The 224,477-nt window shown below is 72.2% G+C and carries 203 protein-coding genes, 8 tRNA genes and 4 pseudogenes (2 of these 215 running past the window's edge); 75 read left to right on the plus strand and 140 right to left on the minus strand.

Annotation, left to right across the window (positions count from 1 at the left end; genetic code table 11):
• Positions 1 to 1,253, minus strand: partial view of a histidine--tRNA ligase gene (hisS, locus tag ACIP4X_RS15000; RefSeq protein WP_391456519.1) — the 5' portion only. It extends 10 nt beyond the left edge of the window; only the first 1,253 of its 1,263 coding nucleotides appear in the window; its start codon is at positions 1,251 to 1,253; its stop codon lies off the left edge, out of view.
• Positions 1,254 to 1,266: 13 nt separating this feature from the next.
• A complete protein-coding gene (locus ACIP4X_RS15005) occupies positions 1,267 to 1,980 on the minus strand; it encodes an MBL fold metallo-hydrolase (protein ID WP_358737512.1) in 714 nt (237 codons plus the stop codon).
• Between the two features lie 166 nt (positions 1,981 to 2,146).
• Here ACIP4X_RS15005 and ACIP4X_RS15010 point away from each other — a divergent pair, with 166 nt between their 5' ends.
• Both ACIP4X_RS15010 and ACIP4X_RS15015 read left to right on the plus strand, forming a co-directional pair.
• Positions 2,147 to 2,980, plus strand: a complete 834-nt coding sequence (locus ACIP4X_RS15010; RefSeq protein ID WP_358737510.1) for a peptidylprolyl isomerase — start codon at positions 2,147 to 2,149, stop codon at positions 2,978 to 2,980.
• Positions 2,981 to 3,126: 146 nt separating this feature from the next.
• A complete protein-coding gene (locus ACIP4X_RS15015) occupies positions 3,127 to 4,356 on the plus strand; it encodes a DUF349 domain-containing protein (protein ID WP_358737508.1) in 1,230 nt (409 codons plus the stop codon).
• Between the two features lie 95 nt (positions 4,357 to 4,451).
• On the opposite strand, the gene ACIP4X_RS15020 is transcribed toward ACIP4X_RS15015, so the two are convergent.
• From ACIP4X_RS15020 to pgsA, 15 genes are all read right to left on the minus strand, one after another.
• Positions 4,452 to 6,959 (minus strand): RelA/SpoT family protein, encoded by a 2,508-nt coding sequence (locus ACIP4X_RS15020; RefSeq protein WP_391456516.1) that lies wholly within the window; start codon positions 6,957 to 6,959, stop codon positions 4,452 to 4,454.
• A gap of 213 nt (positions 6,960 to 7,172) precedes the next feature.
• Positions 7,173 to 7,712, minus strand: a complete 540-nt coding sequence (locus tag ACIP4X_RS15025) for an adenine phosphoribosyltransferase (protein WP_358737505.1) — start codon at positions 7,710 to 7,712, stop codon at positions 7,173 to 7,175.
• Positions 7,709 to 8,827 (minus strand): protein translocase subunit SecF, encoded by a 1,119-nt coding sequence (gene secF, locus ACIP4X_RS15030; protein ID WP_358737503.1) that lies wholly within the window; start codon positions 8,825 to 8,827, stop codon positions 7,709 to 7,711. The genes ACIP4X_RS15025 and secF overlap by 4 nt, the downstream gene beginning before the upstream one ends.
• Before the next feature lies 1 nt (position 8,828).
• Positions 8,829 to 10,586: a protein translocase subunit SecD gene (gene secD, locus ACIP4X_RS15035; RefSeq protein ID WP_358737501.1), complete on the minus strand. Its 1,758-nt coding sequence runs from the start codon at positions 10,584 to 10,586 to the stop codon at positions 8,829 to 8,831.
• Between the two features lie 136 nt (positions 10,587 to 10,722).
• Positions 10,723 to 11,205: a preprotein translocase subunit YajC gene (gene yajC, locus ACIP4X_RS15040; RefSeq protein WP_358737500.1), complete on the minus strand. Its 483-nt coding sequence runs from the start codon at positions 11,203 to 11,205 to the stop codon at positions 10,723 to 10,725.
• A 165-nt stretch (positions 11,206 to 11,370) separates the two neighbouring features.
• The gene (ruvB, locus tag ACIP4X_RS15045; protein WP_391456512.1) at positions 11,371 to 12,453 is read right to left on the minus strand and encodes a Holliday junction branch migration DNA helicase RuvB; all 1,083 of its coding nucleotides are present in this window, start codon (positions 12,451 to 12,453) and stop codon (positions 11,371 to 11,373) included.
• Between the two features lie 15 nt (positions 12,454 to 12,468).
• On the minus strand, positions 12,469 to 13,074 hold the full coding sequence (gene ruvA / locus ACIP4X_RS15050; RefSeq protein WP_358737498.1) for a Holliday junction branch migration protein RuvA: 606 nt from the start codon (positions 13,072 to 13,074) through the stop codon (positions 12,469 to 12,471).
• The gene (ruvC, locus tag ACIP4X_RS15055; protein ID WP_358737496.1) at positions 13,071 to 13,619 is read right to left on the minus strand and encodes a crossover junction endodeoxyribonuclease RuvC; all 549 of its coding nucleotides are present in this window, start codon (positions 13,617 to 13,619) and stop codon (positions 13,071 to 13,073) included. Before ruvC ends, ruvA begins: the two co-directional genes overlap by 4 nt.
• A gap of 170 nt (positions 13,620 to 13,789) precedes the next feature.
• The gene (locus ACIP4X_RS15060) at positions 13,790 to 14,542 is read right to left on the minus strand and encodes a YebC/PmpR family DNA-binding transcriptional regulator (protein ID WP_358737494.1); all 753 of its coding nucleotides are present in this window, start codon (positions 14,540 to 14,542) and stop codon (positions 13,790 to 13,792) included.
• Between the two features lie 48 nt (positions 14,543 to 14,590).
• A complete protein-coding gene (gene pdxT / locus ACIP4X_RS15065; protein WP_358737493.1) occupies positions 14,591 to 15,196 on the minus strand; it encodes a pyridoxal 5'-phosphate synthase glutaminase subunit PdxT in 606 nt (201 codons plus the stop codon).
• 27 nt (positions 15,197 to 15,223) lie between these two features.
• Positions 15,224 to 16,138: a pyridoxal 5'-phosphate synthase lyase subunit PdxS gene (gene pdxS / locus ACIP4X_RS15070; protein WP_358737491.1), complete on the minus strand. Its 915-nt coding sequence runs from the start codon at positions 16,136 to 16,138 to the stop codon at positions 15,224 to 15,226.
• Between the two features lie 140 nt (positions 16,139 to 16,278).
• Positions 16,279 to 16,821, minus strand: a complete 543-nt coding sequence (locus ACIP4X_RS15075) for a hypothetical protein (RefSeq protein ID WP_358737489.1) — start codon at positions 16,819 to 16,821, stop codon at positions 16,279 to 16,281.
• 74 nt (positions 16,822 to 16,895) lie between these two features.
• Positions 16,896 to 18,059 (minus strand): glycosyltransferase, encoded by a 1,164-nt coding sequence (locus tag ACIP4X_RS15080; RefSeq protein WP_391456506.1) that lies wholly within the window; start codon positions 18,057 to 18,059, stop codon positions 16,896 to 16,898.
• On the minus strand, positions 18,056 to 18,985 hold the full coding sequence (locus ACIP4X_RS15085) for a phosphatidylinositol mannoside acyltransferase (protein ID WP_358737485.1): 930 nt from the start codon (positions 18,983 to 18,985) through the stop codon (positions 18,056 to 18,058). Before ACIP4X_RS15085 ends, ACIP4X_RS15080 begins: the two co-directional genes overlap by 4 nt.
• Positions 18,982 to 19,710, minus strand: coding sequence for a phosphatidylinositol phosphate synthase (pgsA, locus tag ACIP4X_RS15090; RefSeq protein WP_358737542.1), 729 nt, complete (start codon positions 19,708 to 19,710; stop codon positions 18,982 to 18,984). Before pgsA ends, ACIP4X_RS15085 begins: the two co-directional genes overlap by 4 nt.
• A gap of 228 nt (positions 19,711 to 19,938) precedes the next feature.
• On the opposite strand from pgsA, the gene ACIP4X_RS15095 reads away from it, so the two are divergent.
• Both ACIP4X_RS15095 and ACIP4X_RS15100 read left to right on the plus strand, forming a co-directional pair.
• The gene (locus ACIP4X_RS15095) at positions 19,939 to 22,146 is read left to right on the plus strand and encodes an elongation factor G-like protein EF-G2 (protein ID WP_358737483.1); all 2,208 of its coding nucleotides are present in this window, start codon (positions 19,939 to 19,941) and stop codon (positions 22,144 to 22,146) included.
• A gap of 169 nt (positions 22,147 to 22,315) precedes the next feature.
• Positions 22,316 to 23,983: a hypothetical protein gene (locus ACIP4X_RS15100; RefSeq protein WP_358737482.1), complete on the plus strand. Its 1,668-nt coding sequence runs from the start codon at positions 22,316 to 22,318 to the stop codon at positions 23,981 to 23,983.
• Between the two features lie 20 nt (positions 23,984 to 24,003).
• On the opposite strand, the gene ACIP4X_RS15105 is transcribed toward ACIP4X_RS15100, so the two are convergent.
• From ACIP4X_RS15105 to ACIP4X_RS15120, 4 genes are all read right to left on the minus strand, one after another.
• On the minus strand, positions 24,004 to 24,549 hold the full coding sequence (locus ACIP4X_RS15105; RefSeq protein WP_358737480.1) for an HIT domain-containing protein: 546 nt from the start codon (positions 24,547 to 24,549) through the stop codon (positions 24,004 to 24,006).
• Positions 24,550 to 24,697: 148 nt separating this feature from the next.
• Complete coding sequence (gene thrS / locus ACIP4X_RS15110) at positions 24,698 to 26,674, minus strand: threonine--tRNA ligase (protein ID WP_401348655.1); 1,977 nt, start codon at positions 26,672 to 26,674, stop codon at positions 24,698 to 24,700.
• A 131-nt stretch (positions 26,675 to 26,805) separates the two neighbouring features.
• Entirely contained in the window at positions 26,806 to 28,041 is a 1,236-nt protein-coding gene (locus ACIP4X_RS15115) for a hypothetical protein (protein ID WP_401348658.1), read from the minus strand.
• Entirely contained in the window at positions 28,038 to 28,604 is a 567-nt protein-coding gene (locus ACIP4X_RS15120; protein ID WP_358737540.1) for a DUF4365 domain-containing protein, read from the minus strand. The genes ACIP4X_RS15115 and ACIP4X_RS15120 overlap by 4 nt, the downstream gene beginning before the upstream one ends.
• A 175-nt stretch (positions 28,605 to 28,779) precedes the next feature.
• Here ACIP4X_RS15120 and ACIP4X_RS15125 point away from each other — a divergent pair, with 175 nt between their 5' ends.
• Positions 28,780 to 29,508 carry a 3'-5' exonuclease gene (locus ACIP4X_RS15125; protein WP_358737474.1) on the plus strand — a complete coding sequence of 243 codons (729 nt, stop codon included), beginning with the start codon at positions 28,780 to 28,782 and terminating at the stop codon, positions 29,506 to 29,508.
• A gap of 45 nt (positions 29,509 to 29,553) precedes the next feature.
• Here the strand turns inward: ACIP4X_RS15125 and ACIP4X_RS15130 are convergent.
• The 4 genes and pseudogenes from ACIP4X_RS15130 to ACIP4X_RS15145 all read right to left on the minus strand — a co-directional run bounded on the left by ACIP4X_RS15130 (position 29,554) and on the right by ACIP4X_RS15145 (position 31,061).
• Positions 29,554 to 29,625, minus strand: a tRNA-Val gene (locus tag ACIP4X_RS15130).
• A 39-nt stretch (positions 29,626 to 29,664) separates the two neighbouring features.
• The gene (locus ACIP4X_RS15135; RefSeq protein ID WP_358737472.1) at positions 29,665 to 30,111 is read right to left on the minus strand and encodes an SRPBCC family protein; all 447 of its coding nucleotides are present in this window, start codon (positions 30,109 to 30,111) and stop codon (positions 29,665 to 29,667) included.
• Positions 30,112 to 30,440: 329 nt separating this feature from the next.
• Positions 30,441 to 30,512: transfer RNA gene (locus ACIP4X_RS15140), tRNA-Val, on the minus strand.
• An 81-nt stretch (positions 30,513 to 30,593) separates the two neighbouring features.
• Positions 30,594 to 31,061 (minus strand): annotated as a pseudogene (locus tag ACIP4X_RS15145) (TIGR02611 family protein).
• Positions 31,062 to 31,253: 192 nt separating this feature from the next.
• On the opposite strand from ACIP4X_RS15145, the gene ACIP4X_RS15150 reads away from it, so the two are divergent.
• Positions 31,254 to 31,667 (plus strand): SsgA family sporulation/cell division regulator, encoded by a 414-nt coding sequence (locus tag ACIP4X_RS15150; protein WP_004002642.1) that lies wholly within the window; start codon positions 31,254 to 31,256, stop codon positions 31,665 to 31,667.
• 226 nt (positions 31,668 to 31,893) lie between these two features.
• Positions 31,894 to 32,454, plus strand: a complete 561-nt coding sequence (locus tag ACIP4X_RS15155) for a CGNR zinc finger domain-containing protein (RefSeq protein WP_358736041.1) — start codon at positions 31,894 to 31,896, stop codon at positions 32,452 to 32,454.
• 49 nt (positions 32,455 to 32,503) lie between these two features.
• Here the strand turns inward: ACIP4X_RS15155 and ACIP4X_RS15160 are convergent, their stop codons facing one another.
• Complete coding sequence (locus ACIP4X_RS15160; RefSeq protein ID WP_358736175.1) at positions 32,504 to 32,731, minus strand: hypothetical protein; 228 nt, start codon at positions 32,729 to 32,731, stop codon at positions 32,504 to 32,506.
• A 64-nt stretch (positions 32,732 to 32,795) separates the two neighbouring features.
• Positions 32,796 to 33,242 carry a hypothetical protein gene (locus ACIP4X_RS15165; protein WP_358736043.1) on the minus strand — a complete coding sequence of 149 codons (447 nt, stop codon included), beginning with the start codon at positions 33,240 to 33,242 and terminating at the stop codon, positions 32,796 to 32,798.
• 190 nt (positions 33,243 to 33,432) lie between these two features.
• Between ACIP4X_RS15165 and ACIP4X_RS15170 the strand changes: the two genes are divergently transcribed.
• Positions 33,433 to 33,963, plus strand: a complete 531-nt coding sequence (locus ACIP4X_RS15170; RefSeq protein ID WP_358736044.1) for a DsbA family protein — start codon at positions 33,433 to 33,435, stop codon at positions 33,961 to 33,963.
• A 48-nt stretch (positions 33,964 to 34,011) separates the two neighbouring features.
• Here ACIP4X_RS15170 and ACIP4X_RS15175 read toward each other — a convergent pair whose 3' ends face one another.
• The 3 genes from ACIP4X_RS15175 to ACIP4X_RS15185 all read right to left on the minus strand — a co-directional run bounded on the left by ACIP4X_RS15175 (position 34,012) and on the right by ACIP4X_RS15185 (position 36,894).
• Complete coding sequence (locus tag ACIP4X_RS15175; protein WP_358736046.1) at positions 34,012 to 34,836, minus strand: GNAT family N-acetyltransferase; 825 nt, start codon at positions 34,834 to 34,836, stop codon at positions 34,012 to 34,014.
• Positions 34,837 to 34,930: 94 nt separating this feature from the next.
• Positions 34,931 to 35,752, minus strand: a complete 822-nt coding sequence (locus ACIP4X_RS15180; RefSeq protein WP_358736047.1) for an aminodeoxychorismate lyase — start codon at positions 35,750 to 35,752, stop codon at positions 34,931 to 34,933.
• A gap of 89 nt (positions 35,753 to 35,841) precedes the next feature.
• Positions 35,842 to 36,894 (minus strand): chorismate-binding protein, encoded by a 1,053-nt coding sequence (locus ACIP4X_RS15185; RefSeq protein WP_358736049.1) that lies wholly within the window; start codon positions 36,892 to 36,894, stop codon positions 35,842 to 35,844.
• 178 nt (positions 36,895 to 37,072) lie between these two features.
• Here ACIP4X_RS15185 and ACIP4X_RS15190 point away from each other — a divergent pair.
• The 5 genes from ACIP4X_RS15190 (at position 37,073) to ACIP4X_RS15210 (ending at position 37,536) form a co-directional block, all read left to right on the plus strand.
• A tRNA-Gly gene (locus tag ACIP4X_RS15190) sits at positions 37,073 to 37,145 on the plus strand.
• A 38-nt stretch (positions 37,146 to 37,183) separates the two neighbouring features.
• Positions 37,184 to 37,257: transfer RNA gene (locus tag ACIP4X_RS15195), tRNA-Cys, on the plus strand.
• 1 nt (position 37,258) lies between these two features.
• Positions 37,259 to 37,330: transfer RNA gene (locus ACIP4X_RS15200), tRNA-Val, on the plus strand.
• 25 nt (positions 37,331 to 37,355) lie between these two features.
• Positions 37,356 to 37,427, plus strand: a tRNA-Val gene (locus ACIP4X_RS15205).
• A gap of 37 nt (positions 37,428 to 37,464) precedes the next feature.
• Positions 37,465 to 37,536 (plus strand) — tRNA-Val (locus ACIP4X_RS15210).
• Between the two features lie 205 nt (positions 37,537 to 37,741).
• Here ACIP4X_RS15210 and ACIP4X_RS15215 read toward each other — a convergent pair.
• Positions 37,742 to 37,936, minus strand: coding sequence for a hypothetical protein (locus ACIP4X_RS15215; protein ID WP_100567830.1), 195 nt, complete (start codon positions 37,934 to 37,936; stop codon positions 37,742 to 37,744).
• 569 nt (positions 37,937 to 38,505) lie between these two features.
• On the opposite strand from ACIP4X_RS15215, the gene ACIP4X_RS15220 reads away from it, so the two are divergent.
• Entirely contained in the window at positions 38,506 to 39,852 is a 1,347-nt protein-coding gene (locus tag ACIP4X_RS15220; RefSeq protein ID WP_358736051.1) for a serine/threonine-protein kinase, read from the plus strand.
• 59 nt (positions 39,853 to 39,911) lie between these two features.
• Here the strand turns inward: ACIP4X_RS15220 and ACIP4X_RS15225 are convergent, their stop codons facing one another.
• The 8 genes from ACIP4X_RS15225 to ACIP4X_RS15260 all read right to left on the minus strand — a co-directional run bounded on the left by ACIP4X_RS15225 (position 39,912) and on the right by ACIP4X_RS15260 (position 51,684).
• A complete protein-coding gene (locus ACIP4X_RS15225; protein WP_358736052.1) occupies positions 39,912 to 40,730 on the minus strand; it encodes an RNA methyltransferase in 819 nt (272 codons plus the stop codon).
• Between the two features lie 44 nt (positions 40,731 to 40,774).
• Entirely contained in the window at positions 40,775 to 42,007 is a 1,233-nt protein-coding gene (gene cobA, locus ACIP4X_RS15230) for a uroporphyrinogen-III C-methyltransferase (RefSeq protein WP_401348667.1), read from the minus strand.
• A 618-nt stretch (positions 42,008 to 42,625) separates the two neighbouring features.
• Positions 42,626 to 46,501 carry a nicotinate-nucleotide--dimethylbenzimidazole phosphoribosyltransferase gene (gene cobT, locus ACIP4X_RS15235; protein WP_401348670.1) on the minus strand — a complete coding sequence of 1,292 codons (3,876 nt, stop codon included), beginning with the start codon at positions 46,499 to 46,501 and terminating at the stop codon, positions 42,626 to 42,628.
• Between the two features lie 346 nt (positions 46,502 to 46,847).
• Positions 46,848 to 48,056, minus strand: coding sequence for a precorrin-6y C5,15-methyltransferase (decarboxylating) subunit CbiE (gene cbiE / locus ACIP4X_RS15240; RefSeq protein ID WP_358736058.1), 1,209 nt, complete (start codon positions 48,054 to 48,056; stop codon positions 46,848 to 46,850).
• A 130-nt stretch (positions 48,057 to 48,186) separates the two neighbouring features.
• Entirely contained in the window at positions 48,187 to 48,825 is a 639-nt protein-coding gene (locus ACIP4X_RS15245; RefSeq protein WP_401348673.1) for a GNAT family N-acetyltransferase, read from the minus strand.
• A 175-nt stretch (positions 48,826 to 49,000) separates the two neighbouring features.
• Complete coding sequence (locus ACIP4X_RS15250) at positions 49,001 to 49,843, minus strand: MetQ/NlpA family ABC transporter substrate-binding protein (protein ID WP_358736062.1); 843 nt, start codon at positions 49,841 to 49,843, stop codon at positions 49,001 to 49,003.
• A 60-nt stretch (positions 49,844 to 49,903) separates the two neighbouring features.
• Positions 49,904 to 50,641 carry a methionine ABC transporter permease gene (locus tag ACIP4X_RS15255; RefSeq protein WP_401348677.1) on the minus strand — a complete coding sequence of 246 codons (738 nt, stop codon included), beginning with the start codon at positions 50,639 to 50,641 and terminating at the stop codon, positions 49,904 to 49,906.
• Positions 50,638 to 51,684, minus strand: coding sequence for an ATP-binding cassette domain-containing protein (locus ACIP4X_RS15260; RefSeq protein ID WP_358736066.1), 1,047 nt, complete (start codon positions 51,682 to 51,684; stop codon positions 50,638 to 50,640). Before ACIP4X_RS15260 ends, ACIP4X_RS15255 begins: the two co-directional genes overlap by 4 nt.
• Before the next feature lie 607 nt (positions 51,685 to 52,291).
• Between ACIP4X_RS15260 and ACIP4X_RS15265 the strand changes: the two genes are divergently transcribed.
• Together ACIP4X_RS15265 and ACIP4X_RS15270 are read left to right on the plus strand one after the other, a co-directional pair.
• Entirely contained in the window at positions 52,292 to 52,651 is a 360-nt protein-coding gene (locus ACIP4X_RS15265) for a hypothetical protein (RefSeq protein WP_358736068.1), read from the plus strand.
• A 1-nt stretch (position 52,652) separates the two neighbouring features.
• Positions 52,653 to 53,084 carry a hypothetical protein gene (locus ACIP4X_RS15270; RefSeq protein ID WP_100567820.1) on the plus strand — a complete coding sequence of 144 codons (432 nt, stop codon included), beginning with the start codon at positions 52,653 to 52,655 and terminating at the stop codon, positions 53,082 to 53,084.
• Positions 53,085 to 53,105: 21 nt separating this feature from the next.
• Here ACIP4X_RS15270 and ACIP4X_RS15275 read toward each other — a convergent pair whose 3' ends face one another.
• Together ACIP4X_RS15275 and ACIP4X_RS15280 are read right to left on the minus strand one after the other, a co-directional pair.
• Complete coding sequence (locus ACIP4X_RS15275) at positions 53,106 to 53,603, minus strand: GNAT family N-acetyltransferase (protein WP_358736164.1); 498 nt, start codon at positions 53,601 to 53,603, stop codon at positions 53,106 to 53,108.
• A 226-nt stretch (positions 53,604 to 53,829) separates the two neighbouring features.
• Complete coding sequence (locus tag ACIP4X_RS15280) at positions 53,830 to 55,017, minus strand: glycerophosphodiester phosphodiesterase family protein (protein WP_391456485.1); 1,188 nt, start codon at positions 55,015 to 55,017, stop codon at positions 53,830 to 53,832.
• A 485-nt stretch (positions 55,018 to 55,502) separates the two neighbouring features.
• On the opposite strand from ACIP4X_RS15280, the gene ACIP4X_RS15285 reads away from it, so the two are divergent.
• Entirely contained in the window at positions 55,503 to 56,174 is a 672-nt protein-coding gene (locus ACIP4X_RS15285; RefSeq protein ID WP_358736071.1) for a lysophospholipid acyltransferase family protein, read from the plus strand.
• A 40-nt stretch (positions 56,175 to 56,214) separates the two neighbouring features.
• Here the strand turns inward: ACIP4X_RS15285 and ACIP4X_RS15290 are convergent, their stop codons facing one another.
• The 5 genes from ACIP4X_RS15290 to ACIP4X_RS15310 form a co-directional block, all read right to left on the minus strand.
• Positions 56,215 to 57,726, minus strand: coding sequence for an MFS transporter (locus tag ACIP4X_RS15290; protein WP_358736073.1), 1,512 nt, complete (start codon positions 57,724 to 57,726; stop codon positions 56,215 to 56,217).
• The gene (locus ACIP4X_RS15295; RefSeq protein WP_358736075.1) at positions 57,723 to 58,289 is read right to left on the minus strand and encodes a helix-turn-helix domain-containing protein; all 567 of its coding nucleotides are present in this window, start codon (positions 58,287 to 58,289) and stop codon (positions 57,723 to 57,725) included. Before ACIP4X_RS15295 ends, ACIP4X_RS15290 begins: the two co-directional genes overlap by 4 nt.
• Before the next feature lie 92 nt (positions 58,290 to 58,381).
• Positions 58,382 to 59,353 carry an aldo/keto reductase gene (locus ACIP4X_RS15300; protein ID WP_391456482.1) on the minus strand — a complete coding sequence of 324 codons (972 nt, stop codon included), beginning with the start codon at positions 59,351 to 59,353 and terminating at the stop codon, positions 58,382 to 58,384.
• Positions 59,354 to 59,426: 73 nt separating this feature from the next.
• On the minus strand, positions 59,427 to 60,854 hold the full coding sequence (gene argH / locus ACIP4X_RS15305) for an argininosuccinate lyase (RefSeq protein WP_391456480.1): 1,428 nt from the start codon (positions 60,852 to 60,854) through the stop codon (positions 59,427 to 59,429).
• A 111-nt stretch (positions 60,855 to 60,965) separates the two neighbouring features.
• Positions 60,966 to 62,159, minus strand: a complete 1,194-nt coding sequence (locus ACIP4X_RS15310; protein WP_358736081.1) for an argininosuccinate synthase — start codon at positions 62,157 to 62,159, stop codon at positions 60,966 to 60,968.
• A gap of 372 nt (positions 62,160 to 62,531) precedes the next feature.
• Here ACIP4X_RS15310 and ACIP4X_RS15315 point away from each other — a divergent pair, with 372 nt between their 5' ends.
• Together ACIP4X_RS15315 and ACIP4X_RS15320 are read left to right on the plus strand one after the other, a co-directional pair.
• Entirely contained in the window at positions 62,532 to 63,119 is a 588-nt protein-coding gene (locus ACIP4X_RS15315) for a pyridoxamine 5'-phosphate oxidase family protein (protein ID WP_358736083.1), read from the plus strand.
• Between the two features lie 3 nt (positions 63,120 to 63,122).
• A complete protein-coding gene (locus ACIP4X_RS15320; protein WP_358736085.1) occupies positions 63,123 to 63,821 on the plus strand; it encodes a L,D-transpeptidase family protein in 699 nt (232 codons plus the stop codon).
• Here ACIP4X_RS15320 and ACIP4X_RS15325 read toward each other — a convergent pair.
• Together ACIP4X_RS15325 and ACIP4X_RS15330 are read right to left on the minus strand one after the other, a co-directional pair.
• Positions 63,808 to 65,346: an ATP-binding protein gene (locus ACIP4X_RS15325; protein ID WP_391456634.1), complete on the minus strand. Its 1,539-nt coding sequence runs from the start codon at positions 65,344 to 65,346 to the stop codon at positions 63,808 to 63,810. The two genes, ACIP4X_RS15320 and ACIP4X_RS15325, sit on opposite strands and share 14 nt — an antisense overlap.
• 2 nt (positions 65,347 to 65,348) lie before the next feature.
• A complete protein-coding gene (locus ACIP4X_RS15330; RefSeq protein ID WP_358736089.1) occupies positions 65,349 to 66,098 on the minus strand; it encodes a response regulator transcription factor in 750 nt (249 codons plus the stop codon).
• A gap of 154 nt (positions 66,099 to 66,252) precedes the next feature.
• Between ACIP4X_RS15330 and ACIP4X_RS15335 the strand changes: the two genes are divergently transcribed.
• The 5 genes from ACIP4X_RS15335 (at position 66,253) to ACIP4X_RS15355 (ending at position 71,239) form a co-directional block, all read left to right on the plus strand.
• Positions 66,253 to 67,605 carry a ferredoxin reductase family protein gene (locus ACIP4X_RS15335; RefSeq protein WP_358736091.1) on the plus strand — a complete coding sequence of 451 codons (1,353 nt, stop codon included), beginning with the start codon at positions 66,253 to 66,255 and terminating at the stop codon, positions 67,603 to 67,605.
• A gap of 7 nt (positions 67,606 to 67,612) precedes the next feature.
• Positions 67,613 to 68,080, plus strand: coding sequence for an FMN-binding protein (locus tag ACIP4X_RS15340; RefSeq protein WP_391456476.1), 468 nt, complete (start codon positions 67,613 to 67,615; stop codon positions 68,078 to 68,080).
• 73 nt (positions 68,081 to 68,153) lie between these two features.
• Complete coding sequence (locus ACIP4X_RS15345; RefSeq protein ID WP_358736094.1) at positions 68,154 to 69,536, plus strand: ferredoxin reductase family protein; 1,383 nt, start codon at positions 68,154 to 68,156, stop codon at positions 69,534 to 69,536.
• A gap of 73 nt (positions 69,537 to 69,609) precedes the next feature.
• On the plus strand, positions 69,610 to 70,446 hold the full coding sequence (locus ACIP4X_RS15350; RefSeq protein WP_391456473.1) for an FMN-binding protein: 837 nt from the start codon (positions 69,610 to 69,612) through the stop codon (positions 70,444 to 70,446).
• 55 nt (positions 70,447 to 70,501) lie between these two features.
• Entirely contained in the window at positions 70,502 to 71,239 is a 738-nt protein-coding gene (locus ACIP4X_RS15355; RefSeq protein WP_391456632.1) for an FAD:protein FMN transferase, read from the plus strand.
• 24 nt (positions 71,240 to 71,263) lie between these two features.
• On the opposite strand, the gene ACIP4X_RS15360 is transcribed toward ACIP4X_RS15355, so the two are convergent.
• The 5 genes from ACIP4X_RS15360 to argC are packed head-to-tail and all read right to left on the minus strand — an operon-like array spanning position 71,264 to position 76,124.
• A complete protein-coding gene (locus ACIP4X_RS15360; protein WP_358736099.1) occupies positions 71,264 to 71,803 on the minus strand; it encodes an arginine repressor in 540 nt (179 codons plus the stop codon).
• A gap of 7 nt (positions 71,804 to 71,810) precedes the next feature.
• Complete coding sequence (locus ACIP4X_RS15365; RefSeq protein ID WP_358736166.1) at positions 71,811 to 73,007, minus strand: acetylornithine transaminase; 1,197 nt, start codon at positions 73,005 to 73,007, stop codon at positions 71,811 to 71,813.
• Positions 73,008 to 73,042: 35 nt separating this feature from the next.
• Positions 73,043 to 73,951 carry an acetylglutamate kinase gene (gene argB / locus ACIP4X_RS15370; protein ID WP_358736101.1) on the minus strand — a complete coding sequence of 303 codons (909 nt, stop codon included), beginning with the start codon at positions 73,949 to 73,951 and terminating at the stop codon, positions 73,043 to 73,045.
• A complete protein-coding gene (gene argJ, locus ACIP4X_RS15375) occupies positions 73,948 to 75,099 on the minus strand; it encodes a bifunctional glutamate N-acetyltransferase/amino-acid acetyltransferase ArgJ (protein WP_358736102.1) in 1,152 nt (383 codons plus the stop codon). The genes argB and argJ overlap by 4 nt, the downstream gene beginning before the upstream one ends.
• On the minus strand, positions 75,096 to 76,124 hold the full coding sequence (gene argC / locus ACIP4X_RS15380) for an N-acetyl-gamma-glutamyl-phosphate reductase (RefSeq protein ID WP_358736103.1): 1,029 nt from the start codon (positions 76,122 to 76,124) through the stop codon (positions 75,096 to 75,098). The genes argJ and argC overlap by 4 nt, the downstream gene beginning before the upstream one ends.
• Before the next feature lie 91 nt (positions 76,125 to 76,215).
• On the opposite strand from argC, the gene ACIP4X_RS15385 reads away from it, so the two are divergent.
• The gene (locus ACIP4X_RS15385) at positions 76,216 to 76,677 is read left to right on the plus strand and encodes a DUF6314 family protein (protein ID WP_358736168.1); all 462 of its coding nucleotides are present in this window, start codon (positions 76,216 to 76,218) and stop codon (positions 76,675 to 76,677) included.
• A gap of 46 nt (positions 76,678 to 76,723) precedes the next feature.
• Here ACIP4X_RS15385 and ACIP4X_RS15390 read toward each other — a convergent pair whose 3' ends face one another.
• Entirely contained in the window at positions 76,724 to 78,169 is a 1,446-nt protein-coding gene (locus tag ACIP4X_RS15390; RefSeq protein ID WP_358736104.1) for a PLP-dependent aminotransferase family protein, read from the minus strand.
• Between ACIP4X_RS15390 and ACIP4X_RS15395 the strand changes: the two genes are divergently transcribed.
• Entirely contained in the window at positions 78,168 to 79,082 is a 915-nt protein-coding gene (locus ACIP4X_RS15395; protein WP_358736106.1) for a DMT family transporter, read from the plus strand. The two genes, ACIP4X_RS15390 and ACIP4X_RS15395, sit on opposite strands and share 2 nt — an antisense overlap.
• Before the next feature lie 145 nt (positions 79,083 to 79,227).
• The gene (locus ACIP4X_RS15400; RefSeq protein WP_100567798.1) at positions 79,228 to 79,428 is read left to right on the plus strand and encodes a DUF1918 domain-containing protein; all 201 of its coding nucleotides are present in this window, start codon (positions 79,228 to 79,230) and stop codon (positions 79,426 to 79,428) included.
• Position 79,429: 1 nt separating this feature from the next.
• Here the strand turns inward: ACIP4X_RS15400 and ACIP4X_RS15405 are convergent, their stop codons facing one another.
• Positions 79,430 to 80,674 carry a family 10 glycosylhydrolase gene (locus tag ACIP4X_RS15405; protein ID WP_358736107.1) on the minus strand — a complete coding sequence of 415 codons (1,245 nt, stop codon included), beginning with the start codon at positions 80,672 to 80,674 and terminating at the stop codon, positions 79,430 to 79,432.
• Positions 80,675 to 80,845: 171 nt separating this feature from the next.
• Here ACIP4X_RS15405 and ACIP4X_RS15410 point away from each other — a divergent pair, with 171 nt between their 5' ends.
• Together ACIP4X_RS15410 and ACIP4X_RS15415 are read left to right on the plus strand one after the other, a co-directional pair.
• Positions 80,846 to 81,718, plus strand: a complete 873-nt coding sequence (locus tag ACIP4X_RS15410) for a 3-hydroxybutyryl-CoA dehydrogenase (RefSeq protein WP_358736109.1) — start codon at positions 80,846 to 80,848, stop codon at positions 81,716 to 81,718.
• A gap of 183 nt (positions 81,719 to 81,901) precedes the next feature.
• Complete coding sequence (locus ACIP4X_RS15415; RefSeq protein ID WP_358736111.1) at positions 81,902 to 82,159, plus strand: hypothetical protein; 258 nt, start codon at positions 81,902 to 81,904, stop codon at positions 82,157 to 82,159.
• A 38-nt stretch (positions 82,160 to 82,197) separates the two neighbouring features.
• Here ACIP4X_RS15415 and ACIP4X_RS15420 read toward each other — a convergent pair whose 3' ends face one another.
• The 9 genes and pseudogenes from ACIP4X_RS15420 to infC all read right to left on the minus strand — a co-directional run bounded on the left by ACIP4X_RS15420 (position 82,198) and on the right by infC (position 91,962).
• A complete protein-coding gene (locus ACIP4X_RS15420; RefSeq protein ID WP_358736112.1) occupies positions 82,198 to 82,743 on the minus strand; it encodes an NUDIX domain-containing protein in 546 nt (181 codons plus the stop codon).
• Between the two features lie 95 nt (positions 82,744 to 82,838).
• Positions 82,839 to 84,179 carry a transcriptional regulator gene (locus tag ACIP4X_RS15425; protein ID WP_358736113.1) on the minus strand — a complete coding sequence of 447 codons (1,341 nt, stop codon included), beginning with the start codon at positions 84,177 to 84,179 and terminating at the stop codon, positions 82,839 to 82,841.
• A gap of 299 nt (positions 84,180 to 84,478) precedes the next feature.
• On the minus strand, positions 84,479 to 86,992 hold the full coding sequence (pheT, locus tag ACIP4X_RS15430; RefSeq protein WP_391456466.1) for a phenylalanine--tRNA ligase subunit beta: 2,514 nt from the start codon (positions 86,990 to 86,992) through the stop codon (positions 84,479 to 84,481).
• Positions 86,992 to 88,113 carry a phenylalanine--tRNA ligase subunit alpha gene (pheS, locus tag ACIP4X_RS15435; RefSeq protein WP_391456464.1) on the minus strand — a complete coding sequence of 374 codons (1,122 nt, stop codon included), beginning with the start codon at positions 88,111 to 88,113 and terminating at the stop codon, positions 86,992 to 86,994. Before pheS ends, pheT begins: the two co-directional genes overlap by 1 nt.
• Before the next feature lie 158 nt (positions 88,114 to 88,271).
• Positions 88,272 to 89,417, minus strand: a complete 1,146-nt coding sequence (locus ACIP4X_RS15440; RefSeq protein ID WP_358736119.1) for an ATP-binding protein — start codon at positions 89,415 to 89,417, stop codon at positions 88,272 to 88,274.
• Positions 89,418 to 89,467: 50 nt separating this feature from the next.
• Positions 89,468 to 90,331: an RNA methyltransferase gene (locus tag ACIP4X_RS15445; RefSeq protein WP_358736121.1), complete on the minus strand. Its 864-nt coding sequence runs from the start codon at positions 90,329 to 90,331 to the stop codon at positions 89,468 to 89,470.
• A 163-nt stretch (positions 90,332 to 90,494) separates the two neighbouring features.
• Positions 90,495 to 90,878, minus strand: coding sequence for a 50S ribosomal protein L20 (rplT, locus tag ACIP4X_RS15450; RefSeq protein WP_004002577.1), 384 nt, complete (start codon positions 90,876 to 90,878; stop codon positions 90,495 to 90,497).
• Between the two features lie 114 nt (positions 90,879 to 90,992).
• Positions 90,993 to 91,187, minus strand: coding sequence for a 50S ribosomal protein L35 (gene rpmI / locus ACIP4X_RS15455; RefSeq protein WP_007829094.1), 195 nt, complete (start codon positions 91,185 to 91,187; stop codon positions 90,993 to 90,995).
• Positions 91,188 to 91,298: 111 nt separating this feature from the next.
• Positions 91,299 to 91,962, minus strand: a pseudogene (gene infC / locus ACIP4X_RS15460) (translation initiation factor IF-3).
• 379 nt (positions 91,963 to 92,341) lie between these two features.
• Between infC and ACIP4X_RS15465 the strand changes: the two are divergent.
• Positions 92,342 to 92,710 carry a DUF1844 domain-containing protein gene (locus ACIP4X_RS15465; RefSeq protein WP_358736123.1) on the plus strand — a complete coding sequence of 123 codons (369 nt, stop codon included), beginning with the start codon at positions 92,342 to 92,344 and terminating at the stop codon, positions 92,708 to 92,710.
• Positions 92,711 to 92,755: 45 nt separating this feature from the next.
• Here the strand turns inward: ACIP4X_RS15465 and ACIP4X_RS15470 are convergent, their stop codons facing one another.
• Positions 92,756 to 93,556 carry an SseB family protein gene (locus tag ACIP4X_RS15470; protein WP_358736125.1) on the minus strand — a complete coding sequence of 267 codons (801 nt, stop codon included), beginning with the start codon at positions 93,554 to 93,556 and terminating at the stop codon, positions 92,756 to 92,758.
• On the opposite strand from ACIP4X_RS15470, the gene ACIP4X_RS15475 reads away from it, so the two are divergent.
• Positions 93,540 to 94,400 carry a hypothetical protein gene (locus ACIP4X_RS15475; protein WP_391456460.1) on the plus strand — a complete coding sequence of 287 codons (861 nt, stop codon included), beginning with the start codon at positions 93,540 to 93,542 and terminating at the stop codon, positions 94,398 to 94,400. The genes ACIP4X_RS15470 and ACIP4X_RS15475 overlap by 17 nt on opposite strands.
• 29 nt (positions 94,401 to 94,429) lie before the next feature.
• Here the strand turns inward: ACIP4X_RS15475 and mycP are convergent, their stop codons facing one another.
• Positions 94,430 to 95,641: a type VII secretion-associated serine protease mycosin gene (mycP, locus tag ACIP4X_RS15480; protein WP_391456458.1), complete on the minus strand. Its 1,212-nt coding sequence runs from the start codon at positions 95,639 to 95,641 to the stop codon at positions 94,430 to 94,432.
• Positions 95,638 to 96,579 carry a hypothetical protein gene (locus tag ACIP4X_RS15485; protein WP_391456456.1) on the minus strand — a complete coding sequence of 314 codons (942 nt, stop codon included), beginning with the start codon at positions 96,577 to 96,579 and terminating at the stop codon, positions 95,638 to 95,640. Before ACIP4X_RS15485 ends, mycP begins: the two co-directional genes overlap by 4 nt.
• Before the next feature lie 1,412 nt (positions 96,580 to 97,991).
• Between ACIP4X_RS15485 and ACIP4X_RS15490 the strand changes: the two genes are divergently transcribed.
• Positions 97,992 to 99,194, plus strand: a complete 1,203-nt coding sequence (locus tag ACIP4X_RS15490; RefSeq protein ID WP_358736130.1) for an amino acid deaminase/aldolase — start codon at positions 97,992 to 97,994, stop codon at positions 99,192 to 99,194.
• Between the two features lie 26 nt (positions 99,195 to 99,220).
• Here the strand turns inward: ACIP4X_RS15490 and ACIP4X_RS15495 are convergent, their stop codons facing one another.
• Positions 99,221 to 100,180 carry a LysR family transcriptional regulator gene (locus tag ACIP4X_RS15495; protein ID WP_358736132.1) on the minus strand — a complete coding sequence of 320 codons (960 nt, stop codon included), beginning with the start codon at positions 100,178 to 100,180 and terminating at the stop codon, positions 99,221 to 99,223.
• Between the two features lie 70 nt (positions 100,181 to 100,250).
• On the opposite strand from ACIP4X_RS15495, the gene ACIP4X_RS15500 reads away from it, so the two are divergent.
• Positions 100,251 to 101,423 carry a TDT family transporter gene (locus ACIP4X_RS15500; RefSeq protein WP_358736134.1) on the plus strand — a complete coding sequence of 391 codons (1,173 nt, stop codon included), beginning with the start codon at positions 100,251 to 100,253 and terminating at the stop codon, positions 101,421 to 101,423.
• Here the strand turns inward: ACIP4X_RS15500 and ACIP4X_RS15505 are convergent.
• The 4 genes from ACIP4X_RS15505 to ACIP4X_RS15520 form a co-directional block, all read right to left on the minus strand.
• Positions 101,335 to 102,054 (minus strand): helical backbone metal receptor, encoded by a 720-nt coding sequence (locus ACIP4X_RS15505; RefSeq protein WP_358736136.1) that lies wholly within the window; start codon positions 102,052 to 102,054, stop codon positions 101,335 to 101,337. The two genes, ACIP4X_RS15500 and ACIP4X_RS15505, sit on opposite strands and share 89 nt — an antisense overlap.
• The gene (locus tag ACIP4X_RS15510) at positions 102,054 to 102,620 is read right to left on the minus strand and encodes an XRE family transcriptional regulator (protein ID WP_358736138.1); all 567 of its coding nucleotides are present in this window, start codon (positions 102,618 to 102,620) and stop codon (positions 102,054 to 102,056) included. The genes ACIP4X_RS15505 and ACIP4X_RS15510 overlap by 1 nt, the downstream gene beginning before the upstream one ends.
• Positions 102,621 to 102,912: 292 nt before the next feature.
• The gene (locus tag ACIP4X_RS15515) at positions 102,913 to 105,528 is read right to left on the minus strand and encodes an ABC transporter permease/substrate binding protein (protein WP_358736139.1); all 2,616 of its coding nucleotides are present in this window, start codon (positions 105,526 to 105,528) and stop codon (positions 102,913 to 102,915) included.
• Complete coding sequence (locus ACIP4X_RS15520; RefSeq protein ID WP_391456452.1) at positions 105,521 to 106,609, minus strand: betaine/proline/choline family ABC transporter ATP-binding protein; 1,089 nt, start codon at positions 106,607 to 106,609, stop codon at positions 105,521 to 105,523. Before ACIP4X_RS15520 ends, ACIP4X_RS15515 begins: the two co-directional genes overlap by 8 nt.
• Positions 106,610 to 106,835: 226 nt before the next feature.
• Here ACIP4X_RS15520 and ACIP4X_RS15525 point away from each other — a divergent pair, with 226 nt between their 5' ends.
• Together ACIP4X_RS15525 and ACIP4X_RS15530 are read left to right on the plus strand one after the other, a co-directional pair.
• On the plus strand, positions 106,836 to 107,741 hold the full coding sequence (locus tag ACIP4X_RS15525; RefSeq protein ID WP_391456630.1) for a 5'-3' exonuclease H3TH domain-containing protein: 906 nt from the start codon (positions 106,836 to 106,838) through the stop codon (positions 107,739 to 107,741).
• Between the two features lie 104 nt (positions 107,742 to 107,845).
• Positions 107,846 to 108,691 carry a siderophore-interacting protein gene (locus ACIP4X_RS15530; protein ID WP_358736143.1) on the plus strand — a complete coding sequence of 282 codons (846 nt, stop codon included), beginning with the start codon at positions 107,846 to 107,848 and terminating at the stop codon, positions 108,689 to 108,691.
• Between the two features lie 56 nt (positions 108,692 to 108,747).
• On the opposite strand, the gene ACIP4X_RS15535 is transcribed toward ACIP4X_RS15530, so the two are convergent.
• The 4 genes from ACIP4X_RS15535 to ACIP4X_RS15550 all read right to left on the minus strand — a co-directional run bounded on the left by ACIP4X_RS15535 (position 108,748) and on the right by ACIP4X_RS15550 (position 112,068).
• Positions 108,748 to 109,524 (minus strand): ABC transporter permease, encoded by a 777-nt coding sequence (locus ACIP4X_RS15535; RefSeq protein WP_358736145.1) that lies wholly within the window; start codon positions 109,522 to 109,524, stop codon positions 108,748 to 108,750.
• Entirely contained in the window at positions 109,521 to 110,549 is a 1,029-nt protein-coding gene (locus ACIP4X_RS15540; RefSeq protein ID WP_391456449.1) for an ATP-binding cassette domain-containing protein, read from the minus strand. Before ACIP4X_RS15540 ends, ACIP4X_RS15535 begins: the two co-directional genes overlap by 4 nt.
• Positions 110,550 to 110,745: 196 nt before the next feature.
• A complete protein-coding gene (locus tag ACIP4X_RS15545) occupies positions 110,746 to 111,393 on the minus strand; it encodes a helix-turn-helix transcriptional regulator (protein WP_391456446.1) in 648 nt (215 codons plus the stop codon).
• Between the two features lie 93 nt (positions 111,394 to 111,486).
• Positions 111,487 to 112,068, minus strand: a complete 582-nt coding sequence (locus ACIP4X_RS15550; protein ID WP_358736151.1) for a GNAT family N-acetyltransferase — start codon at positions 112,066 to 112,068, stop codon at positions 111,487 to 111,489.
• A 79-nt stretch (positions 112,069 to 112,147) separates the two neighbouring features.
• Here ACIP4X_RS15550 and ACIP4X_RS15555 point away from each other — a divergent pair, with 79 nt between their 5' ends.
• A complete protein-coding gene (locus ACIP4X_RS15555; protein ID WP_391456444.1) occupies positions 112,148 to 113,101 on the plus strand; it encodes a pseudouridine synthase in 954 nt (317 codons plus the stop codon).
• Here ACIP4X_RS15555 and ACIP4X_RS15560 read toward each other — a convergent pair.
• The 16 genes from ACIP4X_RS15560 to ACIP4X_RS15635 all read right to left on the minus strand — a co-directional run bounded on the left by ACIP4X_RS15560 (position 113,095) and on the right by ACIP4X_RS15635 (position 129,626).
• Positions 113,095 to 114,678, minus strand: coding sequence for a cytochrome P450 (locus ACIP4X_RS15560; RefSeq protein WP_358736154.1), 1,584 nt, complete (start codon positions 114,676 to 114,678; stop codon positions 113,095 to 113,097). The two genes, ACIP4X_RS15555 and ACIP4X_RS15560, sit on opposite strands and share 7 nt — an antisense overlap.
• 56 nt (positions 114,679 to 114,734) lie before the next feature.
• Positions 114,735 to 115,355 carry an ATP/GTP-binding protein gene (locus ACIP4X_RS15565; protein WP_391456441.1) on the minus strand — a complete coding sequence of 207 codons (621 nt, stop codon included), beginning with the start codon at positions 115,353 to 115,355 and terminating at the stop codon, positions 114,735 to 114,737.
• Entirely contained in the window at positions 115,336 to 115,746 is a 411-nt protein-coding gene (locus tag ACIP4X_RS15570) for a DUF742 domain-containing protein (RefSeq protein ID WP_358736158.1), read from the minus strand. The genes ACIP4X_RS15565 and ACIP4X_RS15570 overlap by 20 nt, the downstream gene beginning before the upstream one ends.
• Positions 115,743 to 116,150 (minus strand): roadblock/LC7 domain-containing protein, encoded by a 408-nt coding sequence (locus ACIP4X_RS15575; RefSeq protein ID WP_358736159.1) that lies wholly within the window; start codon positions 116,148 to 116,150, stop codon positions 115,743 to 115,745. Before ACIP4X_RS15575 ends, ACIP4X_RS15570 begins: the two co-directional genes overlap by 4 nt.
• A complete protein-coding gene (locus tag ACIP4X_RS15580; protein WP_391456439.1) occupies positions 116,147 to 117,775 on the minus strand; it encodes an ATP-binding protein in 1,629 nt (542 codons plus the stop codon). Before ACIP4X_RS15580 ends, ACIP4X_RS15575 begins: the two co-directional genes overlap by 4 nt.
• Before the next feature lie 339 nt (positions 117,776 to 118,114).
• Entirely contained in the window at positions 118,115 to 120,967 is a 2,853-nt protein-coding gene (locus ACIP4X_RS15585; RefSeq protein WP_358736163.1) for a DEAD/DEAH box helicase, read from the minus strand.
• Positions 120,968 to 121,044: 77 nt separating this feature from the next.
• The gene (gene tatC / locus ACIP4X_RS15590; protein ID WP_358737151.1) at positions 121,045 to 121,992 is read right to left on the minus strand and encodes a twin-arginine translocase subunit TatC; all 948 of its coding nucleotides are present in this window, start codon (positions 121,990 to 121,992) and stop codon (positions 121,045 to 121,047) included.
• A 49-nt stretch (positions 121,993 to 122,041) separates the two neighbouring features.
• Positions 122,042 to 122,335, minus strand: coding sequence for a Sec-independent protein translocase subunit TatA (tatA, locus tag ACIP4X_RS15595; protein WP_358737153.1), 294 nt, complete (start codon positions 122,333 to 122,335; stop codon positions 122,042 to 122,044).
• A 260-nt stretch (positions 122,336 to 122,595) separates the two neighbouring features.
• The gene (locus ACIP4X_RS15600; RefSeq protein ID WP_358737155.1) at positions 122,596 to 122,790 is read right to left on the minus strand and encodes a hypothetical protein; all 195 of its coding nucleotides are present in this window, start codon (positions 122,788 to 122,790) and stop codon (positions 122,596 to 122,598) included.
• A gap of 10 nt (positions 122,791 to 122,800) precedes the next feature.
• Positions 122,801 to 123,094 (minus strand): hypothetical protein, encoded by a 294-nt coding sequence (locus ACIP4X_RS15605; RefSeq protein ID WP_358737156.1) that lies wholly within the window; start codon positions 123,092 to 123,094, stop codon positions 122,801 to 122,803.
• On the minus strand, positions 123,091 to 124,176 hold the full coding sequence (locus ACIP4X_RS15610) for a WYL domain-containing protein (protein ID WP_358737158.1): 1,086 nt from the start codon (positions 124,174 to 124,176) through the stop codon (positions 123,091 to 123,093). The genes ACIP4X_RS15605 and ACIP4X_RS15610 overlap by 4 nt, the downstream gene beginning before the upstream one ends.
• Positions 124,177 to 124,195: 19 nt before the next feature.
• The gene (locus ACIP4X_RS15615; RefSeq protein WP_391456435.1) at positions 124,196 to 125,245 is read right to left on the minus strand and encodes a WYL domain-containing protein; all 1,050 of its coding nucleotides are present in this window, start codon (positions 125,243 to 125,245) and stop codon (positions 124,196 to 124,198) included.
• 139 nt (positions 125,246 to 125,384) lie between these two features.
• Positions 125,385 to 125,756: an FKBP-type peptidyl-prolyl cis-trans isomerase gene (locus ACIP4X_RS15620; RefSeq protein WP_100567760.1), complete on the minus strand. Its 372-nt coding sequence runs from the start codon at positions 125,754 to 125,756 to the stop codon at positions 125,385 to 125,387.
• 90 nt (positions 125,757 to 125,846) lie between these two features.
• Entirely contained in the window at positions 125,847 to 126,848 is a 1,002-nt protein-coding gene (locus ACIP4X_RS15625) for an FKBP-type peptidyl-prolyl cis-trans isomerase (protein WP_358737162.1), read from the minus strand.
• Between the two features lie 138 nt (positions 126,849 to 126,986).
• On the minus strand, positions 126,987 to 128,348 hold the full coding sequence (pafA, locus tag ACIP4X_RS15630) for a Pup--protein ligase (RefSeq protein ID WP_055622880.1): 1,362 nt from the start codon (positions 128,346 to 128,348) through the stop codon (positions 126,987 to 126,989).
• A 9-nt stretch (positions 128,349 to 128,357) separates the two neighbouring features.
• Entirely contained in the window at positions 128,358 to 129,626 is a 1,269-nt protein-coding gene (locus ACIP4X_RS15635; RefSeq protein ID WP_391456432.1) for an MFS transporter, read from the minus strand.
• A gap of 121 nt (positions 129,627 to 129,747) precedes the next feature.
• Here ACIP4X_RS15635 and ACIP4X_RS15640 point away from each other — a divergent pair, with 121 nt between their 5' ends.
• Positions 129,748 to 130,764 carry a LacI family DNA-binding transcriptional regulator gene (locus ACIP4X_RS15640; RefSeq protein ID WP_358737166.1) on the plus strand — a complete coding sequence of 339 codons (1,017 nt, stop codon included), beginning with the start codon at positions 129,748 to 129,750 and terminating at the stop codon, positions 130,762 to 130,764.
• Positions 130,765 to 130,849: 85 nt separating this feature from the next.
• Here the strand turns inward: ACIP4X_RS15640 and prcA are convergent, their stop codons facing one another.
• From prcA to arc, 6 genes are all read right to left on the minus strand, one after another.
• Positions 130,850 to 131,602, minus strand: a complete 753-nt coding sequence (prcA, locus tag ACIP4X_RS15645; protein WP_358737168.1) for a proteasome subunit alpha — start codon at positions 131,600 to 131,602, stop codon at positions 130,850 to 130,852.
• A 60-nt stretch (positions 131,603 to 131,662) separates the two neighbouring features.
• Positions 131,663 to 132,508: a proteasome subunit beta gene (prcB, locus tag ACIP4X_RS15650; protein ID WP_358737170.1), complete on the minus strand. Its 846-nt coding sequence runs from the start codon at positions 132,506 to 132,508 to the stop codon at positions 131,663 to 131,665.
• Positions 132,460 to 132,786, minus strand: a complete 327-nt coding sequence (locus ACIP4X_RS15655) for an endonuclease domain-containing protein (RefSeq protein WP_358737172.1) — start codon at positions 132,784 to 132,786, stop codon at positions 132,460 to 132,462. Before ACIP4X_RS15655 ends, prcB begins: the two co-directional genes overlap by 49 nt.
• A 14-nt stretch (positions 132,787 to 132,800) precedes the next feature.
• A complete protein-coding gene (locus ACIP4X_RS15660; protein ID WP_358737174.1) occupies positions 132,801 to 133,019 on the minus strand; it encodes a ubiquitin-like protein Pup in 219 nt (72 codons plus the stop codon).
• 180 nt (positions 133,020 to 133,199) lie between these two features.
• Positions 133,200 to 134,711, minus strand: a complete 1,512-nt coding sequence (gene dop, locus ACIP4X_RS15665; RefSeq protein ID WP_358737176.1) for a depupylase/deamidase Dop — start codon at positions 134,709 to 134,711, stop codon at positions 133,200 to 133,202.
• 234 nt (positions 134,712 to 134,945) lie between these two features.
• On the minus strand, positions 134,946 to 136,712 hold the full coding sequence (arc, locus tag ACIP4X_RS15670) for a proteasome ATPase (RefSeq protein ID WP_358737178.1): 1,767 nt from the start codon (positions 136,710 to 136,712) through the stop codon (positions 134,946 to 134,948).
• 243 nt (positions 136,713 to 136,955) lie between these two features.
• Here arc and ACIP4X_RS15675 point away from each other — a divergent pair, with 243 nt between their 5' ends.
• Positions 136,956 to 137,261 (plus strand): ferredoxin, encoded by a 306-nt coding sequence (locus tag ACIP4X_RS15675; RefSeq protein ID WP_358737180.1) that lies wholly within the window; start codon positions 136,956 to 136,958, stop codon positions 137,259 to 137,261.
• A 69-nt stretch (positions 137,262 to 137,330) separates the two neighbouring features.
• On the opposite strand, the gene ACIP4X_RS15680 is transcribed toward ACIP4X_RS15675, so the two are convergent.
• The 3 genes from ACIP4X_RS15680 to ACIP4X_RS15690 all read right to left on the minus strand — a co-directional run bounded on the left by ACIP4X_RS15680 (position 137,331) and on the right by ACIP4X_RS15690 (position 140,703).
• The gene (locus ACIP4X_RS15680) at positions 137,331 to 137,900 is read right to left on the minus strand and encodes a hypothetical protein (protein WP_358737243.1); all 570 of its coding nucleotides are present in this window, start codon (positions 137,898 to 137,900) and stop codon (positions 137,331 to 137,333) included.
• Positions 137,901 to 138,074: 174 nt separating this feature from the next.
• A complete protein-coding gene (locus ACIP4X_RS15685) occupies positions 138,075 to 138,977 on the minus strand; it encodes a tRNA (adenine-N1)-methyltransferase (RefSeq protein ID WP_391456427.1) in 903 nt (300 codons plus the stop codon).
• A 61-nt stretch (positions 138,978 to 139,038) separates the two neighbouring features.
• Positions 139,039 to 140,703: a site-2 protease family protein gene (locus tag ACIP4X_RS15690; RefSeq protein WP_358737184.1), complete on the minus strand. Its 1,665-nt coding sequence runs from the start codon at positions 140,701 to 140,703 to the stop codon at positions 139,039 to 139,041.
• 172 nt (positions 140,704 to 140,875) lie between these two features.
• On the opposite strand from ACIP4X_RS15690, the gene ACIP4X_RS15695 reads away from it, so the two are divergent.
• Both ACIP4X_RS15695 and ACIP4X_RS15700 read left to right on the plus strand, forming a co-directional pair.
• Positions 140,876 to 141,907: a RecB family exonuclease gene (locus ACIP4X_RS15695; RefSeq protein ID WP_358737186.1), complete on the plus strand. Its 1,032-nt coding sequence runs from the start codon at positions 140,876 to 140,878 to the stop codon at positions 141,905 to 141,907.
• 14 nt (positions 141,908 to 141,921) lie between these two features.
• A complete protein-coding gene (locus tag ACIP4X_RS15700; protein WP_225076125.1) occupies positions 141,922 to 142,593 on the plus strand; it encodes a response regulator transcription factor in 672 nt (223 codons plus the stop codon).
• Between the two features lie 91 nt (positions 142,594 to 142,684).
• On the opposite strand, the gene ACIP4X_RS15705 is transcribed toward ACIP4X_RS15700, so the two are convergent.
• From ACIP4X_RS15705 to metH, 3 genes are all read right to left on the minus strand, one after another.
• Complete coding sequence (locus ACIP4X_RS15705; protein ID WP_358737188.1) at positions 142,685 to 144,292, minus strand: ABC transporter substrate-binding protein; 1,608 nt, start codon at positions 144,290 to 144,292, stop codon at positions 142,685 to 142,687.
• 420 nt (positions 144,293 to 144,712) lie between these two features.
• On the minus strand, positions 144,713 to 145,414 hold the full coding sequence (locus ACIP4X_RS15710) for an HAD family phosphatase (RefSeq protein ID WP_358737190.1): 702 nt from the start codon (positions 145,412 to 145,414) through the stop codon (positions 144,713 to 144,715).
• A gap of 165 nt (positions 145,415 to 145,579) precedes the next feature.
• Positions 145,580 to 149,098 (minus strand): methionine synthase, encoded by a 3,519-nt coding sequence (metH, locus tag ACIP4X_RS15715; RefSeq protein WP_358737192.1) that lies wholly within the window; start codon positions 149,096 to 149,098, stop codon positions 145,580 to 145,582.
• Between the two features lie 302 nt (positions 149,099 to 149,400).
• On the opposite strand from metH, the gene ACIP4X_RS15720 reads away from it, so the two are divergent.
• From ACIP4X_RS15720 to ACIP4X_RS15740, 5 genes are all read left to right on the plus strand, one after another.
• Positions 149,401 to 150,165: an IclR family transcriptional regulator gene (locus ACIP4X_RS15720; RefSeq protein ID WP_358737194.1), complete on the plus strand. Its 765-nt coding sequence runs from the start codon at positions 149,401 to 149,403 to the stop codon at positions 150,163 to 150,165.
• A gap of 772 nt (positions 150,166 to 150,937) precedes the next feature.
• Positions 150,938 to 151,732 (plus strand): MIP/aquaporin family protein, encoded by a 795-nt coding sequence (locus tag ACIP4X_RS15725; RefSeq protein WP_358737196.1) that lies wholly within the window; start codon positions 150,938 to 150,940, stop codon positions 151,730 to 151,732.
• Positions 151,733 to 151,799: 67 nt separating this feature from the next.
• Positions 151,800 to 153,359 carry a glycerol kinase GlpK gene (gene glpK / locus ACIP4X_RS15730; protein ID WP_358737198.1) on the plus strand — a complete coding sequence of 520 codons (1,560 nt, stop codon included), beginning with the start codon at positions 151,800 to 151,802 and terminating at the stop codon, positions 153,357 to 153,359.
• 29 nt (positions 153,360 to 153,388) lie between these two features.
• The gene (locus tag ACIP4X_RS15735; protein ID WP_391456421.1) at positions 153,389 to 155,005 is read left to right on the plus strand and encodes an FAD-dependent oxidoreductase; all 1,617 of its coding nucleotides are present in this window, start codon (positions 153,389 to 153,391) and stop codon (positions 155,003 to 155,005) included.
• A 144-nt stretch (positions 155,006 to 155,149) separates the two neighbouring features.
• A complete protein-coding gene (locus tag ACIP4X_RS15740) occupies positions 155,150 to 156,142 on the plus strand; it encodes a PAC2 family protein (RefSeq protein ID WP_358737202.1) in 993 nt (330 codons plus the stop codon).
• A gap of 61 nt (positions 156,143 to 156,203) precedes the next feature.
• On the opposite strand, the gene mshC is transcribed toward ACIP4X_RS15740, so the two are convergent.
• The 4 genes from mshC to ACIP4X_RS15760 form a co-directional block, all read right to left on the minus strand.
• Positions 156,204 to 157,433 carry a cysteine--1-D-myo-inosityl 2-amino-2-deoxy-alpha-D-glucopyranoside ligase gene (gene mshC, locus ACIP4X_RS15745; RefSeq protein ID WP_358737204.1) on the minus strand — a complete coding sequence of 410 codons (1,230 nt, stop codon included), beginning with the start codon at positions 157,431 to 157,433 and terminating at the stop codon, positions 156,204 to 156,206.
• Between the two features lie 109 nt (positions 157,434 to 157,542).
• Entirely contained in the window at positions 157,543 to 158,373 is an 831-nt protein-coding gene (locus tag ACIP4X_RS15750) for an SCO1664 family protein (protein ID WP_358737206.1), read from the minus strand.
• A complete protein-coding gene (locus ACIP4X_RS15755; RefSeq protein WP_358737208.1) occupies positions 158,337 to 158,927 on the minus strand; it encodes a DUF3090 domain-containing protein in 591 nt (196 codons plus the stop codon). Before ACIP4X_RS15755 ends, ACIP4X_RS15750 begins: the two co-directional genes overlap by 37 nt.
• A 79-nt stretch (positions 158,928 to 159,006) precedes the next feature.
• The gene (locus tag ACIP4X_RS15760) at positions 159,007 to 159,693 is read right to left on the minus strand and encodes a histidine phosphatase family protein (protein ID WP_358737210.1); all 687 of its coding nucleotides are present in this window, start codon (positions 159,691 to 159,693) and stop codon (positions 159,007 to 159,009) included.
• 61 nt (positions 159,694 to 159,754) lie between these two features.
• Here ACIP4X_RS15760 and ACIP4X_RS15765 point away from each other — a divergent pair, with 61 nt between their 5' ends.
• A complete protein-coding gene (locus ACIP4X_RS15765; protein WP_358737212.1) occupies positions 159,755 to 160,756 on the plus strand; it encodes a magnesium and cobalt transport protein CorA in 1,002 nt (333 codons plus the stop codon).
• 178 nt (positions 160,757 to 160,934) lie between these two features.
• On the opposite strand, the gene ACIP4X_RS15770 is transcribed toward ACIP4X_RS15765, so the two are convergent.
• Positions 160,935 to 161,990 (minus strand): LLM class F420-dependent oxidoreductase, encoded by a 1,056-nt coding sequence (locus tag ACIP4X_RS15770; RefSeq protein ID WP_391456416.1) that lies wholly within the window; start codon positions 161,988 to 161,990, stop codon positions 160,935 to 160,937.
• Between the two features lie 175 nt (positions 161,991 to 162,165).
• Between ACIP4X_RS15770 and ACIP4X_RS15775 the strand changes: the two genes are divergently transcribed.
• Both ACIP4X_RS15775 and ACIP4X_RS15780 read left to right on the plus strand, forming a co-directional pair.
• On the plus strand, positions 162,166 to 163,149 hold the full coding sequence (locus tag ACIP4X_RS15775) for an aldo/keto reductase (RefSeq protein WP_391456414.1): 984 nt from the start codon (positions 162,166 to 162,168) through the stop codon (positions 163,147 to 163,149).
• Positions 163,146 to 165,746: a helix-hairpin-helix domain-containing protein gene (locus ACIP4X_RS15780; RefSeq protein ID WP_391456413.1), complete on the plus strand. Its 2,601-nt coding sequence runs from the start codon at positions 163,146 to 163,148 to the stop codon at positions 165,744 to 165,746. Before ACIP4X_RS15775 ends, ACIP4X_RS15780 begins: the two co-directional genes overlap by 4 nt.
• 105 nt (positions 165,747 to 165,851) lie before the next feature.
• Here the strand turns inward: ACIP4X_RS15780 and ACIP4X_RS15785 are convergent, their stop codons facing one another.
• Positions 165,852 to 166,580: a hypothetical protein gene (locus ACIP4X_RS15785; RefSeq protein ID WP_358737220.1), complete on the minus strand. Its 729-nt coding sequence runs from the start codon at positions 166,578 to 166,580 to the stop codon at positions 165,852 to 165,854.
• Between the two features lie 47 nt (positions 166,581 to 166,627).
• Here ACIP4X_RS15785 and ACIP4X_RS15790 point away from each other — a divergent pair, with 47 nt between their 5' ends.
• A complete protein-coding gene (locus ACIP4X_RS15790; protein WP_358737222.1) occupies positions 166,628 to 166,816 on the plus strand; it encodes a DUF5703 family protein in 189 nt (62 codons plus the stop codon).
• Positions 166,817 to 166,930: 114 nt separating this feature from the next.
• On the opposite strand, the gene ACIP4X_RS15795 is transcribed toward ACIP4X_RS15790, so the two are convergent.
• The 3 genes from ACIP4X_RS15795 to ACIP4X_RS15805 form a co-directional block, all read right to left on the minus strand.
• Positions 166,931 to 167,791: a chaplin gene (locus tag ACIP4X_RS15795; protein ID WP_401348734.1), complete on the minus strand. Its 861-nt coding sequence runs from the start codon at positions 167,789 to 167,791 to the stop codon at positions 166,931 to 166,933.
• A gap of 191 nt (positions 167,792 to 167,982) precedes the next feature.
• Positions 167,983 to 168,216 carry a chaplin ChpH gene (chpH, locus tag ACIP4X_RS15800; protein ID WP_100567728.1) on the minus strand — a complete coding sequence of 78 codons (234 nt, stop codon included), beginning with the start codon at positions 168,214 to 168,216 and terminating at the stop codon, positions 167,983 to 167,985.
• A 204-nt stretch (positions 168,217 to 168,420) separates the two neighbouring features.
• The gene (locus ACIP4X_RS15805; RefSeq protein WP_391456407.1) at positions 168,421 to 169,746 is read right to left on the minus strand and encodes a M20/M25/M40 family metallo-hydrolase; all 1,326 of its coding nucleotides are present in this window, start codon (positions 169,744 to 169,746) and stop codon (positions 168,421 to 168,423) included.
• 206 nt (positions 169,747 to 169,952) lie between these two features.
• On the opposite strand from ACIP4X_RS15805, the gene ACIP4X_RS15810 reads away from it, so the two are divergent.
• Positions 169,953 to 170,037 (plus strand) — tRNA-Leu (locus ACIP4X_RS15810).
• A gap of 91 nt (positions 170,038 to 170,128) precedes the next feature.
• Here ACIP4X_RS15810 and ACIP4X_RS15815 read toward each other — a convergent pair.
• Positions 170,129 to 171,421, minus strand: a complete 1,293-nt coding sequence (locus ACIP4X_RS15815) for a phosphoribosyltransferase family protein (protein ID WP_358737228.1) — start codon at positions 171,419 to 171,421, stop codon at positions 170,129 to 170,131.
• Positions 171,422 to 171,433: 12 nt separating this feature from the next.
• A complete protein-coding gene (locus ACIP4X_RS15820) occupies positions 171,434 to 171,745 on the minus strand; it encodes a dsRBD fold-containing protein (protein ID WP_391456405.1) in 312 nt (103 codons plus the stop codon).
• Between the two features lie 207 nt (positions 171,746 to 171,952).
• On the opposite strand from ACIP4X_RS15820, the gene ACIP4X_RS15825 reads away from it, so the two are divergent.
• Positions 171,953 to 172,330 (plus strand): YchJ family metal-binding protein, encoded by a 378-nt coding sequence (locus tag ACIP4X_RS15825; protein WP_358737232.1) that lies wholly within the window; start codon positions 171,953 to 171,955, stop codon positions 172,328 to 172,330.
• A 13-nt stretch (positions 172,331 to 172,343) separates the two neighbouring features.
• Here the strand turns inward: ACIP4X_RS15825 and ACIP4X_RS15830 are convergent, their stop codons facing one another.
• On the minus strand, positions 172,344 to 173,048 hold the full coding sequence (locus ACIP4X_RS15830) for a FadR/GntR family transcriptional regulator (RefSeq protein WP_358737234.1): 705 nt from the start codon (positions 173,046 to 173,048) through the stop codon (positions 172,344 to 172,346).
• A 142-nt stretch (positions 173,049 to 173,190) separates the two neighbouring features.
• Between ACIP4X_RS15830 and ACIP4X_RS15835 the strand changes: the two genes are divergently transcribed.
• Both ACIP4X_RS15835 and ACIP4X_RS15840 read left to right on the plus strand, forming a co-directional pair.
• Positions 173,191 to 173,730 (plus strand): gluconokinase, encoded by a 540-nt coding sequence (locus ACIP4X_RS15835; RefSeq protein ID WP_358737236.1) that lies wholly within the window; start codon positions 173,191 to 173,193, stop codon positions 173,728 to 173,730.
• 79 nt (positions 173,731 to 173,809) lie between these two features.
• Positions 173,810 to 175,207, plus strand: a complete 1,398-nt coding sequence (locus ACIP4X_RS15840) for a gluconate:H+ symporter (protein ID WP_391456401.1) — start codon at positions 173,810 to 173,812, stop codon at positions 175,205 to 175,207.
• A 104-nt stretch (positions 175,208 to 175,311) separates the two neighbouring features.
• On the opposite strand, the gene ACIP4X_RS15845 is transcribed toward ACIP4X_RS15840, so the two are convergent.
• The 4 genes from ACIP4X_RS15845 to ACIP4X_RS15860 all read right to left on the minus strand — a co-directional run bounded on the left by ACIP4X_RS15845 (position 175,312) and on the right by ACIP4X_RS15860 (position 179,365).
• On the minus strand, positions 175,312 to 175,947 hold the full coding sequence (locus tag ACIP4X_RS15845; protein WP_391456400.1) for a cytochrome b/b6 domain-containing protein: 636 nt from the start codon (positions 175,945 to 175,947) through the stop codon (positions 175,312 to 175,314).
• Positions 175,931 to 176,674: a molybdopterin-dependent oxidoreductase gene (locus ACIP4X_RS15850; RefSeq protein WP_358737241.1), complete on the minus strand. Its 744-nt coding sequence runs from the start codon at positions 176,672 to 176,674 to the stop codon at positions 175,931 to 175,933. The genes ACIP4X_RS15845 and ACIP4X_RS15850 overlap by 17 nt, the downstream gene beginning before the upstream one ends.
• A gap of 101 nt (positions 176,675 to 176,775) precedes the next feature.
• Complete coding sequence (locus ACIP4X_RS15855) at positions 176,776 to 178,359, minus strand: APC family permease (RefSeq protein WP_391456397.1); 1,584 nt, start codon at positions 178,357 to 178,359, stop codon at positions 176,776 to 176,778.
• Between the two features lie 55 nt (positions 178,360 to 178,414).
• Positions 178,415 to 179,365: a hypothetical protein gene (locus tag ACIP4X_RS15860; RefSeq protein ID WP_391456395.1), complete on the minus strand. Its 951-nt coding sequence runs from the start codon at positions 179,363 to 179,365 to the stop codon at positions 178,415 to 178,417.
• A 442-nt stretch (positions 179,366 to 179,807) separates the two neighbouring features.
• Here ACIP4X_RS15860 and ACIP4X_RS15865 point away from each other — a divergent pair, with 442 nt between their 5' ends.
• Both ACIP4X_RS15865 and ACIP4X_RS15870 read left to right on the plus strand, forming a co-directional pair.
• The gene (locus tag ACIP4X_RS15865; protein ID WP_358735283.1) at positions 179,808 to 180,716 is read left to right on the plus strand and encodes a DMT family transporter; all 909 of its coding nucleotides are present in this window, start codon (positions 179,808 to 179,810) and stop codon (positions 180,714 to 180,716) included.
• A gap of 46 nt (positions 180,717 to 180,762) precedes the next feature.
• Entirely contained in the window at positions 180,763 to 181,278 is a 516-nt protein-coding gene (locus ACIP4X_RS15870) for an NUDIX domain-containing protein (RefSeq protein WP_358735285.1), read from the plus strand.
• Between the two features lie 19 nt (positions 181,279 to 181,297).
• Here the strand turns inward: ACIP4X_RS15870 and ACIP4X_RS15875 are convergent, their stop codons facing one another.
• Both ACIP4X_RS15875 and ACIP4X_RS15880 read right to left on the minus strand, forming a co-directional pair.
• On the minus strand, positions 181,298 to 181,891 hold the full coding sequence (locus tag ACIP4X_RS15875; protein WP_100567715.1) for a TetR/AcrR family transcriptional regulator: 594 nt from the start codon (positions 181,889 to 181,891) through the stop codon (positions 181,298 to 181,300).
• A gap of 129 nt (positions 181,892 to 182,020) precedes the next feature.
• Complete coding sequence (locus ACIP4X_RS15880) at positions 182,021 to 182,785, minus strand: SDR family oxidoreductase (RefSeq protein ID WP_358735289.1); 765 nt, start codon at positions 182,783 to 182,785, stop codon at positions 182,021 to 182,023.
• Between the two features lie 182 nt (positions 182,786 to 182,967).
• Here ACIP4X_RS15880 and ACIP4X_RS15885 point away from each other — a divergent pair, with 182 nt between their 5' ends.
• Positions 182,968 to 184,209, plus strand: a complete 1,242-nt coding sequence (locus tag ACIP4X_RS15885; protein ID WP_401348745.1) for an exo-beta-N-acetylmuramidase NamZ domain-containing protein — start codon at positions 182,968 to 182,970, stop codon at positions 184,207 to 184,209.
• A gap of 85 nt (positions 184,210 to 184,294) precedes the next feature.
• Entirely contained in the window at positions 184,295 to 185,611 is a 1,317-nt protein-coding gene (locus ACIP4X_RS15890; RefSeq protein ID WP_401348748.1) for a serine-threonine protein kinase, read from the plus strand.
• 42 nt (positions 185,612 to 185,653) lie between these two features.
• Here ACIP4X_RS15890 and ACIP4X_RS15895 read toward each other — a convergent pair whose 3' ends face one another.
• On the minus strand, positions 185,654 to 188,464 hold the full coding sequence (locus ACIP4X_RS15895; RefSeq protein WP_401348750.1) for a penicillin acylase family protein: 2,811 nt from the start codon (positions 188,462 to 188,464) through the stop codon (positions 185,654 to 185,656).
• Positions 188,465 to 188,710: 246 nt separating this feature from the next.
• On the opposite strand from ACIP4X_RS15895, the gene ACIP4X_RS15900 reads away from it, so the two are divergent.
• Positions 188,711 to 189,313, plus strand: coding sequence for a hypothetical protein (locus ACIP4X_RS15900; RefSeq protein ID WP_362346821.1), 603 nt, complete (start codon positions 188,711 to 188,713; stop codon positions 189,311 to 189,313).
• Between the two features lie 606 nt (positions 189,314 to 189,919).
• On the opposite strand, the gene soxR is transcribed toward ACIP4X_RS15900, so the two are convergent.
• Positions 189,920 to 190,396: a redox-sensitive transcriptional activator SoxR gene (gene soxR, locus ACIP4X_RS15905; RefSeq protein WP_358735298.1), complete on the minus strand. Its 477-nt coding sequence runs from the start codon at positions 190,394 to 190,396 to the stop codon at positions 189,920 to 189,922.
• A 111-nt stretch (positions 190,397 to 190,507) separates the two neighbouring features.
• On the opposite strand from soxR, the gene ACIP4X_RS15910 reads away from it, so the two are divergent.
• Positions 190,508 to 190,969 (plus strand): MaoC family dehydratase, encoded by a 462-nt coding sequence (locus ACIP4X_RS15910; RefSeq protein WP_358735300.1) that lies wholly within the window; start codon positions 190,508 to 190,510, stop codon positions 190,967 to 190,969.
• 33 nt (positions 190,970 to 191,002) lie between these two features.
• On the opposite strand, the gene ACIP4X_RS15915 is transcribed toward ACIP4X_RS15910, so the two are convergent.
• Positions 191,003 to 191,623, minus strand: coding sequence for a TetR/AcrR family transcriptional regulator (locus tag ACIP4X_RS15915; protein WP_401348754.1), 621 nt, complete (start codon positions 191,621 to 191,623; stop codon positions 191,003 to 191,005).
• Between the two features lie 98 nt (positions 191,624 to 191,721).
• The gene (locus ACIP4X_RS15920; RefSeq protein WP_358735304.1) at positions 191,722 to 192,009 is read right to left on the minus strand and encodes a YiaA/YiaB family inner membrane protein; all 288 of its coding nucleotides are present in this window, start codon (positions 192,007 to 192,009) and stop codon (positions 191,722 to 191,724) included.
• A 148-nt stretch (positions 192,010 to 192,157) separates the two neighbouring features.
• Here ACIP4X_RS15920 and ACIP4X_RS15925 point away from each other — a divergent pair, with 148 nt between their 5' ends.
• From ACIP4X_RS15925 to ACIP4X_RS15935, 3 genes are all read left to right on the plus strand, one after another.
• Positions 192,158 to 192,799 carry a TetR/AcrR family transcriptional regulator gene (locus ACIP4X_RS15925; protein WP_358735306.1) on the plus strand — a complete coding sequence of 214 codons (642 nt, stop codon included), beginning with the start codon at positions 192,158 to 192,160 and terminating at the stop codon, positions 192,797 to 192,799.
• A 46-nt stretch (positions 192,800 to 192,845) separates the two neighbouring features.
• Positions 192,846 to 193,580 (plus strand): winged helix-turn-helix domain-containing protein, encoded by a 735-nt coding sequence (locus tag ACIP4X_RS15930; protein WP_358735308.1) that lies wholly within the window; start codon positions 192,846 to 192,848, stop codon positions 193,578 to 193,580.
• A 218-nt stretch (positions 193,581 to 193,798) separates the two neighbouring features.
• On the plus strand, positions 193,799 to 194,722 hold the full coding sequence (locus ACIP4X_RS15935; protein WP_391456625.1) for an EamA family transporter: 924 nt from the start codon (positions 193,799 to 193,801) through the stop codon (positions 194,720 to 194,722).
• Positions 194,723 to 194,743: 21 nt separating this feature from the next.
• Here ACIP4X_RS15935 and ACIP4X_RS15940 read toward each other — a convergent pair whose 3' ends face one another.
• From ACIP4X_RS15940 to ACIP4X_RS15985, 10 genes and pseudogenes are all read right to left on the minus strand, one after another.
• A complete protein-coding gene (locus tag ACIP4X_RS15940) occupies positions 194,744 to 195,826 on the minus strand; it encodes a zinc-binding dehydrogenase (RefSeq protein ID WP_401348760.1) in 1,083 nt (360 codons plus the stop codon).
• A gap of 189 nt (positions 195,827 to 196,015) precedes the next feature.
• A complete protein-coding gene (locus ACIP4X_RS15945; protein WP_401348763.1) occupies positions 196,016 to 196,705 on the minus strand; it encodes a hypothetical protein in 690 nt (229 codons plus the stop codon).
• A gap of 32 nt (positions 196,706 to 196,737) precedes the next feature.
• Complete coding sequence (locus tag ACIP4X_RS15950; RefSeq protein ID WP_358735315.1) at positions 196,738 to 197,064, minus strand: hypothetical protein; 327 nt, start codon at positions 197,062 to 197,064, stop codon at positions 196,738 to 196,740.
• Between the two features lie 21 nt (positions 197,065 to 197,085).
• Complete coding sequence (locus tag ACIP4X_RS15955) at positions 197,086 to 199,449, minus strand: glycoside hydrolase domain-containing protein (protein WP_401348766.1); 2,364 nt, start codon at positions 199,447 to 199,449, stop codon at positions 197,086 to 197,088.
• A gap of 280 nt (positions 199,450 to 199,729) precedes the next feature.
• Positions 199,730 to 200,164 (minus strand): annotated as a pseudogene (locus ACIP4X_RS15960) (aldehyde dehydrogenase family protein); the annotation flags it as partial.
• 51 nt (positions 200,165 to 200,215) lie between these two features.
• Positions 200,216 to 201,592 carry an ABC transporter ATP-binding protein gene (locus ACIP4X_RS15965; protein WP_358735317.1) on the minus strand — a complete coding sequence of 459 codons (1,377 nt, stop codon included), beginning with the start codon at positions 201,590 to 201,592 and terminating at the stop codon, positions 200,216 to 200,218.
• Between the two features lie 223 nt (positions 201,593 to 201,815).
• The gene (locus ACIP4X_RS15970; RefSeq protein WP_401348769.1) at positions 201,816 to 202,640 is read right to left on the minus strand and encodes a class F sortase; all 825 of its coding nucleotides are present in this window, start codon (positions 202,638 to 202,640) and stop codon (positions 201,816 to 201,818) included.
• A complete protein-coding gene (locus ACIP4X_RS15975) occupies positions 202,627 to 203,292 on the minus strand; it encodes a hypothetical protein (RefSeq protein WP_358735321.1) in 666 nt (221 codons plus the stop codon). Before ACIP4X_RS15975 ends, ACIP4X_RS15970 begins: the two co-directional genes overlap by 14 nt.
• 176 nt (positions 203,293 to 203,468) lie before the next feature.
• Entirely contained in the window at positions 203,469 to 204,086 is a 618-nt protein-coding gene (locus tag ACIP4X_RS15980) for a TetR family transcriptional regulator (protein ID WP_391456369.1), read from the minus strand.
• A gap of 56 nt (positions 204,087 to 204,142) precedes the next feature.
• Positions 204,143 to 204,685 (minus strand): hypothetical protein, encoded by a 543-nt coding sequence (locus ACIP4X_RS15985; RefSeq protein WP_358735325.1) that lies wholly within the window; start codon positions 204,683 to 204,685, stop codon positions 204,143 to 204,145.
• A gap of 141 nt (positions 204,686 to 204,826) precedes the next feature.
• Between ACIP4X_RS15985 and hmgA the strand changes: the two genes are divergently transcribed.
• The 4 genes and pseudogenes from hmgA to ACIP4X_RS16005 form a co-directional block, all read left to right on the plus strand.
• On the plus strand, positions 204,827 to 206,137 hold the full coding sequence (hmgA, locus tag ACIP4X_RS15990; RefSeq protein WP_358735327.1) for a homogentisate 1,2-dioxygenase: 1,311 nt from the start codon (positions 204,827 to 204,829) through the stop codon (positions 206,135 to 206,137).
• 46 nt (positions 206,138 to 206,183) lie between these two features.
• The gene (locus ACIP4X_RS15995) at positions 206,184 to 206,933 is read left to right on the plus strand and encodes a GntR family transcriptional regulator (RefSeq protein WP_358735329.1); all 750 of its coding nucleotides are present in this window, start codon (positions 206,184 to 206,186) and stop codon (positions 206,931 to 206,933) included.
• A 26-nt stretch (positions 206,934 to 206,959) separates the two neighbouring features.
• Positions 206,960 to 208,132 carry a type ISP restriction/modification enzyme gene (locus tag ACIP4X_RS16000; RefSeq protein WP_401348776.1) on the plus strand — a complete coding sequence of 391 codons (1,173 nt, stop codon included), beginning with the start codon at positions 206,960 to 206,962 and terminating at the stop codon, positions 208,130 to 208,132.
• A 96-nt stretch (positions 208,133 to 208,228) separates the two neighbouring features.
• Positions 208,229 to 208,434 (plus strand): annotated as a pseudogene (locus ACIP4X_RS16005) (CoA transferase); the annotation flags it as partial.
• A 43-nt stretch (positions 208,435 to 208,477) separates the two neighbouring features.
• Here ACIP4X_RS16005 and ACIP4X_RS16010 read toward each other — a convergent pair.
• From ACIP4X_RS16010 to ACIP4X_RS16020, 3 genes are all read right to left on the minus strand, one after another.
• Positions 208,478 to 208,744 (minus strand): hypothetical protein, encoded by a 267-nt coding sequence (locus ACIP4X_RS16010; protein WP_141362413.1) that lies wholly within the window; start codon positions 208,742 to 208,744, stop codon positions 208,478 to 208,480.
• A 115-nt stretch (positions 208,745 to 208,859) separates the two neighbouring features.
• Positions 208,860 to 209,672, minus strand: a complete 813-nt coding sequence (locus tag ACIP4X_RS16015; protein ID WP_391456361.1) for an anti-sigma factor domain-containing protein — start codon at positions 209,670 to 209,672, stop codon at positions 208,860 to 208,862.
• Complete coding sequence (locus ACIP4X_RS16020) at positions 209,669 to 210,211, minus strand: sigma-70 family RNA polymerase sigma factor (RefSeq protein ID WP_358735335.1); 543 nt, start codon at positions 210,209 to 210,211, stop codon at positions 209,669 to 209,671. Before ACIP4X_RS16020 ends, ACIP4X_RS16015 begins: the two co-directional genes overlap by 4 nt.
• A 208-nt stretch (positions 210,212 to 210,419) precedes the next feature.
• Between ACIP4X_RS16020 and ACIP4X_RS16025 the strand changes: the two genes are divergently transcribed.
• The 3 genes from ACIP4X_RS16025 (at position 210,420) to ACIP4X_RS16035 (ending at position 215,351) form a co-directional block, all read left to right on the plus strand.
• Positions 210,420 to 211,979: a DUF4331 family protein gene (locus ACIP4X_RS16025; RefSeq protein WP_391456358.1), complete on the plus strand. Its 1,560-nt coding sequence runs from the start codon at positions 210,420 to 210,422 to the stop codon at positions 211,977 to 211,979.
• Positions 211,980 to 212,103: 124 nt separating this feature from the next.
• Positions 212,104 to 213,834, plus strand: a complete 1,731-nt coding sequence (locus tag ACIP4X_RS16030; protein ID WP_391456356.1) for a tetratricopeptide repeat protein — start codon at positions 212,104 to 212,106, stop codon at positions 213,832 to 213,834.
• Positions 213,831 to 215,351 carry a nickel transporter gene (locus tag ACIP4X_RS16035; protein ID WP_401348782.1) on the plus strand — a complete coding sequence of 507 codons (1,521 nt, stop codon included), beginning with the start codon at positions 213,831 to 213,833 and terminating at the stop codon, positions 215,349 to 215,351. The genes ACIP4X_RS16030 and ACIP4X_RS16035 overlap by 4 nt, the downstream gene beginning before the upstream one ends.
• A 105-nt stretch (positions 215,352 to 215,456) precedes the next feature.
• Here the strand turns inward: ACIP4X_RS16035 and ACIP4X_RS16040 are convergent, their stop codons facing one another.
• Positions 215,457 to 216,266: a GDSL-type esterase/lipase family protein gene (locus ACIP4X_RS16040; RefSeq protein WP_391456352.1), complete on the minus strand. Its 810-nt coding sequence runs from the start codon at positions 216,264 to 216,266 to the stop codon at positions 215,457 to 215,459.
• A 259-nt stretch (positions 216,267 to 216,525) separates the two neighbouring features.
• Between ACIP4X_RS16040 and ACIP4X_RS16045 the strand changes: the two genes are divergently transcribed.
• The 6 genes from ACIP4X_RS16045 to ACIP4X_RS16070 all read left to right on the plus strand — a co-directional run.
• On the plus strand, positions 216,526 to 216,951 hold the full coding sequence (locus ACIP4X_RS16045; protein ID WP_391456350.1) for a hypothetical protein: 426 nt from the start codon (positions 216,526 to 216,528) through the stop codon (positions 216,949 to 216,951).
• Position 216,952: 1 nt separating this feature from the next.
• Complete coding sequence (locus tag ACIP4X_RS16050; protein WP_358735347.1) at positions 216,953 to 218,047, plus strand: GNAT family N-acetyltransferase; 1,095 nt, start codon at positions 216,953 to 216,955, stop codon at positions 218,045 to 218,047.
• Between the two features lie 394 nt (positions 218,048 to 218,441).
• Positions 218,442 to 219,272 (plus strand): glycosyltransferase family 2 protein, encoded by an 831-nt coding sequence (locus ACIP4X_RS16055; RefSeq protein ID WP_358735348.1) that lies wholly within the window; start codon positions 218,442 to 218,444, stop codon positions 219,270 to 219,272.
• Positions 219,269 to 220,303 carry a glycosyltransferase gene (locus ACIP4X_RS16060; RefSeq protein ID WP_391456347.1) on the plus strand — a complete coding sequence of 345 codons (1,035 nt, stop codon included), beginning with the start codon at positions 219,269 to 219,271 and terminating at the stop codon, positions 220,301 to 220,303. Before ACIP4X_RS16055 ends, ACIP4X_RS16060 begins: the two co-directional genes overlap by 4 nt.
• Entirely contained in the window at positions 220,300 to 221,115 is an 816-nt protein-coding gene (locus ACIP4X_RS16065) for a polysaccharide deacetylase family protein (protein WP_401348787.1), read from the plus strand. The genes ACIP4X_RS16060 and ACIP4X_RS16065 overlap by 4 nt, the downstream gene beginning before the upstream one ends.
• A protein-coding gene (locus ACIP4X_RS16070) for a lipopolysaccharide biosynthesis protein (protein WP_401348790.1) crosses the window boundary here: on the plus strand, positions 221,108 to 224,477 show its 5' portion. It continues 488 nt past the right edge of the window; only the first 3,370 of its 3,858 coding nucleotides appear in the window; the start codon lies at positions 221,108 to 221,110; its stop codon lies off the right edge, out of view. The genes ACIP4X_RS16065 and ACIP4X_RS16070 overlap by 8 nt, the downstream gene beginning before the upstream one ends.

The raw sequence follows: 224,477 nt of genomic DNA on the forward strand, positions 1-224,477 counted from the left end.
CGGGATTCCAGTTCCGCGACGATCTCGTTGACCGCGATCGCCGTCTGCTCGCCGGACTCCATGTCCTTGAGCTGGACGACGCTGTCGGCGAGGTCGCGTTCGCCCGCGACGAGCGCGAAACGGGCACCGGACCGGTTGGCCGCCTTCATGGCCGCCTTGAGCCCCTTGTGCCCGTAGGTGAAGTCGGCGGCGATGCCCACCCTGCGCAGTTCGGAGACCTTCGCGAAGAGCACCCGGCGGGCCTCCTCGCCGAGCGGGACCGCGAACACGCTGGTGGTCGCCGGGAGTTGGAGTTCGATGCCCTCCGCCTCCAGGGCCAGGACCGTACGGTCCACGCCCAGCGCCCAGCCCACCGACGGCAGGGCGGGGCCGCCGATCATCTCGGACAGGCCGTCGTACCGGCCGCCGCCGCCCACCGCGGACTGGGAACCGAGTCCGTCGTGCACGAACTCGAAGGTGGTGCGCGTGTAGTAGTCCAGTCCGCGGACCAGCTTGGCGTCGTCCTCGAAGGCGACGCCCTGCGCCTCCAGGAGCGACCGCACCTCCTCGTGGTACGCCTTGCAGGCGTCGCACAGGTAGTCGCGCAGCAGCGGGACGCCCGTGAGCTGCTTCTGGACCGACTCCCGCTTGTCGTCCAGGACGCGCAGCGGGTTGATGTCGATCCGGGCCCGGGTGTCCTCGTCCAGGTCGAGGCCGCGCAGGAAGTCCTGGAGCGCGGCCCGGTAGACCGGACGGCACTCCTTGTCGCCGAGGCTGTTGAGCAGGATGCGGAACTTGCGCAGGCCCAGCGAGCGGTACGCCTGGTCAGCCAGGATGATCAGCTCGGCGTCCAGGAACGGGTCCTCCGCGCCGATCGCCTCCGCGCCGACCTGCGAGAAGTGGCGGTAACGGCCCTTCTGGGGACGCTCGTAGCGGTAGTAGGAGCCGGAGTACCACAGCTTGACCGGCAGGTTGCCGGCCTTGTGCAGGTTGGCCTCCAGCGCGGCCCGCAGGACGGACGCGGTGCCCTCGGGCCGCAGCGCGAGCCGGTCGCCGCCCTTGGTCTCGAAGGCGTACATCTCCTTGGTCACGATGTCCGTGGACTCGCCGACCCCGCGCGCGAACAGCTCCACGTTCTCGAAGCCGGGGGTCTCGATGTAGCCGTAGCCGGAGTCGCGCAGCGGGGCGGCGATCGCCTCGCGGACCGCCAGGTACTTCGCGGAGTCCGGCGGGATCAGGTCGTACGTGCCCTTGGGGGCCTTGAAGGTGCTCACGGGAGGTCTCTCGTCACATTCCTCGTCGGGGAGCGTCGTCCAGTTCCGCTCCCGAGCCGGCGGCCACCTGCCGCAGATAGGGGTTGGTGGCACGCTCGCGGCCGATGGTCGTCTGGGGGCCGTGGCCGGACAGCACCACGGTCGAGTCGTCGAGCGGCAGGCACACGCGGGCCAGCGAGTCGAGCATCTCGGCCATGTCACCGCCGGGCAGGTCGGTGCGTCCGATGGAGCCGGCGAACAGCAGATCCCCGGAGAAGAAGACCGGCGGGATGTCCGCGGCCCCGGGCATCCGGAAGGTCACCGACCCCTTGGTATGGCCGGGTGCGTGCGCGACGGAGAAGTCCAGGCCGGCCAGCTCCAGTGCGGCGCCGTCGGCCAGCTCCCGGACGTCGTCCGGCTCCCCCACGGTCAGCTCGCCCATCAGCGGCATGCCGATGGAACGGCCGAGCGCCTTCTCGGGGTCGCTCATCATGAACCGGTCGGCGGGGTGGATCCAGGCCGGGACGTCGTGCGCGCCGCACACCGGGACGACCGAGGCCACATGGTCGATGTGGCCGTGGGTGAGGACGACGGCGACGGGCTTGAGCCGATGCTTCCTGATCGCTTCCTCGACGCCTTGGGCGGCCTGGTGGCCGGGGTCGATGATCACGCACTCCTCACCGGCGGCGGGGGCGACGAGGTAGCAGTTCGTCCCCCAGGCCCCGGCGGGGAACCCGGCAATGAGCACGATCGTCCTTCGTTGTGTCGATACGGGCGGCTGAAGCTGTTGTCAGAGCCTACCGGCGCTGCCGGATCCTCAGCGAACCCATATACGGTACGGGTCACACGCGGGTGCCCGCCTCGGGCGACGCACCCGTACCCGTGGACACACGAGACGCTGAGGAGAGAACGCGGTGGTCAGCCAGGAGCAGCGGCGACGTCAGCTCGCCCGGGAGAAGTTCTTGCGGCAGCAGCAGCGGCGCACCGCCACGCGGCGCAAGGCACGCGTACGGAACTCCGTGATCGCGTCGGTACTCGGCGTGGTCCTCATCGGCAGCGTCGCGCTGTACACGACCGGGGTGCTGAAGGACGGCAAGGACGACAAGGCCAACGCGAGCGCGGAGGTCACTCCCAGCGCGTCGGCCACCAGCAAGGCCCCGGACCCGTGCGCGAAGCCGGCCGCCGGCTCGGTGAAGAAGCTGAGCTGGGACAAGGAACCGGCGATGACGATCGACAAGTCGGCGAAGTACACGATGGCGCTCGACACCACGTGCGGCACGATAGACCTGGATCTGAAGGCCTCCGCGGCGCCGCACACCGTGAACTCCTTCGACTTCCTGGTCGGCAAGGGCTTCCTCGACCACACGAAGTGCCACCGGCTCACCGCGGAGGGCATCTACGTCCTGCAGTGCGGCGACCCGGAGGGGACGGGCCGTGGTGGCCCCGGGTACACGATTCCCGACGAGAACCTCAAGGACAAAAGCCTGAAGGGCGACGTCTATCCGGCGGGCACCGTGGCGATGGCGAACACGTCGCAGCCCAACAGCGGCGGCAGCCAGTTCTTCCTGGTGTACCAGGACAGTCCGCTTCCGCCCAGCTACACCCCCTTCGGCACCGTCTCCGAATCCGGTATGAAGGTGCTGAAGAAGATCGCCGACGCCGGTGCCCAGCCGGCCGATCCGCAGACGGGCAACACCGCCCCGAACGCGACCGTGGTGATCAACAAGGCGACGGTGACGAAGTCCTGACGTCAGCGGCGGCCAGCTGGGAAATTTCGGTCGCGCTGGATGCGGACAGGCCACCCGCCGGTCGCCTATGTTGGCGGTGACGAAACTGTGGACGATGCCCGGGGGAGCTTCGAGGCCCTCCGCAGGCATCATGTGGAGGAGGCGCTGTGAGCAGCGACCCGTGGGGCCGCGTCGACGAGACGGGGACCGTGTACGTGCGTACGGCCGACGGCGAGCAGGTTGTCGGTTCCTGGCAGGCCGGCTCCCCCGAGGAGGCATTGGCCTACTTCGAGCGCAAGTACGAGGGCCTGGTTGTCGAGATCGGCCTCCTCGAGAAGCGAGTGCAGACCACCGACCTGTCGGCGAAGGACGCCCAGGTCGCCGTCGACCATCTGCGGGAGCAGGTCGACGCGCACCACGCGGTCGGTGATCTGGAGGCGCTGCGTGCGCGGCTGAACAAGCTGGTCGAGACGGTCGAGGCACGCCGTGAGGAGCGCAAGGCGCAGCGCTCCCGGCAGGCGGACGAGGCCCGGCACGCCAAGGAGGCGCTGGTCACGGAGGCCGAGGAACTGGCCCGTTCCGACCAGTGGCGGGCGGCCGGGGAGCGGCTGCGCGCGCTGGTGGACACCTGGAAGGGGCTGCCGCGTCTGGACCGCAAGTCCGACGACGACCTGTGGCACCGCTTCTCGCACGCCCGGTCGGCGTTCTCCAAGCGGCGCAAGGCGCACTTCGCGCAGCTCGACGCCCAGCGCGAGGACGCGCGCAGGGCCAAGGAGCGGCTGGTCGCCGAGGCCGAGGCGCTGTCGGGCTCGACGGACTGGGGTCCCACCTCGGCCCGCTACCGCGAGCTGATGACGGAGTGGAAGGCCGCCGGCCGTGCCCAGCGGGAGCACGAGGACGACCTGTGGAACCGCTTCCGCGGCGCCCAGGACGTCTTCTTCGCCGCCCGCAGCTCGGTGTTCGCCGAGCGGGACGCGGAGCAGTCGGAGAATCTGAAGCTGAAGGAGGAGCTGGCCGAGGAGGCCGAGAGGCTCCTGCCGATCACGGATCTGAAGGCCGCCCGGGCCGCCTTCCGCTCGATCAACGAGCGCTGGGAGGCGATCGGCCATGTGCCGCGCGACGCCCGTCCGCGGGTCGAGGGCCGGATGCACACGGTCGACCGGGCGCTCCAGGAGGCCGAGGAGACCGAGTGGCGCCGGACGAACCCGGAGGCGCGGGCGCGTGCCGAGGGTCTGACCGGTCAGCTCCAGGCCGCCGTGGACAAGCTTCGGGGGCAGATCGAGCAGGCCCGTGCCCAGGGCAACAGCGCTCGGGCCGACAAGCTGGAGAAGGAGCTGGAGGGCCGCCAGGCGCTCCTGGACCAGGCTCTGAAGGGTCTGCAGGAGTTCGGCGGCTGAGACCGGTCCCACTGGATCCGGCGACACTTCCACGCACGGCTGAGGGCCCCCGTAGCGCCTACGGGGGCCCTCAGCCGTTTCCTGTGCCTGCTCGGCTATGCCCGGCTGCGTGCCGAGGTGACGCGGTAGACGTCGTAGACGCCCTCCACGCCCCGTACGGCCTTCAGGACGTGCCCCAGGTGCTTGGGGTCGCCCATCTCGAAGGTGAAGCGGGAGGTGGCGACGCGGTCGCGGGAGGTCTGGACGGCCGCGGAGAGGATGTTGACGTGCTGGTCGGAGAGCACGCGTGTGACGTCCGAGAGCAGGCGGGAGCGGTCGAGGGCCTCGACCTGGATGGCGACCAGGAAGACCGAGGACTGGGTGGGCGCCCACTCGACGTCGAGGATGCGCTCCGGCTCACGCGACAGTGACTCCACGTTGACGCAGTCGCTGCGGTGAACCGATACACCACTACCCCGCGTGACGAACCCGATGATCGGGTCGCCGGGCACCGGAGTGCAGCAGCGGGCCAGCTTGACCCACACGTCGTCGACGCCCTTGACGACGACGCCCGGGTCGGCGCTGGAGCGGCGCTTGCGGGAGCGTCCGCGCGAGGGCGGCACGCTCTCGTCGATCTCCTCGGTGGCCGCCTCCTCGCCGCCGAGCGCCTGCACCAGCTTCTGCACGATGTTCTGCGCGGAGACGTGCCCCTCGCCGATCGCCGCGTAGAGCGCGGAGATGTCGGAGTAGCGCATCTCGTGCGCGAGCGTGACCAGTGAGTCGCCGGTCAGGATGCGCTGGATCGGCAGGTTCTGCTTGCGCATCGCGCGCACGATGGCGTCCTTGCCCTGCTCGATCGCCTCGTCCCTGCGCTCCTTGGAGAACCAGGCCCGGATCTTGTTGCGGGCGCGCGGGGACTTGACGAAGCCGAGCCAGTCGCGGGAGGGGCCGGCGCCGGCCGCCTTGGAGGTGAAGACCTCCACCAGGTCGCCGTTGTCCAGGGTCGACTCCAGCGGTACGAGCCGGCCGTTGACGCGTGCCCCTATGGTGCGGTGGCCGACCTCGGTGTGGACGGCGTACGCGAAGTCGACCGGGGTGGCGCCGGCCGGGAGCGCTATGACGTCGCCCTTGGGGGTGAAGACGAAGACCTCGTTGCGGGACAGGTCGAAGCGCAGCGACTCCAGGAACTCGCCGGGGTCCTCGGTCTCCTTCTGCCAGTCCAGCAGTTGCCGCAGCCACGCCATGTCGTTGATGGCGTCCTTGTCCTTGGCGGAGCTCTTGGGCGCGTCGGTGCGCACCTTCGAGGCGCCGGCCACGGCCTCCTGCTTGTACTTCCAGTGCGCGGCGATGCCGTACTCGGCGCGGCGGTGCATGTCGAACGTGCGGATCTGCAGCTCGACCGGCTTGCCGTTGGGGCCGATGACCGTCGTGTGCAGCGACTGGTACATGTTGAACTTGGGCATCGCGATGTAGTCCTTGAACCGGCCGGGGACCGGGTTCCATCGCGCGTGCACGGTGCCGAGGGCGGCGTAGCAGTCGCGGACCGTGTCGACGAGGACGCGGATGCCCACCAGGTCGTAGATCTCCGCGAAGTCGCGGCCGCGGACGATCATCTTCTGGTAGACGCTGTAGTAGTGCTTGGGCCGGCCGGTGACGGTCGCCTTGATGCGCGCGGCGCGCAGGTCGGCCTGGACCTCGTCGGTCACGATCGCGAGGTACTCGTCGCGCTTGGGGGCGCGCTCGGCGACGAGGCGGACGATCTCGTCGTACATCTTCGGGTAGAGGATCGCGAAGGCGAGGTCCTCCAGCTCCCACTTGATGGTGTTCATGCCCAGCCGGTGGGCGAGCGGGGCGTAGATCTCGAGCGTCTCGCGGGCCTTCTTCTCCTGCTTCTCGCGCTTGAGATAGCGCATGGTTCGCATGTTGTGCAGGCGGTCGGCGAGCTTGATGACCAGGACGCGGGGATCCTTGGCCATGGCGACGACCATCTTGCGCACGGTCTCGGCCTGCGCGGCCTCGCCGAACTTGACCTTGTCCAGTTTGGTGACGCCGTCGACGAGCAGGGCGACGGTGTCGCCGAAGTCGCGGCGCAGCTGGTCGAGGCCGTACTCGGTGTCCTCGACGGTGTCGTGCAGCAGCCCCGCCATCAGGGTGGCCGGGTCCATGCCGAGCTCGGCGAGGATGGTGGTGACGGCGAGCGGGTGCGTGATGTACGGGTCGCCGCTCTTGCGCTTCTGGCCGCGGTGCCAGCGCTCGGCGACCTGGTAGGCGCGCTCGATCTGGCGCAGGGTCGAGTTCTCGATCTTCGGATCGTTGCTGCGCACTATCCGCAGCAGCGGCTCGAGCACCGGGTTGTACGGGTTGGCGCGCTGCACGCCGAGGCGGGCGAGGCGGGCGCGGACGCGGTTCGAGGAGCCGGAGCGGCCGGGCTGGCCCGCGGAGGGGCGCGCGACGGGCTGCGCCGGCTTGGGACGCGCGGCCTCACCCGTCTTGCCGACGGGGGCCGACTGGGCGTGCTCGGCCGTCCCACGGTGGTCGCTCTTCGCGTGCTGCGCGGGCTTCGCCGCGGGCGCCGAGGCGGACTCGGGCTTGGCGGCGGTCAGTGGCTGGGCCTCGTCTGGCAAGAGGACTCCTCGTGCGCGATCCGGGTCCCCCGGTCAGGCTCCGGAGCCCCCATGGTAGCGATCCACAGCCCCAGGATCCCCTCCAGCCCGATCGAAGGACCGTTTACGGTACAAACACACAACCCGGACACATGATTCCGGTACCCGCACTCCAGGCCGCCACCCCGGAAAGCAGAGAAGCCCGGGGCGACAGCCCCGGGCTTCTCCGTGGAATCAGAGGCGGAGGAGGGACTCCAGTGGGGCTCCCGACAGTGCCGGTTCCAGGCGGGTGCGGCCGCCGAGGAAACCTAGTTCCATCAGGACCGCCACTCCGGCGACCTCCGCTCCCGCCCGGCGGATGAGCTGGATGGACGCCTCCGCCGTACCCCCCGTGGCGAGCACGTCGTCGATGACGAGGACACGGTCCCCGGCACTCAGATCCTCCGCGTGGACCTCGATCTCCGCCGACCCGTACTCCAGGTCGTACGCCTGGCTCAGGGTCGCCCCGGGAAGCTTGCCCGCCTTGCGCACGGGGATGAAGCCGAGCCCCGCGCGGAGCGCGACCGGGGCGCCGAGGATGAAGCCGCGGGCCTCCAGGCCGACGACCTTGGTCGCCCCCTCCCGCGTGCCCACCTCCGCCAGCGCGTCCGTCAGGACGGCGAACGCCGCCGGATCGGCCAGGAGCGGGGTGATGTCCTTGAACATCACGCCCGGCTCCGGGTAGTCGGCCACGTCACGGATGCGGCTGAGCAGCAGCTCCTGGACGTCGGTCATCGGCGCTTCCCCGAGGGTCGGCCGCGGCCACGGCCGCGGGAGGCGGACTGGTCGCGCGAACCGACTCCGGCAGGCGCGGCGTCCTCCTCGTCGTCACCGGCGGGGACACCGGCGGGCTCCGCGTCCAGGGGCTCGCCCTGCGCCGCCGCATGCGCCCGCTTGGCGAGGACACGCTTCTTGAGGGCCTTCATCTGCGGCTCGAGCTCCTTGAGGTCGGCGACGAGCGGCGTGGCGATGAAGATCGAGGAGTACGCGCCGGCCGCGAGGCCGACGAACAGCGACAGCGAGATGTCGTTCAGCATGCCCGCGCCGAGCACACCGCCGCCGATGAACAGCAGGCCCGCCACCGGCAGCAGCGCCACCACGGTGGTGTTGATGGACCGGATCAGCGTGCCGTTGATCGAACGGTTCGCGATCTCGCTGTACGTCCAGCGGGTCTGCCGGGTGATGTCCTTCGTCTGCTCCTTGAGGCTGTCGAAGACGACGACCGTGTCGTAGAGCGAGTAACCGAGGATCGTCAGCAGACCGATCACCGTACCGGGCGTGACCTCGAAGCCGACGAGGGCGTAGACACCGGTGGTGATCGTCAGGTCGTGGATCAGCGCGACGAGCGCCGCCAGGGCCATGCGCCACTCGAACGCGATCGCCAGGTAGATCACGACCAGGATCATGAAGATCGCCAGGCCCTGCCAGGCCTTGTTGGCGATCTGCTCGCCCCAGCTCGGACCGACCAGGTCGGCGTTGATGTGCTCCGGGTTGACCTTCAGGTCCTTGGCCAGAGCTTCCTTGATCTGGTCGGACTTCCCGGTCTCGATGCCGGCGATCTGGATGCGCAGGCTGCCGTCACCGAGCTTCTGCACGATCGACTCCTGGCCGGAGGCGTCGTGGGCGAAGCCCTCGGCCTGGGCCACCGACGCACTCATGTGCTTCGGCGTGGTGAAGACCGCGCCGCCCTGGAACTCGATGCCCATGTTCAGGCCGCGCACCGCCAGGCCGAGGATGGCCGTGATGGTGATCAGGATCGAGACGCCGTACCAGATCTTGCGGTTCTTGATGAAGTCGTAGCCGACCTCGCCATGGTGCAGTCGGGCGCCGAGGTTACCGAGCTTGGACACCTCACGCCTCCTTCGTCTCGATGGGGGCGGAGGAACGGCGGGTGCGGCGCAGCGGAGGCTTGGCACCCAGGCGCTTGGGGTCCAGACCGGACCAGGTGTGGCCACTGGCGAAGAACTTGCGGCGGGCGAGGATCGTCATCAGCGGCTTGGTGAACAGGAAGATGACGACCACGTCGAGCAGCGTGGTCAGGCCGAGCGTGAACGCGAAGCCCTGCACCTTGCCGACGGTCACGATGAACAGCACGGCGGCGGCCAGGAACGACACGAAGTCCGAGACGAGGACGGTACGCCGGGCCCGCGGCCAGCCGCGCTCCACGGCGGGGCGCAGCGAGCGGCCCTCTCGGATCTCGTCCCTTATGCGTTCGAAGAACACGATGAACGAGTCCGCGGTGATACCGATCGCGACAATCGCACCGCACACGGCCGGCAGGTTCAGCGCGAAGCCGATGGTCGGGCCGAGCAGCGACATGAGCGTGTACGTGAGGATCGCGGAGACCATCAGGGAGGCGATGGCGATCATCGCCAGTCCGCGGTAGTAGACCACCAGGTAGATCACGACCAGGGCGAGGCCGATGGCGCCCGCGATCAGGCCGGCGTGCAGCTGCTCACCGCCGAGCGCGGCGGTGACGGTGGTGACGCTGTCCTCCTTGAAGGTCAGCGGCAGCGCGCCGTAGGACAGCATGTTGGAGAGGCCCTGCGCCTCCTCCTGGGTGAAGTGGCCGGAGATCTCCGCGCTGCCGCCGGTCAGCGCCTCGTGGACGTACGGGTCGGAGACGACGTCGCCGTCCAGGACGATGGCGAACTGGTTCTGCGGCGAGGGGTTCTGGGCCAGCTTGCCGGTGATGTCGGCGAACTTCGTGGCGCCCTTGGAGGTGAACTCCATGGTCACGGTCCAGCCGGAGGCGGTCTGCGTGTTGAAGACGGCGTCCGCCTTCTTCACGTCGGTGCCGTCCACCGCGGCGGGGCCGAGCAGGTACTTCTGCCACACGCCCTGAGAGCTCTTGCCGCAGGCGACCGTCGACTCGGTGGGCAGCACGCCCTTGCCCGCGGTGGCGCGCACGGACTGCTTGCTGCAGTCCAGGGCGGCGTACTCGGCCTGGAGCTTGCTGTTCGCGTCACCGGAGGCGCCGCTCGGGGACGGGCTGGCGGCCGGGGCCGACGCGCTCGCCGAGGCGGCCGGGGATCCGCTGGCGGCCGGGGTGGCGTCCGCCTTCAGGGCGTCGGTGACCGGGCGGCCCTGCTGGGTCTCGGAGGCCGAGGGGCTCGGGGATCCTGAGGGGGTCGCGTCGCCGGTGGACTTGTCGGTCGCCTTGTGGGAGGTGCTCGGCGACGGCTCGGCCGGGGCGGCGCCCGAGATGTCGGTGGCGAGCACCGGACGGAAGTACAGCTTCGCGGTGGTGCCGACCTGCTCCCGCGCCTGCTTGGAGTTGGTGCCCTTGGGGATGTTGACAATGATGTTGTCATTCCCCTGGGTCTGGACCTCGGCCTCCGAGACGCCGAGACCGTTGACACGCCGTTCCATGATGTTGACGGCCGTGTCCATGTTGGCCTTGTTGATCGCGGATTCCTGACCGCGCTCCGGAACGGCCCGGAGCGTGATGCTCGTACCGCCGGCCAGGTCGATGCCCAGGCGCGGGGCGGTGTTGCCCGTGAGGAACATGCCTCCCGTGAGCGCCACGATGGCGATCAGAATGAGGGCCAGCGAGCGCCCCGGCTTGCTCTGGGCGCCCGCACTGCGTCCCTTTTTGGATACAGCCACCTTTTAGTTACTCCCTCTCGGGCCGTCCCTCGCCGGGTGGGCTCGGCTGACGGCCATCACATGGTGTCGGAATCCCGCGCGAAGTCGACGCGACCCAGGGCACGCGCAGGTTGGTGCCGCGCGCCCTGGGTGGAGACTACTTCGCCTCGGAGTCGCCGCCGGTCTTCTTCGGCTCGTCCTCGGCCTTCGCCTCGGCGGGGTCCGCCGGCTCCTCGGCCGCGTCCTTCTTGCCGAGGTCGACGGACTTGTCGTCGGAGGCGTCGGCGGGCTCGTCGGTACCGGTGAGGGAGGAGGCGTCGTCGGGGACGAGGTCGGCGTCGGACTTCAGGTCGTGCTCGACGCCGTGGACGATGCGGTTGTACTCGTCGTCGGTCAGGACGGTCGCGATCGAGTTCTTGGCGAACAGCAGCTCGACGCCCGGGCCCGCGTCGAGGAGGACCGTGTCGTCGTTGACCTCCTTGACCGTGGCGTACATGCCCCCGATGGTGCGGACACCACTACCGGGCTGCATCTGGTCGCGCATGTCCGCGGCCTGCTGCTGCTTCTTCTTGGCCGACCGGGTCATCAGGAACATGGCCCCGATGAGCACGATGAACGGGAGGAGGGTCACGAGACTCACGGGTCGGAACTTCCTTCACACGACCGCGATGGGGAGCGGCCTGATTGGTTGGGGGTGTGTGTACTGCCTACAAAGGCGGCATCGGCGGAGTCTAGGCGAGTCCGCATGCATGGAACAACGCTCAGCATGACACCTGGGTTCCTCCCCGGGCCAATACCGCAGGCCTCACGCCCCGAACAGGCCCTGTTGTCCGTTTCCCGCAGCTCGCGTGCCGGGCGGGGTCAGGCCGAGATGCGCCCAGGCCGCGGGCGTGGCGACCCGGCCGCGCGGGGTGCGGGCGAGCAGGCCCTCGCGGACGAGGAAGGGCTCGGCGACCTCCTCGACGGTCTCGCGCTCCTCCCCCACGGCGACCGCGAGCGTCGACACGCCGACCGGGCCGCCGCCGAACAGCTTCAGCAGGGCCTCGAGGACCGCCCGGTCGAGCCGGTCGAGGCCTCGGGCATCGACCTCGTAGACGGCGAGGGCCGCGGCGGCGATCTCGCGCGTGATGGTCCCGTCGGCCTTGACCTGCGCGTAGTCGCGGACGCGGCGCAGCAGGCGGTTGGCGATGCGGGGGGTGCCCCGGGAGCGGCCGGCGATCTCGGCGGCTCCGTCGCCCTCGATCCGGACGTCCAGGAGGTTCGCCGAGCGGTGGACGACGCGCTCCAGCTCCGCGGGCCCGTAGAACTCCATGTGGGCGGTGAAGCCGAAGCGGTCGCGCAGCGGGGGCGGCAGCAGACCGGCGCGTGTGGTGGCGCCGACGAGGGTGAAGGGGGGCAGTTCGAGCGGGATGGCGGTGGCGCCGGGTCCCTTGCCGACGATCACGTCGACCCGGAAGTCCTCCATCGCCATGTAGAGCATCTCCTCGGCGGGCCGCGACATGCGGTGGATCTCGTCGAGGAAGAGCACCTCGCCCTCCTGGAGGGAGGACAGGATGGCCGCGAGGTCGCCGGCGTGCTGGATGGCGGGGCCCGAGGTGATGCGGATGGGGGCGCCCATCTCGGCCGCGATGATCATGGACAGGGTGGTCTTGCCCAGACCGGGGGCGCCGGACAGCAGCACGTGGTCGGCGGTGGCGCCGCGCGCCCGGGCGGCGCGCAGCACGAGGTCGAGCTGTTCGCGGACCTTCTCCTGGCCGATGAACTCGCCCAGGTCCTTGGGGCGCAGCGCGGCCTCGACGGCCTGGTCCTCACCGTCGGCGGCGGAGCCCACCAGCCGCTCCGCCGCGGGGCCGGCGGCGGGCGTGTCGGTCGTGTCGTCCCAGTTCACTCACGTACTCCTGGCTCAGCGGGCTCGGTTCAGGGTCTGCAGGGCCGCCTTGAGCAACTGGCCCACCTGGGGCGTGCCCCCGGCGGCCTCGGCCCGGGGTGCCACGGCGGTCACCGCCTCGTCGGCCTCGCGGGTGGCGTATCCGAGGCCGATCAGGGCCGCGTGCAGCTGGTCGCGCCAGCCCTGGGTGACCGGGGTGCCGACGGCGGGTGCGCCGACGGGCTCGCCGAGCCGGTCCTTGAGTTCGAGGAGGAGCTTCTGGGCGCCCTTCTTGCCGATGCCGGGGACGGCGGTGAGGGCCTTCTCGTCGCAGGTGGCGACGGCGCGGCGCAGCGCGTCGGGCGTGTGCACGGCCAGCATCGCCTGGGCGAGCCGCGGTCCCACGCCGCTGGCGGTCTGGAGCAGTTCGAAGACCTGGCGCTCGTCGTCGTCCGCGAAGCCGTACAGGGTCAGCGAGTCCTCCCGTACGACGAGGGAGGTGGCGAGCCTGGCCTGCTGGCCGAGGCGGAGCGTGGACAGCGTGTTCGGGGTGCACTGCACGGCCATGCCGACGCCGCCGACCTCGATCACCGCGGCGTCGGGGGCGAGGGCTGCGACCGTGCCGCTGACGAAGGCGATCATGCCGTACGGCCTTTCGTTGTCGGGGGTTGTCCGGCGGCGTGCGCGGCGACGGCCCGCTGGAGCCGGTTCTCGGCGGGGGCGCGCCAGATGTGGCAGATGGCCAGGGCGAGGGCGTCGGCGGCGTCGGCCGGCTTGGGAGGCGCGGCGAGCCGCAGCAGCCGGGTGACCATGGCGCCGACCTGGGCCTTGTCGGCGCGGCCGCTGCCGGTGACGGCGGCCTTGACCTCGCTGGGGGTGTGCAGGGCGACCGGGATGCCGCGGCGGGCGGCGCAGAGCATCGCGACGGCGCTGGCCTGGGCGGTGCCCATCACCGTGCGCACGTTGTGCTGGCTGAACACGCGCTCCACCGCGACGAATTCGGGGCGGTGCTCGTCCAGCCAGCTTTCGATCCCCTGCTCGACGGCGACCAGACGGTGGCTCAGATCGGCGTCCGCGGGGGTGCGGACGACTCCGACGCCGAGCATGGTCAGCGGCCGGCCCGCGACCCCCTCGACGACACCGACGCCGCAGCGGGTCAGTCCGGGGTCGACTCCCAGTACGCGCACGCGTGTTCCTCCCCTCGTGACGGCCGTGGCCATGGCGGCGATCTTTGGGTGATCTTCGCCTGACGTCAGGCTATCCGCTGCCACCGACAACGAGGGCGGTGCCACCGGCGACGACGGCGGGCCGGCGGGAATGTCCCACCGGCCCGTCCAAGCCCGACTTCCGCGGCGGCCTACGCCTCGACCTTCTCCATGATCTCGTCGCTGACGTCGAAGTTGGCGAAGACGTTCTGCACGTCGTCGCTGTCCTCGAGCGCGTCGATCAGCTTGAAGATCTTCCGGGCGCCCTCCTCGTCCAGCTCCACCTGCATGGTGGGGACGAAGTTGGCCTCGGCGGAGTCGTAGTCGATGTCGGCTTCCTGCAGGGCGGTGCGGACCGCCACGAGGTCGGTGGCCTCGCTGAGCACCTCGAAGGACTCGCCGAGGTCGTTGACCTCCTCGGCACCGGCCTCCAGGACGGCCGTCAGGACGTCGTCCTCCGACAGTTCGCCCTTGGGTACGATCACGACACCCTTGCGGTGGAACAGGTACGACACCGAGCCGGGGTCGGCCATGGAGCCGCCGTTGCGGGTCATGGCGACGCGTACGTCGGAGGCGGCACGGTTGCGGTTGTCGGTGAGGCACTCGATGAGCACCGCGACACCGTTCGGCCCGTAACCCTCGTACATGATCGTCTCGTAGTCGGCGCCGCCGGCCTCGAGACCGCCGCCGCGCTTGATGGCCGAGTCGATGTTCTTGTTCGGAACCGACTGCTTCTTGGCCTTCTGCACGGCGTCGTAGAGCGTCGGGTTGCCGTCCAGGTCGACGCCGCCCATGCGAGCCGCGACCTCGATGTTCTTGATCAGCTTCGCGAAGAGCTTGCCGCGCTTGGCATCGATGACGGCCTTCTTGTGCTTCGTCGTGGCCCATTTAGAGTGGCCGGACATCTGCCTGTCTCCTTCGCGTAACCCGTCTGCGTAACGAACGCAGGAATCCTACAAGGACTCGGGTGTCCGGTTCGCGCGCACCATGTCGACGAACAGGGCGTGCACACGATGGTCGCCGGTCAGCTCCGGGTGGAACGACGTGGCCAGCGCGTTGCCCTGGCGTACCGCGACGATGTGGCCGTCGTGCTCGGCGAGCACCTCGGCACCGGCGCCGACGGACTCGACCCAGGGGGCCCGGATGAAGACGCCCTCCACCGGATCGCCCTGGACGCCCTTGACCTCGACGGAGGCCTCGAAGGACTCGTTCTGCCGGCCGAAGGCGTTGCGGCGCACGATCATGTCGATTCCGCCGACGGTCTCCTGGCCCGAACGCGGGTCGAGGATCTTGTCGGCGAGCATGATCATGCCGGCGCAGGTGCCGTAGACGGGCATGCCGTCACGCACGCGCGCGCGGAGCGGGTCCATCACGTCGAAGAGGACGGCCAGCTTGGAGATGGTGGTCGACTCGCCGCCGGGAAGGACGAGGCCGTCGACCTCGGCGAGCTCTTCGGGGCGCCGCACCGGCCTGGCCACGGCGTCCGCCGCGGCCAGGGCGATGAGGTGCTCCCGTACATCGCCCTGGAGTGCCAGGACGCCGATGACAGGAGTGTTCATGGGGTTCTTTTACCTGTGGGCCTGTGCTTACCAGCCGCGGTTGGCGTACCGCTCGGTCTCGGGGAGGGTGTCGCAGTTGATGCCGACCATGGCCTCGCCGAGGTTGCGGGAAGCGTCCGCGATGATCTTCGGGTCGTCGTAGAAGGTGGTGGCCTTCACGATGGCGGCGGCGCGCTTGGCCGGGTCGCCGGACTTGAAGATGCCGGAGCCGACGAAGACGCCCTCGGCGCCGAGCTGGCGCATCAGGGCGGCGTCGGCGGGGGTGGCCACACCGCCGGCGGAGAACAGTACGACCGGGAGCTTGCCCAGCTCGGCGACCTCCTTGACCAGCTCGTACGGGGCGCGCAGCTCCTTGGCGGCGGCGTACAGCTCGTGGTTGTCGAAGCCGCGCAGCCTGGCGATCTCGTTCTTGATCTGGCGCAGGTGGCGGACGGCCTCGACGACGTTGCCGGTGCCGGCCTCGCCCTTGGAGCGGATCATCGCCGCGCCCTCGGCGATCCGGCGCAGGGCCTCGCCGAGGTTGGTGGCGCCGCAGACGAAGGGGGTGGTGAAGGCCCACTTGTCGGAGTGGTTGACCTCGTCGGCCGGGGTGAGGACCTCGGACTCGTCGATGTAGTCGACGCCGAGCGACTGAAGGACCTGGGCCTCGACGAAGTGGCCGATGCGGGACTTGGCCATGACCGGGATGGAGACGGCCTCGATGATGCCCTCGATCATGTCCGGGTCGGACATGCGGGCCACGCCGCCGTCCTTGCGGATGTCGGCGGGGACACGCTCCAGGGCCATGACCGCGACGGCGCCCGCGTCCTCGGCGATCTTCGCCTGCTCCGGCGTGACGACGTCCATGATCACGCCGCCCTTGAGCTGCTCGGCCATGCCGCGCTTCACACGGGCGGTACCGGTCTCGGGAGTCCGGGCGGAGTCGGGAATCGTGGTGGACACGGGTGACCTCACTTGGTGAGAAGAGGGTGTGGTGCGCCACCGAGGAAACGGGATTGGACCAGTCCACGGCAAGGGCCAATGAGGACCCGGTGGATCCTTTTCGCCCCGGCACCGCCCGAAAGCGGGCCACTCGTTCCCGGTCAGGCGGTTCGCTCCGCCAGCGCCGCCGGCGGCTCGTCGTCCATCTCGAAGGCCATCGGGAACGGGGCATGTCCGGCCAGCCGGAACCACCGCACCTTGCGGTGCTCGCGCAGCCGGCGGGCGGCTCCCACCGCGTCGTTGTGGAAGCGGCGGGCCATCGGCACCCGGCGCACGGCCTCGGTCAGCTCGCCCGCCGCCTCCTCTCCCCCGGGCGCCTCGCGCACCGCCTCGACCTGCGGGGGCTCGGCGAACACGGCCCGCAGGGCCTGGCTCAACTCGCTCTCCGCGACCTCCCGTTGGTCCTCCTCGGCCTGCCGGGCCGCGTGCGCCGCCTCGTACAGCACGATGGAGGCCGCCGGGTCGAGGACACCGGAGGTGGCCAGTTCCTGCGCCACCGAGGCCCGCCGCAGCAACTGCGCGTCCAGCGCGGCCCGCGCGGCGTCGATACGGGCGTGCAGCCGGTCCAGCCGCCCCGCCGTCCAGCTCAGGTACAGCCCGACGGCCACGAGCGCGACGACAATCCAGATCAGCGTTACGGTCACGGGCGGCAAGGCTACCGGGACACCCCACCCGGGCGGCCGGGAGTTCGCGCACCGGGTGATGACCGAGGGCGGGATCAGTCGCGGGCCAGGCCCAGACGGGCCCGCAGCCCCGAGGTGCGTTCGTCGGCGGCGACGGCCGCCGCACCGGCGGTGACCGTCTCGTAGACGGAGAGGATGTCGGCACCGACGGTCGACCAGTCGAAGCGGCGCACATGGGTGCTGCCGCGTTCGCGCAGCTCCGCCCGGCGGGACGGGTCGGCCAGCAGGCGCACGGCGGCTTCGGCGAGCGCGCCGGCGTCCTCGTTGGCGAAGAGCTCACCGGCCTTGCCCTGGTCCAGGACCTGCGCGAACGCGTCCAGGTCGGAGGCGAGGACCGGGGCCCCGGCCGACATGGCCTCGACCAGGACGATGCCGAAGCTCTCCCCGCCGGTGTTGGGGGCCACGTACAGGTCGACGCTGCGCAGCAGCCGCGCCTTGTCCTCGTCGCTGACCATCCCGAGGAACTCCACGCGCGAGCGCAGTTCCCTCGGCAGTTCCTCCACCGCCTGTTCCTCGTCCCCGCGGCCCGCGACCAGCAGACGGGCCCCCGGGCGGGCGGCGAGGATCGCGGGCAGCGCCCTCATCAGCACGGGCAGGCCCTTGCGGGGCTCGTCGATGCGGCCGATGAAGCCGATCGTGTCCCCCTGCCACTCCGGCTCGGGCTCGGCGCGGGCGAAGAAGTCCACGTCGACGCCGTTGGGGATCACCACCGCGTCCCCGCCGAGGTGCTCGACGAGGGTGCGGCGGGCGTACTCGCTCACCGCGATCCGCGCGCTGATCTTCTCCAGGGCCGCCTGGAGGATGGCGTACGCGGCGATCATCGCCCGCGACCGGGGATTGGACGTGTGGAAGGTGGCCACGATCGGGCCCTGGGCCGCCCAGCAGCTCAGCAGGCCCAGCGACGGCGAGGTCGGCTCGTGGATGTGGATCACGTCGAACCGGCCCTCGTGCAGCCAGCGCCGCACCCGGGCCGCCGACAGGAAGCCGAAGTTCAGCCGGGCCACCGAGCCGTTGTACGGCACCGGGACCGCACGGCCGGCCGAGACGACGTACGGCGGCAGCGGGGTGTCGTCGTCGGCGGGCGCGAGGACGGACACCTCGTGGCCGAGGCCGATGAAGTACTCCGCCAGGTCCCGGATGTGGAACTGGACACCACCGGGCACGTCCCACGAGTAGGGGCAGACGATGCCGATCCTCACGCCGTCGCCTTCCCCGAGGCCGCGGGACCCCGCCCGGTATCCAGGTCCGCCGGCCACAAGCGCTGCAGCATGTGCCAGTCCTCCGGATGCTCGGCGATCCCCGTGGCGAAGGCATCGGCCAGCGCCTGTGTCATGACAGACGTCTTCTCGGCCCGCGTACCTGTCCCGGGCACGTCGACCGGGGGATGGACCCGGCCCCGCATGACGGGCGAGTCGTCGTACCACAGGGTGACGGGCAACAGCAGCGCGCCCGTCTGCTGGGCGAGGAGGGCAGGCCCCGCCGGCATCCGGGCCGTCTCGCCGAAGAACGTCACCTCCACCCCGGAGGAGGACAGATCACGGTCGGCGACCAGGCAGACCAGGCCGCCGTCGCGCAGCCGCCGGGCCAGCGTGCCGAACGCGGAGCCGCCGCTGTGCGGCAGGACCTCCATGCCGAGGCTCTCGCGGTAGGCGACGAACCGGTCGTAGAGCGTCTCCGGCTTCAGCCGCTCGGCGACCGTCGTGAACGGCGTGTCCAGCTCGGTGGTGACCCAGGCGCCGGCCAGGTCCCAGTTGGCCAGGTGCGGCAGGGCGAGGACGACGCCCTTGCCGGCCGCCAGGCCCTCGGTCAGATAGTGCACGTCCTTGGGGTCGAAGCCCGCCCTGATCCGCTCGGCGCTCCAGGCCGGCAGCCGGAAGGACTCCATCCAGTAGCGCAGGTACGAGCGCATGCCCGCCCGCGACAGCTCGGCGAGGCGCTCGGGGGTCGCGTCGGGCACCACGCGCGCGTAGTTCTCCTCCAGCCGCCGCACACCCTTGCCCCGCCGCTTCCAGGCGAGGTCCGCGACCGTACGGCCGAGCCGCACCGCGACCGGTTCGGGGAGCTTCTTCACGGTGCCCCAGCCGAGGCCGTACAGCCCGTCGGTGAGACGCTCCCGGACGGTCATTTCGCCGCCCCGCTGCCCTGCTCGCGCCGGCCCGCGGCGGCCTCCGCCTCGGCCGACTCCCGGCGCACCGTGACGACCCGCTGGATCAGTGTGACCAGGCTGCCCGCCGCGACGATCCACAGGGCGATCGGCAGCAGGTACTGGATGCCCGGCACCCCGAACTTGTGCAGGCCCGCGAACCCGGCCGCGACCAGCGAGATCACCAGCCGCTCGGCACGCTCCACCAGCCCGTTGACGGCCACCGGCAGACCGATCGACTCGCCCCGGGCCTTCGTGTACGACACCACCTGGCCGCTGGCCAGGCAGAAGATCGACACCGCGCACAGCACGTTGTCGTCACCGTGGCCCGCGTACCACAGCGCGAACCCGCCGAAGATCGCGCTGTCGGCGACCCGGTCGAGAGTGGAGTCCAAGAAGGCGCCCCAGCGGCTGGAGCGGCCGAGCTGGCGGGCCATGTTGCCGTCGACGAGGTCGGAGAACACGAACAGCGTGATCACGACCGTGCCCCAGAAGAACTCGCCCCGCGGGTAGAAGACCAGCGCTCCCGCGACCACTCCGGCGGTCCCGATGAGCGTGACCGTGTCCGGGCTCACGCCCCGGCGGATGAGAAACGCGGCGAACGGTGTGAGGACACGCGTGAAGAATGCACGCGCGTACTTGTTCAGCATGGCCTTCCCGAGGGTCGGTGTCGCCGGGCGGCCCCTGCTGGCCACCGGCTGGCCCATCGTAGCCACGCACGCGCCCGCGTGGCGGCCGGGCGCCCGACCTCCGTGAGCACCGGGCGCCACCGGCGCGGGGGCGGTGCCGGGCGGCGGGATCGGGTCCCTCGTATGGACGCGACGTGACGGGAGTGGAAAGCTCGAAGGACCGCGGGCGTCGCAGGAGCCGCCAGTGCACGCGGTGCCGCGTGTCCGCGCCCACAGTGAACCTCACCCTCACCGGGAGGCAGGATCATGGGCGACAAGACGCAGACCCACCCCGGAGCCGCCGGCAGGGCAGTGGCGGCCGACCATCCCGCATCCGTACGCAATGTGGTGCTGGTCGGCCACTCCGGATCGGGCAAGACGACCCTGGTGGAGGCTCTCGCGCTGACCGCGGGAGCGGTGAACCGCGCCGGCCGCGTGGAGGACGGCGGCAGCATCTCGGACTACGACGACATCGAGCACCGGCAGCAGCGCTCGGTACAGCTCTCCCTGGTGCCCGTCGAATGGGACGGCATCAAGATCAACCTGCTCGACACACCCGGCTACGCCGACTTCGTCGGCGAGCTCAGGGCCGGTCTGCGCGCCGCGGACGCGGCCCTCTTCGTCGTCTCGGCCTCCGACGGCGTGGACGGCTCCACCCGCATGGTCTGGGAGGAGTGCGCCGCCGTCGGCATGCCCCGCGCCATCGTGATCACCCACCTGGAGGCCGCCCGCGCGGACTTCGAGGAGATGACACGGGTGTGCGCGGAGGCGTTCGGCGCGGACGACCCCGACGCCGTACTGCCGCTCTACCTGCCGCTGCGCGGCTCGCAGGGACCCGACGGACACGCACCCGTCACCGGCCTGGTCGGACTGCTGACGAAGAAGCTCTTCGACTACTCCTCCGGCGAACGCAAGGAGTCCGAGCCCGACGACGACCAGCTGCCGCAACTGGAGGAGGCCCGCAACCGGCTGATCGAGGGCATCATCGCCGAGAGCGAGGACGAGACCCTCATGGACCGCTACCTCGGCGGCGAACAGGTCGACGTCAAGACGCTCATCGAGGACCTCGAACGCGCCGTCGCACGCGGGGCGTTCTTCCCCGTCCTGGCCGCCGCGCCCGCCGCCGAGGGAGCCAAGCAGGGCATCGGCACCGTGGAACTCCTGGACCTGATCACCCGCGGCTTCCCCACCCCGCTGGAACACGAGGCACCCACCGTCACCACCGTCGACGGCGGCCCGCGCGAACTGCGGCCCTGCGACCCGGACGGGCCCCTCGTCGCCGAGGTCGTCAAGACCTCCTCCGACCCCTACGTCGGCCGCGTCTCCCTGATCCGCGTCTTCTCCGGCACCCTGCGCCCCGACGAGACCGTGCATGTCTCCGGCCACGGCCTGGCCGACCGCGGGCACGAGGGCCGCGCCCTCCACGAAGCCGACGAGCGGGTCGGCGCCCTGTCCACCCCCTTCGGCAAGCAGCAGCGCCCGGTGACGCACGTCATCGCCGGCGACCTCGCGTGCGTGGCCAAACTCGGCCGCGCCGAGACCGGCGACACGCTCTCCGCCAAGGACGACCCGCTGCTCATGGAGCCCTGGCAGATGCCCGACCCGCTGCTCCCCCTGGCCATCCAGGCCCACAGCAAACCGGACGAGGACAAGCTCTCCCAGGGCCTGGCCCGGCTGGTCGCGGAGGACCCGACAATGCGCCTGGAGCAGAACCAGGACACCCACCAGGTGGTGCTCTGGTGCCTGGGCGAGGCCCACGCCGACGTCGCCCTGGAACGGCTGCGCAGCCGCTACGGCGTCCAGGTCGACGTCGTACCCCACCGGGTCTCGCTGCGGGAGACGTTCGCGGACCGCTCCGCCGGGCGCGGACGGCACGTCAAACAGTCCGGCGGACACGGCCAGTACGCCATCTGCGAGATCGAGGTGGAACCGCTGCCGGGCGGCTCGGGCATCGAGTTCGTCGACAAGGTCGTCGGCGGAGCCGTGCCCCGGCAGTTCATCCCCTCGGTGGAGAAGGGCGTACGGACCCAGGCCGCCAAAGGTGTCGCCGCCGGCCACCCGCTGATCGACGTACGGGTCACCCTGCTCGACGGCAAGGCCCACTCGGTGGACTCCTCCGACGCCGCCTTCCAGACGGCGGGCGCGCTGGCACTGCGGGAGGCCGCCGCCGACGCGCGGATCCACCTGCTGGAACCGGTGGCCGAGGTGACCGTGCTGGTCGGCGACGACTACGTGGGCCCCGTGATGAGCGACCTGTCCGGACGGCGCGGCCGGGTCCTCGGCACCGAACAGGTGGGCAGCGGCCGCACCTTGATCCGCGCCGAGGTGCCCGAGATCGAGATCGGCCGGTACGCGATCGACCTGCGCTCCCTGTCCCACGGCACGGCCCGCTTCGACCGCCGCTACGCACGGCACGAGCCCATGCCGCCCCAGGTCGCCGACCGCGTACGCCAACAGGAGCGCGAAGCTTCATAGTCGGCGCACCCGGCGCACAACCGGTGCACTGGAACGCATGGTTGCGGACAGGTGGACGGCTCCGGCCGTCCACCTGTCGGCGCGCGCCGCTCCCGATACCCTGATGACCTGATCAACAGGTGTGCGGGGCAGGCAAGGCGGGAAGGCCGCAGATGCAGAAGCGGCGGCAATGGGGGCGGAAGTGACGGACGGATTCGATTTCAGTCCCGGGGCACAGGTGCCCCTGTCCGGCACGGCCGGACAGACGGCGGCGACCAACTCGCTCGCCGCGGCCGCATACCGGGACGACGAAGTGACCAAGATCCTGGACGCGGACAACGAATGGCACCAGTCCAAGGTCAGCCTCCCGCGCCCATGGGCGAAGATCTTCCGCCCCCGGTTCGGCGAGGCCTTCTCCCGCGCGGTGATCGACCGCATGCTGGGCGCCGGACGCGCACCGCTCATCCAGTCGTTCGGCATCGAACCCCAGGTCGTCGTGGAGCACTGCCTCGCGGCCCACCGCATCCGCCGCGACCGCGACAACTGGCTGACGGCCGTGACCGTGCTGTGCGGACTGCTCTTCCTGCCCGGCCTCTTCGTCTGGCTGCTGGTGTTCACCCTGCGCGCCACCATCGGCAAGCGGGAGGACAAACGCGCCGGCGCCCTCGCCAACACCCTGCTGGTCGCCGTCGCCGCACTCGCCGTGCTCTTCCTGGTCAAGATGCCCTTCAGCGACTTCTGGGCGTGGTACGCACGCGCGGCCGTCGTCATGCCCGTGGTCGGCTGGTTCTGGGCCAAGCAGATCTGCGAACGCTCCGCGCGCGAACTGCGGGAGCGCTGGTCGGGCCTGCTGAGCGGCGGCGTCGTCGGCGCAAAGATCCCCGAAGCCGTACCGGGCAACCCCGGCGACGCGGCCGAGCAGGTCCGCAAGGAACTCGCCCGGCTCAGTGCCGAACAGCGCTCCAACTCCGTCTTCTACGCGGGCCCCAAGGGCATACTCGGCATGGGCACACGCTGGGGAAGCTGGCAACTGGCCGAGGAACTCGTCTCCGCCGAACCGGGCAAGGAGTTCCACCCCTTCCGCAGCTGGGACGTCATCACCGCGATCCAGGGCGGCCTCGCCATGCTCGAACGCACCTCCATCAACACCGGAGGCTTCCCCAAGCCGACCGTCACCCACTGGGTCGTCACCCCCATCGGGGAGAACGCCAAGGACGTCTCCCGGCCGAGCGGCACCGACGTCGAGACGTACACCGTCAAGACCCACGCCATACAGGACATCTGCAACAAGCAGCAGTTCGGCAGCGGCGACCGCCACTACCTCGGCGTGCAGTGGACCCTCTGGGACGGCCACCTCGTGATCACCATGCTGGTCACCGTGACCGTGCTCCACGACACCCTGCGCATCGAGGTCACGGGCCACGCCCTCGGACCGGTCAACCCCCTGTTCAACCAGAAGCCGGCGGCCAGGACGAAGACGGTCCAGAAGGCGCTCCGCTTCTGGGAGACCCGCACGGTGAACCTGCCCCTGATCGACGCCGACGAGGTCGTACGGCTCGCCGCCCGCGCCCCCCTGTCCTGGTACCCGCCCCTGCTGAAGTGGCTCGGCGGCAGCCTCACCCTGCCCGAACCGTTCGGCCTGCGGCACGCCTGGGCCGACCAGCCCTGGCGGCACCGCTTCATGGCCGACGACGCGCTGCGCGCCGCCACCCCGGTCCTGCGGGTGGTGCACGCCGCCGCGCTCAAGGTCCTCAAGGAGAACGGCGTGGACGTCGAGAAGTTCGGCTCCCGCTCCTCGGCCCTCAGCGGCGCCGTCCAGGACGCGTCACCGCGGAAGGCCGACTCGTACGACGCGTGAGGCGCGGCCCGCCGAGCTGGCTACGCCGGCCAGGCCTCCGCGAGCATCTTGCGGGTGTCCGCGAGGAGCTGCGGCAGCACCTTCGTGTGGCCGATCACGGGCAGAAAATTGGTGTCGCCGCCCCAGCGGGGGACGACGTGCTGGTGCAAGTGGGCGGCGATACCGGCGCCCGCGACCGAGCCCTGGTTCATGCCCAGATTGAAACCATGGGCCCCGGAGGCGCTGCGCAACGCCGTCATGGCCTGCTTGGTGAGCTCCGCGAGTTCCACGGTCTCCGCTTCCGTCAGGTCGGTGTAGTCGGCGACATGGCGGTAGGGCACGACCATCAGGTGACCGCCGTTGTACGGGTAGAGGTTGAGCACCGCGTACACCAGCTCGCCGCGCCGGACGATCAGACCGTCCTCGTCGGACTTGGCCGGGATCGAGCAGAAGGGGCAGCCGTCGCCGGCACCGGGGCCGCTCGGCTTGTTCTCACCCTGGATGTAGGCCATCCGGTGCGGCGTCCACAGACGCTGGAACGCGTCGGGCGTTCCCACTCCCAGCTGCTGTTCCGGCTCACTCGTCATGCGTGCAGCATATGGCGACGCTCTGGGGGAACGGAAAGGCCCCCGGGATCTCCCCGGGGGCCGACCCCCGCGCAGGCGGGGAGCAACAGCACCGTCGTGTGTCCGATGACCGGTATGAACGGACCATCCCCGCGTCGGCGGGGAGCAACTACACCTGCACGCGACGCTCCACCACATCAACGAGCTTCGCCAGCGCCTCGTCACGCGGGATGCCGTTCTCCTGCGAACCGTCGCGGTAGCGGAACGACACCGTGCCCGCGTACATGTCGTCGTCGCCGACGATGATCATGAACGGCACCTTCTGCTTCTGTGCCGTCCGGATCTTCTTCTGCATGCGGTCCGACGAGGAGTCCACCTCGACCCGCAGGCCCTTCTTCTTCGCGTCCGCGGCGAACTCCTGGAGGTACTCCACGTGCGCGTCGCCCACCGGGATGCCGACCGCCTGCACGGGCGCCAGCCACGCCGGGAACGCGCCCGCGTAGTGCTCGAGGAGCACCGCGAAGAACCGCTCGATGCTGCCGAACAGCGCGCGGTGGATCATGACCGGGCGCTGCTTGGAGCCGTCCGCGGCCGTGTACTCCAGGTCGAAGCGCTCGGGCAGGTTGAAGTCGAGCTGGACCGTCGACATCTGCCAGGTGCGGCCGATCGCGTCCTTGACCTGGACGGAGATCTTCGGGCCGTAGAACGCCGCGCCGCCCGGGTCCGGGACGAGCTGGAGGCCCTGCTTCTCGCCGACCTGGCGCAGGGTCTCGGTGGCCTCCTCCCAGACCTCGTCGCTTCCGACGTACTTCTCCGGGTCCTTGGTGGAGAGCTCCAGGTAGAAGTCGGTCAGACCGTAGTCGCGCAGCAGGTTCAGCACGAAGGTGAGCGTCTTGTCGAGCTCGTCGGCCATCTGCTCGCGGGTGCAGTAGATGTGCGCGTCGTCCTGGGTGAAGCCGCGGGCACGGGTCAGACCGTGCACGACGCCCGACTTCTCGTACCGGTACACGGTCCCGAACTCGAAGAGCCGCAGCGGCAGTTCACGGTACGACCGGCCGCGCGCGTCGAAGATCAGGTTGTGCATCGGGCAGTTCATGGGCTTGAGGTAGTAGTCCACGCCCTCGTCGAGCTGCATGGGCGGGTACATGCCGTCGGCGTACCAGTCCAGGTGGCCCGAGGTCTCGAAGAGCTTCCCCTTGGTCGCGTGCGGGGTGTAGACGAACTCGTAGCCCTCCTCCTCGTGACGGCGGCGCGAGTAGTCCTCCATCACGCGGCGGATGATGCCGCCCTTGGGGTGGAAGACGGCGAGGCCGGAGCCGATCTGCTCGGGGATGGAGAACAGGTCCAGCTCGCTGCCCAGCTTGCGGTGGTCGCGCTTCTCGGCCTCGGCGAGGAATTCGAGGTACGCCTTCAGCTCGTCCTTGGACGGCCAGGCGGTGCCGTAGATGCGCTGGAGCTGCTTGTTCTTCTCGTTGCCGCGCCAGTACGCCGAGGCGTTGCGCATCAGCTTGAACGCCGGGATCAGCCGGGTGGAGGGCAGGTGGGGACCGCGGCAGAGGTCCTTCCAGCACAGCTCGCCGGTCTTGGCGTCCAGGTTGTCGTAGATCGTCAGCTCACCGGCGCCGACCTCGACGTCCGCGCCGTCGTCGTGCGACGCGGAGCCCTTGAGGCCGATCAGCTCCAGCTTGTACGGCTCGTCGGCCAGCTCCTCGCGGGCGGCCTCGTCGGTGACGACACGGCGGGAGAACTTCTGGCCCCGCTTCTGGATCTCCTGCATCTTCTTCTCGATGGCCTTGAGGTCATCGGGGTGGAAGGGCTTCTCGACGTCGAAGTCGTAGTAGAAGCCGTCCCGCACGGGCGGGCCGATGCCCAGCTTGGCCTCGGGGAAGAGCTCCTGCACGGCCTGCGCCATGACGTGCGCGGTGGAGTGGCGCAGGATGTTGAGGCCGTCCTCGGAGGAGATCTCGACGCCCTCGACGGTCTCGCCGTCCTTGATCTCGTGGGCGAGGTCCTTGAGTTCCCCGCCGACGCGGACGGCCACGATCGAGCGCTCGCCGGCGAAGAGGTCGGCGGCCGTGGTGCCCGTCGTCACCGTGCGCTCTTCCCGCTCGGAATCGCGTTGGATGATCACACGGACGTCTGACACCGGTCTCTCCTGACTGCAGGTGGGGTGCGGCGCCATACCTGGAGCGCGCGCATGACTGGGATCGTACCGACCCCGGGCCTTCTACCGCGAAACGATTACGCACGGTCCACGATCGGTCGCTGTCGTGCGCGTCAGTCGCGGTCGTCCCCGCCGCACACCTCCTCGAAGCAGTCCGTGTCCTTGGCGTTCTCCTGCACCGACTTCAGCAGCCGGTCCCGCTCCTCGTCGTCGACCTCCACCGGCACGACGCCGGAGGCGCCCGAGAGCCGGCGGAAGCCGCCGCGGCTCTCCAGCCGGCCGAGAACCCGCACGGGCAGTCCGACGAGGTGGGCGTGTCCGGCGACGCGGTAGTCCTCCTCGTCCAGGGTCACGCGCACGTAGGGCACTTCGGCGCCCGTGAGCACCCGGAGCCGTACGGTGCCCTCGCCGCGCGGGTGCGCTCTGCGCATCCGCACCACGGTGCCGGTGATCCGGGCGGGCACCGACGGTTCGGCGCGCAGATAGCGGGCGCCGGCCTCGCGCAGTACGGGCAGGTCGCCCGGCGAGAACTCGACGGCCTCGGCGGCGGCCGCGCAGTCCTCGGGTACGCCCGCCGCGGGCGCCCACTCGACGGCGACCTGCGCGCCCTCGGTGCCGCGGACGAGGGCGATGACGGCCTCCGTGAGTTCACGGCTGGCGCCCGCGCGGACGGCACCGTCGAAGGCGTCCATGGCGCCGGTGGCCCGTCGGTAGTCGACGGCCTCACGGACGGCGTACAGGGCCTGGTGGAGGCGGACGGCGAGAGGCCGGCCGGGGTCGACGGGCACGAAGGCGGTCAGGCCGCGTCCGTGGGCGGCGGAGCCGACGAGGACGTGGTCCAGGGACGCGGCGGCCGAGCGCCGGTGGCGGGCGCCGTGGTAGCCGGCACGCGCGCGGGTGGCGAGCGCGGCGGCGAGCAGCATCTGGCGGGCGGCGCCGCGCAGCCGTTCCTCGACGGTCCAGCCGGCGGCGTCGGCCGGGCCCTCGGGCACGTCCCGCCACCAGCGGATCTCGTCGCTGGGCAGGGTGAGGGCGACCAGGACCTCGCGTGCCGAGGGCGTGCCGCTGCGGGCGAGGGCGTCAAGGGCCTCGCCGAGCAGGTCGTCGCTGTCGGGGAAGGCGCGGCTCTCGGGCACCAGCAGGCTGGTGCCGGTGCCGCCGGGCCCGGGCGGGGTCCAGCGGCCGTAGCGGCCGGCGGCGCCGCCGCGCCGCTGCCAGCCGTGCCGGTGGAGCAGGGTCCCGAGGACGGCGGGGTCGACGTCGGAGGGGGCGGGGAGACGGCCGCGGTGGGCGTCGACGGGGTGCGGCCGTACCGGTCGCAGGGGTTCGTCGAGGGGGCGGTGCGTCATGGTCTGCCTCCCGTACCGACCCGCGTCATGATCTCGCACAGGGCCCGGTCGTCGAAGATGCGCGCGGTCGGGATCCGCACGGTGGTGCGGTACCGGCCGGTGAGGGGGTGGCCGGCGAGGTTGACCCAGTAGCAGCAGTGCCTGAGGTCGAGCCGGTCGTGGCCGGCACGCAGCCACTGGTCCTGCGACCGGGGCACGATCATCACTACGAGGATCTTGTGCACCGTGACCGGGGTGCGGGCGAGCTTGGCCAGGTGGGCGTTGTCGAGCGTGAAGGAGAAGAACCGGCCCGGGGGGTTGGGCGGTAGCTGGTAGGTGCACTTCAACTGCACCTTGATGGTCACCTCGTCGTCGACGGTGTGTCCGGGGGCGCTGTGACTGACGTGCCAGTCGATGCCGTTGTCGGGAAAGGGCTGGGACAGCGAGCAGCCGGCCGCCGCGGCGACCGCGTGCAGATAGCCCACCTGGAGTGTCTCCATGCAGGCGGTGGTGGCGAGTGTGCCCCGTGGGGCGCTCACGCGCTCGGGCAGCAGCCCGCCCCGCTCGGGCTGTGCCATCACCATGGCGACCAACAGCCTTCCGTGCTTGGTGTATCCCCGCTGCGGGCCCGTGAACTGCAAAGACCCGCACTCCTGTTGTCTCCTTCCGGCGTACGGCGCAAACAGCCCGGGTATCACCAAACCGGCAGCGGACGGACGACGCGTCAGCTGTCCTCGTGGACCGAGGAGTTGTGGGCCTATGACGTGCTGGTACGAGGGGCCTCTGGCCGCCTTCGACACGGAGACGACGGGCGTCGACGTCGAGACCGACCGCATCGTGTCGGCCGCCCTCGTCGTCCAGGACGCCCCGGGCTTCCGGCCACGGGTGCACCGCTGGCTGGTGAACCCGGGCGTGCCGGTGCCGGAGGCGGCGACGGCGGTGCACGGGCTGACCGATGAGCATCTCCAGCTCAACGGGCGCTGGCCGGCGCCGGTGATGTACGAGATGGCCGAGGAACTGGCGGAGCAGGCCGCGCTGGGCCGGCCGCTGGTGGTGATGAACGCGCCGTTCGATCTGACGCTGCTGGACCGGGAGTTGCGCCGCCATCGGGCCTCGTCGCTGGAGCGCTGGTTCGAGGCATCGCCGCTGCGGGTGCTGGATCCGCGGGTGCTGGACAAGCATCTCGACCGCTACCGCAAGGGCAGGCGCACGCTCACCGACCTGTGCGCGCACTACGAGGTGGCCCTGCAGGACGCGCACGACGCGGCGGCGGACGCCCTGGCCGCGCTGGAGGTGGTCCGTGCGCTGGGCCGCCGCTTCGCGGCCCGCCTGGAGCGGCTGACCCCGGCGGAACTGCACACGCTGCAGACGGGTTGGCACGCGGCGCAGGCCCGTGGCCTGCAGGCGTGGTTCGCGCGCAGTGGGACGGAGGAGACGGTGGACCCGTCGTGGCCGCTGCGTCCGGAACTGCCGGCGGCGGCCGCCTGAGGATGAGAAAAGGCCGGTCCGCCTGTGCGGACCGGCCTCACCCGGTGGGCGATACTGGGTTCGAACCAGTGACCTCTTCGGTGTGAACGAAGCGCTCTCCCACTGAGCTAATCGCCCGGGAACGCACTGAACCATACAGGCCCGCGGGGCGTTCGTTCAAACCGCTTCCAGGCGGGCGGCCAGTGAGCGCCGGCCGGTCCGCATCATCAGGCGGTGGTTGGCGCGGAAGACGGGCCGGCCGGGCACGGCGAACCGTCTGAGCAGCGGTTTGCGCACGTCGACGACCTGGTCGTAGGTGGCGAGGGTGCCGGTTCCGTGGGCGGTGAGCGTCCAGCGTGCCCAGCCGTCGATGTCCCCGGTGAGCTCGGCCTCCAGGACTCCGTCGGCGGGGTCCCGGCGCACCTCGCGTGCGGTGAAGGTCAGGTCATAGGGCAGGAGGGAGCGGATCCGGACGACGGCGGCCGTCGGACCGGTGCGGGTCACCTCGCGCACCTGCCGCCACCATCCCGGGTAGTCCTCGACCCGTTCCAGCGCCCGGTAGACGGCGTCGGGCGGCGCGGGCAGGGTCCACCGGGTGCGGAAGCGGTAGTGGGTCCAGTCCATGGGACGAGTCTGACGTGAACGGCGGCCGGTCCGTCACCTCTCCTTCCGTACCCGTGAAGAAAGGTGACGGTGTTTTGGAAATAGGTCCGTGGATTTCCGCCGAAGACCGCTTCCGGAACTTCTCCCGGAATGGGGGACGGTCCTGGAAGTCGGCCTTCTCCTTGATCCTCGAATACGCCGTCGCGAAGAACGGGATGGGCCGGTCCACTTCTACGGCGCGTGCGCCGGCACCGCGCTTACAGGTAACGGATCGTCACCACGCCCTCCCCCGCCCCGCGCATACGACGGCGGCCCGTCTGCTTGATCGCATACGGGCCGCCGGTTCCGGGTGGGCGATACTGGGTTCGAACCAGTGACCTCTTCGGTGTGAACGAAGCGCTCTCCCACTGAGCTAATCGCCCGGGCACAGGGAGAACATTACCGCATGTCAGGGGTGCCCGGGACCATGGTCCGGCGAGCGCCCCGGACCGCGTGTGCCGCGTTCAGCGGCCGACGGCCGTCCAGGGCGGCACCGGGCCGAACCTCCACAGGTACACCGCGGCCGGCGCGGCGACGATCACCAGGCCGATCACGGTCAGCGCGATGTTGCGGCGGCGCACCCCGGGGTCGAGCGCCTGCTGGGGGCCGCCTCGGTGACCTTGCGCTTGGTCCAGCGCAGCACGAGCTGGGCCCAGACGAACTCGGTGGCCCAGATCGCCATGCCGCCGAAGATCACCAGCCAGCCGGGTCCGGGCAGCGGGAGCATGATGATCCCGGCGATCACGACCAGGAGTCCGGCGACGAAGATCCCGGCCTGCCGGCTCAGGTGCGGCACGCGGTGTGACCGGACGAACTGCGGGAGCCCGCGAGCCCAGCCCCCGCCGGTCACGCTCCGCCTCCCCCTCCGCCTCGGCCTTCGCCCGTTGCGGCGCCTCGGCGGGGCGCTCCGGTTCGTCACTCCGCGTATTCATACGTTGCCACCGTACCGGACGAGAATCCGGTCACCGCAATGGGCGTACCGTACGAACACACCCTCGGCCGGAAGAGTTACGTAAAGCCAAGCAAAACACTCAGAGGGGTTTACAACGGCACCGTAGGTGGCATGTCGATTTCGCCGACGTGCGAATCCCCGAGCGCACACTGAGCGAAAGGCCCTGGCGCTTATGAACACCACGGTCAGCTGCGAGCTGCACCTGCGCCTCGTTGTATCGAGCGAGTCCTCACTGCCTGTCCCCGCAGGCCTGCGGTACGACACGGCCGACCCCTACGCCGTGCACGCCACCTTCCACACCGGAGCCGAGGAGACCGTCGAGTGGGTGTTCGCCCGCGACCTCCTCGCCGAGGGTCTTCATCGACCGACGGGCACCGGAGACGTCCGTGTCTGGCCGTCCCGCAGTCACGGCCAGGGCGTCGTGTGCATCGCCCTGAGCTCTCCTGAGGGCGAGGCCCTGCTCGAGGCCCCGGCGCGGGCCCTGGAGTCCTTCCTGAAGCGAACGGACGCGGCCGTGCCCCCCGGCACGGAACACCGGCACTTCGATCTGGATCAGGAGCTTTCGCACATCCTCGCGGAGAGTTAGGCCCGTCGAGGCCCTTCAAGCTGCCCGTTGCCGTCCACTCGGGGAGACGGCTCGGGCCAGGACAACCGCATACGCGAGCACACCGGTACCGGTCTCCCGCGGGGGCTGGTGCCGGTGTGCGCGCGTGGGCGCGGCGGCGCCGTGCGCTGCTCGGGGGCGCGTGGAGCCACTACCATCGGCCTGCATCGGCGGGCGTGTGCCCGATCCCCAGGCCAGGGAGCGAAACGTGCTGATCACCCACGACACCCGGTGCGCGCTGGACACCGTGGTGGATCTGGTGAACACCGCGCCGGAGGACGAAGCGGCGCCGGACGGGCTGGCGGACGTCGCGGCGCTCGGGGAATTCGTCCGCAACCACAAAATGAGCGACGTGGGTGTGCTGTCGGAGTTCGATCTCTCCGCGGTACGCAGGATCCGTGGCCGGTTCGCGGGGATCTTCGCGGCCCCCGACTGCCGGACGGCGGCGGGCATGATCAACGAGCTGGTGGCCGCCGCGGGCACCACGCCCCGGCTGACGGACCACGACGGGTACGACTGGCACGTGCACTACTTCGCGCCCGGCGCCTCCGTGGCCGACCACCTGGCCGCCGACTGCGGGATGGCGCTGGCGTTCTTCGTGGTGGCCGGGGAGCGGGAGCGGCTGCGGCGCTGCGAGGCTCCCGACTGCCGGCGTGCCTTCGTCGATCTGTCCCGCAACCGCTCGCGGCGGTACTGCGACAGCCGCACGTGCGGCAACCGTCTGCATGTGGCCGCCTACCGGGCGCGCCGCAAGGAGGCGGCCGGCTGATGGTTGTCGTGGTCCCCGGCGGGTGGCGCCGGGGACCCACGCGTACGGCTCACAGCAACAGCAGGTCGTGCAACGAAGCCATGAGCAGCAGACACCCGATCACCGCAAGGAAGATCATCAGCGGCGGCTGGGAAAGGGCGAAGAGACATCCGCGCGGCTCGTCCTGAGGGGGCGCGGACTCGCTCTGTGTCGTGTCCACCATCTCGGGGCCGATGATGACGCAGCCGCCGAGCGGTACGCGATCAACACACCAGGATTGTGCGGGAGTCAGCCGCATTCCGCGATCTTCGGTCCGCTTCGGCGCGGACCGTGATCACTTGCGGGCGCACCCATGATCACCGTCAGATGCCGTGCTTCTTGAGGATCGCCTCGATGTCGCTGAAGTCGTCGTCGCTCCCGGACGCCTTCGCGGCGGGCCTGCCGGACGGGCGGGCGGACTGGCCCGGTCCCAGGGAGGGCGCCGACGCCGCCGGGGCCACCGCGCCCCGTTCCGCGGCCCGTGCCGTCTCCTTGCGCTCCTTGCGCGTGCCGCCGCGGCGGCGCTCCACCGCCCGGGTCGACGCGAAGAGCAGCCAGGCGGCGCCGAGCAGGCCGAAGCCCGCCCAGGCGGTCGGGCTGAAGGCGGTGTCGGCGAGCCAGCCGACGACGCCGGTCATCGCCAGGGCGACCGGGATCAGGGAGTAGGCGGCGATACGGGCCGCGGCGAGGATGCGCCGCCGGTAGGCCGTCACCGCGGCGATGCCCAGGCCGGCCGCGGAAACGGCGGAACATACGGTCTCGGCGATCATCCGGTCCTCCAGGCAGGCTCACCGGTCGGGGTGGTTCGTCCCTTCCATCCTGCACCGCCCACCGGTGGGGAGGCCATGTTCCGAGCGGACTTCAGGGAGATCTCCGGGTCGCCTCCTCCGCAGGTCCCGGTGGGCCTACCACGTGTGATCCCGGTTGGGCGGCCCGCGGCGGGCCTGGAAGACTGTCCGCATGAGCGACTCCTCCTCCGCGCACGCCCCTGTCCCGGTTCTCGACGTCTGGTGCGAGCTGCAGTGCCCCGACTGCCGTACCGCGCTCGACGACCTGCGTGCCCTGCGCGCCCGGTACGGGGACCGGCTGGAGGTGCGGCTGCGGCACTTCCCGCTGGAGAAGCACCAGCACTCCTTCGCCGCCGCTCAGGCCGCGGAGGAGGCCGCCGAGCAGGGGCAGGGGTGGCCGTACGTGGAGGCGGTGCTCGGCCGGGTCGAGCGGCTGGCCCGCGAGGGCGAGCCCGTCCTGATCGAGGTGGCCCGTGAACTGGGCCTGGACGCCGAGGAGTTCGACACCGCGCTGATCGACGGCCGGCACATCCTGATCGTCGACGCCGACCAGGCCGAGGGCAAGGCGATCGGGGTGACCGGCACGCCGACGTACGTGGTCGGGGGCGAGCTCCTGGACGGCGGCAAGAGCCAGGAGGGGCTGCGCGAGCGCGTCGAGGAGATCGTGGACCGGCTGCTGGCCGAGGCCGGGCAGGGGAGCTGACCGGCCCGTCCGTCCCCCGCCGCTCTCACCGGGCGCCGAAGCCGTGTCTCAGAGCAGTTCCTTGAAGACGGCGCGCACCACGGGCCGGTAGCCGAGGGACTCGTACAGCCGCTCGGCCGGGGTGTTGCCCGCGAAGACGTTGAGGCCCAGGACGTGCCGGCCGGCGGCCAGTGCCTGGGCCTCGGCCAACAGCATCAGGGAGCGTCCGTGGCCCCGGCCGCGGAAGCGCGCGTCGGCCTCGACGTCGTAGACGAAGGCCCGCTCCTCGGTGACCGCCACCCACAGGGTGCCGACCGGGGTGCCCTCGTGTTCCAGGACGCTGAGCAGCATGCCCGGGGTGTCGGGGCCCTGGGGCAGCAGCCGGGCGTGGTCGTCCTCCGACTTGGCCCATGCCTCGTCGGCGGGCACTCCGCGGTCGGTCCAGCTGCGCGCGTAGGCGGCCTTGCCCTGTTCGAGCCAGGTCGGGTACTCGGCCGGGGTCATGGGCCTGCCCCGGCTGCCGGCGGGCAGTCCGGGGGCGTCGGCGCCGAGCTGCTTCTCCATGCCGCGGTTGCGTTCGACGTAGCCGAGCGCCGCGGCCAGCCGGACCGCGGCCTCGGCGTCGGCGGGCACGGAGGCCTCGATCCGCTTGCAGCCCCAGCCGCGCGCCACCTCCTCGGCGGCGAGCGCGGCCACCGTGCCGCGGCCCCGGTGGCGGTCCGGTTCGTCGATGTGCAGGCCGAGGACCCTGGCGACGGAGGGCCCGAAGACGGGGTGCGTGGCGAGGTGTATCGCGCCGACCGGGCGGCTGTTCACGCACACCTGGTAGCGGCGTGAACGGGTGCCGTCGGCGTTCTGCTGCAGCGGCTCGGTCGGCCGCAGGGTCGTGGTCATCAGGAGAGTTCTACCCGCTGCCGCGCGGTGCGGCAGCCGATTGTGTCCCGGCTTTCCGGTCCGGGCGTTCCGTTGCCCGGGGGCCTGCCGGGGATCAGGGGTCCAGGCGGTGGGCCGCGCGTTCGTCGAAGATCCGCATGGCCTTGGCGGTCACCGGGCCCGGGGCGCCGGGCAGTTCGCGGTCGTCTACGCGGTGGACGGCCTGGATGTCGCGCAGGGTGGAGGTGAGGAAGACCTCCTCGGCCCGGCTCAGGACGTCCAGCGGCAGGTCGGTCTCCTTCGCGCCCGTCCACTCGATGGTGAGGGCGCGTGTGATGCCGGCGAGGCAGCCGGAGGCGAGCGGCGGGGTGTGGATCTCCCCGTCGAGGACGACGAAGACGTTGGAGCCGGTGCCCTCGCAGAGCCGTTCCACGGTGTTGGCGAACAGGGCCTCGGTGGCGCCGTGTTCGCGGGCGCGGGCGAGCGCGACGACGTTCTCGGCGTACGAGGTGGTCTTCAGGCCGGTGAGCGCGCCGCGCTCGTTGCGGGTCCAGGGCACCGTGACGGCGGCGGTTGAGTCGGGGCGACGGGTGGTCTCGCCGAGGGCGACCAGCAGGGTCGGACCGTGGTCGCCGCGGTCGGAGCCGAGGGGGCCCTGACCACCGGTGCAGGTGATGCGCAGCCGGCCCAGCGGCATCGGATTGGCCTCCAGCACGGCGGCGCAGGCACGGCGCACCTCGTCGTGGTCGGGGTCGGGCAGGCCGAGGCCGCGGGCGGACCGGGTGAGCCGGTCCAGGTGGCGGGTGAGCGCGAACGGCCTTCCGCCGACCGCCTTCACCGTCTCGAAGATGCCGTCGCCCACGGTCAGTCCGTGGTCGAACGCGGAGACACGGGCGGACTCCATGTCCCGCAGCGCGCCGTCTAGCCAAACCTTCACTGGTTCCTACCTCACAAGTCCCTGCCGGGTGCGTCGCTTCGGCCGGGGGTCAGGGGGTCGTCCCCCGGACAGGCACGGCACCGCCGCAGTCACTCTCCACTTTCCTCGTACGCTTCCTCGTACGCGCCCGACGCTACCGCGAGCAGCCGGGCCGCCTTCAGCTCGGTCTCCCGCCACTCGCCCTCGGGGTCCGAGTCCCAGGTGATCCCGGCGCCGGCGCCGAAACGCAGGACGGGCGCGCCGGCGGCGCGGTCGATCCAGAAGGTGCGTATGCCGACGGCCAGCTCGCCCGTCCCGCGGTCGGCGTCGACCCAGCCGATGCCGCCGCAGTAGGGGCCGCGTGGGGCGGCCTCCAGGGCGTCGATGATCCGCAGGGCGCTCGACTTGGGGGCTCCGGTGATCGAGCCGGCCGGGAAGGCGGCGTCGAGCAGTTCGGGCCAGCCCGCGCCGTCGCACAGTTCGCCGCGGACCGTGGAGACCAGGTGGACCAGTCCGGGGTGCTTCTCGACGACGCACAGGTCGGGGACGGTGACGCTGCCGGTGGCGCACACGCGCCCGATGTCGTTGCGGACCAGGTCCACGATCATCACGTTCTCGGCGTAGTCCTTGGCCAGGAGTTCCGCCTCGGTGCGGGCGGTGCCCTTGATCGGGCCGGACTCGACCGTCCGGCCGTCGCGGCGCAGGAAAAGCTCGGGGGACGCGGTGGCGATCTCCACCCCGTGCCCGGGCAGGCGAATCGTTCCGGCATACGGGGCGGGGTTGCCGCGGGCCAGTACGGCGGTCAGGGCGTCCACGTCGGCGCCGGGGGCGACCGGCGCGCCGAGGACGCGGCAGAGGTTCACCTGGTAGACCTCGCCGGCCGCGATGTGCTCGCGGATACGGCGCACGCCCGCCGTGTATGCGGCGCGGTCGAGGGAAGAGGTCCAGTCGCCGGCCGCCGGGCCGCGCCACCGGCCCGGGACGGGGGCGGGTACGGCCTCCTCCCGTACGTCACGGAAGCGGGCGCAGGTCAGCCGGCCCTCGTAGTCCGCGGCGACGGCCCAGAAACCGCTGGAGTCCAGGGCTGCGGGATCGCTGGTGACATCGGTCAGGCCGGTGGCGACACGGTCGCCGAAACGGGCAAGAGGTGGCAGGTCGAGCACGCCGTCGAGTCTATGGCGGGTGCCGCTCGGGGCCGTCCGGGCGTGTCGTTCCGGTCTCCCGGCCGGGTCGCCGGGCGGACGCGGCGCAGCACGCTGCGCAAACGCGTTTTTGTGCTGGCCCGGGAATCCGCTAGAGTTCAACACGTCGCCGGGCCGCGCAAGCGGAACGAAACGACAGGCGGACGTAGCTCAGTTGGTAGAGCGCAACCTTGCCAAGGTTGAGGTCGCGAGTTCGAGCCTCGTCGTCCGCTCGCAGGAAGAGGGGATCTCCCGGGTCCCCCGTACTCCTGGTGGAGTGGCCGAGAGGCGAGGCAACGGCCTGCAAAGCCGTCTACACGGGTTCAAATCCCGTCTCCACCTCCAAGGACGATTAGCTCAGCGGGAGAGCGCTTCCCTGACACGGAAGAGGTCACTGGTTCAATCCCAGTATCGTCCACTGGATCTGCCGAAGATCCTTACCCGCGCGATTAGCTCAGCGGGAGAGCGCTTCCCTGACACGGAAGAGGTCACTGGTTCAATCCCAGTATCGCGCACAGGGCCCGTGGTCCCCATCCACGATCCTGGTCCCGAGGACGATTAGCTCAGCGGGAGAGCGCTTCCCTGACACGGAAGAGGTCACTGGTTCAATCCCAGTATCGTCCACACACCGGAAGCCCCCGGCCGTCGCGTACGGCCGGGGGCTTCGTCGTTCCTGGTACCGGCGGCCGGGCCGTCCGGGCACAAAGCAATGCCGGCGCAGCTCCCCAGCTGCGCCGGCATTCTGCCGTCCGCCGCACCCCCGTCCCCACGGGGTTTCATGGGTGGGATGTCCCCGCCCGGACCGCTCTTCCGGGCCTGGGGTCGCCGCTCAGCGCCCCAGCATCACACCCACGGACGACGCCTGTGTGGCCACTGTGTTCCAGCCGTCGAAGACGAGCAGGAGCAGGGCCGCCAGGGGAAGGGCCATCAGCGTCGCCACCAGGGGGTGGCGGCGGCCCGTACGACGGGGGCGCGTGAGGCGCTCCTGGGTGCGGAGCAGTGTCCGCGGTGCCGTCAGGGCCATGGTCCCTCTCCTGACCGTCTCGGTTGTCTCTGGCAGCGGCGGGTGCTTGACCTCGGGGGACGAGTGCCGCACCCGCCGCTTGACCTCAAATCTAGGTGCGCGGCGCATCCGGGACGTCATGCCCTCGTACCGATTGGGGGGCCTCCCGGAGGATGAGCCGTGAGCTGGGGAGTACTCCCCTGGGTGGAGACGTCGCTCCGGGGCTCGGGGTCTTCCCGGAGGGGTCGCCCGTGGCACCGCCGCCCTCACCGGCCGCCGGAGGATACGCACCCGCTTTGCGTGACTTCGCTCACCTTGGCCGCTCCCCCGTGCGGGGCCCGCTCCCCCCGGCGGCGGGGGTCGTCCGCCACCCGCACCCGCCGCCTTCCGGCACTGGTCCAACATCCTTCCGCCGGCGGGTGGTTGGGGATCTTGGAACACCCAAGGAGGGCCCTTCCAAGTCGCGTTGACCGGCCGTCAAATCCGGTGTCCCGCGCGGACAATCGATCGGGTCGAGAGGGCGCGGCCTCTGCGCGCCAGGGGTCCCGGATACGTAAGCTGTGGCTCGTCACAGGGACCGGGCAGCGGGGATGAACATGGCGATGATGCGCCTGAGGCGCGAGGACCCGCGCGTCGTCGGCTCGTTCAGGCTTCACCGACGGCTCGGCGCGGGCGGGATGGGCGTGGTCTACCTGGGCTCCGACCGGAAGGGCCAGCGAGTGGCGCTGAAGGTGATCCGGCCGGATCTGGCGGAGGACCAGGAGTTCCGGTCGCGGTTCGCGCGCGAGGTCTCGGCGGCGCGGCGGATCCGGGGCGGGTGCACGGCGCGGCTGGTGGCCGCGGACCTGGAGGCGGACCGGCCGTGGTTCGCCACGCAGTACGTGCCCGGGCCCTCCCTGCACGACAAGGTGGCCGAGGAGGGCGCCCTGGGCGCGGCGGAGGCGGCGGCGGTCGGGGCCGCGCTGTCCGAGGGGCTGGTCGCCGTGCACGAGGCCGGGGTGGTGCACCGGGACCTCAAGCCCTCCAACATCCTGCTGTCGCCCAAGGGGCCGCGGATCATCGACTTCGGTATCGCGTGGGCCACCGGTGCCTCCACGCTCACGCACGTGGGCACCGCGGTCGGCTCTCCGGGCTTCCTCGCCCCGGAGCAGGTGCGCGGCGCGGCGGTCACTCCGGCCACCGACGTGTTCTCGCTGGGGGCGACGCTCGCGTACGCCTCCACGGGCGACTCGCCGTTCGGGCACGGCAGTTCCGAGGTGATGCTGTACCGCGTGGTGCACGAGGAACCGCAGCTGCACGGGGTGCCGGACGCGCTCGCTCCGCTGGTCCGGGCGTGTCTGGCGAAGGATCCCGAGGAGCGGCCCAGCACGCTGCAGTTGTCGCTGCGGCTGAAGGAGATCGCCGCGCGGGAGGCACAGGACCTGGGTGAGGTGCGGGCGCCCGCGCCGCGTGCGGCGGAGGCGGACCGGTCGACCGGTTCCCTGGTCGACAGCCACCCGGGCCGGCAGCGTCCCGGTCACACCGAGCAGGGGCGGGCCCGGCGGCGCCCGCCGGGCTCCTCCCCCGGCACTCCCGTCCCTCCGTCACGGGGCGGCGCGTCGTACCGCACGGGCGGCGGGTCCCGGGGCGGCGGTCCGCGTCCGGCGCCGCAGTCCCGGGGCGGTTCACGCTCGGGCACCGGCAGCCGTCCGGTGCGGCGTGACGGCACCGGACGGACGGGCCCGCGGGGCACGTCGGGCGGGCTGCGGCCCGCCAACCCGCGGCTGCTGCGGCAGCGTCTGGTCGTGTTCGTGGTGGTGACGCTCCTGGTCGCCCTCGGCATCGCGGCGGCACAGGGCTGTCAGGGACCCTCGCGGGGACTGGGCGGCGACGGCGCCCGGGACCAGCGGCAGGCGCACGCGCAGGCGGTGGAGTCACCCCCGCGGGGGCGGGCGTAGGCGGCGGTAGCGGCCTGGGCCGGTCGGACGTGGCACGGCCCCCGCTCGTCGGGCCGGGTCTACTCCTGGGGGCGGCCTGTCGCCACCGCGTAGAAGGCGACCGCGGCCGCGGCGCCCACGTTCAGGGAGTCGACGCCGTGCGCCATGGGGATGCGGACCCACTCGTCGGCGGCCTTCAGGGCTCGCGGGGACAGGCCGGAGCCCTCGGCGCCGAGCATCAGGGCGACCCGGTCCATACGGTGCGGGGCGACCTCGTCCAGCGTCCTGGCCTGGTCGTCGGGGGTGAGGGCGAGCAGGGTGAAACCGGCCTCGCGCACCGGTTCAAGGCCGCCCGGCCAGGTGTCGAGACGGGCGTACGGCACGGAGAAGACCGCGCCCATGGAGACCTTCACGCTGCGGCGGTAGAGCGGGTCGGCGCAGTCCGGGGAGAGCAGGACGGCGTCCATGCCGAGGGCGGCGGCGGAACGGAAGATGGCGCCGATGTTGGTGTGGTCGTTGACGGACTCCATGACCGCGACCCGGCGGGCCGTCCGCAGCACCTCGGCCGCGGTGGGCAGCGGCTTGCGCTGCATGGAGGCGAGGGCGCCGCGGTGGACGTGGTAGCCGGTGACCCGTTCGGCGAGTTCCGGGCTCACCACGTACACGGGTGCGGTGAGTTCGTCGATGACGTCGCGCATCGCGTCGACCCACTTCGCCGACAGCAGCATCGAGCGCGTCTCGTACCCGGCGTCCCCCGCCCGGCGGACGACCTTCTCGCCCTCGGCGATGAACAGGCCCTCGGCGGGCTCGCGCCTGCGGCGCAGTTCCACGTCGGTCAGGTCCGTGTAGTCGTGCAGGCGCGGGTCGTCGGGGTCGTCGACGGTGATGAGTTCGGCCACGGGTGTTACTGCCTTGTCCTGGTGATGGGGCGGGCGGACGGGGGTCACGTGTCGGTTCGCGGGCCCACCGCGACGACCTCGCCGATGACGATGACGGCCGGCGGCCTGACGTCCTGCGCGCGTACGGTCTCGGCGACCGTCGCGAGCGTGGCGTCGACCCGGCGCTGGGCGGCCGTCGTGCCTTCCTGGACCAGGGCGACCGGGGTGTCGGGGGACTTGCCGTGGGCCACGAGCGTCTCGGCGATCCGGCCGATCTTGTCGACGCCCATCAGGACGACGAGCGTGCCGGTGAGCGCGGCCAGGGACGGCCAGCCGACGAGGGAACGCTCGTCATCGGGTGCCACGTGCCCGCTGACCACGGTGAACTCGTGGGCGACCCCGCGGTGGGTGACCGGGATGCCGGCGGCGCCCGGGACCGAGATGGAGCTGGAGATGCCGGGGACGACCGTGCAGGGGATGCCGGCCTCGGCGAGAGCCCGGACCTCCTCCATGCCCCGGCCGAAGACGTACGGGTCGCCGCCCTTGAGCCGGACCACGGACTTGCCCTGCTTGGCGTGCTCGACGAGGGCCTGGTTGATCGCCTCCTGGGCCATGAAGCGGCCGTAGGGGATCTTCGCGGCGTCGATCACCTCGACGTGCGGCGGGAGTTCGGCGAGCAGGTCGCGCGGGCCGAGCCGGTCGGCTATGACGACGTCGGCCTCGGCGAGCAGCCGGCGGCCGCGGACCGTGATGAGGTCCGGGTCGCCGGGGCCGCCGCCGACCAGGGCGACGCCGGGGGTGCGGGTGCGGTGGTGCGGGGCGACCAGCGTGCCGTCGCGCAGGCCCTCCACGACCGCGTCGCGGATGGCCGCGGTGTGCCGGGGGTCGCGGCCGCGCGCGCTGTTGGTGAGCACCGCGACGGTGACGCCCTCGCTGTGGCCGGTGGCCGGGGTCCAGGCGGTCGCGGCGTCGGCGTCGTCGGAGCGGACGCACCACACGCGCAGGCGCTCCGCCTCGGCCGAGGCGCGCGTGTTGGCGTCGTGGTCGCTGGTGGCGATCAGGGCGTACCAGGCGTCGGCGAGGTCGCCGTCCTCGTAGGGCCGCCGCCGCCAGCTGATCTCGCCCGCGTCCGCCATCGCCTCCACGGAGGGGGTCGCCCCGGGCGACACGAGGACGATGTCCGCGCCCGCCGCGACGAGCGCCGGGAGGCGGCGCTGGGCGACCTGCCCACCGCCGAGGACGACCACACGACGGCCGGTCAGGCGGAGGCCTACGGGGTAGGCGGGGTGTTCGGCCATGGGGCGAGCTCCTCTAACGGCGGCGGTGCGGTAGCCCTGACGTGCGGATTTTACGCGGTCGAACGGTGCGGCGGACCGGACGTCCGGAGGTTGGGCGGCGGGGCGGGTGCGGCATGTGGCTCGTGGGCACGGCCGCGGCATGGTTGGGTGGAGGAAGTTGGCCGTGGGCACGGCCGCGGCGGTGCCGGGTGCGGGCCGGGGCACCGCCCGGGCGCGACCCGGTCCGGTACGGGAGCACCACCACGGCACGGCCGGGTACGGGCCACGCGCAACGCCCCGGCGGGGCAGGGTACAGGCAGGCCCTGCGCACCGCCCCGACACAGGCCGGTACGGGCCTTTGGGCAACCACCGTGGCAAGGCCGGGTGCGGGACGTGGGCCGTGGGCACCACCGCGGCTGGCCCGAGCGCGAGCCCGGAACACGGCCCCGGCGCGGCCGTGCACGGGCCCACGCACACCGCCTCGGTGCGGTCGGGTACAGGCCCTGCGCACCGCCCCGGCGCGACCGGGTGCGGGCCCACGGGCGCCACCGCGGCTGGGCCGGGGCGGATGTGGGTACCGTGCCGGTGCCGTGGTGGGCGGGCCGTGGGTGTGGGCGTTTACCGCCGAGGCCGCGTGGGCTACTTCTCTGTGACTCCCGCCGAGTCGAACGTGGCCACCTCGTGCATCGCTCGGGCCGTGCTCTGCACCAGCGGCAGGGCGAGCAGTGCGCCCGTGCCCTCGCCGAGGCGCAGGTCGAGGTCGACCAAGGGGCGCAGACCGAGCTTGTTGAGGGCGGCGACGTGGCCCGGTTCGGCGCTGCGGTGGCCGGCGATGCAGGCCGCCAGCACCTCGGGGGCGATGGCGCGGGCGACCAGGGCGGCGGCGCCCGCGCTGACGCCGTCCAGGATGACCGGCGTGCGCAGGGAGGCGCCGCCCAGCAGCAGACCGACGATGGCCGCGTGCTCGAAGCCGCCGATCGCGGCGAGCACGCCGATGGGGTCGGCCGGATCCGGCTGGTGCAGCTCCAGGGCGCGGCGGACCACGTCGGTCTTGCGGGCCAGGGTCTCGTCGTTGATGCCCGTGCCCCGGCCGGTGACCTCGGCGGGATCGGCGCCCGTGAAGACGGAGATGAGGGCGGCGGACGCCGTGGTGTTGGCGATGCCCATCTCACCGGTGAGGAGCGCCTTGTTCCCGGCCGCCACCAGGTCGCGGGCGGTCTCGATGCCGACCTCGATGGCCTGCTTGGCCTCCTCACGGGTCATCGCGGGACCGGCGGTCATGTCGGAGGTGCCCGCGCGGACCTTGCGGGGCACCAGGCCCGGCGTGGCCGGGAGGTCGGCGGCGACGCCCACGTCGACGACGCAGACCTCGGCGCCCACCTGGGTGGCGAAGGCGTTGCAGACGGCTCCCCCGCCGAGGAAGTTGGCCACCATCTGGGCGGTGACCTCCTGCGGCCAGGGCGTGACGCCCTGGGCGTGCACGCCGTGGTCGCCGGCGAAGACCGCGACGGCCGCGGGCTCGGGGATCGGCGGCGGGCACTGGCGGGACAGCCCGCACAGCTGCGCGGAGATGATCTCCAGCATGCCGAGCGCGCCGGCCGGCTTGGTCATCCGCTTCTGCCGCTCCCAGGCCTCGCCGAGCGCCTTGGCGTCCAGCGGGCGGATCTGCGCGACGGTCTCGGCGAGCAGGTCGTGCGGGTCCTCGCCGGGCAGGGCGCGACGGCCGTACGTCTCCTCGTGCACGACCCAGGACAGCGGGCGGCGCTTGGACCAGCCCGCCTGCATCAGCTCGGGCTCGTCCGGGAACTCGTCGACGTAGCCCACGCACAGGTAGGCGACGACCTCCAGGTGCTCGGGCAGGCCGAGGACGCGGACCATCTCGCGCTCGTCGAAGAAGCTCACCCAGCCGACGCCGAGGCCCTCGGCGCGGGCCGCGAGCCAGAGGTTCTCGACCGCGAGCGCGGAGGAGTACGGCGCCATCTGCGGCTGGGTGTGGCGGCCCAGGGTGTGCCGGCCGCCACGGGTCGGGTCGGCGGTGACGACGATGTTCACCGGGGTGTCGAGGATGGCCTCGATCTTCATTTCCTTGAACTGCTTCGCCCGGCCCTTGGGCAGCGACTTGGCGTACGCGTCGCGCTGGCGCACCGCCAGCTCGTGCATCGCCTGCCGGGTTTCGGCGGAGCGGATGACGACGAAGTCCCAGGGCTGCGAGTGGCCCACGGACGGTGCCGTGTGAGCGGCCTCCAGGACGCGCCGCAGCACCTCGTGCGGGATGGGGTCGGCGCGGAAGCCGTTGCGGATGTCGCGGCGCTCGCGCATCACCCTGAGCACGGCCTCGCGCTCGGCCTCGGCGTAGCCGGGCGCGGCCGGTCCGGTGGGCTTCGGTGCCTCCGGCTCCTCGGCCGCGTTCTCCTCCCGGGTCTCCTCCGGGTCGGCGCCGTGGGTGTCCAGGTCGTCCGCGTGCTGGACGGCCTCGGGGGCGGACTCCTCGCAGGACACGGCGGAGGCGTCGCCGTCGCGCGGCGCGGGGACCGTGGCGACGGGCTCCCCGGAGGCGAGCTGGTCCGCCGGGACGGCGATGGGATGCGGCGGGGTCGGGGCCAGGTGCGGAGTGGTGGGCACCGACCCCTCGACGGGCACGAACTCCCCGAGGGCTTGGCCGGGGTGGGGCTGAAGGGGGACGCCGGGGTGAAGGGGCGCGCCCTGGGTGTGGTCGCCCGGGGCCGGGTCCACGGGCGCCGTCGCGTCCGGCTCGGCGAGCCGGGGCCCGGCCGTTCCGGGGGCGACGGCCGGGACGGCGGCGTCGACGGGCGCGGGTGCGTCCGCATCCTGGACAGCGGGGTCCGCGATGTGATCCGCGGGAGGCACGGTGGCAGCACCGGCCGCGTCCTGCGGGCCGGCCTCAGCGGCCGTGGGCGCTTCCGGCTGCTCCGTGACGGGGACGGGCGTGACGGTGGCCTCGGCGGGCGCCGCCGCGACGGGCGCGGCCTCGGGGGCGTCGGCGGTCCGAGCAGGCGGCTGGGGGGCCTCGGCCGGCTGGCCCGCCGCCACGGTGACCTCGGCGGTGTCGCCCGCGGCTGCCGGAACCTGCACGGCCTCGGCGGGCGCGGTCTGCTCGGCGGCCGCTTCCGGGGCGTGGACGGGCGTCGGCTCGGCCTGTGCGCCCTCGGGGCCGGTTCCGGTCGTGTGCGTCGTCTCGTCGGCGGCCACGGCGTCGGCGGGTCCACCCGCCTGCACCGCCTCGGCCGCAGCTTCAGGGGCCTCGCCGGTCGGGGGCGCCTGCACGCCCTCCGTCATCTGCGCGGCGTCCGGAGCGGGCTCGGCCGCCCCGGACGGCACCGCCCCGGCCACCGGAACAGGGGCAGCGGGAACCACGCCGCCAACCTCGGGACCCGGTCCGGCCTCGGGCATCTGTCCACCGTCCGGCACCTGGCCCGCGTCCGGCACCTGGCCCGCGTCCGGGGCGACCGCGGCAACAGCGGCCTCCGGCCCGGGCTCCCCGGCCGCAACCTGACCCGCGTCCGGAACAACCCCGGCGACGGCGCCCTCGGGCTGGGCTGACCCACCCTCAGGCACCGCAACCGCGGCACCCTCCGGCTGCGGCACCTGCCCCGCACCCGGGACGCCCCCGGCCACAGCGCCCTCCGGCAGGACTGACCCACCCTCAGGCACCACAACACCGGCGCCCTCCGACTCCGGCCCCGCACCCGGTACCTGACCCGCGGGAGCACCTCCGGCCACGGCGCCCCCGGGCAGGACTGACCCACCCTCAGGCGCACCGCCAGCCTCGATCGCGTCCACCGGCACAGGGATACCGGCGCCCTCCGACCCCGGTCCCGCCTCCTGCGTCGGGCCGCCGGTCGGGGCCTGGGCGATCAGCGCACCCTGGCCGTCCGCGGGAGTGTGGCTCGTGTCCGGGACGTACGGGGCCGCGCCGACCGGCTGCGTTGCCGTGCCCGGGGTGCCCGCCCCTGCGGGCATCGGAGAGGCCATCACGGTGGGCCGGGCGCCCCAGGGCGCGGCGCCCTGCGGGGCCATTTCGCGCGTCTGCGGGACGTCGAGGTACTCGGGGCCCGCCGTGGGGGGTCCGGGCCGGCGGACCGGCGCGTCCGCGGGGCCGCGGTCGGCCAGGGAGCGGACCGGGCTCGCGGAGGCGTCGGGAATCGGCGGGCCGAGGTGCAGTGGCCGGCGCGGGGGCACGGCCGCGGGGATCCCGGCCGGCGGTGTGGCCGTCGGGTCGGGGTGCCGCACGCCGCCGAGGTCGACCGAGCCGGTGTCGCGGCCGGCCGTCTCGTGCGGGCCCGGCTGGTGGACGGCTTCGAGGACCGGCTCCGGGGCGGGCGGGGACACCTCGTGGCCCCACGCTCCGTGGGAGCCCGGCAGCAGCAGGTCTTCGTCCCTGGCGGGAGCCTCGGAGAGGTAGGCGTACGCACCGTGCGCGGGAACGCCCGGCTGCTCCACCATGCCTGCGCTCTCCGGCAGTCCCTCGCCCGGGACCTGGCCGGTGTCGGTCATGCGTACCCCTCGCCCATCGGTTTAGTGCTCCTACGACCAGCTCACCCGGAACGGCGCACCGACCGCCCCCAGTGAAGAACGAGCGTCCGCGCCGTGCGGCACGAACAACCCGCCCGGAAAAGGCGACAAAGCCATTGAGTGGCATTCTCGCGGTCGTCCGGCCGCCGTGACAGCGTGATCCGCGACAGCCCGCTGTGGACTGCGCCACGTCGCGCGTTCTCCGGTTCCGCCGTACCACACCCGCCCTGAATCGGGTGGGTTTTCCGGACATTGACGAACGAACTTCCGGACCACCCGGTGCGGTACAACAATCGACCAGCTTACCGCGCGCGGTAGTACAACCCGATCACGGGGCACTCTCGGGAAGTACGGCGCTGAGCAGGAACACGACGCTGCGCTCCGTCTCGGTCCAGGCGCGGGTGTCGAGTGCGACCGACTGGAGCAGGGCGCAGTCGACCCGGTATCCGTGCTCGGTGAGGGCGCGGCCGATGAGTTCGGCGGCGTCCCGGGTCGCGGCGTGGGCGACGATCCGCTGCGGACGCCGGTCGGCGACCGCGGAGACCACGGCCGCTCCCCCGCCGCCGACGCGGACGACGTCCGGTTCGGGCAGGTTCTCCAGGATGTACGGGGCGGTGCCATGGACCACCTGTGTCCGGACGCCGAAGCGGTGCGCGGCCGACTCCGTGCGGGCGCAGGCCCCCGGGTCCCGGTCGACGGCGATGACGGCGGCGCCGCCGCGCGCGGCCTCGGTGGCGAAGGCGCCGCTGCCGCAGCCGATGTCCCACACCAGGTCGCCGACGCACGGTCCGAGGTGGGCGAGTTGGGCGGCCCGGAGCAGATCGGTCTCCCCTTCGCCGAGTCCGCCGCCGTAGGCCTCGGCGGGCTGGGTCCAGCCGCGCGGCCCGTGGCCTGCGTCGTCCCCGGCGATCCAGCCGCCGCCCTCGGCGCCGCCCCGGCCGCCGATGACGATGACGACGTTGGGGTCGCGCCAGGTGTGGTCGGCGGCCTTGTCGGAGGTGACGACGGTGACCTGCTCGCGTTCGGTGCCGAGTTCCTCGCAGATGACGAAGGTGCGGTGAACCCCGTCGAGGAGCAGGCCGAGTTCGGCGGGTCCGGCGCCGGGGGCGGTGAGTACGGCGACCTTGGCGTGGGCGCGGCACACGTTCACCGCGCGTCGCAGGGTGCGCTTGTGTGCGACGACCACTTGGGCGTCGTCCCAGGGCATTCCGGCGCGGGCGAAGGCTGCGGCCACGGACGAGACGGCGGGGACGACTTCGACCTCCAGGCCGAACTCGGGTGCGCGCAGGGTCCGTACGACCCCGAAGAAGCCCGGGTCGCCGTCGGCGAACACCACCGCGGTGCCGCGGTGGGCGGCGATACGGCGGGCCGCGAGTGCGACGCTGCCGAGGCGGATGCGCTCGGCGGTACGTGGTACTTCGGGCAGCGCCAGGTGGTGGGCCGCGCCTGCCACGAGGGTGGCGGCGCCCAGGGCGCCGCGTGCCGCGTCGGTCAGCGGCGAACCGTCCCAGCCGATCACCGTGACCCGGTCGGCCATCGTCGTCAGTCTCCAGGATTGCGCAGGTCGTCGGTGTGTGGACGCCCGAAAGCGTGTTCCGCGAGCGTACCCGGTGGGGCTGCCGGACGCGCGGTGGGGCGGGGCGGGTCTGCCCGCGGGTCCGGGCGGTTCAGTTCCATTCCGGGAAGGAGGTGTAGCCGCCGGACTCGGCGAGCTGCTCGCCGGCGCCCTCCAGGTCCTCCGGCAGCAGGCTCCACACGATGAAGTCCGTGCGCAGGTCGGTCCAGGTGCCGTCCTCGGTGCGGACGTGCGCTATGCAGGCGTTGCGCAGGACGCCCTCGCTGATGCAGCCGATCTTCTGGGCGACCTGCTGGGAGGCGGTGTTGTCGGCGGCGGTGCGCAGCTCGATGCGTTCGAACTTCTGGTCGCCGAAGAGCCATTGCGCGGTGGCGAGCGCGGCCTCGGCGGCGTAGCCCTCTCCGCGTGCCCAGGGTGCGACGATGTACGACAGCTCGGCGGACCGCACGTGCCAGTCGGCCTTGGTGAGCTGGACGGTGCCGACCAGCCGCTGGGTGAGGAACTCGGTGACGGCGAGGTCGAGGCCCCGGCCCGCGGTGCGCTCGGCGGGGGCGTACTCGTTGATCCAGGTGCGGGCGCCGTCCTCGGTGAGGGGCTGGGGGACGTCGGTCCAGGCCGCGACCTGCTCGTCGTTCATCATCGCGGCCAGGGCGGGTACGTCGTCCTCCTCGAGGGGACGCAGCACCAACCGCTCCGTGCTGATGGAGATGTTGGGGAAGGTGCTGTTCATGCGCCGCTCCGTAACCTTCGGAAGAACCGTCAGGGCCTGCTCAACTGCCCAGCATGCAGCATGAAAGCACTGAACCGCACTACGGGGTCCTCCCTCGCCGCCCGAACGGCGTGGGGGTGCCCCCGCCCGGTGAGGGCGGGGACACCGTGCGTCGTGCGGGTGGCTGTCGCGCGGATCAGAACGCCGGGACGACCGCGCCGTCGTACTTGTCCTCGATGAACTTCTTCACCTCGGGCGAGGTGAGGAGCTGGACGAGCTTCTTGACCCGCGGGTCGTTCTCGTTGCCCTTCTTCACGGCGAGGAAGTTGGCGTACGGGTTGTCCTTGGCGGACTCGGCGACGATGGCGTCCTTGGCCGGGCTGAGCTTGGCCTCGAGGGCGTAGTTGCCGTTGATCACCGCGGCGTCGACGTCACCGAGGGAGCGCGGCAGCTGGGCCGCCTCCAGCTCCTTGAACCGGAGGTTCTTCGGGTTGGAGGCGATGTCCTTGGGGGTCGCGTCGTACCCGGCGCCCGCCTTCAGCTTGATGACGCCGTTGGCCTCCAGCAGCTTCAGGGCGCGGGCCTCGTTGGTGGTGTCGTTGGGAAGCGCGACGGTGGCGCCCTTCTTCAGGTCGTCCAGCTTCTTGACGGTCTTGGAGTAGACGCCGAGCGGCTCCAGGTGGACCGTGCCGCCGGGGACCGGCACGATGTCGGTGCCGTTCTTCTTGTTGAAGTCGTCGAGGTACGGCTTGTGCTGGAAGTAGTTGGCGTCGACCTGGCCCTGCTGGACGGCGGTGTTGGGGGTCACGTAGTCCGTGAACTCCTTGACCTCCAGCTTCAGGCCGGCCTTCTTCGCCAGGTGGTCCTTGACGTAGGTGAGGATCTCGCCCTGCGGGGTGGGGGTGGCGGCGACCGTCAGCGTGGCGTTCGCGTCGGCCTTGGCGGAACCGGAGTCCGAGCCGGAGCCGCAGGCGGTGAGCCCGAGGGCGAGGGCTCCGGCGGTGAGGACAGCGGCGGTGATCTTGGTGGTGTTACGCACGAAAAGTGCCTTTCCTTCGGTGGTGCGACCCCGGGTACGGGGAGATGGGGAGAGAAAGCTTCAGGCGGCCTTGCCGACGCCGGGGGCCGCGGGCTCCGCGGCCTTGAGCAGCCGCAGCCTCGGCCCGGGACCGGAGCGGCCGGAGCGGCGGTGCAGGGCGCGGGCGGTGGCGTCGCCGGCGAACTGGATGGCCGAGATGACCACGGCGAGGATGGCCACGGTGATCCACATGAGCTGGGTCTCGAAGCGCATGTAGCCGTAGCGGATGGCGATGTCGCCGAGGCCGCCGGCGCCGACCGTGCCTGCCATCGCGGAGTAGCCGATGAGCGCGACGATCGTGGTGGTGGTCGAGGAGATCAGCGAGGGCAGGGACTCGGGGACGAGGACCTTGCGGACGACGGTCCAGGTGTTGCCGCCCATCGCCTGGACGGCCTCGACCAGTCCGCCGTCCACCTCGCGGACGGCCGTCTCGACGAGCCGGGCGAAGAAGGGGATGGCGCCGATGGCCAGCGGCACGATGGCGGCCTCGCGGCCGATCGTGGTGCCGGTGACCCAGCGGGTGAAGCCCATCAGGGCGACCATCAGGATGATGAACGGCATCGAGCGGGCGATGTTCACGACCTGCCCGATCACCTTGTTGGCGACCACGTTCTGGAGCAGCCCGCCGCGGTCGGTGAGGACCAGCAGGACGCCGAGGGGCAGTCCGCCGACGACGGCGACGAGCGTGGACCAGCCGACCATGTAGAGGGTGTCCCAACTCGCCTGGGACAGCAGGGGCTGCATTTCGAACCAGGTCACTTGGCACCATCCTTCACCGGCTCCGGACGGGCGGCCGGGGTGTGGTCGACGACGTCGATCTGCAGGCCCTGTTCGCGCAGGAAGCCGATGGGCACCACGTTGTCCTCGTAGCGGCCGGGCAGTTCGATGCGCATCCGGCCGACCTGGAGGCCGCCGACCGTGTCGACGGCCGCGCCGAGGATCGAGATGTCGATGTTGTACGTGCGGGACAGCTGGGAGATGACGGGCTGGGTCGCGCTCTCGCCGTGGAAGGTGACGTCGATGACGGTCCGGTCGTCGGCGGAGGCCTCGCCGCCGACCGGGAAGAGCGCGGCGGCCAGTTCGGAGCCCGGGGTGGCGAGCAGTTCGGTCACCGTGCCCGACTCGACGATGCGGCCGTTCTCCATGAGCGCCGCCGAGTCGCAGACGGACTTCACGACGTCCATCTCGTGCGTGATGAGCAGGACGGTCAGGCCGAGTTGCCGGTTCAGGTCGCGCAGCAGCCGGAGGACGGAGCGGGTGGTCTCCGGGTCGAGGGCGCTGGTGGCCTCGTCGGACAGCAGCACCTTGGGGTCGCCGGCGAGGGCGCGGGCGATGCCGACGCGCTGCTTCTGGCCGCCGGAGAGCTGCGCGGGGTAGGCCCGCGCCTTGTCGGCGAGGCCGACGAGGTCGAGGAGTTCGAGCGCCCTGCGGGAACGTTCCTTCCCGGATGTGCCGAGGATCTCCAGGGGCAGTTCGACGTTGTCCTGGACGGTGCGCGAGGACAGCAGGTTGAAGTGCTGGAAGACCATGCCGATCCGGCTGCGCGCCCGCCGCAGGTCCTTGCCCGCCCGGTGGCCGCGGCCGGCCAGGGCGGTGAGGTCCTGCCCGGCGACGGTGACCGTGCCGGCAGTGGGGCGCTCCAGCAGGTTGACGCAGCGGATGAGCGAGGACTTGCCGGCGCCGGACTGGCCGATGACGCCGTACACCTCGCCCTCACGGACGTGCAGGTCGACACCGTCGAGCGCGGTGATCTCACGGCCGCGCGAGCTGTAGACCTTGGTGAGGCCCGATGTGGTGATCACGTGGGTTTCCGTCACTGTCGAGTGCGCGGCGCGTCGTGGGCGCCGGGCACGGCATTCATGGTCGGGGGGCGCCAGAACGCGGCACGACTCTCGCAGAGGTGCTCAAAATGGGAGAAACGTGTGCGCGGGGGCGTGGCTCAGCCGCGGGCGCCGGACGGACCGGACGCGGGCGTGGATGAGCGGGCTCTCGCTTCGGGGCGCGAGGCTCAGCTGGTGCAGGGGCCCTCTAGAAGGCGCACATTCGACGTACAGGACACATACAACGAGCACCGGGCGGCACAGTCGCCTCGGTCGCGGGGATGCGGTCGCTCGTCGTGGTCATGCGGGTCAGTAAACCAGAGAGATGGGCCCCGGGGGGCCTCGCTGTCCGCATGCTGGACACACGTGGACAGTCGGGTGGGACGGCACGGACCTGGGGTTTCGCGCTGTTGACCAGTGCGGACAAGGCCCGTGGGCGCCCGTCCGAACGGTCGGGCAGGGCATGGCACCCACCGGACTGTGGCCAACGCCACGGCGCCGCACCGCGGGGCGCCGCACCGGCGGGCAGCGGGTCCGCCCGCACGGGCCGGGCGCGGCGGGCCGACCGCCCCGTAATAGGGTCGGCGGCATGCTTGATGCCCTGACGCTGGTGACCGGCGTCGCCGCGCTGCTGCTCGCCGCCTGGTGCGGCTGGGCGGCCTACCGTGACCAGCCCACGAAGGACTGGCATCTCATCGGGATGGCGGTGGTGTCGCTGCTGGCCCTGGTCCAGCTGGTGATCGGGGTCGTGGCGCTGGCGCGGGGCGAGAAGCCGGCGCAGGGCACGACGATCTTCGTCGCGTATCTGCTGGGAGCCTTCGCGTGCGTCCCGGCGGCCGGGCTCATGTCGCTGACCGAGCGGACGCGCTGGGGTTCGGTGACGGCCGCGGCGGGCGGAGTGGTCCTCGCCGTCCTGGAGGTGCGGCTCTATGACATCTGGGGAAGGTGAGATGAGCGCCGTGGAGGAGAAGCCGGCCGGGCAGCGGCTCATCAGCGGTCCGGGCACCCTGCTGGTCTGGCTGTACGGCGTGATGGTCGTCGGCGCGGTGTCCCGCTCGGTCTACCAGATCGCCACCGAGTTCGACCGGGCGCCGCTCGCCTACTCGCTGTCCGCGGTGGCCGGAGTCGTGTACGGCTTCATCACGTACTCGCTGGTGCGCGGCGGGGAGAAGGCGCGCAGGGCCGCGCTGGCGTGCTGTGTCGCCGAGCTCGTGGGCGTGCTGACGGTCGGCACCTGGACGCTGCTCGACCGGTCCGCGTTCCCGGACGCGACCGTGTGGTCGGACTACGGCCGGGGCTACGTCTTCATCCCGGTGCTGCTTCCGCTGTCGGCCCTGTACTGGCTGCGCAAGGCGCGGAAGCAGCAGCCGCAAGCGGCCTGAGCCGGGTCCCGGCCGCCGGTGCTACGCGGTCGCCGCGTAGCTGCCGTCCGGCTTCTCCAGGACGATCATCAGTACGCCGTCGGCGCCCTGGGAGGTGCCGACCGCCTGGTAGCCCACGCGCCGGTACAGGCGCAGGTTGCCCTCGCTGCGGTGCCCGGTGTGCAGCCGGAACCTGGTGGCGCCGCGCTCCCCGGCCAGCGCGGACTCGGCCGCGTGCAGCAGCCGGGCGCCGATGCCGTGCCCCTGGAGGCGCGGGTGGACGCAGAGCTTGCTGATGAGGGCGGCGCCGTCCTCGGTCACCCGGCCGCGTACCGAGCCGACCACCTCGTCGCCGAGGCGCGCCACGAAGACGCAGTCCGCGGCGAGTTCGTGACGGATCGCGTCGAGGCTCTCGACGAGCGGGGCGATGCGGTAGTTGCCGTACAGCGCGGCCTCGCTCTGAAAGCAGAGGTACTGCAGCCTGAAGATCTGCTCCGCGTCCTGCTCGGCCGCCGCAGAGATGGTCACGCTCATGCCCATGTGCGCATGCCTCTCGCTCACTTGATCGCCGTCGTCCCCCACTCCTATCCCCGCGTCGCACGGGCCGCAACCTCCCGTTCGGGCAGCCTTTGCGGACATCGCGGACAACTGGAATGTTCCGGGCCCGGGTTGCCCTGTGAGATACCCAACTCACCGGAGACGACGCGGCCGTCCCGGCGTGGGCTGCCGGGACGGCCGAGGTGCACCCCGAACGGGGCGGCGGGGTTCAGCGGTTGCCGTGCCGGCCGCTCAGGAAGTCCTCGCGGGCGAGCAGTCCGGTGTCGGCGTTGTCGGTGAAGATCCCGTCGATGCCGGTGGCGAAGTAGGCCTGGAACACGCCGAGGACGTCACCGTAGGCGTCGGCGGCGGTGCCCTTGCGGAACTTCGGCGGCAGGAAGGGGTTCTCGTTGCGGACGGTGTAGGGGTGCAGGATCAGACCCGCGGCGTGCGCGTCCCGGACGAGGGTGCTCGGCCTGGTGAGGTTGCCGTCCGCGTCCTTGGGGATGACCAGGTCGACGGTCGGGCCGATGCCCTGCGCGTAGGAGGCGATCTCCTTCAGGCCCTTGGGCGTGACGAGGTCGGCGACCGTGCGCCGGTCGCCCGCCTCGACGAAGTCCCAGGGGCGGCTGCCGGCGTCCGACAGCAGCACCACGAGCGGGTTGCCGACGAGCCGGTTCAGCCGCTGGATGCTGGACGGTTCGAAGGACTGGAGGATCACCGGGGAGTCCTTCCTGTCCTTGCCGTGCTTGCGCAGCAGTGCGGCGATCCGCTCCTCCAGGCCGAGGCCCAGCTTGCGGAAGTACGTCGGGTGCTTGGTCTCCGGGTAGATCCACACCTGCCGGCCGCGCTTGCGGGTCTGCTCGTCCTGCCACTTCAGGACCTCTTCGAAGGTGGGGATCTCCCACCGGCCGTTGTAGAGGGTGTTGTGGGGGCGGTTGGCCGGGATGCGCTCGACCGCGCGCAGCCTCTTCAGCTCGGCGAGGGTGAAGTCCTCGGTGAACCAGCCGGTGGTGGGCACCCCGTCCAGGGTCTTGGTGGTGCGGCGGGCGGCGAACTCGGGGTGATCGGCGACGTCCGTGGTGCCGCCGATCTCCGGCTCGTGCCGGCACACGAGGTGACCGTCCTTCGTCGGCACCAGGTCGCCGGCCTCGACGACATGGGCGCCGAGGTCGAGGGCCAGGTCGTAGGAGCCGAAGGTGTGCTCGGGCCGGTAGCCGCTGGCGCCCCGGTGGCCGACGATCGTCGGCACCGGCAGGCTCTTCAGCCCGCCGCCCTTCCGGCCGCCGTCCTCGCCCGCGGCTCCGGCCACGCCGGGCAGTCCGAGGACCGCTCCGCCCGCGCCCAGCACCACGGCCCCGAGCACGGCCCGGCGTCCCGTCCCGCGTCCCTGCTCGTCCGACTCCCGCGTACCCATGACCGCCTCCTGGTCTCGTGTCGTCCGTGCGCGCGCCGATCGTAGGTGGGCACCGATGACGGACGGGAGACCGCGTGGCGAACACCCGCGTGACACCGGGTGTCGCCGGAGGCCGTACGGGATACGGGAGGCCGTACGGGACACAACGGGCGCCGTGGGCCGAACGGGTGACGATCCGTCGGCATGTCGCGCCCCGTCCCGGGAAGGCGTACTCAGGTGCGCGGGCGCGGTCCCGCGGCGCGGCCGGCCCGCCGAAGGCGGACACGGCGGACATCCGTTCCCCCTGCCGGACGGCGAGCGACCTGCATCACATCGCTCCGTTCGGGTCATCGGGGCGAAATGCGCCTTCGTCGCAGGTAAACGTATGTCAACAGTGTGTAAGAGCCGGTGAGCCCGATGTGCATTCGGCCCGGGGCCGCGAGTATCGTCCTCACCTGCACAGACTCATAACAATCCCTCGACATCTCCAGACACCGGAGGGCCCGTTGTCCCGCTTCGTGTTCATCAAGGCAGTGCTCGGACCGATCATGCGCCTGATGTTCCGCCCCCAGGTGGAGGGCGCGGAGCGGATTCCGGGCGACGGCCCGGTGATCCTGGCCGGCAACCACCTGACCTTCATCGACTCGATGATCCTGCCGCTGGTCTGCGACCGTCAGGTCTGCTTCATCGGCAAGGACGAGTACGTCACCGGGAAGGGCTTCAAGGGCCGGCTGATGGCCTGGTTCTTCACCGGCGTCGGCATGATCCCCGTCGACCGTGACGGCGCCCGGGGCGGGGTGGCCGCGCTGATGACCGGCCGCCGGGTGCTGGAGGAGGGCCGGATGTTCGGCATCTACCCGGAGGGCACCCGCTCTCCCGACGGCCGCCTCTACCGCGGCCGCACCGGCATCGCCCGGCTCACCCTGATGACCGGGGCTCCCGTGGTCCCGTTCGCCATGATCGGCACCGACAAGCTCCAGCCGGGCGGCTCGGGCCTGCCCCGGCCGGGCCGCGTCACCGTCCGCTTCGGCGAGCCGATGGAGTTCTCCCGGTACGAGGGCATGGACCGGGACCGCTATGTCCTGCGCGCGGTGACCGACTCGGTGATGGCGGAGGTCATGCACCTGTCCGGGCAGGAGTACGTCGACGTGTACGCGACCAAGGCGAAGGCCGCCTAGGCCCTCGCAGGCCGGGCCGGGTTGAGGCGTTCGGCCGGGTTCAGAGCTTCTGGCCCTTCAGCAGGAACCACGCCGCGACCGCCGTCGCCAGCAGTACCGCCGCTCCCGCTCCCGACGCCAGGTGCAGGCCGTGCACGAAGGCCTCCCTGGCCGCGTGCAGCAGGGCCTCCGAGGTGCGCGCCGGCAGGCTCGCCGCCGCCTCGACCGCACCGCCCAGCGACTCGTGAGCGGCGGACGGTGTGCCCGCGGGGCCGGTGAAGCCGCGGTAGACGCCGGTCACGATGGAGCCCAGCAGCGCGATGCCGAGGGCCGCGCCCAGTTCGTACGCCGTCTCGGAGACCGCCGAGGCGGCGCCCGCCTGTTCCTTGGGCACACTGGACAGGATCACGTCGGCGGTCACCGTGAAGGAGAAGCCGGCGCCGACGCCGACCACCAGCAGGGCCGCACCCAGCAGCGGATAGCCGGTGCTCCCGCTGAGCGTCGTCATCACGGCCAGCCCCAGTCCGATGGCGGCCAGCGAGCCGGAGACCACGCTCCGCACCGAGAAGCGCCGGGCCGCCCGCCCGGCGAGCAGTCCGGCCACCACCGCGCCCACGGCGGCGGGCAGTTCGGCCAGGCCCGCCTCGAACGGGCGCCTGCCCTGGACGAGTTGCAGGTACTGGGACAGGAAGAACACCAGTCCGGACATGCCGAGCACGGTCAGCAGGTCGGCGAGGACGGCGCCGGAGAACCCCCGGCTGCGGAAGAGCCGCATGTCGAGGAGCGGCTTCGGCAGCGTGAGCTGGCGGCGGACGAAGCCGTACAGCGCGGCCGCGCCCAGCACGCCCGTGGCCAGGACCGGCCAGGTGAAGCCTCGCGCGGCGGCCTCCTTGACCGCGTAGACGACACCGACGACGCCGGCCAGCGAAAGCACGACGCTCACCAGGTCCCACGGGCCCGGGTCGGGGTTGCGGGACTCGGGCAGGGTCCTGATGCCGACCAGGACGAGGACGGCCATCACGGGCAGGTTGATGAGGAAGACCGAGCCCCACCAGAAGTGTTCGAGCAGCAGGCCGCCCACGATCGGGCCGACGGCCGTGCCGCCGGAGGCGGTGGCGCCCCAGATGCCGACGGCGAGGCTGCGCTCGCGAGGGTCGTGGAAGAGGTTGCGGATCAGGGCGAGCGTGGCCGGCATCAGGGTGGCGCCCGCGACGCCGAGCAGCGCCCGGGCCAGGATCATCAGTTCCGGGGTCGCGGCGTAGGCGTTGAGCACGGAGACCGCGCCGAACGCGGTGGCGCCGCCGAGCAGGATGCGCTTGCGGCCGATGCGGTCGCCGAGGCTGCCCATGGAGACGAGCAGACCGGCGATGACGAACGAGTAGACGTCGCCGATCCACAGCAACTGGGTGCCCGAGGGCCTGAGGTCCTCACTGATGAAGGGGGTCGCGAGACCGAGGACGGTCGCGTCGACGGCCACCAGCAGCACGGCGAGCACGAGGACGGAGAGCGCGAGCCAGCGGCCGGGCCGCTGCTCCACCTCCGCCGCGCGAGCCGGCTGCAGGGTGCTGGTCATGATTCCTCGTTCCGTGATGTGTCCGTGCGCAGTGCGCCGCCGAGCAGCAGCTCGGTGATCATGTGGTGGAAGTCCTTGGGGGCGACCTTGCCGCTCAGTACGACATAGGCGCCGGAGGCGATGAGCCCGAAGAGGGCCTCGGTGAGCCATGCGGGGGTGAGGTCGATACGGAACTCGCCGCCGAGCTGGCCGCGCCGGAAGACCTCGGAGATGCGCTCGTCGAGCCGGGCCCAGCCCTCGTTCTGCTCCTCGCCCTCGAACAGCTGGTTCTCCGTGTAGAGGAAGGAGAGCAGCCCGGCCGCCGGTTCGATCGCGCGGACCAGGCGCCGTACGGCGTCGCCGGCCGGCCCCTCCCCGAGACGGGCCGCGTCGAGGGCGGCCTCGCACTCGGCGATGCCGAGCGCCTCCAGCGCCCTGACGAGCGAGTCGCGTCCGGCGAACTGGCGGTGCAGCGTGGCCCGGCTGATCCCGGCCGCCTTGGCGACCTCGTCCATGGTGGCGGTGGACTTGTGGGCGAGCAGGGTCGCTGCGCTGCGCAGCACGTGGTCACGATCGACAGCCATGAGACAACAGTACCCCAAGTGAGACATCAATGTCTCAAAATAGGCGTACGCGTCTCACCGGCTCCTGATGGAAGAGGGTGCCGCCGGGGCGCTCAGTGCCAGGGAAGCCGTCCGCGCCGCTCCCAGTAGGCCCCGGGTTCCTCGGCCAGGGCGCCGAGGCGGGCGAGCTGGTCCTCGTCGAGGTCGACGGCCGGGGCGTGCAGGTTGGAGGCGAGCTGGCCCGGGGTGGCGGCGCCGGACAGGACCACACCGGCCCATGGCCGGCACAGGATCAGGGCGAGGGCGACCGCGTCGCAGCCCAGGCCCGTTTCGTGGGCGACCGCCTTGAGCGGCTCGGGGGCGTTCGGCTCGGCGAGCCGCCCGTTGGCCATGCCCTCCTTGACGATCACCGTCAGTCCGGCGTCGTGCGCCTCGGCGAGGGCGGGACCGGCGGAGGTCTCCAGGGCGTTGTACGTCGACTGGACGGTACGGAAGAGCGGGGCGCCGTCGACCGTCACGGCGAGCGCGGCGCGGACGGTGTCGGCCTGTGCGGGCCCGCTGGTGGAGAAGCCGATCGTGAGGCCGCCCGCGGCGGCCTCGGCGAGCCTGGCGTGCAGTTCCTTGTCGGTGAGCGCGGGGCTGTCCGGGGTCAGCGAGTGGATCTGGTAGAGATCGAGCCGGTCGCCGAGCAGTTCGGCGGTCTCGGCGCGCTGCCGCTCGTAGGTGGCGAGACCGTGGTCCTTGACCTCGTGCCGGTCGGCGTCGGTCGACCAGTCCGCGGTGTAGGTGTAACCCCACTTGCTGCCGATGACGACGTCGTCGGCGTCCGGGCGGGACCTGAGCCAGTCGGCGAGGAACTCCTCGGCACGGCCGTAGGAGCGGGCCGCGTCGACGTAGCGGACGCCCTGGGCGTAGGCGGCGTCCAGGAGTTCACGGGTGCGCTCACGCAGGGCGTCGACGGTGCGGTCGGCCGGGAGGTCGCGGTCCCGGCCGAGGTTGATGTAACCGGGCCGCCCGACGGCGGCGAGCCCCAGACCGATGTGGCAGGTGGGCGTCGTGGCCGAGGCCAGTCGGGCGAAGGGCATCGCGGGCTCCGTTCGGTCGCTTCCTTACGGCTGTGGACCAACGTAACCCGCGAGGCCCTCGGAGGCGGGCGGACTACTTCCCGGCGTTCGCCCACTGGTGCTGCGCCGCCACGTCCGCCTTGACCTCGGCGAGCTGCACGGCGACCGCGCTCGGGGCGGTGCCGCCGCGCCCGTTGCGGGAGGCGAGGGCGCCGGGGACGTTGAGGACGGTGCGCACCTCGGGCGTCAGATGGGCGGAGATCTTGGCGAACTGCTCGTCGGTCAGCTCGTCGAGTTCCTTGCCCTCGGCCTCGGCGGCCTTCACGCACTCGCCGGCGACCTCGTGCGCCACCCGGAAGGGCACGCTCTGCTTGACCAGCCACTCGGCGATGTCGGTGGCCAGCGAGAAGCCGGCCGGGGCCAGCTCCTCCATGCGCTCGCGGTGCACGGTGAGGGTGGCCATCATGCCGGTGAAGGCCGGCAGCAGGACCTCCAGCTGGTCGCAGGAGTCGAAGACGGGCTCCTTGTCCTCCTGGAGGTCGCGGTTGTACGCGAGCGGCAGGGCCTTGAGGGTGGCGAGCAGCCCGGTCAGGTTGCCGATCAGCCGGCCGGACTTGCCGCGCGCCAGCTCGGCGATGTCCGGGTTCTTCTTCTGCGGCATGATCGACGAGCCGGTGGAGAAGGCGTCGTGCAGGGTCACGAAGGAGAACTCCTTCGTGTTCCAGATGATGACCTCCTCGGCGATCCGGGACAGGTTCACGCCGATCATCGCGGTGACGAAGGCGAACTCCGCGACGAAGTCCCGGGAGGCGGTGCCGTCGATGGAGTTGGCGGCGCTGCCGCGCTCGAAGCCGAGGTCCCGTGCCACCGCCTCCGGGTCCAGGCCGAGGGAGGAACCGGCCAGGGCGCCGGAGCCGTACGGCGACACTGCCGTCCGCTCGTCCCACTGGCGCAGCCGCTCGGCGTCCCGCGACAGGGAGTGGACGTGCGCGAGGACGTGGTGGGCGAACAGGACCGGCTGGGCGTGCTGGAGGTGGGTGCGGCCGGGCATGGCCACGTCCGGGTGGGCCTCGGCCAGGCCGATGAGCGCGTCCTGGAGGTCGGCGATCAGAGCGCCGATGATCCGGGCGTGGTCGCGCAGGTACATCCGGAAGAGGGTGGCGACCTGGTCGTTGCGGGACCGGCCGGCGCGCAGCTTGCCGCCGAGGTCGGCGCCGAGGCGCTCCAGCAGTCCGCGCTCCAGGGCGGTGTGCACGTCCTCGTCGGCGATGGTGCCGGTGAAGGAGCCGTCGGCGACGTCCGCCTCCAGCCGGTCGAGGCCGGCCAGCATGCGGCGCAGTTCGTCGTCGTCGAGCAGCCCGGCCTTGTGCAGCACGCGCGCGTGGGCGCGGGAGCCGGCGATGTCGTAGGGCGCGAGGCGCCAGTCGAAGTGGACGGACGCGGACAGCTTCGCCAGGGCCTCGGCGGGACCATCGGCGAAACGGCCGCCCCAGAGCCGTACGTCACCGCTGTTGCTGCTCACTTGCGTTGCTCCTCGGAAGTGTCTGTGTGTGCGACCGCCTCCCCACCCTTGCAGGTGAGGAGGCGGCTGTCAGGCTGATGCGTGCGAGGGGGCCCGTACGCGCTCACCCGCTCAGACGAGGTCGCGCTTGGCGGCGATCTTCGACGACAGGCTGTAGATGTCGATGAAGCCCTTGGCTGCGGCCTGGTCGAAGGTGTCGCCGGTGTCGTAGGTGGCGAGGTTGAAGTCGTACAGCGACTCCTCGGAGCGCCGGCCGGTGACGACCGCGCGGCCGCCGTGCAGGGTCATGCGGACGTCGCCGGAGACGTGCTGGTTGGCCTCGTTGATGAAGCCGTCCAGGGCGCGCTTGAGCGGGGAGAACCACTGGCCGTCGTAGACGAGTTCGCCCCAGCGCTGCTCGACCTGCCGCTTGTAGCGGGCGAGTTCACGCTCGACGGTGACGTTCTCCAGCTCCTGGTGGGCGGTGATCAGGGCGATCGCGCCCGGAGCCTCGTACACCTCGCGGGACTTGATGCCGACGAGGCGGTCCTCGACCATGTCGATCCGGCCGATGCCCTGGGCACCGGCACGCTCGTTGAGCTGCTGGATGGCCTGGAGGACGGAGACGGGCTTGCCGTCGATGGCGACCGGGACACCCTCCTTGAAGGTGATGATCACCTCGTCGGCCTCACGGGAGACGGCCGGGTTCTGGGTGTACTCGTAGATGTCCTCGATCGGCGCGTTCCAGATGTCCTCGAGGAAGCCGGTCTCCACGGCGCGGCCGAAGACGTTCTGGTCGATGGAGTACGGGGACTTCTTGGTGGTCGCGATCGGGAGGTCCTTCTCCTCGCAGAACGCGATGGCCTTGTCCCGGGTCATCGCGTAGTCGCGGACCGGGGCGATGCACTTCAGGCCGGGGGCGAGGGCGACGATGCCGGCCTCGAAGCGGACCTGGTCGTTGCCCTTGCCGGTGCAGCCGTGGGCGACGATGCCGGCGCCGTGCTTCTGGGCGGCGGCGACGAGGTGCTTGACGATCGTCGGCCGCGACAGCGCGGAGACCAGCGGGTAGCGGTCCATGTAGAGGGCGTTGGCCTTGATCGCCGGGAGGCAGTACTCGTCGGCGAACTCGTCCTTGGCGTCGGCGACCTCGGCCTCGACGGCACCGCAGGCGAGCGCGCGCTTGCGGATGACGTCCAGGTCCTCGCCGCCCTGGCCGACGTCGACCGCAACGGCGATGACCTCGGCGCCCGTCTCCTCGGCGATCCAGCCGATGGCGACGGAGGTGTCCAGACCGCCCGAGTAGGCGAGTACGACGCGCTCGGTCACGGGATTCTCCTCACACTGCATTCGCTGACATGCATGAGTATGCAGAACTCTGCATGGTTCGTCAATCTCGTCCCGGCGCGTCGTGGCGCGTCGCGGCACCGGAGCGGCTCCAGGGGTTCGCGAGGTGTTCTCCGGACCCGCCCGTCACCCGTTGAACGAGCGCAACCGCTTACCCGTATCTCCCGGTGACCGAAGACGCCCCGGCCGCCGGGCCCCGGGCGTCGGCCTCCCCGGCCGCCTGCGCCTCATCCGTGGGGCGACAGGCAGCCGTGGCCGCCCCGTGGAAGCGCCGGCCGGGGCGGCCACGGTGGGGCGAGCGGAGGCCGTAATTCCTTAGACAGGCGAAAGAACTTTCCCCGATAATCGCTGGACATGGGAAAGACGTATGAGCGCATAGACGGCAGGCTGCGCACGTTCATCGAGCAGCAGCCCCTGTTCTTCACCGCGACCGCCCCGCTCTCCGGCGACGGCACGGTCAACCTCTCCCCCAAGGGCCTCACGGGCTCCTTCGCGGTGCTCGACGAGCACACCGTGGCCTACCTGGACTTCGCCGGGTCCAACGCGGAGACCATCGCCCACCTGCGTGAGAACGGCCGGATCACCCTGATGTGGTGCGCCTTCCAGGGCCCGCCCACCATCGTGCGCGTCCACGGCCGGGGCGAGCCCGTCTTCCGCGACGACCCGCGCTTCGGCGGACTCCTCGCCCGTTTCCCCGACATCGACCCGGCCCGGCACGGACTGCGCGCGATCATCGTCGTGCACGCCGAGCTCGTCCGGGACACCTGCGGATACGCGGTGCCCTTCATGGCCTACGAGGAGGACCGCGATCTGCACGGCAGGCGTTTCGCGCGCGAGGACGACGCCTCGCTGAGCGACTACTTCACCCGGAAGGAGCACGTGGCCACCAGCCTGGACGGACTGCCCGGGCTGCCGTTGCCGCTCCCGCCGTCTACGGTCTGAGCCATGCGCCCCGGTGCCGCCGCGATCGTCGCCGCCCTGTCCCTGCTCACGCTCGGTGCCGCGCCCGCGGGCGAGGTGCCGCTGCCGGCCCGGCTGCGCGACACCGGCGGCGGCACCCAGCTGATCACCGCTCAGGCGGCCGGCACCGGCGCCACCACGGGCACGGTCACCTGGTGGGACCTGCGCGGCGGGCGCTGGGTGCGGGCCGGTTCGGCGCCGGCCCGGTTCGGCGCGAACGGACTCGCCGAGGGGACGGCACGGCGGCAGGACACGGACACGACGCCGACCGGCCTCTACCACCTGCCGTTCGCCTTCGGGACCGACGCCGCACCGGGCGGGACCAGGATGCGGTACCGGCGGGCGGGCCCGGACTCCTGGTGGTGCCAGGACAACGACTCACGCTCCTACAACCGGTGGACCGAGCCGCGCCCCGCCGACTGCCGGGCTTCCGAGTCCGAGCACCTGGTGGCGTATCCGGCGCAGTACGCGCACGCGCTCGTCATCGGCTTCAACTACTCGCGTCCGGTGCGCGGCCGGGGAGCGGGCATCTTCCTGCACGTCAACGGGCGCGGGGCGACGGCCGGCTGTGTGTCGGTGCCCCCGGAGGCCATGCGGGCCGTCCTGGCGTGGGCGGATCCCGCGCGCCGGCCGCACATCGCGATCGGCACGGCGGGCGGGGCGACCGCGATCAGCCGCTACTGACCCCGCCGCCGTCCACCGGCAGCCGGACGGTGAAGGCCGTGGAGCCGGGGCGGCTGTCCAGCCCGACGCCGCCGCCGTGCGCCTCCGTCACCGCCGCCACGATCGACAGGCCGAGGCCCGCCCCGGCGCCGCCGAAGGAGTCGGTGCGGCGCCGGTCGGCCCGGGTGAAGCGCTCGAAGACACCGGGCTGTACCTCCTCCGGGACGCCGGGCCCGTCGTCGTGCACCCTCAGGACGGCCGTGGCGGCGCCCGCCGGGGCCGGCTCACCCCCGGATTCCAGGTCCAGGGACACCGTCACCCCGGTGCCCGCGGGTGTGTGCGCACGCGCGTTGGCCAGCAGGTTGGCCAGCACCTGCTGGAGCCGGTGGGCGTCACCGGTCACCGTCACCGGTTCCTCCGGCAGCTCCAGCGTCCAGCGATGCTCCGGACCCGCCGCCCTGGCGTCCGTCACCGCGTCCAGGACCAGGCGGGTCAGGTCGACCGGGCGGCGCTCCAGGGGACGCCCGGCGTCCAGCCGGGCCAGGAGCAGCATCTCGTCGACCATCTCGCCCATGCGCGCGGACTCGGCGGCGATGCGTTCCAGGGCCCGGGTGACCTCGGGCGGCACCGGCCCCGGGTGGAGCAGGGCGAGTTCGGCATGGCCGCGCACCGTGGCGACCGGGGTGCGCAGCTCGTGGCTGGCGTCGGCGGCGAAGCCGCGCAGCCGTTCCTCGCTGGCGTGCCGTTTGGTCAGCGCGTCCTCGACGTGGTGGAGCATCCGGTTGAAGGCGGCGCCGACCCGCCCGACCTCGCTGCGCGGGTCGGCGCGCGGCGCGCGGGGCGGCAGGGCGACCTCACCGCTGGCGAGCGGCAGCTCGCTGACCCGGGCGGCGGTCTCCGCGACCCGCGTCAGCGGGCGCAGCGACCAGCGCACCCAGAGGGCCCCGGCGACCCCGGCGCAGGCCAGGGCTAGCCCCGAGACGGTCCCCGCGACCAGTTCGAGCCGGTGGACGGCGGCCCGCACCGGCGCCATCGGCAGCCCGGTGACCAGCACGTCGCCGTCCCGGCCCGGCCAGGCCGCCAGCCGGTACTCGCCCAGGTCGGACAGGCGCACGGTGTGCCCGGCGCGGTCCACCGGGAGCGCGGCCAGCGCGTCGCGGTCGGCGCCGGTGAGGGCGACGCCGAAGCCGGGACGGGACCCGGACGGGACGACGGCGGCGTGGGTCACCGTGCCGCCGAGGAGCCGGGCGCCGAAGGTGCCCGCGGCCTGGCGGCGGGTGTCGCCGCGCTCGTCGCCGTCGTGGTCGGAGGGCTTGGCCGGCGTGGCGGTGCCGTGCTCCAGGCTCTCCGGGAAGCCCGGCCCGGTCTGGCTGAGCTGCTGGTCGATCCGACCGGTGAGGAAGCCGTCCAGTTCGAGGACCGCGGCCACGCCGACGGCGGCGCAGGCGACGGCGAGCAGCACCACCAGGCCGAAGGTGAGCCGGGCCCGCAGGGTGCGCGGCCGGGGCAGTCGCCGTATCCGCGGTGTCGTCGCGCTCCGTGCCACGGTCACCGTGCCGCCGGTTTCAGCACGTACCCGGCCCCGCGCACCGTGTGGATCATGGGTGCGCGTCCGGCGTCCACCTTCTTGCGCAGATAGGAGATGTACAGCTCCACCACATGGGCCCGGCCGCCGAAGTCGTAGGACCACACGCGGTCGAGTATCTGCGCCTTGCTCAGCACGCGGCGCGGGTTGTGCATCAGGAGGCGCAGCAGCTCGAACTCGGTCGGGGACAGCTCGATCAGCTCTCCGGCCCGGGTGACCTCGCGGGCGTCCTCGTCCATGACCAGGTCGCCCACGGTCAGCCGCGGGCCGTCGGCCGGCTGCCGCGCCATGCCGGCGCGGCGCAGCAGTCCGCGCAGCCGGGCGACCACCTCCTCCAGGCTGAACGGCTTGGTCACGTAGTCGTCGCCGCCCGCGGTGATTCCCGCGATACGGTCCTCCACCGCGTCCCGGGCCGTGAGGAAGAGCACACAGACGTCCGGCCGCGCGGTGTGCAGTTCGCGCAGCACGGCGAAACCGTCGGTGTCCGGGAGCATCACGTCGAGCACGACGGCGTCCGGCTGCGTCTCGCGGGCCGCGGCGACGGCCGAGGCCCCGTCGCCCGCGGCGCGCACCTCCCAGCCCTGGTAACGCAGGGCTCCGCACAGCACTTCGGCGAGGTCGGGGTCGTCGTCGACGACGAGGACGCGCACGGGGGTGCCGTCGAGGCGGGTGAGCGCGGGCAGGCCGGGAGGGCTCGGGCGGGAGGTGTTCATGGCCCCTCCAGCATCGCCGGTCACCGGCCCGTGCGGCGAGGGAGGACCCTCTGAGTTTCCTGTGAGTAAGGCCATGCCGCCCGCGGCTCAGAGCTGTCTCAGAGGTTCGCCCCGCACAGTGGCGTCCTGGACCGGCGAAGCGACGGGAGAGCGGATGACCACGGTGTACGAGCGGCGGGCGGCACCGCCGGTGCCGGTGACGCGCCGGCGCTCCCCCGCGGGCGCGGTCCTGGCGCTGCTGTGGGCGGGCGCCGCCGCGGTGCTCCTCCTGTGGTGGCGGGACACGGACTCCGTCGTGGGTGCGGCGGGCGTGCTGACCGGCGCCGGACGGATCGCGGGCCTGCTGTGCGGGTACGCGTGCGCGGTGCTGGTGGGCCTGATGGCGCGGGTGCCGCTGCTGGAGCGCCGGATCGGCTCGGACCGGGTGGCGCGCTGGCACGCGATGGCCGGCCGCTACACGGTCTGCCTGCTGGTCGCGCACGTGCTGCTGATCCTCGCCGGGTACGCCGCGCAGGACGGCTCCTCCGTTCTGCGCGAGGCGGTCACGGTGGTGCTGCACTACCCCGAGATGCTGAAGGCCGGCGCGGGGACCGTGATCCTGTTCGCGGTCGGCGTCACCTCGGCGCGCGTGGTGCGCCGCCGGATCCGTCACGAGTTCTGGTACTACACGCACCTGCTCACCTATGCCGCCGTGTTCCTGACCTTCGGCCACCAGGTGGCGCTGGGTGCCGAGTTCACCGGCCACGCCCTGGCCACGGCCTTCTGGTACGCGCTGTACCTGGGCGTCGCGGCCCTGGTGGTGTGGTTCCGGATCCTGGTCCCGGTGCGGCTCAACCTGCGCCACGGGATGCGGGTCGAGGCGGTGCACAAGGAGGCGCCGGGTGTGTACTCCGTCGTCGTGCGCGGCCACCGGCTGGACGAACTGGGCGCGCGGCCGGGCCAGTTCTTCCGCTGGCGGTTCCTCGCCGAGGGCATGGCCTGGACCTCGACGCCGTACTCGCTGTCGGCTCCGCCCCGTCCGGACCTGCTGCGCGTCACGGTGAAGGCGCTCGGCGACCACAGCGCGGCCGTGGCACTGCTGCGGCCGGGCACCCGGGTGTGGGCGGAGGGCCCCTACGGGGCGATGACCGCCGACCGGCGCACCGCGCACAGGTCCCTGCTGATCGCCGCCGGGGTCGGCATCACGCCGCTGCGCGCCCTGTTCGAGACGCTGCCCGGTGACGTCACCCTGCTGTACCGGGCGCGCACGGCCGAGGACCTGGCCCTGGGCGGGGAGTTGGAGGCGATAGCGCGGTGGCGCGGGGGCCGGGTGCTGTACGCGCTCAACGGCCCGCGCGGCGAACGCCCGCGCCTCACCCCGGAGTCGCTGCGCGCGGCCGTCTCCGACCTGACCGCCCACGACGTCTACGTCTGCGGTCCGCACGCCTTCGCCCGGGACGTGTACGAGGTGCTGCGCGCCGCCGGGGTGCCGGACCGCCGTATCCACCACGAGTCGTTCGAGCTGTGAGGCCCCGTTGCACGCGTTGAGGAAGAACCGTCCGCTGCGCCGCGTCGTGCTGGCGAGCGCCGCCACCGTCTCCGGGCTGGTGATGCTGCTGTCGCTCAAGCCGCACACGCCGCCGGGGATCGCCTCGGATCCCGGGCCGGCCCCGTCCGGCGGTTCGAGCTCGACCGGCGCGGCCGGCGGTACCAGGACCGTCACCGGTGAGACGGTGCGGACCCGCTGGGGTCCGGTCCAGGTGCGGGTGACGCTCGTCGGCGGCCGGATCACCGACGTGACCGCGCTGGCCCAGCCCTCCGGCAACCCCCGCGACCGGGAGATCAGCGGCTACGCGATCCCGCGGCTGCGCGGGGAGGCGCTGACCGCGCAGAGCGCGGACATCGACACCGTCTCGGGGGCCACGTACACCAGTGACGGATACCGCCGCTCGCTCCAGTCCGCGCTGGACACGGCCGGGCGCCGAACCTCGTCCGGACACTGAACGCGGGACCGTCGTGGCACGTATTCCAGGGCCAAGGGACCACACTCCCCTTGATTCCGTCCACGGAGGAACCGTGACCACCACGCTCGCAGGCGGCCGCGCCGCCCGGCGCCAGACGATGCGCCGCATCCGGCCGCGCCGCTCCCCCGCCGTCCTGCTGCTCGCCGCCGTCTGGGCGGGCGCGGCCGGCGTCATCTGGCTGTGGTGGATGAACACCCCGTCCATCGACGGCACCGCCGGGAGGGTGCTGAACGCGGGCCGGATCACCGGCCTGCTCGCCGGCTACCTGATGGCGCTGGTCGTGCTCCAGATGGCGCGGGTACCGGCCCTGGAGCGGCGGGTGGGCTCCGACCGGGTCGCACGCTGGCACGCCATGAGCGGCCGGTACACGCTCTGCATGGTCCTCGCGCACGTCTTCCTCACCATGTGGGGCTACGCGCTGCTCGGCGGCAAGTCGCTCGGCGACATCGTGGGGCAGACCGTGGAGTCCGTGGAGCAGCTGCCCGACATGGGCAAGGCCGCGATCGGCACCGGTCTGCTGGTGGTCGTCGGACTGGTCTCGATCGGCCCGGTGCGCCGCCGGATGCCGTACGACACGTGGTACCACGTGCACCTGTTCACCTACGTAGCGGTGTTCCTGACGTTCTGGCACCAGATCACCACGGGCAACGACTTCGCCGTGGAGCCGGTCGCCAGGACCTTCTGGTACGCCCTGTACGGCGTGGTGACCGCGCTGGTGGTCTGGTACCGGATCCTCACCCCGATCCGGCTGAACCTGCGCCACCGCATGCGGGTGGAGGCGGTGATCGAGGAGGCTCCGGGCATCGTGTCGGTGCTGATCGCCGGCACCAAGCTGCACCGGATGGGCGCGGAGGCCGGGCAGTTCTTCCGCTGGCGGTTCCTGGCGCCGGGCATGCGGTTCTCCTCCCACCCGTACTCGCTGTCGGCGGCGCCCCGCCCCGGCCTGCTGCGCATCACCGTCAAGGCGATCGGCGACCACAGTGCCGGGCTGCGCGAACTCGCCCCCGGCACCCGGGTGTGGGCGGAGGGGCCGTACGGCGCGCTGACCGCGTCCCGGCGCAGCCGCGGCAAGGTGCTGCTGGTGGCGGGCGGGGTGGGCATCACGCCGATGCGGGCGCTGTTCGAGACGCTGCCCGGCGCGGCCGGTGACATCACCCTGCTGTACCGGGCCAACAGCACCCAGGAGCTGGCTCTGTGGGGCGAGTTGGCGAAGATCGCCGACGAGCGCGGCGCCCGGCTGATGTACGCGGTGAACAGCCCGGACGGGGAACGCCCCGACATCTCCGCCGAGTCGCTGCGCCGCAAGATCGCCGACATCGACCGCCACGACGTCTTCATGTGCGGCCCGCCCGGTTTCGCGCAGTCGGTGTACGAGGCGCTGCGCGGCGCGGGAGTCCCCGCCCGCCGCATCCATCACGAGTCGTTCGAGATGTGAGCGACGGGCACGCGGAACATCCGCGGACACCACAGGACTTACGGGACTCACGGAATTCAGGAGCTCATCGGCGATGAGGAAGAGCCACCCCATCCGACGTGCCGTGCTGGCCGGCGCGGCGACCGTGTCCGGCATCGTGCTGCTGCTGTCGCTGAAGCCGGCCTCGGACCCCGCGTCCGCCTCGGCGGCCGGCGCGGCGCCGCAGCAGACCGCGGCGGCCCAGGAGGCGCCGCAGGGCGGCAGCGGCGCGCAGCGGACGGGCACGCAGTCCGTCACGGGCGACGTGGCGCGGACCGAGTACGGCGACGTACAGGTACGGCTGACCGTCAGCGACGGCAGGATCACCGCGGCGGAGGCCGTGCGGGCGCCGCAGGGCGGGGTCAGCGGCCAGAAGAGCCAACTGGCCGTGCCCAGGCTCAACCAGGAGGCCGTGACCGCGCAGAGCGCGAACATCGACACCGTCTCCGGAGCGACCTACACCAGCGGCGGCTACAAGAAGTCGCTCCAGTCGGCATTGGACAGGATGAAGGAAAGCGGCGCGCCGTCCGGCTCGTCCTCCGGCGCGCCGTCCGGATCCTCGTCCGGTGCGCCGTCCGGCTCGTCCTCCTCGGGGGCCGCCGGTTCGGGAGCCGCCCAGGCCCGTACCGTCACGGGCGAGACGGCCCAGACCGACTACGGCCCGGTTCAGGTCCGGATCACGGTCAGCGACGGAAAAATCACCAAGGCCGAGGCCGTGCAGGCACCGCAGGGCGGGCTCAGCGGCCAGAAGAGCGAACTGGCCGTGCCCAGGCTCAACCAGGAGGCCGTGACCGCGCAGAGCGCGAACATCGACACCGTCTCCGGAGCGACCTACACCAGCGGCGGCTACAAGAAGTCGCTCCAGTCGGCACTGGACAAGGCCGGTGGCTGAGGCCGTGTCCGGGCCGGCCGGGGACCCCGCCGCGGTGCGGCACGCGGAGGAGGTCATGGGGACCGTCTTCTCCTTCGACGTGCGCGGCGGCCGGTCCGACGCGGTGGCGGCGGCGCTGGGCGAGGCGATCGCCGAACTGCACCGGGTCGACGAGGTGTTCAGCACCTACCGCGACGACAGCCAGCTCTCCCGCCTGGCGCGCGGCGAGCTCACCGTGGCGCAGTGCGACCCCGAGGTCGCCGAGGTGCTCGAACTGGGCGCCGAGGCCGAACGCGTCAGCGAGGGCTGGTTCAGCCTGCGCTACGAGGGCGGCCTGGATCCGACCGGGATCGTCAAGGGCTGGGCCGCCGAACGGGCCGCCCGGCGGATCGCGGCGGCGGGGGCGAGCGGGGTCAGCGTCAACGGCGGCGGGGACGTGCAGCTGCTCGGCTCGCCCGAGGCGCACCGGCCCTGGCGCGTGGGTGTCTCGGACCCGCTGCGCCCCGGCGGACTCGCGGCGGTGGTCTCCGCCGCGGGCACCAGTGAGCTGGCGGTGGCGACGTCGGGCACGGCCGAACGCGGCGCGCACATCGTCGACCCGAGCACCGGCAGGTCGGCGGTCACCGACCTGGTCGCGGTCACCGTGGTCGCCCCCAGCCTGACGTGGGCGGACTGCTGGGCGACGGCCGCGTTCGCCATGGGCTCCCGCGAGGGCCTGGCGTGGCTGGAGTCGTTGCCGGACGTGGAGGCGCTGCTGATCACGGCGGGCGACGAGGTCAGGTGCACGCACGGCCTCGCCGCCCGGCTGGGCTGAGGGCCGGCCGGCCCCTCGCCGGGCCTACTGGCCGTTCTGGGCCAGCCTCAGCAGATGGTCCGCCAGCGCCTGTCCCCCCGTGGGCTCCCGGCTGATCAGCAGCAGCGTGTCGTCGCCGGCGATGGTCCCCAGGATGTCGTGCAGCTCGGCCTGGTCGATGGCCGAGGCGAGGAACTGCGCCGCCCCCGGAGGCGTGCGCAGGACCACGAGGTTCGCGGAGGCCTCGGCGGAGATCAGCAGCTCCTGCGAGAGCCGCCGCATCCGCTCCTCCTTCACCGACTCCCCCAGCGGTGCGCGCGGGGTGCGGAAACCGCCCTCGCTGGGAACCGCGTAGATGAGGTCGCCGTCGGTGTTGCGGATCTTCACCGCGTTCAGCTCGTCCAGGTCGCGGGAGAGCGTCGCCTGGGTGACGCTCAGTCCGTCGTCGGCCAGCAGCTTCGCCAACTGGCTCTGCGAGCGCACCGGTTGCCGGTTGAGGATGTCCACGATCCGGCGGTGGCGTGCGGTGCGGGTCTGCGGCACCGCCGGCCCGGCCTCGGTCTGACCGTTCTGCGCCTGGCTCATCGTCGTCTCATTCTCCGGATCGTCCTTCCCCGCCTGCCACGTCCAGGACGCCGGGCAGTGCTCCGAGGAAGGCGTCCACCTCGTCGTCGCCGAGGTTCAGCGGCGGCATCAGCCGTACGACGTCGGGGGCGGGCGCGTTCACCAGGAAACCGGCCTCCTGAGCCGCCTGCTGCACCTGGGGCGCGCGCGGCTCGGTGAGCACGATACCCAGCAGCAGGCCCGCGCCCCGGACGTGGGCGACCAGCGGGTGGCCCGGCGACTCGATCCCGTCGCGCAGTTTCTCGCTCTGCCGCTTGACGTTCTCCAGCAGTCCCTCGCCCGCGATCGTGTCCAGGACGGCGAGTCCGGCGGCGCAGGCGACCGGGTTGCCGCCGAAGGTCGTACCGTGCTGACCTGGCTGAAGCAGGTCGGCGGCGCGTCCGAAGGCGACGGTGGCGCCGAGCGGCAGCCCGCCGCCCAGGCCCTTGGCGAGCGTGACGACGTCCGGCAGGACGCCTTCGTGGGCCTGGTACTCGAACCAGTGCCCGGTGCGCCCGATGCCGGTCTGCACCTCGTCGAGGACCAGCAGCGAACCGGTGGCCGCCGTGATCGCCCTGGCCGCCTTCAGATAGCCGGGCGGGGGCACCACGACCCCGTTCTCGCCCTGGACGGGCTCGATGACGACGAGGGCGGTCTCCTCCGTGACCGCGGCGGCCAGGGCCCGCGCGTCCCCGTAGGGCACGTGGGTGACCTCGCCGGGCAGCGGCAGGAACGGCTCCTGCTTGCCGGGCTGGCCGGTGAGCGCGAGGGCGCCCATCGTACGGCCGTGGAAGCCGCCCTCGGTGGCGACCATGTGCGGGCGGCCCGTCAGCCGGCCGATCTTGAAGGCGCCCTCGTTGGCCTCGGCGCCGGAGTTGCAGAAGAACACCTTGCCGTCCCGGCCGAAGAGCTGGAGCAGCCGTTCGGCGAGGGCGACGGGCGGTTCGGCGATGAACAGGTTGGAGACATGGCCGAGGGAGGCGATCTGCCGGCCGACGGCCTCGACGACGGCGGGGTGGGCGTGGCCGAGCGCGTTGACCGCGATGCCGCCGACGAAGTCGACGTACTCCCGGCCGTCGGCGTCCCAGAGCCTCGCGCCCTCGCCGCGGACGAGGGCGAGCCGCGGGGTGCCGTAGTTGTTCATGAGCGCGCCCTGCCAGCGTGCGGCCAGCGCCTGGTTGCTCATGTCCTGGCTGCCCTGGTTGCTCACGTCCTGGTTGCTCACGACTCCCCCTGTTCGTCCGGCACGACCATCGTGCCGATGCCCTCGTCGGTGAAGATCTCCAGCAGGATCGAGTGCTGGACCCGGCCGTCGATGACGCGGGCGGTGGTCACGCCGCCGCGCACCGCGTGCAGGCAGCCCCGCATCTTCGGCACCATCCCGGAGGACAGTTCGGGCAGCAGCTTCTCCAGCTCGCTCGCGGTCAGGCGGCTGATCACCTCGTCGGAGTGCGGCCAGTCCTCGTAGAGGCCCTCGACGTCGGTGAGGACCATGAGGGTCTCGGCGCCCAGTGCCGCAGCGAGTGCCGCAGCCGCCGTATCAGCATTGACGTTGTAGACATGCCCGTCGTCCTCGGAGCGGGCGATCGAGGAGACGACCGGGATACGGCCGTCGGCGAGCAGCGCCTCGATCGCGCCGGTGTCGATGCGGGTGATCTCGCCCACCCGTCCGATGTCGACCGGCTCGCCGTCGATCTCCGGGGTGTGCTTGGTGGCGGTGATGGTGTGCGCGTCCTCGCCGGTGAGGCCGACGGCGAACGGCCCGTGCTGGTTGAGCAGGCCGACGAGCTCACGCTGCACCTGCCCGGCCAGCACCATCCGTACGACGTCCATGGCCTCCTCGGTGGTGACCCGCAGACCCGCCTTGAACTCGCTGACGATGCCGTGCCTGTCGAGTGCCCGGCTGATCTGGGGGCCTCCGCCGTGCACGACGACGGGCCTCAGGCCGGCGTGCCGCAGGAACACGACGTCCTGGGCGAAGGCCGCCTTCAGTTCCTCGTCCACCATGGCGTTGCCGCCGAACTTGATGACGACGATCTTGCCGTGGTGCCGGGTCAGCCAGGGCAGCGCCTCGATGAGGATCTGCGCCTTCGGAAGCGCGGTGTGCTTGCGAGTGGTTGCGGAGCTCATGAGGAGTAGGCGCTGTTCTCGTGGACGTAGTCGGCGGTGAGGTCGTTGGTCCAGATGGTGGCGGTCTCGGTGCCGGCGGCGAGGTCGGCCACGATGTGGACCTCGCGGTAGCGCATGTCGACCTTCTCGCGGTCCTCGCCGACGCCGCCGTTCTTGCAGACCCAGACGCCGTTGATGGCGACGTTCAGCCGGTCCGGCTCGAAGGCGGCCTCGGTGGTGCCGATGGCGGACAGGACGCGGCCCCAGTTGGGGTCCTCGCCGTGGATGGCGCACTTGAGGAGGTTGTTGCGGGCGATGGAGCGGCCCACCTCCACGGCGTCCTCCTCGGTCGCGGCGCCCACCACCTCGACCCTGATGTCCTTGCTGGCGCCCTCGGCGTCCCGGATGAGCTGCTGCCCGAGGTCGTCGCACACCGCGCGTACGGCCTCGGCGAACTCCGCGTACCCGGGGGTGGTCCCCGAGGCGCCGGAGGCGAGCAGCAGCACGGTGTCGTTGGTGGACATGCAGCCGTCGGAGTCGACCCGGTCGAAGGTGACCCGGGTGGCGGCGCGCAGCGCCGTGTCGAGCACGTCGGCGTCCAGGTCGGCGTCCGTGGTGAGCACGACGAGCATGGTGGCCAGGCCCGGGGCGAGCATGCCGGCGCCCTTGGCCATGCCGCCGACGGTCCAGCCGTCCCTGGTCACCACGGACGTCTTGTGGACGGTGTCGGTGGTCTTGATGGCGATGGCGGCCTTCTCGCCGCCGTGCTCGGAGAGCTGGGCGGCGGCCGACTCGACGCCCGGCAGCAGCTTGTCCATGGGCAGCAGGACGCCGATCAGCCCGGTGGAGCAGACGGCGACGTCGATGGCGCCGACGCCGAGCACGCCGGCGGCCTTCTCGGCGGTGGCGTGGGTGTCCTGGAAGCCCTTGGGGCCGGTGCAGGCGTTGGCGCCGCCGGAGTTGAGGACGACCGCGGAGAGCGTGCCGTCCTTGAGGACCTGCTCGGACCACTGCACCGGGGCGGCCTTGACGCGGTTGGAGGTGAAGACGCCCGCGGCGGCGCGGCGGGGCCCGGTGTTGACCACGAGGGCCAGGTCCGGGTTGCCGTTCTCCTTGATCCCGGCGGCGATGCCCGCCGCCCGGAACCCCTTGGCTGCCGTGACACTCACGGTGCGACTCCGATCGTGGAAAGTCCGGTGTCCTCGGGGAACCCGAGGGCGATGTTCATGCTCTGCACCGCGCCGCCCGCGGTGCCCTTGGTCAGGTTGTCGATGGCGCTGATCGCGAGGACGCGGTGCGCGGCGGGGTCGTACGCCACCTGGATCTGCGCGGCGTTGGAGCCGTACACGGAGGCGGTGGCGGGCCAGCGTCCCTCGGGGAGGAGGTGGACGAAGGGCTCGTCGGCGTACGCCTTCTCGTACGCGGCGCGCACGGAGTCGGCGGTGACCCCGGGCCGGGCCTTGGCGCTGCACGTGGCGAGGATGCCGCGCGGCATCGGCGCGAGGGTGGGGGTGAAGGACACGGTGACGTGCTCCCCCGCCGCCGCGCTGAGGTTCTGGATCATCTCCGGGGTGTGCCGGTGCAGGCCGCCGACCCCGTAGGGGGACATGGATCCCATGACCTCGGAGCCGAGCAGGTGCGGCTTGGCCGCCTTGCCGGCGCCGGAGGTGCCGGAGGCGGCGACGATCACCGCCTCGTTCTCGGCGAGTCCGGCCGCGTAGGCGGGGAAGAGGGCGAGGGAGGCGGCGGTCGGATAGCAGCCGGGCACCGCGATGCGCTTGGCACCCTCCAGCGCGGTGCGAGCACCGGGAAGTTCCGGAAGGCCGTAGGGCCAGGTCCCGGCGTGCGGGGAGCCGTAGAAGCGCTCCCAGTCGGCGGGGTCCTTCAGCCGGAAGTCGGCGCCCATGTCGATGACGAGGACGTCGGGTCCCAGTCTCTCGGCGACGGCGGCGGACCGGCCGTGCGGCAGGGCGAGGAAGACGACGTCGTGCCCGGCGAGGACCTCGGGGGTGGTCTCCTCCAGGACGCGGTCGGCGAGGGGCAGCAGATGCGGCTGCAGGGCGCCGAGCCGCTCTCCGGCGTTGGAGTTCCCGGTCAGGGCGCCGATCTCGGCCTCGGGGTGCGCCAGGAGCAGGCGCAGCGCTTCTCCGCCCGCGTACCCACTCGCTCCGGCGACCGCCACACGTACAGCCATGGACCCTCCTCCTCGATGGCATGACTATACGTATTGCTGCACGTTTATGCAACGGAATCGTGGGCGGCCGACGTACCGTGAGCGGGTGGACATGGGCGAGCGAGTGGCGCGGGGCGGATTCATAGCGGTGCCTGACGTACTGGCGTATCTGGCCGGGACCTGGCGGGTGCGGCGGGCGGTGCGGGATCTGGCGGGCGGCGGGATTGGGGAGTTCACCGGTACGACGGTGTTCGGTGCCCTGGACGGCGGCGGGCTGCTGCACCGGGAGTGCGGCACGTTCGTCTGGCAGGGGGTGGCCCGGCCCGCCGAGCGGACACTGCGCTTCCTGCCCGGGAGCGTGCCGGGCACGGCCGATGTGCGCTTCGCGGACGGGCGGCCCTTCCACGACCTGGATCTGCGTTCCGGTCGGCACCTGGCCCGGCATCCGTGCGCGGCGGATCTCTACCGGGGCGAGTTCACCGTCCGGGACGCCGGCCACTGGCGCACGGTGTGGCGTGTGGGCGGCCCGGCGAAGGACCTGCTGCTGACGACGGACTACGCGCGCGAGGACTGAAACCCGCGTCGGCCCCGTCAGTCCGCCGCCCCCGGCGGGGCGTCCGTCAGGGCAGCGCCTCCGCGCAGGCCGTCCGCAGGCGGCGCACACCCTCGGCGATCTCCGCCGTGCCGCCGACCGCGGCGAAGCTCAACCGCACGTGCGCGGCCGGGGGTTCGGCGCTGAAGTACGGGCGCCCGGGGGTGAGCGCGACGCCCGCGCGCAGGGCGGCGGCGGTCAGGGCGGCCTCGTCCGTCCCGTCGGGCAGACGCGGCCAAAGGTGGTAGCCGCCGGACGGGACACGCGGCAGGGCGAGTTCGGGAAGGTGCTGCCGCAGCGCAGTGGTCAGCGCGTTGCGACGGCTCCTCAACTCCACGGCGAGCGCGCGCAGATGGCGTGGCCAGGCGGGCGAGCCGACCAGTTCCAGGGCGGCCTCCTGCAACGGGCGGGGCACGAAGAACGTGTCGACGACCTGGATGGCGCGCAGCCGTTCCAGCACCGGGCCGCGTGCGACCAGCGCGCTCACCCGGAAGCTGGGCGCGGTGGCCTTGGTCAGCGAGCCGACGTGCACCACGACCCCGTCCGGGTCGCAGGCGACGAGCGGGGGCGGCAGCGTACCGGCGTCCTCGTGCGCGAGCCGCCGTACGAAGTCGTCCTCGACGACGAAGGCGCCGGCCTCGCGGGCCGTGCGCAGCACCCGCGCGCGCCGGTCGGGGGCGAGGACGGCGCCGGTGGGGTTCTGGAACAGGGGCTGGCAGACGAACACGCGGGCGCCGGTGGCCCGGAAAGCGTCGGCGAGCAGTTCCGGCCTGACCCCGTCCGCGTCGACGGGCACGGGCACGGGCCGCAGCCCGGAGGAGCGGGCGATGGCCAGCATGCCGGGGTAGGTGGGCGACTCGACCAGCACCGGAGCGCCGGGCGGGGCCAGGGCGCGCAGGGCGGTGGTCAGCGCGGACTGGCCGCCCGCGGTGATGAGGACCTCGGCGGCGGTGACGGTCCCAGCCGGTCCGCCGATGTCCCGCGCGAACCACTCGCGCAGTTCCGGCAGCCCCTCCAGCGGCGGCCGCCCCCACGCCCCGGGACGGCGGCCGGCCCTGGACAGCGCGGCGGCCATGGCCCGCTCGGGCTGCAACGAAGGGTGCAGATAGCCCCCGTTGAACTCGATCACGCCCGGCGGCGGGGCGGCCAGCGACACCGTGACACCGGAGGCGTCCACCGTGCGCGGCACGAGATCGGCGGCGCCGTCCGCGCTGAGCGCGACCTCCTGCCAGGAGGTGTCCCCGGCGGGAGCCGCGGCCTCGCGCGCCGCCGCGCGGAAGGCACCGGCGCCGGGACGGGTGACCACCAGACCCTCGGCCGCCAGTTGCGACAGGGCCCGTGAGACGGTCACCGGACTGACCCGGTACCGCTCGACGAGGGCCCGGCTCGACGGGAGCTTTCCACCGGGTGAGTAGCGGTCCAGTTCCCGTCGCAGCCGTTCTGCGAGTTCGGCGACGCTGCTACGCTCTTGCATGAGAGCACAGAGTAGCGCTACCGCGACCACACCGATAGCGGTGGACGCCCCGGCCCAGTCGCGCGCCGGCACCCTGCAGGCGGCCCTCGGCGTGGTCGCCTTCTCCCTGACCTTCCCGGCCACCGCCTGGGGCCTGGAGGGCTTCGGGCCCTGGTCCCTGGTGGCCGTGCGCAGTGTGCTCGCCGCCGTCCTCGCGGGCGGCTGCCTGCTGGCGCTGCGCGTACCGCCGCCCGCCCGCCGGCACTGGCCCGGCCTCGCGGTCGTGGCCGCCGGGGTGGTCCTCGGCTTCCCGCTGCTCACCACGCTCGCTCTGAAGACCTCCACCACCGCGCACGCCGCCGTCGTCGTGGGCCTGCTGCCGCTCACCACGGCGCTGCTCTCCGCGCTGCGGTTCGGCATCCGCCCCTCGCGCACGTTCTGGGCGGCGGCGCTGGCGGGCGCGGCGGCCGTGGTGGCCTTCACCGTGCGGCAGAGCGGCGGCGCGCTGACCACCGCGGACGGCTACCTGTTCGGCGCCCTGCTGGTGTGCGCCGCCGGCTACACCGAGGGCGGCCGGCTGGCCCGCGTCATGCCGGGCTGGCAGGTCATCGGCTGGGCGCTGGTGCTGTGCCTGCCGCTCACCGTGCCCGCGGCCGCGCTCGCGCTGGCGCACGAGCCCGTGCGGCTGGGCGTCCACAGCGTGGCCGGGCTGCTCTGGGTCGCGGCGGGCTCGCAGTTCCTCGGGCTGGTCGTCTGGTACCGGGGCATGGCCGCCGTCGGCATCCCCAGGGCGAGCCAGTTGCAGCTCGCCCAACCCCTGCTCACACTGGTGTGGTCGGTGCTGCTGCTCGGCGAGCACCTCACAGCGGCCGCCCCCGTGACGGCCGTCGCCGTGCTCGTCTGCATCGCCGTCACCCAGCGGGCGCGCGGCTGAACCGGCGCTCGGACCGGTGCCGACCGCACAGCGGCCCGGCCGCTCACCGGTTCCGGCCGCGCTCCGCACCGTAGACTCGGAAGTCGAGGACCGGACTCGGAAGTCGAGGACCGCCGCTCCCGCACATGGTGAGGAGGCCCCGCAGATGCGCGCAACCGTGGGCGACCAGCTCGTCCAGCACGGCAGGGTGGTCGGCCAGCACGACCAGATCAGCGAAATCGTCGAGGTCATGGGCACGGAGGGCAACCCGCCGTACCGCGTCCGCTTCCCGGACGGGCACGAGGCCGTGATGTCACCCGGCCCCGACTGCCAGGTCCGCCACAGGAAGGACTACGAGCACCACTGAGTCAGCGCGGGGGTCGCGCCGGCCTGCGGTAGTGGTCGGCGACGACCCGCGCCATCGCACCGGACGGGTCGGCCGCGACCTCCTTCGCGGCGAAGAAGACCTGTCCGCGCACCTCCGGGTGCCGGGCGGCGAGTGCGAGATGGCGGGACAGCTCGTCCGGGTCCTGCCAGGCGGAGTCCTGCGTGGGGTCGCCGGCCTTGAAGAGCGCCTCGCCCACGTACAGCTGCGTCCTGCTGCCCCGCGCCGCCTCGGCCCACCAGGGCAGCAGGACGGCGTAGTCGGCGGTGGTGAAGCCGATGTTCCAGTACAGCTGGGGGACCACGTAGTCGATCCAGCCCTCCGTGACCCACTTGCGCGTGTCCGCGTACAGGTCGTCGTACGTCTGCACACCGGCTCGGGTGTCCGAGCCGCGCGGGTCGGTGGAGGCGTTGCGCCACACCCCGAAGGGGCTGATCCCGAACGGGGTGCCGGGCCGGGCGGCGGCGACGCCCGCGGCCGCCTCGCGGACCAGCCGGTCGATGTTGTCGCGCCGCCAGTCGGCCCGGCTCGCGAAGGAGCCGCCGTACCGGCGGAAGGCGGCGTCGTCGTCAAAGGTCCGGCCCGCCACCGGATAGGGGTAGAAGTAGTCGTCGAAGTGGACGCCGTCCACCGGGTACCTGGACACCGCGTCCAGCATCGCCCGCAGCACGAAGGCCCGGACCTCGGGCAGCCCGGGGTTGTAGTAGAGGCCCTCGCCGTGACGGACCACCCAGCCGGGATTCCTGCGGGCCGGATGCGCGGCGGCCAGCAGGGACGGGTCGTCGTGCACGGCGACCCGGAAGGGGTTGAACCAGGCGTGCAGCCGCAGCCCGCGGGCGTGCGCCTCCGCCACCGCCGTGCCCAGCGGATCCCAGCCGGGGTCCCTGCCCTGGGTGCCGGTGAGGTACTGGGACCACGGCTCGTGGGGCGAGGGCCACAGCGCGTCGGCCGCAGGGCGCACCTGGAGGATCACCGTGTTGAGCCGGCGCCGTACGGCCACGTCGAGCAGCGCGGTCAGCTCGCCGCGCTGGCGGGCCACGCTCAGCCCGGGGCGTGAGGGCCAGTCGCGGTTGCGCACGGTCGCCAGCCACATGCCGCGCATCCCGGTGACCGTGGCACGGCCTTGCCGGTCGGTGCCGGTGCCGCCCGTCGCGGTGGCCGCGTCACCGGTCACCGCCAGGGTCGACAGCGCCGCCACGGTGAACGACCGTCGTGTCACTCGGGCCATCCGGGCACTCCCCGTACGCCGTGGATCCGCCTGGTCACGGATCGTTCTCCGGGCCAGCATGCACGACCCGGGCGACCGATCACGGCCACCACGGGGGTAACGTGCACGATCGGAGCAGGCACCGCACAACGGGCCGCCTGCCACAGCCGTAGGAACTGCGAAAGGGACGATGTGACCGGCATTTCGGGAGACATTGCACGCGTCGGAGTGGTGGGCTGCGGCCAGATGGGTGCGGGCATCGCCGAGGTGTGCGCCCGGGCCGGCCTGGAGGTGAAGGTCGCCGAGACCACCGGCGAGGCCCTGGAGATAGGCCGTACCCGGCTGTTCAACTCGCTGGCCAAGGCGGCCGAGCGCGGCAAGATCAGCGAGGCGGAGCGGGACGCCACGCAGGCCCGGCTGAGCTTCACCACCGACCTCGGGGAGTTCTCCGACCGCGATCTGGTGATCGAGGCCGTGGTGGAGAACGAGCAGGTCAAGACCGAGATCTTCCAGGTCCTGGACCAGGTGGTGACCCGGCCGGACGCGATCCTGGCCTCCAACACCTCCTCCATCCCGCTGGTGAGGCTGGCCGTCGCCACCGCGCGGCCCGACCAGGTGATCGGCATCCACTTCTTCAACCCCGCCCCGGTGCAGCAGCTCGTCGAGCTGATCCCGGCCCTCACCACCTCCGAGGGCACGCTGAGCCGGGCCCAGCTGTTCACCGAGAAGGTGCTCGGCAAGCACGCGATCCGCGCCCAGGACCGCTCGGGCTTCGTGGTGAACGCGCTGCTGATCCCGTACCTGCTCTCGGCGATCCGGATGTTCGAGTCGGGCATCGCCAGCCGCGAGGACATCGACAACGGCATGGAGCTGGGCTGCGCCCACCCGATGGGCCCGCTGAGGCTGTCGGACCTGATCGGCCTGGACACGGTGGCCTCGGTCGCCCACTCGATGTACGAGGAGTACAAGGAGCCGCTGTACGCCGCTCCCCCGCTGCTCCAGCGCATGGTGGACGCCGGCCGGCTGGGCCGGAAGTCCGGCTCCGGCTTCTACTCCTACGGCTGACCACGCAGAGCGACGCCCGACGGGCCCGGCACCGGGACGGTGCCGGGCCCGCGGCATTCACACGCCGTGTGCGCTCCGGGCCCGCATATGCCGCTCACACACGCTCCCCACGGGACCACCAGGGGAGTTGACTCCTGATGCGCATGCAAGGGATGTGAGACGACTACGGAAAGGAGCGGACCTGTGACCACTGATCCCGAGCATCCCGCCGTTCCCGGAGAACTCGCAGAGTTACGACGGCGGCTGGACGTGGCCTACGCCCGCGTCGAAGGCGGACTGGCGCTGCTCAGCCACCGCACCGAGGAGACCGCCAAGGAGCTGGACGAGGTGAGCACACGGCTCGTCGCACTGGAACACTCGCGCTGGCCGCTGCCCGCGGTCGCCGCCCTCACCGCTCTCGGTTCCCTCGTCGTGGCGGTCTGGCGGTCCCTCGGCCGCTAGGGTCTGTTGCGAAAGCCCCCAGGGCAACGTTCGCCAGGTCAGGGCCGGGTGTCCTGGCCCGGCCTGAGATGGTGCAGGAGCAGCAACGCGGCCGCCATGTTGGCGGCCGGGACCTCGCCGCGGGCGACCAGGTCGGGTACGAGCTTGAGGGGGACCCACTCCCGGCGGTCGGACTCGAAGTCGTCCACCGGGTGTCCGATGTACTCGCCCTCGTCCGACCAGTAGATGTGGTGCCGGGCGTCGGTGAGTCCGTTGGACGGCTCCACGCTCATGAGGTGGTGCAGGGGTCCCGGCCGCCAGCCGGTCTCCTCCTCCAGTTCCCTGGCCGCCGCGGCCGCGATGTCCTCGCCGTCCTCCACGACGCCCGCCGCGAGTTCCCAGCCCCAGCTGTCGGTGATGAAGCGGTGGCGCCACAGGAGGAGGACCTCGGCCGCCTCGTTCACCACCGTGGCCACGGCGACGGGCCGCAGCCGTATCAGGAAGTGGTCGAGATGCCGGCCGTCCGGCAGCGCGACATCCGCGAGATTGACGGTGAACCAGCGATTCGCGTACACGGTTTGTTCGTTCTGTTTCGTCCACTGCACGGTTCTGCCACCTTCCGTCGGGTCAGTGGCAATATCGCAGCCGAAACGCTCCAGCAGCAGACGCACGAGCGGTCGCCGGGAGCACCGCGCCGCGGTCACAGCGGTACGCGCAGGGCCCCGTCGATCAGTTCGGCCGCCTCCGCCGTGCCGGCGCAGCCGCTGCGCACCAGGTGCTCGCGCACCGCGCGCAGTCTGTCCCGCAGCCGCTGCGACTCCATCCCGCGGGCCTGCTCGGCCATCCGCACCGCCGTGTCCACCGCCTTGTCGGCGTTGCCCCGGCGCAGTTCGACCGTGCTCAGCATGGCCAGCCGGTGCACCCGGCCGCGGTCGTGCGCGGGGTTGTCCACGGCGGCCGCGGCGTGCTCCTCGGCGGCGGCCAGCTCGCCGAGGCTCAGCAGGGCCTCCGCCACCTGTACGTTGACGAGGCCCGGCTGGACGTAGCCCGTCTCGTCGGGTTCGTGTCCGCGTCTGATGCGTTCGGCGGCGGACTCCGCGCGCCGGATGCGGGCCAGGGCGCTCGTGCCGTCGCCGAGGTGGGCGTAGGCCTTGGCCTGCATCGCGTACAGGTCGGAGGCGAGCGCGGGGGTGATGTGCTGGCCGGCGGCGCGCAGCGCGGCCTCGGCGAAGGCGACGGCCTGGCGGAACTCCCGCATGAACAGCGACTGGTTGACCAGCAGCGCGATCACATACGCGCCGAGTCCCCGGTCCCCGCTGGCCTTGGCGAGCCGGAGTGCCTGGTGGAAGTAGCGCTGGGCCAGGCCGTGCGCGTCGGAGTCGTAGGCGCAGATCCCCACGATCGCCACCAACGCGCCGGTGGCACGGTGGAGTTGGCGGCCAGTGGCGTCGGTGTAGCTGCCGCGCAGCAGCGGGGCGGCCTCGGCGTTGAGGAAGCCCACGACACGGCCGCGGGTCGCCACGCCGCCGGTCTTGCGGTACATCTGCTCGTAGTGCGCGCGGGCGGCGCGCAGCATCTCGATGTCGGAGAGGCTGACCCGGTGCCGACCACCGCGGGAGACGTCGACGTCCTCGGGCGGGTTCTCCCACTCCCACACGGGCATGACGGCGGGCGTGCCGGTCATGGCGGGGGCTCCGAGGAGGTGCGGGCGCTGCTGCTCGTCGGAGCGCCACAGGGCGGTGGCGCGCTCGACGAACCCGGACAGCGAGGTGGCGTGCGGCGCGGAGGGCTCGCCGGGCACGCCGAGGCCGATGTCGTCGAGCGTGACCGGCCGTTGCAGCCGGCTCGCCAGCACTTCGCAGATCAGGTCGGGCACTTGGCCGCGCGGCCGCTGGCCCTTCAACCACCGGGCCACGGCGGTGTGTTCGTACCGGAGGGCGAGTCCGCGGGCGCGCCCCTCCTGGTTGACGTGCGCTGCCAGGCCCGCGTGCGAGATCCCGGCCTCGTCCAGGATCGCGTCGAGCAGTGTGTTGGGCTGCATGGGTGCCCCCCGGTGGCTCGGTGGCGACAGCGTAGTGCGTTCGCGTTCACACGGGGTGTGAACGGAGCACGCGCATCCGGGCCGTACGCGCGCTGTCGCGCCCGGTCCCCGCCCGGTTGACTGAACCGCCTCCTCCAAGAGGCCGTCCGGGCCGCCGGCTCCCCCTCGATCAGCACGGCGGCCCGGCACGGCACCTCCGGTCGCGCCCCGAAGGGGCGCGGGGAACTGCGCGACCAGCCACCGACCACTCGCGGCCGGCGACGGACTCGCGGTCCCCCGCGCTTGAAACGCGTGAGCGGCTAGCTCCGCAGCTCCGCCCCCGTGCGCTCCGCCGCCAGCGCCACCGCCGCGTCACGGGCCGCGGACGCCTCGTCCACGGTCAGCGTGCGGTCCGGCGCGCGGAAGCGCAGCGCGTAGGCGAGGGACTTGCGGCCCTCACCGAGCTGCTCGGCGTTCTCGTAGAGGTCGAACAGCCGGATGGACTCCAGGAGTTCACCGGCTCCCTCGCGCAGCGCGGCCTCGACGTCGGCGGCCGGGACCGGCCGGTCGACGACGAGGGCGACGTCCTGCGTGGCGACCGGGAACGTGGAGATGCCCGGCGCCCGCGGGGTGTCGTCGCCGGCCTCCTCCAGCACGTCCAGGTTCAGCTCCATCGCGCAGGTTCGCTCGGGCAGGCCGAACGCCTTGACCACGCGCGGGTGCAGTTCGCCCGCGTGGCCCACGACCCGCTCGGTGCCGTCCACGACGACCGCGAGCTCGGCGCACCGGCCCGGGTGCCACGGGCCGTACTGGCCCTTGCGGACGACGAGTTCGGCACCGGTCTCACGGGCCACGGTCCGCGCGGCCTCGACCGCGTCGGCCCAGTCGGCCGGGCGGCCCTTGCCCCACCAGCCGGTCTGCTCACGGGCGCCCGCGAGGACCACGGCCGCGTGGCGCGGCTGCTCGGGCAGCGCCGCGTTCAGCTCGGCGATCTCCTCGTCGGTGGGACGCCGGTCGACGGGCGGCCGCGCGGCGACCCGCTGCTCCTCGCGCGGGTGGAAGACCAGCCCGGTCTCGAAGAGGGCGAGGTCGTGGCTGCCGCGGCCGTCGTTGCGGCGCAGCGCGCCGAGCAGGCCCGGCAGCAGCGTGGTGCGCAGCGCGGGCTCCTCGTCGTTGAGCGGGTTGACCAGCCGGACCACGCGGCGCGCGGGGTCGCCGGGCTCCAGGCCGAGCTGGTCGAAGACCTGCTCGCCGACGAACGGGTAGGTCGGCGCCTCGACGTAGCCCGCGCCGGCCAGCGCGCGGCCGACCCGGCGGTGCACCCGCTGGCGGTGGGTGAGGCCGCGGGCCGAGGGGAGCCGGGGCAGCGTGGAGGGCAGGTTCTCGTAGCCCTCCAGGCGGATGACCTCTTCGGCCAGGTCGTTGGGGTCCGTCAGGTCGGGCCGCCAGGACGGGACGGTGACGGTCAGCTCGTCCTGGCCCGTCACCTGGCAGCCGATCTGCTGGAGCCGGCGGACGACGGCCTCACGGCCGTAGGCGACTCCGGCGACCTTGTCGGGGTGGTCGGCCGGCACGGTGATGGTGCGCGGGGCCGCGGGCGCGGCGACCTCGGTGACACCGGCGTCGGCAGCGCCGCCCGCGAGCAGGACCAGCAGGTCCACCGTGCGCTGGGCCGCGGCGGAGGCGGCCTGCGGGTCGACGCCCCGCTCGAAGCGCCGGGAGGCCTCCGAGGACAGCTTGTGGCGGCGGGCGGTGCGCGCGATGGAGACCTGGTCGAAGTGCGCGGCCTCGATGACCACCTCGGTGGTCGCGTTCTCGGTGTCCTCGTGATCGGCGATCTCGGTGTTGGCGCCGCCCATCACACCGGCGAGGCCGATGGGGCCGCGCTCGTCGGTGATGACCAGGTCCTCGGCGTGCAGCGTGCGCTTGACGCCGTCGAGGGTGGTGAACTTCTCGCCCTCCTCGGCCCGGCGCACGCCGATCGTGCCCTGGACCAGCTTGCGGTCGTAGGCGTGCAGCGGCTGGCCGAGCTCCAGCATCACGTAGTTGGTGATGTCGACGGCGAGCGAGATGGGGCGCATCCCGGCCTTCTGGAGGCGGCGCTGGAGCCAGATCGGGGAGCGCGCCTCGGGGTCGAGGCCGGAGACGGTGCGCGCGGTGAAGCGGTCGCAGCCGTGCGGCTCGTCGATCCGCACGGCGTAGCCGAACGCGTTCGGCGCCGGTACGTCGAGCAGGGCGGGGTCGCGCAGTGGCAGACCGTAGGCGATGGCGGTCTCGCGGGCGACGCCGCGCAGGGACAGGCAGTCGCCGCGGTTGGCGGTGACGGCGATGTCGAGGACCTCGTCGACGAGCTCCAGCAGCTCGATGGCGTCCTTGCCGACCTCGGTCTCCGGCGGCAGCACGATGATGCCCTTGGTGCCGTCGTCGCCCATGCCCAGCTCGTCGCTGGAGCAGATCATGCCGTGCGAGGTCCTGCCGTAGGTCTTGCGGGCGGCGATGGAGAAGCCGCCGGGCAGCGTGGCGCCGGGCAGCACCACGACGACCTTGTCGCCGACGGCGAAGTTGCGGGCGCCGCAGACGATCTCCTGCGGCTCACCGGTGCCGTTGGCCTGACCGACGTCGACGGTGCAGAAGCGGATCGGCTTCTTGAAGCCCTCCAGCTCCTCGATGGTCAGCACCTGGCCGACCACGAGCGGCCCCTTGAGGTCGGCGCCGAGCTGTTCGACGGTCTCGACCTCCAGGCCGGCCGAAATGAGCTTGGCCTGGACGTCGCGCCCGGTCTCCGTCGCCGGCAGGTCGACGTACTCCCGCAGCCAAGAAAGCGGGATCCGCATCAGATCTCCATCCCGAACGGCCGGGTGAACCGGACGTCACCTTCGACCATGTCTCGCATGTCCTCGACGTTGTGGCGGAACATCGCCATCCGCTCGATGCCGAACCCGAAGGCGAACCCGCTGTACTTCTCCGGGTCGACGCCGCAGGCGGTCAGCACCTTGGGGTTGACCATGCCGCAGCCGCCCAGCTCGATCCAGCCCTCGGAGGAGCAGGTGCGGCAGGGGCGGTCGGGGTTGCCCACCGACTCGCCGCGGCAGACGTAGCACACCATGTCCATCTCGGCGGACGGCTCGGTGAAGGGGAAGAAGTTCGGCCGCAGCCGGGTCTTCATGCCCTCGCCGAACAGGGACTGCACCATGTGGTCCAGGGTGCCCTTGAGGTCGGCCATGGTCAGGCCCTCGTCCACGGCGAGCAGCTCGACCTGGTGGAAGACGGGCGTGTGGGTGGCGTCCAGCTCGTCGGTGCGGTAGACGCGGCCGGGGCAGATCACGTAGACCGGCAGCTCGCGTTCGAGCAGGGAGCGGATCTGCACGGGCGAGGTGTGGGTGCGCAGCACGACACCGGACTCGCTGCCGCCCTTGGGTCCCTTCACGAAGAAGGTGTCGGCCTCGCCGCGGGCCGGGTGGTCCGGGCCGATGTTCAGGGCGTCGAAGTTGAACCACTCGGCCTCGGCCTGCGGGCCCTCGGCGACTTCGTAGCCCATGGCCACGAAGACGTCCTCGATCCGCTCCGAGAGCGTGGTCAGCGGGTGGCGGGCGCCGGCCGGTACGCGGTCGTACGGCAGCGTGACGTCGACGTCCTCCTCGACCAGCACACGGGCGTCACGCTCCGCCTCGAGCTCGCTCTGGCGGCCGGCGAGGGCCTTGTTCACCGCGCCGCGGGCCATGCCCACCCGCTTGCCGGCGTCCGCCTTGGCGTGCGGGGGCAGGGCGCCGATCTCGCGGTTGGCGAGGGAGAGCGGAGAGGCGGGGCCGGTGTGGGCGACCTTTGCCTCGTGGAGCGCGTCGAGGGAGTCCGCGGCGGCGAAGGCGGCGAGCGCCTCGTCCCGCATGCGCTCGATCTCTTCCGGTTTCAACGCCTCGACCTCGACAGGGTCGTACGACTTATTGGGTGCCGACATCTCTTCCCGTGCTTCCGATTGGCTGGCTGGAGGTCCCCGTCACCGACTCGCACCGACTCGCGGACAGATCGTCACGGCTTTCGGGACACAAAGGTGCCAAAGGCCGAGTCTAACGGGGCCGGGGAAAGCAAATGCGCCCGTGGGGCCTCGGCGGGTGCTCAGAGCAGGTGCGCCGGGGTGCCCACGGGCAGGGTGAATCGGATCTCCGCGCCGCCCCCTCGGGCGCGGCCGACCGCGATGGTGCCGCCGTGTGCCTCGACGATGCCCTTGACGATGTAGAGCCCGAGACCGGTTCCACCGCGCTTGCTGCCCCGCCAGAAGCGGGTGAAGACACGGTTCATGGACTCCTCCGGGATGCCGGGCCCCTCGTCGCTCACCGTGACCGACGTGGCGGTGTTCCCCGCGTCCTCCCCCTCCCGAGGGGACGGCGCCGGTGTGACATCGATGGTGACGGATCCCTCGCCGTGCCGCACGGCATTTTCCACGAGGTTGCTCAGCACCTGGTCGATCTTGTCGGGATCGGCCCACAGCTCGGGCAGCGGCTGCTCGACCCGCACCAGGAACCGGTCGGCGGGCTGGCCGGCGGCGACGTACGCCTGCACGTGCCGTCCGACTGCGGCGCCCATGTCGACGGGCTGGCGGCGCACCTCGAGCCGGCCGGAGTCGATGCGGGATATGTCGAGCAGTTCGGCGATGAGCCGGGTGACGCGGTCGGCGTCGGCGTCGACGGTCTCCAGCATCAGCCGCTTCTGGTCGTCGGTGAACCGCTCCCACTTGGCGAGCAGGGTCGCCGTGAAGCCCTTGACGGAGGTCAGCGGCGAGCGCAGCTCGTGCGCGACGGTGGCGATCAGCTCGGCGTGGCTGCGCTCGGTGCGGCGGCGGGCCTCGGTGTCGCGCAGGCAGACGACGACGCGGCGGACCGGGCCGGTGGGGTGGGTGCGGACGTACTTCGCGGAGACGAGGACCTCGCGGCCGCCGTGCAGCAGGAGGTTGCGCTCGGGCTGGCCCACCCGGATGGCGAGGCCGCCGTAGGGGTCGGTGAGCTGCCACCAGCGGCGCCCCTCCAGGTCCTCCAGGGGCAGGGCCTTCTCCAGGGGCTGCCCGAGAGCCTGGTCGGCGGGTACGGCGCTGATCCGGGCGGCGGCGGCGTTGAAGCAGACGATCCGCCCGTGCTCGTCGGCGATCACCAGTCCGTCGGGCAGGTCGTCGGGGTCGATGCCGAGACCCGCGGGATCGTCCTGCCGGGGCGCGGGTGGTCGTCTCGCGTCCCGCGCTCCGGGCGCGCGACCGGTGCCGACACTCATCCCCTCACCCCACCTCTCAGCCGGTGCAGCAGGCCCCCGGGCTGGTCACCCTACTGGTTGCGGGTGGCGGAGCGGCATCCTCCGGAGCCGCGCTGCGCACGGGCCGACGCGTACAGACATACGGCGGCGGCGGTCGCGAGGTTCAGGCTCTCGGCCTTTCCGTGGATCGGGACGCGTACGACGGCGTCGGCGAGGGCGCGGGTGTCCTCCGGCAGGCCCCAGGCCTCGTTGCCGAACACCCAGGCGGTGGGGCCGCCCATGGTGCCGTGGTCGAGCTCGTCGTCCAGGTCGTCCTCGCCCGCGCCGTCGGCGGCGAGGATGCGCACCCCGGCGTCCCTGAGCGCGGCCACGGCCCGCTCGACGGGGACACCGACGGCCACGGGCAGGTGGAACAGGGAGCCGACGGAGGCCCGGACGGCCTTGGGGTTGTAGAGGTCGACGGAGGCGTCCGTGAGGACGACCGCCTCGGCTCCGGCGGCGTCGGCGCAGCGCAGGACGGTGCCGGCGTTTCCGGGGTCACGCACATGGGCGAGGACGGCGACGAGCTTCGGGCGGGCCGCGACGATGTCCTCGAAGGGGGTGTCGAGGAACCGGCAGACGCCGACGAGTCCCTGCGGGGTGACGGTGGTGGAGATGTCGGCGATGACGTCGTCGGCGGCGAGGTGGATCCGGGCCCCCGCGGCGCGGGCCTCGCCCACGATGTCGGCGTACCGTTCGGCGGCCTCGACCGTGGCGAACAGTTCGACGAGGGTGGGCGCGTCGCCGGCCCGGTGGGCCGCCGCCTCCCGCACGGCCTGCGGCCCCTCCGCGAGGAACAGCCGCTCCTTGCCCCGGAAGTTCCGCTTGGCCAGCCGCCGCGCTGCCGAGACGCGGGGCGAGCGGGGGGAGATCAGGTCAGGGGTGGCGGGGGGCATCGAGAGCTTCACCTTCGGTAGGAACGTTCCGCCGCGGCGGTGGTCTGCCAGCGGTCCCGGGCGGTGCCGTACGTGCCTCGGTCACCGCGCGGCGCACAGACGACGGACCCGCGGGCAGAGCCCACGGGTCCGTATGGATCGCACCGGCCGGGCCGGCGCCGCGTCACGCTGCCTTGGGCGCGTTGACGTCGCTCGGCAGAGCCTTCTGAGCGACCTCGACGAGCGCGGCGAACGCGCCGGCGTCGTTGACGGCCAGCTCGGCCAGGATCTTGCGGTCGACCTCGACGTTCGCGGCCTTCAGACCCTGGATGAAGCGGTTGTACGTGATGCCGTTGGCGCGGGCAGCGGCGTTGATGCGCTGGATCCACAGCTGGCGGAAGTCACCCTTGCGCTTCTTGCGGTCGTTGTAGTTGTAGACCAGCGAGTGGGTGACCTGCTCCTTGGCCTTGCGGTACAGGCGCGAACGCTGACCGCGGTAGCCGGAGGCCTGCTCGAGGATCGCCCGGCGCTTCTTGTGGGCGTTGACTGCCCGCTTGACGCGTGCCACTTGATTGACTCCTTGTAGCGGGGCCGTGGTTGTCCTCACACGGCCCGGAAACGATTGGGTCCCGGTTCTGACGTACGGGGCGCGGGGATCGCGGGGCGATCACGCGCCGCCGTGTCACTTGCCGAGAAGCTTCTTGATCTTCTTGGCGTCGCCCGGGGCCATCTCGGCGTTGCCGGTGAGGCGACGCGTCAGACGGGACGACTTGTGCTCGAGCAGGTGGCGCTTGCCGGCGCGCTCACGGAGCACCTTGCCGGAGCCGGTGACCTTGAAGCGCTTGCTGGCACCGCTGTGCGACTTGTTCTTCGGCATAGCGCCGTTCTCTCCTCGTAGGTGGCGCTCCGATGCCCGGTCGCGAGAACCGGGCACGGTGGAGCGTCGCTCTTGTATCGGTTACGTCCTGGGACCGGGAGGTCCCGGGGGTCACGCTTCGGCGTGCTCCTCGGCCGGCGCCTCGGCGTCCGCGGCGTTCTGCGAACGGCCCGGGTTGGCCTTCGCGTCGGCCTTGCGGGCCTCCTGCGCCTGGCGGGCCTCGGCCATCGCCTCGGTCTTCTTCTTGTGCGGACCGAGAACCATGATCATGTTGCGGCCGTCCTGCTTCGGGTTCGACTCCACGAAGCCGAGGTCCTGGACGTCCTCCGCGAGCCGCTGCAGCAGCCGGTAGCCGAGTTCGGGCCGGGACTGCTCGCGACCACGGAACATGATCGTGATCTTGACCTTGTCGCCCTGCTTGAGGAACCGGACGACGTGACCCTTCTTGGTGTCGTAGTCGTGCGGGTCGATCTTCGGCCGGAGCTTCATCTCCTTGATGACCGTGTGCGCCTGGTTCTTGCGCGCCTCACGGGCCTTCATGGCCGACTCGTACTTGAACTTCCCGTAGTCCATGAGCTTGCAGACGGGCGGACGGGCGTTCGCCGCGACCTCGACCAGGTCCAGGTCGTACTCCTGCGCAAGCTCCAGTGCCTTCGCGAGCGGCACGATGCCGACCTGCTCGCCACTGGGACCGACAAGTCGCACCTCGGGAACGCGAATCCGGTCGTTGATGCGGGGCTCGGCGCTGATGGATCCTCCTCGGTTAGCACCACACGGCGGTCTGGCGGACGGCCGCGTACTCTGTGTTCGACAGACCTAACCGCGCCGAAGCACGAAAAATGCCCCGGACGATCACAGGCGGGGCTCCTCGAACTACCGGAACGACCGCCGCGATGGCCGCGGGGCGCACTTCGGACGGATCGCCGTCGCCGGGACGGGACCGTCTGACCGGTGACCCGCCGCCCAGAGGGCGGTCAGGTGGGAGTTCGAAGCCTCCACTTGTGGGCCGGACCCGTACACCTCGGCTTTCACCTTGGGCATACACGTCCAGCCGGTCGTCACACAAGGTTAGCAGGATCGCTGGGGAACGGCTAATTCAGGCTGTCCGGGCCTCACTGCCGGAACGCCCCCGTCCTGCGCCTATCGTGTGGGGCATGAGTGAGACCTCCCCCTCCGGCCCCGCCGAGCAGACCGACTTCGACGCCATGACCCGCGACATAGCGGAGGTCCCGGCGGTCGAGGTGATCGTGACGGTCGCCGTCAACCTGATGAGCGCCGCCGCCGTGAAGCTCGGTCTGACCGAGGAGGGCGACAAGTACAAGGACCTGGACGAGGCGCGCAAGCTGGTGAGCGCGCTCGCGGGCCTGCTGGACGCCAGCGCCACCGAGATCAGCTCCTTCCACGCGGCGCCGCTGCGCGACGGCCTGAAGTCGCTGCAGCTGGCCTTCCGCGAGGCCTCCGTCGTCCCGGACGAGCCGGGTCAGGGCCCGGGCGAGAAGTACACCGGGCCGATCTACGGCTGAGCGTTCGCCTCTCCCCGTAACCCGCCCCAGCCGATCACCGCTGCGTCACGCAGCCGGTCCCCGCTCCTTCACGTACAAGGGCTCGCCAGGCGGCGTCGCCCCGGCCGGCAGCAGTGCCAGGTCGAGGCCGCGCACCAGGCGGGCCCTCAGTGTCTCGCTGGCGGCGAGCCGCTCGGCGACGGCGCGGGCGGCCTCGGCGGGGGCGGTGGGGACGGAGGGGTCGAGCACCAGCGCCAGGGTTCCGTCGGCCCGCCCCCGCCCGAGGTGGGCGCGCAGCACGGCGGGCTCGGCGGCGACGGCCTCCCGCACGGCGGTGACGACGGCCGGGTCGGCCAGCGGGTCGATGGTCGTACGGCCCTCGGCGAGGGCGAGCAGGGCGGGTCCTGTCAGCTCGAACGGCACCGGTCCGGCCATGTCCAGCACCACCGTGTCCGCCTTCTCGTGCACGGCGGCCTCCAGGACCTGGTGCAGCCGTACGGCCACGGGCCGGGCGTCCGGGTCCCAGCGGGCCAGGGAGTCGGTGGCGGTGAAGGCGGGCAGGGCGGTGCGGTGGCCGGCCTTGAGGGTGGGGACGGCCATCTCGCTGGTCTTCTCCCGGCGCAGCCCGCCCTCCCGTCTCCCACCACCGCCCTTCCAAGGGGCTTCGCGCTCCTCCTCATCGTCCTCCTCGACCTCGCCGAGGACGGCCACCACGGGCACGAGCAGCCGTGCGCTCCTGAGCGCCTCCAGGACGGGTCCCACGGCGGTGCGGTCCGCGGCCCAGGCGGTGAGCGCCGTGCTGAGCCCGGGGTCGGCGGAGCCGTCGTCGTCGGAGAAGCCGGAGTCGGGAATGTTCTTCGTCGCCACGGTGCCGACCCTATCCGGGACGGTGCCCGCTCTCTCAGGGTCCCCTGGCCCCTGCGCGGGACTGCTCCCGAGGGACGTTCGGGCCCGTATCGTCGGCGGCGGCGGACGGGCCGGGTGCGGGAGGCGAGCGGTGGAGACAGTCGACGGTGGGTCGGGGCCGGTGGCGGTGACCGGGAGCGCGACCGTGGCGGTGGCGGTTCTTCACCTCGGCTCCGGGGTGAGCGCCGGGTACGGCGACGCCCTGTTCGACACGGCGAGCATCGTCAAGGTCGACATCCTGGCGGCCCTGCTGCTGCGGGCCCAGGACACGGGTCGGCGGCTGACCGCGCGGGAGCGGACGTACGCCGCCGCGATGATCGAGAGCAGCGACAACGACTCGGCGTCGGCGCTGTGGCGGGACATCGGCGGCGCCGACGGCCTGAACGCGGCCAACGAGCGGTTCGGACTCACGCGGACCACCGGCGGCGACGGCCCGCGGTGGGGCCTGACCCGGACCACGGCCGCCGATCAGCTCGTGCTGCTGGAGCAGGTGTTCGGCGCCCGCTCGGAGCTGAGCGGGGACTCGCGGGCGTACCTTCAGGGGCTCATGGGGCGGATCGTCCCGGGCCAGGACTGGGGTGTGTCGGCCGCCGCCGACGACTCCGGGTGGGCCCTGAAGAACGGCTGGATGCCGCGTGACGCGACCGGTCTGTGGGTCGTCAACAGCATCGGGCGGGTGACGGCCGGCGGCGACGAGCACCTGGTGGCCGCCCTGTCCAGCGGCAACCCGACGAAGGAGCAGGGCATCGCCCTGGTGGAGGAGGCAGCCCGGTCGGCGGTGTCGGCGTTCGGCCGAAGGGCCTGAGCCCCGGCCGTGGCCGGAAGACCCGGGCTCTACAGCCGGAAGTCGGTGCGGTCCTCGCGGCGGCCGCGCCACAGGACTATCGCCACGACCAGCATCACTCCCCCGGCGCTGCCCACGAGGGGGCCCGCCCAGCCCGAGGCGGCGTCGGACGACTCGGCGGAGTCGGGGCCGGTGCCGAAGTAGCGCTCGCCGTAGGACGCAGCGGTCAGGCCCTCCGGCTTGAGGCGGCCGGCGGCCTTGATGGCGGCGGCGGGGTCGATCATGCCGAAGCCGCGGGAGTCGTCACGGCCGGCGGCGGGGGCGTTGCGGGCCGTGTCCTCCAGGAGCTTCTTGATCTGGGCGGGGGTCAGGCCGGGGTGGGCGGCCTTGACGAGGGCGACGGCGCCGGAGACGAAGGCGGAGGCGGCGCTCGTGCCCCAGCCCTCGTAGTACCGCTGGTCGGGGTCGGCGATGACGACGTCGACGCCGGGCGCGCTGACCGTCGCGTACCAGCGGCGGGTGGAGAAGGAGGCGCGGGTGCCGTAGCGGTCCACGGCGGTCGCGGCGATGACGCCCGGGTAGGCCGCCGGATAGGAGATGTGGTCGCCCTTCTCGCCGCCGTTGCCGGCCGACGCGACGACGACGGCGCCCTTGCTCAGCGCGTACTGGACGGCCTCGTCCTCGGCGGGCTCGGGGTGCGCGGAGTCCGAGTCGTCGCCGAGGGAGAGGTTGATGACGTCGGCGCCGTGGTCGGCGGCCCAGCGGATGCCCTCGGCGAGGGCGTTGCCCCGGCTGCTGCGGGCCTTGCCGCGGGCGGAGTCGTCCTCCTCCAGGATCACCCGCACGGGCAGGATCCTGGCCTCGGGCGCGATACCGAGGACGCCCTCCGCGTTGCCGGGGCCGTGGCCGTGACCGGCGATGATGCCGGCCATGGCGGTGCCGTGGCGGGCCCAGGGCCGGTCGCCGCGCCGCGCGCCGAAGCCGATCATGTCCTTGCCGGGCAGGACGTTGCCGCGCAGATCGGGGTGGTCGTCGTCGACGCCGGTGTCCAGGACGGCGACGGTGATGCCCTTGCCCTGGGTGGTGCGCCAGGCCTCCTGGGTGTGCATCGCGTCGAGGCCCCACTGCTGGGCGCGGATGCCGTCGGCGTGCGCGACGGCGGACGGCACGAGGGCGAGACAGGCGGCGAGGAACAGACTCGGGACGCCGACTGCGAGCACCCGGCGCGGGCTGCGGTTGCCGGGCGTCACGGCGGCTGTCACGAGGGCTCCTCCGTGGCGGTCTTGACGGTCTGGCGCAGGCCGCGTTCGATGCGGTCGGCGAGGCCCTGGGCCTCGTTGCCGAGGCCTGCCTGCGCGGCGGGGGTGGTGGCTCCGGACCGTGTCGCGTCGGCGGCGGGCTCCGGGGTGCCGGCGGCGCGGCCGTCGGCCCAGCCGGAGACGGCGTAGACGACCACCGGGGCCTCGGTCAGTACGGAGACGGTCCATGAGGCGCGCTGCCCGTCGCCGAAGGCCGCGGCGACCGTGCCCTTGGCGGCGTACGGGCGCGGCACGAGGTCGGTGCGCCGGGCGAGCCCCTCGTTCTCGAAGCGTGCGGCGAGGGAGGTCATGGCGGGGGCGTCGGCCTTGGTGAAGAGCAGGCCCACGGTGGTGACGTAGCTCTGGGTGGCGTCCGTGTAGGTGGCGCGCAGCAGGCGGGCGCAGCCGACGGGGGCGAGGGCCTCGCGCAGCAGCGGGTCGAAGGCGCCCGCGCAGCCGCTGTCCGGGGCGACGGCGACACGGGTCCAGGTGCGGGCGGCTCCGCCGGGTCCTGCGCCGCGGCCGTCCACGGTGGGCGGGAAGAGCTGGTCGACGGGGACGCTGTGCCACATGGCGCCGGCCGTGGCGAAGCCGCCCGCCGCGCCGGGCTTCCCCGGTTCCCCGGTGAGCCAACTGCCGGTCACGGCGCCGCCGGTGAGCCCGAGCCCCAGCACCATGCAGGCGGCGGCGACGGCGACCCTCGGCCGTATCAGCGCGCCGGCCGTCCGTGTCCGCCGGTCGTACGCGTCCGGCTCCCCGAACCCCGTGCCGAATCCCGTGGCCGGCGCCATGGCCGTGCTCCAGGACAACGCCGGGTCGGGTGCGGGGGCGGCACCCGGGGCGCGCGGGGGTGTCGCGGCGGGGGTGCTCAGGTAGGGAGCGGACGGTCGCGCCCGGCTCATGCCCGCCGCCCCGCCGAGCGGCGGGGCACCGAACGCGGCGCCCGGCCGGGGGTCATGTGCGGGCGGAGTGGTCGTCGGGCGGGGTGGTGCGCTCGGTGCCGGGTTCTGAACGGGGACGGGGCGCAGACGCCTGGTCGTCTCCGACACGCTCTCGACGGGCGCGCCGCTGCCGCGCGGCGCCGTCGAGGGGCGGTGCCCCGGACGCGGGGGTATGTTCTCGCCTTCGCGTCGTCCGGGGATCGTCGGCTCACCGGGGAGGCGAGTGGTGGCCCTCCCAGCCCCGGCGACCGCACTTCCTGACGCGTCGTCGGGCGCGCGCCGCCCACCCGAGGGGTCGGGTCCGGGCGTCGTCGACGTGGCGGGGTCGGACGTGCCGGGACCAGTGCCCGGCCGCCTGCCGGAAAGGCGGTCCGAGGTCCGCGCGCCCCCGTCGCCGAACGGCGCACGTCTCTCGGCCGTCGGCGTGCCGGGAGGAAGGCCCTCCGCCCGACCGGGGCCGGGTCGGCGCGCTGTCTGGTTGCCGATCGTCGGCGGTGCGTCCGGGAAGCGGGCCGAGGCGGGGGGAGGGGGCGGTGTCGTAGGGGGTGTGGTGGTGCCGCGGCGGGAAGGGGCACGAAAGTCCGGGTAACGGGGGCGGGAGTCGATGGTGGCCTGGGCGCGGTCGGCGCCGGGGCCGGTGCGGGGCGGCGGGAAGCCGGTGCCGTGTCCCGCACTGCCGTCCGTGTCCGGGCCGGCCGCTCCTCCCCCTGTCCCGGCAGGCGATGAGCCGCCCATGTCCGGAGCGCCGGAACCCGCCGGAGCACCGCTCGGGGAGCCGTTCGGAACCGGAGCGCCGGAACCCGCCGAAGTGCCGTGCGGGGGAGCACTCAGTCCCGGAGCCGTGGGGCCCGTCGAAGTGCCGTGCGGGGGAGCACTCGGGCTCGGAGCCGCGCGGCCCGCCGTGGGGCCCGTCGACGTACCCCGTGCCTCCGTGGACGTAGCGCCGCTGGGCCCCGGTCGTGTCACGCCCGCGGCGGGCGCGGGCCCGGTGGGTGGGCCGTCGGCGGCGGGGGCCGGCGGGTTCGGGTCGCCGTCGCCGCCCGTGGGCCCCACGGGCCTTGGGGGGACGGGGGCGTGGCGCGCTTCCGTGCTCATGCACCCCCCGTTTCCTCGTGCCCGTGCCGTTTCACCGGGCACGGCCGTCCTCGTCGCCCCGCCCGGCGCGGACTCGTCGTCACCGGACACGCATACCCGTACGAGCGAACCGCCATCCCGGCTCAACGCTGCGGCCGGAATCACTTCCAGGTTCCGCCGGGCGTGCGCGTCACTCTACGGGCTGCCCCGACCCCGGCGGGAACCAGTCCGCGAGCCCAGGGGGATCTGCCCGGAACATCCCCCTACCCTGCGGTAATCAGGTCTGGCAGGCTGCGTCCATGACTCCGCGCGCCGCCGACCGGGCCCGTTACGACCGGGCCACCGCCCAACTCGACGCCCCTGTCGCGATCGTGGACCTGGACGCCTTCGACGCCAACGCGGAGGACCTCGTCCGCCGGGCCGGCGGCAAGCCGGTCCGGGTCGCCAGCAAGTCCGTGCGCTGCCGGGCCCTGCTCGAACGCGCCCTGGCGAAGGAGGGCTTCGCGGGCATCATGTCGTTCACGCTCGCCGAGTCCCTGTGGCTGGCCCGTTCCGGCTTCGACGACGTGCTGCTCGCCTATCCGTCCGCCGACCGCGCCGCCTACGCCGAACTCGCCGCCGACCCCAAGCTCGCCCGCGCCGTCACGGTGATGGTGGACGACCCCGCGCAGCTCGACCTGATCGACGCCGCACGCGGGGGCGGAGGCGAAGTCGTGCGGGTCTGCCTGGAGTTGGACACCTCGCTGCGGCTGCTCGGCGGTCGCGTGCGGGTCGGCGCGCGCCGCTCCCCGCTGCACTCCCCCGCCCAGGTCGCCGACATGGCCCGTGCGGTGGCCCGCCGCCCGGGGTTCGGGCTCGTGGGGATCATGGCCTACGAGGGTCATGTGGCGGGCGTGGGAGACGCGGTCGCGGGACGGCCGCTGCGGTCGCGCGCGATCCGGCTGATGCAGGCCGCGGCACGCGGGGAACTCGCCGAGCGGCGTGCCGCCGTGGTGCGGGCGGTCCGGGCCGTGGCGCCGGACCTGGAGTTCGTGAACGGCGGCGGCACCGGCAGTGTGCAGCACACGGCGGCGGAGGACGCGGTCACCGAGATCGCCGCGGGCTCCGGGCTGTACGTCCCGCGGCTCTTCGACAACTACACGTCGTTCCGCGGCCGTCCGGCGGCGCTGTTCGCCCTGCCCGTCGTCCGGCGCCCGGGGGTCGGGGTCGTCACGGTCCTGGGCGGCGGCTACCCGGCCTCCGGCGCGCCCGGCGCGGACCGGCTCCCGGTGCCGTACCTGCCCGAGGGGCTGCGCTACGACCCTCAGGAGGGGGCGGGCGAGGTGCAGACGCCGCTGCTCGGCTCCCCCGCCGACGACCTGCTGATCGGCGACAAGGTGTGGTTCCGGCACGCCAAGGCGGGCGAGCTGTGCGAACGGTTCGACACGCTGCACCTCGTCGAGGGCGACCGCGTCACGGCCGCCGTGCCGACGTACCGGGGCGAGGGGCACACCTTCCTGTAGCCCGGGCCGGCCCGGAGGCGTTCACCTCATGACCGTGTCAGGGACAGCAGTTCGCGGGCCGGGCCCGCCGGGCGGTGGCCGGTGGGCCAGACCGCTCGCAGGTCGCGTTCGAGGGTGACGCCGTCGACGGGGACGGGGACGAGGCGGTGCAGGGACAGCTCCTCGCCCACCGCGAGTTCGCTGAGCACCGCCGGGCCCGCTCCGCTCACCGCGGACGCCTTCACCGCCGTCGTGGAGGACAGCTCGATCAGCGGGCGTGCCAGGCCGCCGAGCGCCGCGTCCAGCACCTGCCGCGTGCCGGAGCCCTTCTCGCGCAGGATCAGCGGCGTGGTGGCCAGTTCCTCCGCGGACAGCGGGCGCCGGCGCCGGGCCCACGGGTGCGCCGGGGCGGTCACCACGAGCAGGCGGTCGTGGCCGATCACGACGGAGTCGAGACCGGACGGCACCGACACCCCCTCCACGAAGCCGAGGTCCGCCTCGCCCCCCAGCAACCGCTCCGCCACCACCGCCGAGTTCCCGGCGAGCAGGGACACCGCCGTGTCCGGCCGCCGGGCGCGCAGCGCGATCAGCCAGCCCGGCAGCAGGTACTCCGCGATCGTCATGCTCGCCGCCACCCGCAGCCGTGAGTCCCGCCGGTCCCGCAGCGCCTGCGCGCCCGCGTCGAAGGCCTCCGCCGCCTCCACGACCCGCCGCGCCCAGTCGGTGACCAGGGCTCCGGCGTCCGTCAGGCGCGATCCGCGCGGCGAGCGGTCCACCAGCGCCACGCCGAGCTGCCGCTCCATGGAGCGGATCCGGCTGCTCGCCGCCGGCTGGGTGATGCCCAGCTCCCGCGCCGCCCCGCCGAGGCTGCCCAGTCGTGCCACCGCCAGCAGCAGTTCCAGCGCGCCCAGGTCGGGCACCCGGTGCGCCAGCGAGGTCCCCGGCCGCCGGCCCGTGCCGGCCTCTCCGCTCGCCTCGGTCCTCTGGGTGCTCTCACCGCTCCTCATAAGGCCAGCTTATGTCGTGATAGACACAAACCCCCTGGTGGGAGCGTATGGACCGAGGAAACCTTGAGTCATGGTCACCGCAGCCCACACCCTGCCCCGGCAGGCCGCACCCCGGCCCCGCGTCCCCGCCGTCCGCCATCTGGGCCCCAACTGGTACGCCTCCGTCATGGGCACCGCCGCCGTCGGCACGGCGGGCGCCGCGCTGCCGCCGCACATCCCCGGACTGCGTACCGTGTGTGCCGCCGTGTGGGTCCTCTCGCTCGTGTGGCTCATGGTCCTGCTGACCGCCCGCACCCTGCACTGGATCCACCACCGCGACCAGGCCCGCGCCCACCTGCTGGACCCGGCGGCGGCGCCGTTCTACGGCTGTCTGTCCATGGCCCTGCTGGCGGTCGGCGGCGGCGCCCTGTCCGTCGGGCGGGACTGGATCGGCGTTCCCGCCGCGGTGGCCCTGGACAGCGTGCTGTTCACCGTCGGTACGGCCGTCGGGCTCGCGGCCGCCGTCGCCGTGCCGTACCTGATGGTCGTGCACCACCGGATCGAGCCGCACCAGGCGACGCCCGTGTGGCTGCTGCCGCTGGTCGCGCCCATGGTGTCCGCCGCCCTTGGACCCGCCCTCGTGCCGCACCTGCCGCCCGGGCAGGCGCGGGCGACCCTGCTCCTGGCGTGTGTGGCGATGTTCGGGCTCAGCCTGCTCGCGACCCTGGTCGTCCTGCCGGTGATCTTCGGCCGGCTGGTCACGGCGGGCCCGCTGCCGCTCGCGCTGACCCCGACGCTGTTCCTGGTCCTCGGCCCGCTCGGGCAGTCCACCACCGCCGTCGGCGCGTTCGCGGACAGGGCCCCCGGTGTCGTGCCGGCCCCGTACGCCGGCGGCTTCGGCGTGCTCGCCGTCCTGTACGGCGTCCCGGTGATGGGCTTCGCGCTGATGTGGTTCGCCCTCGCCGCCGCCCAGGTGCTGCGCGCCGCCCGCCAGGGCATGGGCTTCGCGATGACCTGGTGGTCGTTCACCTTCCCGGTGGGCACCTGCGTCACCGGCGCCGCGGCTCTCGCCCGGCACACCCACCTCACCGCCTACAGCGCCCTCGCGGTCGCCCTGTACGCCGTCCTGGTGACCGCCTGGGCCGCCGCGGGCGTGCACACCGTCCGCGGGCTGATCAGCGGCGCGCTGCTCGCAGCGCCTCGTCCAGTACCCGCGGAGCCCGTGCCAGCGACGGCCCGTACCACGTCAGGTGCCGCCCACTGACCAGCGCGCAGGGCAGCCCGGGGAAGGCCTCGGGGCCGTCGTCGGCGGTGAAGCGGTACGGCTCGTCCGGCAGTACGACGAGGTCCGGGGCCGCCGCCCGCAGTTCCTCCAGCGGGACGCGCGGATAGCGTCCGGCGTGCCCGGCGTGGAGGTGGTCGACGCCCAGGCGGGCCAGGACGTCACCCGCGAAGGTGTCCCGGCCCAGCACCATCCAGGGCCGCCGCCAGATCGGTACGACGGCTGTCGTACGGCGCGGCGGCACGGGCGGCGACGCCCAGGCGGCCTCGGCCTCGTCCAGCCACCGGGGACGGGCGGTCCCGCCGCACGCGCGCAGCACCCGGTCCAGTTCCCGGAAGGCCTGCGGCAGGTCCCTGACCTCGGTCACCAGGACCTCCAGGCCCGCCGCGCGCAGGGCGTCGAGGTCGGGCTTCCGGTTCTCCTCCTCGTTGGCGATCACCAGGTCGGGGGCGAGGGCGGCGATCCGGTCCGCCTTGGGGTTCTTGGTGCCGCCGATCCGGACGACGTCGAGGCCGGCCGGATGCGTGCACCAGTCGGTGGCACCGACGAGCACGCCGGGCAGGGACACGGCCACCGCCTCGGTGAGCGAGGGGACCAGCGAGACGACCCGCATCAGCGCGACCGGTCCTGGACCGCCTCGATGTGCTCGGCGACCGCGACCACGACCACCCGGGTGTCGGGCACGGTCGCCCGCCAGCGGTGGCGGACCCCGCCGGTGAGGTACATCGTGTCGCCGCGCACCAGCCGGTAGGCCCGGCCCTCCGCCTCGATCTCCACCGCTCCGTCGGCGACGTACATCAACTCGTCGTTGCGGTGCTGGAATTCACGGCCGGCGTCGTGGTCGCCGGTGAACTCGGAAGCGTGGAGCTGGTGGTGGCCGCGCACCAGGGAGCGCACCCGCGGTTCGGGTTCCAGCTCGGTGGCCTCGGCGCGTACGACGTCGACGCTGCACGCCGGGTCGGCCGCCGCGAGCAGTTCCACGGCGGTGGTGCGCAGGGCGTCGGCGACCTTCTCCAGGGAGGTCTGGCTGGGCCGGGCCCGGTCGTTCTCGATCTGGCTCAGGAAGGGGACCGACAGACCGCTGCGGTCGGCCACCACGGCGAGGGTGAGCCCCAGCGCACGGCGGCGCCGCCGGACGGCCGCGCCCACCCGGAGGGGCCGCTCTTTGTTGTCGCCCATCGCTCCGGCTCCCTCCTTCGCTCGTCGGTCCGCTGTTCGTGGGGCCGCTGCCCGCGGGCCCGGTTCCGGGCGCACTCCTTCTGATGAGTTCTCTGCACCCTACGCATGTCCGGCAAACAGTTTCCTGTCGCCGTCACATGCCTGTAAGGATCGCGCGGCTCCGGGATGCGTGGGGGTGGCTCCGCACGGTTGGCCGGAATCCTCCTGTGGACAAGCGTGCGGGGCGGGCCCGTCCCGCGCATCGCGGGCGATGCGGGGCGGCCCGCCCCTTCGGCGGTGTCCGGAGCGGAGGCTACTGCGGGGTCATCCGCGCCGGGACGTCGGGGTGCTGCTTCAGCCAGGCGGTGACGGCCTCGTCCTCGTGGCCCTGACCGCGCTGGTTGATCTCGCTCTCCAGGCTGCCGAGCTCGTCCTCGCTCATCCTGAAGTTCTTGATCCACTTGGTGAGCTGCGGGTACTGCTCGGGGAACCTGGCGCTGGAGATGGTGCGCACGGTGTTGCCCTCGCCGAAGAGCTTCTTGTCGTCGGCGAGCTTGGTGAGGTCGTAGCGGCTGTACGCCCAGTGCGGCGACCACAGCACCACGGCCACGGGCTGCTTCCTGGCGTACGCGCGCTTGAGCTCGGCGAGCATCGCGGGCGTGGAGCCGTCGACGACCTTGTACTCCTTGTCCAGGCCGTAGCCGGGCAGGACCTTGGTCTTCAGCAGGTCCATCTCGCCGGTGCCCGGCTCGATGCCGATGATCTTCCCGCCGAAGGTGGACGCCTTGCCCTTGAGGTCCTCCAGGGACTTCACGTCCTTGACGTAGGAGGGCACGGCGATCTCCAGGGAGGTCGGCTCGTACCAGGTGCCGAGGTCCTTGAGTCTGTCCTTGCTCTTGTCCCAGTAGTTCTTCTGGGCGTAGGGCAGCCAGGCGTCGAAGTTGAGGTCGATGTCGCCGCCGGCCAGGCCGGTGTAGACCGGGCCCACGTCCATCTGCTTCATGTTCATCCGGTAGCCGCGGCGCTCCAGGACGTTCTTCCACAGGTGGGTGACGGCGATGTCCTCGTCCCAGGGGAACCAGGCGACGTTCAGGGTGCGCTTGGCTTCGGCCGGCTTGGCGTCGGAGCCGCCGGGCAGCGGGGCGAGCTTGTCGACGACGCCCGGGTTGTCCTTCAGCCAGGCGCGGACGGCGTCCTGCTGGCGGCCCTTGCCCGCCTTGTTGATCTCGGCCTCGAGGCCGGTGAGCTGCTTCTCGGTCAGCTTGAAGTTCTTCAGCCAGTCGCCGACGACCGGGTCGTCGTTCGCGAAGCCCTTGCGGGCCAGCGTGTGCACGCCGTCGCCCTTGCCCCAGGAGCCCTTGGGGTCCTTCAGCTTCTTCAGGTCGTAGTCGCTGTACGCCCAGTGCGGCGACCAGAGCGTGACGACGATCGGTTCCTTCTTGCTGTAGGCGCGCTTGAGCTCGGCCAGCATGGCGGGCGTGGAGCTGTCGACGACCTTGTACTCCTTGTCCAGGCCGTAGTCCTTGAGGACCTTGCTCTTGAGCAGGCCCATCATGCCGGCGCTCGACTCGATGCCGGTGATCTTCCCGCCGAAGGTGGACGCCTTGCCCTTGAGGTCCTCGAGCGAGTTCACGTCCTTCATGTACGAGGGGACGGTCAGCTCGAGGGACGTCGGCCCGTACCAGGAGCCGAGGTCGTCGAGCCGGCTGCCGTACTTCTTCCAGTACTGGGCGTGGGTCGTCGGCAGCCAGGAGTCCGTCTCGAAGTCGACGTTGCCCTGGGCGAGCGCGGTGTAGAGCGGTCCGGCGTCGAACTGGCGGGCGTCCACCTGGTAGCCGCGCTGTTCGAGGACCTCCTTCCACAGGAAGGTGGAGGCGACGCCCTCGTCCCACGGGATGTAACCGATGGTGATCTTCTTGCCGTGGCCGACGTCGCCGCCGTCACCGGCGGCCGTCGTGCTGCCGCCGCCCGCGAAGAGGCCCATGCCGCCCGCGACCAGGGCGAGGACCACCACGCCGATCACGGCGACCTGCGGCTGCGGCCGGTAGGACCATATCTTCAGGCCCTTGGCGGCCCGCGCCTTGGCGGCGGCACGCCGGCCGAGCGGCGAGACCTCGGTGCCCAGGGCGCTGGTCATGCGGTCGAGGTAGATCGCGAGGATCACGATGGCGATGCCGGACTCGGAGCCGAGGCCGACGTTGAGCTGGCCGATGGCCTCGTTGACGTCGCCGCCGAGGCCGCCGGTGCCGACCATGCCGGCGATCGCGGCCATGGACAGACCGAGCATGATCACCTGGTTGACGCCGGCCATCACGGTGGGCAGCGCCAGCGGGAGCTGGACGCGCAGCAGCGTGTTGCGGGGCGTGGTGCCGAACGCCTCGGCCGCCTCCACCAGTTCCTTGTCGACCTGGCGGATGCCCAGCTCCGTCATGCGGACGCCGGGCGCGAGGGCGAAGATCAGGGTGGCGACGATGCCCGCGGAGGCGCCGGTGCCGAAGAACAGGATGGCCGGGATGAGGTAGATCATCGCGGGCAGCGTCTGCATGAAGTCCAGGACCGGCCGGACGACGGCGCTCACCCGGTCCGAGCGGGCCGCCCAGATGCCGACCGGCACGGAGACGACCAGCGCGATGATCGTGGCGACGAGGACCAGTGACAGGGTCACCATCGCGTCCGACCACAGTTCCATGGAGTCGATGAACGCGAACCCCACGAAGGTGAGCACTCCGGCCAGGGAGCCCCGCAGCCACCAGGCGAGCACGGCGAAGATGCCCGCGAGCAGCAGCGGCTGCGGCGCCTGGAGGACGGCGTTGATGCCGTCGTAGGTGCCGGTGAAGACGGCCTTGAAGAAGTCGAAGAGCCAGGACATGTGGCCGAGCAGCCAGTCGACCGCGGAGTTGACCCAGTCGCCGAGCGGGATCCTAGGCACGGGCCACCGCCTTGTCGCCGCCCTTGTCCCGTGGCGCGTCGCAGCTCACCTGGGTGCTCTGCTCGTCGCCCAGGAAGCCGACGAGCCGCCGGCGCGGGACGATGCCGACGAGGTCGTGGTCCTCGTCCAGCACGGCGACCGGGTGGGGCACGCGGGCGCTGATCGCGCACAGCTCGGTGAACGGGGTGTGCGGGGTCGCGGTGTCGCAGCCGCAGTCCGCCTCGTCGCCGCGTACGTCGCGGTCCATGACCGACTCCGCGGTCAGCACCCGGGAACGGTCGACGTCCTGGGTGAAGGAGGCGACGTAGTCGTCTGCGGGGCGCAGCAGGATGTCCTCGGCGGAGCCGGTCTGCACGATGCGGCCGTCGCGCATGACGGCGATCCGGTCGCCCAGGCGCATGGCCTCGTTGAGGTCGTGGGTGATGAAGACGATCGTCTTCTTGAGCGTCTTCTGGAGCTGGAGAAGCTGGTCCTGCATGTCCCGCCGGATCAGCGGGTCCAGGGCGCTGAAGGACTCGTCCATCAGCAGCAGGTCGGCGTCGGTGGCCAGGGCGCGGGCCAGGCCCACCCGCTGCTGCATGCCGCCGGAGAGCTCGTCGGGCCAGGAGGACTCCCAGCCGGCCAGACCGCACAGGGCGAGCGCCTCGTCGGCGCGGCGTTCGCGCTCGGCGCGGGGCACGCCCTGCACTTCCAGACCGTAGGCGGCGTTCTCGCGGACGCTGCGGTGCGGGAAGAGCGCGAAGTGCTGGAAGACCATGCTGATCTTCCTGGAGCGGACCTCGCGCAGCTCGCGGTCGCTGAGCGCGGTCAGGTCCTGGCCGTCGAAACTGACGGTGCCCGCGGTCGGCTCCAGCAGCCCGTTCAGCATCCGCAGGAGCGTGGACTTGCCGGATCCGGACAGGCCCATGACGACGAAGATCTGGCCTGGATCGACGCTGAAGGAGGCGTCGATGACGGCGGCGGTGGTGCCGCCGGCGCGCAGATCCTCGCGGTCGGCACCCTGCCGTAGCTTTTCCACTGCCTCGTCCGGTCGTCGGCCGAACACCTTGAACAGGTGCTGGGCCTGAAGTCTTGAAGACACGCGTACCTCTTGTCTCGGGGCCAGGGACAGGACGCAGAGGGCCGCCAACAGTTGAAGAAAGCAACCACCTTCGATCCGAGGCGCGCCTGCCCAGACCCTTTTGGCTCAAACCAAACGTGGCCTGGTTCACAATGTCCTCGCCCCGCGTCCACCAGGAATCCACCGTTTCCGCCGTCCGGTGACTGTCGGTGCCGTACGGCATGATGCGGACGTGACCGGACGACTGATGCTCCTCGACACCGCCTCCCTCTACTTCCGCGCCTACTTCGGCGTCCCGGAGTCGATCAGGGCCCCGGACGGCACGCCGGTGAACGCCGTGCGCGGGCTGCTCGACTTCATCGACCGGCTGGTCAGGGACCACCGGCCCGACCGCCTGGTGGCCTGCATGGACGCGGACTGGCGTCCGGCCTGGCGGGTGGAGCTGATCCCCTCCTACAAGGCGCACCGGGTGGCCGCGGAGCACACCGGCGGCCCGGACGAGGAGGAGGTGCCGGACACGCTGTCCCCGCAGGTCCCGGTGATCGAGTCGGTCCTGGACGCGGTGGGCATCGCCCGGGTGGGTGTGGCGGGGTACGAGGCGGACGACGTGATCGGCACGTTCACCGCGCGGGCGGGCGGCCCGGTCGACATCGTCACCGGTGACCGGGACCTGTACCAGCTGGTGGACGACGCCCGTGGGATCCGGGTGCTGTACCCGGTCAAGGGCGTCGGCACGCTTCAGGCCACCGACGAGGCGGCGCTGCGGGAGAAGTATGGGGTCGACGGGCCGGGGTACGCGGATCTTGCGCTGCTGCGCGGCGACCCGAGCGACGGGCTGCCGGGCGTGCCCGGTATCGGTGAGAAGACGGCGGCCAGGCTGCTCGCCGGGTTCGGCGACCTGGCGGGGATCATGGCGGCGGTCGACGACCCGAAGGCGAAGCTCACGCCGTCGCAGCGCAGGCGCCTCGACGAGGCGCGGCCGTACCTCGCGGTGGCGCCGAAGGTCGTGCGCGTCGCCGCCGACGTCCCGCTGCCGGACGTGGACACGGCGCTGCCGCGCGCCCCGCGCGATCCGGCGGCGCTCGAGGAGCTGGCGGCCCGCTGGGGCCTGGGAGGTTCGCTTCAGCGGCTGCTCACCACGCTGGGATCCTGACGGCCCCGGCGACGCGCGCCCGTCGCGCTCCGGAAGGGAGAGGTACTCGACAGGGAGAGGTGTTAGCTTAGGTAAACCTAAGCAAGGGGAACTGGGAGGCCGTCATGGCAGAACGTCCGGCGCGCAAGCAGCGCAGGACCCACTCCGCGCAGGTCGTCCGGACCGAACGGCTGACCCCGCACATGCAGCGCGTGGTGCTCGGCGGCGACGGCCTGGCCGACTTCTCGGCGGACAGCTGCACGGACCACTACGTCAAGCTGCTGTTCCCGCCCGACGGCGTCACCTATCCCGAGCCCTTCGACCTCCAGCGGATCCGCGAGGAACTGCCGCGCGAGCAGTGGCCGGTGACCCGGACGTACACGGTGCGCGCCTGGGACCCCGGCCACCGCGAGCTGACCCTGGACTTCGTCATCCACGGCGACGAGGGGCTGGCCGGCCCCTGGTCGCTGCTGGCGCGACCGGGCGAGACCGTGCGCTTCCTGGGTCCCGGCGGCGCCTACGCCCCGGACGCGAGCGCCGACTGGCATCTGCTGGTCGGTGACGAGAGCGCCCTGCCGGCGATCGCGCGCTCCCTGGAGGCGCTGCCCGAGGGCGCGACGGCCCACGCCTTCATCGAGGTCGCGGGCCCCGAGGAGGAACAGAAGATCGACTCCGACGTGGAGGTGGTCTGGCTGCACCGCGGCGAGCGGCCGGTCGGCCGGGCGCTGGTGGAGGCCGTACGGGCGCTGCCGTTCCCCGAGGGCCGGGTGCACGCGTTCGTGCACGGCGAGGCCGGGTTCGTGAAGGAGCTGCGCCGGCTGTTGCGGGTCGAGCACGCCGTTCCCCGCGAGAGCCTGTCCATCTCCGGATACTGGCGGCTCGGCCACGACGAGGACGGCTGGCAGGCCTCCAAGCGGGACTGGAACGCCCGCATCGAGGCGGAGCAGGAGGGCGCGGCGCCTGCCGCGTGAGCCACACTGCGAAGCGGCGGCGGTACCGGGTCGGTACCGCCGCCGCTTCGCGTGGCTCAGACCGACCGCTGGTAGGAGTGGAACGTCCGTATGGACAGCCACACCGCGGCCACCGCGAGGACCAGCAGCGCGCCGCCCCGGCTCCCCACCACGCTCCAGTCGGGATGCGCGGACATCGCGGAACGGCCCGCCACCATCGCCCAGTTGAGCGGGTTGAAGTCGGCAATGTGGCGCATCCAGCCGGGCATCTGCGCGGGGGCCATGAAGGCGGAGGACAGGAACGTCAGCGGCAGCAGCAGGAAGGTGTTGATGCCGATGATGGACTCCCGCTCCTGCACCAGCATGCCGAGCGCGTTGGACAGCGCCCCGAAGACCGTGCCGAGCAGCACCGAGGCGAGCACCAGGATCAGGACGCCGACGACGCCGCCGGGGTAGTCGGCACCGCCGAGCAGGCCGAGCAGCACGATGACGACCGACTGGAGTGCGGTGACCAGGCCGTTGTGGACCACGTTGCCGTTCATCAGGGCGGCCCGGCTGACCGGGGTGGTCAGGAACCGGTTGAGCGTGCCGCGCTGGATCTCCTCCAGCGTGCCCATGCCGGCCCACATGTTGGAGCTCAGCGCGCTCATCACGACCACTCCGGGCACCAGGTAGTCGAGGTACGAGGTGGTGCCGAAGCCGCCGAGTTCGACGACCTTCTTGAAGAGGTTGCCGAACAGGAACAGCCAGATCACGGGCTGGATCAGGGTGATGACCGCGTAGGCGGGCTGGCGTGCGAACACCATCATCTGACGCTGGGTCATGTACCAGGTCTGGGAGATCGCGGTGCTCATCGGGCACCTCCGCCGAGGGCAAGGGCCTCGGCACCGGCGGCTCCGCTCTCGGCCTCCGCCTCGGCGTAACGGCGGCCCGCGTAGCGGAGGTAGACGTCGTCGAGGGAAGGGCGGGCCACGGTCGCCGCGGTCACGGTGACCCCGGCGTGCTCCAGGCCCGCGAGCAGCGCGGGCATCGCGGCGGCTCCGTCGTCGGCGCGGGCGCTGATCCGGCGCCCGTCGATCAGTACCTCGTGCACGCCGGGCAGGGAGCCCAGGGTGGCGGCGAGCAGCGTGCGCCCGGCTTCGCCGACCGCCTCGCGCAGTTCCATGTGGACGGCATCGCCGCGCAGTTCGCCCTTGAGGGAGTCCGGGGTGCCCTCGACGACGACCCGGCCGCGGTCGACGATGGCGATGCGCTCGGCGAGCCGGTCGGCCTCCTCCAGGTAGTGCGTGGTGAGCAGGATGGTCAGCCCCTCCTCGCCGGCCAGGCGGCCGATCTCGTCCCACATCGCCGTGCGGGCCTCCGGGTCGAGGCCGGTGGTGGGCTCGTCGAGGAAGAGGACCTCGGGCCGGTGCATCAGTCCGAGAGCGACGTCCAGGCGCCGCCGCATGCCGCCGGAGTAGCCCTTGACCGGGCGGCGGGCGGCGTCGGCGAGGCTGAACCGCTCCAGCAGTTCGTCGGCCCGCCGGTCCAGGCCGGCGCCCTTCAGGCCGTAGAGCCTGCCCTGGAGCCGGAGGTTCTCGCGGCCGGTGGCGACCGGGTCGGCGCCGGAGTTCTGCGCGACCACGCCGATGGCGCGCCGCACCCGGTCCGGGTGGCGCAGCACGTCGTGGCCGGCCACGGTCGCCTCGCCGGAGTCGGGGCGGGCCAGGGTGGTGAGGATCTTGACGGTGGTGGACTTGCCGGCGCCGTTCGGGCCGAGGAGACCGAAGACGGTGCCCGGCTCGACGGTGATGTCCATGCCGTTGAGGGCGGTGACGTCGCCGGAATAGGTCTTGGTCAGCCCGCGCGCCTCGACGGCGGGTGCCCGGGTGGGACTCATGGCGGAGCTCTCCTGGATGAGTGGTGAGTGGATGGGTGGCGAAGATCGCCGACTGATCCACGTGAGAGCGCCGGGCTATCCTGGGTGTGCCGCACCTCGATCGCCCGGAGAAGCCTCACGGTGGATTCGGCTTCGGGGTTCGAGACCCCGGCGGGACTGCTGCAACAGCCCTGCCGGGGTCTGTCTCATGACGAGTTCACTTCTGGTAGTGGCGTTCCTCGATCTCCTCGAACTCGGCGGGGATCTCCCCCGTCTCGTGGAACCGGCGCCAGCTCTCGACGCCCGGCAGCGAGCCCTCGCGGATCTCGCGGGCGAAGCCGCGGACCCATTCCGTCTCCGCCTCGGCCATGTGCTGGTGGTACTCGACCTCTATGAGGAACAGGCGCGGCAGCGTCTCGTTGAGCTTGTCCAGCACCGCCCGTCCGCTCGCCACCCGCATTTCCAGGGCGGTCAGCCGCTCCTCCAGCAGCCGCACGACGTCGTCCGGGGGCAGCGCCCCCAGCAGCGAGAGCGCGGTCTCGAAGATCGGGTACTCCTTGGCCGGCACGGCGACGAGGTCCGACAGCCACCGCGTCATCTCCTCACGGCCAGGCCCGGTGAGCGCGTAGATCGTGCGCTCGGGGCGGTTGCCCCGGCGCTCGACGTCGACCACCTCGACGAAGCCGCGCTCCTCCAGGTTCTGCACGACCGTGTAGAGCGAGCCGTAGTTGATCTTGGTGCTGGCGTCCTTGCCCTGACGGCGCAGGGTCTGCGCGATCTCGTAGGGGTGCATCGGCTTCTGCCAGAGCGTGGTCATCACGGTCAACGCGAGCGGATTGCTCAGCTTCCTGCGCCCGCCGGCCATACCCCGATCACCTCGCTTCCGAATATCCGGAGACGAACATATCGCGACTCGCAGGCCGCGTCAACGTACGCGATATATCGCGGTGCTCCACCATCAGTCGCCCCGCAGGCGGGCGTGCAGGTGCATGTCGTGCCAGCCGTCGGCGTGGAGGCCGGACCCGCGCTTGGTGCCCTCCACGGCGAACCCGGCCCTGGCCGCGACACGGCACGACGCCTCGTTGCGTACGGAGTGCAGGAGTTCCAGTCGGTGGAATCCGGTGACCTCGAACGCCCAGTGGACGAGGGCCGCGGTGGCGCGCGAGGCCACGCCCAGGCCACGCGCCGCCGGAGCGGTCCAGTACGCCACCTCGGCAGCGCCGTCCTCGAACCGGACCTCGCGCAGCGCGACCCGCCCCACCGGACGGCCGGTGTCCGCGTCCGCCACCGCCCACTGGGCCTCCCGGTCCGCCGCCCAGGCGGCACGCCAGTCCTCGATCCAGCCGGCCGCCTCGGCCTCGGACTCGGCGGCCCTGGCGTGCCACTGGTGCATGACCGGGTCCTGGAAGACGTCGTGGACGACGGGGGCGTCCTCGGGGATCCAGGGCCGCAGGAGGAGGCCGTCGCCGGTGGACAGGGTGGGCTGCGTGGTGCGCGCGAAGGTGCCGGCCGGAAGGACCGGGCTGATCAGAAGAGGCATGGCCCGCATCCTGCCCGTGGGCCGGCCGTCGGCGCACAGGTTTTCCCGAGTCGCGGGCGGCCTCGTAGGCTTTCGGTCGATGCGACGCAAGACCCGTACCCCGCCCTCTCCCCTGCCGCAGCGCCGCGGGGTGGATCCGGTGCGGGTGCGGCTGCCCGCCGCCGGGTCCTGGGCCACCGTGCGGGCGTATCTGGTGGAGCGGTTGTCGGGGGCCGGGCCCGGGGTGGTCGGGGCCATGGTCGACGCGGGCCTGGTCGTCGGGGCCGACGGACGGGCGGTGGCGACCGACGCGCCGTACGAGCCCGGCATGTACGTGTGGTTCCACCGGGAACTGCCCGAGGAGGTGCCGGTGCCGTTCCCGCTCCGGGTCGTGCACCGTGACGAGCACCTCGTCGTCGTCGACAAGCCGCACTTCCTCGCCACCACCCCGCGCGGTTCACACGTCGCCGAGACGGCCCTGGCACGGCTGCGCCGCGAGCTGGGGATTCCCGCGCTGAGCGCCGCGCACCGCCTGGACCGGCTCACCGCCGGTCTCGTGCTGTTCACGGTGCGGCCCGAGGAACGCGGCGCCTACCAGGCGCTGTTCCGCGACCGGCTGGTGCGCAAGGAGTACGAGGCGGTGGCGCCGTACGACCCGGCACTGGCCCTGCCGCGGACCGTGTGCAGCCGGATCGTGAAGGAGCGCGGGGTCCAGGCCGCCCGCGAGGTGGCAGGCGATCCGAACGCCGTCACGCGTGTGGAGCTCGCCGAGCACCGCCCGGACGGGCTCGGGCGGTACCGGCTGGTGCCCGCCACCGGGCAGACGCACCAGCTGCGCGTGCACATGAACGCGCTGGGCGTACCGATCCTGGGCGACCCGCTCTATCCGGTGGTGACCGACCCGGTGCCCGCCGGTGACTTCCGGCGCCCGCTGCAACTGCTCGCGCGGACAATGGTGTTCACGGACCCGGTCACCGGGGCGGAGCACCGGTTCAGCAGCGGGCTGGTGCTTCGGGCCTGGTCCGACTTCGCGGGGTGGGCGGGTCGTCAGTAACCGCGCCACCAGCGCAGGAGGCGCTGCCGGACACCCAGGGGGCGGGCCGCGCCGTCGCCCGGTGCGGGGTGCGGGGCGTCCGCGGAAGGCGCGACACCCGGCTCCACGGCAGCCGGTGCGGCACCCGGCTCCGGCCCGCTCGCGCGCGTGGTCGACGGCACTCCTGAGCCCGTGGTCGGGGGCTCGGAGGGCGACTCGGGCGACCGCTCCGGCCGCCGCCCCGCGGTCGCCGTGCCGATCTCCCAGTCCGGGCGTGACGGCTCAACCGGGTGCGGGGTGTGGCTCGGCCTGGACCGCTCGTCCTGCTGCGGCCTCGGCGTGAACCGCACCGGCAGCTCCAGCAGATGGCGGGAGGCGATCGACTCCGTCCAGCGCAGCTCCGTCTCCTCGCAGTCGAGCCGGAGGTCCGGCAGCCGGGTCAGCAGCATGTCGACGCCGACGTCGGCGATGGCACGCCCGACGTCCTGGCCGGGGCACTCGTGCGGGCCGCCGCCGAAGGCGAGGTGGGAGCGGTTGCCCTGCATGTCCGCCGTCGGACCTGGCCGCACCCGGGGATCGGCGTTGCCCGGCGCGATGCCCAGCAGCAGCCCGTCGCCCCGTCGGATGCGCCGGCCACCGAGTTCGGTCTCCTGCTTGGCGAAGTAGCCGAAGATGGTGCTGAACGGCGGCTCGTCCCACAGGGACTGCTCGACCGCCTCCGGCACGGTCATCTGACCGCCGTTGAGCTGGGCCCGGAAACCGGGCTCGGTCAGGACCCGGCGCACGGTGTTGGCCAGCAGGTTGGCGCTGGCCTCGTAGGTGCCGATGAGTACGACGCGCAGATGCTGGCCGACCTCCTCGTCGGTCAGGCCCGCCGGCTGGTCGATGAGGTGGCTGGTGAGGTCGTCCTCGGGCCGGGCCCGGCGGCGGACCGTGAGCCGCAGCAGGCAGTCCATGATGTACTCGTTGCTGGCGATCGCGGTCTCGGTGCCCTTGAGCATGTCGCGGGCGGCCTGCACGATCCGGTCGTCGTACTCCTCCGGCATGCCGAGGACCTGGCACATCACCGCCATGGGCAGATGCTCGGTGAACCGGGCGACGAGGTCGGCGCGGCCCGTCTCGCAGAACCGGTTGACCAGGCGCTGGGTGGCCCGGCCGATGTGGCGGCGCAGGGCGCGGAAGTCGATGAACTCCAGGGCGCCCTGCACGGCGCCGCGCAGCCGCCTGAGTTCCTCGCCCTCGGCGTGGGCGCAGATCGGCTGCCAGGCGATGTGCGGCATGAGCGGGTGATCGGGCTTGACCGTGCCGTCCCTGAGCGGCGTCCAGATGCGGCTGTCCTTGGTGAACTGCGAGGGGGTGCTCACCATGTGCAGGTTCTCGGCATGGCCGAGGACCACCCACATCGGCACGTCGTCGTGGAGCAGTACGGGCGCCACCGGGCCGTACTGCTCGCGGAGTTGCTCGTAGAGCACTCTCAGGTCCCGCGCCTCGTGGAGCCGGTGCAGTCCGCCGGGCCCGGTGCCGTGCGCGGGGCAGCCGGGCAGCGGGGCGGGGGCGAGGTCGTCCGGACGGGTCGGGGAAGGGGGTTCAGGCGTCACGGCGGTCGCTTTCCGGGAACGGAGGAGGTGTGGGTGCGCGGGCGGGCAGGCGCGGATCAGAGGGGCGAGCCGGTCACGGCGAGGGAGTGCAGGAAGCGTGTCAGCGTCAACAGAACGTCACGGCTGGAGGAACGGAGCCGCGCGTCGCACTCGACGATCGGGATCTCCTCGGACAGGTCGAGCGCGGCACGCAGCTCCGCCACCGGGTGACGGGGGGCGTCCGGGAAGGAGTTGACGGCGACGACGAAGGGCACGCCGCGCTCCTCCAGGCGGCCCATGACGTCGAAGCTGACCTCCAGCCGGCGGGTGTCGGCCAGTACCACCGCGCCGAGCGCGCCCTCGAACAGCCCGTTCCACAGGAACCAGAAGCGCTGCTGGCCGGGGGTGCCGAAGAGATAGAGCACCAGGTGGTCGCTGACGGTGATGCGGCCGAAGTCCATCGCCACGGTGGTGGCCGACTTGGACTCGGAGCCGTAGTCGTCGTCGACGCCGATCCCGGCCTGGGTCATCGTCTCCTCGGTGGTCAGTGGTCTGATCTCGCTGACCGAGCCCACCATGGTCGTCTTGCCGACCCCGAAACCGCCGACGATCACGATCTTCGCCGCGGTCCTGACCGTGTGCGGCAGATGGTCCTCGGTGCGCGGGCCGGGGAGGGTGTCAGAGCCTTTGAAGTCCATGCATCACCGCTTCGAGGAGGTGTCGGTCGGGGACCACTTGGCGGGCGATCGGCGCGCGGGCCTGCACGAGGCCGGCCGCGAGCAGCTCGGTGATCAGCGCGGTCGTCGCGCTGAACGGCAGGCCGAGATAGGCCGACAGCTCGGCCACGGACAGTGGGGCGGCGCACAGCCGCACCAGCGCCACCTGCTCCGGGGCGGCGGACGGCGGCGGCTCCTCGCGCGCCACGATCAGGGTCACCAGGTCGACGGCCGCGCGGGCGCCGTCCTCGCCCGCCCCGGCGACCACGTACAGCCGCTCGGGGTTCCTCTCCTCGCCCTGCCCGGCGGGTTCGGGGGACGTCGGGGGCGGTCCGTGCCCGGGGGAACGCCTCTGGCGCCGTGGAGGGCTCATTCGGTCCGCCCGCCCCGCCGCGGCGGACTGGTCAGGTGGGCGCCGATGCGGACCACGAGGTCGCGCATGCGGGCGCTCATCAGTCCGGGTTCGGTACGGACGTCGGCGAGCACCGCGAGATAGGCGTTGGCCCCGGCGGACATGAGGTAGAAGTAGCCGCCGTCGATCTCGATGACGACCAGCTTCATCCGGCCGTCGCTGCCCGGGATCTCCACGGCGACGGCGGACGCGAGGCTCTGGAGTCCGGCGCAGGCCGCGGCGACCCGGTCGGCGGCGTCGCCGTCACCGCCGTAGCGGGCGATGCGCAGGCCGTCGGCCGAGAGCACCACGATCATCCCGATGCCGGGCACGCTGTCGTGGAGCTCCTTGAGCATCCAGTCGAAGTTGGCTCGCTGCTGGATCACTTGAGGTCCCCCTCGTCGTCGGCCCGGACGTCGGCCTCGGCACGGGCCGGCTCCTCGATCAGGTGGAGATACGCGGTCGGTTCCCGGGTGAACGCGGTCGGGTCCGGGCCCGGGTTGTCCTTCTTCAGCCCGTCCCAGAAGGCCTCCACCCACAGGCCCGGTTCGGGGTCCTTCCTGCTGGGCGCGGTCCCGGGTCCGGACGCGGCCCGCACCGCACCGCCCTCACGCTCGGCCCGCTCGGCGGCGGCCTGCTCGGCGACACGCCGGCCCAGCGGGGCCCTGGCCCGGCTACGGCGCTGCGGCAGGCCGCCCGCCGTCCACTCGGTGACCTCGGGGATCTCGTCGTCCGCCGGGGAGACCGCGGCGGGGACGCGGGGGCTGGTGGGCCGGCGTCTCTTCGGGGCGCGCTCGGGGCCCGCCACCGCGTCCTCCCCCGGTCGCGGCATGGAGGTGGCGCCGATGCCGTGGGCGAGACCCGGAGCGGGTTCGGTGGTCGTCATCTCGCCGGGCACCACGAGGACCGCGCGGACACCGCCGTACGCGGAGGCCCGCAGGGAGACCCGCATCCCGTGCTTCGCGCACAGCCGTCCCACGACCGCGAGGCCCAGGCGGGGGGTGTCGCTGAGGTCCAGCGGGTCGACACCGGCCTTCGCCGCCTCTAGGAGCCGCTCGATCCGGGCGCGGGTCTCCTCGTTCAGGCTGACCCCGCCGTCCTCGATCTCGATGGCGACGCCGGTCTGCACCTCCACGGCCGTGACGTGCACTTTGGTCTGCGGCGGCGAGTAGCGGGTGGCGTTGTCGAGGAGTTCGGCCGCGGCGTGGATGACGGGCTCGACGTCGACGCCCCTGATGTTGACCTTGGCGATGGAGTGCAGCTCGATCCGCCGGTACTCCAGGATCCGGGACATGGCGCCGCGCAGCACGCTGTAGAGCGTGACCGGGTTGGGCCACTGGCGGCCGGGGCGGCCGCCGCCGATGACGGAGACGGAGTCGGCCAGCCGGCCGATCAGCGCGGTGCCGTGGTCGATACGCAGCAGATCGTCGAAGACCTCGGGGCTGCGGCCGTGGTCCTCCTCCATCTCCCTGAGTTCCCTCGCCTGTTGGTGCACGATCGCCTGCACGCGCCGGGCGATGCTGACGAAGGCGCGCTGGGTGGAGTCCCGGATGTTCTCCTCGTCGTCCACGATCTTGAGGATCATGCGCACCACCGCGCGCTGCGACTCGGGGATCCCGCGCCACTCGGGGTGTCCGTCGACGATGTCGCGCATCACCTCGGCGGGTGTGTGGCTGCCGCGCAGGTGGTCGATGGCGGCGGGGAGGACGTCCGAGGCGAGACGGTGGATCTCCCGGTCGTGGGCGGCCAGGCGCTCCTCCAGGTCCGCGGTGCGCCGGACGTACTGAGCCCGCTGGTCCAGGACGGCGCGCCCGCGGCGTACCGCCTCGGCGCCCGTGGTGAGCACCAGCAGGGTGGCGACGGCGCCGCAGCAGGCGACGGCGAGGCGGGCCGGGTCCGGCACCAGGGCGACGGCGGCCCCGGTGGCCGCCGCCATCACCAGGGCGGGCAGCAACAGCACGCGCGCGTAGGGAAGTTCACGGCCACCGGGGGGCGATTGAACACTCACCATGTAAGCCCTCTGAGGAGAATCGGCTGGGTTCGGGCAGCTTCCAGTGGGGGTACGTCATGAAATCGACGCGGATTTCGGCGCGTTCGAGGACGCTTGGGAGCAAGCTCGCGAACAACCTCAACTCGCTGCGCCGCGGGCGAGCATAATCCGGTCGGATCATCGCCATGTCATATTCAGCAAGGGCCTGAAACGGGGCGCACGACGGGAGTACGCTCGGGACATTTGCACGCCCCGGCACGATTCGAACACGTACGGTGACGCGGTACGGGCATACGAAAACCACATGGCCCCGGCGGCACTCGCCAGGGCCATGTGGTCGATGCGTTCGTCCGGCTCCGCCTACCCGACCGAGGAGTAGGCGACGACGCCCCGGAGCAGCCCGTCGACGGCCTTGCGCGCGTTCCTGGCCACCGAGGAGCCCTCCACCGGCGCCGCCGCGGAGATCTGGCCCAGTACGTCGATCACCTGCTTGCACCAGCGCACGAAGTCGCCCGCCGGCATCTCCACCTCGCGCAGCACCTCGTCCAGGCCCTTGCCCGAGGCCCACATGTACGCGGCCCAGGCGAAACCGAGGTCGGGCTCGCGCTGGCCGACCCCCTCGGTCTGGTTGATGCGGAAGTCCTCCTCCAGCGCGTCGAGACGGCCCCAGATCCGCACCATCTCGCCGAGCGCCGCCTTCGCCTTCCCCGAGGGCAGCTTGGGCGCCGTCGCGTCGTCGCTGACCCGTGCCTCGTACACCAACGCCGAGACGCAGGCGGCGAGTTCGGCCGGACCCAGTCCCTCCCAGACTCCCTCGCGCAGGCATTCGCTGGCCAGCAGGTCGAGTTCGCCGTACAGCCGGGCCAGCCGCTTGCCGTGCTCGGTGACCTCGTCGCCGCGCAGGTAGTCGAGCTCCGTCAGCAGCGCGACGATCCGGTCGAAGGTTCGCGCGATGGTGTTCGTACGCCCCTCGATGCGGTGCTCCAGCTGCCTGGTGTCGCGCGTCAGCCGGTGGTAGCGCTCGGCCCAACGGGCGTGGTCCTCGCGGTCGTCGCACCCGTGGCAGGGGTGGGCGCGCAGCGCGGCGCGCAGCCGGGCGATCTCGCGGTCGTCGGCCGCCTGGGAGCGCCGCTTGCGGTGCCGCTCCGCCGAGATGTGCCCGGCCTTGGTGCGCAGCGCGGAGGCGAGGTCGCGGCGGGACTGCGGGGAGCGCGGGTTGAACGACTTCGGGATCCGCATCCGCTCCAGCGGCTCCACGGGCACCGGGAAGTCGATGGCCGCCAGCCGCTTGACCTGACGCTCGGCGGTCAGCACCAGCGGGCGCGGGCCGTCGTGGTACTCCAGGCCGCGGTGGCCGTTGGAGCGGCCCGCGGGCAGGCCCGGGTCCAGCACCAGCGCCAGGCCCGCGAACTTGCCGGTGGGGACATGGATGACATCGCCCGGCTTGAGCTTCTCCAGGGCGACGGCGGCCTCGGCACGCCGCTGGACCGCCCCCTGCCGGGACAGCTCGGTCTCACGGTCCTTCAGTTCCCGGCGCAGCCGCGCGTACTCCGTGAAGTCGCCGAGGTGGCAGGTCATGGAGGCCTTGTAGCCTTCGAGGCCCTCCTCGTTGCGCTGCACCTGCCGGGAGATGCCGACGACCGACCTGTCGGCCTGGAACTGCGCGAAGGACGTCTCCAGCAGCTCGCGCGAGCGGTGCCGGCCGAACTGGTCGACCAGGTTCACCGCCATGTTGTACGACGGCCTGAAGCTGGAGCGCAGCGGATAGGTGCGGGTGCCCGCCAGGCCCGCCAGGTGCTCGGGGCTCATACCGCGCTGCCACAGCACCACCGCGTGGCCCTCGACGTCGATGCCGCGGCGGCCGGCGCGGCCGGTGAGCTGGGTGTACTCGCCGGGAGTGATGTCGGCGTGCTGCTCGCCGTTCCACTTCACGAGCTTTTCCAGGACCACCGAGCGGGCCGGCATGTTGATGCCGAGGGCGAGGGTCTCGGTGGCGAAGACCGCCTTGACCAGGCCCTGCACGAACAGTTCCTCGACGACCTCCTTGAAGGTCGGCAGCATGCCCGCGTGGTGGGCGGCGATACCGCGCTCCAGGCCCTCCAGCCACTCGTAGTAGCCGAGGACGTGCAGGTCCTCGGCCGGGATGGCGGCGGTGCGCTCCTCGACCAGGGCGCGGACCCGCTCGCGCGCCTGCTCGTCGTTGAGTCTCAGGCCCGCGTACAGGCACTGCTGGACGGCGGCCTCGCAGGCGGCGCGGCTGAAGATGAAGGTGATCGCGGGGAGCAGGCCCTCGGCGTCGAGGCGCTCGATGACCTCGGGACGGCTCGGGGTCCAGATCCGGGACCGCTGTCTGCGCTCCCGCTCGCGATCGGCCTCGCGCATCGCACGGCCGCGCCGGCGGTCCTGGTAGGAGGGGCGGGCGGCCTCCATGCGGGCCATCCGCGTGAGGTCGGGGTTGACCGCCCTGCGGTTGCCCTCGCCCTCCTCGAACAGGTCGTACATCCGGCGCCCGGCCAGCACGTGCTGGAACAGCGGCACGGGCCGGTGCTCCGAGACGATCACCTCGGTGTCGCCGCGGACGGTGTCCAGCCAGTCGCCGAACTCCTCGGCGTTGGACACCGTCGCCGACAGGGACACCAGGGTCACCGACTCCGGCAGGTGGATGATCACTTCCTCCCACACGGCGCCGCGGAAGCGGTCGGAGAGGTAGTGCACCTCGTCCATGACCACGTAGCCGAGGCCGAGCAGGGTCTGCGAGCCCGCGTACAGCATGTTCCGCAGCACCTCGGTGGTCATCACGACCACCGGAGCCTCGGAGTTGACGCTGTTGTCGCCGGTCAGCAGGCCGACCTTGCCGCTGCCGTAGCGACGGCACAGGTCGGCGTACTTCTGGTTCGACAGCGCCTTGATCGGCGTCGTGTAGAAGCACTTCCGGCCCTGCTGGAGGGCGAGGTGGACGGCGAACTCGCCCACGATCGTCTTGCCGGAGCCCGTGGGCGCGGCGACCAGTACGCCCTTGCCCGCCTCGAGCGCCTGGCAGGCCTCGATCTGGAACGGGTCGAGGCCGAAGTCGTACATCTCGCGGAAACCCGCGAGGGCGGTGGCCTGCTCGGCAGCTCGCCTGCGCGCTGCCGCGTACCGCTCGGCCGGTGAGAGGTCCTCTGTCATCGTGCTTTCGAGCGTACCGGGCCGCACCGACAACAGGACGATCATTATCGCGATCGTCCCTGGCATGGAAAAGGCCGGCCGCTCGCGGTGCGAGCGGCCGGCCGGGGAATCCGTGGTGGTGATCAGGTCGCGTCGTCGTACCCGTTGACCCGGTCCCCGTCGGTCTGCTCGGGCAGGGCGCGGCGGGAGTTGACGGGTTCGACCTCGCCGATGTCCTCGGGGGTGAGGTCGAGTTCGGAGGCCTCGTCGTCCGACGGTCCCAGCGCGGCCAGCCGGTCCTTGCGCCGGTCATTGAGCAAGGAGATGGCCACCGCGACGAAGTACAGTGCGCAGATCGGTGCGGCCAGCGCCAGCATCGTCAGCGGGTCGGGGCTCGGCATGGCGACCGCCGCGAAGGCCGTGATGCCGACGACCATGCCCCGCCACCAGCCGAGCATGCGCTTCCCGGACAGGATGCCGGTGAGGTTGAGCATGACGAGCAGGAGCGGCATCTCGAACGAGAGCCCGAAGACGACCACCATGCGCGTGATGAGGTTGAGCAGGTCATCCAGCGGGAGCAGGTTGTCGACCCCGCTGGGGGTGAAGTCGATCAGCACCCTGGCGGTGGTGGGCAGCACGTGGTAGGCGAAGTAGGCGCCCCCGAGGAAGAGGGGGAAGCCGGCGGCGACGAACACGTAGCCGTACTTCTTCTCGTGCTTGTGCAGTCCCGGGGCGACGAACGCCCACAGCTGATAGAGCCAGACCGGCGAGGCCAGCACCACGCCCGTCATCAGCGACACCTTCAGCGCCAGCGTGAACGGCTTCAGCAGGCCGTTGATCGTGAGGTGCGCGCAGGCGCCACCCTTCTCCGACTTGGCCAGGTCGAGGAAGGACTGCCCACACCCCACCGAGTCCAGCACCGGCTTGGTGATGAAGTTGACGATGTCCTTGTAGAAGAAGGCGGCGACGATCGTCACGAGCAGGATCGCCAGGACACCTTTCCCGAGCCGGTTGCGCAACTCACGGAGGTGATCCGCGAGCGACATCCGCCCCTCGGGGTCCTTCTCCTTCTTGCGGGCAGACTTCAGCAACCCACACCCTCATCTCGTGCAGCGGACCGGAACGCCTCCGGTCGTCCGGTCAGCGCTGAGTCGTGTCCGTCGGCTCGTTGACCGGGCGCGAGCTGGTCGTGTCGCCGGGCGCGGCCTGAATGGTGCGCTGGGCCGGGGACTGCTGCTCCTCACCGGCCGGAGTCGCCGAGCCCGCCGCAGTGGTCGACTTCTCGTCCTTCATCGCCTTGGCCTCGCTCTTCAGGATGCGCGCGGACTTGCCGAGCGAGCGCGCCATGTCCGGAAGCTTCTTCGAGCCGAACACCAGGACGATCACCAGAACCAGGAGCACCAGATGCCACGGCTCAAATGCGCCACGGAACATAAAGTCTTCACCTTCTCACTGAGGCGGGGTGGCGGACATGTCCGACCACTCGGACAGGTGTCCGGCCATCGTGCCGGCTAGCAATCCTAACGCCCGGGGATGAACGCTGAGCGATCCCCATGCGTACTCCTGCTGGGGCGGCCCATGCCTCTTACGCGGGCCATGACCAGCAGCGTACCCGGCCACAGGGGCAGGATGGCAGGGCGTGTCGATCGAAAAGACCACGACGCTCGGGACTTCCGGGACTTTCCCGGCGGGCCTCACCTCGGATCCATCGCCCGGGCGGCGCTCAGGCTCGCCCGCTCCAGGTCCTCGGCGGCCCGGTTGATGCGCCGCGCCGACTCCGTGACCTGACGGCCCAGGCGCTGCGCCTCGACGAAGACCCGGACGGCGAGCACCGCGAGCACGGCCATTCCCACGAACCCCACGGCCACCGCGGCCATCGCCCACACCATGACGCCGAGCCTAGAGGGCCGAGTGCAGGCGCAGGGTACTGACCCCGCCGCCGGTGAGCAGTTCCACGATCCGCTCGCCGGCCGGCTTGCGGACCGCGGTGCCGCAGTCGGGGCAGGTGAAGGAGTAGAAGGTGGTGCGGCTGCTGGCGCCGATCACCAGGCGCAGCGCACTCGCGGTGAGCTCGAACCTGCCCCGGCAGTCGGGGCAGCCCGCCCGGAAGACCACCGGAGTCACGCTCCGCATCCCGGCGAACGCCGCCGCCACCGACATCTCACGCACCCCAGCCGTCGCCGACTCGCTCAAAGCCCCTGCTCCTGCCTGTCGTACCGACCGTCGTGAACCACGTCCGCACCCCGGGGCTCCCCCGCCGTCACGCGGTCCGCGGGGGCCCGGGCTCCGTCGTGGGCCGCCTCGTAGGCCGCCAGGGCCTCACGGGCCGCCTGCCGGGCGCTGTCGGCCAGCTCCCGCGGGGCGACGATCCGGCCGTCGCGGCCCAGACGCAGCGCCAGCCGTCGCAGCGACGCCGGATCCGGGGTGCGCAGAGTGATACGCAGCCCGCCGTCGGGAAGCTCATCGGCGCTGTCGTGCGGGTAGTACTCGGCGACCCAGCGGCCCCCGGGACCGACCTCGACGACCACCTCCGGGTCCTCCGCGGCCGGCTGCACCAGGGCCTGGGACAGGTCGCGCAGCTCCATCTCGGGCGGCGCCGAGGGCTCGTCGAGGATCTTGATCTCGGCGACCCGGTCGAGCCGGAAGGTGCGCCGCGCCTCCGAGCGGCGGCACCAGGCCTCCACGTAGGTGTGCCCGACGCTGACCAGGCGGATGGGGTCGATCTCGCGCTCGGTGACCTCGTCACGGGCGGGCGAGTAGTAGCGGATCCACAGCCGGCGACGCTCGGAGATCGCCCGGTCCACGTCGGCGAAGACCCCGCCCTCGGACTCGAACGTCACCGACAGCCGGGAGCTGGCGCCGGCGGCCTCGCCCGCCGCGGCCTCCACCTTGGCCGTGGCGCGCAGCAGCGCCTGCCGGTCGCTCTCCCGCAGTCCGGGAAGCGTGGCCACCGCACGGGCCGCCACCAGCAGCGCGGTCGCCTCGTCGGCGGCCAGCCGCAGCGGCTCGGCCGCCTCCGCGCCGAGCGCGGCCGGGTTGTGCCACCAGATGCGCTCGCCGTCGGTGTCGATGTCGAGCAGGTCGCCGCCGCGGAAACTCGTACCGCACATGGGCAGTACGTCGAGGTCGGAGACCAGCTCGTCCTCGGTGATGCCGAAGGCGCGCGCCACGTCCTCGATCCGGGCGCCGGGACGCTCCCTGAGATACGTCACCAGGGAGAGCATCCGCCGGGTCTGGTCGATGGCGCTCGTGGGCCTGACCGGTTTGCCTGCCACTGTGTCGCTCCGCTCCCCCTCAGCCCCTGGCCACGGCACGCAGCCGGTCCAGCACGTCCGCCCGCAGCTCGGCCGGCTCCACGACCACCACGTCCGGCCCGAACTCCACCAGCCAGGCGTCCAGCCCGTGCCCGTACGGGATGTCCAACTCGTCCCAGCCGTCCCCGAGTTCCCGAACGGCGGTGGCCTTCGCCCGAAGGGGGTAGCCGGCGTCCGCGCGCAGCCGGATCCGCGCGGTGCGGTCGGCGCTCTCGCCCGCCCAGCTCGCCACGGTCTCGCGGACCGTGACGACGTCCGGGACCGGCGCGGTGAAACCGCTGCCCCGGGAGCGGACCCGGCCGGTGATCCTGGACAGCCGGAAGACCCGCTCGGCGCCGCGGTCGCGGTCGAAGCCGGCCAGGTACCAGTGGCCGCGCCAGCACTCCAGCGCCCACGGTTCCACATGCCGGGTGCCGGGCTGCGCGGCGTTGGCCTTGCGGTAGTCGAAGGCGACCGGCCGGCGGTCGCGGCAGGCCAGCATCAGCGGCTCGAAGGCGGCCTCGTGCACCGGGATACGGGGCTCCAGCGCGCTGTGCGCCTCGTAGGGGTCGACGTCCTCGGGCAGCCCGGCCGCGCGCAGCTTCTGCAGGGCGCCGCTGGCCGCCCCGGCCAGCCGGGCCTGCTGCCAGACCTTGGCGGCCAGACCGAGCGCGGCGGCCTCCTCGGCGTCCAGGGTGATGGGCGGCAGCCGGTTGCTGTCACGGCGGGCCAGATAGCCGACCTCGCCGTCCAGGCTCTCGACGGTCTCGATGACCAGCCCGAGCTCACGCAGGTCGTCCTTGTCCCGCTCGAACATGCGGTTGAAGGAGTCGTCCGACGCGGCGGCGCCCTTCTCCGCCCCGGAGCCGACGCCCCTGTCGCGGCCGGAAGCCACGCTCCTGTCGCGGCCGGAGGCCACGCTCCTGTCGCGGCCGGAGGCCTCGACGTAGGCCTCGATGGATTCCCGCAGCTCGCGCTTGCTCAGCGGCCGCCGCGTCCCGAGCAGGCACAGCGCCAGGTTCATCAGCCGCTCGGCCTTGGCAATGGCCATCGACGCCCTTCACCTTCCCTATGGTCCTTACGCCCGATGACCGTACCGCCCCGCGGCGTACGGACAAAAGCCGAGGCCCATGCCCGAACAGGCATGGGCCCCGGATGATCGGATCCCGCGCGGATCCGGTGCGGGACGATCAGACCGCGACCAGGTCGCAGACGAAGATCAGCGTCTCACCGGGCTTGATCCGGCCACCCGCGCCACGGTCGCCGTAGGCGAGGTGCGCCGGGATGGTCAGCTGGCGGCGGCCGCCGACCTTCATGCCCTGAACACCCTGGTCCCAGCCGGCTATGACCTGGCCGACACCGAGCTGGAAACGGAGCGGCGTACCGCGGTTCCAGGAGGCGTCGAACTCCTCACCGGTGGAGAAGGCCACGCCGACGTAGTGGACGGAGACGGTGTCGCCCGCCTTGGCCACCGGTCCGTCGCCCTCCCAGATCTCCTTGATCTCGAGGTCAGCCGGGGGCTCGCCGCCCGGGAAGTCGATCTCGGGCTTCTCGATGCTCACGTGTTTCTCCTGCTCATCTACAACAAGACAACCTGCACAGTCTTACACCCCGCCGGGTGCGCGCCCGCGCCGGGAGACTGCCGCGCGACGCTACATCGCCGCCAGGATGTCCACCGTGAAGACCAGCACGGAGTCCTTCTTGATGCCGCTGTTGGGGGGCGGGTTGTCGCCGTAGCCCAGAGCCGGCGGGACGACGACCAGGACCCGGCTGCCGACCTTCTTGCCGGCCAGTCCCTCGGCCCAGCCCTTGACGACCTGCTGGAGGGAGAACGAGGTCAGCGAGTCACGCTTGTACGTCGAGTCGAACTCCTTGCCGTCCGCCCACAGCACGCCCTTGTACTGGACGAGCACGGTGTTCTCCGGCTTGACCACGGGGCCGTCGCCCTCGATCACGTAGTCGGCCACGAGCTTCGTGGGCGCGGCCTTCTTGGGCACGGTGATGGACGGAGCGGCGCCGTCGGTGTTGGTGCCGACCTTGGGCAGGTCCGCGTTGTCCTGGGCGACCGTCCTGCCCTTGGCCGAGCTCTTGGAGTTGAAGGTGCCCTGGAGGTCGACGACGAACACCAGCGTGTCGGTGCCCTTGATCCCGGCCTGGGAGTTGCCCTGCGTGCCGTATCCCCAGGTGGGCGGCACGGAGAACAGGACGCGGCTGCCCACCTTCTTGCCGGCGAGGGCATAGCGCCAGCCGTCGATGATCGTGCCCTGGGCGAGCTGGATGACCAGGGGGGCCTTGCGGTCGTAGGAGTTGTCGAAGAGCTTGGCCGTGTCCCAGATCTGGCCCAGGTAGTGCGCCTGGACGTAGTCGTTCTCCGCGATGGTGCGGCCGCCGCCCGCGATCACCGTCTTGACGGCGATGTCCTTCGACGGGTCACCGCTGCCCTTGGCGACGGTCGGCTTCTCGCCGAACTTCGTGCCCGCGGTGATCTCCGGCAGCGGCCCGGAGACGATCTTCGGCGACGGCGCGGCGGACGGCTCGGTGGGGGACGGCGTCGCGCTCTCGCTGGCCTTGCTCGAAGCGGCCTTGTCGTTGCCGCAGGCGGCCAGGGTGACAAGTCCCGCGGGTACGGAAAGAAGAAGTGAGCGTCGGCGCACGGTGGGGGCCTCGTAATCGGTCGATCTTCTGATGGCGTGCGCGCAACTCTACGGTGTGAGCGGGGCGCCGTACGGGGAACGTACGGCGCCCGTGTGGCGTTCCGGGGCCTTCGAACCGGCAATCGCGTTTCGCCGGGCTCACATTCCGGCGATCAGCTTCTCCACCCGGTCGTCCACCGAACGGAACGGGTCCTTGCACAACACCGTCCGCTGCGCCTGGTCATTGAGCTTCAGGTGCACCCAGTCGACGGTGAAGTCCCTGCGCTGTTCCTGCGCCCGCCGGATGAAGTCGCCGCGCAGCCGTGCCCGAGTGGTCTGCGGGGGCACCGACTTGCCCTCGAAGATCTTCAAGTCGTTGCAGATCCGGGTGGCTTGGCCCTTCTTCTCCAGCAGGTAGTACAGGCCACGACGGCGGTGGATGTCGTGGTAGGCGAGGTCTATCTGGGCGACCCGCGGATGCGACATGGTCATGTTGTGCTTGGCCCGGTACCGCTCGATGAGCTTGTACTTCATCACCCAGTCGATCTCGGTGCCGATGCGGTCGAGGTCCTCGGTCTCGATCGCGTCCAGCGTGCGGCCCCACAGCTCCAGCACCTGCTCCACGGTGCCGGTGCGGATGCCGCGCCGCTCGCAGAAGTCCACGGCCTTCTCGTAGTACTCCCGCTGCACCTCCAGCGCGGAGGCCTCGCGGCCGCTGGCCAGGCGCACCTTGCGGCGGCCCGTGATGTCGTGGCTGACCTCGCGGATCGCCCGGATCGGGTTCTCCAGGGTCAGGTCGCGCATCACCGTGCCCGCCTCGATCATGCGGAGCACCAGGTCGGTGGCGCCCACCTTGAGCAGCATCGTCGTCTCGGACATGTTGGAGTCGCCGACGATGACGTGCAGCCGGCGGTAGCGCTCCGCGTCCGCGTGCGGCTCGTCGCGGGTGTTGATGATGGGCCGCGAACGGGTGGTCGCCGAGGAGACGCCCTCCCAGATGTGCTCGGCCCGCTGGCTTACGCAGTACACCGCCCCGCGCGGGGTCTGCAGGACCTTGCCCGCCCCGCAGAGGAGCTGCCTCGTGACCAGGAACGGGATGAGGATGTCCGCGAGGCGGGAGAACTCCCCGTGCCGTGCCACCAGATAGTTCTCGTGGCAGCCGTACGAGTTGCCCGCCGAATCGGTGTTGTTCTTGAAGAGGTAGACGTCGCCCGCGATTCCCTCCTCGTGCAGGCGTCGTTCGGCGTCCACCAGGAGTCCCTCGAGAATGCGCTCGCCGGCTTTGTCGTGGGTGACCAGTTCGGTCACATTGTCACACTCGGGTGTCGCGTATTCCGGGTGTGACCCCACGTCGAGATAGAGCCGGGCGCCGTTTCGCAGAAAGACATTGCTGCTGCGGCCCCATGACACGACACGGCGGAAGAGGTACCGCGCCACCTCGTCAGGCGACAGACGGCGCTGTCCCCTGAACGTGCACGTGACGCCGTACTCGTTCTCCAGCCCGAAGATGCGGCGGTCCATGACTGAACATTACGCCCGATCCTCTGCGCTCAAACGAGGTTCGGCGGCACGATTTGGATCATTTTCCGATGAAGCGGCAACCACCGCCCCCGCGGCGGGAGCTGTGAGGACCCGCCCGGTGAGCAGCAACACCAGCAACGACACGGCCCCGGCGGCGCCCGGCACCGCGAAACCCCACAGCGCGCCGCCCGCCTGGACCACCGGGCCGGCGGCACCCGTTCCGACGGACGCGCCCACGGTGAACGTCGTCACCAGCCAGGAGAAAGCCTCCGTCACCGTGCCGGCCGGCGCGTGCCGGTCCACGATGATGAACGCGCAGGCGATGCAGGGCGCCAGGAAGACCCCGGCCAGCACCGTCAGCGCCACCATCGGCACCGCTCCGGGCATCAGCATCAGCGGCAGGTAACACACCGCCAGCAGACCCACCAGCAGCCGCAGTCGCCGTTCGGGCGCGCCCGCCCACTGGCGGGCGCCGTAGACGGTGCCGCCGACCAGCGCGCCCAGTCCCAGGGCGGCCATCAGCCAGCCGTACACCGCGTCACCGCCGTGGTCGTCGGCGTAGGGCACCGCCGCCACCGTGATGGAACCCATGGCGACGCCGACGAAGAGGAACGCGCCGAGCAGCGCCAGCAGGCCGGGCGAGCGCAGCGCGCCCAGCCAGTGCGCCTCCCGGGGCGCCGAACGCCAGGCCCGCGAAGGGGGCGAGACGACCACGGACAGCGCGCCCAGCACGCCGATGCCGTTCAGCACCACCAGCGCCGCCTGCGCCGACCACAGCGAGACGCAGAGGGTCACGAGCAACGGGCCGACGGTGAACATCACTTCCTGTGCCACGGCGTCCATCGCGTACGCCGTGTGGACCTGGTCGTTCCTGCGCAGCACCGAGGGCCACAGGGCCCGCAGACCGCCCTCCAGCGGCGGGGTGAAGAGCCCGGCCGCGGCCACGGAGGCGTACGCGAGGGCGGCCGGCTGCGTGCCGGTCAGGGCGAAGGCCGTCATCGCCAGGGCCGCGGCGAGCGCGGCGGGCAGCTGGACGCGGGGCTGTCCGTGCAGGTCCACCAGGCGTCCGAGCACCGGCTGGCCCACCGCGTTGGCGACGCCGTACACCGCCGCCAGCGCTCCCGCGAGGCTGTACGTGCCGCCCTCCGCGCGGACGAACAGCACGATGGCGATCGCCGCGGTGGCGTTGGGCAGCCGGCCCACGAGCGTGCCGGTCAGCAGCCGGGCGGCGTGCCTCGCCCTGAGGATCTCCAGGTATCCCCCGAACCCCACAGCCATCGCCCCGCCTTCCGTCGGTTCCCCCGAGGCGCTGGAGCAACCTCCGGTGTTACGTATAACGTACTCGGTCATACGTACCATGTGCGCTGTTCACCAGTCCAGACGAAGGAGCGTCCCCGCGGTGGCCCCAAGCAGCACGCGCCCCACCAGCCGTGACGTCGCGCACGCCGCCGGGGTCTCCCAGGCCGCCGTCTCCCTGGTCCTGGGCGACAAGTGGCGCGGCCGGGTGTCGCAGGCGACCGCCGAACGGGTGCGCCGCGCGGCCGAGGAACTCGGCTACCGGCCCAATCTCGCCGCCCGCAACCTGCGCCTGGGCCACACACGGACCGTGCTCCTGGTCGTCCCCGTGCTGACCACCGAGTTCTTCGCCGGCGTCTACACCGGTGCCGCACGCGTCGCCGCCGAGCACGGCTTCGGCGTCGTGCTCTACCCCTCCCCCGAGGGCATCGGCCCGGCGCGCAACCCTTTCGCCTCCGCCCGGGCCGCGCTGGACGGCGTGATCGCCTCCTCGATGGCCGCCGACGCGCTGACGGCGATCCGCGGCGACCAGCTCCCGCTGGTCATGCTGGACAGCGACCCCGCGGGCAGCCTGGGCGCCGCGACGGTCAACCTGGACATCGCCGACGGCGTACGCCAGATCGCCGACCACCTTCTCGGGCTCGGCCACCGGCACTTCCTGCACCTCGCGGCGGACGTGGCGTCCTGGACCTTCGAGGTGCGGGCGAGGGAACTCGGCGCCCGGGTGGGCGCGGTGCCCGGCACCTCCGTGCGCACCGCCCGTGCCCCCATCTCCATCGAGGACGCCAGGGCCGCCACCGAGGCCGCCCTGAGCGCCCCCGGGCCCCGGCCCACCGCGCTGGTCTGCGACGACGACAAGCTCGCCGCCGGTGCGTACAAGGCGCTGCGCCGCCTCGGCCTGCGTGTGCCCGACGACGTCTCCGTCACCGGCCTCGACGACCTCGCCCTCGCCACCGCCATCGACCCCGAGCTCACCACCGTGCGGCTGGACGCCGAGCTGTTCGGCGAACGGGGCATGCACGCCCTGCTGGCCGTCCTCGAGGGCCGCACTCCGGTCGGCGGGGACATTCCCGTGGAGCTCGTGGTACGGGGCTCCACGGCGCCGCCCAGCCCCTCCTGAGGCCGTCCCGCCCTCCTGAAACGCCCGGGGCCCCGACCCACTGGAGGGCCGGGGCACCCGGGGACGGGGCTGCGGGGATACGGGACTACTTCTCCTCGGAGCCGTCCTCGTCGGCGCTCTCCGCCTCGGTCGCCGCGCCGTCGGCCTCCAGAAGCCGGCCCAGCTGACGGCCCACGATGCGCTTGAACTTGCGCTTCTGCGGGCGCGTACGGTCCAGCACCGCCACCTCCAGGCGCTCGGCGGGGATCTCCCGCTCGCTGCCGTTGGTGTCGCGGGACAGGGCCTGCACGGCCAGCTTCAGCGCCTCGGCCAGGGACATGCCGTCCCGGTGACGCTGGTCCAGGTAGCCGCTGATCTGCTCGGCGTTGCCGCCGACCGCGACCGAGCCGTGCTCGTCCACGATCGAGCCGTCGTGCGGCAGCCGGTAGATCTGGTCGCCGTCCGGGGTCTCCCCCACCTCGGCGACCACCAGCTCCACCTCGTAGGGCTTCTCCGCGGCGCTGGAGAAGATCGTGCCGAGCGTCTGGGCGTAGACGTTCGCCAGGCCGCGGGCGGTCACGTCGTCCCGGTCGTAGGTGTAACCGCGAAGGTCGGCGTAGCGGACGCCGCCGATGCGCAGGTTCTCGTACTCGTTGTACTTGCCGGCCGCCGCGAACGCGATCCGGTCGTAGATCTCGCTGAACTTGTGCAGCGCGCGGGACGGATTCTCACCGACGAACACGATTCCGTCGGCGTACTGCAGCACGACCAGGCTGCGGCCACGGGCGATGCCCTTGCGGGCGTACTCCGCCCGGTCGGCCATGGCCTGCTGAGGTGAGACATAGAACGGCGTCGACACCGGTTATCCGTCCCTTTCTGTAGAAGTCACTGGATCATTCCGGACAAGAACCGGCTCCGGCTACAGCAGCGCGGCCCGCGGGCCGTCCGGCTGCTCCAGGCGCCGCTGGAGCACCGAGCGGGCGATCTCGGAGCACTCGTCGTCGGTGAGCCGGCGGAATCCGTCCTCGGTGATCACGGTGACGATCGGATAGATCCGGCGGGCGACATCGGGACCACCGGTCGCCGAGTCGTCATCTGCCGCGTCGTACAGGGCCTGCACCACCAGTGTCGTGGTCTCGGCCTCGGTCAGGTCGTCCCGGTAGAGCTTCTTCATCGCGCCGCGCGCGAAGATCGAGCCGGAGCCCGTGGCCGCGTAGCCGTACTCCTCGGAGCGGCCGCCCGTCACGTCGTAGGAGAAGATCCGGCCCTTGTCGCGGTCCACGTCGTACCCCGCGAAAAGCGGGACCACGGCCAGTCCCTGCATGGCCATGCCCAGGTTGGAGCGGATCATGGTCGACAGCCGGTTCGCCTTGCCCTCCAGCGAGAGCTGCGTTCCCTCGACCTTCTCGAAGTGCTCCAGCTCCAGCTGGAACAGCTTCACCATCTCCACCGCCAGACCGGCGGTGCCGGCGATGCCCACGGCCGAGTACTCGTCTGCCGGGAACACCTTCTCGACGTCCCGCTGCGCGATCATGTTCCCCATGGTGGCGCGCCGGTCACCGGCCAGGACGACGCCGCCCGGGAAGGCCGCGGCGACGATGGTGGTCCCGTGCGGCGCCTCGATCACCCCCTGGGTCGGCGGCAGCTGCCGCTTGCCCGGAAGCATCTCCGGCTGGTGCTCGGAGAGAAAGTCCATGAACGAGGAGGACCCGGGCGTCAGGAAGGCGGCCGGCAGACGCCCGGTGCTACGAGTGTTGGCTTCCACGCGTTTCCTTCCAGGTGGTCGGCAGCTCGGTCCACCGCTTCGGGATCGTCCCTCAACAGGCCGAGGCCGGAATTGCAGTTGATGCACATTACGCCACGGACCCTACCCGTCCGGCGGGGGTGATCCACATGAAGAACGCAAGCCCTGGGGCGGCTCGCGCGGAGCCTCTCCTCGGGCGCCCGCGCGGCGGCCGACGCCCGGAAACGAAGGCCGCGCGCGGCGCGGTCCCACCGCACCGCACGCAGCTCCTCGTCAACCGGCTCGTCCGTCACCGCCACCGTTTCTCAGGCGCTCACTGACCGCCCTTTTGCACGAAGGAGCGCACGAAGTCCTCGGCGTTCTCCTCCAGGACGTCGTCGATCTCGTCGAGGACGGAGTCCACGTCGTCACTCAGCTTCTCGTGGCGTTCCTTGAGGTCGTCCGCGGCCTGCGTGTCCTGGGACTGCTCTTCGACCTCCTCGGTGGAACGCGTGGCCTTCTGCTGCCCGCCGCCGGTGTCCTTCGTTGCCATAACCCTCACCCCGCTCAGTTCGCCCGACATGGTCGGCATTACGGCCGATCGGTGATGTTCCGACCCTACAAGCCGGGTCCGACATCGGCCCCGCACTTTGTCCAACGTACGAGGGCCACCTCGATGATTCCCGGCACCGGGCATTTCCACCCTGGAAAACCCGCCCGGTCCGGAATCCGCTCAGCTGCCGGAAAGCACCCTGACCAGGTCTTCGGCGGTACGGCAGCGGTCGAGGAGTTCCTTGACGTGATTACGCGTTCCGCGAAGCGGTTCCAGGGTTGGGACACGCTGCAGCGAGTCGCGGCCCGGCAGATCGAAGATCACCGAGTCCCACGAGGCCGCGGCGACGTCGTCGGCGTACTGCTCCAGGCAGCGGCCGCGGAAGTACGCTCGTGTGTCCTCCGGCGGCTTCCTGCGGGCCCGGTCCACCTCGGCCTCGTCCAGCAGGCGCTTGACGCGTCCCCGGGCCACCAGGCGGTTGTACAGGCCCTTGTCGGGGCGTACGTCCGCGTACTGGAGGTCGACGAGGTGGAGGCGGGCGGCGTCCCAGTCGAGGCCGTCACGGCGCCGGTAGCCCTCCATGAGTTCCCGCTTGGCGACCCAGTCCAGCTCGCCCGCCAGACTCATCGGATCGTTCTCAAGACGGTTGAGGGTGTCCTCCCAGCGGGACAGCACGTCCTTGGTCTGCTCGTCGGCGTCCGCGCCGAACCGCTCCTCCACGTACTTGCGCGACAGCTCGTAGTACTCCATCTGGAGCTGCACCGCGGTGAGTGTCCGGCCGCTGCGCAGCGTGATCAGACGCTTGAGGCCCGGGTCGTGCGAGACCTGGTGGAGCGTGCGGACGGGCTGGTCGACGGCCAGGTCCACGGCGATGAAGCCGTCCTCGATCATGGACAGGACCAGGGCGGTCGTGCCCAGCTTGAGGTAGGTGGAGATCTCCGAGAGGTTGGCGTCGCCGATGATCACGTGCAGGCGGCGGTACTTCTCCGCGTCGGCGTGCGGCTCGTCGCGCGTGTTGATGATCGGCCGCTTGAGCGTGGTCTCCAGGCCGACCTCGACCTCGAAGTAGTCCGCGCGCTGGCTGAGCTGGAAGCCGTGCTCGTGGCCGTCCTGGCCGATGCCGACGCGTCCCGCGCCCGTGACGACCTGACGGGAGACGAAGAAGGGCGTCAGGTGGCGCACGATGTCGGAGAAGGCGGTCTCCCGCTTCATCAGGTAGTTCTCGTGCGTGCCGTAGGAGGCGCCCTTGTTGTCGGTGTTGTTCTTGTAGAGGTGGATCGGCTGGGCGCCGGGCAGCTGGGCCGCCCGCTCCGCCGCCTCGGCCATGATCCGCTCGCCGGCCTTGTCCCACAGGACGGCGTCGCGCGGGTTGGTGACCTCGGGCGCGCTGTACTCCGGGTGGGCGTGGTCGACGTAGAGCCGTGCGCCATTGGTGAGGATGACGTTGGCCAGGCCGATGTCCTCGTCGGTGAGCTGGCTGGCGTCGGCCGCCTCGCGGGCGAGGTCGAAGCCCCGGGCGTCCCGCAGCGGATTCTCCTCCTCGAAGTCCCAGCGGGCCCGGCGGGCCCGGTGCATGGCCGCCGCGTAGGCGTTGACGATCTGGGATGAGGTGAGCATGGCATTGGCATTGGGGTGGCCGGGGACGGAGATCCCGTACTCCGTCTCGATGCCCATTACTCGCCGTACGGTCATGCGGCCCTCCTTGCCCGGCGGCGCCCTCGGTCGTGGGCGTCGCTCAAGTACCGCTCGTGCCCGGGTGCCTGTGCGGTGCCCGTCCCCGCACTGCGCGACCCGGCGGTACGAAAGAGCCTAGAACGCCTTTGCGCTGGTGGGGAGATCATTTGCGTCATTGCCTGCTCCATGCGGTGGCCCCGGAAACAGCCGACTGCGGGTACCCCCTGGAGGGCACCCGCAGCCACCCCGCTTTTACAGGTACTGTCCCGTATTCGCCACCGTGTCGATGGAACGTCCGGTGTCCGCGCCCTGCTTTCCGGTGATGAGGGTGCGGATGTAGACGATCCGCTCGCCCTTCTTTCCGGAGATCCTGGCCCAGTCGTCCGGGTTGGTGGTGTTCGGCAGGTCCTCGTTCTCCTTGAACTCGTCCACGCATGCCTGGAGCAGGTGGGAGACGCGGAGGCCCTTCTGGTTCTTCTCGAGGAAGTCCTTGATCGCCATCTTCTTGGCGCGGCCCACGATGTTCTCGATCATGGCACCGGAATTGAAGTCCTTGAAATACAGGACTTCCTTGTCGCCGTTGGCGTAGGTGACCTCCAGGAAGCGGTTCTCCTCGGTTTCGGCGTACATGTGCTCCACCGCGGTCTGGATCATGCCCTGGACCGTGATGTCCTTGTCGCCGCCGTGTTCCGCGAGGTCGTCCGAGTGCAGCGGAAGGCGCTCGGTGAGGTACTTCCCGAAGATGTCCTTCGCCGCCTCGGCGTCCGGACGCTCGATCTTGATCTTCACATCGAGGCGGCCGGGCCGCAGGATGGCCGGGTCGATCATGTCCTCGCGGTTGGAGGCGCCGATCACGACCACGTTCTGCAGGCCTTCCACACCGTCGATCTCGGCGAGCAGCTGGGGGACGATGGTGTTCTCCACGTCCGAGCTGACGCCGGAGCCGCGGGTGCGGAAGAGGGACTCCATCTCGTCGAAGAAGACGATGACGGGGGTGCCCTCGCTCGCCTTCTCGCGGGCCCGCTGGAAGACCAGGCGGATCTGCCGCTCGGTCTCGCCGACGTACTTGTTCAGCAGCTCCGGGCCCTTGATGTTGAGGAAGAAGCTCTTGCCCGCCGCCTGTCCGGTGACCTCGGCGACCTTCTTGGCGAGCGAGTTCGCGACGGCCTTGGCGATGAGCGTCTTGCCGCATCCGGGAGGCCCGTAGAGCAGGACGCCCTTCGGCGGGCGCAGCTCGTGCTCCTTGAACAGGTCCGGGTAGAGGTACGGCAGCTCCACGGCGTCGCGGATGGCCTCGATCTGGTTGCCGAGGCCGCCGATCTGCTCGTAGCCGATGTCGGGCACCTCTTCGAGGACGAGTTCCTCGACCTCGCTCTTGGGCACGACCTCGTAGACGTAGCCGGACCTGGGTTCGAGCAGCAGCGCGTCGCCGGGCCGGATGGTGACGTCCAGCAGCGGCTCGGCGAGCCGTACCACCCGCTCCTCGTCGGTGTGCCCGAGCACCAGGGCCCGCTCGCCGTCCTCGAGGATCTCCTTGAGGGTGACGATGTCGCCGACCCGCTCGTACTCCATGGCCTCGACCACGTTGAGCGCTTCGTTGAGCATCACTTCCTGGCCGCGCCTGAGCTCGTCGAGCTCGACGCTGGGGCTGACGTTCACCCGGAGCTTGCGGCCGCCGGTGAAGATGTCGGCGGTGCCGTCCTCGTTGGCCTGCAGGAAGACTCCGAAGCCGGCCGGGGGCTGGGCGAGCCGGTCGACCTCCTCCTTGAGGGCCACGATCTGGTCGCGGGCCTCGCGGAGCGTGTTCGCAAGCCGTTCGTTCTGCGCGGAGACGCCGGCCAGGTTGGTCTGCAACTCGACGATCCGCTCTTCGAGAATCCTCGTGTGACGCGGAGAGTCGGCGAGCTTGCGGCGCAGGACGGCGATCTCCTGCTCAAGGTAGGCGATCTGCCCGGCCGGGTCGTCGGACCCGCGTCCCGGGCGGATGCCGCGGTTCATGTCGTCGTCGTGGGCTGCCACGGTCCTCACCTCCTCCAAGGGGAGCTGGACGCTTCCAGACCCTACCTGGGTGGGTGTCGATTGAAACCCCTAGATCACAAAGACTGTCGGGGTGTGTCCGATCTTCACCCTTGCGCTCTCCCTCACGCCAGGGGAATACCCACCGAACATGATTGGAAAGCGGGCGGAGGTAGGGTCGACATGTTCAACACCCGTCAGAGCTGGCCGGATTCCCGTACGGCTCGACGTGATACGGCAGGAGAGATGACCGTGCAGCAGCAGACCTCGGACGGTGGCGAGGCCCTGGAGGTCTGGATCGACCAGGACCTGTGTACCGGCGACGGCATCTGCGCGCAGTACGCGCCCGAGGTGTTCGAGCTGGACATCGACGGTCTGGCCTATGTGAAGGGCCCGGACGACGAGCTCCTTCAGGAGGCCGGAGCGGCAACGCCCGTGCCGCTTCCGCTCCTCACGGACGTGGTGGACTCGGCCAAGGAGTGCCCGGGCGAGTGCATCCACGTACGCCGCGTCGCGGACCGGGTCGAGGTGTACGGACCTGACGCGGAGTGACAACCTCGGCGCGAGGCGTCACCTTTGTCTGTTTTCTCACATTTCCAGGGACTCTGGTCCGGGATGCGGTCAGATACCGCGCGCACCGGCGTCCGTGGAGCGGACGAACGCGCCGTTCTGCCACCGCCACTTCACGTTGTCCTTGAGGTCGGGGCAGCAATTGGGCACGTCGGGCGAGGAGTAGCCGAGCAGGGTGGCGGTCACCGCGCCGTCGCGGACGGCGAAGTCCGTGACCGAGTACCGGTCCTTGGCCTCGACGAGGGTGGCGACCACGCGCGGCTCGGCGGCCTGGGTCAGGACGTAGACGGCGTCGGGCGGGGTGCCCATGGCGGCGTCGCAGTGCACGACGGCCACGGTCTCCGGCCGGCCGTCCCCGTCGAGATCCCCCGATGCCTTCTTCGCCACCACGGCACGCACCGGGCCGCAGTCGATCGGGAAGGTCACGCCTGTGGTGCTCGGGGCCGCCGCGGTGGCGGGCGCGGAGTGCGGGCGGGTGCCCTGCGGCTGGGCGGCCGTGGCCGCGCCGGGCTGCACGAGCGAGGAGAGGGCCACCACACCGGCGACCGCGGTGGCGGTGGCCATCCAGTGGATGGGGCGGGTGTGCGTGTGGGCCAGTTCCGGAACGGCGGACTGCTGCACTAGGAGCATCTCCTGCGAGGGCTGTGCCGGTGGGGTGGCCAGCATCGTGCCACACGTCACAGTGCGGGGGAACGGCGGGGTGGAGGTCAACGCGAGGGCGCCGTGGTGGAGTTCCCCGTGCTCGTCGGGAACTCCACCACGGCGCCCGTGTGTTGCGCGTGGTGGTGGGCCGTGTCAGCGGGTGGCGCCGCCGTCGGCGTTGGGGCCCTCGTAGTCCTCGCCGTAGGCACCCTTGGCGGGCCGGCGGCGGCGCATGGGCGGCTCGACGCCGTCCGCGAGCCGGCGGGCCGTGAGCAGGAAGCCGGTGTGGCCGATCATGCGGTGGTCCGGACGGACGGCCAGGCCCTCGATGTGCCAGTTGCGGATCATCGTCTCCCAGGCGGTCGGCTCGTTGAAGCAGCCGATCTCGCGGATGGACTCCACGGTCCGGGCGAGCTGGGTGGTGGTCGCGACGTAGCAGCACAGGATGCCGCCGGGGACGAGCGCCTTGGAGACGCCCTCCAGGCACTCCCAGGGGGCGAGCATGTCGAGGATGACGCGGTCGACGTCCGCGTCGGACAGGTTGTCCTGGAGGTCTCCGACGGTGAGCTGCCAGGCGGGGTGCGGGCCGCCGAAGTAGCGCTCCACGTTCGCCTGGGCGATCTCGGCGAAGTCCGCGCGGCGCTCGTAGCTGTGCAGCATGCCCTGGTCGCCGATGGCCCGCAGCAGGAAGCTGCTCAGCGAGCCGGAGCCGACGCCTGCCTCCACGACGCGTGCGCCGGGGAAGATGTCGGCGAAGGCGAGGATCTGCCCCGCGTCCTTCGGGTAGACGACGGCTGCCCCGCGGGGCATGGACAGGACGTAGTCGGGGAGCAGGGGGCGCAGCGCGAGGTAGGCGACGTTGCCGGTGGTGCGGACAACGCTGCCCTCGGGTGCGCCGATCAGTTCGTCGTGCGGGAAGGAACCTTTGTGGGTGTGGAAGTTCTTCCCGGCCTCGAGCGTGAACGTGTAGTGGCGGCCCTTGGGGTCGGTCAGCTGTACCTGGTCCCCGACCTTGAAGGGCCCGCGGCGGCGGGCGGCACCGGTCGGTTCGGACATGTGACCAGCCTACCGGTCCCCGGCGGGCCCTCCGACCACGCGGAGGCGCCCGCCAGGAGCCCTATGCGGAGGCCGAGGGGCGGGCCATGGCCTTGACGAAGGCGCGCTCCACGTCGGACGCGGACAGCACCCCGTAGATCTCGCCGCTGTCCTCGACCACGAGGTACTCGGTGGCCGGGGTGGCGCGCAGCACGTCCAGGAGGTCCTCGCCGGCGAGTTCGGCGGAGACGCGCATGCCCTCGGTGAGCTCCTGGGCGAGTTCGCTGGCGTAGACCCAGGGGCGGCGGTGCTCGGGTACGCCGACGATGGCGGACTCGCGGACGAGGGAGAGCGGCTCGCCGTGGCCGTCGACGACGACCAGGGCTCGGGCGCCGGCGGCGTTGGCGCGGCGCAGGGCCTCGGCCAGGGAGGTGTTGGTCTCGACCGGGACGGCGCGGCGGGTGAGGGCGCGGGCGCGCAGCTCGGGGAGGTGTTCGCGCAGCCGGGCCATGCGCAGGCTGTTGCCCGCGCCGGTCCAGATGATCGCGGCCAGGATGGCGGCGAGCAGGGCGTTGGTGACGGTGCCCACGCCGACGCTTTCCTCGGCGGGGGCGCCGAGGGCGCCGGACTGGGTGACCAGGGGCAGTCCGATCAGCACGGCGACGGCGAGCGCGCGGCCGACCCAGGCGGCGGCGACGGTGCCGCTCATCGCTCTGCCGGTGATCTTCCAGACGACGGCGCGCAGCATGCGGCCGCCGTCGAGGGGCAGTCCGGGCAGCAGGTTGAAGGCGGCGACGATGAGGTTGGAGATCATCAGGCCGGCCAGCAGGACACCGACGACCGTGCCGCGTTCGACGGGCCGCAGGGCGGCGTAGAAGACGCCGGCGAGGATCAGCGAGAGCAGCGGGCCGACGAAGGCGAGGACGAACTCGCGGCCGGGGGTCTCGGCCTCCTTCTCGATCTCGGAGACGCCGCCGAAGAACTGGAGCTGGATGCGGCGGACCGGGAGCTTGAAGCGGAGGGCGGCGATGGTGTGGGCGAGTTCGTGGACGAGTACGGAGCCGTAGAAGGCGACCGCGAAGAAGAGGGCCACGAGGTAGCGGGCGGCGCCGAGCTCGGGCAGCACCCGGTCGAGCTGCCCGCCGAACACCCAGGTGATGAGCGCGGCCACGAGGAACCAGCTGGGCGCCACGTAGACGGGCACGCCGAAGGGCCGCCCCATGAGGAGCCCGCCTCTGGTGTCGCTCGGGCGCCGCGGCGGCTCCTGCCCGGGCCCGGAACGGGCCGGAGTGCGGTCGGGGTGGGTCTCGGGGCGGTCGCGGTCGCCGGACACGGGGGCCGTGCTCCCGGCCTCGCGTCCGGCGGCCGGGTCACCGCTGTGGGCGTAACCGCGCTCGGGGTGGTCGCCGTGGTGGACCTCGCCGATGCCGGACGGCTGCGGAGCGTCCTCGGTGGCGGACGGCTGCTGCGGGGCTGCGGCGGTCGCGTGCGGCTCCTGCGGGGCGTCGTGGGTGGCGGGAGGCTGCTGCGGGGCGTCGGAGGTCGTGGGCGGTTCTTGCGCGGCGTCGGGGGTGCGTTTCGACTCCTCCGTCCCCTGTGCCTCCTGCGCCTCCTGTGCCTCCTGCGTCGGCTCCTCCGAGCCGCCCTCCGCTCCGGTTGCGGGGGCCGGGTCCACCGGGCCCGTGCGACGATCTGCCGACTCGTCCTTGCCGGAACGCGGCTGTCCGCTCCCGCCGCTCACGTCCACGGTGTCCCCTCGTTCGAAGCAGTCTCCCGGGCCTGACGACCGGAAGGTCTCGGGTCGATGGTATGCGGCCGTGACGACCGCTCACGCCCGGCACCCCATGTGTTTTCCCCTCTTCGCGCGCAACATGACCATCCCCGGGTCACCGTCAGTGGCGGGCCGTAGGGTCTGGGGCATGGAGACGAGCACGGAGGGCGAGCCCGGCACCCCGCACAACACCGTCGGACCGGCACCCTCACGCAACGACGCGCCAGGGGCCGCCGAGCCGCGCCCGCCCGCACCGGCCCCGACGGTCCCCGCACAGCCGGGCGCGGTGGGGGCAGGTGAGACGGGTGCGACGCCGAGCGGGCGGGCTGTCGTGCCGCCCAGTTCCTTGTCTCCCTCCCGGGCCGGGGACTTCATGCAGTGCCCGCTGCTGTACCGGTTCCGGGTGATCGACCGGCTGCCGGAGAAACCGAGCGAGGCGGCGACGAGGGGCACGCTGGTGCACGCCGTGCTGGAGCGTCTCTTCGACGCTCCGGCCGTGGAGCGGACCGCGCCGCGGGCCAGGGCGCTGGTCCCGGGCCAGTGGCAGCGGCTGCGCGAGGCACGGCCCGAGCTGGTGGAGCTGTTCGCCGACGACGCCGACGGCGAGCGGATGGCTCGCTGGCTGGCGGAGGCGGAGCGGCTGGTGGAGCGGTGGTTCACGCTGGAGGACCCGACCCGTCTCGAACCGGCCGAGCGGGAGCTGTTCGTCGAGGCGGAACTGGACTCGGGGCTGACACTGCGCGGCATCATCGACCGGGTGGACGTGGCGCCCACGGGCGAGGTGCGGATCGTCGACTACAAGACGGGCAAGGCGCCCCGCCCCGAGTACGCCGAGGGCGCGCTGTTCCAGATGAAGTTCTACGCCCTCGTGGTGTGGCGGCTGAAGAAGGTCGTCCCACGGCGGCTGCAACTGGTGTACCTGGGCAGCGGCGACGTACTGACCTACGACCCGGTCCCCGCCGACCTGGAGCGGGTGGAGCGCAAGCTGCTGGCGCTGTGGGAGGCGATCCGGCTGGCCACCGAGACCGGTGACTGGCGGCCGCGCCCCACCAAGCTGTGCGGCTGGTGCGACCACCGGGCCCACTGCCCGGAGTTCGGCGGCACTCCCCCGCCCTATCCGCTGCCGGTGAGGGCGGAGGAATCCGGCAGCACGGCGCAGGGCAGAATGGGGCCGGACTAGCGAAGGAGACTCACGTGGCCATCCGCGTCCTACTGGTCGACGACCAGCCGCTGCTGCGCACCGGGTTCAGGATGATCCTGGAGGCCGAGCAGGACATCGCGGTCGTGGGCGAGGCCGGAGACGGTCTGCAGGCCCTGGACCAGGTGCGGGCCCTTCAGCCCGACGTGGTGCTGATGGACATCCGCATGCCGCGGATGGACGGCGTGGAGGCGACCCGGCAGATCACAGGACCGGAGCGGAACGGTCCGGCGAAGGTGCTCGTGCTGACCACCTTCGACCTCGACGAGTACGTGGTGGAGGCGCTGCGCGCCGGCGCGAGCGGCTTCCTGCTCAAGGACGCGCCCGCCAACGAGCTGGTGCAGGCGATCCGGGTGGTCGCGGCCGGCGAGGCGATGCTGGCGCCGAGCATCACACGTCGGCTGCTGGACAAGTACGCCACGCACCTGCCCTCCGGCGAGGAGCCGGTGCCGGACACGCTGCACACCCTCACCGACCGTGAGGTGGAGGTGCTGAAGCTGGTGGCGCGCGGCCTGTCCAACGCGGAGATCGCCGCGGATCTGTTCGTCAGCGAGACGACGGTCAAGACGCATGTCGGGCACGTGCTGACGAAGCTGGGGCTGCGCGACCGCGTGCAGGCCGCGGTGTACGCGTACGAGAGCGGGCTGGTACGCCCCGGCGCGCAGTAGCGGACGGCCCAGCGGCCCGACTCGACGACGAAGGGCGCCCCTTCCCGGTCTTCCGGGAAGGGGCGCCCTTCGTCGTGGACGTGCTCGCGGATCAGCCGCTCACACCGCGGCCGAGCTCCCACAGCTGGAGCGTTGCCGAGGAGTTGAGGGCGTACGCGGTGCCCGTGATGTTGTCGCGGGAGGCGACGTACTGCTTGCCCTGCCACAGCGGGATCAGCGGGACCTCGCTGGCGACGATGTCCTGAATGGCCGTCAGGCTGGTGGACGCCGTGAGCCGGTCGGCCTGGCGACGGGACTGCGGGATCAGGGTGTTGCGGACGTCAGCGTTGGCGTAGGGGCTGTTGAGGATGTTGCCCTTGTCGAGGAACGGCGCCAGGTAGTTGTCGGCGTCCGGGAAGTCAGGGAACCAGCCCATGCCGTAGACGTCGAACTGACCCTTCTTCTCCGCCGGGCGGAAGGTGTCCCAGGGGGCGCCCTGAATGTCGATGTCGAACAGGCCGCTGTTGTTGAGCTGCTGGCGAAGGACCTCGAATTCCTTCTTGGTGGCCGAGCCGTAGTGGTCGGTCGTGTAGTGCATCGTCAGCTTCACCGGGGTGGTGACTCCGGCCTTCTCCAGCAGCGAGCGGGCCTTGGTCACGTTCGGGTCGCCGTACCGGTTGAAGAAGGCGTTGGAGTGGCCGGTGATGGTGGCCGGGACCAGCGAGTACAGCGGCTCGGCCTGGGTACCGTAGACCTCGGAGACGAGTTCGCTGCGGTTGATGATCTGGGCCATGGCCTCACGCACGGCCTTGGTCTTCACCGTGGGGGCGTCGGTGTTGAAGGCCAGGTAGCGGATCTCCAGGCCGGCCGTCTCGACGATGCCGACCTTGCTGTCCTTGTTGGCGGCCGACAGCGTGCGGATCTGCTCGGGCGACATCGTGCGGGTCATGACGTCGATGTCGCCCTTTTCCAGAGCGACGCCCATCGCGTCGGCGTCCGGGAAGGAGCGGATCTCCACCTTGTCGTTGTTGAGCTTCAACGTCCCCTGGTAGTTGGGGTTCTTGGTGAAGACCGCGTCGACCATCTCGCCGTTCTTCACGTCGGCCTTCATGGTGTACGGGCCGGAGCCGTCCACGGCGAAGCCTGCGCGGAGCTTGCTCTTGTCGTAGTCCTTGGGGTTGACGATGCCCGCGACGGGCGTCGACAACTTGTACGGGAAGATGGCGTCGGCCGTGTTGAGGTGGAAGATGACCTCACGGTCGCCCTGGGTCTCCACGGTGTCCACGGTGGACAGCAGGCCGGCCGGACCACCCTCGACAGGGATGGTGAGGGCGCGGTCGATGGAGAACTTCACGTCGGCCGCGGTGATGGGCTCGCCGCTCGCGAACTTCAGGCCCTCCCGCAGAGTGCAGGCGTAGCGCTCGTTGCCGCTGTCCGTGAAGCCGCACTTCTCGGCCGCCTCGGGGACGGGGTCGCCGTCGCCCTTGGGCTGGACCATCAGCGTCTGCACGGTCTGACGCAGGATGTTCCAGGTGCCGACGTCGTAGGCGTACGCCGGATCGATGGGCGCCGGGGCTTCCTCGTCAGCGATGAACCGGTCCGTGGTGCCGACGACGATCGCGTCGCCGCTCTTGCTGCCGCTGTCGGAACCGCCGCACGCGGCGAGTACCGGCGCGAGCAGACCGACCACGGCCGGCAGCACCAAAGTCTTGCGGTTCATGCTCGAGTTTCTCCAGAGCTGTCATGTCTGTGTATCCGGCATGCAGAGTGTTGCGACGGATCACAGAGGGCAGGGGCGATGTTCTCGCGACGAGATTAGTCCTCCTTCGCAGGAGCGTTCGCGTTCACCGGAGTTGAGTTCCCATCACGCTGCGGAACCGGGCGTGGACGGACCGGAAACCCGTCACCGGAAGGATTCGTGCAGCGTTCCACCAAACGGGACACAAGGACCCGCGCACGACGCCCGAAAGGGGGCGGAGAGCACGCTGTGGCGCCTCTTGTCGACCCCCCGGCAAGTGGGGAACGTCACACCCACATGTAGGGAGACGGGTGCCGGAATTCGGCCATACGGCGAGCTGCGAATTCGTTCGGACATCCGGGCAGGGTTTTTCCCGCGCGACGCGGCACGCTGGGTGAACGGTTAGCGCATTTCTGTCATCAGGCCGCGCAGAAATGGCAGGTCCACGTCCTCGAGGGTGGGGACGACGGTCCGCCGGAAGGCCGGGGGGATGGGGGCGACCGAGGGGACGGCGACGACCCGGCAGCCTGCGGCTTCCGCGGCGGCGACGCCGGTGGCGGTGTCCTCGATGACGGCGCACCGGGCCGGGTCCGCGCCGAGTCCGGCGGCGGCCAGCAGGTAGGGGTCGGGGTGCGGCTTGGTGCGCGAGACCTCGTCGCCCGCCACGGACAGGGCGAAGTGCTGCGGGCCGAGCGTGGTCAGGACGCGGTCGATGATGCGGCGGTGCGAGGCGGAGACCAGGGCGGTCGGGATCCGCTGCTCGGACAGCTCGGCCAGCAGCCGTGCGGCGCCGGGCATCAGGGGCAGCGCGCCGTCGATACGGGTCTCGAAGCCCTCGTTGAGCAGGGTGGTGACCTCGGCGAGGGTGACCGAGGCGCCGGTGGCCTCGATGAGGAAGCCCGCGCTGCGGGTCATGGGGCCGCCGACGACGACGTGTCTCCAGGAGTCGTCGAGCGTGTGTCCGAGGGCGGCGAAGACCTCCACCTCGACGTCCCACCAGAAGCCCTCTGTGTCCACCAGGGTTCCGTCCATGTCCAGGAGCACGGCCTGCAGAGCCGAGCCTTCGGCCATACGGGTTCCGAGCGCCGGTACCGTGCTGGTCATCCGCGCATACCTCCTCGAGGGACGATCAGGCCGGTTCCCGCACGGGGAACCGGCCTGCGATGGACCGATAATTGTACGACGCCCACAACCGGAACGCGCGCGCGAACCGCCCGCGGCTCGGGTCCGCGGGCCGCCCGCCGCGCCGGGTACCGGCGCGGACCCGGCTCAGCGGGCGTTGAAGTACTTGGCTTCCGGGTGGTGGATGACGATGGCGTCGGTGGACTGCTCGGGGTGGAGCTGGAACTCCTCGGAGAGGTGGACGCCGATGCGTTCGGGCCGCAGCAGGTCGGCGATCTTGGCGCGGTCCTCCAGGTCGGGGCAGGCGCCGTAGCCGAGGGAGAAGCGGGCGCCCCGGTACTTCAGGGCGAACATGTCCTCCATGTCGGCCGGGTCCTCGCCGGCGAAGCCGAGCTCGGCGCGCACGCGGGCGTGCCAGTACTCGGCGAGCGCCTCGGCCAGCTGCACGGACAGCCCGTGCAGCTCCAGGTAGTCGCGGTAGGAGTCGGCGGCGAACAGCCGCGCGGTCTCCTCGCCGATCCGGGAGCCGACGGTGACCACCTGGAGTCCGACCACGTCCTGCTCCCCCGACTCCTCCGGGCGGAAGAAGTCCGCCAGGCACAGCCGGCGGCCGCGCCGCTGGCGGGGGAAGGTGAAGCGGGTGCGCTCGTTGCCCTGCTCGTCCAGGACGATCAGGTCGTCGTCCTTGGACACGCAGGGGAAGTAGCCGTAGACCACCGCGGCCTCCAGCAGGTTGTCCGTCTGGAGCCGCTCCAGCAGGCCCCGCAGCCGGGGCCGGCCCTCGGTCTCGACGAGTTCCTCGTAGGTGGGCCCGTCCCCGGTGCGGGCCTGCTTCAGCCCCCACTGGCCCTTGAACAGGGCGCCCTCGTCCAGCCAGGACGCGTACTCCTTGAGCTGGATGCCCTTGATCACCCGTGTGCCGCGGAACGGCGGCTCGGGGACCGGGTTGTCGGTGGCCACGTCGGAGCGGACGTGCCCCTCCTCCGGCCGCTGCTCCTCCACGACCTGGGCGGTGGCCGTCCGCACCCGGCGCTGTCTGAGCTCGGGCAGCTTCGCGCCGGGCACGCCCCGCTTGACCCCGATCAGGGCGTCCATCAGGCGAAGGCCCTCGAACGCGTCACGGGCGTAGCGGACCTCCCCGTCGTACAGCTCGTACAGGTCCTGCTCGACATAGGCACGGGTCAGGGCGGCGCCGCCGAGGATGACCGGGTAGCCGGTCGCCAGGCCGCGGGCGTTCAGCTCCTCCAGGTTCTCCTTCATGATCACCGTGGACTTCACCAGCAGCCCGGACATGCCGATCACGTCGGCCTTGTGCTCCTCGGCGGCCTCCAGGATCGCCGAGACCGGCTGCTTGATGCCCAGGTTGACGACGTTGTAGCCGTTGTTGGACAGGATGATGTCGACGAGGTTCTTGCCGATGTCGTGCACATCGCCACGTACGGTCGCCAGCACGATCGTGCCCTTGCCCGCCTCGTCGGTCTTCTCCATGTACGGCTCCAGGTGGGCGACCGCGGTCTTCATCACCTCGGCCGACTGGAGCACGAACGGCAGCTGCATCTGGCCGGAGCCGAACAGCTCACCGACCACCTTCATGCCGTCCAGCAGGGTCTCGTTGACGATGTCCAGGGCCGGGCGTGTGCTCAGGGCCTCGTCCAGGTCCTGCTCCAGGCCGTTCTTCTCACCGTCGATGATCCGCCGCTTGAGCCGCTCCTCCAGCGGCAGCGCGGCCAGCTCCTCGGCCTTGCCCGCCTTCAGCGACTTCGCCGTGGCGCCCTCGAAGAGCTGCATGAGCTTCTGCAGCGGGTCGTAGCCCTCGCGGCGGCGGTCGTGGATCAGGTCGAGCGCGGTGGTGACCTGCTCCTCGTCGAAGCGGGCGATCGGCAGGATCTTGCTCGCGTGCACGATCGCCGAGTCCAGGCCCGCCTTGACGCACTCGTCCAGGAACACGCTGTTCAGCAGGATCCGCGCGGCCGGGTTCAGGCCGAAGGAGATGTTCGAAAGGCCCAGCGTTGTCTGCACCTGCGGGTGCCGCCGCTTCAGTTCCCTGATGCCCTCGATGGTGGCCACACCGTCGCCCCGGGACTCCTCCTGGCCGGTGCAGATGGTGAAGGTCAGGCAGTCGACGAGGATGTCCTCCTCGCGGATGCCCCAGTTGCCGGTCAGGTCCTCGATCAGCCGCTCGGCGATCTCCACCTTCTTCTCGGCGGTGCGGGCCTGGCCCTCCTCGTCGATCGTCAGCGCGATCAGCGCCGCCCCGTGCTCCCGCGCCAGGGCCGTCACCCGCGCGAACCGCGAATCGGGCCCGTCGCCGTCCTCGTAGTTCACCGAGTTGATCACCGCGCGGCCGCCGAGCTGTTCGAGGCCGGCCCGGATCACGTCGACCTCGGTGGAGTCCAGCACGATCGGCAGCGTCGAGGCCGTGGCGAACCGGCCCGCCAGCCGGCGCATGTCCGCGACGCCGTCCCGGCCGACGTAGTCCACGCACAGGTCCAGCATGTGCGCGCCCTCGCGGATCTGGTCGCGGGCCATCTCCACGCAGTCGTCCCAGCGGCCCTCCAGCATGGCCTCGCGGAACTTCTTCGAGCCGTTGGCGTTCGTCCGCTCGCCGATCGCCAGGTAGGAGGTGTCCTGCCGGAAGGGCACCGTCTGGTACAGGGAGGCCGCGCCCGGCTCCGGGCGCGGGCTGCGCTCGACCGGGGTCAGGTCCCGCACCCGCTCGACCACCTGGCGCAGGTGCTCCGGCGTCGTGCCGCAGCAGCCGCCGACCAGGGACAGTCCGTAGTCGCGTACGAAGTGCCCCTGCGCGTCGGCCAGTTCCGGAGCCGTCAGAGGGTAGTGCGCGCCGTCCTTGGTGAGCACGGGGAGACCGGCGTTCGGCATGCACGACAGCGGGATGCGCGCGTGCCGGGACAGGTAGCGCAGGTGCTCGCTCATCTCGGCGGGGCCGGTCGCGCAGTTCAGGCCGATCATGTCGACGCCCAGCGGTTCCAGCGCGGTCAGCGCGGCGCCGATCTCCGAGCCCAGCAGCATGGTGCCGGTCGTCTCCACCGTCACCGACACGATCAGCGGGACCTCGTACCCGGCGGTCTCCATCGCGCGGCGGGCCGCGATGACGGAGGCCTTGGTCTGGAGCAGGTCCTGGGTGGTCTCCACGAGCAGCGCGTCCGCGCCCCCGGCGAGCAGGCCCTCAGCGTTCTGCCGGTAGGCGTCGCGGATGGCGGCGAAGGTGGTGTGGCCCAGCGTCGGCAGCTTCGTGCCCGGGCCCATGGAGCCCAGCACCCAGCGCGGGCGGCCGTCCGCGGCGGTGAACGCGTCCGCCGCCTCGCGGGCGATACGGGCGCCCGCCTCGGACAGCTCGGCGACCCGCTCGGCGATGTCGTACTCGCCCAGGGCGGTCAGGTTGGCCCCGAACGTGTTGGTCTCCACGCAGTCCACTCCGACCTCGAAGTAGGCGGAGTGGACCGAGCGGACGATGTCGGGGCGGGTGACGTTCAGAACCTCGTTGCAGCCCTCCAGCTGCTGGAAGTCCTCCATCGAGGGCTCCTGGGCCTGGAGCATGGTGCCCATCGCTCCGTCGGCGACCACCACACGGGTGGCGAGTGCCTCACGCAGGGCGGACGCGCGGGTCCGGCTGTCGGCGGAAGGGGTCGGCGGCAACGCGGCCATGAAGGGGCTCCCTTGAGGTGCGACGGCTGTCGGCTTTGCGCCTTCCCCGGACGCGAGCAGGGCTCGTCCCGGGCGAGGCGCACGCCGCCAGGGTAGCCGGGACCGGCACCTGACGGACGCGACGTCCACCAAGCGGACTGGGACGGCGGCCGGAACACCCCCGGGTGGCCGGGTCGGGCACCAGATGCCGGGCGAGCATTGGCGGGGGATCGGCGCGGACCGGTAGTGTTCGGCATTGCCGAACGGGCGCTACGACGGCAGTCGCGGCGTCGGCGGTCGAAGGGGACGGAGGCAGGACGGCGATGGCACGGAACATCCAGTCGCTCGAGCGGGCGGCCGCGATGCTGCGGTTGCTGGCGGGCGGTGAGCGGCGGCTGGGCCTGTCGGACATCGCCTCCTCACTGGGCCTCGCCAAAGGCACCGCCCACGGCATCCTGCGCACCCTCCAGCACGAGGGCTTCGTCGAACAGGACGAGGCCTCCGGCCGGTACCAGCTCGGCGCGGAGCTGCTGCGCCTGGGCACCACCTACCTCGACGTGCACGAACTACGGGCGCGCGCCCTGGTGTGGACGGACGATCTGGCCCGGTCCAGCGGGGAGAGCGTCTACCTGGGCGTGCTCCACCAGCACGGCGTGCTGATCGTGCACCACGTCTTCCGTCCGGACGACAGCCGGCAGGTGCTGGAGATCGGGGCGATGCAGCCGCTGCACTGCACGGCTCTGGGCAAGGTGCTGGCGGCGTACGACCCGGTGGCGCACAGCGAGGCGGTCGAGGCCGACCGCAAGGCGTTCACGGACCGGACCGTATGCGGGATCGACGACTTCGAGCACATCCTCGACATCACGCGTGCGCGTGGCTACGCGGCCGACGTGGAGGAGACCTGGGAGGGCGTCGCCTCCATCGCCGCCCCCATCCACGACCGGCGGCGCATGCCGGTCGGCGCGGTCGGCATCACCGGCGCCGTGGAGCGCGTCCGCCGTGACGGCGAACTGCGCCACGACCTGGTGGCAGCGGTACGCGACTGCGCCCGGGCGGTCTCCCGGGACCTCGGCGCGGGCCGCTTCTGACCCGACCGGACGGCGGGCCTGCGCGCGGGTCGCTTCCGACCCGGACAGGCCGCGGCCCCCGCACGCGAACCGCCTCTGACCCAGCCGGGCCGCAGACCCCCGCACGCGAACCGCGCCTGGCCCAGCCGGGCCGCAGACCTGCGTGCGCGGACCGCTTCCGACCCGGACGGGCCGCGGGTCTGCGCACGCGGACCACTTCTGCCCCGGACGGGCCGCAGAACCCCCGCACGCGGACCACTTCCGACCCGGACGGGCCGCAGACCCCCGCAAACGCGGACCACTTCTGCCCCGGACGGGCCGCAGAACCCCCACACGCGAACCGCCCCTGACCCAGCCGGGGCCGCCGGCGTCCTCGCCCGGCCCTCTGCCTCCCGTACGACGAGACCGGTACGCCGTTGGGCGCACCGCCCTTCGGCGTGCCCGCACGGCGAGGACCGAAGCCCTCGCGGCGGACAGCCGCGCCCGCGCGGCGAGAGGCGCCGGCCCCGCAGCCCCGCCGGGCGCGGTCCGCCGGCAGCCGGAGCGCACCGGCCCCGGCGGGTGTGACGGACGGTGATCGTCGTGGTTCCGGTGGTGAGAGGCCTTGACGGTTGGGAGACGTGGGGCGAGACTCCCGTCCAACGGTCGGCATTGTCGAACAGCTTGCGGCAATACGCGCTAGGGTGTGACAACGCCATGGGCCGGCATCGCCCTCACCCACGAGGGCGCGAGCCCCCGGCAGGAGGGACCCGGGGTTTCGGCCACCTCTGGACGAAGGACAAAGGAGTCGCGGGTGTCCAGCTCCGACATCTTCATCGGCGAGACCATCGGTACCGCCGTACTCATCCTGCTCGGCGGCGGCGTCTGCGCCGCGGTGACGCTGAAGGGCTCCAAGGCCCGCAACACCGGCTGGCTCGCCATCGCCTTCGGGTGGGGGTTCGCCGTGATGACGGCCGTGTACATCTCGGGCCCGCTCTCCGGTGCCCACCTCAACCCGGCCGTGACCGTCGCCCTGGCCATCAAGAACAGCGACTGGACGAACGTGCCGGCCTACCTCGGCGGCCAGATGCTCGGCGCCATGATCGGCGCGGCCCTGGTCTGGGTCGCCTACTACGGTCAGTTCCACGCCCACCTCACCGACCGGGAGATCGTCGGCGGCCCCGGTGCCCAGACCACCGCCGCCAAGGCGGTCGAGGCCCAGGAGAAGGGCGCGGGCCCCGTCCTCGGCATCTTCTCCACCGGCCCCGAGATCAGGCACGCGGTGCAGAACCTCGCCACGGAGATCGTCGGCACCGTCGTGCTGATCCTCGCCGTCCTCACCCAGGGCCTGAACGACCAGGGCAACGGCCTCGGCGTCCTCGGCGGTCTGATCACCGCCCTCGTCGTCGTCTCCATCGGCCTCTCCCTCGGCGGCCCCACGGGCTACGCCATCAACCCGGCCCGCGACCTCGGCCCGCGCATCGTCCACGCCCTGCTGCCCCTGCCCAACAAGGGCGGCTCCGACTGGGGCTACGCCTGGATCCCGGTGGTCGGCCCGCTCATCGGCGGCGCCGTCGGCGCGGGCATCTACAACGCCGCCTTCGCCTGACGGGCACCGCGCCGCACCGGAACGCCGTCCTCCCGCCCCATCGACCACGGACCACAGGAGCAGACAAGTGACCGACGCCCACACCGCCGGCCTCGCATCCCACGGCCAAGGGCCCTTCATCGCCGCCATCGACCAGGGCACCACCTCGAGCCGCTGCATCGTCTTCGACCGGGACGGCCGGATCGTCTCCGTCGACCAGAAGGAACACGAACAGATCTTCCCCAAGCCGGGCTGGGTCGAACACGACGCCACCGAGATCTGGACCAACGTCCAGGAGGTCGTCGCCGGAGCCATCGCGAAGGCCGGCATCACGCGCGACGACATCAAGGCCATCGGCATCACCAACCAGCGCGAGACCACCGTGCTGTGGGACCGCAACACCGGCGAGCCCGTCCACAACGCCATCGTCTGGCAGGACACCCGCACCGACGCCCTCTGCAAGGAGCTGGGCCGCAACGTCGGCCAGGACCGCTTCCGCCGCGAGACCGGCCTCCCCCTCGCCTCCTACTTCGCCGGCCCCAAGGCCCGCTGGCTGCTCGACAACGTCGAGGGCCTGCGCGAGCGCGCCGAGGCGGGCGACCTCCTCTTCGGCACCATGGACACCTGGGTCATCTGGAACCTCACCGGCGGCACGGACGGCGGCAAGCACGTCACCGACGTCACCAACGCCTCCCGGACCCTGCTGATGAACCTGCACACCATGGAGTGGGACCCAAGGATCGCCGAGTCGATCGGCGTGCCGACGCGGATCCTGCCCGAGATCCGCTCCTCCGCCGAGGTCTACGGCGAGATCAGGGGCGGCAGGCTGGGCGACCTGCTCGGCGGCATCCCGGTCGCCTCGGCGCTCGGCGACCAGCAGGCGGCCCTGTTCGGCCAGACCTGTTTCGCCGAGGGCGAGACCAAGTCGACGTACGGCACCGGCACCTTCATGGTGATGAACACCGGCGACAAGATCATCAACTCCTACAGCGGACTGCTGACCACCGTCGGCTACCGGATCGGCGACGACAAGCCGGTCTACGCCCTGGAGGGCTCGATCGCCGTCACCGGCTCCCTGGTGCAGTGGATGCGCGACCAGATGGGCCTGATCTCCACCGCCGCCGAGATCGAGACGCTCGCGCTGTCGGTCGAGGACAACGGCGGCGCCTACTTCGTCCCGGCCTTCTCCGGCCTGTTCGCCCCGTACTGGCGCTCCGACGCGCGCGGTGTCATCGCCGGCCTGACCCGGTACGTGACCAAGGCGCACCTCGCGCGCGCCGTCCTGGAGGCCACCGCCTGGCAGACGCGGGAGATCGCGGACGCCATGACCAAGGACTCCGGGGTCGAGCTGGCGGCGCTGAAGGTCGACGGCGGCATGACCTCCAACAACCTGCTGATGCAGACCCTCTCGGACTTCCTCGACGCGCCCGTGGTGCGCCCGATGGTCGCCGAGACCACCTGCCTCGGCGCCGCCTACGCCGCCGGACTCGCCGTCGGCTTCTGGAGCAGCACCGAGGACCTGCGCGCCAACTGGCGCCGGGCCGCCGAATGGACCCCCCGCATGGACGCGGACACCCGCGACCGCGAGTACAGGAACTGGCTCAAGGCCGTCGAGCGGACCATGGGCTGGCTCGACGACGAGAGCTGACGAGAGCCGACGAGGAGCAAGAACAAACGATGACCGGTCAGTCCACCCTGCAGTCCGTGCCCGCCCTGGGGACGGTGCCCTCCTTCGGCCCGAACCCGAGCCGTGCCGAGACCCGGGAACAGCTCTCGAAGGCCGCCTACGACCTCCTCGTGATCGGCGGCGGCATCCTGGGCATCTCCACCGCCTGGCACGCCGCGCAGTCCGGTCTCAGGGTGGCCCTGGTCGACGCCGGCGACTTCGCCGGCGCCACCTCCTCCGCCTCCTCCAAGCTGCTCCACGGCGGCCTGCGCTATCTGCAGACCGGCGCGGTGCGGCTGGTGGCGGAGAACCACTTCGAGCGCCGTGCGGTCTCCCGCCGGGTGGCCCCCCATCTGGCGAACCCGCTCACCTTCTACCTGCCCGTGTACAAGGGCGGGCCGCACGGCGCGGCGAAGCTCGGGGCGGGCGTGTTCGCCTACTCCGCGCTGTCGGCGTTCGGTGACGGCGTCGGCCACCTGCTCAGCCCGGCGAAGGCCGCGCAGGACGTGCCCGAGCTGCGCACCGAGAACCTCAGGGCCGTGGCCGTCTACGGCGACGACCAGATGAACGACGCGCGCATGGCCCTGATGACGGTCCGCGCCGCCGTCGAGTCGGGCGCGGTCGTCCTCAACCACGCCGAGGTGACCGGCCTGCGCCTCACCCGGGGCCGGGTCACCGGCGCCGAGCTGAAGGACCGGCTGTCCGGCGAGGAGTTCGGGGTGAACGCCCGTCTGGTGCTGAACGCGACCGGACCGTGGGTCGACCATCTGCGCCGCATGGAGGACCCGGACGCGGCGCCGTCCATCCGCCTGTCCAAGGGCGCACACCTGGTCCTGAAGCGGACCTCGCCGTGGAAGGCCGCGCTGGCCACGCCGATCGACAAGTACCGGATCACCTTCGCCCTCCCCTGGGAGGACATGCTGCTGCTCGGCACGACCGACCAGGAGTACGAGGGCGACCCGGCCGATGTCGCGGTCGACGACAAGGACGTCGCCCAGATACTCGACGAGGCCGCGTTCTCGGTCCGCGGCCAGCAGCTCGACCGCGACCTGATCACGTACGCCTTCGCCGGGCTGCGGGTGCTGCCGGGCGGCCCCGGGAACACCGCGAAGGCCAGGCGGGAGACGGTGGTGACCGAGGGCCGGGGCGGCATGCTGTCCGTGGCGGGCGGCAAGTGGACCACCTTCCGGCACATCGGCCGTACGGTGATGAGGAAGCTGGAGTCCCTGCCGGGCGCCCCGCTGGGCGAGGACCTCGAACCGGTCTCCTCGCTGCCGAGGAAGCTGCCGCTGCCGGGCATCGCCAATCCGCGCGCGGTCGCCCACCGGCTCCTGGTGGACCGTCCGGCGCCCGGCCCGCGCATGGCCCCCGACACGGCGAGGCACCTGGCCACGCACTACGGCTCGCTGGCCTTCGACATCGCCCGGCTGGCCAACGAGAACCCGGAGCTGGGCAAGCGTGTCCACCCGGACGCCCCGGAGATCTGGGCGCAGGTCGTCTGGGCCCGCGACCACGAGTGGGCCCGTACGGCGGACGACGTGCTGCGCCGGCGAACGACACTGACGATCCGCGGCCTGGCCACCGACGAGGTCAGGGCGAAGGTGCGGGACCTGCTCGACGGGAGGTGACCCGGCCCGGCCACCGAGGGTGTTCGAAGGACTCGGACGGGGCAGTGATCCGTTCACTCCCCCGTGCAAGGGGGCTGCGGACGCCCCCGCCGAACGCCGTAAGGTTGGTGGGTCAGGCGAGGGCACGTCGGAAGGAGGCACTGGGTGATCGAGCTCGAGGGGGTTCCCGAGCTGATCGACCCGGTCATGGTGGCCGCGTTCGAGGGCTGGAACGATGCCGGCGACGCCGCCTCCACCGCGGTCGCGCATCTGGAGAGGGAGTGGAAGGGCGAGGTCTTCGCGGCGCTGGACGCCGAGGACTACTACGACTTCCAGGTCAACCGTCCCACGGTGTTCATGGACGGCGGCGTGCGCAAGATCACCTGGCCGACGACCAGGCTGTCGGTGGTGCGCGTCGGCGGGGACAAGCCGCGCGACCTGGTGCTGGTCCGGGGCATCGAACCGTCCATGCGCTGGCGCTCGTTCTGCAACGAGCTGCTCGGCTTCGCGCACGAGCTGGGCGTGGAGCTGGTCGTCATCCTGGGCGCGCTGCTCGGCGACACCCCGCACACGCGTCCGGTCCCGATCAGCGGGACCACGTCGGACACGGACCTGGCCCGCCGCATGGACCTGGAGGAGACCAAGTACGAGGGGCCGACGGGCATCGTCGGCATCCTCCAGGAGGCCTGCACGCACGCGGGTGTCCCGGCCGTGTCGCTGTGGGCGGCCGTCCCGCACTACGTGTCCCAGCCGCCGAACCCGAAGGCGACGCTGGCCCTCCTGAACCGGCTGGAGGACCTGCTCGACCTGCGCATTCCGCTGGGTGAGCTGCCGGAGGACGCGCGTGCCTGGCAGGTGGGCGTGGACCAGCTCGCCGCCGAGGACAGCGAGGTCGCGGAGTACGTCCAGACGCTGGAGGAGGCCCGGGACACCGCCGAGCTGCCGGAGGCGTCGGGCGAGGCGATCGCCCGTGAGTTCGAGCGGTATCTGCGGCGCCGGGACGGCGGCGGTCCGTCGCCGGGCGGCCACGCCACGGCGGACGGCGGCGACGGCGGCTCGTATCTGCGGGACGGCTCCGGTGGCCGGTCCCGGCCGCCGCGACCGCCGAAGGCGGAGTCGGACGACGGGGACGCCGGGACCGACTCGTCGGAGGAGTGAACGGATCAGGGGCGGTGCGCTTCGTGCGCACCGCCCCTGTTGCCGTGTCGGGCCGTTCGGGTCAGAGAGCCACACCCAGCAGGGCGTCCACGGCGCGCGAGACGAGGCCGGGGGCGCCGATGTCCTCTCCGCCGCGCTCCTGCTGGAGGGCCGCCCAGCGGTCGACCGCGGCGAGGGCCGCGGGGGCGTTCAGATCGTCGGCGAGGGCGTCGCGGATCTCCTCGACCAGCGCGTCCGCGGACGGGCCGTCGGGCCGGGAGACGGCCGAGCGCCAGCGGTCAAGACGCTCGACGGCGTCCTGGAGCACCTGGTCGGTCCACTCCCAGTCGGAGCGGTAGTGGTGGGCGAGGAGCGCGAGGCGGATCGCGGCGGGGTCGACGCCGTCGCGCCTGAGCTTCGACACGAAGACCAGGTTGCCCTTGGACTTGGACATCTTCTCGCCGTCCAGCGCGACCATGCCGGCGTGGACGTACGCCTTGGCCATGGGGAACTCGCCGGTGAGCACCTGGGCGTGCGAGGCGCCCATCTCGTGGTGCGGGAAGGCGAGGTCGGAGCCGCCGCCCTGCACCTCGAAGCCCATGCCGAGGTGGTCCAGGGCGATGGCGACGCACTCGATGTGCCAGCCGGGCCGGCCGCGGCCGAGTGAACCGCCGTCCCAGCTCGGCTCGCCGTCCCGTGCGGCCATCCACAGCATCGGGTCGAGCGGGTTCTTCTTGCCGGGGCGGTCCGGGTCGCCGCCGCGCTCGGCGGACAGCAGCCGCATGGCCGCCGCGTCCAGGCGGGAGACCTCGCCGAAGTGGGGGTCGGACTCGACGGAGAAGTAGACGTCGCCTTCGAGCTCGTAGGCCGCACCCAGGTCGCGCAGTCTCTCGACCAGCGGGACGATCCCGGGTATGGCCTCCACGGCGCCGATGTAGTGCCGGGGCGGCAGCATCCTCAGGGCCGTCATGTCCTCGCGGAACAGCGCGGTCTCCTGCTCGGCCAGCTCCACCCAGTCGACGTCGTCGCGCTGCGCCCGCTCCAGCAGGGGATCGTCGACGTCGGTCACGTTCTGGACGTAGTGCACCTGGCGCTTGGTGTCGAGCCACACGCGCTGTACGAGGTCGAACGCGTTGTAGGTCGCCGCGTGCCCCATGTGGGTGGCGTCGTACGGCGTGATGCCGCAGACATAGATACGGGCGACGGGACCGGGGTCGAGAGTGACCAGGCCGCCGGTCGCGGTGTCGTGGATCCTGAGGTCGCGGCCCTCACCAGGCAGGGCGGGGACTTCGGAAGCGGGCCAGGCATGCATGTCATGAGCGTAACCGGACCGCGGTCCCGTCTTCGAACCGGACCACCCCGAACGGCGGGTCGGCCATCCGTTCTCGGACAGTTCCCTCTGTTCTCGGACTGGTCCGCTCTCAGACGGGCGGCCATGGGATCGCGGGCCAGTCCCCGGCCGGCTCGGGGTGGGTGCCGGAGGCGAGCAGCGTGGTCACCCGTGCCCGGGTGGCCTCGAGTTCGGCGGGGGTGATCAGGGCGGCCAGCCGGGTCGCCAGCGGGGCGCCGTCGCGGAGGGCGTCCCACAGCACCTTGAGGACGGCCAGGACCTCCGGCGGGAGGGGGTCGCCCGCCCAGCCCCACAGCAGGGTGCGCAGCTTGTTCTCGACGTTGAAGGTGACGCCGTGGTCGATGCCGTAGAGGTGCCCGTCGGTGGTCGGCAGCAGATGGCCGCCCTTGCGGTCGGCGTTGTTGATCACCGCGTCGAGCACGGCGAGACGGCGCAGCCGCTCGTCGTCGGCGTGCACCAGCAGCGCCGTGCGCCCCTCACCGACCTCGGCGAAGCCGATCGCCCGCCATCCCGGGCCGGGTTCCTCGGCGTCCAGCAGCGCGAGCAGCTCGGCTTCCGGGGCCGCCTCGATCCACAGCTGGACCATGCCTTCGCCGTACGGGCCGTCGCGCAGCACGGTGGGCGGCACCAGGGACCAGCCGGTCGCCTCGGAGACCTCGTACGCCGCCACCTCGCGCGCGGCGAGGGTGCCGTCGGGGAAGTCCCACAGCGGCCGCTCACCGGCGACCGGCTTGTACACGCAGGACGCCTCACGGCCGTCCAGGGCGACCGTGCAGAACAGCGCCGCGTTGGAGGCCTCGCGGATGCGGCCGCGCACGGTCAGCTCGCCGTGGGCGAGCAGTTCGGCGGCCTCGGCGCCGGGCGTCACGCGCCGCGGCGGTATCCGTTCTGGCGCGGACATACGTGTCCTTCCGGGTCGAGCGGGAGGCTGCACAGCGGGCACGGCGGCCGCCCGGCGTTGACGACGTCGAGGGCGCGTTTGGCGAAGGCCCTCGCCTGCGCGCCGGTGAGCCGGACCCGCAGCATCGGGGGGCCGTTCTCCTCGTCCTGGAGCAGCCGTTCCTCGGCCTCGGCGAGGTCCTCCTCGGACTCCGCGTCGAGCTCGACGAGGGCCTGCGCCTCGACGATCATGCGCTGTTCCTCGCCGTCCCAGGCGAGCGCCATGGTGCCCACCCTGAACTCCTCCTCGATGGGAGTGTCCAGCGGGTCGCTGTCGGCGATCTCGTTGGGCGCCACGGCGGGCACGGAAGCGCTGCCGCCGCTGCGGCGCAACACCTCGTCCAGCAGCTCGTCCATGCGCTCGGCGAGCGCGGCGACCTGGGTCTTCTCCAGGGCCACGCTGGTCACCCGGGGGCCCGCGGCAGCCTGGAGGAAGAACGTACGGCGCCCGGGCAGCCCGACCGTGCCGGCCACGAAGCGGTCCGGGGGGTCGTAGAGGAACACCTGACGGGACACGTCCTGTCTCCATGGGAATCGTGAGAGCGTCTGAATGGGGAAGTCGGGGGCGACCGCTTCACCCTACTGCGGCCGAAGATCACGGTGCGCCCGCGCCGCCCCCGACGGGTGCGTCGCCGTCTTCCGGCTCCTCGCGCGGCGCCAGGGACGCGAAGTCCCCGGTGTCGCCGAGCCGCACCAGAAAGGGCCGCAACCGGGTGTAGCGGATCGCGGTGACGGAACAGGGTTCGACGGAGATCCTCTGGAAGAGGTCCAGGTGAAGTCCGAGCGCCTCCGCGACGAGGGACTTGATGATGTCACCGTGGGAGCACATGAGGTAGACGGCGTCGGCGCCGTGGTCGCGCTCCACGCGCGCGTTCCACTCGCGCACCGCCTCGGCGGCCCGGGTCTGCATCGCGCGCATGGACTCGCCGCCGGGGAACGCGGCGGCCGAGGGGTGCGCCTGCACCACCTCCATCAGCGGCTCGTCCTTGAGTTCGGCGAGCTTGCGGCCGGACCAGTCGCCGTAGTGGCACTCGCCGATCCGCTCGTCCGTGTGCGCGGTCAGTTCCGGCCGGGAGTCCAGCAGCGGTCCCACCGTCTCCCGGCAGCGCTGGAGCGGGCTGGTGACGACTTCGGCGATCGGCAGTCCGTCGAGCCGCCCCGGCAGCGCGGCGGCCTGTGCGGTGCCGCGTTCGTCCAGGGCGACCCCGGGGGTCCAGCCGGCGAGCAGCCCGGCGGTGTTGGCGGTGGAGCGTCCGTGCCTTACGAGGATCAGCGTGGGCATGCGGCCAGGGTAGGCGTACGGACGCTTCTGGTGGCGACCGGACGAAGGGAGAACGCACTCTGTGATCGTCGACTGCGCCGTCTACCGCGACGGCCACCGCACACCGGACTCCGGCGGACTCTCCGGTGCCCTGGCCGCGGCACGGGCCGCCGGGGGTTTCGTGTGGGTGGGGCTGCACGAGCCGAGCGAGGAGGAGTTCGCCCTGGTCACCGAGGAGTTCTCGCTGCATCCCCTGGCGGTCGAGGACGCCCTGAAGGCGCATCAGCGGCCCAAGCTGGAGGTCTACGAGGACTCGCTGTTCGTGGTGCTCAAGCCCGTGGTGTACGAACCGCGCGGCGACGCCGTCTCCACCGGCGAGATCATGGTCTTCCTGGGCGACTTGTTCGTGGTGACGGTCCGCCACGGCGAGGGCGACGGGCCGGCCGCCGTGCGGCACCGCCTCGAACAGGAGCCGGACATGCTCGGCCACGGTCCGACCGCCGTGCTGTACGCGATCGCCGACACCACCGTCGACCACTATCTGGACGTGGCCGCCGAGCTCCAGACGGACCTGGAGGAGTTGGAGGCGGAGGTCTTCTCGCCGGACGGGGCCGGCTCGCGGAACTCCGCCTCACGGATCTACGCCTTCAAACGCCGGGTCACGGAGTTCCGGCGGGCGACGGGCCCGCTGGCGCTGCCGATGTCCCGCCTGGGCGGCACCGGCACGGGCCCGTTCACGCCCGCCGTGCCGTTCGTGGACGACCGGGCGCGGCCCTTCTTCCGGGACGTCGGTGACCATCTGACCCGGGTCAACGACTCGGTGGAGAGCCTGGACCGGCTGGTCTCGGACATCCTGTCGGCGCACCTCGCGCAGACCGGCGTCCAGCAGAACGACGACATGCGGAAGATCTCCGCGTGGGCGGCCATGGCCGCGGTGCCCACGATGATCGCCGGCGTCTACGGCATGAACTTCACGCACATGCCGGAGCTGCACTGGCTCTGGTCCTACCCGGCCGTGATCCTGCTGATGGCCCTTCTGGAGATGCTGCTGTACCGGCTGTTCAAGCGGCGGGGCTGGCTGTGAGACGTACTGCTCCGAACGGAGGAACACGCGGTGACCGGAACCGGACCGGACGCGGGCGTAACCGCGCGGCGGCCGCCGCGTTGTTCTCCGTGACGGCCGTGGCGGGGAAGACCCCCGAGCCCCCACCACGGCCGCGAAAAGCCCCGGACGTGCCGCCCGCCCCTGTCGCGGCGGGCGGTCATGCCAGTCCCGCGCGCTCCAGGGCCTCGGTGCCGGCCCGGAGCGAGGCGAGCCGCTCCTCCAGCGTGAACCCCGCGGGGGCGAGCGTCAGCGTGGTCACCCCGGCCGCCGCGTAGGCCTTCATGCGGTCCGCGACCCGGTCGACGGAGCCGAGCAGCGTGGTCTGGTCGATGAGCTGCTGCGGTACGGCGGCCGCGGCGCCCTGCTTGTCGCCGGACAGGTACTTGTCCTGGATCTCGGCGGCCTCCTTCTCGTAGCCCATGCGGCGGGCGAGCTGGTTGTAGAAGTTCTGCTTGCGGCTGCCCATGCCGCCCACGTACAGCGCGGTGTAGGGGCGGAAGGTGTCGGCGAGAGCGGACACGTCCTTGTCGTCGCCGACGGCCAGCGGCAGGGTCGGGCAGACGTCGAAGCCGTCCAGGGTCAGGCCCGCCTTCTCGCGGCCCGCGCGCAGGTACGTGACGGCGGTCTCCTCCAGGTGGTCGGCGGAGGGGAAGATGAGCAGCGCGCCGTCGGCGATCTCGCCGGTCTGTTCCAGGTTCTTGGGGCCGATGGCGGCGATGTAGAGCGGGATGTGCTCGCGCTGCGGGTGCACGGTCAGCTTGATCGGCTTGCCGGGGCCGCCCGGCAGCGGCAGCGTCCAGTGCTCGCCGTCGTACGTCAGCCGCTCCCGCGTCATCGCCCTGCGGACGATCTCGACGTACTCGCGGGTGCGGGCCAGCGGCTTGTCGAACTTCACGCCGTACCAGCCCTCGGACACCTGCGGTCCCGAGACGCCGAGGCCGAGCCGGAAGCGGCCGCCGGACAGCGAGTCCAGCGTGGCGGCCGTCATCGCCGTCATCGCGGGCTGCCGGGCCGGGATCTGGAAGATGGCCGAGCCCACGTCGATGCGCTCGGTCTGTGCGGCGACCCAGGTGAGCACGGTGGCCGCGTCCGAGCCGTAGGCCTCGGCGGCCCAGCACACGGCGTATCCGAGCCGGTCCGCCTCCTGCGCGACGGCCAGGTTGTCCGCGTCCATGCCGGCACCCCAGTAGCCGAGGTTGATCCCGAGCTGCATGCCGTTCCCCTTACCGATCAGTAACGTCCGTTGTGCGGGGAACACTAGCGCGGCCCCGCGGCCCACGGCAGTGCGCGACCTGCGGTACGACCGGTTCGCGGCGCCGGCCGGAGGGCGGAAACCGGGTTGTCCACAGGTCACCCACGTGTCGGCCGTGGCCAGTAATCTCGCGACCATGGAGCAGAGGCATCTCGGCCGTACGGGCCTGCGCGTGTCCCGCATCGGCCTCGGCACCCTCACCTGGGGCCGGGACACCGACGAGCACGACGCCGCGGACATGCTGAAGGTGTTCTGGGAGGCGGGCGGCACCCTCGTCGACACGGCGGACGTCTACGGCGACGGACAGGCCGAGTATCTGCTCGGGCGGCTCATGGAGGGCCTCGTGCCCCGCCGCGACCTGGTCCTCTCGACCAAGGCGGGCAGCGTGCCCGACCCGGACCGGCGCTTCGACGGCTCCCGCGGCCATCTGCTGGCGGCGCTTGACGCCTCCCTCGCCCGCCTCGGCACGGACTACGTCGACGTGTGGCACGTCCACGCCTTCGACCCGCACACGCCGCTGGAGGAGACCCTGCACGCGGTCGACCTCGCCGTCGGCAGCGGCCGGGTGCGCTACGCGGGCGTCTCCAACTTCTGCGGCTGGCAACTGGCCAAGGCGGCGACCTGGCAGCTCGCGGCGCCCGGCGCCCGGACGCGGCTCGCGAGCACGCAGATGGAGTACTCGCTGCTGCAACGCGGCGTGGAGCGCGAGGTGCTGCCCGCCGCGCTGGACCTGGGCGTCGGTCTGCTGCCGTCCTCACCGCTGGGCCGGGGCGTGCTGACCGGCAAGTACCGCAACGCGACACCGCCGGACTCGCGGGGCGCCTCGGAGCACCTGGCGCCGTTCGTCGAGCCGTACCTGGACGACACCGCGGCCCGCATCGTGGACGCGGTGTCCACGGCGGCGGACGGGCTGGCGGTGACCCCGCTCCAGGTGGCCCTCGCCTGGGTGCGGGACCGGCCCGGCGTGGCCGCGCCGATCGTCGGCACCCGCAACGCGCAGCAGCTCACGGCGGTGCTGTCAGTGGAGGCGCTTAGTCTTCCTGACGAGATCTGCCGGGCCCTCGACGACGTGTCGGAGCCCGTGCACCGCTATCCCGATCACGACTGGAGCACGCTGTGAGCACGGAGCCGGAGACCACGGAACAGACCGGGCCTGGCACCCCGGACCCCGGGGCGGACAACGGCCCACGCCACGACGACCCGGTCGCGGAGGGCGACACGTCGGGCGGCGGTACGGAAACCGACGCGGGCGGCGCGGACTCGGGAGCGGACACCGCTCCGGATGCTGGCGGCGGCCCGGAGGGCAGCGTGGGCGTCGAGGGCGATGACGACTCGGTGGACGACGGGCAGTCGGATGCCGGGACGGACGGGCGGGCCGCCGCGTCGGCGAATGGCGCGGACGGATCGGGCGACGGCGGCTCGGCGGACGACGGGCAGTCGGGTGCGGCGGGCTCGCGGACTGACGCGGAGGACGGACGCCCCGGCACGGAGGCGGACGAGCGGGTCGGCGCCTCGGCGGACAGCGCGGACGGATCGGACGCGGACAGCGCGGGTGACGGCGGCTCGGCGGACGACGGGCAGTCGGGGGCGGCGGACGGGCAGGCCGGCGCGGAGGCCGGCGGTTCGGGTGGGGACAAGAGGTCCGAGGCCGAGGCCGAGTTGGCGGCTCAGCGGATGGAGCGGGCGCGGATCGAGCAGCGGAAGGCCGAGCGGAAGGGGCCGATCGAGAGCGGCGGCAGGCTCAGCGGCACCGCGGCCGACCTGCTGGCCGCCGTGCGGGCCGTGGAGAGCGGTGAGAAGCCCGCGGCCACCGTCTTCGCCGAACCCGAGCCCGCACCGCGCCGTCCGGCCCCCGAACCGGCACGGCGGCCGATGACCGAAGCCCCCGAGCCCGTCACCGCGCCCGCCGCCCCGGCGCCCCTGACCGTCGAGGGGGTGCGCCGGGTACTGGCCCGGGGCGGTGCCCCGGAGACGCTCGCCCCGCAGGTCGCCACGGCCCTCGGCGAGGGCGCGGAGGAGCGGCTGCAGGAGGACCCCTGGCAGTTGCTGCACGTCACCGGCGTGCGACCGGAGCAGGCCGACGGATTCGCGCGCGCCCTGCTCGGCGCGGAGTGCGGCCCGGACGACGAGCGCCGCGGCCGGGCCTTCACCGTGTGGCTGCTGGAACAGGCCGCCCTCGCCGGGCACACGGCCCTGGAGGCCCCGGCGTTGACCGCCGCCCTGGCCCAGCGGGCGGTGCCCGACCCCGAGGCTGTCCTGAACGCCACGCTGACGGAGGGCGAGGCCCTGGTGTTCCAGGACGCCCTGGAGGACGCCCCGGCCACCGAGGATGCGGACGAGGACGGCGAGCGCCCGGTGCGTGTCCTCGTCGGTCTCGAGCGGTACGCGCTCGCCGAGGAGAGCCTGGCCGACGGACTCGCCCGCCTGATCAACTCCACGCCGAAGGAAGGCGGTTCGGCCCCGGACTGGGAGCAGGCCGCCGCCTTGGCCCAGGGCTCGGCCGCCGAGCTGCTCCGCGCCGTCGCCGGGCACGGCCTGGTGCTGCACACCGGCGGGGAGGCGTCCCGCGTGGAGCCCGCGCGGCTGCTGGCCGAGGCACGGCGTCTCGGACTGCGCGCCTGGGCCGCCGCCCACAGCCCGCTCGGCCGGGACGGCTTCGGGCAGCTCCTCCGGCGGCTTCCGCAGGCCCAGGAGACGCAGGAGGCCCAGGAGGCGCAGGAGCCCCCTCAGCCGCCCGCGCTCCCCGTCGCCACAGTGGCCGGACTGCTGTCCGGCGCCGAGGGCCCCGGCCGGGACGAGGACGGTTCCCTCGCCCTCGACCTCCTCGTCGTGCTCGACGCGCCCCAACTGGACGTCGAGACGGCGGCCCTGCTGGTCGAATCGCTGCCGGACGGGGCGCGGCTGGTGGCGGCCGGGGATCCGGCGGTGCTGTGGTCCGTGGGGCCGGGCCGGGTGTTCGCGGATCTGCTGGCCGCGCGGGTGTGCCCGCAGATCGCCTCGCGCGTTCCGGATCCGGGCCCGCTGGGCGAGCTGGTCTCCGGTATCGGCGTGGGCGAGCTGAACCAGGTGGCGGCGCCCGGCAAGGAGGTCGTGATCGTCCCGGTGCGGGACGCGGGCGAGGCCGTGCACCGGACCGTGCAGCTCGTCGCGGACTCGGTGCCCCGGGCGATCGGCGTCCCGGCGGAGCAGACCGTGGTGATCACCCCCGGTCACGGCGGCGCGGCCGGTACGCGTGCGCTGAACACGGCGCTGAAGGAGCGGCTCAACCCGGGGCCCGGCCGCTTCGGCGGTTTCGACCCGGGCGACCGTATCGCCTACTCCCCCGCCCCGGGCCGTACGCTGCCCGGTCATGTGGTGAAGGCCGACGCCGAGGGGCTGCACCTGTCCTGTTCGGGCGCCCACGTGGTGGTACCGAAGGAGTGGGTGGAGACGCGTCTGCGGCACGGATGGGCACTGACCGCGTACCAGGCCGTGGGCGGCCGGTGGCCCGCGGTGGTCGTGGTGCTGCCCGGCGACGCGGCACAGGCACTCAGCCGCCCGTGGATCTACACGGCGTTCAGCCGGGCCTCCCGGCATCTGTCCGTGGTGCACGGCGTGGAGCAGGCACTCCCGCGGGCGGTCGCCGAGGTCGCGGCCAAGCCCCGTACGACCCGTCTGCCCGCCCTGCTCCAGCCTCCGGCGCAGGACACCCGGACACAGGAGGGGACGGCCGGCTGACAGCCCGGAGGACACGCCTCGGCCGTCGCGGACCCACCCGGCGCACGGCCCGGCCCACCGGCACGCGGCCGGGCGGGCCGGCCGGCCGCCGGGCCGCCCGAGGCCTCAGCGGTCGTTCGCGTCCAGCGGTTCCAGGTCCTCGTCGTCGAGCGGCGCGTTGAAGTCGTCCTCGTCGAGGTCCTCGTCCTCGTCCCCGTCGAGATCGCCGTCGTCCAGCTCCTCGTCCTCGTCGTCGAAGACCGCGCTGACGTCGAAGCGGCACACGACCCGCTCCGGGTCGACGTGCTCGAAGGGGGCGTCCAGCCAGTCGCCCGGGTCGGCGGGCTCGTCCGCGGCGGTGACCCACAGCGTGGAGTCGCCCTCCTCCAGGCCGAACTCCTTGTGCCGGGAGGCGATCTCGTCCGGTTCGAACTCGCCGAACAGGATGCCGATCGCCCCGTGCACCGTGCCGGACGCACCCTCGGCGGTGCCCAGGACGGCGTCGGAGTCCGCGGCCTCCACCCGCTGGGCCTGCGCCAGCAGCCGCTGCGGCTCGGCCACGGCGTAGTCGCGGCGGATCAGCACGCTGATCGCGTTCGGTTCCTCCGGGCCCGTGTACGGCGGCAGCGAGTCGTCACCGGGGATCTCGAAGGGCGTGACCTCGTCGTAGCGGTCGTAGAGCAGCTCGTCGTACGCCTCCGCGGCCGCGGCCAGCTGGTTGAACGCCTCGTAGACGGCCGGGTCTTCGTCCCCCGACCGGCGCTCGACCGCGGCCAGGTGGCGGTCGAGCGCGGTCTTGACCGCCTCGGCGGCGGCGCGTACCTCGGCAGCGGTGGGCTGCGCAGCATCAGACATAGTGCAGACGCTATCCGTACCGGGCCCCAGCCCGCACAATAGATGCGATGCCGGAATACGAATTTGTCGACGTGTTCGTCCCGCGCGGGGTGTCCCGCAAGGAGACGGCACGTCTGCTGACGGACCACGCCGAGTACGGACACTGGGAGTTGTACCGACTGAGCCTGCTGCGCGACGGCAGCCGCAGGGTGCGGCTGCGCCGGCGGATCATCCGCCAGGTGCGCGCCACGTGGTGAGCTGAGGCGGTCCGAGCCGTGGCGGGCCCCGCTCGATGCGAGGCCCGCCTTGTCATGCGCATAGCCGTCCATGCGCACAGCCGTCAGGCCGTGTGGCACACGGCCGTCGTCGGACTACCTGGCCGAGGCCCGTGCCTTGCGGTACAGCACGGCACCCGCGAGCAGCGCGCCCGCGCCCACCGGCAGGACGGTGCCCATGGGCAGTTCGCTGCCGGTCTGGGCGAGTTGCGCCCGGCTGTCGGTCGCGGCGACGGACTGCGCGGCCGGATGGTTCACCCGCGTCGAGCCACCGGGGGTGCCGCTGCCGCCACCCGCGGAGGGAGGCGTGGCCGGCGTGCCAGGAGTCTCGGGAGTGCCCGGAGTGCCGGGGTTTCCGGGAGTCTCCGGAGTTCCGGGAGTGCCCGGCGTTCCAGGAGTGCCAGGGGTTCCGGGCGTACCCGGGTGGCCCGGGTGACCGGGGTGGCCCGGGTGACCGGGGTGGCCCGGGTGTCGGGGTGTGCTGGGCGGGTCCTCCCGGTCGCCGCCCGGAGGCGTGGTGTGGCTTCCGCCGCCGTTGGCGCAGTGGTTGCCCAGGGCCGGGTTGGCCGCACCGATCACGTCGACGCTGTTGCCGCAGACGTTGACCGGCACGTCGACCGGCACCTGCACCGTGTTGCCCGAGCCGACGCCCGGCGAGCCGCTGGTGCGCCCCTCGGCGTGGGAGCCGCCGTTGTTCCCGCCCCCGTGGCTGCCGCCCCGCTGGACGCAGGTGTTGCCCGCCGCCGGGTTGAGCAGCCCGACGACGTTGATCGTGTTGCCGCAGACGTTCACCGGCACGTGCACGGGCACCTGCACGGTGTTGCCGGACAGCACGCCCGGTGAACCGGACGCGGCGCCGGACGCGCCCGCGTCGGCGTGGGCGTAACCGCCCGCCGCGGCGATCACGCCGGTGGCCGCGACCACCGTCATCAGGCCCTTGCGGGTGACCTGTCGCATGTTGCTGAATCCCTGCCTTCGACCTTCTCGAACCTTCCGGAACGCGCGATCGCGACCGTCGGAGTTCCGACGTCGGGACCGCGCCTGCAAACCGGTCGGCCCCGGAGCGCATGGCGGGCGCTCCGGGGCCGACGGGTTCAGACCCCCCACGGAGTCGATGGAGTCAGACCCTCACGGGGCGGGGCACAACGTCAGTGGTTGACGCAGGTGTTGCCGAAGGCGGGGTTCAGCAGCCCGATCACCGAGATCGTGTTGCCGCACACGTTCACCGGCACGTGAACGGGAACCTGGATGACGTTGCCGGAAAGGACACCCGGGGACTGCACCGCAGCACCCTGCGCGCCCGAGTCGGCGGCGGCCATACCGGCGCCCGCGAGAACCAGTCCACCGGTGGCGACCGCGGCAGCGACGACCTTCTTGATCATTATTCCTCCTCGTTGGCAAAAGGCGATCTCATATTGCTGATCGCATCACCTGTAACGAGGAGGAACTAATCGGGATACGAGCTTATGGTCGCATTCACCCGTCCCGGTCATTTCCGCACGTGCGGGCGATTACCGGGGTCAAGCCGGTGATGACGGACGGGACGGATCGCGGGACACGCCTCACAACGCGCCCCACTACGCGCCTCAGGACGCGTCGATGAACCGGTCGAGCACTCGCACCCCGAACTTCAGACCGTCCACCGGCACCCGCTCGTCCACGCCGTGGAACATGCCCGCGAAGTCCAGCTCCGGCGGCAGCTTCAGCGGCGCGAAGCCGAAGCCCCGGATGCCCAGGTCGTCGAAGGACTTGGCGTCGGTGCCACCGGAGAGCATGTACGGGATGGCCTTCGCGGCCGGGTCCTCGGCCAGCAACGCGGACTGCATCGCGTCCACCAGGGCCCCGTCGAAGGTGGTCTCGACGGCCTTGTCGGCGTGCACGTCCTCGCGCTTGACCCTCGGACCCAGGATGCGGTCCAGGTCCGCGAGGAACTCCTCCTCGAAGCCGGGCAGGAACCGCCCGTCGACGTGCGCGGTCGCCTCGCCCGGGATGACGTTGACCTTGTAACCGGCTCCGAGCTGCGTGGGGTTGGCCGTGTTGCTCAGGGTGGCGCCGATGAGCTTGGCGATGCCGCCGAGCTTGGCGATCGTGCCGTCCATGTCCTCCGGGTCGAGCTTGGTGCCGAGCGCGTCGCCCAGTTCGTCCAGGAAGGCGCGGGTGGTCTTGGTCACCCGCACCGGGAACCTGTGCCGCCCGAGCCGGGCCACGGCCTCCGACAGCTCGGTGATCGCGTTGTCCCGGTGGATCATCGAGCCGTGCCCGGCGGTGCCGGCCACGGTCAGCTTCATCCAGTGCATGCCCTTCTCGGCCGTCTGGATCAGGTACAGCCGCCGCTGTTCGCTGACGGTGAAGGAGAACCCGCCGACCTCGCTGATCGCCTCGGTGACCCCCTCGAACAGATCCGGGTGCCGGTCCACCAGGTACCGGGCGCCGTACGTGCCGCCCGCCTCCTCGTCGGCGAGGAAGGCGAGCACGATGTCCCGCGGGGGCCTGCGCCCGCCGCGCAGCCGGTCGCGCACGACCGCCAGCGTCATCGCGTCCATGTCCTTCATGTCGACCGCGCCGCGGCCCCACACGCACCCGTCCGCGACCTCGCCGGAGAAGGGGTGGTGGGTCCAGTCGTCGGCGTTGGCCGGTACGACGTCGGTGTGGCCGTGGATCAGCAGCGCGGGCCGGGAGGGGTCCTCGCCCTCGATACGGGCCACCGTGGAGGCCCGGCCCGGGTGCGACTCGAAGATCTTCGGCTCGAGGCCCACCTCGGCGAGCTTCTCGGCGACGTACTCGGCCGCCGCGCGCTCACCCGGCCCGGAGTGGTCGCCATAGTTGCTGGTGTCGATCTGGATCAGCTCGCGGCAGAGGTCCACGACCTCGTCCTCGCCGGTGACGCCCCTGGCCGTGCCCGTCTCGCTCACGCTGCTTCCTCCCGCTGTGCGCTGGTGGCCACCCCGTGTGCCGGTGGTCCACTCATCCTCCCCCTCCCCCGCGCCAACCCCAAGAGAGCCTCCCCGCCCCGGCCCGCCCCCGCACGGCCTGCGGGCAGAGCGGGTGATCGGACCTGCCCGAAAGCCTGGTAATGTTTCCTTCGTCGCGGCGGGAAGCCCCGCACGACAGACACCTGGTCCGGGTGGCGGAATGGCAGACGCGCTAGCTTGAGGTGCTAGTGCCCTTTATCGGGCGTGGGGGTTCAAGTCCCCCCTCGGACACCGGCAGAAGACGGTGTCGACCGCTTGTCGGTCGACACCGTTTTCGCGTTCCCCTCGCACAGTCGTCACCACACACCACATCAGCCCCGGGCTACACGTGCGCCGCCGCCATGTGGTCCGTGAACCAGTCCCGGGCCAGTCCGGTCACCGTCTCCAGGGCGCCGGGCTCCTCGAAGAGGTGGGTGGCACCGGGAACGACGCTGAGACGGCTCTCGCAGCGCAGAAGGGCCTGCGCCTCGCGGTTGAGGTCGAGGACCACGTCGTCGGCCCCGCCGACGATCAGCAGCGTGGGCGCGGTCACGTCCGGCAGGCGCGGCCCGGCGAGGTCGGGACGGCCGCCGCGGGAGACCACGGCGGCGATGTCCGCGCCGCGTTCCGCCGCGGCCCGCAGGGCGGCGGCCGCGCCGGTGCTGGCGCCGAAGTAGCCGACGGCCTGCCGCCCGGTGCCGGGCCGGCCGCGCAGCCAGTCGGTCGCGGCGGTGAGCCGGGCGGCCAGCAGCGCGGTGTCGAACACGTTGGCCCGGTCCCGCGCCTCCTCCGCGGTGAGCAGGTCGAACAGGAGGGTGCCGAGGCCGGCCCGGTTCAGGCCCTCGGCGACGAACCGGTTCCGCGGGCTGTGCCGTCCGCTGCCGCTGCCGTGGGCGAAGACCACGATGCCGACGGCGCCGGGGGGCACGGTCAGGTGGCCGCCGAGCCGCACGGAGCCGGCCTCCACCTCCACCTCGCGGTCGACGGGGACCCCGTGGGCGCGTGCCGCCGCCCGGCGGAGGCAGGCGACGACGTCCTCGTCGTCGAGCTGGGCGAAGTCGGCGTAGAACTGGCCGACCGCGAAGAAGTCCGGCGGGGTGTCCAGGCACACCAGCTCGTCCGCCTCGCCGCCGATCCGGTACGTCCAGTCCGGCGGTGCGACGGGGACCGCCAGCACGGTCCGCGCGGCGCCACGGGCGCGTACCGTCCGGCAGGCCGCGCGTGCGGTCGAGCCGGTGGCCACGCCGTCGTCGACGACCACGACGGTCCGGCCCGCGACGGCGACCGGCGGCCGTTCGCCCCGGTAGCGCGCCGCACGCCGGTCGAGTTCGCGGCGTTCGCGCTCCTCGACGCGCGCGAGTTCTCCGGGTGTGACGCGTGCCTCGCGCAGCACGTCCTCGCCGAGGACGCGTACGCCGTCCTCGCCGATCGCCCCCATGCCCAGCTCCGGGTGGGAGGGGACGCCCAGTTTCCGTACCAGGCACACGTCCAGCGGTGCGCCGAGGGCGTCCGCGACGGCCTCGGCCACGGGGAGGCCGCCCCGGGGCAGGCCGAGCACCACGACGTCCTGGCCGGTGAGGTGGTCAAGACGGGCGGCCAGTCGCCGTCCCGCCTCGACACGGTCCGTGAAGAGCACCGTGCGGCTCCTTCACTCCCTGGAGGTCCACAGGGGAGCGGGAGGGATCGCCTCGGGCGCTCCCACCGCGTCGATGTCGCCCGCGGCGGCGCGCAGCAGCTCACGGCCGAGCGCGATGAGCGCGCGGCCGGCCGCGAGTTCGTCGCCGATCTCGGGCACCGCCATGTCGTACGGATTGCGGCGGGCCTCCGCGCGGGTCTCCAGCACGTTGTCGCCGGTGTCCAGGACGATCCGGGCGGTGGTGTCCGGGTCGTGCTCGGACAGGTACAGGCTGAGCCGCCACTCCTTGACGGACGGAGGCCGGCTGCCGATGGGTCGAGTCATCGTCCGTGTCTCCTCAACTCCGGTGGGAGGCAAGGCCACGGCGTCGGGGCGACGGGTGCCCCGGCGAGGCCTCCGTCTTCCACTGTGCCTCCCCCGCGCGCGTGCCGCACGGGCGCGAGGGAGGCAGGGGCGACCGGGAAGCGGGTGAACCGGGGCGGCGGCCGTACCGGCGGCGGGCGGGCGCGCCGCCGCGGGCAGAATGGGGGCATGACCACGCGTTCCTGCCCGTGCGGGCTGCCCGAGCCGTACGAGAGCTGCTGCGGCCGCTATCACGGCGGTCCTGCCACCGCCCCGACCGCCGAGGCGCTGATGCGCTCGCGGTACTGCGCCTTCGTGCGGCGGGACGCGGGGTATCTGCTGCGGACCTGGCACCCGCGGACCCGGCCGGCGCGGCTCGACCTCGATCCCGGGATGCGCTGGACGGGGCTCGAGATCCTCGGCGCGACGGACGGTTCGGCCTTCCACGGCACCGGGACGGTGACGTTCCGGGCGTCCCACCGCGGCGGCTCGCTGCTCGAACGCAGCCGGTTCGAGCGGGTCGACGGGGCGTGGGTGTACGTGGACGGGGACTTCCCCGAGCAGTGAGGCGAGCGCGGGGCTACGGCGCCAGGACGTCCAGTTCCTGGAGGGCTCCCGTGGTGATCTCGCGGGTCAGCCGCTCGGCGAGTTCCTCGTCGCGGGCCCGGACCGCCTCGGCGAGCTGGACGTGGAGGGTGACGGCCGCGGGATCGGGCTCCTCGAACATGACCTCGTGGTGGGTGCGGCCCGCCAGGACCTCGGCGACCACGTCGCCGAGGCGGGCGAACATCTCGTTCCCGGAGGCGCTGAGGATCACCCGGTGGAAGGCGATGTCGTGGACCAGGTACTCCTGGAGCCGGTGGTGGCCGCGTGAGTTGGCCACCATGCCGAGGGCGCACTCGGTGAGTTCGGCGCACTGCTCGGCGGTGGCGAGCCGGGCGGCCAGGCCCGCGGCGACCGGTTCGACGGCGGAGCGCAGCACGGTCAGCGACCGCAGTTGCCGTGGCCGGTCGGCGCCGGCCAGGCGCCAGCGGATGACCTGCGGGTCGTAGACGTTCCACTCGGTCTGGGGGAGCACGGTCACGCCGACGCGGCGGCGGGAGGCGACCAGGTGCATGGACTCCAGGACGCGCACCGCCTCGCGCATCACGGAGCGTGACACGTCGAAGCCCTGGGCGAGTTCGTCGGTGCGCAGCACGCTGCCCGGCGGGTACTCACCCGCGGTGATGGCGGGGCCGAGGGTGTCCAGTACGCGGCCGTGCAGCCCTCGGCCCGGTGTGCTCATGCACTCAGCGTACGGGGCGGGTCACGATCTCAAAAAGTCAGACTTATATGCCACACACCCTTGAATTAGTCGTACCTATGGGTTTCAGTGTGGCGAATGCCGGATGTCGGCGTTCCATGTCGAGGAAGACAGCGAGGCAGTGATGCGCACCCCCCACGTCGTCGTGGTGATGGGCGTCGCCGGCACGGGCAAGACCACGATCGGTCCCCTGCTCGCGGCCCGGCTCGGCGTTCCGTACGCCGAGGGCGACGACTTCCACCCGCAGGCCAACATCGACAGGATGACGGCCGGGATCCCGCTCGGCGACGAGGACCGGTGGCCGTGGCTGGATGCCATCGGCGCCTGGGCGCACGGGCGGGCGGGTCTTGGCGGGGTGGTGAGCAGCTCGGCGCTGAAGCGGTCGTACCGCGACCGGCTGCGGGCCGCGGCTCCCGGCGTCGTCTTCGTGCACCTGACGGGCGACCGGAAGCTGATCGAGGACCGGATGGCGCACCGCCAGGGGCACTTCATGCCGACGGCGCTGCTGGACTCGCAGTTCGCCACGCTGGAGCCGCTCCAGCGGGACGAGCGGGGCGTCGCCGTCGACGTCGCCGGGTCGCCCGAGGAGATCACCGCACGCGCGTTGTCCGCGCTGGACGGCCTCGACAGCTCCGCGCGGTCCCCCGAGGAGCAGCGGCCCTGAGCCGCGGCGCCTCACCCCCACGCCCGCCGACCGCGGCACACCTCTCCCCACCGTCCATCTTCACCAGCAAGGGAACACCGTGACCAGACTCAGCGTCGAGATGCTGGCAGCGGACGCGCCCGCGCCGATCACCTCGGCCGGCCATGCCCAGCTCGGCATCGCCGCCCTCGCGGGCATCGCCGTCATCGTCCTGCTCATCACCCGGTTCAAGCTGCACGCCTTCCTGTCCCTGACCATCGGAACGCTCGTGCTCGGCGCGGTCGCCGGGGCACCGCTCGACAAGGCGATCGCCAGCTTCACCGCCGGCCTGGGCTCCACCGTCGCCGGCGTGGGCGTGCTCATCGCCCTCGGCGCGATCCTCGGCAAGCTGCTCGCCGACTCCGGCGGCGCCGACCAGGTCGTCGACACGATCCTGGCGAAGGCCAAGGGCCGTGCGATGCCGTGGGCGATGGTGCTCATCGCGTCCGTGATCGGTCTGCCGCTGTTCTTCGAGGTCGGCATCGTGCTGCTGATCCCGGTCGTGCTGATGGTGGCCAAGCGCGGCAACTACTCCCTGATGCGCATCGGTGTGCCGGCGCTGGCCGGTCTGTCCGTGATGCACGGCCTGATCCCGCCGCACCCCGGCCCGCTGGTCGCCATCGACGCGGTCAAGGCCAACCTGGGCGTGACGCTGGCGCTCGGCATCCTCGTCGCCATACCCACGGTGGTCATCGCGGGTCCGCTGTTCGCCAAGGTCGCGGCCCGCTGGGTGGACGTCCCCGTCCCGGACCGGATGCTGCCCCAGCGCCCTTCGGAGGAGCTCCAGCGGCGTCCGGGCTTCGGCGCCACGCTGGCCACGGTGCTGCTCCCGGTGGTGCTGATGCTGGCCAAGGCCCTGGTCGACATCGTCGTGGACGACCCGGCGAACATGACCCAGCGTGTCTTCGACGTCGTCGGCTCCCCGATGATCGCGCTGCTTGCCGCCGTGCTCGTCGGCGTCTTCACGCTGGGGATGCCGGCCGGGTTCAGCAAGGAGCGGATCTCCTCCACCGTCGAGAAGGGCCTCATGCCCATCGCCGGCATCCTGCTGATCGTGGGCGCGGGCGGCGGCTTCAAGCAGACACTGATCGACGCCGGTGTGGGTCAGATGGTCCTGGACGTCTCCAAGGACTGGTCGATCCCGGCGCTGCTCCTCGGCTGGCTGATCGCGGTGGCGATCCGGCTCGCGACCGGTTCCGCGACGGTGGCGACCATCTCGGCGGCCGGTCTGGCCGCCCCGCTCGCGGCCGACATGTCGTCCACCCACGCCGCTCTGCTGGTGCTGGCCATCGGCGCGGGCTCGCTGTTCTTCAGCCATGTCAACGACGCCGGGTTCTGGCTGGTGAAGGAGTACTTCGGGCTGAGCGTCGGCCAGACGATCAAGAGCTGGTCGGTCATGGAGACGATCATCTCGGTGGTGGCGGGCGCCGTGGTGCTGCTGCTGTCCCTGGTGATCTAGGGGTACGCGGTCGGCGGCGGCCGTGGCCGGGGCATCGCCCGGTCACGGCCGCCGCTTCCGTTCGTTCCCGTGCCGCCACCGGTCCTCGCGCCCGCGTGGTGGTTCTACGGACGCCACAGCGGGTGTTCTTCGTCCGCCCACGCGCGGCTCACCAGGCCGGTGCGCATGCCTCGGCGGGCCTCCGGGTCGCCGAGGGCCATGCCGATGTGGCCGCCCAGGACGACGCCGATGGTCAGGGCGAGCCAGTCGTGGACGAAGGTGGCGCTGGTGCGCCAGGCCACCGGGGTGAGGTGGGTGAACCACATCATCAGGCCCGTGCCGAGCATGACCAGTCCCGCCCCGGCGATCCAGGCGGCGTAGATCTTCTGGCCGGCGTTGAACTTCCCGGCCGGGCGGGAGGCGGACCCGCGGTCCCGGCGCAGGGCGGCGCGCAGCCAGACCCCGTCGTGCCGGCCGAAGCGGTTGAGGAAGCGCAGGTCGGCGCGGAAGGCGCGGGAGGCCAGGCCCAGCAGGACCGGTACGGGCAGGGCGAGGCCCGCGCACTCGTGGACGCGGACGACCAGTTCGCGCCGGCCGACCAGTTCGGCGAGCTGGGGGATGTAGAGGCAGGCCGCCGTCACCACGCACACGCCCATGAGCGCGGCGGTGGTGCGGTGCACCCACCGCTCGGCCCGGGTGAAGCGGCGGACGCGGGTGCCGGACGTGCCGGGCGGCGCCGGGGCGTCAGCTCGTAGGGACATCGCCGCGTCCGTTCGAACGGCCGACCCAGGCGTCGACGTCGTAGCCGAGGTTCTCCCAGTAGCCGGGCTCGACGCGGTCGGTGACGGTGATGCCGGAGAGCCACTTGGCCGACTTGTAGAAGTACATGGGGGCCACGTACAGGCGGACCGGCCCGCCGTGCGCGTGGGCCAGGTCCTTGCCCTGCATGCGCAGCGCGACGAGCACGTCGGGGCGGCGGGCCTGGGCGAGGGTGAGGCTCTCGGTGTAGGTGCCGTCGAAGCAGGTGAAGCGGACGGCCCGGGCGCCCGCCCGCACTCCGGCCGCGTCGAGCAGCCGGGAGAGCCGTACGCCCTCGAAGGGGGTGCCTGGCACCCGCCAGCCGGTGACGCACTGGACGTCGCGGACCAGCCGGGTCCGGGGCAGGGCCCTGAGGTCGTCCAGCGTGTAGGTGGCGGGGTGGTCGACGAGGCCGTCGACGGTGAGGCGGTAGTCCGTGGCGTCCTTGTGCGGGACCGAGGCGGCGACCGAGTAGTAGCGGAAGCCGCCGCCGTTGGGCAGCAGGCCGGTCAGGCCGGTGGGGTCCTTGCCGGACACCGCGCCGAGCAGGCCCTCCATGCCGCGTTGCAGCGTGGGCGCGGTGGCGACGCCGAGGGCGCCGAGGCCGAGGGTGGCGAGGAAGACGCGGCGGCCTACGGGGCGGCCTTCCTCCTCGGGCCGGCCCTCCTCCTGCGGAAGTTCGGGGTTCACGTCTTCATTCGAGCACCCGCGCTCCCTGCGGGCCAGGGATCGCGGATGCTCGTCAGACTTCCGTCATTGTTTTCCGTGCCCGGGGTTTTCCGTACCCGGGCCTAGGACGCCGCCTCCGCCGTCTCCGCGGCCTCAGCGGTCTCCGCCGCCTCGGCCGCCTTCTCCAGTTGGAAGGCCTCGTTGCCGAGGCCGATGCGGGCGTGCGCCTCCGGCCGGCGGGAGCGCAGGACGGTGCCCTGGACCAGGCCGACGACAAGGGCGAGGCCGATGATGCCGGGCAGCACACGGCTCAGGAGCGAGCCGGGGCCGGCGTCGACCAGGACGTCGAAGTCCTTGACCGTGTAGGTGGCGATCACCAGCAGGGCCAGGCCGGCCACGGCGGAGGTGACCAGCCGCCAGGCCTGCGCCGCCGCGGCGCCGCGGCGCACGAAGAAGACGATCACCGACACGCTGGCCGCCGCCATCAGCACGATGACGCCGAGCGCGCCGAGGTTGCCGAACCAGGTGAACAGGTGCAGCACGGGCGCGGTCGGGTCGCCGGTCGGCTTGTCGTCGGTGACGGCGAAGGCGATCACGATGACCAGCGAGACGACGGTCTGCGAGAGGGATCCGGTCGCGGGCGCGCCGCTGGAGCTGGAGGTGCGTCCGAAGGCGGCCGGGAGCAGGCCCTCGCGGCCCATGGCGAAGGCGTACCGGGCGACGACGTTGTGGAAGCTCAGCATGGCCGCGAACATGCCGGTGACGAACAGGACGTGCAGGACGTCGGTGAAGGTGCCGCCGAGCCGCGACTCGGTCAGGGTGAACAGCAGTCCGGCGCTCTCCTTCTGCGCCGTGCCGATGATCGCCGCGGGGCCGGTGGCGATGGTGAGGGCCCAGCTGCTGATCGCGAAGAAGACGGCGACGCCGGCGACGGCGAGGAACATCACGCGCGGGACCAGGACGTGCGGGCGGCTGGTCTCCTCGGCGTACACCGGGGCCTGCTCGAAGCCGAGGAAGGCGGCGATGCAGAAGCACAGCGCGGTGCCGATTCCGGCGCCGGCGAGCGTGTCCGGGTTGAAGGCGTGCAGGGACAGGCCCTCCTTGGCCGGGTCGGCGATCGCGGCCACGTCGAAGATCACGACGAGTACGACCTCGATGACCAGGAGTACGCCGAGCACGCGCGCGTTGACGTCGATCTTCAGCCAGCCGAGCGCGCCGACGACGGCCGCGGCCACGAGCGCGGGGATCCACCAGGCCACGGTGAGGTCGGCGTAGGTGGCGAACAGGTTGGAGACCTCGAAGCCGAAGATCCCGTAGATGCCGGCCTGGAGCGCGTTGTAGGCGACGAGTGCGACGAGCGCCGCGCCGGCGCCCGCCGTGCCGCCGAGGCCGCGCGAGATGTACGCGTAGAAGGCGCCCGCGTTGTGGACATGGCGGCTCATCTCGGCGTACCCGAAGCTGAAGAGGATCAGTACGGTGCCGAGGAGGACGAAGAGCAGCGGCTGTCCGACGATCCCCATCACCGCGAATGTGGTGGGCATGACACCCGCGACCACCATGAGCGGGGCGGTCGCGGCAAGCACGGAGAGCAGCAGCCCCCCCGTGCCGAGGCGGTCGGCGCGCAGGGCGCGCTCCTGCCCCTTGAAGGTGCTGATGCCGCCACCGTCGGCGGTGGTTCTGCTCGTGCTCGAACTGCCCGTCGTCATCGGGGGTTCGTCCTTTCGGGCGTCGGGGTCGTGGTGCGTACGGGGTTGCTGGGCACTACACCGCACCGAGCGCGGCGGCGCGCGCGATGCGGAAGGCGGTGTACGGATCTCGGTCGGGGTACGCCCACGGCGCCTGGGTGGGATGGTCGCCGATGCGGTGGAACAGGGCGGCGGCCTCGGCACCCCGGCCCTCGCAGTGCTTGGCGTGGGCGAGGAGGTTCAGATCGACCAGGCGACGGGGATGGCCCTCCTGCTCCCACTCCAGCCACCAGTCGAAGGCGGCCTTCATCACCTGCCGGGCCCTGCGGCCCGTCCAGTGTCCGGAAGCGGCCGGGTCGGCCTGTACGTGGCCCGCGCCGGCCAGGACGCGGTAGCGCTCGGCGTGCGCGACCACCGGGAGCATGGCGAGAGGCGAGTCGGCGGGCGCCTGCTCGGCGGCCCAGTTGGCGAAGTCGTAGACCTCGTGCAGCGGGTCGGGGCCGGCGTCGGCCTGCCGCTCGGCCAGCTGGGCCACCATCAGATGGTGGGCGTGGTGGTGGTCGGGGTGGCGGTGGCGGACCCTGTCGAAGAGGCGGACGACCTCCTCCTCGTCGCCGAGGCCCCGCTCCAGCAGGAGCAGGCCGAACCAGGGCGTGGGGTCGGCGGGCGCCAGCGCGGCCGCCGCACGGCAGGCCTCACGGGCCCGGTCCGGCTTCTCCCTGCCGGACAGGGCGCCCTGCACCAGGGACATGCCGAGCAGGACGGAGGCGTCGGCGGACTCGGGCTCGGCGAGCAGCCACTCACGGGTCCAGGCCGCGGTGTGGGACTCCTCCGCGAGGACGGTGACCCGGTGGCCTCGGCGGTCCCAGTCGTCCTTGGTGCGCACCAGCAGCGAGCGCACCGCCTGCCACCTTCCCTGCGCCAACGCCGCGCGTGCCTCGCGGAGTTCGGTGTCGTCGAGCGCGGTGTCGAAGGCCTGGGCGGCGCGCTTGCGGCCGCGTCCGAGGGGAGGCGGGGGTGGGGACACCGCGGAACTTCCTCACGCGCTCTTTGTTTCGTGGCCCGGCGCGCGCCCCGGGAGCGGCCCCCCGTTCGGCTCACCGGCCTCGGCTTGCTCGTCGGTCATCGGCTTGCCATCGGCTGATCACGGACAGCAAACCCCCAGCCAACGCACCCCGTCAAGGGTCGGCCGTGCGTTACACGCGTCAACTGCCCTGGCCCAGGCGGCACTTGTGAAGAGAGGGGGTCACCGGGCCGTGGCGTCGGTCCCTGCGGCGGGACGTTCACTCCTATGGCCTACGCCATGGCGCGGCGGTCGCCGCGGATTCCACCACGGTCCGGAGCCGAGTCCGCGCCCCGGGCGCGGGGTGTCGTGACCGGGATGGCCCGCCCGAATCCGGACCATCCCGGCGGCGGACCGGGTCCCGGGACGCTACAGTCGGCCATTACGCACCCCGTGGCCCGGCCGGATGATCGAGGTACGCAGCGTGTCGGTTCTGGTTGTGATTCTCGCCGTGAGCGCCGCCTGCTGTCTGGGCTTCGGTTTCGTGCTCCAGCAGAACGCGGCCCAGCGGGCACCGCTCAGCGACTTCCTCTCGCCCCGGCTGCTGCTGGACCTGATCCGGGTGCCACGCTGGCTGGGCGGTCTGGGGCTGATGATCGGCGGCATGGTGCTGGGCGCCCTCGCCCTGGGCCGGGGTGAGATCTCGCTGGTGGAACCGCTGCTGGCCACGAACCTGCTGTTCGCCCTCGCGCTGTCCCGGCGGCAGACCAGACAGCCCCTGGGCGGACAGGGCTGGGCGGGGCTCGCCCTGCTGGCCGGCGGCGTGACCGCGTTCATCGTGGCGGGCCGGCCGCGCGCCGGCAGCGCCGTCACCGACCCGCTGCGGCACTGGCTGATCATCGGCGTGATGGTGGGCGTGGCCCTGCTGCTGACGGCCTACGCCAAGCGCTCCCGGCTGAGTTGGGGACCGGTTCTGCTGGCGGTGGCCGCCGGGCTGCTCTACGGCGTGCAGGACGCGCTGACCCGGGTGAGCGGGCAGCGGTTCTCGGCGGGCGGCTGGGCGGAACTGTTCACCGGCTGGCAGCCGTACGGGCTGCTGGTGATCGGCGTCACCGGGCTGCTCCTGGTGCAGAGCGCGTTCGAGACGGCGCCGCTGCGCATGTCCCTGCCGGCGCTGACCGCGGCCGAGCCGCTGGCCGGGATCGTCTGCGGGGTGGGCTTCCTCGGCGACCGGCTGCGCACCGACACCGGGGCGCTGGCCTGGGAGGCCTCGGGGCTCGCGGCGATCGTGACGGGCATCGTCCTGCTCGGCATGCACCCGGCGATGCCGTGCGGCGCGGTACCGGAGCAGAAACGGGACCTGCAGCCACGCTGAGCCCCACGCGGCGCCGACGGTGACGGCGGACTGCTTGGATGGCCGTATGAGCGCTGAAGACGAGATCCTCGACATCGTCGACGAGCACGACCGCGTCGTCGGGCAGTCCCCGCGCGGCCGGGTGTACGCGGAGGGGCTGCGCCACCGCTGTGTCTTCGTGCAGGCCCGGGACGCGGAGGGCCGCCTCTTCGTCCACCGGCGCACCGCCACCAAGCTGGCCTTCCCCTCGCTCCACGACATGTTCGTCGGCGGGGTGGTCGGCGCGGGCGAGGCCTACGACGACGCGGCCCTGCGCGAGGCCGAGGAGGAACTGGGCGTGACGGGGCTGCCCCGCCCCGAGTACCTCTTCAAGTTCCTGTACGACGACGGCGCGGGCCTCACCTGGTGGTCGGCCGTCTACCAGGTGCGCTGCGAGCTGCCGGTGAGCCCGCAGGCCGAGGAGGTCGCCTGGTACGACTTCCTGCCCGAGGACGAGGTGGAACGCCGCCTGGGCGAGTGGCAGTGGGTGCCGGACGGGCTGGCCGCCTACGAGCGCCTGAAGGCGCACCGGTCGCCGGGGTGAACCGGCGGCGCCGCGCCCGCTACGGCCGCAGTGCCCGCAGCAGCAGGTCTGCCAGATGGTCCGCGAGTTGCTGGGGGCCGAGCGGGCCGTCGGGGCGGTACCAGGTCGACAGGTGGTGGACGGAGCCGAAGTGGTAGTCGACCACCAGGTCGGCCGGGGTCGCCGTGGAGAAGACGCCGGCCCGCTGGCCCTCCTCGATGAGCGCGCGGAAGCGTTCGTGGTAGCGCCGCCGCTCGGCGCGCACCTGCTTGTTCTTCTCCGGGCCGAGGTGGTGCATCGAGCGGAAGAAGATCATGGCGTCGTCGAGGTTCTCGATGGTGGTGACCACCACGTCCGCCGCCGCGTCCCGCAGCCGCTTCTCCACCGGTTCGTCGGCGTCCGCGAAGGCGTCGAGGCGCTCCTGCTGGACGCGCAGCACGCGCGCGTACACCTCGTGCAGGAGGTCGTCCTTGGAGCCGAAGTAGTGGTACAGCGCCCCCTTGGTGACGCCGGCCGCCTCGACGATCTCCTGCACCGAGGTGCGGTCGTAGCCCTGCTCGGCGAAGAGCCGGGTGGCGGCGGCCAGGAGCCGCTGCGGCACCGGCGTGCCGCCTGAGTCCGTCGTCCTGGGCACCTGCCGCCACCTGCCTTCCGTGTTCCTGCTCGCTGTGCTGCCTGGGGGAACGCGGTTCCCGACGGAGGATCCTCCCATTTGCCGCCGCCGGCGCGTCCGGCAGGATCCCGGTCGGCCCCGCCCCCGGTGTCACCCGGTCTCCTCCCAGGTGCGCTGGATGTGGTTCATGTTCGTCAGCCAGCGGTCGGGATCGGCGGCCCTGGCCCGGTAGAACCCGGCGACCTCGGGGTGCGGCAGGATCAGGAAGCGGTCCTGGGCGATGCCCTCCAGCAGGGCGTCGGCCACGTCCTCCGGTGCGATCGCGGTGGGCCGGAGCACCAGGTCGCCGGCGCTGCCGGTGGCGGCCAGCATGTCGGTGCGCACGCCCTGCGGGCAGATCGCGTGCACCTTGATCCCGCGGTGGCGGTAGGTCAGCGACAGCCACTCGGCGAAGGCGTACGCGCCGTGCTTGGTGACGCTGTAGGGGGCGGCGCCGATCATGGTGAGCAGCCCGGCCGCGGACACGGTGGAGACGAACCGGCCGCTGCCGCGTTCCAGCCAGCCCGGGAGCAGCGTCTCGGCCGCGCGGACGTGGGCCATGACGTTGACGTCCCAGGCCTTGGCCCACATCTCCTCGCCCGCCGCCTCGGAACCGCCAGCGCCGAGGCCCGCGTTGGCGCAGTACACGTCGACCGTGCCGCCGAGCGCGTCGCGGGCCGCGGCGACGACCTCGGAGGCGTCGCCCGGGAGGGCGGTGCCGCCGATCTCCGCGGCGACGGCCGCGGCCCGGTCGGCGTCGAGGTCGTTGACGACGACGCGGGCGCCCTCGGCGGCGAACCGGCGGGCCAGGGCGGCGCCGATCCCGCCGCCGGCTCCGGTGACCACCACTCCCGCACCCTGCACGGCTTGCACCATCGGTCTCCTTCGGCCTGGCTGCGACATGACACGGAACGGCTCCGCCGCTCCAGACTAACCAGTCGGTATGTGGTGCCGGAAGACATGTTCCGCGGGAGGCGCCGTCCGCTTCGTTCCCTGGGGGACGGGCGCACGCTAGCGTGCGTGGACATGACACCCGCAGCGATCACGGAGGTCACTGTATGAAGCTGTCCAGACGGAGCCTGCTCGCCACCACCGCCGCCGCGGCGGCCTCCGGAGCCGTGGCGGGCCCGGCCCAGGCCGCTCCCGGCGGCAACCGCCCGCTGCGCACCGGTTTCGAGCGCCTGGACGCCGAGGGCTACGCCTCGCTGCGCGGGCAGCGGGTCGGGGTGGTCACCAACCCGACCGGCGTCACCCGGGACGTGCGGCACATCGTGGACGTGATGCACGCCGACCGCCGGGTGAACCTGGTGGCCGTCTTCGGCCCCGAGCACGGCTTCCGCGGCACCGCGCAGGCGGGCGGCTCCGAGGGCCGCTACGACGACCCGGCCACCGGGCTGCCGGTGTACGACACGTACCTCAAGAGCGGGCAGCCGCTCGCCGACGTCTTCGCGGCCTCCGGCGTGGACACGGTCGTCTTCGACATCCAGGACGCGGGCGCCCGCTTCTACACCTACATCTGGACGCTGTACGACTGCATGGAGGCCGCGGCCCTCGCCGGCAAGCGGTTCGTGGTGCTCGACCGGCCCAACCCGGTGAGCGGCCGGGACGCGCTCGGCCCTGTGCTGCACCCGGAGTTCGCGACCTTCGTGGGACGGCAGCCGATCGCGCAGGCGCACGGCATGACCGTCGCCGAGCTGGCCCGGCTGTTCAACGGCGAGTTCCTCACCACGCCGGTCCCGCTGGAGACCGTTCTGATGACCGGCTGGCGTCGCTCGGACTTCTACGACGCCTCCGGTCTTCCCTGGGTGCCGCCGAGCCCGAACATGCCGACCCCCGACACCGCCCTGGTCTACTCCGGGACGTGCCTGTTCGAGGGCACCAACCTGTCGGAGGGCCGGGGCACCACCCGCCCCTTCGAGCTGCTCGGCGCGGAGGGCGTCGACGGGCGCTGGGCGGCCGCGGCCGAGGGGCTGCACCTGCCGGGGGTGTACTTCCGGGAGGCGTACTTCGCGCCCACCTTCTCCAAGTTCCAGGACAGGACCGTCGGCGGAGTGCAGATCCATGTGCACAACCGGGACGCCTTCGATCCGGTGCGGACCGGGATCGGTCTGCTCGTGACCGCCAAGCGGGTCTGGAGCGGCTTCGCCTGGCGCTCGGACAACTGGATCGACAAGCTCACCGGCTCCACCCGGGTGCGCACGATGATCGACGTGGGGGCGGACACCGACGAGGTGGTGGCGGCCTGGCGGCAGGAGCTGGCCGCGTTCCGGAGGATGCGGAAGCAATACCTCCTCTACTGATGTGCCGTGACCCCTGGCCCCTCCGCCCCGTTGGCAGGACGATGCGCGACACATCGCTGAGCCTGTGGGGACGAGGGGGCCGGTCATGGCGGATCCGGACATCGGTGTGGCGCCCTACTGGGAGCTGACCTTCGACGCCGACGGGGACGTGGACGGCACAGAGCGGGACCGGCTGCTCGCCGGAGCCGGACGGCCGCCGGTGCGCGACCTGATCGTCTTCGCGCACGGCTGGAACAACGACCGCTCGGAGGCGACCCGGCTCTACGGCGGCTTCTTCGCGCCGATCCCGCGGCTCGCCCCGGCGGCCGGGATCGGGTACGTCGGGGTGGTGTGGCCGTCGATGCGGTTCTGCGACGAGCCCATCCCCGACTTCCCCCGCTCCACCGCCGCGGGACCGGCGCCGTCGACGGGGCTCGACAAGGACACCCGCAGGGCGCTGCGGGGCACGTTCCCCGGGCGGGCCGCGGTGGTCGACGCGCTCGCGCGGATGCTGGACGGCCCCGTGCGGGAACCGGCCGCGCTGGAGGAGTTCGGACGACTGGTGGGGCGGCTGACGGAGGACGTGTCGCCGGGACCGGCTGCCCGGTTCGCGGCGGACACCGTGACGGAGGGCGTGCCGCAGCACGGGCCGGCGATGTTCGCACGGCCCGCGGCGGACGTCTGCGCCGAGTTCGCCGGCGCCCTCGCCGGACTCCAGGACCCGGGCGGGCAGCGGTCGTTCACGCTGCCGAACCCGTGGAACGGCGCGAAGGAACTGCTGCGGCAGGCGACGTACTACACGATGAAGCGGCGCGCGGGCGTCGTCGGCGAGCGGGGGCTGGGCCCGGTGCTCGGGCGGCTCGCGCAGGCGGCGCCCGGGGTGCGGGTCCATCTGGTGGGGCACAGCTTCGGCGGGCGGCTGGTGTCGTTCGCGCTGAACGGGCTGCCCGAGGGGGTACGGACGGTGAAGTCCGTGACACTGCTCCAAGGCGCCTTCTCCCACTACGCGTTCGCGTCCCGGCTGCCCGGCGACCCGCGCGCGGGCGGAGTGCTGCGGGGCCGGGAGCGCCGGGTCGACGGCCCCCTGGTGTGCTGCCACTCCCTCTTCGACACGGCCCTCGGCACGCTCTATCCGCTGGCCTCACGGATGGCGGACGACGACCGGTCGGTGCTCGGCGTCGACGTGGGCGCCCTGCTCGGACCCGCCTGGGGCGCGATGGGACACGACGGTGTGCAGGCGGTGACCGGCACACGCGCGTGCACGCTCGCCACGGCCCTGGCCGGGCCGCTTCCGGTGTCGGGATGCGTCAACGTGGACGCGTCCGAGGTGGTCAGGCGCGGCGGCCCGCCGGCCGGCGCGCACAACGACATCCTGCACCCGGAACTGGCGCAGGTGGTGCTGGCGGCGGGCCGCGTCCACTGACACCGGCCCGCCGCCTGGCTCGGACCCCGCGTTCGCGAGCCCCTAACGGTGGCCGGTGTACTCCACGACCTGCTGGAAGGTCGGCCGGTTCTGCCAGCTGATCTTCCCGTGCTTGATGCCGCCCAGGGCACGCTGGACGATCGAGTCGGCACACCACTGGTCGCCCGCCGAGCACTCGTCGTCGCCGGGGTAGACCTGGGCCGCCTTCGCTCCCGCCGCCTGCTTCAGCGTGCCGATCAGGGTGTCACGGCAGGCGCTCTGAGTGCCGCCGCCGCAGAACGTCCGGCCCAGCGGACCTTGCACCGACTCGCCGAGCACCGCCCGGATGTCCTTGTCGACATAGCTCCACCAGCCGTACTGGAAGGAGCTGCCCGCGTGCGAGCCGGTCGGGCCGTGCCCGGCCGAGGGTGACTCGTCGACCGGCAGGTTGGCGGTGAAGGCGCCGTAGAGGTCGCTGCCGAGCCCCGGTTCGAACTCGGCCTTCACCAGCAGCGGCCACCAGGCGTCGAGGATCCTGATGGCCTCGGCGTTGGCGTACGCCTTGGAGCCGGCCGAGGTCTCGGTGCGCTTCGCTCCCGCAGTCAGCCAGGCCTGGAGCTTGCCCACCGCCGCGGCGGCCGTGGAGTCGGTCACCGGCGAGCTGTTGATCAGCTTCAGCAGGTTCGGCAGCACGTCCTCGGCCCTGAGGTCGGCCACGGCCGCGTCCGCCATCGCCTTCACCAGCGAGGCGCGGTTCACCCCGCCGGCCGCGACCAGCTTCCTCACCCGGTCCTCCAGCAGGTCGCCGCGGTGCACGGAGCCGTTGCCCCAGGACGCCGCGGAGTAGTCGAGGGCCTGCTTGTTGTTCCAGGAGATGTAGTAGTCCTGGTCGACGGAGGCGGGGTGGGCGGAGGGCGGGGTGCAGTCCGCGGTGTTGGCCGCCGGGTCCCAGCCGCGCCACTCGTACGCCGGCTGCGCCCACACCGGGAACTCGGCGTCCACGCCGTTCGCCCGCACCGGGTTGTCGCCGCTGTTGTAGTACGCGGTGTGCCGGGAGTCGGCGTAGAACCAGTTGAACGTGTAGTTGATGTGTTGCGCGGCCTTCTGGAAGTCCTCCGGGCCCTTCACGAAGTCGGGGTCGTTGAGCATCTGGAAGCCGATGATCGAGTCGGCCTCGTGCAGGTAGGAGGAGCGCAGGGTGGTGTAGGCGACCTTCTTGCCGCCGACGGTGGCGCGGTACTCGACCGGGCCGTACTTCGTGCGCCACACGCGCATGGTGTAGGAGCCGGCCGCTGTTCCGTCGGCGACGGTGGGCTTCCAGGAGTTGGCCTGCTCGACCTTGTCCATGGCCGTGCAGGTGCCGCGGTACAGGTAGTGGAAGTCGTCCTGGCACAGTTCGACGGCGTAGGTGTCGATGATGTCCTGGCCGGAGGTCGTGGCGCTCCACGAGTAGTCCTGGCCCCGGCCGAGCTCGACGTACATGCTCAGGCCGGCGAAGGAGGCGCCGCGGGCGCTGATGCCCGGACCCTGGATCTCCTGGAGCATCAGCAACTGGGGCGCGAAGTAGCCGGTCTGCGGACCGAAGACGGCGACCGGGTGGCCGCTCGCGGTGTGCGCGCCGCCGACCACGAGGGCGTTGGACATGCCGCGCCGGGCGGAGGACAGGGCGCTCTTCGCGGCCGAGGAGGCGGCATCGCGCGCGGTCCTGGCCGTCGCGCTGCCCGTGCGGTCGTACACCAGGGGTTCCTGGGCCACCGAGCCGGCGTCGGGCAGGGCCCGGCCCCTGGGGTCGTCGGGCTTCCTCGCGTACGGGTAGCTCGTGCCGTCGTGGACGGTCAGGGCGGCCTCGGGGTCGTTGCGCTCGCGGAAGGACTCCCAGATCCTGGTGCCCTCCTCGACGCCGAACTTGGACTGGGCGGCCAGCAGGGACAGCGCGTTGTTCACCTCGCCCCCGCCGCCCGAGCCGAACAGGGCGCCGACCACGGAGCCCAGCGCGACCATGTCGGTGACCTTGAAGTGGGCGATGGTGCCGGCGTTGGTGATCGAGTCCTTGTGGCCGGTCAGGACGTACTCGCCCGGGAAGTAGCGGCCGGAGTCGGAGGCGTCGATGTAGGCGTTGATGCCGTCGAGGTAGGCGTTCACGTCGCCGAGCGCCTGCTGCCCGCGGGCGCCGTTGCCGGCCACGGCGCGGTCGATCTGCGCCTGGAGGTCGGCCTCGGAGTACGGGGCGTTGCGCCAGAACTCCTGCTCCAGGCCCTGGTTGGAGGCCGCGCCGCCGGCGAAGGAGGTCAGCTGCCCGCGGCCGACGTGCCGGAAGACGTCCATGAGCCACAGCCGGTCCTCGGCGGCGGCGTACCCGGCGCCGAACTCGGTGCCGTAACGGGTGGTGCCCGTGATGTGGGGTACACCGGTCTTCTTGTCGCGGACGATCGTCACGTCGGCGCGGCCCGCCGGTTTCTCGGTGGACGCGACCTGTCCGGAGGGGACGCCGAACGAGGCGTCGTTGAAGAAGGAGTTGATCTTCGCGTCGGTGAGCGCGGGGTAGCCCGTGGCCAGGTTCGCGTACGGGCCGAGCTGGTCCTCGGCGTGGTCGGGCTGGATGCCGAAGGCCTGGTTGAGGAGGACCTGGGCGAGGGTGGCGTTGCCGTTCTCGCCGGGCGGCAGGATGTCGGAGCACTGGCCGCCGCAGTAGTCGTTCGGGGCCGCGGCGGTCACGGCGGCGGCGCCGGCCGGGGTTCCGGCCGCCGCCGCTTGAGAAAAGGGTGACAAAAGACCGGCAATGAGAACGCATACCGAGGCGGTCTTCAGGAACCCGGGGATTCTGCGGGGAGTTCTCAGTCTGTCGAGCGCGTTGTGTGGGGTGCGCCGTGGCATGGCAACTCCTCCCGAGGGGTGGTGCCGGAGGTTACCGCCGGTATCCCCCCAGGGGGAAGATGAACGTGCGTCACTTTTCGGCGCCACCCCGTGAAGGTCAACCAGGGCGGCGTTATGGCGGGCATCGGAAAACGGATGGAGCCGGATGGGACGACGGCACGTCTATCCGGCGGAGCCGTCGTGACGGCTCCGCACGACGCCGCAGTGACCGAAGTGCGGATGCAGGTGTGACGGAGGTGCAGGGCGATGGCCGGTTTCCGGAGTCTGGCGAGACAGGTGAGGGACCCGCGGTGCGATCTGGCGCTGCGGCGTTACTCGCTCCGCAAGTGCCTCGAGCGGTTCGCTCCCTATGGGCACAGGGCGACCTGGGACCATCTCTGCTCGCGGGCCGGGTTCGGTCCCGAGGACAGGTCCCCCGATCCGGTGCGGCTCGTGGCCGCATTGGACGAACTGGAGGAAGCGCGTTCGGTGTGGCTCGACTACGAGGCCGGGTTCGCCAGGCGCCGCAAGCAGGAGAAGCACGACGGGCTGCGCAGGCCGGGCAGCGTGGACGACTGGCACCGGATGACCTGGGGCGGGTTCGGGGTCGCCTGGTGCGACGACCCGCGGGTGCACCCGCGTGAGCCGCTGGCCGAGGTGCTGCGCCGGCTGATCGCCGCACTGGAGCGCGAGCCGGGCGCGTCGTGCCCGGTGTGCGGCGGGGAGCGGCTCGGCTGGTCGCACGACCTGGATCACGAGCCGTCGTCCGGTCCGGTCTGCGCGGACTGCGGGATCCTGGTCCCGCTGCCCGTCCTCGGCCCCGAGGCCCTGGCGTACGCCAGGCGGGGCCGGCTGTTGATGTCCGCCTGACCACGACGTCAGACACACGAGGCAAGGCGCGCCGGCCCTGCCGGGCGGCAGCCGGGACCCCCGGCCCCCGCCCGGCGGCCGGAAACCGCCGGGCCGCCGGCGGGGTGCGAACCGCCGGGCCGCCGGCGGGGTGCGATCCGACGCGCCTCGCGGGGGCGGCGGACCGGCGCAGCCCGTGAGGTGGCGGACCGGCGCGACCGGTGGGGTGTTGTGCGGCGGTGGCCGGTTCCGTGCGAGAGGCCTCCGCGCGGCCGGGAAACCGCCGGCCCACCGGCAGGGTGCGGAGCGACGCGCCTCGCGGGTCCGGCGCAGCCCGTGCAGCGTTCCGGGAGGTCCGGCGCCGGGATTGCCGGTTCAGTGCGACGGGCCAACTCGCGACCAGGGGACCCGCTGCCCGCCGGCACGGTGCGGACAAGCGCGCCTCGCGGGGCGGCGGACCGGCACGGCCCGTGCCGCGATCCAAGAGGTCCGGCGCGGCAGTAGCCGGTCCGCGCGAGGGGCCAACGCAGGGCCAGGGGGCCGTCCGCCCGCCGGCATGGTGCGAAACGGCGCACCTCGCCGGGCGAAGGACCGGCGCAGCCCGCGCGGCGTTCCCGTGTGACGGGGCTACGCGCGGCTGGGGTCGCTGCCCCGTTCCGTCAGCAGGCGTGAGCCTGTCAGGTGGTCGCCGAAGATGTCGTCCGGGTTGGACAGTACGCAGGTGTCCAGGGAGAGGCAGCCGCAGCCGATGCAGTCGGTGAGGTGGTCGCGGAGCCGGTTGAGCTGTCTGATGCGCTCGTCGAGCTCGGAGCGCCAGGCCTCGGAGAGGCGGGCCCAGTCCTCTCGCGTGGGCGTGCGCTCCTCGGGGAGCCGGGCGAGCGCCTCACGGATCGTGGCGAGCGGGATGCCCACGCGCTGCGCCGCCCGGACGAACGCGACCCGGCGCAGCGTGTCGCGGGTGTAGCGGCGCTGGTTGCCCGATGTGCGGCGGCTGCTGATCAGGCCCTTGGACTCGTAGAAGTGCAGCGCGGAGACGGCGGCGCCGCTGCGCGCCGCCACCTGGCCGACGGTCAGCTCATGGATCTTCTCGGGGATCTGGGGCACCTCTCAGAGCCTACCCACCGCGCCACCCGCCCGGTCCGTTGACAGGGGTCACTCACCCGGCCATGCTAAGCAGTTGCTTAGACTTCATCCGCGAGGCGGGAGGCCGGACACATGGCGGAGCCGAGGATCTTCACGTCCCCCGACGACATCAGGGCCGCGGTGGGCGAGCCGCTCGGGTACACCGACTGGCTGGAGATCGACCAGAAGCGGATCGACCTCTTCGCCGACGCGACCGGCGACCACCAGTGGATCCACGTGGATCCGGAGAGGGCCGCCGCGGGCCCCTTCGGCACCACCATCGCCCACGGCTATCTGACCCTGTCGCTGCTCCCGGTCTTCGGGCCGCAGCTGATCGAGGTGCGGGGCGTGCGGATGGGCGTCAACTACGGCACCAACAAGGTCCGTTTCCCCGCCCCCGTCCCGGTCGGCTCACGGCTGCGGTCCACCGCTGTGATCACCGGTGTGGACGAGGTGACGGGCGGGGTGCAGGTGACCGTCGCCTTCACCGTGGAGCGCGAGGGCGGCGACAAGCCGGTATGCGTGGCGGAGTCGGTGGTGCGGTACTACCTCTAGGACCCGCCTTCAGGACCTCTCGGGCAGGTGCCGTCAGGCCCCGACCATCCGCAGCACGAGGTCGGCGTACAGCGCGCCGACCTCGTCGGGTGTGCGGGGGCCGTCGACGTTGAACCAGCGGGCGACGTCGATGCACAGGGAGAGCACCGCCAGCGTGGTCCCGCGCACGTCCAGCACGTCGAACTCGCCCGAGGCGACGCCGTCCTCGATGATCCCGCGCACCTCGGCGTCGACCTGACGGCGCAGCGCGAGGATCTCCGCACGGGCGTCCGGGCCGAGTGAGTCCAGCTCGTACTGCACGACCCGGGCCGTGGTGCGCCCGCCCGCGTGCCAGCGTACGAAGGAGCTCACGGCGTCGGCGAGCCGCTCGGTCGCGCCGCCCTCGCGCCGGGCGGCCGTGCGCAGGATCTCCAGCGCCTTCTCGTGGCCGATCCGGCTGATGCGGTGGAGCAGTTCTTCCTTGGTGCGGTAGTGGATGTAGAGGGCGGCCGGGCTCATTCCGGCCCGGCCCGCGATGTCGCGGGTCGTCGTCGCGTGGTAGCCGCGTTCGGCGAAGGCCTCCACGGCGGCCACGAGCAGCCGCCGGGCCGCGTCCGGGGTGACCTCGCCCCACGGCTGCGGCTCGCCGCCGGCCGTCTCCTCCGCCGTAGTCATCGCTCGCCCCTCTTTCGCGTCAGGGGGACCACCATACCGCCGAGGGTGAGCGCTCGCTTAGCCTCGGCGGGGCCGGCGGTGTGCGGCGGCCCGCGGCATCACAGCTTCTCGAACGGATCGTGTTCGGAGAGCAGCTTCTCCAGCCGGGCCTGGTCGACCCGGCTGACGATCCGCCCGGCCTCCTGGCGGTCCCTGACCACCTTGGCCAGGGTGAACGCGGAGGTGACAAGGTACAGGACGGCGACGGCGAGGAAGGCGCGCACCCAGGCGTCGGCGTTCAGCCTGAAGATGCCGATGGTGGTGGCCGCCATGGCGATGGCGAACGAGGCGACCGACTGGCCGTAGAAGGCGGCGGTGTTCTGCTGTTTGACCGGTGTGTCACTCATGGCGACCAGCGTCGGCCCGCGGACCCGCCGCCGCATCCGTCGGGATACTCAGCTCACGTACTCAGAACTCCGGGTGCCCGAGGCGGGCCGGCCGCTCCCGCCCGCGCGGGCGCCGGCCGTTCGATCCCGCCCCTCTACGATGTGCGCCATGGCCCGGCCCCGCACCCCGCTCCTGAGCGCCGACCGCATCGTCGCGGCGGCGCGGGAGCTCGTGGACGCGGAGGGCCTGGCGGCCGTCTCCACCCGCCGGCTCGCCGCCGGACTCGGGGTGAGCGGGCCCTCGCTCTACAACCACTTCCGGACCAAGGACGAGATCCTGGAGGCGGTCGCGGACTCGGTGAGCGCGCAGGTCGATCTGTCGATGTTCGAGGACGGCCGGGACTGGCGGACCGCGCTGCGCGACTGGGCCGTGTCCTACCGGGCCGCCCTGCGCGACCATCCGAACATCGTGCCGGTCCTCGCCCGTGGCCCCGGCCGCCGCCCCGCCGCGCTGCGGCTGGCCGACGCCGTCCACGGCGCGATGACCGACGCGGGCTGGCCTCCGGCCCAGGCCACCTCGATCGGCGCGCTGATGCGGTACTTCGTCATGGGCTCCGCGCTCGGCTCCTTCGCCGGGGGCTTCGTGGACGACGCCGGCGCCTACGACCCGTCCGGCTATCCGCGCCTCGGGCAGGCCCATCTCCTGGCCGAGCGGCAGGAGAGGATCGACGAGCGGGCCTTCGAGACGGGTCTGGCGGCCCTGCTGGACGGGCTGGCGCGGCAGTACGAGCAGCTGGGGCGGGACGGGTGAGCACACTTCGGCGGGCGCCGAAGCGTCCGTGTTCCATGCTGGCCTCATGAGCACCGCAGAACGTACGTCGTCCGGGCGCGCGGACCCCGTGGCATCCCCACTGGCCGCGCTCGCCGGGCTGCTCGCCGACGAGACGCGGGCCGCGTGCCTGCTGGCGCTGCTGGACGGGCGGGCGTGGACGGCCGGCGAGCTGGCCCGGCGCGCGGGCGTCGCCGCGTCCACGCTCAGCGAGCACCTGGGCAAGCTCGTCGCGGGCGGGCTGCTCACCGAGGAGCGGCAGGGACGGCACCGGTACGTACGCCTGGCCGACGCGCGGGTCGCCCAGCTCGTGGAGGACCTGGCCGCCCAGGCCGCCCCGCGGGCCGCGCACCGGCCGCGCACGCTGCGGGAGGCGAGCGCCGGGTCGGCGATGGCCCGCGGGCGCACCTGCTACGACCATCTCGCCGGGCGGCTCGGCATCGCGGTCACCGACGCGCTCAGCGCGCGCGGACTGCTGCGCCAGGACCTCGGCTTCGCGCTCACGGACGCCGGGCTGACGTGGTTCGGCGCGGTGGGTATCGGCCTCGACCGCACGGGACGGCGCCCGCTGGCCCGTGCCTGTCTCGACTGGACGGAACGGCGCCCCCATCTCGCCGGGGCCGCGGGCGCGGCCCTGTGCCGGCACGCGTTCGACGCGGGCTGGTGCGTACGCATCGGCTCCGAGCGCGCCGTCGCGGTCACCCCGTCCGGCGAACACGCCCTGTCCGACCTGCTGGGGATCGAGAGGGCGGCACTGCACTGAGCACGCCGCCCGCCCGCCCCGGCCGACCCCGCGGGCTCGGAGCGCGCCACTCACTTGCCCCGACCGCACGCATCGATCCACCCAACGCATCGATCCACCCAACGCACCGCCCGCCCGCGCCGCCCGCACGCGCCGCTCGGAACACAGCCCCACCTGCCTTGGCCGTCCGAAATCCGCGAGCCCTGCCCAACCCCGCCCGCCTAGCCTCAGGAAGCATGATGAACGTCTCCCCGTCCCGCACGGCCGCCGCGGCCGCCACGGTCACCGTGGTGCTGTGGGCCTCCGCCTTCGTCTCCATCCGCAGCGCGGGAGCCGCTTACTCGCCGGGCGCGCTCGCCCTCGGCCGGCTGCTGGCCGGGGCCCTGACGCTGGGCGCGATCTGCCTGGTGCGGCGGGAGGGGTGGCCGCCGAGGGCGGCCTGGCGCGGGATCGCGATATCGGGGCTGCTGTGGTTCGGCTTCTACATGGTGGCCCTGAACTGGGGCGAGCAGCAGGTCGACGCCGGTACCGCGGCCCTGGTGGTCAATGTGGGCCCGCTGCTGATCGCGCTGCTCGGGGCGCGGCTGCTGGGTGACCCGATGCCGCCGCGCCTGCTGGCGGGCATGGCGGTGTCGTTCGCGGGCGCGGTGACCGTGGGTCTGTCGATGTCGGGCGGGGGCGGCTCCTCGGTGCTCGGCGTGGTGCTGTGCCTGCTGGCGGCGGTCGCGTACGCCTCCGGGGTCGTCGCCCAGAAGCCGGCGCTGGGCCGGGCGAGCGTGCTGCAGGTGACGACGTTCGGGTGCCTGGTCGGCGCGGTCGCCTGTCTGCCCTTCACCGGGCAGCTTCTCCACGACGCCGCCCGCGCGCCGCTGCCGGCCACGCTCAACATGGTCTACCTCGGTGTGTTCCCGACCGCGCTCGCCTTCACGACCTGGGCCTACGCGCTGTCCCGCACGACCGCGAGCCGGATGGGCGCGACGACGTACGCCGTACCGGCCCTGGTCGTGCTGATGTCGTGGCTGACGCTGGGTGAGGTGCCGGGGCCGGTGACCCTGGTGGGCGGGGCCCTGTGCCTGGCCGGAGTGGCGGTCTCCCGCTCCCGCCCGCCCCGCCGGACCTCCCGGACGGCGCACGAGGAGCCCCGTCCGGAACGCGTGCCCTGATCCGGGCGCGAGCCGCGGGTCTCAGAACACCACCAGCGCCCGGCCGCCCTTGCCGACCAGCATGTTCTCGAAGGCGGCCGGGATGTCGTCCAGGGAAATCCGGTCGGTGACCAGGGTGGTCAGGTCCAGCCGGCCGGCGCGGACGTGCTCGGCGAGCACGGGCAGGTCCCTGGCCGGGTCCGCGTTGCCGTAGACGCAGCCGGTCAGGGTGCGGCCCCAGTGGAACAGTTCCAGCGCGTTGAAGGTGACCTGCTCGTCCTTGCCTCCGATGCCGACGACCGTGGTGCGGCCGCCGCGGCGGGTGGACTCCCAGGCGGCGCGGATGGTGACCGCGCGCCCCACGCATTCCACGGCGACGTCGACGCCCTGTTTCCCGGTGAGGGCGCGGATCTCGCGGGGGGTGTCCGCCGTGGCCGTCAGGAAGTCCGTGGCGCCCGCCCGGCGGGCGAGTTCCTCCTTGTCCGGGGAGACGTCCACGGCGACGATCCTCGCGGCGCCCGCGATCCGGGCGGCCTGGAGGGTGGCGAGCCCCACTCCGCCGACGCCGAACACCGCGACCGTCTCGCCGGGGCGCACCTTCGCCGCGTGGTGGACGGCGCCGTAGCCGGTGAGGACGGCGCAGCCGAGGAGCGCGGCGTCGGTGAGCGGGACGCCGTCCGGGAGGGGCAGCACACAGGAGGCGGCGACCACCGTCTCCTCGGCGAAGGCGGCGACGTTCAGGCCGGGGTGCAGTTCGGTGCCGTCGGCGGTGCGGGCGTGGACGTCGGCGGCGCCGTTCATCGCGTTGGCGCACAGCCAGACCTCGCCGAGCGAGCAGGCGTGGCATTTCCCGCAGGACGGGGCCCAGTTGAGCACCACCGCGTCGCCGGGCGCGATGCGGGTGACGCCCTCGCCGACCGCGACGACGGTCCCCGCGCCCTCGTGCCCGAGGACGGCGGGCACCGGAACCCGCAGGGTGCCGTTGGTCAGGGACAGATCGGAGTGGCAGACCCCGGCGGCGGCGAGCCGCACCCGGACCCGGCCCGGACCCGGTTCCGGCAACTCGATCCCGGTGACCTCCAGCGGAGACCCGACGGCGGGCAGAACGGCGGCACGTACGGCCATGGGGCAACGCTCCTGAGTCGGCTGGGAATCAACGTACCCGCGCTCCCCCGATATCGGAGGCGGCGCTCCAACCCCACCGGGAAGGTCCCGGGTTGGCCGCCTTCGACAACGAAGACCGCGGCGCCCCGCACCACGAGGAGTGCGGGGCGCCGGCCACGATCCACGCCTCAGCCGCGGGAACCCACCGGGTCAGGCGGTGGCACGCTGACGGTCGGCGAGCCGCTTGGCTGCGGTACGCCGGCCCCTGCTGAACACGTCCTGAGGGGTACCCGCGCCCTCTCCCGGCGTGTCGTCCCAGCCGTTGATCTTTCCGGCCACCCTCTTCAGGATGGCGCTGCCCGGAGCGACATCGATCTGGAAGTGCCCCTGCTGGGGAGCCGTCTTGTCGTCGCCACCCCAGCGCACCACGCCTTCGCACTCGGTCAGGATGTCCCGGACGACCGCGACCTGCTGGGGGAACAGACAGTCCGCGGCACCAGCCGGGTACATCGCGGGCCGGATCGAGATCGCCGTCGCGGACAGATGGTTCGACTCGTAGTCCGCGACGACCGCCGTCCGCGTGGTGTGGCCGTGGATGTCGCCCTTCCCGAGCGAGTCGATCTCGTAGTGGAAACGTCGGGCCACGTACAGCAGCACGGTGGCGACGTCGCCGTCGACAGCAGTCAGTGTCGCCGGGCTGCCCTCGACGTGGTGCGCGGCGGCCTCGGGGACGACCGGCCAGCCGTTGGCGCTCTTCTTCCCGGTCCAGTGCCGGGCACCGGCGGCGGGTGCCGCGCTCGCGTCCGGAACGCCGGTGCCCCACAGGGCGAAACCGCACGCGAGGCCAAGTCCTGTGCTCAGGACGGTACGGCGCGCGGGTCGGACGTTGGTTTCGGTCATGATCGGTTCTCCCAGGAATGTGATGGTCGCGGTCAGTTCACGCGGAGCGGCACGGCACGCCGGCGCCGGACGGCGGCGACCACGGCCGCGCCCGCGCAGAGCGACGTCACACCCAGGAAGAGGACGACGGACGGATTGACGAAGGAAGGCACCATGTCGTACGACGCGTTGCACTTCTTCGACAGCGGAAAGAACTGCTCCCCCGCACTGGCGTACTTCGGGTCGTAATCCTGGTGAAGGAAATAGGTGCATTCCTTCCGCATGTCCAGGGAGAACATCCGAGAGGCGCCGTATCCGTACACCAGCATCATGGCGAGGAACGAAATGCTGGCCGCGATGGCCCAGTTCCGGGGCTTCATAGTGTCCTCCGCACTGCCCCGCTACAGGCTCTTCAGTCCGTTCTTGGCCATGTAGGCGAGCATCTTGGCATTCTCGTTCCCCACAATACGCTGAATGGTGTCCGCGTATCCGCTGAGGAACGGGTTGAGCTTGTCGCTCGGCATGTAGCCCGGAAGCATGGTGGCCACGCCCGCGAGCTTGCGGATGGCGGCCGTGCGGATGGCGTCCAGGATGTCGTCGTCCCCGACGTCGATGAGCATGGTGCGCGCGGTGTCCGTCACGTTCGCGACGCTGCCGCCGTGCCGCTTGGTGTAGAAGTCCTTGAAGCGCCTGAGGTGGCCGGTGCCCCCGATGAGGTCGCGGATCACCTCGTTGATCTTCGCGCCGTCTCGCACCGCCATGCCGACGAGGTAGCCGTCGACGTCCTCGATCAGGTCGTCGAAGGCGAAGGACGAGGCGACGTTGATCTTCGCGAGCCGGTCGGTGCAGAACTGGTAACCGGACGCGTACTCGTCGGCGTTGTTGCGCCAGTCCGCGTAGAAGGTGGTCAGGTCGCCGCCCCAGCCCGCGAAGTCGCCGCGGTTGGCCCCGGTTCCCGATCCGGCACCCTTGAGGTAGTAGCCGTTGGCGGTCGCTCCGAAGTGGTCGACTCCGTAACTGATGCCGTACGACGGGTCTTTGAAGCTGGTCTGCCGCTTGGGGCCGTTCGCGGTCGCGTACGCGATCCAGTCCCGGTCGACGTCACCGATGAGGGTCTGCCAGCCGGAGTAGAGGTCCACGTAGGTCGGGTACCGCAGGAACTCCATGACGCGCAGGCTCGGATTGCCCTTGTTGTAGCGGACCGCGCAGGCGTACAGGTCGTCGATGTACTGCAGGTACGCGTCCGTCGGGGCTTCGGTGCCGCCGACCTCGTCGCGGCCGACGCCCGGATCACTCTTGGGACGGTACACGTCGTTGTCGAGCGGGAAGCTGTCACCTCCGGCCGCGAACGTGAACTCCTTGATCTGGGTGAAGGACCAGTTGCTCGGCATGGGGAAACCGAGGTTCCCGGAGAAGCCCCAGGACATGCCCGATACGAACGAGAAGCGGGCGTACGCCTCGTCGGTGACCCGGGAACACACGTTGCGCGATCCGTAGACGCCCGCGATGTACCGCTTCCCCTTGCTGGCGAGGCCGGACTGCACGCCGTTGAAATAGGGAACGATATTGCTGGTTATCTCGGGGTCGGTGGCATCGTAGTCGACGGCGAAGTAGATCACGACGCCCTTGTTCAATCCGAGGGCGGCGGCCTTCTCGTGAGCGAGCAGAGCGTGCTGGAAACCGATGGTGTACTTGAAGTCGTCGAGGCTCCTGGCACCGTACTGCCAGATGGGGAATACCCTCAGGTTGCCGGAGAAAATGGCATCCAGTTCGCCGGGGGCGATGGGTTTTTCGGTGTTGTACTGGGGCTCCTCGGCCAGGTAGCGGCCGATGAACCGGTATCCGGCCTTGTAGAGGCTCTGCGCTCGCGCCGCCGAGATGCGCCTGCTGGTGTCGCACGCGGTGGCATCCCGGTCCGGGTCACCGGTGGACACCAGCAATTGCGCCCAGGTCGCGTAGTCACCCCTGTTGCTCACGGGCAGCGCGGAGAATCCTTGGAAGTCGTGCACATAGCTGGTGAGATCGGAGTCGAAAGTGTTCGTGAAGGAGGCGGTCCTGCCGCCGACCCGGCCATTGAAGACGCAGGCCGCGCTGAAGAGTTGCACGAATACGCCGCTGGATCCCTGCGCGACGGGATGGTCCCGCAGGCCCTGCTGGGTGGCGGGACCGAAATTGCCGGTGGCCGAGTCCTCCGCAATCCCGAACTCGTATTGCAGGGCTTTCATCAGGCCTGTCTGCACATCGCGTGTGTAGTGGCCGTCAGCCGGCATGACGAAGAATGTGGACTTGTTGATGTAGCGGCCGTTCAGCCATCGCTGGATCGTGCGGACCTCCTCGGTGCCGCCCGCCAGCAGGATGTACGCGTCCATGGTCAGCAGGGCCTTGAAGACCTTGGGCTGGATCGACCCGTTGTAGCCGCCGAGGCCGGCGTCGTTCATCAGCCCGGCGATCGAGACGCCCAGCGTGGAGCTGAAGTTCCCGTTGATGCCGCCGCCGTCGTACCCCTTGCAGTAGCAGGCGCACTGAGCGATCTTGATGATGTTCTGGTTGGTCTCGTTGGCGGAAACGCCGCCGCGCGCGGTCAGAGCGGAGAGCGTACCTGGACCGAAGCTGTCCGAGAGCGCCGTGATCCCCAACTCGTGCTGAAGCGCCCGAGTCAGCGAGTACATGGTCAGCCAGCCGGTTTTCCCGTCCTCGGGAGCCTTGTTGTACCCGGCCACTCCGCTGTACGTCGCATTGACCCATTTCTGAGCCTCAAGCACCATGGCATCCAATGCGGAATCCTTCACTTTTGGGTTTCCCGGATGCCGCCGGCGGGTCACCGACAGCAGGTGTGGCAAATCGCCCGGGGAACGCCGCACGAATTCCTGGTGATACGTCGCCCCCGTCGATCAACCGGAAGGAACGTACCGGAAGCGCTTTCACGCGAGAAGGGTATAGACCATTCAGGCCCGCAATCGGCCGATTCTCGGCGGCCTGGCCGAAAAGCAGCACACGCGGACCCCGACACCGCTCCCTGATCCACCCTGATCCGGACGAAAGCCCCTAGAACTGGAGGGACTTGGTCTGGAGGTATTCGGTGAGTCCGTGTGTGCCGAGTTCGCGGCCGACGCCCGACTGCTTGTAGCCGCCGAAGGGGGCGAGCGGGTTGAAGCGGCCGCCGTTGATGTCGACCTGGCCGGTGTCCATGCGGCGGGCGAAGGCCACCGCCTCCGTCTCGTCGGCCGCCCAGACGGCGCCTCCGAGGCCGTAGACCGTGCCGTTGGCGATGCGCAGGGCGTCCTCCTCGTCGTCGTAGCGGAGGATGGTGAGGACGGGGCCGAAGATCTCCTCCTGGGCGACGGTCATGCCGGGGGTGACGTCGGCGAGGACGGTGGGGCTGACGAAGTAGCCCCGTTCGCGCGGGGATTCGGGCCCGCCGGCGACGAGGCGGGCGCCCTCGGCGATGCCCTGCTCGATGTATCCGCGCACCCGCGCCCGGCCGCCGCGCGTCCGCCCCTCCCCCGGTCGGCCACGGCCCGCCGGGGCCGTTCACTCCTCCAGGTCGGGCAGGCGGTCCGGGGCCGGGCAGATGCGCTCGCCGTGCTGGTCGAAGACGAACAGGCGGGCGAGGTCGACCAGGAGCGGCACCTGCATGCCGTGCCGCAGCTCGATGTCCGGCGTGGTCCGCACGACCAGGTCGCCGGGCACGCGTGGGTCGGGCGCGGCGACCGGATCCGGCTCGGCTGAGGTGGGGTGGTCCATCACCACCACGGGGCCCGCGCGCAGGGCGCCCGCCCGGCCCCGCAGCCGGTTCAGGACCGTGCCCTCGCGCCGACGCCGCCGGGTCGGTCGCCGGGTGGGACGCGGGGCCTCCAGGTCCGGTACGACGGCGGGGCGGGAACCGGTGTTGAAGTGGACGAGGACCTCGTGGCCCTGGAACTCCATGTGCTCCACCAGCCCGGTGATCGCCACCTCCCCGGGCCGGGCGGCGGGCGCGGGCATACCCGGCCGCCGGGACGAGGCCGAGAACTTGGGGGCGATCCGGACGGCCTCCGAGCGCAGCCCCACGATCACCTCGCGGCCCTGCTGCACGCGCAGCAACTGGTGGTCCAGGGAAAGGGGTTCGGGCAGGCGCAGGAACTGCTTGCCCAGGCTGATGGTCATGGCGCCGTCGAGCGGGGCGCGGATCAGGCCGCGCAGCAGGTTGATGCGCGGGGTGCCGATGAAGGCGGCCACGAAGACGTTGCGGGGCAGGGCGTACACCGCGCGCGGGGTGTCCACCTGCTGGAGGACGCCGCCGCGCAGGACGGCGACGCGGTCGCCCAGGGACATGGCCTCGGACTGGTCGTGGGTGACGTAGACCGTGGTGACGCCCAGCTCCCTGGTCAGCTTGGATATCTCGGCGCGCAGATGGTTGCGCAGCTTGGCGTCGAGGTTGGACAGCGGCTCGTCCATGAGGAAGGCGGACGGGTGCCGGGAGATCGCGCGGCCCATGGCGACGCGCTGGCGTTCGCCGCCGGAGAGCTGGCTGGGGAAGCGGTCCATGAGGTCCTCGATGCCCAGCATCCGGGCGGTGGCGTCGACCCGGCGGCCCGGGTCCGTGCCGGGCGACTCGATCCGCAGCGGGAAGCCGATGTTGTCGCGGCTGGTCATGTTCGGGTAGAGCGCGAAGTTCTGGAAGACCATCGCCATGTCGCGGCCGGAGGGCGGCAGTTCGTTGCCGTACTCGCCATCGAGCAGCAACTGCCCCTCGGTGATCTCCTCCAGTCCGGCGATCATCCTGAGCACGGTGGACTTCCCGCAGCCGGACGGCCCGAGCAGCACCAGGAACTCGCCGGGCGCGATGTCGAGCGAGAGGCGGTCCACCACACGGACGCCCTTGGCGTAGGTCTTGCTCACGTCGTGCAGAGAGATGGCGCGTGTCATGAGGCATTCCCCCGGACTCACCAGAGCACTGAGGCTCCGCGGGTCGAACGCCTCGTGCGGGTCGTACGGGGCGTATGAGTCACGGAAGTTAACGGACGGTGCGCACCCGGGGGAAGACACCGGGCAGGATCGGAAGCAGGCGTCCGCCAGGTGAGAAAGCGGACGATCACGTTCAGGGGCGGGCGGCCGGTCGTGGGCCACCCGCCCTCCGTGCCGCGCGGTGTCAGGTCGTCGAGGTCAGGTGGGCGAAGACGACGACGTTGCTGGAGTAGCCGGCTCTGTGTGTGTAGAGGCCGCCGCAGGTGATCACGCGGAGTTCGGGGCGGCGGGACGTGCCGTACACCTCCTTGTCCGGGAAGCGGGCCTTGTCGAAGACCCGTACCTTGTCGACGGTGTAGACGGCGGTGCGGCCGTCCTGGCGCCGGATCTCGATGCGGTGGCCCGGACCGAGCCGGCCGAGCCCGGCGAAGACGGCGCCGCCGGTTCTGGTGTCGCGGTGCCCGACCGCGACCGCCGTGCCGGGCTCCCCCGGTGTGGGGCCGCGGTCGTACCAGCCGACGAGCTTGGGCTTGTCGACCGGTGGCGTCTGGAGCTCCCGGTCGCCGTCGAGGCCGACCCGGATGATCGGCGCGTCGACGCCGAGGGAGGGGATGCGCAGGGTGGTCGCGGGTGAGCGGGGCAGCGGCGTGGGCGGGGGCGAGGAGGAGGCACCGGGCCGTGGCGAGGCGGACTTGCCGCGGTCCGGGCCGTCGCCGTTCGAACCGTCCGTGCCGGAACCACTGCGGTCCGGGCCGCTGTTGGCGGCCCTGCCGCCGTTCCCGCCGTTCCCGCCATCGCCGTTCCCGCCGTCGCCGTCCGCGCCGGAAGGGCCCGGGTGGGCCGGGGCCACCGCGCCCGGCCCCGCGGCTCGCTCCGGCGCGGTGCCGTCGTGCTGTCCACCGCACCGGTTCCCGGCCGTGACCAGGACGACCGCGAGCACGGTCGTCCTGGTCAGGCGGTAGGCACGGGTCCGGTACCAGGGCCTGCGTCTGCGCCTACGCGGCGCCATGCGGGCGCCGGCGGACCAGCCGCGTGTACACGATCCCGCAGACCGCGACCAGCCCCACGGCCGCGGCCCCGGTCACCGGCGAGAACGCCGCGACCGAGGAGGCGAGGCCGCCGCCGCCCGCGTGGACACCGCCCCGCGGGCCGCCGTGGTCGTCCCGGCCCGCGCCCGGCACCTCGTGGCCGCGGCCCGGGTCCTCGATCCGGCCGCCCGGACCCGGCGCGCCCTGCCGGCCGCCGCCCTCACGGCAGTTGACACGGAAAATCTTCTCCTTGGGGGTGCCGGCGACGGTCCAGGCGAGTCTGTACTGACCGTCGGCGAGCCCCAGCGGGTCGGTGTGGCCCGCTCCGCCGGCCAGCGCGATGGTGCCGGTGACGGTGGCGCTGTTGGGCAGCGGTGGCTGCGGCTGGATGGTGTAGGCGATGTTGGGCAGGACGTCGAAGTTGGCGGCGTCCAGGTAGAAGCGGCAGACCACGGGGTCGTCCTTCGAGACGCCGAAGGGCACGCCCACCCGGTGGATCTTGATGTCGCCGGCTTCCCCCTGGGCCATGGCGGACGGCGCCGCCAGCCACGTGGCACCGGCCGCGGTCAGGGCGGTCAGACCGACGGCGACGGCGCGGGAGCCGAAGGTGCGTGGGATTGTCAGGGTGGGCATGCGCGTTCCTCCGAGTCAGACGATTTTCATACAAATCGCTCTTTCGACTGACTGTCTTTCATATGCGCTCGCGTCACGAGGCAAACCGCACCCGACGCGCCGTCAGCTTTCCCCCGGCCGGAGCAACCGTGTTCCGCCCCTTCGCCGAACCCCTCACGGCACCGGGGAGGACGGCCTCAGTCCAGCACCTTCGCCAGGTAGGCGCGCAGCATCCGCCGCATCTCCTCGATGATCCGCTCGTCGCCCTGCGCGTCGACACGGAAGGCGAGTTGGACCAGGGTGTCGGCGGTCTCGACGGCGATCAGGAAGGTGCGGCGCAGGTCGTCGTCCGGCACGCGGCCCAGGTAGCCGGCCAGGAGGTCGGTGAGCCGGTCGGCGACGCGGTGGTTGGGTTCGGCGTGGCGGACGCCGACGGGGATCTGGTTGCCGAAGTCGACGAGGGAGAACCCGGGGGCGGTCCGCTTCATGGCCAGGTACTCGTCGAGGACGGCGTCCATGGCGGCACTCCAGCCGCCGTTGCCCGCCTTCCGCACCTCCTTCAGCCGCTCGGCGACGCGCTCGGTGTACCGGTCGAGGTTGCGCCGGGCGAGCGCGTCCGCCATCGCCCGCTTGTTGCCGAAGAACCGGTAGACCGAGCCGATCGGCACACCGGCGCGCGCCGCGACGGCCCGCGTGGTCAGCGCGTCGTAGCCGACCTCGTCGAGGAGGTCGGCGCAGGCGTCGAGGATCCTGGACAGCCGTTCGGCACTGCGCCGCTGGACGGGCGCGCGGCGAAGCGGGGTGGGGTGGGACACGGCTTCATCATGCCTTCCCCCGGCGAGCGGGTGAAGCGCGCCTCCCGGCAGCCCCGCTACGGCTCCGAGGACACGGCAGGGGACGACTCGCCCCGGTCCTGCGGCGCGGCCGTGATGTCGGCCGTGGACTGGACCGGCTTGCCGGCCACCGCCCAGACCGTGCCGTCGTCGGCGTGGAGGCGGACGGTGACGTGATGGGTGCCGTGCGGGACGAGCCCGCCGGAGAGGCGGTACTCCGGGGCGCGCAGGCGGACGACGAGCCGTCCGTCCACCAGCAGTTGGGCGAGGCCGCGCCCGGCCGCCGGACGGGCCGGCGTGCCGTCCGGGGAGAAGCGGAAGCGGCGCACGGCCAGCCGTACGTCCCAGTCGCCGCCGGACCCCGGCCGCACCTCGACGCGGACCTCGGGAGCGGCCTTCCGGTCCACCTCGCGGTAGCGCCGGCCCGCCTCGTCGGTGTGGTCGAGCAGCTTGCCCACGGGCTCGGCCGGCTTCTCGTCCCCCTGCCCGTCCCCGGCCTTGCGTCCACAGCCCGCCGGCCCGGCGAAGAGCAGGGCCGAGGCCGTGAGCGCAGCGAGTGATCCCCGCGTCCACGACGACATGACGGGGAGCCTAGAACAGCGGCCGGGCCCGGCGGATCCCCCGGAAGTCGGGTTCCGGCCTCCGTCCGGAGTAGGGGGCTTGCGCCCCGGAAATCGCAATCCTACGGTGTCCCATAGGAATCAGGTTGCAAGGGAGCGATCATGAGCGGGGACGCACGCAGGACCGCCGGGAAACCGACCTACCTCTCCGGGTTCGGCAACGAGCACGGTTCCGAGGCGGTTCCGGGCGCGCTGCCCGAGGGCCGCAACTCCCCGCAGCGCGCCCCGCTCGGGCTGTACGCGGAGCAGCTCAGCGGTACGGCGTTCACCGAGCCGAGGGCCCACAACCGCCGCTCGTGGCTGTACCGGATCCGCCCGTCGGCCGCGCATCCGGCGTTCACCCGGACCGGCAACGGCACGATCCGCACGGCGCCGTTCACCGAGACGGCGCCGGACCCGAACCGGCTGCGCTGGAACCCGCTGCCGGAGCCCGCCCGCGGCACGGACTTCCTCGCCGGCCTGTGGACCCTGGGCGGCAACGGCGACGCGACCCAGCGCACCGGCGTGGCCGTGCACCTCTACCACGCCGACTCCTCGATGGAGCGCGTCTTCAGCGACGCGGACGGCGAGCTGCTGATCGTTCCGGAGCGCGGCGGGCTGCTGCTGCGCACCGAGTTCGGGCTGCTGCGGGCCGAGCCGGGGGAGGTGGCGCTCGTCCCGCGCGGGGTGCGCTTCCGGGTGGAGCTGCTCGACGACACCGCCCGCGGCTACGTCTGCGAGAACTACGGCGCCCCCTTCCGCCTCCCCGACCTCGGCCCCATCGGCGCCAACGGCCTCGCCAACGCCCGGGACTTCCGCGCTCCGGTCGCCGCCTACGAGGACACCGAGGGCCCGGTGGAGGTGGTGAACAAGTTCTGCGGCAACCTGTGGACCGCCACCTACGACCACTCACCGCTCGATGTGGTGGCCTGGCACGGCAACCTCGTGCCGTACGTCTACGACCTGCGCCGCTTCAACGTGATCGGCACGATCTCCTACGACCACCCGGACCCGTCGATCTTCACGGTGCTGACCTCTCCCTCCGACACCCCGGGTCTGGCCGGCGTGGACTTCGTCGTCTTCGCGCCGCGCTGGCTGGTCGGCGAGGACACCTTCCGGCCGCCGTACTTCCACCGGAACGTGATGAGCGAGTACATGGGCCTGATCGAGGGCGCCTACGACGCCAAGGCGGAGGGCTTCGTGCCGGGCGGCGGCTCGCTGCACAACATGATGTCGGCGCACGGCCCGGACCGGGAGACCTTCGACCGGGCGAGCGCGGCGGAACTGAAGCCGCAGAAGGTGGACGACGGGCTGGCGTTCATGTTCGAGACCCGCTGGCCGCTGACGCTCACTCCGCACGCGGCCGGGGCCGAGCACCTTCAGCGGCGGTACGACGACGTGTGGAAGGGGCTGGAACGGAACTTCCGCCCCTAGGGGGTGCCCCTTGCCTTGATCGATTACCTACCGGTACGGATGACCCGTGACCTCTTTCGCTCCGGATTCGATCGTCCTGAACCGCAAACTGCCGCTGTGGTACCAGGTGTCGCAGTCGTTGCGCGCCTCGATCCTCGGCCGCTCGCCCCAGGACCCGCTGCGCCTGCCCACCGAGGAACAACTGGCGGGCCACTACGGGGTGAGCGTGCTGACGATGCGGCAGGCGCTGAAGGAGCTGGAGGACGAGGGGCTGATCACCCGGCACCGGCGGCGCGGCACGTTCATCGAGCCCGGTGCCCGTCGGGGCGCCCCGATACGGCTGCTGGGCTCGGTGGACGCCATCGTGGCCCAGCAGTCCGGCATGACCACCGAGCTGCTGGCCCACGGCACGGAGCCGGTGCCCGCCCAGCTCGCCGAGTTCTTCCCCGGTCTGGACGAGGTGGCGGCGTACCACCGGCTGCGCGGCGACGAGAAGACCGGTGAGCCGACCAACCACGCCCGCAACTACGTCCGTCCGGAGCTGGCCCGGCGGATGGCGCCGGAGGATCTGGTGCGGTGGCCGATGACCAAGGTGCTGCGGGACGTGGTGGGCGCGGACATCGGCCGGATCACGGACACCGTCGAGGCCCGGCTGGCCGATCCGGAGACGGCGCGGCTGCTGCGGGTCCCGCTGCTCAGCCCGATCCTGCACTACACCGGGATCACCTACGACACGGCGGGGCGACCGCTGGACGTGGCGGTGATCCACTACCGGGGGGACCGTTTCTCCTTCACGGTCACCCTCGACGCCACCTGACCCGGCCGCCCGGGTCAGGTCGTACGATGCCCGGCGTGACGCACGACGACGCTCTGCCGCTGGCCGACCTCATGCCGTGGTCCGTCGCACCGCCGCGGCTGGGCCGGGGGTGGCCGGTGGCCCCCGACGCGGGCTCCCTCAAAGCCCGCTGGGAGGCCCTGCTGAAGGCCGGGGGCCCCGACCGGGAGGCCCTGTTCGAGCCGACGCGCTCACGCACGCCGTACACGGCCGTCGGGCAGTTGCCGGGCCGGTCCGGCGGCACCGAGCGGCTGATCCGTGCCTCCGGACCCTGCCCGGAGCCGGCACGCGTGCTCGTGGCGCCCTTCGACGAGCAGTGGCTGATCCCCGACCACCGTCTGATCGACGCGGCCCGCCCCGAGTTGTGGCGGGTGGCGGACGCCCGCCAGGTCTTCGTTGCGGAGACCGCCGCCGCGCCCGGCACCGGACCGCCCCTGCTGGCGACGTCCCTGCTCCCCCTCCTGCGCCCGGGCCGCATCCGGCCCCTGTACCGCCGTCCGGCGGCGGCGGAACCGAACCTGGCGCCCGGCCTGCTGGACCACCTCGCCGCCCGCCTCGGGCACCGCCCCGCCCCGGAGGACGTGCTCGCCTGGACACTCGCGGCGGCGCGCCCCGGTCCGAACGGCCCGGTGGTCCCGCTCACCGGGGACGCCGGAGCCTGGGCGGCGGGGGTGGAGCTGGGCCGCCGGACGCTGTGGCTGATGCGCCGCGACGGCGAGCGCCCCAAGCTCCCCGGCGGCCGCCGCCCCTACGTCCGTGCCCCGCTGCCCGCACGCCCGCTGACCCTGCGCTACGACCGCGACGAGGAGACCCTGCACCTCGACGAGGGCCGCGTCTCCCCCGTCCCGCCGCAGGCCTGGGACTTCGAGGCCGGCTCGGGGCGGGTCCTGGAGGAGTGGTTCGCCGCGCGGACCGCCCAGGGCGAGCCGGGCACCCTGGCGGCCGTCCGCCCGGCGACCTGGCCGCAGGCGTGGACGTCCGAGCTGCTGGAGCTGATCACGGTCCTCGCGCTGCTGGCGGAACTCCGGCCGCGCCGCGAGGCGTTGGAGGTGACGAGCCCGATCACCGCGATCGGACTGCGCGCCGCGGGAATCCTGCCGGTACCGGCCGCGGCCCGCCGCCCGGCCTCGGTCCTCGATCACCGCGAGGAGGGCCCGGAGGGTCAGTTCGCCCTGCTCTGAGGGGCTGCCCCAGCGACACGGGGCATGAATCCGCCCCTTGCGGGACGTAGTTGTACGGCGCGCGGACGTCGTCAGCGCGCTTCCGGGGGATGTGCACTTGGGGCCCGGGAGCGGCGGCGGGAGGTGGGAACGCCGGTCGGGCCGCTCAGGGCGCCACTGCCGTCGATCACGCTGCCGGGCGGGACCGGGCCGAGCACGGGAAGGTGCCCGCGCTCGGACAGTACACCGGGGCGCCGCCGCGTGCCGTGGGAATGACGGACGGCGAGATCGCGGCACGGCGCCGGGACGGCGTGGTGGTCTGAACGCGGGTCAGGTGAGCGGGCCGGGAGGCAGTCGGCCTGGGGCTCAGCGCGCGCCGAAGAGCGAGCGGCGCAGCCTGCGCAGCGGTGCGAACAGCGACACGCGGTGGACCCGGGCGCGCCTGCCCGTGCGGTCGTGCGGACCACGTGCGGTCAGCTCGCGCATCAGCGACGTCGCCTCGGCCGTCTCCCGCTGTGGCACGGCTGGGCCGGCCAGCACCGACAGATGGCGGTCGAGACGCGAGCTGGTCGCGCTGCTCCCGCAAGTGATCGCAGGGACCCTGGCCCTGCTGCGCACTGTTATCTGCTCCATGTCACTCCCCACCCGTACGAGTCCACCCGGCCCGGGCAGAGTAACCCTATCGCCCCGTTGGGGCACTCGTGTATCGCGGTGCCAGGATTCACCTTCCCTGGAGGGGTGTTGACGATTACTCTCCGAATCCGACAGATTTCAAGGCGAGTTGAACAATTGGTTGCGTAGTGGGCTGAGGTGAGCCCCCGTCGGGTTCCACTGTCACGGCGAGTGATGCAGCCGACCGGGTGAGACCCGCGACGACCAGGGGCGCGTCATCCGCGAACAGGCCGAGGGAGCGCGGGGGTGCGCCGGGGCGCATGAGCCACAGCTGGCGTACTCGGCCGCTGGGCGGATCCGCGTACCCGCCCAGGGTCACCACGGCCCGCCCCCGGGAGGCGGAAGCGATCACTCCGATACTGCGGCCCTGCGCGTCCCGGCCGGTGGCGGCCCGTGTGTCCGGGGCGGCGAGAACGTGGTCGATCTCACGTGCCCGGTTCCGCTGGGCCGCCAGCTCCTCCTGGGTCCGGTTCGCCTGGACGGCGAAGAGCGCCGCGACGACGAGGGCCGCGGCGGCCGTCACCGTGGCGAACGGCACGAACAGGGGGCGCGGCCGGGGCGCACGGGTGCGCGCGGGCGGCGGCCGGGTGCCCCAGACGTGCGGCGGCAGTTGGGGCGTGTGCTCCCGCGTCGGCACGGGGTCCTGCGGGGTGTCGCGTATCGCGGCCAGCACCCGCTCGCGCAGCGCGGCGGGCGCCGGTACGGCGGTGGACCGGGCCAGACGCACCGCGTCCTCGGCCAGGGCCCGCACCTGGGCGGCGCACGCGGGGCAGTTCCTCAGGTGCTTCTCGAAGCGGACCCGTTCGGCCGGTTCCAGCGCGTTGAGGGCGTAGGGCGCGGCGAGGGAGTGCGGGTCCTCGCGGCGCAGCAGGCGGTCGAGCAGGCTCATGCGGCACATCCCAGGCATTCACGCAGCCGGATGAGCCCGTCGCGCATCCGTGTCTTGACCGTGCCCAGCGGCAGGGACAGCCGCTCGGCCACCTCACGGTACGTATAGCCGTCGTAGTAGGCGAGAGTCACGGACTGGCGTTGCAGGGCGGTGAGGCGGTCCAGGCAGCGCCGTACCCACTCGCGCTCCAGGCCGGCCTCGACCTCCTCGGCGACGTGGTCGAAGGCGGGCGACGCGGCGCGCGCGGCCTCGCGCTGCTCCCGCTCGCCCGCGGCGCGGGCGCTGCGCACCCGGTCGACGGCGCGGCGGTGGGCGAGGGTGAGCACCCACGACAGGGCGCTGCCCCGCCCGGGGTCGAACCTCCGGGCGGAGCGCCACAGTTCGAGCAGCACCTCCTGGGCGACCTCCTCGGACTGGGCCGGGTCCCGCACCACGCGCCGCACCAGGCCGTAGATGGGCCCGGACACCAGCCCGTACAACTCCTCGAACGCCTTGTGGTCGCCCCCCGCCACGAGCACCAGAAGCTCGTCCGCCTCCACCCGCCGTCCCCTCTCCGCCGGCCGCAGTGGGCCCGTCCTCGCGCACGTGGGGCGCGCCAACCGCGCGCCCCTCCGATGAGGTACGGATCGGCGGGCCGAAAACGCGGGTCGGGCAGGAAGAAAAGAAATCCGGCGACGGACCCATCCGGACCGGCCCGGTCTCCGAATCCCCGTGCGACAGGCAAGTCGGCACTGAGGACGGATCGGCATGACAAGTTTCCCCAGTCTCTCCAGGCGCGGCGGGGGCGCCCCCAGGCGTTCGGCTCCCGGGGAGGGACGCAGAGGCCTCGCCTCTCTCCTGTGCGGCGCGCTGGCCGCCGGAAGCCTCGCGGCCGCCGGCACGGCCGTGCTCGAACCCGGTCGGGCCGCCGCCTCCAGCCACCGGGAGGCGCCGCTCATCTCGGGCACCCCGCAGTACGACAACACGGACCTGTACGCGTTCGTCAGTCCGGACAAGCCCGACACGACGACCATCGTGGCGAACTGGATACCGTTCGAGGAGCCGGCCGGGGGTCCGAACTTCTACACGTTCGCGGACGACGGCCAGTACGACCTGCACATCGACAACGACGGTGACGCGCAGAGCGACCTGATCTTCCGGTACACGTTCCGGACGCACGTCAAGAACAAGAACACGTTCCTCTACAACACGGGTCCGGTGCACAGCCTGGACGACCCGAACCTGAACGTGACCCAGACGTACGACGTCGACCTGATCAAGCTCCGCCACCACAGGCAGGTGTCCAGGACGCGGCTGGCGGACTCCGTGCCGGTGGCGCCGTCGAACGTCGGCAAGGCCTCGATGCCCGACTACGGCGAACTGCGCAAGCAGGCCGTCCACCGGACGGCGGCGGGCGCGGCGACGTTCGCCGGGCAGGCCGACGACCCGTTCTTCGCGGACCTGCGCGTCTTCGACCTGCTGTACGGCGGGGACCTCTCCGAGGTCGGCAACGACACGCTCGCCGGCTACAACGTCAACACGATCGCCCTCCAGGTGCCGAACGACCTGATCCGCGAGTCGGCGAAGCAGCCCGTCGTGGGCATCTGGTCGACCACGCAGCGCAAGAACGCCCGCGGCGGCTTCACGCAGGTCTCGCGCCTGGGCAACCCGCTCGTCAACGAGGTCGTCAACCCACAGAAGGACAAGGACACGTTCAACGCGTCCTCGCCGGACGGCGACGCGCGGTTCCTTGGCAACGTCACCCATCCCGAACTGCCCAAGCTCATCGAGCAGATCTACGACATCAAGGCGCCCGCGGAGCCGCGCGACGATCTCGTGGAGGTGTTCCTCAAGGGTGTGAAGGACCTCAACCAGCCGCCGTACGTGCGGCCTTCGGAGCAGCTGCGGCTGAACACCTCGATCGCGCCGAGCCCGCACCCGAAGCGTCTCGGCGTCCTCGACGGTGACACCGCGGGCTTCCCGAACGGCCGCCGGCTCACCGACGACGTGATCGACGCCGCGCTCCTGGTGATGGAGGGCGCGCTGCTCGGCGCGAAGAACGACCTGAGTGACGGGGTCGACGCGAACGACCGGGAGTTCGAGAACTCCTTCCCGTACGTGGCCGAGCCGGCGTCCGGTTCGCAGGCACGGGCCGTCGCGAGCACGAGCGCGAACGTGCGCAGCGGGCTGGGCGGCGCGCTGCAGCCCGAGGGCGGCTCCGGCGGCACGATGCTGATGGCCGGTTCGGCTGCTGCTGGAGCGGCCGGGGTCCTGCTGATCGGCACGGGCCTGTCCTGGTGGCGTCGCCGCGCGCAGCGCCCGTACTGACCCACGCCCCCACCGACCGGCGCGGTCCGCGTTCCACCCATCCCCCACGACGCGGGCCGCGCCGCCCACCCCACGGCCGTACCTGGGATACGGCCCGGACCACTCAGGCGACCAAGGAGAGGGCATGGCCCGGCGCGACGACCCCACCCCACCGAACGACGAACACGCCACGGGCCCCACGCCGCCCCCGGAACCCGAGCCTCCGGAGCACGACCGAGCCCCGGCGGCCCCACCGAGGGAGGACCACCGCGAACACCCACCCGAGGACACCCCGAGGACCCCGGCCGAGCACGAGCCCGGAGACGCGCAGGAGGCAGATCGGGGGGCGGAGGACCGGCAGGACGGCGCCCCCGGCCCGCCGGAGGATCGCGAGGCCGGAGACCCCTCCGACGGCAGCCCCGCCGAACGCGAGGCCGAAAGCCCGCAGGACGGCGCCGCCACCGCCCCGCGGGAGCGCGGGGCCGACGGACCCCGCGACAACGCCCGCACCTCTCCGCCGCCGGCGGATGAGCGTGACGCCGGGGTGGGACGTCGGCGGCGGTGGGGGCCGATGGCCGGCGTGGTGGTGTTGCTTGCTGTGGTCATGACCGGGAGCGCCCTGGCCGTGGGGGCGGTGCGAGACGGCGGTGGGGCGGCCGGCCGCGCGGCCGGTGCGTCGGAACCGCTCGTCGGCGGAAGCCGCGGCGCCGACGTCGCGTCCCTTCAGGCACATCTGCGGGCGCAGCCCAAGGACGACGGCGGATGGGCCGCCCTCGGACTCGCCTACGTGGAGGAGGCACGGACCAAGGGCGACCCCTCGCGGTACCCGCAGGCCGAGAAGGCGCTGGCGCGGTCGCTGAAACTGGCGCCCGGGAACGAGCAGGCCCTCGCCGGCCGCGCCGCCCTCGCCGCCGCCCGGCACGACTTCGCCGGCGCCCTGGCCTACGCGGACCAGGCGCTGAGGCAGAACCCCTACAGCGAGCGCGCCCTGTGCTCCCGTATCGACGCCCTCGTCGAACTCGGCCGGTACGACGAGGCGTCCGAGGCCTCCGACACCGCCGACGCCCGGCGCCCCGGCGTACCGGTCTTCACGCGCTACGCCTACGTGCGCGAACTGCGCGGCGACGTCACCACCGCCCGCCGCGTCCTGGAGCAGGCCCTCGCCTCCGCCACCGCCCGCGGCGACATCGCCTACGTCGCCACCCAGCTCGGCCAACTCGCCTGGAACCAGGGCGAGTACAAGGAAGCCCTGGGCCACTACGCGCGTGCCCTGGCCGCCGACGACGGCTACCTGCCCGCCCTGGAGGGCCGCGCCCGCGCCCGGGCGGCGAGCGGTGACCGCGCCGACGCCGTCAGGGACCTGGAGGACGTCGTCTCCCGCTACCCGCTGCCCGGACCGCTCGTCGAGCTCGGGGAGCTGTACGAGGACCGGGCCGCCACCGGCGACCGGGCGAAGGCGGAGAACCAGTACGCCCTCGTCGACGCCTGGATCGCGCTCGCCCGCGCGGGCGGCGTCAACGCGGACCTCGACACCGCGCTCGCGGCGGCCGACCACGGCGACACCGGGGCGGCGCTGCGCGCGGCCCGCGCCGAGTGGGCCCGCCGGCACACCGTGCACACCTCGGACGCGCTCGCCTGGGCGCTGTACCGGAACGGCCGCGCCCAGGAGGCCCTCCCCCATGCCCGGCAGGCCACGGCCACCGGCTACCGCAACGCCGCGTTCCTCTACCACCGCGGCATGATCGAGCACGCCACCGGCCACGACGACGACGCCCGCACCCACCTGACCGCCGCCCTGAGGCTGAACCCCGGCTTCTCCCCGCTGGAAACCCGTGCGGCGCGTGCGGCCCTGAAGTCCCTGGAGGCGGCCCGGTGAAGCACCTCCGTACCTTCCGCGCCGCCGCGGCCGCCCTCACCGCGGCCTGCGCGCTCGTCCTCGTCCCGGCCGGCGCCGCGAGCGCCCACCCGCTCGGGAACTTCACCGTCAACCGCTATGACGGACTGGTCGCCTCCCCGGGCGCGCTCCGCGTGGAACACGTCGAGGACCTCGCCGAGATCCCGGCGACCCAGGCGAAGCCGGACATCGAGCGGATCGGGCTCGTCGGGTGGGCCCGGCAGCGGTGCGAGAAGGCCGCGCGGGACAGCGCCGTCACCGTCGACGGGCGCGCGGTCGCGCTCACCGCGCACAGCAGCCACGCGCGCGTACGCCCCGGTCAGGCGGGGCTCGACACCCTTCGGGTGGAGTGCGGGCTGAGCGCGCCGCTGCCCGAGGACGCCACCGTCGCCGTCGGCTTCCGCGGCGCCGAGGCGGCGTCCGGGCCCGGCTGGCGGGAGATCACGGCACGCGGCGACCGGATGACGCTCACCGCGTCCGACGTGCCGACGGCCTCCGTCTCCCGTGAACTGACGAACTATCCCGCGCGGTTGCTGTCCTCCCCCGCCGACACCGCCGCCGCGTCCCTGCGGGTGCGGTCGGGCGGACCCGCGCTCGCCGACGACCGGCGCGACGCGCCCGCCGCCTCCGTGCTGCCGCGCGGCGCCGACCGCTGGACGCGGGCCCTGGACGACCTGGTGGCCCGGCACGACCTCACCGTCGGCTTCGCCGCGCTCGCCCTGGCCGTCGCGGTCGGGCTCGGCGCCCTGCACGCCCTGGCCCCCGGTCACGGCAAGACCGTGATGGCGGCGATGGCGGCGGCGCGCGGCGGCCGGGCCCGCCTCCGGGACGTGCTGCCGCTCGCCGCCTCGGTGACCGTCACGCACACCCTCGGTGTGGTCGCCCTCGGGCTGCTGGTCGCCGCCGGTTCCGCGGCCGCTCCCTCGGTGATCGCCTGGCTGGGCATCGCGAGCGGCGTTCTGGTCACCCTGGGGGGCGCCGCCCTCGTACGCCGCGCCTGGCGCCACCGCGACCACGGACACAGCCACGGGCATGGCCACAGTCACGGACTCGGGGACGGGCACAGCCACGGACACGGGCACAGCCACGACCACGGCCACACACACGGCTTGGAACACACCCACGGCGGCCACACCCACACCCACCCCGCCGTCCCCACGCTCCGCGGCACCCTGCTCCTGGGGTTCGCCGGCGGGCTCGTGCCCAGTCCGTCCGCCGTGGTGGTCCTGGTGGGCGCGGCGGCGATGGGGCAGGCCTGGTTCGGGCTGCTGCTCGTGGTGGCGTACGGCGTCGGGCTCGCCCTGACCCTCACCGCGGCCGGGTTCGCCGTGGTCAGGCTGGGCAGCGGGATGAACCGGCTGCTGGACGGGCGGCCCCGCTGGACCGCGGGCCGGGCAGCGGCCCTGGTGCGCAGGTCCGCGCCGCTCGGGTCGGCCTGCGTGGTCGTCGCGCTGGGAGCCGGGCTGATGCTCAAGGGGGCGGTGGCGGCGCTGAGCTGAGCCGTCGTCGCCCCAAGGCCCGGAAACGGATCGGCCCGAAGCGGAGACCCCGGCAGGCGGGGGCCTCCGCTTCGAGCCGCGAGGAAGCCTGGTGGTGACGGCGGGTCAGGCCGCCTTGGTGAACACCGGGAGGTAGCCGCCGGAGTGGCCGGCCGCCGTCGGGTGGTACGACTCGCCGATGCTGAGCCAGTTGACGCTGTGCAGCCAGGAGCTGCCGGAGCAGATCTCGTGGCCGGTGAAGGTGGTGCGGACGTCGCCGAAGACGAAGCCATGGTTCGCGGCGATCTTGGCGGTGGCGGCGTCGATGTAGTCGGCGGCGCCGTTGATCGCGGAGCGCTTGGCCTCGCTGAGGCCCAGGCAGAGCTGACCGAGCAGGTAGAAGCGGGGGTAGCCGATGACGACGACGCGCGCGTTCGGGGCCTTGGCGCGGATCGTCGAGTAGACGTTGTCCAGCTTGCCGGGCAGCGTCGAGTCGATGTACGCCCTGGCGGTGTTGATGCGCGAGATGCAGTCGTTGTCGGACTGGAGCACACAGGTCGTCATGACGTCCGAGAACCCGGCGTCGTTGCCGCCGATGGTGATCGAGACGAGGGCGGTCGCGGAGTTGAGCGAGCCGAGCTGGTTGGCCAGCACGTCGTCGGTCCTGGCGCCCGAGCAGGCGTTGAAGGAGAACGAGGACGGGGAGTGGGCGGCGTTCCACAGGTAGGGGAACGCGTTCGTGCTGCGGTTGCAACTGCCGCTGGAGCTGATGTAGCTGCCGGCGCCCACCCCGGAGGAGTAGGAGTCGCCGAGGGCCACATACGGCCCGTTCGCCGCCAGTTGGGATGCCTGCGCCGTGGTCGCCCCGGTCAGGGCGAGGCCGACGGTCAGGAGGAGGGAACCGATATAGGCGGAAATTCGGGAACTTCGTCTCATGGAACCTCCCTTTAGCAGGATCTCTGCCGTAACTGTGGTAGCAGCTACGCGTGTTGACAGGAAGTGTCCATGCCAAAACTTTTCAACGATCAACGAAATCCGTTGTGGCACAAGTGGGTTGAGAGGTAGGGAACCGGACGCTCAGGAGGGGTGCGCGACCGCGCGTGAACCCGTACGGCCGCCTCCGCATCTTGACGGGGCAGCGGGGCTGCGCGACATTGAAGCCCGGCATCCGGCGCTTCGGGGGGCAAAGTCGCCAATGCAGACCATACGCATCAAGTCAGTTGCGACACCGGGCACACAGCGGGCGCGGCCGGGGCCGGGGAAGGACCTGTCACCGCTGCTCGCGGGCGCCGCGACGACGGCCGGAGGGATCGGCGCGCTGCTCGCGCTCACCGGCTCCGGCTCCCCTCTGCGCGGCCCGCTGACGCTGTTCTTCCTGCTCGCGGCGCCGGCCGCGGCCATCGCCGCCGCGCTGCGCGGGCTGGATCCTTTCGGCCGCGCCCTCGCCTCGGTCGCGGGCGCGGTCGCCCTCGACATGCTGGTCGCCCAGGGGATGCTGGCCGTGCACCGGTGGTCCGTCGGCGGCGGACTGCTGGCCGTCACCGCGTTCTGCTCCCTCGTTCTCCTGCTGGTTCTGGTGCGGCGCGGGCGCGGCCGTACGGCGAGAAGACAGGGCTCCTGACGTGGACATCAGCGTGTACCGCCCCGGCGAGCTGACCGCCGCCGACCGGGCGGCGTGGACCGCGATGCAGTCCAAGGCTCATCTGCACGGCGCGGAGCAACTGGCGAACCCTTTCCTGTCCCCCGAGTTCGCGCTCGCGGTGGGCCGGTGCAGACGCGGCGTGCGGATCGCGGTGGTCCGCGAGGACGGCGAGCCCGCCGCGTTCTTCCCGTTCCAGAGATCGGCGACCGGCGTCGGCCGGGCCGTCGGGCTCGGCGTCTCCGACTGCCAGGGCCTGGTCCACCGGCCCGGCTTCACCTGGGACGCCCGTGGGCTGCTGCGGGACTGCTCACTGGCCGTCTGGGAGTTCGACCACCTGGTGGCGGGCCAGGAGCCGTTCGAGGAGGGAGCCTCCGGCACCTTCCCGTCCCCGGTCATGGACGTGGACCAGGGGTACGACACCTATCTGCGCGAACTGCGGCACCGCTCACCGAAGTTCACCCGGACCACGCTCGCCAAGGAGCGGAGGCTCGGCCGTGACACGGGCCCCGTGCGCTACGTCCACGACGAGCGCGACCCCGCCGCACTGCGCCGGCTGATGGCCTGGAAGTCCGCCCAGTACCGGCGGACCGGGCGCAGCGACCGCTTCGCACACGAGTGGATCAGCCGCCTGGTCACGCGCCTCTTCCACACCCGTTCGGACCCCTTCGCGGGCATCCTGTCGGTGCTGTACGCGGACGACAGACCGGTCGCCGCCCACTTCGGGCTGCGCACCGAACGGGTGCTGGCCTGCTGGTTCCCGGCCTACGACCCGGCGTACGCGAAGTTCTCCCCGGGACTGGTCCTGCATCTGCGCATGGCCGAGGCGGCCGCCGCCGACGGCATCGCGTACCTGGATCTCGGCCGGGGCCAGAAGGAGTACAAGGACTCCCTGAAGACACGCGAACTCAGCGTGTCCGAGGGGTGGGTGACACGACGTCACCCGGTGGCGGTCGGGCACCGGGCGCGCCGCGCCCCGGTCCGGGCGCTGCGCAACGCGGTGCTGTCACGGCCGGAGCTGTTCGAGCCCGCGGACCGGGCCCTGAAACGCATCGGACAAATCCGCTCCAGGCGATGAACAGCCCACACAGGCCCGCGTTACGACAAAACCAACAAAAACGTGAGACTTGCTTCCAGGTCTTGCCATACTGACCCAATCGTCAATACCGTCGTACATCTCACCCGCATCGGACCGTCTGCAAGCGGCTCAAGGGGAGGGCTCAGGGGCCGGGACGTTCTGGCGCGGAGCGCGGTAGGGGGGTGCCGTGCTCGGTGACCGCAGGTGTGACCGAGCCGTGCCGCGCGACCGGCTGCCGTTCTTGTGGCACGCCGGACAGTTCTGCCAGCTCACCCGGCGTGTCCGAAAGAGCCGTTGCGGCGCGCCCCGGGTGATCAACCCCCCTTTCGAACCGGACACACAGCCGGGCCGCCCGAGGGGCGGGCGGTCCGCCGGACGAGAGGGAACACCAGTCATGAGTTCCGTTCTGCGCTCGCCTTCGTCGGAACAGGATCCGGCGCTCGCCGCGGAATACCGGCCCATCTCCTCGCACCTGGCGATCACTCCGCCGGTGAGCGTGGTGATCCCCGCCATGAACGAGGCGGAGAACCTGCCCTACGTCTTCAAGACGCTTCCGGACTGGATCCACGAGGTGGTCCTCGTGGACGGCAACTCCACCGACGACACCGTCGAGGTGGCACGGGAACTGTGGCCCGAGGTGAAGGTCGTCGGGCAGCGCGGCAAGGGCAAGGGGGATGCCTTGATCACCGGCTTCGAGGAGTGCACCGGCGACATCATCGTGATGGTCGACGCGGACGGCTCGGCCGACGGCGGCGAGATCGTCTCCTATGTCTCCGCCCTGGTCTCGGGCGCGGACTTCGCCAAGGGCTCCCGGTTCGCCAACGGCGGCGGCACCGACGACATGACCTTCATCCGCAAGCTCGGCAACTGGGCCCTGTGCACCGTGGTCAACCGGAAGTTCGGCGCCCGCTACACCGATCTGTGCTACGGGTACAACGCGTTCTGGCGGCACTGCCTGGACAAGATCGAGCTGGACTGCACCGGCTTCGAGGTCGAGACGCTGATGAACATCAGAGTGGTCAAGGCCGGGCTGAAGGTGCAGGAGATCCCCAGCCACGAGTACCTGCGCATCCACGGCGTGAGCAATCTGCGTGCCGTGCGGGACGGGCTGCGGGTGCTGAAGGTGATCCTCGAGGAGCGCTCCAACCGGCGCGAACTGCGCCGCCAGGCGCGCCGGATCCGCCGGTCGCCGATGCTCGACGCGGTGCGGGGAGAGGCGTCTTGAGCGGTCTCGGCATCTCCGTCGTGATCTGCGTCTACACCGAGGACCGCTGGGAGGACATCCTCGCGGCGGTCTCCTCGGTGCGGGCGCAGTCCCGGCCGGCTCTGGAGACCCTCCTGGTGGTGGACCACAACCCGGCACTGCTGGAGAGGCTGGTCAAGGAGTACACGGAGGACCGGGGCGGCGACGGGGTGCGGGTGCTCGCCAACGCGGGTCCGCGCGGCCTGTCCGCCGGCCGCAACACGGGCATCGCCGCCTCCCGCGGCGAGGTCGTCGCCTTCCTCGACGACGACGCCGTGGCCGAGCGGGACTGGCTGCGGCACTTCGCCGAGGGGTACGCGGACCCGCGCGTGATGGCGGTCGGCGGCCGGACGGTCCCGGTCTGGGCGTCGGGCCGCCGGCCGGCCTGGTTCCCGGAGGAGTTCGACTGGGTGGTGGGCTGCACGTACCGCGGCCTGCCGCCGGGCCGCGTCCGGGTGCGCAACGTGCTCGGCGGCAACGCCTCCTTCCGGCGTACGGCGTTCGACGCGGCGGGCGGCTTCGCCACGGGGATCGGCCGCGACGGCGACAAGCGGCCGCTGGGCTGCGAGGAGACGGAGCTGTGCATCCGGCTCACCCGGGCCCGGCCGGACGCGGTCCTCCTGATCGACGACCGGGCGGTCATCCACCACCGGGTGCCCGAGGCGCGCGAGCACTTCCGCTACTTCCGCACCCGCGTCTACGCCGAGGGCCTGTCGAAGGCGCTGGTCGCGCGGAGCGTCGGCGCGGCCAGGGGACTCGAGTCCGAGCGCCGCTACACCACCCGGGTGCTGCCCGCCGGGCTGGCCCGCGGGCTGCGGGACGCCCTGCTGGCCCGCCCGGGTGGCGCGGGCCGCGCCGGCGCGATCGTCACCGGCGTACTCACCGCCGCGAGCGGCTACGCCGTCGGCACCGTGAGGACCCGCCGGACCGGCCCGGCCTTCTCGGTGCCCCGGATGGAACGGACCCCACCAGGCGGGACTGCCGCTCAGGACGAGGAGGGATCTGCCGTATGAACGGCCGTGCCGGCGTGCCCGTGCCCGTGCTCATGTATCACGCGGTCTCGGCGGAGCCCAACGAGGCAACCCGGGAACTGTCCGTGACGCCCGAGGCGTTCGGGGAGCAGATGGCGGTGCTCAAGGACCGCGGCTTCCAGCCGGTCACCACGGCCCGGCTGGCCGGGCACTGGCGTGGCGCCGCCCTGCCCGCGCTGCCCGCGAACCCCGTCCTGATCACCTTCGACGACGGCTACGAGGGCGTGCACCGCTACGCCCTGCCGACGCTGGACCACTACGGCTTCCCCGCCACGCTGTTCGTCTCCACCGGCTGGATCCGCGGCGCCCACGACACCGGGGGCGGCCTGGACGCCATGCTCGACTGGGACCAGGTGCGCGAACTCGCCGCCGGCGGGGTCGAGATCGGCGGGCACAGCCACACCCATCCGCAGCTCGACCAGCTCGACGACGACACCCTGTGGTCGGAGCTGATCCGATGCAAGGAGATCGTCACCGCCGAACTCGGCACCGTGCCCGCGTCGTTCGCCTACCCCTACGGCTACTCCAGCCACCGGGTGCGGACCCTGGTGCGGGGCGCCGGCTTCACCCAGGCCCTCGCCGTCGGCAACGCCCTCGCCCGCCGCCGTCAGGGCCCGTACGCCCTGCGGCGGCTCACCGTGCGCCGCGCTACCACCACCGAGGAGTTCGAGCGGATCGTCCAGGGCCGCGCGATCACCCGGAACTTCGCCAGGGACCGCGCCCTCACCAAGGGCTACGCCATGGTCCGCAGAGCCCGCCAGGTCCGCCGGAAGGCCATCCGTACCCGTGTCTGACACGACCACCACCACCGAGGCATCGGCCACCGAGCCCGAGGCGCCCGAGCAGCCGGGGCGCCGTCTGCGGCTGCCCGGACGGGGCCGGTCCCCCGGCGGCAACCCGCTCTTCCGCAACGCCTACGCGCTGATGCTCAACACCGGGATCTCCGCGGTGCTGGGCCTCGGCTACTGGCTGGTCGCCGCCCGCTACTACTCCGACGACGCCGTCGGCCAGGGCTCGGCCGCCATCGCCGCCATGAAGCTCCTCGCCGGGCTGACCGCGGTCACCCTCACCGGGGCCCTGGCCCGCTTCATCCCGATCTCCGGGCACGCCACCAGGCACCTCATCGCCCGTACGTACATGGGCAGTTCGGTGATCGTGGCGTGCGCGGCCGGGATGTTCCTGCTCACCCTCGACGTGTGGGGACCCTCGTACCGCTTCCTGCACGGACTCGCCCACGGCCTCGGCTTCGTCGTCGCCGTCATGGCGTGGAACCTGCTCACCCTCCAGGACGGGGTGCTGACCGGACTGCGCAGCGCACCCTGGGTCCCGGTGGGCAACACCGTGTTCTCGGCGGTGAAACTGGCCCTGCTGGTGGGACTGGCCGTCGCGATCCCCACGACCGGCGTCTTCGTCTCCTGGGTCGCGGCGATCGCCTTCTCCATCGTGCCGCTGGGCTGGCTGGTGTTCCGGCGCCTGGTGCCCCGGCACGTACGGGCCACCGAGGACCACGCCCGGCCGCCGACGGCGAGGGAGCTCGGGCGGTTCCTGGCGGGCGACTACACCGGCTCCCTGTTCTCCCTCGCGGTCGTCTACCTGGTGCCGGTGATCATCGCCGCGCAGGTCAGCTCCGCCGACAACGCGTACTTCTACATCACCACCACGATCGGCGGCACGGTCAACCTGCTCGCCATCAACATGGGCGCCTCGCTGACCGTCGAGGGGTCGCACGACCCGGCCCGGCTGGCCGCCAACACCCGTGCCGCGCTGAAGCGGATGGCCCGCATCATGCTGCCCATCTGCGGGCTGCTGTTCCTGCTGGCCCCGTACATCCTGCACGTCTTCGGCGAGGGCTACGCCAACGCCGCCACCCCGCTGCTGCGCTGGTTCGCCGTCGGCGCGCTGCTGCGGGTCGTGATGGAGACGTACTTCGCGGTGCTGCGCGCCCAGAGCCGTACCGCCGGACTGGCGTGGCTCCAGGGCCTGTTGTGCGCGCTGGTGCTCGGTCTGACGCTGCTGCTGCTCCCCCGGATGGGGCTGACCGGGGCCGGTGTCGCGGAGATCTCCAGCCTCGCCGTGATCGTCGCGATCGCCGCGCCGAAGCTGTACCGGACCGTCAGGGCGAGACCCGCCGTGGGCGTCCCCGACGACGCGGCGCCCGACGGGGACCTCGCCGACCTGGGGACGCGCGAGGCACCCGCCCGGACCGCACCGCACCGGACGCCCGCGTGGGCGCTGGAGTCCGACACCCTCGCCCTGGGCATCCACGTCGACTTCGACCACGTGGAGCGCCGCCCGGACGTACGGCCCGGACCGGGCACCCCGCCCGCCGGCACCCCCGCGGAGGACCCCGGCCGGCCGTCACACGGGCCGAAGGCCCCCCTGGGGCTGCCGGTCCAGGAGCGGAGACCGGCCGGCGAACCGGAGGTGGACGCCCCGTTCGGGACGGAGGAGCGTGCCGTCGTACCGGACGGGACGCACACCGCCGGCGAGTCGGCCGACGCACCGGAGGCGGGCTCCGCGGCCGCGGTCCGGCCCGCCGTACCCAAGGCGGCCCCGGCGGAAGAGGCGGCGGAGGCCAGTCCCGACCGGGGCGGCGGCCCCGCCCCCTCCTGGCGGGAGCGGCTCGCCCCCACCCGGTCCGGTGTCCTGCTCGGCTGCCTGCTGATCACCGCGCTGCTGCTGTACTGGGTGCCCGCTCTGCGTCTGGACGACGCGGACCTGGACCGGATGGGCGGCCTGGGGCTGGTCTCGGTGCTGCCGCTGCCGACCCTGGCCGGCGCGGCGCTGCTGACCGGGGTCTTCGCCGCGCTGCTGTGGCTGCGCCGCGAGCACCGGGCGCTGCTGCTGGTCACCCTGGTCGCCACCGTCGTCTCCCTGCACGCGCTGCCCGCGGTGATCGAGAGCGAGCCGCGCTTCGCCACCGCCTGGCAGCACCTCGGCTTCATCGACTTCATCGACCGCACCGGATCGGCCGTACCGGACCTGGACGCGCGGTGGAGCTGGCCCGGGTTCTTCGCGGTGGCCGCCTTCGTCGCCCGCGCCTGCGGTCTGAGCGACTTCACCGAGGTCATCCGCTGGTGGCCGCTCACCGTCCAACTGCTCTACCTGCCCCCCATGTTCCTGCTGACCCGTTCGCTGCGGGCGAGCTGGCGGGCCAGATGGACCGGTGTGTGGATCTTCGTGCTCAGCGGCTGGGTGGGCCAGGACTACTTCTCGCCGCAGGGCTTCACCTATCTGCTGTACCTGGTGTTCGTGGCGATCCTCCTCGTCTGGTTCCGGGCGCCGCGGATGCTGTGGACCACGGTGCGGCCGGGCGAGGCGGAGGTGGAACCGGCCGACCGGCGGCAGCGGGCGGTGCTGCTCCTGGTGGTGATCGGCCTGTTCGCGGCGAGCGTCCCGGCGCACCAGCTCACCCCGTTCGTGATGCTGGGCGTGCTGGCGGTCCTCGTCCTGGTCCGCAGGTCCGAACTGCGCGGCCTGCCCGTGCTGTTCGCGGTGATGGCGGCGTTCTGGCTGGGCTTCATGGCCGAGCCGTACTGGTCCGGGCACTTCGACGAGCTGTTCGGCGGGGTCGGCGGGGTCGGCAGCAATGTCTCGACGTCCGTCTCGGGCCGCATCCAGGGCGGCGACTCGACCCACCAACTGGTGCTGTACGCACGCGTGCTGCTGGCCGGTTCCGTGATGGCGTTCGCCTGCTGGGGCTGGTGGCGGCGGCGCGAGCACAAGTACCGGGAGCGGTCGCTGCTGGTGCTCACCTTCGTGCCGTTCCTCGGCTTCGGCATGCAGTCCTACGGCGGCGAGATGGCGCTGCGGGTCTTCATGTTCGCCCTGCCCGGCGCCGCGCTGCTCGCCGCGCTCGCGCTCTTCCCGCGCACCGGGGCCACCGCGGAGGAACGGGACAAGGACCGGGTGAGCCTGGCGCCGCTGGCCGCGCTGCTGGCGGGCCTGCTGCTGATGGGCGGCTTCCTGGTCGCCCGGTGGGGCAACGAGACCTTCGAGCGGATCCGGCCCGGCGAGGTCGCGGCCATGGACTACGTGTACGCCCACGACCGGCCGACGGTGCGGTTGCTGTGGCTGAGCAACGACCCGGCCACCAACGTCACTCCGGCCATGCCGTGGGGCGCGCGGGACATGGAGCGCGTCGACTACGTGCCCA

This window comes from Streptomyces sp. NPDC088817 (assembly GCF_044750345.1).
Taxonomy (GTDB): Bacteria; Actinomycetota; Actinomycetes; order Streptomycetales; family Streptomycetaceae; genus Streptomyces.

Coding starts and splice junctions, on each gene's coding strand:
- ACIP4X_RS15790 (WP_358737222.1), top strand. CDS start 166,628: ATGCCGGAATACGAATTTGTCGACGTGTTCGTCCCGCGCGGGGTGTCC.
- metH (WP_358737192.1), bottom strand. CDS start 149,098: ATGGCCGCGTTGCCGCCGACCCCTTCCGCCGACAGCCGGACCCGCGCG.
- ACIP4X_RS15315 (WP_358736083.1), top strand. CDS start 62,532: ATGGGAAAGACGTATGAGCGCATAGACGGCAGGCTGCGCACGTTCATC.
- ACIP4X_RS15495 (WP_358736132.1), bottom strand. CDS start 100,180: ATGAGGAGCGGTGAGAGCACCCAGAGGACCGAGGCGAGCGGAGAGGCC.
- mshC (WP_358737204.1), bottom strand. CDS start 157,433: ATGCATGCCTGGCCCGCTTCCGAAGTCCCCGCCCTGCCTGGTGAGGGC.
- tatA (WP_358737153.1), bottom strand. CDS start 122,335: ATGTTCCGTGGCGCATTTGAGCCGTGGCATCTGGTGCTCCTGGTTCTG.
- ACIP4X_RS15945 (WP_401348763.1), bottom strand. CDS start 196,705: ATGACCGAAACCAACGTCCGACCCGCGCGCCGTACCGTCCTGAGCACA.
- ACIP4X_RS15400 (WP_100567798.1), top strand. CDS start 79,228: ATGCGCGCAACCGTGGGCGACCAGCTCGTCCAGCACGGCAGGGTGGTC.
- ACIP4X_RS15100 (WP_358737482.1), top strand. CDS start 22,316: ATGGGGGCGGAAGTGACGGACGGATTCGATTTCAGTCCCGGGGCACAG.
- ACIP4X_RS16025 (WP_391456358.1), top strand. CDS start 210,420: ATGACAAGTTTCCCCAGTCTCTCCAGGCGCGGCGGGGGCGCCCCCAGG.
- ACIP4X_RS15490 (WP_358736130.1), top strand. CDS start 97,992: ATGACTCCGCGCGCCGCCGACCGGGCCCGTTACGACCGGGCCACCGCC.
- ACIP4X_RS15440 (WP_358736119.1), bottom strand. CDS start 89,417: ATGAGTGTCGGCACCGGTCGCGCGCCCGGAGCGCGGGACGCGAGACGA.
- ACIP4X_RS15865 (WP_358735283.1), top strand. CDS start 179,808: ATGATCGAGGTACGCAGCGTGTCGGTTCTGGTTGTGATTCTCGCCGTG.
- ACIP4X_RS15750 (WP_358737206.1), bottom strand. CDS start 158,373: ATGTCCGCGCCAGAACGGATACCGCCGCGGCGCGTGACGCCCGGCGCC.
- ACIP4X_RS15920 (WP_358735304.1), bottom strand. CDS start 192,009: ATGAGTGACACACCGGTCAAACAGCAGAACACCGCCGCCTTCTACGGC.
- ACIP4X_RS15565 (WP_391456441.1), bottom strand. CDS start 115,355: ATGGACTTCAAAGGCTCTGACACCCTCCCCGGCCCGCGCACCGAGGAC.
- ACIP4X_RS15885 (WP_401348745.1), top strand. CDS start 182,968: ATGAAGCTGTCCAGACGGAGCCTGCTCGCCACCACCGCCGCCGCGGCG.
- ACIP4X_RS15720 (WP_358737194.1), top strand. CDS start 149,401: ATGGCACGGAACATCCAGTCGCTCGAGCGGGCGGCCGCGATGCTGCGG.
- ACIP4X_RS15930 (WP_358735308.1), top strand. CDS start 192,846: ATGAGCACCGCAGAACGTACGTCGTCCGGGCGCGCGGACCCCGTGGCA.
- ACIP4X_RS15245 (WP_401348673.1), bottom strand. CDS start 48,825: ATGAACAGCACCTTCCCCAACATCTCCATCAGCACGGAGCGGTTGGTG.
- ACIP4X_RS15475 (WP_391456460.1), top strand. CDS start 93,540: ATGTTCTTCGTCGCCACGGTGCCGACCCTATCCGGGACGGTGCCCGCT.
- ACIP4X_RS15395 (WP_358736106.1), top strand. CDS start 78,168: ATGAGAGCACAGAGTAGCGCTACCGCGACCACACCGATAGCGGTGGAC.
- ACIP4X_RS15270 (WP_100567820.1), top strand. CDS start 52,653: ATGAGCGCCGTGGAGGAGAAGCCGGCCGGGCAGCGGCTCATCAGCGGT.
- ACIP4X_RS15635 (WP_391456432.1), bottom strand. CDS start 129,626: ATGGCTGTGGGGTTCGGGGGATACCTGGAGATCCTCAGGGCGAGGCAC.
- pdxT (WP_358737493.1), bottom strand. CDS start 15,196: ATGAACACTCCTGTCATCGGCGTCCTGGCACTCCAGGGCGATGTACGG.
- ACIP4X_RS15330 (WP_358736089.1), bottom strand. CDS start 66,098: ATGAACACCTCCCGCCCGAGCCCTCCCGGCCTGCCCGCGCTCACCCGC.
- ruvA (WP_358737498.1), bottom strand. CDS start 13,074: ATGATCGCCTTCGTCAGCGGCACGGTCGCAGCCCTCGCCCCCGACGCC.
- ACIP4X_RS15290 (WP_358736073.1), bottom strand. CDS start 57,726: ATGACCAGCACCCTGCAGCCGGCTCGCGCGGCGGAGGTGGAGCAGCGG.
- cobT (WP_401348670.1), bottom strand. CDS start 46,501: ATGACCGACACCGGCCAGGTCCCGGGCGAGGGACTGCCGGAGAGCGCA.
- ACIP4X_RS16055 (WP_358735348.1), top strand. CDS start 218,442: ATGAGTTCCGTTCTGCGCTCGCCTTCGTCGGAACAGGATCCGGCGCTC.
- ACIP4X_RS15975 (WP_358735321.1), bottom strand. CDS start 203,292: ATGCCCACCCTGACAATCCCACGCACCTTCGGCTCCCGCGCCGTCGCC.
- ACIP4X_RS15125 (WP_358737474.1), top strand. CDS start 28,780: ATGACGTGCTGGTACGAGGGGCCTCTGGCCGCCTTCGACACGGAGACG.
- ACIP4X_RS15365 (WP_358736166.1), bottom strand. CDS start 73,007: ATGAGCAACCAGGCGCTGGCCGCACGCTGGCAGGGCGCGCTCATGAAC.
- ACIP4X_RS15275 (WP_358736164.1), bottom strand. CDS start 53,603: ATGGGCATGAGCGTGACCATCTCTGCGGCGGCCGAGCAGGACGCGGAG.
- ACIP4X_RS15165 (WP_358736043.1), bottom strand. CDS start 33,242: ATGATCGCCGAGACCGTATGTTCCGCCGTTTCCGCGGCCGGCCTGGGC.
- ACIP4X_RS15570 (WP_358736158.1), bottom strand. CDS start 115,746: ATGAGCCCTCCACGGCGCCAGAGGCGTTCCCCCGGGCACGGACCGCCC.
- ACIP4X_RS15970 (WP_401348769.1), bottom strand. CDS start 202,640: ATGGCGCCGCGTAGGCGCAGACGCAGGCCCTGGTACCGGACCCGTGCC.
- ACIP4X_RS16015 (WP_391456361.1), bottom strand. CDS start 209,672: ATGAGCCTGCTCGACCGCCTGCTGCGCCGCGAGGACCCGCACTCCCTC.
- ACIP4X_RS15320 (WP_358736085.1), top strand. CDS start 63,123: ATGCGCCCCGGTGCCGCCGCGATCGTCGCCGCCCTGTCCCTGCTCACG.
- ACIP4X_RS15835 (WP_358737236.1), top strand. CDS start 173,191: ATGCGCACCCCCCACGTCGTCGTGGTGATGGGCGTCGCCGGCACGGGC.
- ACIP4X_RS15360 (WP_358736099.1), bottom strand. CDS start 71,803: ATGAGCCAGGCGCAGAACGGTCAGACCGAGGCCGGGCCGGCGGTGCCG.
- ACIP4X_RS15295 (WP_358736075.1), bottom strand. CDS start 58,289: ATGGCTGTCGATCGTGACCACGTGCTGCGCAGCGCAGCGACCCTGCTC.
- ACIP4X_RS15585 (WP_358736163.1), bottom strand. CDS start 120,967: ATGATCGTCCTGTTGTCGGTGCGGCCCGGTACGCTCGAAAGCACGATG.
- ACIP4X_RS15685 (WP_391456427.1), bottom strand. CDS start 138,977: ATGTCCGAACCGACCGGTGCCGCCCGCCGCCGCGGGCCCTTCAAGGTC.
- ACIP4X_RS15085 (WP_358737485.1), bottom strand. CDS start 18,985: ATGACCGTCCGGGAGCGTCTCACCGACGGGCTGTACGGCCTCGGCTGG.
- ACIP4X_RS15390 (WP_358736104.1), bottom strand. CDS start 78,169: ATGCAAGAGCGTAGCAGCGTCGCCGAACTCGCAGAACGGCTGCGACGG.
- ACIP4X_RS15770 (WP_391456416.1), bottom strand. CDS start 161,990: ATGCAGCTCGGGATCAACCTCGGCTACTGGGGTGCCGGCATGGACGCG.
- ACIP4X_RS15935 (WP_391456625.1), top strand. CDS start 193,799: ATGAACGTCTCCCCGTCCCGCACGGCCGCCGCGGCCGCCACGGTCACC.
- ACIP4X_RS15385 (WP_358736168.1), top strand. CDS start 76,216: ATGGGCGAGCGAGTGGCGCGGGGCGGATTCATAGCGGTGCCTGACGTA.
- ACIP4X_RS15735 (WP_391456421.1), top strand. CDS start 153,389: ATGACCGGTCAGTCCACCCTGCAGTCCGTGCCCGCCCTGGGGACGGTG.
- ACIP4X_RS15355 (WP_391456632.1), top strand. CDS start 70,502: ATGGGGACCGTCTTCTCCTTCGACGTGCGCGGCGGCCGGTCCGACGCG.
- ACIP4X_RS15950 (WP_358735315.1), bottom strand. CDS start 197,064: ATGAAGCCCCGGAACTGGGCCATCGCGGCCAGCATTTCGTTCCTCGCC.
- argB (WP_358736101.1), bottom strand. CDS start 73,951: ATGAGCTCCGCAACCACTCGCAAGCACACCGCGCTTCCGAAGGCGCAG.
- ACIP4X_RS15775 (WP_391456414.1), top strand. CDS start 162,166: ATGGAGCAGAGGCATCTCGGCCGTACGGGCCTGCGCGTGTCCCGCATC.
- ACIP4X_RS15965 (WP_358735317.1), bottom strand. CDS start 201,592: ATGACACGCGCCATCTCTCTGCACGACGTGAGCAAGACCTACGCCAAG.
- ACIP4X_RS15915 (WP_401348754.1), bottom strand. CDS start 191,623: ATGACTACGGCGGAGGAGACGGCCGGCGGCGAGCCGCAGCCGTGGGGC.
- chpH (WP_100567728.1), bottom strand. CDS start 168,216: ATGATCAAGAAGGTCGTCGCTGCCGCGGTCGCCACCGGTGGACTGGTT.
- ACIP4X_RS15830 (WP_358737234.1), bottom strand. CDS start 173,048: ATGAGCACACCGGGCCGAGGGCTGCACGGCCGCGTACTGGACACCCTC.
- ACIP4X_RS15985 (WP_358735325.1), bottom strand. CDS start 204,685: ATGTCGTCGTGGACGCGGGGATCACTCGCTGCGCTCACGGCCTCGGCC.
- ACIP4X_RS15910 (WP_358735300.1), top strand. CDS start 190,508: ATGGCGGAGCCGAGGATCTTCACGTCCCCCGACGACATCAGGGCCGCG.
- ACIP4X_RS15545 (WP_391456446.1), bottom strand. CDS start 111,393: ATGGCCGGCGGGCGCAGGAAGCTGAGCAATCCGCTCGCGTTGACCGTG.
- ACIP4X_RS15335 (WP_358736091.1), top strand. CDS start 66,253: ATGACCACGGTGTACGAGCGGCGGGCGGCACCGCCGGTGCCGGTGACG.
- ACIP4X_RS15280 (WP_391456485.1), bottom strand. CDS start 55,017: ATGGGTACGCGGGAGTCGGACGAGCAGGGACGCGGGACGGGACGCCGG.
- hmgA (WP_358735327.1), top strand. CDS start 204,827: ATGAGCGGGGACGCACGCAGGACCGCCGGGAAACCGACCTACCTCTCC.
- ACIP4X_RS15615 (WP_391456435.1), bottom strand. CDS start 125,245: ATGGCCATTGCCAAGGCCGAGCGGCTGATGAACCTGGCGCTGTGCCTG.
- ACIP4X_RS15445 (WP_358736121.1), bottom strand. CDS start 90,331: ATGCCCCCCGCCACCCCTGACCTGATCTCCCCCCGCTCGCCCCGCGTC.
- pheT (WP_391456466.1), bottom strand. CDS start 86,992: ATGCGGATCCCGCTTTCTTGGCTGCGGGAGTACGTCGACCTGCCGGCG.
- ACIP4X_RS15160 (WP_358736175.1), bottom strand. CDS start 32,731: ATGCGGCTGACTCCCGCACAATCCTGGTGTGTTGATCGCGTACCGCTC.
- ACIP4X_RS15710 (WP_358737190.1), bottom strand. CDS start 145,414: ATGACCAGCACGGTACCGGCGCTCGGAACCCGTATGGCCGAAGGCTCG.
- ACIP4X_RS15170 (WP_358736044.1), top strand. CDS start 33,433: ATGAGCGACTCCTCCTCCGCGCACGCCCCTGTCCCGGTTCTCGACGTC.
- ACIP4X_RS15025 (WP_358737505.1), bottom strand. CDS start 7,712: ATGACCGACGTCCAGGAGCTGCTGCTCAGCCGCATCCGTGACGTGGCC.
- ACIP4X_RS15855 (WP_391456397.1), bottom strand. CDS start 178,359: ATGACGACGGGCAGTTCGAGCACGAGCAGAACCACCGCCGACGGTGGC.
- ACIP4X_RS15785 (WP_358737220.1), bottom strand. CDS start 166,580: ATGTCTGATGCTGCGCAGCCCACCGCTGCCGAGGTACGCGCCGCCGCC.
- ACIP4X_RS15350 (WP_391456473.1), top strand. CDS start 69,610: ATGAGGAAGAGCCACCCCATCCGACGTGCCGTGCTGGCCGGCGCGGCG.
- dop (WP_358737176.1), bottom strand. CDS start 134,711: ATGACCGTACGGCGAGTAATGGGCATCGAGACGGAGTACGGGATCTCC.
- ACIP4X_RS15795 (WP_401348734.1), bottom strand. CDS start 167,791: ATGCGACAGGTCACCCGCAAGGGCCTGATGACGGTGGTCGCGGCCACC.
- ACIP4X_RS15300 (WP_391456482.1), bottom strand. CDS start 59,353: ATGCCCTTCGCCCGACTGGCCTCGGCCACGACGCCCACCTGCCACATC.
- ACIP4X_RS15705 (WP_358737188.1), bottom strand. CDS start 144,292: ATGAACCGCAAGACTTTGGTGCTGCCGGCCGTGGTCGGTCTGCTCGCG.
- ACIP4X_RS15265 (WP_358736068.1), top strand. CDS start 52,292: ATGCTTGATGCCCTGACGCTGGTGACCGGCGTCGCCGCGCTGCTGCTC.
- ACIP4X_RS15060 (WP_358737494.1), bottom strand. CDS start 14,542: ATGTCCGGCCACTCTAAATGGGCCACGACGAAGCACAAGAAGGCCGTC.
- pgsA (WP_358737542.1), bottom strand. CDS start 19,710: ATGGGCCAGCCGGTGGCCAGCAGGGGCCGCCCGGCGACACCGACCCTC.
- ACIP4X_RS15760 (WP_358737210.1), bottom strand. CDS start 159,693: ATGCCCACGCTGATCCTCGTAAGGCACGGACGCTCCACCGCCAACACC.
- ACIP4X_RS15845 (WP_391456400.1), bottom strand. CDS start 175,947: ATGTCCCTACGAGCTGACGCCCCGGCGCCGCCCGGCACGTCCGGCACC.
- ACIP4X_RS15895 (WP_401348750.1), bottom strand. CDS start 188,464: ATGCCACGGCGCACCCCACACAACGCGCTCGACAGACTGAGAACTCCC.
- pafA (WP_055622880.1), bottom strand. CDS start 128,348: ATGGACCGCCGCATCTTCGGGCTGGAGAACGAGTACGGCGTCACGTGC.
- ACIP4X_RS15425 (WP_358736113.1), bottom strand. CDS start 84,179: ATGCAGCCCAACACACTGCTCGACGCGATCCTGGACGAGGCCGGGATC.
- ACIP4X_RS15105 (WP_358737480.1), bottom strand. CDS start 24,549: ATGACGAGTGAGCCGGAACAGCAGCTGGGAGTGGGAACGCCCGACGCG.
- ACIP4X_RS15825 (WP_358737232.1), top strand. CDS start 171,953: ATGACCACGCGTTCCTGCCCGTGCGGGCTGCCCGAGCCGTACGAGAGC.
- ACIP4X_RS16040 (WP_391456352.1), bottom strand. CDS start 216,266: ATGAGACGAAGTTCCCGAATTTCCGCCTATATCGGTTCCCTCCTCCTG.
- ACIP4X_RS15485 (WP_391456456.1), bottom strand. CDS start 96,579: ATGAGCCGGGCGCGACCGTCCGCTCCCTACCTGAGCACCCCCGCCGCG.
- ACIP4X_RS15465 (WP_358736123.1), top strand. CDS start 92,342: ATGAGTGAGACCTCCCCCTCCGGCCCCGCCGAGCAGACCGACTTCGAC.
- ACIP4X_RS15925 (WP_358735306.1), top strand. CDS start 192,158: ATGGCCCGGCCCCGCACCCCGCTCCTGAGCGCCGACCGCATCGTCGCG.
- rpmI (WP_007829094.1), bottom strand. CDS start 91,187: ATGCCGAAGAACAAGTCGCACAGCGGTGCCAGCAAGCGCTTCAAGGTC.
- ACIP4X_RS15135 (WP_358737472.1), bottom strand. CDS start 30,111: ATGGACTGGACCCACTACCGCTTCCGCACCCGGTGGACCCTGCCCGCG.
- ACIP4X_RS15600 (WP_358737155.1), bottom strand. CDS start 122,790: ATGGTGTGGGCGATGGCCGCGGTGGCCGTGGGGTTCGTGGGAATGGCC.
- ACIP4X_RS15550 (WP_358736151.1), bottom strand. CDS start 112,068: ATGCCTCTTCTGATCAGCCCGGTCCTTCCGGCCGGCACCTTCGCGCGC.
- argC (WP_358736103.1), bottom strand. CDS start 76,124: ATGGCTGTACGTGTGGCGGTCGCCGGAGCGAGTGGGTACGCGGGCGGA.
- ACIP4X_RS15525 (WP_391456630.1), top strand. CDS start 106,836: ATGCTCCTCGACACCGCCTCCCTCTACTTCCGCGCCTACTTCGGCGTC.
- ACIP4X_RS15510 (WP_358736138.1), bottom strand. CDS start 102,620: ATGGGCGACAACAAAGAGCGGCCCCTCCGGGTGGGCGCGGCCGTCCGG.
- ACIP4X_RS15095 (WP_358737483.1), top strand. CDS start 19,939: ATGGGCGACAAGACGCAGACCCACCCCGGAGCCGCCGGCAGGGCAGTG.
- ACIP4X_RS15870 (WP_358735285.1), top strand. CDS start 180,763: ATGAGCGCTGAAGACGAGATCCTCGACATCGTCGACGAGCACGACCGC.
- ACIP4X_RS15220 (WP_358736051.1), top strand. CDS start 38,506: ATGAACATGGCGATGATGCGCCTGAGGCGCGAGGACCCGCGCGTCGTC.
- ACIP4X_RS16000 (WP_401348776.1), top strand. CDS start 206,960: ATGCCCGGCGTGACGCACGACGACGCTCTGCCGCTGGCCGACCTCATG.
- ACIP4X_RS15175 (WP_358736046.1), bottom strand. CDS start 34,836: ATGACCACGACCCTGCGGCCGACCGAGCCGCTGCAGCAGAACGCCGAC.
- ACIP4X_RS15500 (WP_358736134.1), top strand. CDS start 100,251: ATGGTCACCGCAGCCCACACCCTGCCCCGGCAGGCCGCACCCCGGCCC.
- pheS (WP_391456464.1), bottom strand. CDS start 88,113: ATGTCGGCACCCAATAAGTCGTACGACCCTGTCGAGGTCGAGGCGTTG.
- ACIP4X_RS15215 (WP_100567830.1), bottom strand. CDS start 37,936: ATGGCCCTGACGGCACCGCGGACACTGCTCCGCACCCAGGAGCGCCTC.
- ACIP4X_RS15940 (WP_401348760.1), bottom strand. CDS start 195,826: ATGGCCGTACGTGCCGCCGTTCTGCCCGCCGTCGGGTCTCCGCTGGAG.
- ACIP4X_RS16030 (WP_391456356.1), top strand. CDS start 212,104: ATGGCCCGGCGCGACGACCCCACCCCACCGAACGACGAACACGCCACG.
- ACIP4X_RS16045 (WP_391456350.1), top strand. CDS start 216,526: ATGCAGACCATACGCATCAAGTCAGTTGCGACACCGGGCACACAGCGG.
- ACIP4X_RS16010 (WP_141362413.1), bottom strand. CDS start 208,744: ATGGAGCAGATAACAGTGCGCAGCAGGGCCAGGGTCCCTGCGATCACT.
- ACIP4X_RS15540 (WP_391456449.1), bottom strand. CDS start 110,549: ATGAGTCCCACCCGGGCACCCGCCGTCGAGGCGCGCGGGCTGACCAAG.
- ACIP4X_RS15955 (WP_401348766.1), bottom strand. CDS start 199,449: ATGGTGCTTGAGGCTCAGAAATGGGTCAATGCGACGTACAGCGGAGTG.
- ACIP4X_RS15675 (WP_358737180.1), top strand. CDS start 136,956: ATGACCGTGCAGCAGCAGACCTCGGACGGTGGCGAGGCCCTGGAGGTC.
- ACIP4X_RS15405 (WP_358736107.1), bottom strand. CDS start 80,674: ATGGCCCGAGTGACACGACGGTCGTTCACCGTGGCGGCGCTGTCGACC.
- ACIP4X_RS15900 (WP_362346821.1), top strand. CDS start 188,711: ATGGCCGGTTTCCGGAGTCTGGCGAGACAGGTGAGGGACCCGCGGTGC.
- ACIP4X_RS15535 (WP_358736145.1), bottom strand. CDS start 109,524: ATGAGCACCGCGATCTCCCAGACCTGGTACATGACCCAGCGTCAGATG.
- ACIP4X_RS15660 (WP_358737174.1), bottom strand. CDS start 133,019: ATGGCAACGAAGGACACCGGCGGCGGGCAGCAGAAGGCCACGCGTTCC.
- ACIP4X_RS15505 (WP_358736136.1), bottom strand. CDS start 102,054: ATGCGGGTCGTCTCGCTGGTCCCCTCGCTCACCGAGGCGGTGGCCGTG.
- ACIP4X_RS15115 (WP_401348658.1), bottom strand. CDS start 28,041: ATGACGCACCGCCCCCTCGACGAACCCCTGCGACCGGTACGGCCGCAC.
- cbiE (WP_358736058.1), bottom strand. CDS start 48,056: ATGGCCGACCGGGTCACGGTGATCGGCTGGGACGGTTCGCCGCTGACC.
- ACIP4X_RS16065 (WP_401348787.1), top strand. CDS start 220,300: ATGAACGGCCGTGCCGGCGTGCCCGTGCCCGTGCTCATGTATCACGCG.
- ACIP4X_RS15120 (WP_358737540.1), bottom strand. CDS start 28,604: ATGGTGATGGCACAGCCCGAGCGGGGCGGGCTGCTGCCCGAGCGCGTG.
- ACIP4X_RS15150 (WP_004002642.1), top strand. CDS start 31,254: ATGAACACCACGGTCAGCTGCGAGCTGCACCTGCGCCTCGTTGTATCG.
- cobA (WP_401348667.1), bottom strand. CDS start 42,007: ATGGCCGAACACCCCGCCTACCCCGTAGGCCTCCGCCTGACCGGCCGT.
- ACIP4X_RS15555 (WP_391456444.1), top strand. CDS start 112,148: ATGCGACGCAAGACCCGTACCCCGCCCTCTCCCCTGCCGCAGCGCCGC.
- ACIP4X_RS15695 (WP_358737186.1), top strand. CDS start 140,876: ATGGAGACGAGCACGGAGGGCGAGCCCGGCACCCCGCACAACACCGTC.
- ACIP4X_RS15530 (WP_358736143.1), top strand. CDS start 107,846: ATGGCAGAACGTCCGGCGCGCAAGCAGCGCAGGACCCACTCCGCGCAG.
- ACIP4X_RS15580 (WP_391456439.1), bottom strand. CDS start 117,775: ATGGTGAGTGTTCAATCGCCCCCCGGTGGCCGTGAACTTCCCTACGCG.
- ACIP4X_RS15820 (WP_391456405.1), bottom strand. CDS start 171,745: ATGACTCGACCCATCGGCAGCCGGCCTCCGTCCGTCAAGGAGTGGCGG.
- ACIP4X_RS15890 (WP_401348748.1), top strand. CDS start 184,295: ATGGCGGATCCGGACATCGGTGTGGCGCCCTACTGGGAGCTGACCTTC.
- ACIP4X_RS15880 (WP_358735289.1), bottom strand. CDS start 182,785: ATGGTGCAAGCCGTGCAGGGTGCGGGAGTGGTGGTCACCGGAGCCGGC.